Origin of the sequence: Streptomyces sp. NPDC096012, from assembly GCF_040426375.1 — a bacterium.
Lineage (GTDB): Bacteria > Actinomycetota > Actinomycetes > Streptomycetales > Streptomycetaceae > Streptomyces.
In genome coordinates this window covers 139453-353598 of the sequence record NZ_JBEOTD010000003.1, presented here as the reverse complement: position 1 = coordinate 353598, position 214146 = coordinate 139453, and the positions used below count along the sequence as shown (strand labels likewise).

The 214146-nt window shown below is 71.3% G+C and carries 158 protein-coding genes and 16 pseudogenes; 107 read left to right on the top strand and 67 right to left on the bottom strand.

Annotated elements, in window-relative coordinates; all coding sequences use genetic code 11:
* The 16 genes from ABVB68_RS05660 to ABVB68_RS05585 all read left to right on the top strand — a co-directional run.
* On the top strand, positions 1-986 hold a 986-nt coding region (locus ABVB68_RS05660; RefSeq protein ID WP_503006017.1), incomplete at its 5' end, for an OmpL47-type beta-barrel domain-containing protein.
* 417 nt (positions 987-1403) lie between these two features.
* Positions 1404-2585, top strand: coding sequence for an ROK family protein (locus ABVB68_RS05655; protein WP_353599736.1), 1182 nt, complete (start codon positions 1404-1406; stop codon positions 2583-2585).
* A 91-nt stretch (positions 2586-2676) separates the two neighbouring features.
* On the top strand, positions 2677-3933 hold the full coding sequence (locus tag ABVB68_RS05650) for a Gfo/Idh/MocA family protein (RefSeq protein ID WP_353599735.1): 1257 nt from the start codon (positions 2677-2679) through the stop codon (positions 3931-3933).
* Positions 3934-4671: 738 nt separating this feature from the next.
* Positions 4672-6183 carry a sugar ABC transporter ATP-binding protein gene (locus tag ABVB68_RS05645; RefSeq protein ID WP_353599734.1) on the top strand — a complete coding sequence of 504 codons (1512 nt, stop codon included), beginning with the start codon at positions 4672-4674 and terminating at the stop codon, positions 6181-6183.
* Positions 6180-7241: an ABC transporter permease gene (locus ABVB68_RS05640; protein WP_353599733.1), complete on the top strand. Its 1062-nt coding sequence runs from the start codon at positions 6180-6182 to the stop codon at positions 7239-7241. Before ABVB68_RS05645 ends, ABVB68_RS05640 begins: the two co-directional genes overlap by 4 nt.
* A gap of 135 nt (positions 7242-7376) precedes the next feature.
* A complete protein-coding gene (locus ABVB68_RS05635) occupies positions 7377-8441 on the top strand; it encodes a substrate-binding domain-containing protein (protein WP_353599732.1) in 1065 nt (354 codons plus the stop codon).
* A 46-nt stretch (positions 8442-8487) separates the two neighbouring features.
* Entirely contained in the window at positions 8488-9288 is an 801-nt protein-coding gene (locus tag ABVB68_RS05630) for a ThuA domain-containing protein (protein ID WP_353599730.1), read from the top strand.
* A 142-nt stretch (positions 9289-9430) separates the two neighbouring features.
* Positions 9431-10105 (top strand): hypothetical protein, encoded by a 675-nt coding sequence (locus tag ABVB68_RS05625; RefSeq protein ID WP_353599729.1) that lies wholly within the window; start codon positions 9431-9433, stop codon positions 10103-10105.
* 74 nt (positions 10106-10179) lie between these two features.
* Positions 10180-11346 (top strand): inositol-3-phosphate synthase, encoded by a 1167-nt coding sequence (locus ABVB68_RS05620; RefSeq protein ID WP_353599728.1) that lies wholly within the window; start codon positions 10180-10182, stop codon positions 11344-11346.
* Between the two features lie 95 nt (positions 11347-11441).
* Positions 11442-12359: an SCO3242 family prenyltransferase gene (locus tag ABVB68_RS05615; protein ID WP_353599727.1), complete on the top strand. Its 918-nt coding sequence runs from the start codon at positions 11442-11444 to the stop codon at positions 12357-12359.
* Positions 12356-13255, top strand: a complete 900-nt coding sequence (locus ABVB68_RS05610) for a sugar phosphate isomerase/epimerase family protein (protein ID WP_353599726.1) — start codon at positions 12356-12358, stop codon at positions 13253-13255. Before ABVB68_RS05615 ends, ABVB68_RS05610 begins: the two co-directional genes overlap by 4 nt.
* Complete coding sequence (locus ABVB68_RS05605; RefSeq protein WP_353599725.1) at positions 13252-13944, top strand: EboA domain-containing protein; 693 nt, start codon at positions 13252-13254, stop codon at positions 13942-13944. Before ABVB68_RS05610 ends, ABVB68_RS05605 begins: the two co-directional genes overlap by 4 nt.
* Positions 13944-14810, top strand: coding sequence for a TatD family hydrolase (locus tag ABVB68_RS05600; RefSeq protein ID WP_353599724.1), 867 nt, complete (start codon positions 13944-13946; stop codon positions 14808-14810). The genes ABVB68_RS05605 and ABVB68_RS05600 overlap by 1 nt, the downstream gene beginning before the upstream one ends.
* A 3-nt stretch (positions 14811-14813) precedes the next feature.
* Complete coding sequence (gene eboE, locus ABVB68_RS05595) at positions 14814-15980, top strand: metabolite traffic protein EboE (RefSeq protein ID WP_353599723.1); 1167 nt, start codon at positions 14814-14816, stop codon at positions 15978-15980.
* Entirely contained in the window at positions 15977-17374 is a 1398-nt protein-coding gene (locus tag ABVB68_RS05590) for an alkaline phosphatase family protein (RefSeq protein ID WP_353599722.1), read from the top strand. The genes eboE and ABVB68_RS05590 overlap by 4 nt, the downstream gene beginning before the upstream one ends.
* A gap of 48 nt (positions 17375-17422) precedes the next feature.
* Complete coding sequence (locus ABVB68_RS05585; RefSeq protein ID WP_353599721.1) at positions 17423-18430, top strand: sugar phosphate isomerase/epimerase family protein; 1008 nt, start codon at positions 17423-17425, stop codon at positions 18428-18430.
* A gap of 19 nt (positions 18431-18449) precedes the next feature.
* On the opposite strand, the gene ABVB68_RS05580 is transcribed toward ABVB68_RS05585, so the two are convergent.
* Together ABVB68_RS05580 and ABVB68_RS05575 are read right to left on the bottom strand one after the other, a co-directional pair.
* Positions 18450-18764, bottom strand: a complete 315-nt coding sequence (locus tag ABVB68_RS05580) for a hypothetical protein (protein WP_353599767.1) — start codon at positions 18762-18764, stop codon at positions 18450-18452.
* A pseudogene (locus tag ABVB68_RS05575) lies at positions 18716-19084 on the bottom strand (MmyB family transcriptional regulator). Before ABVB68_RS05575 ends, ABVB68_RS05580 begins: the two are co-directional and overlap by 49 nt.
* A 74-nt stretch (positions 19085-19158) precedes the next feature.
* On the opposite strand from ABVB68_RS05575, the gene ABVB68_RS05570 reads away from it, so the two are divergent.
* The 5 genes and pseudogenes from ABVB68_RS05570 to ABVB68_RS05550 all read left to right on the top strand — a co-directional run.
* Positions 19159-19353: a hypothetical protein gene (locus ABVB68_RS05570; RefSeq protein ID WP_353599772.1), complete on the top strand. Its 195-nt coding sequence runs from the start codon at positions 19159-19161 to the stop codon at positions 19351-19353.
* Positions 19354-20358: 1005 nt separating this feature from the next.
* The gene (locus tag ABVB68_RS05565; RefSeq protein ID WP_353599720.1) at positions 20359-21054 is read left to right on the top strand and encodes a TetR/AcrR family transcriptional regulator; all 696 of its coding nucleotides are present in this window, start codon (positions 20359-20361) and stop codon (positions 21052-21054) included.
* A 234-nt stretch (positions 21055-21288) separates the two neighbouring features.
* Positions 21289-22431 (top strand): FAD-dependent oxidoreductase, encoded by a 1143-nt coding sequence (locus tag ABVB68_RS05560; RefSeq protein ID WP_353599719.1) that lies wholly within the window; start codon positions 21289-21291, stop codon positions 22429-22431.
* Between the two features lie 61 nt (positions 22432-22492).
* Positions 22493-23245 carry an alpha/beta fold hydrolase gene (locus tag ABVB68_RS05555; RefSeq protein ID WP_353599718.1) on the top strand — a complete coding sequence of 251 codons (753 nt, stop codon included), beginning with the start codon at positions 22493-22495 and terminating at the stop codon, positions 23243-23245.
* Between the two features lie 155 nt (positions 23246-23400).
* Positions 23401-23694: pseudogene (locus tag ABVB68_RS05550) on the top strand (NADPH-dependent FMN reductase); the annotation flags it as partial.
* Positions 23695-23744: 50 nt separating this feature from the next.
* On the opposite strand, the gene ABVB68_RS05545 reads toward ABVB68_RS05550, so the two are convergent.
* The 7 genes and pseudogenes from ABVB68_RS05545 to ABVB68_RS05515 all read right to left on the bottom strand — a co-directional run bounded on the left by ABVB68_RS05545 (position 23745) and on the right by ABVB68_RS05515 (position 29663).
* Positions 23745-25013 (bottom strand): serine hydrolase domain-containing protein, encoded by a 1269-nt coding sequence (locus ABVB68_RS05545; RefSeq protein ID WP_353599717.1) that lies wholly within the window; start codon positions 25011-25013, stop codon positions 23745-23747.
* A 215-nt stretch (positions 25014-25228) separates the two neighbouring features.
* Positions 25229-25900, bottom strand: a complete 672-nt coding sequence (locus ABVB68_RS05540; protein ID WP_353599716.1) for a response regulator — start codon at positions 25898-25900, stop codon at positions 25229-25231.
* Positions 25887-27068, bottom strand: a complete 1182-nt coding sequence (locus ABVB68_RS05535; protein WP_353599766.1) for a sensor histidine kinase — start codon at positions 27066-27068, stop codon at positions 25887-25889. Before ABVB68_RS05535 ends, ABVB68_RS05540 begins: the two co-directional genes overlap by 14 nt.
* A 117-nt stretch (positions 27069-27185) precedes the next feature.
* A pseudogene (locus tag ABVB68_RS05530) lies at positions 27186-27282 on the bottom strand (transposase); the annotation flags it as partial.
* A gap of 63 nt (positions 27283-27345) precedes the next feature.
* Positions 27346-27423: pseudogene (locus tag ABVB68_RS05525) on the bottom strand (DUF6207 family protein); the annotation flags it as partial.
* A gap of 58 nt (positions 27424-27481) precedes the next feature.
* Positions 27482-28600, bottom strand: a complete 1119-nt coding sequence (locus ABVB68_RS05520; RefSeq protein ID WP_353599715.1) for a fatty acid desaturase family protein — start codon at positions 28598-28600, stop codon at positions 27482-27484.
* A 7-nt stretch (positions 28601-28607) separates the two neighbouring features.
* A complete protein-coding gene (locus ABVB68_RS05515) occupies positions 28608-29663 on the bottom strand; it encodes a ferredoxin reductase (protein WP_353599714.1) in 1056 nt (351 codons plus the stop codon).
* An 87-nt stretch (positions 29664-29750) separates the two neighbouring features.
* Between ABVB68_RS05515 and ABVB68_RS05510 the strand changes: the two genes are divergently transcribed.
* Positions 29751-30890, top strand: a complete 1140-nt coding sequence (locus ABVB68_RS05510; RefSeq protein ID WP_353599713.1) for a PucR family transcriptional regulator — start codon at positions 29751-29753, stop codon at positions 30888-30890.
* A 152-nt stretch (positions 30891-31042) separates the two neighbouring features.
* Here the strand turns inward: ABVB68_RS05510 and ABVB68_RS05505 are convergent, their stop codons facing one another.
* Positions 31043-31402, bottom strand: a complete 360-nt coding sequence (locus ABVB68_RS05505; protein WP_353599712.1) for a hypothetical protein — start codon at positions 31400-31402, stop codon at positions 31043-31045.
* Between the two features lie 598 nt (positions 31403-32000).
* Here ABVB68_RS05505 and ABVB68_RS05500 point away from each other — a divergent pair.
* Positions 32001-32339, top strand: coding sequence for a MerR family transcriptional regulator (locus ABVB68_RS05500; protein WP_353599711.1), 339 nt, complete (start codon positions 32001-32003; stop codon positions 32337-32339).
* A gap of 29 nt (positions 32340-32368) precedes the next feature.
* On the opposite strand, the pseudogene ABVB68_RS05495 reads toward ABVB68_RS05500, so the two are convergent.
* Both ABVB68_RS05495 and ABVB68_RS36850 read right to left on the bottom strand, forming a co-directional pair.
* Positions 32369-32601 (bottom strand): annotated as a pseudogene (locus ABVB68_RS05495) (hypothetical protein); the annotation flags it as partial.
* Positions 32598-32950: pseudogene (locus ABVB68_RS36850) on the bottom strand (hypothetical protein). The pseudogenes ABVB68_RS05495 and ABVB68_RS36850, both read right to left, overlap by 4 nt.
* A 337-nt stretch (positions 32951-33287) precedes the next feature.
* Between ABVB68_RS36850 and ABVB68_RS05490 the strand changes: the two are divergent.
* The gene (locus tag ABVB68_RS05490) at positions 33288-34358 is read left to right on the top strand and encodes a DNA topoisomerase IB (protein ID WP_353599710.1); all 1071 of its coding nucleotides are present in this window, start codon (positions 33288-33290) and stop codon (positions 34356-34358) included.
* A gap of 172 nt (positions 34359-34530) precedes the next feature.
* Here the strand turns inward: ABVB68_RS05490 and ABVB68_RS05485 are convergent, their stop codons facing one another.
* Positions 34531-35481, bottom strand: a complete 951-nt coding sequence (locus tag ABVB68_RS05485; protein ID WP_353599709.1) for a hypothetical protein — start codon at positions 35479-35481, stop codon at positions 34531-34533.
* A gap of 102 nt (positions 35482-35583) precedes the next feature.
* Positions 35584-36027, bottom strand: coding sequence for a hypothetical protein (locus ABVB68_RS05480; protein WP_353599708.1), 444 nt, complete (start codon positions 36025-36027; stop codon positions 35584-35586).
* Positions 36028-36368: 341 nt separating this feature from the next.
* Here ABVB68_RS05480 and ABVB68_RS05475 point away from each other — a divergent pair, with 341 nt between their 5' ends.
* The 5 genes from ABVB68_RS05475 (at position 36369) to ABVB68_RS05455 (ending at position 45023) form a co-directional block, all read left to right on the top strand.
* The gene (locus ABVB68_RS05475; protein ID WP_353599707.1) at positions 36369-40604 is read left to right on the top strand and encodes a type VII secretion EssC family protein; all 4236 of its coding nucleotides are present in this window, start codon (positions 36369-36371) and stop codon (positions 40602-40604) included.
* Positions 40605-40762: 158 nt separating this feature from the next.
* A complete protein-coding gene (locus ABVB68_RS05470) occupies positions 40763-41062 on the top strand; it encodes a hypothetical protein (RefSeq protein WP_353599706.1) in 300 nt (99 codons plus the stop codon).
* A 12-nt stretch (positions 41063-41074) separates the two neighbouring features.
* Positions 41075-42817, top strand: a complete 1743-nt coding sequence (locus ABVB68_RS05465; protein ID WP_353599705.1) for a hypothetical protein — start codon at positions 41075-41077, stop codon at positions 42815-42817.
* 177 nt (positions 42818-42994) lie between these two features.
* Positions 42995-43273 carry a hypothetical protein gene (locus ABVB68_RS05460; protein ID WP_353599704.1) on the top strand — a complete coding sequence of 93 codons (279 nt, stop codon included), beginning with the start codon at positions 42995-42997 and terminating at the stop codon, positions 43271-43273.
* Between the two features lie 28 nt (positions 43274-43301).
* Positions 43302-45023, top strand: a complete 1722-nt coding sequence (locus tag ABVB68_RS05455) for a protein kinase domain-containing protein (RefSeq protein WP_353599703.1) — start codon at positions 43302-43304, stop codon at positions 45021-45023.
* 87 nt (positions 45024-45110) lie between these two features.
* On the opposite strand, the gene ABVB68_RS05450 is transcribed toward ABVB68_RS05455, so the two are convergent.
* On the bottom strand, positions 45111-46022 hold the full coding sequence (locus ABVB68_RS05450) for an AraC family transcriptional regulator (protein WP_353599702.1): 912 nt from the start codon (positions 46020-46022) through the stop codon (positions 45111-45113).
* 533 nt (positions 46023-46555) lie between these two features.
* On the opposite strand from ABVB68_RS05450, the gene ABVB68_RS05445 reads away from it, so the two are divergent.
* The gene (locus tag ABVB68_RS05445; protein WP_353599701.1) at positions 46556-47494 is read left to right on the top strand and encodes a helix-turn-helix domain-containing protein; all 939 of its coding nucleotides are present in this window, start codon (positions 46556-46558) and stop codon (positions 47492-47494) included.
* Here ABVB68_RS05445 and ABVB68_RS05440 read toward each other — a convergent pair.
* Complete coding sequence (locus ABVB68_RS05440) at positions 47472-47972, bottom strand: peptidoglycan-binding domain-containing protein (protein ID WP_353599700.1); 501 nt, start codon at positions 47970-47972, stop codon at positions 47472-47474. The two genes, ABVB68_RS05445 and ABVB68_RS05440, sit on opposite strands and share 23 nt — an antisense overlap.
* A 142-nt stretch (positions 47973-48114) precedes the next feature.
* Between ABVB68_RS05440 and ABVB68_RS05435 the strand changes: the two genes are divergently transcribed.
* Positions 48115-49068 carry a helix-turn-helix domain-containing protein gene (locus ABVB68_RS05435; RefSeq protein ID WP_353599699.1) on the top strand — a complete coding sequence of 318 codons (954 nt, stop codon included), beginning with the start codon at positions 48115-48117 and terminating at the stop codon, positions 49066-49068.
* A 40-nt stretch (positions 49069-49108) separates the two neighbouring features.
* Positions 49109-49432 (top strand): transposase, encoded by a 324-nt coding sequence (locus ABVB68_RS05430; protein ID WP_353599698.1) that lies wholly within the window; start codon positions 49109-49111, stop codon positions 49430-49432.
* Positions 49433-49899: 467 nt separating this feature from the next.
* On the opposite strand, the gene ABVB68_RS05425 is transcribed toward ABVB68_RS05430, so the two are convergent.
* Both ABVB68_RS05425 and ABVB68_RS05420 read right to left on the bottom strand, forming a co-directional pair.
* On the bottom strand, positions 49900-51648 hold the full coding sequence (locus ABVB68_RS05425) for a glycoside hydrolase family 6 protein (RefSeq protein WP_353599697.1): 1749 nt from the start codon (positions 51646-51648) through the stop codon (positions 49900-49902).
* Between the two features lie 31 nt (positions 51649-51679).
* A pseudogene (locus ABVB68_RS05420) lies at positions 51680-52793 on the bottom strand (glycoside hydrolase family 5 protein).
* Positions 52794-53052: 259 nt separating this feature from the next.
* Here ABVB68_RS05420 and ABVB68_RS05415 point away from each other — a divergent pair.
* The 16 genes and pseudogenes from ABVB68_RS05415 (at position 53053) to ABVB68_RS05340 (ending at position 72172) form a co-directional block, all read left to right on the top strand.
* The gene (locus ABVB68_RS05415; RefSeq protein WP_353599696.1) at positions 53053-55971 is read left to right on the top strand and encodes a glycoside hydrolase family 48 protein; all 2919 of its coding nucleotides are present in this window, start codon (positions 53053-53055) and stop codon (positions 55969-55971) included.
* A gap of 189 nt (positions 55972-56160) precedes the next feature.
* Positions 56161-57288, top strand: coding sequence for a glycoside hydrolase family 12 protein (locus ABVB68_RS05410; RefSeq protein WP_353599695.1), 1128 nt, complete (start codon positions 56161-56163; stop codon positions 57286-57288).
* A gap of 38 nt (positions 57289-57326) precedes the next feature.
* Positions 57327-57524: pseudogene (locus tag ABVB68_RS05405) on the top strand (helix-turn-helix domain-containing protein); the annotation flags it as partial.
* A gap of 185 nt (positions 57525-57709) precedes the next feature.
* The gene (locus ABVB68_RS05400; RefSeq protein ID WP_353599694.1) at positions 57710-58162 is read left to right on the top strand and encodes an acyl carrier protein; all 453 of its coding nucleotides are present in this window, start codon (positions 57710-57712) and stop codon (positions 58160-58162) included.
* A 166-nt stretch (positions 58163-58328) separates the two neighbouring features.
* Complete coding sequence (locus ABVB68_RS05395) at positions 58329-59207, top strand: 3-oxoacyl-ACP synthase (RefSeq protein ID WP_353599693.1); 879 nt, start codon at positions 58329-58331, stop codon at positions 59205-59207.
* A 459-nt stretch (positions 59208-59666) separates the two neighbouring features.
* Positions 59667-60902: an acyl-CoA dehydrogenase family protein gene (locus tag ABVB68_RS05390; protein WP_353599692.1), complete on the top strand. Its 1236-nt coding sequence runs from the start codon at positions 59667-59669 to the stop codon at positions 60900-60902.
* 110 nt (positions 60903-61012) lie between these two features.
* Positions 61013-62308, top strand: coding sequence for a lysine N(6)-hydroxylase/L-ornithine N(5)-oxygenase family protein (locus ABVB68_RS05385; protein ID WP_353599691.1), 1296 nt, complete (start codon positions 61013-61015; stop codon positions 62306-62308).
* Positions 62309-62311: 3 nt separating this feature from the next.
* Entirely contained in the window at positions 62312-63388 is a 1077-nt protein-coding gene (locus ABVB68_RS05380) for an NAD(P)/FAD-dependent oxidoreductase (protein ID WP_353599690.1), read from the top strand.
* A complete protein-coding gene (locus tag ABVB68_RS05375; RefSeq protein WP_353599689.1) occupies positions 63385-65400 on the top strand; it encodes a class I tRNA ligase family protein in 2016 nt (671 codons plus the stop codon). Before ABVB68_RS05380 ends, ABVB68_RS05375 begins: the two co-directional genes overlap by 4 nt.
* Positions 65397-66935: an AMP-binding protein gene (locus ABVB68_RS05370; RefSeq protein WP_353599688.1), complete on the top strand. Its 1539-nt coding sequence runs from the start codon at positions 65397-65399 to the stop codon at positions 66933-66935. The genes ABVB68_RS05375 and ABVB68_RS05370 overlap by 4 nt, the downstream gene beginning before the upstream one ends.
* Positions 66925-67185: a phosphopantetheine-binding protein gene (locus ABVB68_RS05365; RefSeq protein WP_353599687.1), complete on the top strand. Its 261-nt coding sequence runs from the start codon at positions 66925-66927 to the stop codon at positions 67183-67185. The genes ABVB68_RS05370 and ABVB68_RS05365 overlap by 11 nt, the downstream gene beginning before the upstream one ends.
* 1 nt (position 67186) lies before the next feature.
* A complete protein-coding gene (locus tag ABVB68_RS05360; RefSeq protein ID WP_353599686.1) occupies positions 67187-67801 on the top strand; it encodes a GNAT family N-acetyltransferase in 615 nt (204 codons plus the stop codon).
* On the top strand, positions 67798-68898 hold the full coding sequence (locus ABVB68_RS05355; protein WP_353599685.1) for a C45 family autoproteolytic acyltransferase/hydrolase: 1101 nt from the start codon (positions 67798-67800) through the stop codon (positions 68896-68898). The genes ABVB68_RS05360 and ABVB68_RS05355 overlap by 4 nt, the downstream gene beginning before the upstream one ends.
* 174 nt (positions 68899-69072) lie before the next feature.
* On the top strand, positions 69073-70002 hold the full coding sequence (locus tag ABVB68_RS05350; RefSeq protein ID WP_353599684.1) for a thiamine pyrophosphate-dependent dehydrogenase E1 component subunit alpha: 930 nt from the start codon (positions 69073-69075) through the stop codon (positions 70000-70002).
* Positions 70003-70005: 3 nt separating this feature from the next.
* Positions 70006-71013: an alpha-ketoacid dehydrogenase subunit beta gene (locus tag ABVB68_RS05345; RefSeq protein ID WP_353599683.1), complete on the top strand. Its 1008-nt coding sequence runs from the start codon at positions 70006-70008 to the stop codon at positions 71011-71013.
* Complete coding sequence (locus tag ABVB68_RS05340; protein ID WP_353599682.1) at positions 71006-72172, top strand: 2-oxo acid dehydrogenase subunit E2; 1167 nt, start codon at positions 71006-71008, stop codon at positions 72170-72172. The genes ABVB68_RS05345 and ABVB68_RS05340 overlap by 8 nt, the downstream gene beginning before the upstream one ends.
* A gap of 31 nt (positions 72173-72203) precedes the next feature.
* On the opposite strand, the pseudogene ABVB68_RS05335 reads toward ABVB68_RS05340, so the two are convergent.
* Both ABVB68_RS05335 and ABVB68_RS05330 read right to left on the bottom strand, forming a co-directional pair.
* Positions 72204-72392 (bottom strand): annotated as a pseudogene (locus ABVB68_RS05335) (IS5/IS1182 family transposase); the annotation flags it as partial.
* A gap of 164 nt (positions 72393-72556) precedes the next feature.
* Entirely contained in the window at positions 72557-73606 is a 1050-nt protein-coding gene (locus tag ABVB68_RS05330) for a MupA/Atu3671 family FMN-dependent luciferase-like monooxygenase (protein ID WP_353599681.1), read from the bottom strand.
* Positions 73607-73826: 220 nt separating this feature from the next.
* On the opposite strand from ABVB68_RS05330, the gene ABVB68_RS05325 reads away from it, so the two are divergent.
* Entirely contained in the window at positions 73827-74054 is a 228-nt protein-coding gene (locus ABVB68_RS05325) for an MbtH family protein (RefSeq protein ID WP_353599680.1), read from the top strand.
* Positions 74051-74308 (top strand): phosphopantetheine-binding protein, encoded by a 258-nt coding sequence (locus tag ABVB68_RS05320; RefSeq protein ID WP_353599679.1) that lies wholly within the window; start codon positions 74051-74053, stop codon positions 74306-74308. Before ABVB68_RS05325 ends, ABVB68_RS05320 begins: the two co-directional genes overlap by 4 nt.
* Before the next feature lie 341 nt (positions 74309-74649).
* Here ABVB68_RS05320 and ABVB68_RS05315 read toward each other — a convergent pair whose 3' ends face one another.
* Positions 74650-74958, bottom strand: a complete 309-nt coding sequence (locus tag ABVB68_RS05315; RefSeq protein ID WP_353599678.1) for a hypothetical protein — start codon at positions 74956-74958, stop codon at positions 74650-74652.
* Between ABVB68_RS05315 and ABVB68_RS05310 the strand changes: the two genes are divergently transcribed.
* The 9 genes and pseudogenes from ABVB68_RS05310 (at position 74941) to ABVB68_RS05270 (ending at position 90295) form a co-directional block, all read left to right on the top strand.
* The gene (locus ABVB68_RS05310) at positions 74941-76278 is read left to right on the top strand and encodes an acyltransferase domain-containing protein (RefSeq protein WP_353599677.1); all 1338 of its coding nucleotides are present in this window, start codon (positions 74941-74943) and stop codon (positions 76276-76278) included. The genes ABVB68_RS05315 and ABVB68_RS05310 overlap by 18 nt on opposite strands.
* A gap of 5 nt (positions 76279-76283) precedes the next feature.
* Positions 76284-79637 carry a non-ribosomal peptide synthetase gene (locus tag ABVB68_RS05305; RefSeq protein WP_353599676.1) on the top strand — a complete coding sequence of 1118 codons (3354 nt, stop codon included), beginning with the start codon at positions 76284-76286 and terminating at the stop codon, positions 79635-79637.
* Positions 79630-82188, top strand: a complete 2559-nt coding sequence (locus ABVB68_RS05300; RefSeq protein ID WP_353599675.1) for a type I polyketide synthase — start codon at positions 79630-79632, stop codon at positions 82186-82188. Before ABVB68_RS05305 ends, ABVB68_RS05300 begins: the two co-directional genes overlap by 8 nt.
* Before the next feature lie 22 nt (positions 82189-82210).
* Positions 82211-85516 (top strand): aminotransferase class III-fold pyridoxal phosphate-dependent enzyme, encoded by a 3306-nt coding sequence (locus ABVB68_RS05295; RefSeq protein WP_353599674.1) that lies wholly within the window; start codon positions 82211-82213, stop codon positions 85514-85516.
* Between the two features lie 55 nt (positions 85517-85571).
* The gene (locus ABVB68_RS05290) at positions 85572-87284 is read left to right on the top strand and encodes a carbamoyltransferase N-terminal domain-containing protein (RefSeq protein ID WP_353599673.1); all 1713 of its coding nucleotides are present in this window, start codon (positions 85572-85574) and stop codon (positions 87282-87284) included.
* Between the two features lie 639 nt (positions 87285-87923).
* A pseudogene (locus ABVB68_RS05285) lies at positions 87924-88277 on the top strand (transposase family protein); the annotation flags it as partial.
* 10 nt (positions 88278-88287) lie between these two features.
* Positions 88288-88362, top strand: a pseudogene (locus ABVB68_RS05280) (DUF6332 family protein); the annotation flags it as partial.
* A 6-nt stretch (positions 88363-88368) separates the two neighbouring features.
* Positions 88369-88897 (top strand): annotated as a pseudogene (locus ABVB68_RS05275) (IS5 family transposase); the annotation flags it as partial.
* Positions 88898-89179: 282 nt separating this feature from the next.
* The gene (locus tag ABVB68_RS05270) at positions 89180-90295 is read left to right on the top strand and encodes a hypothetical protein (RefSeq protein ID WP_353599672.1); all 1116 of its coding nucleotides are present in this window, start codon (positions 89180-89182) and stop codon (positions 90293-90295) included.
* 222 nt (positions 90296-90517) lie between these two features.
* Here the strand turns inward: ABVB68_RS05270 and ABVB68_RS05265 are convergent, their stop codons facing one another.
* From ABVB68_RS05265 to ABVB68_RS05210, 12 genes and pseudogenes are all read right to left on the bottom strand, one after another.
* Entirely contained in the window at positions 90518-90646 is a 129-nt protein-coding gene (locus ABVB68_RS05265; RefSeq protein ID WP_353599771.1) for a hypothetical protein, read from the bottom strand.
* 77 nt (positions 90647-90723) lie between these two features.
* Positions 90724-90903 (bottom strand): annotated as a pseudogene (locus ABVB68_RS05260) (helix-turn-helix domain-containing protein); the annotation flags it as partial.
* 222 nt (positions 90904-91125) lie between these two features.
* On the bottom strand, positions 91126-91905 hold the full coding sequence (locus tag ABVB68_RS05255; protein WP_353599671.1) for a thioesterase II family protein: 780 nt from the start codon (positions 91903-91905) through the stop codon (positions 91126-91128).
* On the bottom strand, positions 91906-92640 hold the full coding sequence (locus ABVB68_RS05250; RefSeq protein ID WP_353599670.1) for a thioesterase II family protein: 735 nt from the start codon (positions 92638-92640) through the stop codon (positions 91906-91908). It abuts the gene before it with no gap.
* Positions 92637-93905 carry a cytochrome P450 gene (locus ABVB68_RS05245; RefSeq protein ID WP_353599669.1) on the bottom strand — a complete coding sequence of 423 codons (1269 nt, stop codon included), beginning with the start codon at positions 93903-93905 and terminating at the stop codon, positions 92637-92639. Before ABVB68_RS05245 ends, ABVB68_RS05250 begins: the two co-directional genes overlap by 4 nt.
* Positions 93902-96088: an amino acid adenylation domain-containing protein gene (locus tag ABVB68_RS05240; protein WP_353599668.1), complete on the bottom strand. Its 2187-nt coding sequence runs from the start codon at positions 96086-96088 to the stop codon at positions 93902-93904. The genes ABVB68_RS05245 and ABVB68_RS05240 overlap by 4 nt, the downstream gene beginning before the upstream one ends.
* A 316-nt stretch (positions 96089-96404) precedes the next feature.
* Entirely contained in the window at positions 96405-96623 is a 219-nt protein-coding gene (locus tag ABVB68_RS05235; protein ID WP_353599667.1) for an MbtH family protein, read from the bottom strand.
* 247 nt (positions 96624-96870) lie between these two features.
* Positions 96871-97926 (bottom strand): TauD/TfdA family dioxygenase, encoded by a 1056-nt coding sequence (locus tag ABVB68_RS05230; RefSeq protein ID WP_353599666.1) that lies wholly within the window; start codon positions 97924-97926, stop codon positions 96871-96873.
* Between the two features lie 46 nt (positions 97927-97972).
* A complete protein-coding gene (locus tag ABVB68_RS05225; RefSeq protein WP_353599665.1) occupies positions 97973-101755 on the bottom strand; it encodes an amino acid adenylation domain-containing protein in 3783 nt (1260 codons plus the stop codon).
* A complete protein-coding gene (locus ABVB68_RS05220) occupies positions 101752-103083 on the bottom strand; it encodes an MFS transporter (protein ID WP_353599664.1) in 1332 nt (443 codons plus the stop codon). Before ABVB68_RS05220 ends, ABVB68_RS05225 begins: the two co-directional genes overlap by 4 nt.
* Before the next feature lie 174 nt (positions 103084-103257).
* Entirely contained in the window at positions 103258-111153 is a 7896-nt protein-coding gene (locus ABVB68_RS05215) for a non-ribosomal peptide synthetase (RefSeq protein WP_353599663.1), read from the bottom strand.
* A 258-nt stretch (positions 111154-111411) separates the two neighbouring features.
* Positions 111412-113247, bottom strand: a complete 1836-nt coding sequence (locus ABVB68_RS05210; protein ID WP_353599662.1) for a flavin-containing monooxygenase — start codon at positions 113245-113247, stop codon at positions 111412-111414.
* 268 nt (positions 113248-113515) lie between these two features.
* On the opposite strand from ABVB68_RS05210, the pseudogene ABVB68_RS05205 reads away from it, so the two are divergent.
* A pseudogene (locus ABVB68_RS05205) lies at positions 113516-113605 on the top strand (IS5/IS1182 family transposase); the annotation flags it as partial.
* Positions 113606-113628: 23 nt separating this feature from the next.
* Here the strand turns inward: ABVB68_RS05205 and ABVB68_RS05200 are convergent.
* Entirely contained in the window at positions 113629-116880 is a 3252-nt protein-coding gene (locus ABVB68_RS05200; RefSeq protein WP_353599661.1) for a non-ribosomal peptide synthetase, read from the bottom strand.
* Positions 116881-117559: 679 nt separating this feature from the next.
* Between ABVB68_RS05200 and ABVB68_RS05195 the strand changes: the two genes are divergently transcribed.
* The 5 genes from ABVB68_RS05195 (at position 117560) to ABVB68_RS05175 (ending at position 124016) form a co-directional block, all read left to right on the top strand.
* Complete coding sequence (locus ABVB68_RS05195; protein WP_353599660.1) at positions 117560-118228, top strand: LmbU family transcriptional regulator; 669 nt, start codon at positions 117560-117562, stop codon at positions 118226-118228.
* 327 nt (positions 118229-118555) lie between these two features.
* Positions 118556-119263, top strand: coding sequence for a thioesterase II family protein (locus tag ABVB68_RS05190; protein WP_353599659.1), 708 nt, complete (start codon positions 118556-118558; stop codon positions 119261-119263).
* Positions 119260-120108, top strand: coding sequence for a mycofactocin-coupled SDR family oxidoreductase (locus ABVB68_RS05185; protein ID WP_353599658.1), 849 nt, complete (start codon positions 119260-119262; stop codon positions 120106-120108). The genes ABVB68_RS05190 and ABVB68_RS05185 overlap by 4 nt, the downstream gene beginning before the upstream one ends.
* A gap of 58 nt (positions 120109-120166) precedes the next feature.
* The gene (locus tag ABVB68_RS05180) at positions 120167-123064 is read left to right on the top strand and encodes an amino acid adenylation domain-containing protein (protein ID WP_353599657.1); all 2898 of its coding nucleotides are present in this window, start codon (positions 120167-120169) and stop codon (positions 123062-123064) included.
* Between the two features lie 469 nt (positions 123065-123533).
* Positions 123534-124016 carry a DUF3515 family protein gene (locus ABVB68_RS05175; RefSeq protein WP_353599656.1) on the top strand — a complete coding sequence of 161 codons (483 nt, stop codon included), beginning with the start codon at positions 123534-123536 and terminating at the stop codon, positions 124014-124016.
* Between the two features lie 154 nt (positions 124017-124170).
* Here the strand turns inward: ABVB68_RS05175 and ABVB68_RS05170 are convergent, their stop codons facing one another.
* The 3 genes from ABVB68_RS05170 to ABVB68_RS05160 all read right to left on the bottom strand — a co-directional run bounded on the left by ABVB68_RS05170 (position 124171) and on the right by ABVB68_RS05160 (position 126449).
* Positions 124171-124596 carry a hypothetical protein gene (locus ABVB68_RS05170; RefSeq protein ID WP_353599655.1) on the bottom strand — a complete coding sequence of 142 codons (426 nt, stop codon included), beginning with the start codon at positions 124594-124596 and terminating at the stop codon, positions 124171-124173.
* A gap of 144 nt (positions 124597-124740) precedes the next feature.
* Complete coding sequence (locus ABVB68_RS05165) at positions 124741-125328, bottom strand: TlpA family protein disulfide reductase (protein WP_353599765.1); 588 nt, start codon at positions 125326-125328, stop codon at positions 124741-124743.
* Positions 125329-125633: 305 nt separating this feature from the next.
* Positions 125634-126449, bottom strand: a complete 816-nt coding sequence (locus ABVB68_RS05160; protein ID WP_353599654.1) for an HD domain-containing protein — start codon at positions 126447-126449, stop codon at positions 125634-125636.
* A 383-nt stretch (positions 126450-126832) separates the two neighbouring features.
* Between ABVB68_RS05160 and ABVB68_RS05155 the strand changes: the two genes are divergently transcribed.
* Together ABVB68_RS05155 and ABVB68_RS05150 are read left to right on the top strand one after the other, a co-directional pair.
* On the top strand, positions 126833-128416 hold the full coding sequence (locus ABVB68_RS05155; protein WP_353599653.1) for an FMN-binding glutamate synthase family protein: 1584 nt from the start codon (positions 126833-126835) through the stop codon (positions 128414-128416).
* 14 nt (positions 128417-128430) lie between these two features.
* Positions 128431-130194 (top strand): thiamine pyrophosphate-dependent enzyme, encoded by a 1764-nt coding sequence (locus ABVB68_RS05150; RefSeq protein WP_353599652.1) that lies wholly within the window; start codon positions 128431-128433, stop codon positions 130192-130194.
* An 11-nt stretch (positions 130195-130205) separates the two neighbouring features.
* Here the strand turns inward: ABVB68_RS05150 and ABVB68_RS05145 are convergent, their stop codons facing one another.
* The 4 genes from ABVB68_RS05145 to ABVB68_RS05130 all read right to left on the bottom strand — a co-directional run bounded on the left by ABVB68_RS05145 (position 130206) and on the right by ABVB68_RS05130 (position 136791).
* The gene (locus tag ABVB68_RS05145; RefSeq protein ID WP_353599651.1) at positions 130206-131093 is read right to left on the bottom strand and encodes a YihY/virulence factor BrkB family protein; all 888 of its coding nucleotides are present in this window, start codon (positions 131091-131093) and stop codon (positions 130206-130208) included.
* Between the two features lie 55 nt (positions 131094-131148).
* Complete coding sequence (locus ABVB68_RS05140) at positions 131149-132357, bottom strand: phospholipase D-like domain-containing protein (RefSeq protein WP_353599650.1); 1209 nt, start codon at positions 132355-132357, stop codon at positions 131149-131151.
* 241 nt (positions 132358-132598) lie between these two features.
* Positions 132599-132823 (bottom strand): tautomerase family protein, encoded by a 225-nt coding sequence (locus tag ABVB68_RS05135; RefSeq protein WP_353599649.1) that lies wholly within the window; start codon positions 132821-132823, stop codon positions 132599-132601.
* Entirely contained in the window at positions 132811-136791 is a 3981-nt protein-coding gene (locus ABVB68_RS05130; protein ID WP_353599648.1) for a non-ribosomal peptide synthetase family protein, read from the bottom strand. The genes ABVB68_RS05135 and ABVB68_RS05130 overlap by 13 nt, the downstream gene beginning before the upstream one ends.
* Positions 136792-137023: 232 nt before the next feature.
* Between ABVB68_RS05130 and ABVB68_RS05125 the strand changes: the two genes are divergently transcribed.
* The 6 genes from ABVB68_RS05125 to ABVB68_RS05100 are packed head-to-tail and all read left to right on the top strand — an operon-like array spanning position 137024 to position 143301.
* The gene (locus ABVB68_RS05125) at positions 137024-138010 is read left to right on the top strand and encodes a PLP-dependent cysteine synthase family protein (protein WP_353599647.1); all 987 of its coding nucleotides are present in this window, start codon (positions 137024-137026) and stop codon (positions 138008-138010) included.
* Entirely contained in the window at positions 138007-138654 is a 648-nt protein-coding gene (locus ABVB68_RS05120) for a serine O-acetyltransferase (protein WP_353599646.1), read from the top strand. Before ABVB68_RS05125 ends, ABVB68_RS05120 begins: the two co-directional genes overlap by 4 nt.
* Positions 138644-139945 carry an ATP-grasp domain-containing protein gene (locus ABVB68_RS05115; protein ID WP_353599645.1) on the top strand — a complete coding sequence of 434 codons (1302 nt, stop codon included), beginning with the start codon at positions 138644-138646 and terminating at the stop codon, positions 139943-139945. The genes ABVB68_RS05120 and ABVB68_RS05115 overlap by 11 nt, the downstream gene beginning before the upstream one ends.
* Positions 139942-141357 (top strand): ATP-grasp domain-containing protein, encoded by a 1416-nt coding sequence (locus tag ABVB68_RS05110; protein ID WP_353599644.1) that lies wholly within the window; start codon positions 139942-139944, stop codon positions 141355-141357. Before ABVB68_RS05115 ends, ABVB68_RS05110 begins: the two co-directional genes overlap by 4 nt.
* On the top strand, positions 141354-142619 hold the full coding sequence (locus tag ABVB68_RS05105; RefSeq protein ID WP_353599643.1) for an MFS transporter: 1266 nt from the start codon (positions 141354-141356) through the stop codon (positions 142617-142619). The genes ABVB68_RS05110 and ABVB68_RS05105 overlap by 4 nt, the downstream gene beginning before the upstream one ends.
* A 4-nt stretch (positions 142620-142623) precedes the next feature.
* Positions 142624-143301 carry a TRM11 family SAM-dependent methyltransferase gene (locus tag ABVB68_RS05100; protein ID WP_353599642.1) on the top strand — a complete coding sequence of 226 codons (678 nt, stop codon included), beginning with the start codon at positions 142624-142626 and terminating at the stop codon, positions 143299-143301.
* Between the two features lie 123 nt (positions 143302-143424).
* Here ABVB68_RS05100 and ABVB68_RS05095 read toward each other — a convergent pair whose 3' ends face one another.
* From ABVB68_RS05095 to ABVB68_RS05070, 6 genes are all read right to left on the bottom strand, one after another.
* Positions 143425-144345 carry a LuxR family transcriptional regulator gene (locus ABVB68_RS05095; protein WP_353599641.1) on the bottom strand — a complete coding sequence of 307 codons (921 nt, stop codon included), beginning with the start codon at positions 144343-144345 and terminating at the stop codon, positions 143425-143427.
* Positions 144346-144807: 462 nt separating this feature from the next.
* Complete coding sequence (locus ABVB68_RS05090) at positions 144808-145032, bottom strand: hypothetical protein (RefSeq protein ID WP_353599640.1); 225 nt, start codon at positions 145030-145032, stop codon at positions 144808-144810.
* Between the two features lie 154 nt (positions 145033-145186).
* A complete protein-coding gene (gene meaB / locus ABVB68_RS05085; RefSeq protein ID WP_353599639.1) occupies positions 145187-146191 on the bottom strand; it encodes a methylmalonyl Co-A mutase-associated GTPase MeaB in 1005 nt (334 codons plus the stop codon).
* A gap of 6 nt (positions 146192-146197) precedes the next feature.
* Positions 146198-148372 carry a methylmalonyl-CoA mutase gene (gene scpA, locus ABVB68_RS05080; protein WP_353599638.1) on the bottom strand — a complete coding sequence of 725 codons (2175 nt, stop codon included), beginning with the start codon at positions 148370-148372 and terminating at the stop codon, positions 146198-146200.
* On the bottom strand, positions 148372-150189 hold the full coding sequence (locus tag ABVB68_RS05075; protein WP_353599637.1) for a methylmalonyl-CoA mutase family protein: 1818 nt from the start codon (positions 150187-150189) through the stop codon (positions 148372-148374). Before ABVB68_RS05075 ends, scpA begins: the two co-directional genes overlap by 1 nt.
* A gap of 113 nt (positions 150190-150302) precedes the next feature.
* Complete coding sequence (locus ABVB68_RS05070) at positions 150303-150797, bottom strand: MarR family winged helix-turn-helix transcriptional regulator (protein WP_353599636.1); 495 nt, start codon at positions 150795-150797, stop codon at positions 150303-150305.
* A 111-nt stretch (positions 150798-150908) separates the two neighbouring features.
* Here ABVB68_RS05070 and ABVB68_RS05065 point away from each other — a divergent pair, with 111 nt between their 5' ends.
* The 5 genes from ABVB68_RS05065 (at position 150909) to ABVB68_RS05045 (ending at position 154541) form a co-directional block, all read left to right on the top strand.
* Positions 150909-151424: a YceI family protein gene (locus tag ABVB68_RS05065; RefSeq protein ID WP_353599635.1), complete on the top strand. Its 516-nt coding sequence runs from the start codon at positions 150909-150911 to the stop codon at positions 151422-151424.
* A gap of 353 nt (positions 151425-151777) precedes the next feature.
* Positions 151778-152167: a cell division protein SepF gene (locus ABVB68_RS05060; protein ID WP_353599634.1), complete on the top strand. Its 390-nt coding sequence runs from the start codon at positions 151778-151780 to the stop codon at positions 152165-152167.
* A 137-nt stretch (positions 152168-152304) separates the two neighbouring features.
* Positions 152305-153501, top strand: a complete 1197-nt coding sequence (locus ABVB68_RS05055) for an AAA family ATPase (protein ID WP_353599633.1) — start codon at positions 152305-152307, stop codon at positions 153499-153501.
* The gene (locus ABVB68_RS05050) at positions 153498-153842 is read left to right on the top strand and encodes a nucleotide pyrophosphohydrolase (RefSeq protein WP_353599632.1); all 345 of its coding nucleotides are present in this window, start codon (positions 153498-153500) and stop codon (positions 153840-153842) included. The genes ABVB68_RS05055 and ABVB68_RS05050 overlap by 4 nt, the downstream gene beginning before the upstream one ends.
* Positions 153843-154052: 210 nt before the next feature.
* Positions 154053-154541 carry a DUF6099 family protein gene (locus ABVB68_RS05045; RefSeq protein ID WP_353599631.1) on the top strand — a complete coding sequence of 163 codons (489 nt, stop codon included), beginning with the start codon at positions 154053-154055 and terminating at the stop codon, positions 154539-154541.
* 144 nt (positions 154542-154685) lie between these two features.
* Here ABVB68_RS05045 and ABVB68_RS05040 read toward each other — a convergent pair whose 3' ends face one another.
* Entirely contained in the window at positions 154686-154865 is a 180-nt protein-coding gene (locus ABVB68_RS05040; RefSeq protein WP_353599630.1) for a hypothetical protein, read from the bottom strand.
* A gap of 238 nt (positions 154866-155103) precedes the next feature.
* On the opposite strand from ABVB68_RS05040, the gene ABVB68_RS05035 reads away from it, so the two are divergent.
* The 6 genes from ABVB68_RS05035 to ABVB68_RS05005 all read left to right on the top strand — a co-directional run bounded on the left by ABVB68_RS05035 (position 155104) and on the right by ABVB68_RS05005 (position 164823).
* Positions 155104-156027, top strand: a complete 924-nt coding sequence (locus tag ABVB68_RS05035; protein ID WP_353599629.1) for an LLM class F420-dependent oxidoreductase — start codon at positions 155104-155106, stop codon at positions 156025-156027.
* Positions 156028-156225: 198 nt separating this feature from the next.
* Positions 156226-157185, top strand: a complete 960-nt coding sequence (locus tag ABVB68_RS05030; protein ID WP_353599628.1) for a hypothetical protein — start codon at positions 156226-156228, stop codon at positions 157183-157185.
* Positions 157186-157484: 299 nt separating this feature from the next.
* The gene (locus ABVB68_RS05020) at positions 157485-159209 is read left to right on the top strand and encodes a 3' terminal RNA ribose 2'-O-methyltransferase Hen1 (RefSeq protein ID WP_353599627.1); all 1725 of its coding nucleotides are present in this window, start codon (positions 157485-157487) and stop codon (positions 159207-159209) included.
* Positions 159206-161749, top strand: coding sequence for a polynucleotide kinase-phosphatase (locus ABVB68_RS05015; protein ID WP_353599626.1), 2544 nt, complete (start codon positions 159206-159208; stop codon positions 161747-161749). The genes ABVB68_RS05020 and ABVB68_RS05015 overlap by 4 nt, the downstream gene beginning before the upstream one ends.
* 618 nt (positions 161750-162367) lie before the next feature.
* Positions 162368-164215, top strand: coding sequence for a RiPP maturation radical SAM C-methyltransferase (locus ABVB68_RS05010; protein WP_353599625.1), 1848 nt, complete (start codon positions 162368-162370; stop codon positions 164213-164215).
* Complete coding sequence (locus ABVB68_RS05005) at positions 164212-164823, top strand: DUF5825 family protein (protein ID WP_353599624.1); 612 nt, start codon at positions 164212-164214, stop codon at positions 164821-164823. Before ABVB68_RS05010 ends, ABVB68_RS05005 begins: the two co-directional genes overlap by 4 nt.
* A gap of 266 nt (positions 164824-165089) precedes the next feature.
* On the opposite strand, the gene ABVB68_RS05000 is transcribed toward ABVB68_RS05005, so the two are convergent.
* Both ABVB68_RS05000 and ABVB68_RS04995 read right to left on the bottom strand, forming a co-directional pair.
* The gene (locus ABVB68_RS05000) at positions 165090-166022 is read right to left on the bottom strand and encodes a hypothetical protein (RefSeq protein ID WP_353599623.1); all 933 of its coding nucleotides are present in this window, start codon (positions 166020-166022) and stop codon (positions 165090-165092) included.
* Positions 166019-167128, bottom strand: a complete 1110-nt coding sequence (locus ABVB68_RS04995) for an SPFH domain-containing protein (RefSeq protein ID WP_353599622.1) — start codon at positions 167126-167128, stop codon at positions 166019-166021. The genes ABVB68_RS05000 and ABVB68_RS04995 overlap by 4 nt, the downstream gene beginning before the upstream one ends.
* A gap of 130 nt (positions 167129-167258) precedes the next feature.
* Between ABVB68_RS04995 and ABVB68_RS04990 the strand changes: the two genes are divergently transcribed.
* The 3 genes from ABVB68_RS04990 to ABVB68_RS04980 all read left to right on the top strand — a co-directional run bounded on the left by ABVB68_RS04990 (position 167259) and on the right by ABVB68_RS04980 (position 171261).
* Positions 167259-168482, top strand: coding sequence for an arginine deiminase (locus ABVB68_RS04990; protein WP_353599621.1), 1224 nt, complete (start codon positions 167259-167261; stop codon positions 168480-168482).
* A gap of 225 nt (positions 168483-168707) precedes the next feature.
* On the top strand, positions 168708-169715 hold the full coding sequence (gene argF, locus ABVB68_RS04985; protein ID WP_353599620.1) for an ornithine carbamoyltransferase: 1008 nt from the start codon (positions 168708-168710) through the stop codon (positions 169713-169715).
* A gap of 100 nt (positions 169716-169815) precedes the next feature.
* A complete protein-coding gene (locus ABVB68_RS04980; protein ID WP_353599619.1) occupies positions 169816-171261 on the top strand; it encodes an amino acid permease in 1446 nt (481 codons plus the stop codon).
* Here ABVB68_RS04980 and ABVB68_RS04975 read toward each other — a convergent pair.
* A complete protein-coding gene (locus tag ABVB68_RS04975) occupies positions 171221-171673 on the bottom strand; it encodes an ATP-binding protein (protein ID WP_353599618.1) in 453 nt (150 codons plus the stop codon). The genes ABVB68_RS04980 and ABVB68_RS04975 overlap by 41 nt on opposite strands.
* Before the next feature lie 317 nt (positions 171674-171990).
* On the opposite strand from ABVB68_RS04975, the gene ABVB68_RS04970 reads away from it, so the two are divergent.
* Together ABVB68_RS04970 and ABVB68_RS04965 are read left to right on the top strand one after the other, a co-directional pair.
* The gene (locus tag ABVB68_RS04970) at positions 171991-172818 is read left to right on the top strand and encodes an enoyl-CoA hydratase family protein (RefSeq protein WP_353599617.1); all 828 of its coding nucleotides are present in this window, start codon (positions 171991-171993) and stop codon (positions 172816-172818) included.
* A 6-nt stretch (positions 172819-172824) separates the two neighbouring features.
* Positions 172825-175191 carry a bifunctional salicylyl-CoA 5-hydroxylase/oxidoreductase gene (locus ABVB68_RS04965; RefSeq protein WP_353599616.1) on the top strand — a complete coding sequence of 789 codons (2367 nt, stop codon included), beginning with the start codon at positions 172825-172827 and terminating at the stop codon, positions 175189-175191.
* Positions 175192-175478: 287 nt separating this feature from the next.
* Here ABVB68_RS04965 and ABVB68_RS04960 read toward each other — a convergent pair whose 3' ends face one another.
* On the bottom strand, positions 175479-176291 hold the full coding sequence (locus ABVB68_RS04960) for a PaaX family transcriptional regulator (protein ID WP_353599615.1): 813 nt from the start codon (positions 176289-176291) through the stop codon (positions 175479-175481).
* 15 nt (positions 176292-176306) lie between these two features.
* Positions 176307-177899, bottom strand: coding sequence for an AMP-binding protein (locus ABVB68_RS04955; protein WP_353599614.1), 1593 nt, complete (start codon positions 177897-177899; stop codon positions 176307-176309).
* A gap of 566 nt (positions 177900-178465) precedes the next feature.
* Between ABVB68_RS04955 and ABVB68_RS04950 the strand changes: the two genes are divergently transcribed.
* Positions 178466-179599 (top strand): acyl-CoA dehydrogenase family protein, encoded by a 1134-nt coding sequence (locus tag ABVB68_RS04950; RefSeq protein WP_353599613.1) that lies wholly within the window; start codon positions 178466-178468, stop codon positions 179597-179599.
* A complete protein-coding gene (locus ABVB68_RS04945; protein WP_353599612.1) occupies positions 179596-179994 on the top strand; it encodes a RidA family protein in 399 nt (132 codons plus the stop codon). Before ABVB68_RS04950 ends, ABVB68_RS04945 begins: the two co-directional genes overlap by 4 nt.
* 19 nt (positions 179995-180013) lie before the next feature.
* Here ABVB68_RS04945 and ABVB68_RS04940 read toward each other — a convergent pair whose 3' ends face one another.
* A complete protein-coding gene (locus ABVB68_RS04940) occupies positions 180014-180208 on the bottom strand; it encodes a DUF5999 family protein (protein ID WP_353599611.1) in 195 nt (64 codons plus the stop codon).
* Between the two features lie 442 nt (positions 180209-180650).
* Here ABVB68_RS04940 and ABVB68_RS04935 point away from each other — a divergent pair.
* A pseudogene (locus tag ABVB68_RS04935) lies at positions 180651-181058 on the top strand (DUF6299 family protein); the annotation flags it as partial.
* Positions 181059-181104: 46 nt separating this feature from the next.
* Here the strand turns inward: ABVB68_RS04935 and ABVB68_RS04930 are convergent.
* Positions 181105-181935: a GntR family transcriptional regulator gene (locus tag ABVB68_RS04930; protein ID WP_353599610.1), complete on the bottom strand. Its 831-nt coding sequence runs from the start codon at positions 181933-181935 to the stop codon at positions 181105-181107.
* A 312-nt stretch (positions 181936-182247) separates the two neighbouring features.
* On the opposite strand from ABVB68_RS04930, the gene ABVB68_RS04925 reads away from it, so the two are divergent.
* From ABVB68_RS04925 to ABVB68_RS04885, 9 genes are all read left to right on the top strand, one after another.
* Positions 182248-183528 carry an extracellular solute-binding protein gene (locus ABVB68_RS04925; protein ID WP_353599609.1) on the top strand — a complete coding sequence of 427 codons (1281 nt, stop codon included), beginning with the start codon at positions 182248-182250 and terminating at the stop codon, positions 183526-183528.
* 162 nt (positions 183529-183690) lie between these two features.
* A complete protein-coding gene (locus ABVB68_RS04920; protein ID WP_353599608.1) occupies positions 183691-184689 on the top strand; it encodes a carbohydrate ABC transporter permease in 999 nt (332 codons plus the stop codon).
* Positions 184686-185516: a carbohydrate ABC transporter permease gene (locus tag ABVB68_RS04915; protein WP_353599607.1), complete on the top strand. Its 831-nt coding sequence runs from the start codon at positions 184686-184688 to the stop codon at positions 185514-185516. The genes ABVB68_RS04920 and ABVB68_RS04915 overlap by 4 nt, the downstream gene beginning before the upstream one ends.
* Before the next feature lie 8 nt (positions 185517-185524).
* On the top strand, positions 185525-187012 hold the full coding sequence (locus ABVB68_RS04910; RefSeq protein WP_353599606.1) for a glycoside hydrolase family 3 protein: 1488 nt from the start codon (positions 185525-185527) through the stop codon (positions 187010-187012).
* A gap of 198 nt (positions 187013-187210) precedes the next feature.
* On the top strand, positions 187211-188242 hold the full coding sequence (locus tag ABVB68_RS04905; protein WP_353599605.1) for a phytanoyl-CoA dioxygenase family protein: 1032 nt from the start codon (positions 187211-187213) through the stop codon (positions 188240-188242).
* Positions 188239-189576, top strand: coding sequence for a DUF6271 family protein (locus tag ABVB68_RS04900; RefSeq protein ID WP_353599604.1), 1338 nt, complete (start codon positions 188239-188241; stop codon positions 189574-189576). Before ABVB68_RS04905 ends, ABVB68_RS04900 begins: the two co-directional genes overlap by 4 nt.
* Entirely contained in the window at positions 189573-190799 is a 1227-nt protein-coding gene (locus ABVB68_RS04895) for a type III PLP-dependent enzyme (RefSeq protein ID WP_353599603.1), read from the top strand. Before ABVB68_RS04900 ends, ABVB68_RS04895 begins: the two co-directional genes overlap by 4 nt.
* Positions 190800-190812: 13 nt before the next feature.
* Positions 190813-191382, top strand: coding sequence for a GNAT family N-acetyltransferase (locus tag ABVB68_RS04890; protein WP_353599602.1), 570 nt, complete (start codon positions 190813-190815; stop codon positions 191380-191382).
* A complete protein-coding gene (locus ABVB68_RS04885; RefSeq protein WP_353599601.1) occupies positions 191382-192908 on the top strand; it encodes an MFS transporter in 1527 nt (508 codons plus the stop codon). The genes ABVB68_RS04890 and ABVB68_RS04885 overlap by 1 nt, the downstream gene beginning before the upstream one ends.
* 611 nt (positions 192909-193519) lie before the next feature.
* Here ABVB68_RS04885 and ABVB68_RS04880 read toward each other — a convergent pair.
* The 6 genes from ABVB68_RS04880 to ABVB68_RS04855 all read right to left on the bottom strand — a co-directional run bounded on the left by ABVB68_RS04880 (position 193520) and on the right by ABVB68_RS04855 (position 202822).
* Positions 193520-195460 (bottom strand): DNA/RNA helicase domain-containing protein, encoded by a 1941-nt coding sequence (locus tag ABVB68_RS04880; protein ID WP_353599600.1) that lies wholly within the window; start codon positions 195458-195460, stop codon positions 193520-193522.
* 338 nt (positions 195461-195798) lie between these two features.
* On the bottom strand, positions 195799-196962 hold the full coding sequence (locus ABVB68_RS04875; protein ID WP_353599599.1) for a M20 family metallopeptidase: 1164 nt from the start codon (positions 196960-196962) through the stop codon (positions 195799-195801).
* Between the two features lie 29 nt (positions 196963-196991).
* On the bottom strand, positions 196992-198305 hold the full coding sequence (locus ABVB68_RS04870; protein ID WP_353599598.1) for an MFS transporter: 1314 nt from the start codon (positions 198303-198305) through the stop codon (positions 196992-196994).
* Positions 198302-199225: a polysaccharide deacetylase family protein gene (locus ABVB68_RS04865; protein ID WP_353599597.1), complete on the bottom strand. Its 924-nt coding sequence runs from the start codon at positions 199223-199225 to the stop codon at positions 198302-198304. The genes ABVB68_RS04870 and ABVB68_RS04865 overlap by 4 nt, the downstream gene beginning before the upstream one ends.
* Before the next feature lie 68 nt (positions 199226-199293).
* Positions 199294-200886 carry an N-acyl-D-amino-acid deacylase family protein gene (locus tag ABVB68_RS04860; RefSeq protein ID WP_353599596.1) on the bottom strand — a complete coding sequence of 531 codons (1593 nt, stop codon included), beginning with the start codon at positions 200884-200886 and terminating at the stop codon, positions 199294-199296.
* A 190-nt stretch (positions 200887-201076) separates the two neighbouring features.
* Positions 201077-202822, bottom strand: coding sequence for a PucR family transcriptional regulator (locus tag ABVB68_RS04855; RefSeq protein ID WP_353599595.1), 1746 nt, complete (start codon positions 202820-202822; stop codon positions 201077-201079).
* Between the two features lie 111 nt (positions 202823-202933).
* On the opposite strand from ABVB68_RS04855, the gene ABVB68_RS04850 reads away from it, so the two are divergent.
* From ABVB68_RS04850 to ABVB68_RS04835, 4 genes are read left to right on the top strand one after another with little or no spacing between them, the layout of a single operon-like run.
* Positions 202934-203815 carry a GNAT family N-acetyltransferase gene (locus ABVB68_RS04850; protein ID WP_353599594.1) on the top strand — a complete coding sequence of 294 codons (882 nt, stop codon included), beginning with the start codon at positions 202934-202936 and terminating at the stop codon, positions 203813-203815.
* Positions 203812-204927, top strand: coding sequence for an o-succinylbenzoate synthase (gene menC, locus ABVB68_RS04845; RefSeq protein WP_353599593.1), 1116 nt, complete (start codon positions 203812-203814; stop codon positions 204925-204927). The genes ABVB68_RS04850 and menC overlap by 4 nt, the downstream gene beginning before the upstream one ends.
* Positions 204928-204955: 28 nt before the next feature.
* Entirely contained in the window at positions 204956-205162 is a 207-nt protein-coding gene (locus tag ABVB68_RS04840) for a DUF6375 family protein (protein WP_353599592.1), read from the top strand.
* Positions 205149-205457, top strand: a complete 309-nt coding sequence (locus tag ABVB68_RS04835) for a hypothetical protein (RefSeq protein ID WP_353599591.1) — start codon at positions 205149-205151, stop codon at positions 205455-205457. Before ABVB68_RS04840 ends, ABVB68_RS04835 begins: the two co-directional genes overlap by 14 nt.
* A gap of 123 nt (positions 205458-205580) precedes the next feature.
* On the opposite strand, the pseudogene ABVB68_RS04830 reads toward ABVB68_RS04835, so the two are convergent.
* The 4 genes and pseudogenes from ABVB68_RS04830 to ABVB68_RS04815 form a co-directional block, all read right to left on the bottom strand.
* A pseudogene (locus tag ABVB68_RS04830) lies at positions 205581-205814 on the bottom strand (nucleotidyl transferase AbiEii/AbiGii toxin family protein); the annotation flags it as partial.
* Positions 205811-206203 (bottom strand): hypothetical protein, encoded by a 393-nt coding sequence (locus ABVB68_RS04825; RefSeq protein WP_353599590.1) that lies wholly within the window; start codon positions 206201-206203, stop codon positions 205811-205813. The gene ABVB68_RS04825 and the pseudogene ABVB68_RS04830, both read right to left, overlap by 4 nt.
* Positions 206204-206541: 338 nt before the next feature.
* Positions 206542-208071: a helix-turn-helix domain-containing protein gene (locus tag ABVB68_RS04820; RefSeq protein WP_353599589.1), complete on the bottom strand. Its 1530-nt coding sequence runs from the start codon at positions 208069-208071 to the stop codon at positions 206542-206544.
* A gap of 64 nt (positions 208072-208135) precedes the next feature.
* Positions 208136-208333 carry a DUF4236 domain-containing protein gene (locus ABVB68_RS04815; RefSeq protein WP_353599588.1) on the bottom strand — a complete coding sequence of 66 codons (198 nt, stop codon included), beginning with the start codon at positions 208331-208333 and terminating at the stop codon, positions 208136-208138.
* 370 nt (positions 208334-208703) lie between these two features.
* Between ABVB68_RS04815 and acnA the strand changes: the two genes are divergently transcribed.
* Entirely contained in the window at positions 208704-211421 is a 2718-nt protein-coding gene (gene acnA, locus ABVB68_RS04810) for an aconitate hydratase AcnA (protein ID WP_353599587.1), read from the top strand.
* 476 nt (positions 211422-211897) lie between these two features.
* Positions 211898-212098 (top strand): DUF397 domain-containing protein, encoded by a 201-nt coding sequence (locus ABVB68_RS04805; RefSeq protein ID WP_353599586.1) that lies wholly within the window; start codon positions 211898-211900, stop codon positions 212096-212098.
* A 267-nt stretch (positions 212099-212365) separates the two neighbouring features.
* Here ABVB68_RS04805 and ABVB68_RS04800 read toward each other — a convergent pair whose 3' ends face one another.
* Both ABVB68_RS04800 and ABVB68_RS04795 read right to left on the bottom strand, forming a co-directional pair.
* The gene (locus ABVB68_RS04800) at positions 212366-212728 is read right to left on the bottom strand and encodes a hypothetical protein (protein WP_353599585.1); all 363 of its coding nucleotides are present in this window, start codon (positions 212726-212728) and stop codon (positions 212366-212368) included.
* Positions 212729-212847: 119 nt separating this feature from the next.
* A complete protein-coding gene (locus ABVB68_RS04795; protein ID WP_353599584.1) occupies positions 212848-213708 on the bottom strand; it encodes a helix-turn-helix domain-containing protein in 861 nt (286 codons plus the stop codon).
* Between the last annotated feature and the right edge of the window lie 438 nt (positions 213709-214146).

The following is a 214146-nucleotide window of genomic DNA, read 5'->3' as shown; positions in this document are numbered from 1 at the left end:
GCGGGGCCTACAAGGATTACAGCGCGCCGGTGCAGGTGAGCAGTGTGGGTCAGCACACGGTGGCGTACCGGGCGACGGACAAGGCGGGCAACACGTCGGCGGTGAAGTCGGTGTCGTTCACGGTGGTGGCGGCTGCGCCGCAGGACACCACCGCGCCCGAGGTGTCGGCCTCGGTGTCGGGGACGAAGGACGCCTCCGGTGACTACGTCTCCGACGCGACGGTGACGGTGTCGGCTTCGGACGCGGAGTCGGGCGTGGCCAAGATCGAGTACTCGCTCGACGGCGGGGCCTACAAGGATTACAGCGCGCCGGTGCAGGTGAGCAGTGTGGGTCAGCACACGGTGGCGTACCGGGCGACGGACAAGGCGGGCAACACGTCCGCGGAGCAGTCCGTGTCGTTCACGGTGGTCGCCGCTCCGCCGCAGGACACCACCGCGCCCGAGGTGTCGGCCTCGGTGTCGGGGACGAAGGACGCCTCCGGTGACTACGTCGGCAGCGCGACGGTGACGGTGACGGCTTCGGATGCGGAGTCGGGTGTGGCCGCGACCGAGTACTCCCTGGACGGCGGCCCCTACCTGCCGTACTCCGCCCCGGTGGCGGTGAACAGAGCGGGGAGCCACACCTTCCTGTACCGGGCCACCGACAAGGCCGGCAACACGTCCGCGGCCAAGTCACTGACCCTGACCATCGTCGACAGCAAGCCGCCCACCGACTGTCCTGAGACGGACGGCCGTTCGACGGTGTTCGTCGGCACGGTCAACACGGGCATCCCGAACCGCGTCACGACGAACGGCTGCACGATCAACGAGCTGATCGAGGACCACCGGGCCTGGAGCAGCCACGGCACCTTCGTCACGCATGTCGAGACGATCGTCGCGACCCTCCGGCGTGAGGGCGTCATCGACCAGCGTGAGGCGGGCCGGATCAAGCAGGCCGCCGGCCGTTCCGACGTCGGCAAGCCCCACACCGCGCGCACGGAGCGGTGAGATAACGGCCGGCATCCGGCCCTCCCCGCCTGATCCGTGAGGGCTCGGCGGGCCTGAACGAGCGTCTGCCGAAGCGACCCGGCCGACTGCAATGCACGGCAAGTGGCCTGATGGGGTGGCACCGGCTGGGCCCCACACCCCATCAGGCCCGCCTGCTGTCGCGACCGCTACGGGAGCCGACGCAGTGGCCCGTCACGGCCGACGGCACCTGTCGGATCGCCGTTCGCTCTCGTTCGGGGCAACGTAGAGCGGGCCTTCACACAAGCTTTGTCCACTACAAGATGAAAGTGCATCGGAACGCTGCACAAGTTCTTTCGTATCGTGCAGGACGGTGCTACGGTTTTTTTGAAAGTCGCGCCCCGAAGTGCCGGGCGTGTGCACGGCTTCGGTGACGACGGGAGGGGCAGCGTGAGGCGCATGACGGCTCGACCGGCCAATGTCCATCAGGCCAGGCTGCTCCGCCTGCTGCGCGACCTCGGTCCGCAGTCCCGGGTCGCCCTGGGCGATCGGGTCGAGCTGTCGCGCTCCAAGCTCGCGGTGGAGATCGACCGGCTGCTGGAGACGGGCCTTGTCGTCCCGGACGGTCTCGCCGCCTCCCGCGGCGGTCGCCGCTCGCACAACGTCCGGATCGCCCCCTCCCTGCGGTTCCTCGGCGTGGACATCGGCGCCACCTCTGTGGATGTCGCGGTCACCAACGCGGAGCTGGAGGTCCTCGGCCATCTGGCCGAACCGCTGGACGTGCGTGACGGTCCGGTGGCCGTGTTCGAGCGGGTACTCGCCCTGGCCGCCAAGCTGCGCGCGGCCGGGCTGGCGGAGCACTTCGACGGCGCCGGGATCGGCGTGCCGGGACCCGTCCGGTTCCCCGAGGGGGTCCCTGTCGCACCGCCGATCATGCCCGGCTGGGACGGCTTCCCCGTCCGCGAGGCGCTGAGCCAGGAACTCGGCTGCCCTGTCCTCGTCGACAACGACGTGAACCTGATGGCCCTGGGCGAGCAGCAGGCCGGTGTCGCCCGATCCGTACGTGACTTCCTGTGGGTCAAGATCGGGACCGGCATCGGCTGCGGCATCGTGGTTCGTGGCGAGGTCCACCGGGGTGTTTCCGGCAGCGCCGGCGACATCGGGCACATTCAGGTGGACCCGGAAGGGCCGCCGTGTGCCTGCGGCAACATCGGCTGTCTGGAGGCGTACTTCAGCGGCAACGCCCTGGCGCGCGACGCGACCGCGCTCGCCGAGTCGGGCCGCTCGGTGGAGTTGGCCGGTCGGCTCGAGGCGGCAGGACGACTGACCCCCGAGGACGTGTCGGCAGCCGCCGGCGCCGGTGACGCCGCGGCCCTCGAGCTGATCCGCATGGGCGGAGGCCGTATCGGCCAGGTCATCGCAGGGTTGGTCAGCTTCTTCAACCCCGGTCTCGTGGTCATCGGGGGAGGGCTCACCGGGCTGGGGCACACCCTCCTGGCCAGCATCCGCACCGAGGTCTACCGGCAGTCCCTGCCGTTGGCGACCGGCAACCTGCCGATCGTTCTCGGCGAGCTCGGCCAGGTCTCCGGCGTCGTCGGCGCAACCCGGCTGATCAGCGACCACATCTTCTCACCGGCCTGACGCGCCCCCGCGCGGCCGGAATCCGTTCCCCGCGAACGGACGCGTTCCCGCGTCCGTTGCCCGCGCCCACAAGCATTCCTCAGGAGCGCCCATGGACAGTCAGCACGGCTCGCCCACGATCGGGGTGGGTATGATCGGATACGCCTTCATGGGCCGCGCGCATTCGCATGCCTGGCGTAGCGTCGCCTGCGCCTTCGATCTGCCCCTGCGCCCGGTCATGGCTGCCCTCGCCGGACGTGAGCAAGCGGCCTTGGAACAGGCTGCCCGACGTCAGACCTGGGCCGCGACCGAGACCGACTGGCGGGCCCTGATCGCCCGCGCCGACGTGCAGCTGGTGGACATCTGCACTCCGGGTTCCAGTCACGCCGAGATCGCGATCGCGGCGCTGGAGGCCGGTAAGCACGTGTTGTGCGAGAAACCGCTCGCCAACACGGTCGAGGAGGCGGAGGCGATGGCCGCCGCCGCGGCCGCCGCCTCGCGTCGCGGTGTGCGCTCCATGGTGGGGTTCAGCTATCGACGCACACCGGCGCTCGCCCTCGCCCGTCGACTGATCGCCGGGGGCCGCCTCGGCGCCCTGCGGCACGTACGGGCACAGTATCTCCAGGACTGGATCGTGGATCCGGAGTTCCCGCTGGTATGGCGGCTGCAGCGCGAGCACGCCGGTTCCGGCGCGCTGGGCGACATCGGCGCCCACATCGTCGACCTCGCCCAGTACCTCGTGGGGGAGCCGCTGTCGGGAGTCTCCGCCCTGACCGAGACGTTCATCCGCGAACGGCCGCTTTCTACGGCATCGTCAGGGCTCGCGGCCGTCGTCGACGGGGTCACGCCGCGCGGAACCGTGACGGTGGACGACGCCGCGCTGTTCACCGGCCGGTTTCCCGGAGGCGCCGTCGCGTCTTTCGAGGCCACGCGGGTCGCCGCCGGCCGGAAGAACGCCCTGCGCATCGAGATCAATGGCGACCGCGGCAGCATCGCCTTCGATCTGGAGCGCCTCAACGAACTGGACTTCCACGACCACACCGAGCCGGCTGCGACGGCAGGCTTCCGGCGGATCCTGGTCACCGAACCCGACCATCCCTATCTCGAGGGGTGGTGGCCGCCGGGGCACGGACTCGGCTACGACCACACCTTCGTGCACCAGGTGCGCGACCTGATGCACGCCATCATCGAGGGCCGGGACCCCGAGCCCTCCTTCGCTGACGGACTGCAAGTGCAGCGGGTGTTGGCAGCGGTGGAGCACAGCGCCGCGAACGGCAGCGTCTGGACGCCCGTCACGCACACGGGAGTTCCGCAGGGGAGCCCACCGCTGCCGTCCGGCACCGGCGACCCCGTCGCGGTCGCTCCCTGATCGACCGATGTCCCCGCTCCGTCGATGGAAAGGAGGATTTCAGGAAAACTCCTGACGGGAATCGCTCAATGGAACGAATTTCATCACACTGGTCGATGAGACCGGATGCGACGCACCGGGGTCAATTGCCGTACGGCAGGTGCCGGTAAGGCAGGTGTCGACAAAAGCCGGGGCATATTCGACGGTGCGCTCCGGGAATACCTGCCTGCCTCGACGCGAGAGTCGCACACCAATCGCGCGATCTCCTCATGCCCCGAGTTATCAAGGGCAACGGGCAGGCGGGGAGGGGTGCCCCGCTTCCCGCCATACCCGCGAACAGGTACGAAGGCGCCGGCTTCCAACTGTGGGTCGATTCCGATTACGCAAAAGTGTTACACCAGTTGCCGCATCTGGCCACGAAGGCCTCGAACGGTTCGCGGACCCTTTTCAAACCACGCTGTGAGAACTACCTTCCTCTCAGCTCGCCACGCGGCAGGGGCGGCCTGTTCCGGAAAACCGGGACGCACGCCCTAAGCCAAAGGGAAACCCCCCGACCTGGACCACCGAAGTCCACCCAGAAGGAAACCGTCAAGGATCCACGACGGGCCCCAGAGCGCTGCCGTCCACGACATGTCGGGCCCCTCACGAGCCTTCTCGTCGAGGCCCTTCGCGAGGCCCAACCCATCAATGACCGCGACAAGTTGACGAACCGCCACAAGCCCTGTGAGGGCCGGCGGACACCGCATCAGAGGGAGACTCATGAGTGCCCCGCTGCTCGAGATGCAAGGCGTCGTCAAGGAGTTCCCCGGCGTCCGGGCCCTCGACGGTGTCGACCTCGACGTGGTCGCCGGAGAAGTGCACTGTCTGCTGGGCCAGAACGGCGCCGGCAAATCGACACTCATCAAGGTCCTCGCCGGCGCCCACCAGCCCGACGAAGGACACATCGCCTGGGAGGGCGAACCGGTGACCCTCCCGACCCCGACGGCCGCCATGCGCCACGGGATCGCCACCATCTACCAGGAACTCGACCTGGCTGACGGCCTGTCGGTGGCGGAGAACATCTACCTGGGACACGAGCAGTCCCGGCTGGGGTTCGCCCGGCGCTCGCGGATGCACGACGCCGCCCGGCAACTCCTGCGCAGGCTGGGGCACCCGGAGATCCCCGTCACGCGTGAGGTGGGTGAACTGTCGGCGGCCGGCAAGCAGCTCGTGTCCATGGCACGCGCCCTCTCGCACGACGCACGGCTCCTCATCATGGACGAGCCCTCCGCCGTCCTCGCCCATGACGAGGTGGACAACCTCTTCCGCATCATCGGCGACCTCACCGCCGCCGGCGTGGGGGTCGTCTACATCTCCCATCGAATGGAGGAGATCCGCCGGATCGGGGACCGCGTCACCGTCCTCAAGGACGGCCGCACGGTCGCCCGGGGGCTGCCCGCGCGCACCACCCCCACCTCCGAGTTGGTCTCGCTGATGACCGGACGCACCGTCGAGTACGTCTTCCCGCCGAGGCCCGAAAGCCCCGGCCCGGAGGAGCGGCCGGTGCTACTGGAGGTCGAACAGATCAGCCGCCCGGGAGAGTTCCACGACATCTCCTTCACCGTGCGGGCCGGCGAGATCGTCGGGCTGGCGGGCCTGGTCGGCTCCGGCCGCTCGGAGATCCTCGAAACGGTCTATGGAGCCCGGCGTCCAGCCTCCGGGCGCATCAGCATGGCAGGGTCCGTCCTACGGCCCGGCAGCGTCACCGCCGCCGTCCGGGCGGGCCTCGGGCTCGCCCCGGAGGAACGCAAGAGCCAAGCGCTGTTCATGCAGTCCTCCATCGCCCACAACGTGTCCATGTCCTCGCTGCGACGGTTCGCCCGCGCCGGGTTCCTCGACGCCCGCACCGAGCTGGCCGCCACGACGGAAGCGGTCCGCAGGCTCGACCTGCGACCCCCCGACGCGACCCGACCGGTGCGCACGCTCTCCGGCGGAAACCAGCAGAAGGCCGTCGTCGCCCGTTGGTTGCTCACCGACTGCCGGCTGCTGCTGCTGGACGAGCCCACCCGCGGCGTGGACGTCGGAGCGCGGGCGGAGCTTTACATGCTCATCCGGCGGCTCGCGGATTCGGGAGTCGGTGTGCTCCTCGTCTCCAGCGAGGTGCCTGAAGTCCTCGGCCTCGCCGACCGTGTCCTCGTCATGCGCGAAGGGCGGGTGGTCCGTGAGGCCGGCGTCCTGGACCTCGACGAATCGAAAGTGCTCGACCTCGTCATGGAAGGGAGCTCCGCGTGAGCCAGCAGACCAGTCCCCCCGGCGGGAGCGGTCCGCTGCCCGTCACCGGCCAGGGATCACCGGCTGGATCCGTCCGGCAGACCGGCACATCCCCGGGGAAGGGTGGCAGATCCTTCTTCCTCGGGCACATGGGCAGGGTGCGCAACCTCGGCCTGTTCGTCGTCCTCCTCCTGCTCTGCATCATCGGTGCGCTGACCTCCGGCAACTTCGCGACCAGTCAGAACGCCCTGGTCATCCTCAGCAGTGCGGCCGTCATCGGGGTCATCACGATCGGTCAGACCTTCATCATCATCGGCGGTGGCATCGACCTGTCCGTCGGCGCGATCGTGGCGCTCGCATCCGTGTGGTGCACCACCGTGGCCACCCAGTCCTACGGGTTCGGCGGCATGGTCTTCTGCGCGCTCGCCGTGGGCGCGGTCGTCGGCCTCGTCAACGGCCTGATCATCGCCTACGGCAACATCGTGGCGTTCATCACCACGATCGCCATGATGGCGAGCGCCCGCGGACTGGCCGAGCGGATCTCCGACCGGCAGTCCCAGGTGGTGACGGTCGAGTCGTTGAACTCCATCGCCGCCACCCGGTTCCTCGGCATTCCGCTGTTGGTCTACATCCTGGCGGTGGCCGTGCTCGCCGGCTGGGTCCTGCTCAACCGCACCACCTTTGGCCGCCGGACGTTCGCCATCGGCGGCAACCAGGAGGCCGCGCGCCTCGCCGGTCTCGATGTGCGCCGACACACCGTGGTGCTGTACGTCCTGTCAGGCCTGTGCTGCGGCGTCGCCGCGATCATGCTGACCGCGCGGACCACCTCCGGGGCCAGCAACCTCGGCAACCTGTACGAACTGGACTCGATCGCCGCGGTGATCATCGGCGGAACCCTGCTGACCGGCGGCCGCGGCTCGCTCGTGGGCTCGATCCTGGGCGTCCTCGTCTTCACCACGATCACCAACATCTTCGTGCTGAACAACCTCACGACCGACATCCAGCAGATCGCCAAGGGTCTGATCATCGTCGCGGCCGTGCTGATCCAGCGACGCGGCCGGAGAACGGCCACCCCGTAGCAGCGGCGCGGACGGCGGCCTCAACCCCGCTGTCGCCGTCCGCGCCGCCCCCAGCCCCAGCCGCGCGGCACGTCCGCATCGACCACGGCAGGCAGGACCCCATGCAGGACCCCCGTGACTGGAAGGACTAGCGAGATGGACAAGCGCGGACTGGGCGGACTGGACCGCAGAAGGCTCCTCCTCGGTGGGGCGGTACTCGGCGGCGGAGCCCTGATCGCCGGCTGCACCAGCAACCAGAGCGACGCCTCCACGGACGACGTCAATGCGGCGGCCAAGGCCGGCACCGACAACGACAAGCCGGGCAAGCACGTGACGATCGGGTTCTCGGCCCCCGCCGCCGACCACGGCTGGATGGCGGCCATCACCAAGAACGCCATGGCGCAGGCGAAGCAGTACTCGGACGTGCACGTCGAGGCCGTCGAGGGCACCAACGACGTCAACGCGCAGATCAGCCAGGTCCAGACGCTGATCGGCAAGAAGGTCGACGTGCTCGTGATCCTGCCCTTCGACGGCAAGGCGCTGACCGCCGTGGCCCAACAGGCGATGGACGCGGGCATCCCCGTGATCAACCTCGACCGTGTCTTCGACTCACCCCTGGCCTATCGGACATGGGTCGGCGGCGACAACTTCGGCATGGGTCTCAACGCCGGCCTCTACATCGGCAAGACCCTCAAGGCCAAGGGTGCCTCCTCGCCCGTGATCGGCGAGATCGCCGGGATGGACAACCTCGAACTCACCAAGCAGCGCAGCGCCGGGTTCAAGCGGGGCCTGGCCAAGTACGGCTTCCACGTCGGAATCCGGCAGGCCGCCGACTTCACCGCGGACTCGGGTCAGCAGGTGATGAGCAACGTACTGCAGGCACGCTCGCACCTCGACGCGGTGTGGAACCACGACGACGACCAGGGCATCGGCGTGGAGGCAGCCATCAAGCAGGCGGGCCGAAGCGAGTTCTTCATGGTCGGCGGCGCCGGCTCCAAGCACGCCATGCAGGAGATCAAGGCCGACAGCTCCGTGCTGAAGGCCACGGTCGTCTACCCGTCGAACATGTCCGCCTCGGCCGTCAAGCTCGCCCGGCTCATCGCCCAGCGCAAGGGCCTGAGCGACCTCGTCGGGCAGGACCTGCCGTCCTCGCTGACCCTGTTCTCCGCCACCGTGACCAAGGAGAACGTCGACCTGTACCTTCCCGGCGCCTTCAGCTGACCGGGCACCCACCGCCCCCCCGAAACCAGGTCACGAAAGGTTGACAATGTCCCGTAGAGGTATCGTCGCGCTGCTCTCGGCAGCCGCCCTGGCCCTGCCGCTCGCCGCCACGAGCGCCACCACCGCACACGCCGCAGAACCGGCGTTCAGGGTGCTGGTGTTCTCCAAGACCACCGGCTACCGGCACGCCTCCATTCCCGACGGGATCGCGGCGATCGAAAAGCTCGGCCAGGACAACGGCTTCGCGGTCGACGCGACCGAGGACGCCACCCAGTTCAACGACGCCAACCTGGCCAAGTACCAGTCGGTCGTCTTCCTCTCCACCACGGGCGACCCGTTGGACCAGCAGTCCGAGAAGGACGCCTTCCAGCGCTACATCGAGCACGGCGGCGGCTTCGTCGGCATCCACGCCGCCGCCGACTCCGGATACACCTGGGCCTGGTACGGCGGCCTGGTCGGCGCGTACTTCAGGGACCACCCGGCGATCCAGCAGGCGACGGTGGACGTCGCGGGCCAGGGCACCGCGGCCACCAGGAACCTGCCGAACCGCTGGACCCGCACCGACGAGTGGTACAACTACCGCTCGAACCCCCGCTCCGACGTGCGCGTCCTGGCCACCTTGGACGAGAGCACGTACAACCCGGTCGGCTACTCCGGCGGCTCGATGGGCGCGGACCACCCCATCTCCTGGTGCCACCCCTACGACGGCGGCCGCTCCTTCTACACCGGCATGGGCCACACCTCGGAGAGCTACACCGAGCCGCGGTACCTGTCGCACATCCTCGGCGGCATCAAGATGACGGCCGGTGCGGCGAAGTTCAACTGCGACCCGGAAAGCACCGACTGAGGCGCTGACGGACTCCGGCGCGCCTGCCGTCCGAGCGGGCGCGCCGGGCACACGCGGTTCCCGCCCGCCCGACCGTCGGCACAGCACAGCGAAAGGACCCACCTTGCCGTCGTCAACGACCGCGTGCCGCCTCATGGCACCGGTGAACCCGGACGCAGCCGCCCACGGTTCCTTCCGCCGCGGGATGCTCGCCGGCGCCGGCGCCGTCCTCGGGCTCGTCCTCCTGGCAGGCCTGGTGGCAGTCCTGGTGACGGCGGGGCGTACGGCCTCCACCGACCCGACCCGGCAGCTCGCCGACCATATCCGCGCACAGGACGCCGCCCGCAACACCCAGCAGGTCAAGGCGCTCACCGCACAGGCGCGACGTCTCGCCACCCGGCTGGCTCCGGTGCTCCGGCAGATGGAGGCGGCCATGCCGCACGAAGGCCGCGCTCCCCAGCCAGCGGGGGCCGCGAAGGCCGGCCGGTGGAAGGCGGTGACCTCCACAGCCGTCGCGGCCCTCGCCCACCCCCCGTCCGGCGACACCGACTACAACGTCGCCCGTTCCGACTTCGCCGCAGCCGTACGCGCGCTCGACAGCGCCGTGGACTCCTACCGGCTGGCCCTCGGGGCGCCTGACTCCCTGGCGAAGCGGCTCACCGCCGCGGCGGCCTCGCAGCGGGACCAGGGCATCGACGTCTGGTCGATCGGGGCCACCGAACTCGACGCGATCGACATCGACGCCGGGTTGGGTCACCAGCACGTTTTCCTGCAGGTGACCCCCGACGGCCAGGCCCTGGCCCCGGACGACCAGCCGGAGGGGAGCGGAGGCAGGTGACGGGGCACGGCGACATCGACAGCGAGGAACGAGGCGACCGGGCGCGACCGCGCCCGGCCGACGGAGGTGACGACATGTCAGATCAACACAGCCGCACAGGCATATGGCTGGCGGGGGCGCGCGGATCGGTGGCCACCACCGTCATCGCCGGCACGGCCGCTCTACGGGCGGGGCTGGCCGAGCCGACCGGGTGCGTCACCGAGCAGCCGGGGTTCCCCGACGCCGGCCTGCCCGCCGTGTCCGACCTGGTCTTCGGGGGGCACGACGTGGCCTGCACGCCGCTGCCGAAGCGGGCCGAACAGTTGGTCGCGGCCGGCGTGCTGCCCCACGGGCTGCCCGCACTCGTCCACGACGACCTGGCCGCCGCCGACGCCGAGATACGCCCGGCCCCTCTCCCGGACGCGGCCATGAGCCAGCTGGACGCCGTCGAGGCGATACGGGCCGACATCGACGCCTTCCGCGAGCGGCACGGCCTCGCACGGGTGGTCGTCGTCAACGTGTCCTCGACCGAACCGGTCCTCCCGGCGCACCCGGCGCACACCTCGGCGGGGGCCCTGCGTGCCGCGCTCGCCGCCGGCGAGAACGTGCTGCCGCCCAGCTCCCAGTACGCCCTGGCCGCGATCACGGCCGGGTGCGCCCACGTCGACTTCACGCCGTCCACCGGCATGCGGATCCCGGCACTTCGGGAACTGGTCGAGGAGGCCGGCCTGCCGTACGCCGGAAGCGACGGCAAGACCGGGGAGACCCTGCTCAAAGCGACCCTCGGGCCGATGTTCGCCGCCCGGGGCCTGCGGGTACGGACGTGGTCCGGCACCAACCTGCTCGGCGGCGGCGACGGCGAGACGCTCGCCGATCCGGCCGCGATGGCCAGCAAGGCGGCCTCCAAGCAGCGGGTGCTCACGGAAACCCTGGGACACCCGGTCGAGGGCGAGGTCCACATCGACAACGTGCCCTCCCTCGGCGACTGGAAGACCGCCTGGGACCACGTGACGTTCGAGGGGTTCCTGGGCGTGCGGATGAATCTGCAGTTCACCTGGGCCGGTTGCGACTCGGCACTGGCCGCACCCCTGGTACTCGATCTCGCCCGGCTGGCGGGCCGGGCCCATGAGCGGGGGATCTCCGGTCCCCTCGGTGAGCTGGCCTTCTTCTTCAAGGACCCCGTCGGCACCGATGAGCACGCCGTGATGGCCCAGTACGAGATACTGCGGACCTTCGCCGCCGGGCTCGGGGAGCGGCGGTGATCCGCCCGTCCGCGCTCCGGCCCGGCCCCGGCCGGCGAGCAGGCGGAGACGCGGGGTCGCGCTCCGGCCCGGCCGGGGCACCACGTCCCGGATCCGTGGCCTCCGCGTCCGCTCCGGCGGCAACGCCATCGCCGGGCCGGCGCCTGCGAGCCCTGGCCGAACTGGTGCGCGCCCCGGCCGCGTTCACCGTGCCGGGGGACGTCCTGGCCGGAGCGGCGGCTGCGGGCCGTCGTCCCGACATGGCCGTGGCCGGTCTGGCCGCCTCCTCGGTCTGCCTGTACTGGGCCGGAATGGCGCTCAACGACTGGGCCGACCGCGATCTTGACGCAGTGGAACGCCCCGAGCGGCCGATCCCCTCCGGCCGGGTGGCCGCACCCGTCGCCCTGGGCACCGCCGCAGCCCTGACCGCGGTCGCCCTCGGCTTGGCCACGGTCGCTGAAGGCCGTCGCGCGCTGACGGTCGCCGTGCCCCTCGCGGCGACCGTCTGGGGGTACGACCTGTGGGCCAAATCCCGTCCGGTGGGCCCTGCGGTGATGGCGGCCGCCAGAGGACTCGACGTCCTGCTCGGTGCCCGCGTGGGCCGGCTGCGGCCCGCCCTCCCGGCGGCCGCGACCGTCGCCGGGCACACCCTCGCCGTCACCGCGCTCAGCCGCGCCGAGGTCACGGGCGCGGAACCATGGCTGCCCCGGGTGACGCTCGCCGTCACCGGCGCCGTCGCAGCCGCAACGGCGCTCCGCGGCCGCCCGGCCCGGCAGGGCACGGGCCGTCGGCACGACCTGGCCCTTGCGGGCGGCCTCGCCGTCTACGCCGCAACGACCGGCCGCGCTCAGGCGCACGCCGTCGCCGATCCTTCGCCGGAAAAGGTCCGCAGGGCCGTCGGCGCGGGGATCCTCGGCCTGATCCCGCTTCAGGCCGCGCTCACCGCAGGCACGGGCGCGGTGCGCTCCGCACTTCCGCTCGCCGCGGCCTTTCCGCTGGCCCGAGCCCTCTCAAGGCGGGTGTCCCCGACGTGACCGAATCCCGCCTCGGCGACCACACGTCCGCCGAGCCCGTCCTGCGCTACGGGTTCGGCACGAACGGCTTCTCCAACCACCGACTGGAGGACGCGCTCACCGTCATCGCCGAACTCGGCTACGACGGAGTGGCTCTCACCCTCGACCACCACCACCTCGATCCCTTCGCGCCCGGCCTTGCCGCGCGGACGACGGCCCTCGCCCGGCGGCTGGACGGTCTCGGGCTCAGCGTGGTGATCGAGACCGGAGCGCGCTACCTGCTCGACCCCTGGCACAAGCACGAGCCCACCCTGATCGCCACCGAAGGACGCGAACGCAGGGTGGACTTCCTGCGCCGGGCGGTGGCCGTCGGCGCCGACCTCGGCGCGCAGGCCGTCTCCTTCTGGGCCGGCGTCCGGCCCGCGGAGCTCGACCCGGCGACGGCCTGGGACCGGCTGGTCGCCGGATGCGCCGAGGTCGTCGAGGCCGCGGAGGAGGCGGGCGTCCTCCTGGGCTTTGAACCCGAACCGGGGATGCTTGTGCAGAGCGTCGACGAGTACACCAGGCTGGCCGCGGAGCTCGGCGACCCGGCCCCGTTCGGCCTGACCCTTGACATCGGCCACTGCCGCTGCCTGGAGCCGTACCCGGTGCCCGAGTGCGTGCGCCGGGCGGGGAGCCGGCTGGTGAACGTGCAGATCGACGACATGCGCCGGGGCACGCACGAGCACCTGGAGTTCGGCGGCGGCGAGATCGACTTCCCGCCCGTGCTCAGCGCCCTCGACGAGGTCGGCTACCGCGGGCTGGTCGCCGTCGAGCTGCCCCGGCACAGCCACGACGCCCCGGGAGTGGCCCGCCGTTCCCTGGACTTCCTGCGGTCGTGCGACCCCGCGGTCCGTCGCGAGGAGGAGATGGCATGACACCTGACGACCTCAGAACCGCCTTGACCGACCGGATGACCGAGAAGGGCTGGAGGTGGCTCGCCGGTGCGTGCGCCTCGGCGGCCGCCGACCCCGCAGTCGTACGCGGTCTGTTCCCGCTGGCCGGACGCCGATGCGGACGTGTTCGGCTGGACCCCGGCGACCCGTACGGCTGGACGGTGGACGACGCGGCCCGCTGCCTCCTGCTGGCGGCGATGCCGTTGACCGGCAGCCCGTTGCTGGAGGAGATCGGGGCGCTCTACCGGACCGGTGACGCGGCCGAACGGCGCGCCGTGCTGCGCGCCCTGCCGCTGCTGCCCGTCGGCGACGGCGCGCTGCCTCTGGTGCGCGACGCCCTGCGCACCAACGACACACGGCTGATCGCTGCAGCCCTCGGCGACTACGCGACCGACCACCTGGACGCGGAAACCTACCGTCAGGGCGTACTCAAGTGCGTCTTCACCGGCATCCCGCTGACCGCGTTGCCGGGCCTGCCCGGCCGGGCGGACGTCCAACTGGCCCGCATGATGGCGGCGTTCGCCCACGAGCGGTCCGCCGCGGCACGCGAGGTGCCCGCCGACATCCGGCCGATCCTCGCGCGATACCCGGACGTACCGGTACCCGGCCACTGGGACCTCGCGGACATCCCCACCGCAACCACCCACCACACCGGCAACCGGGAGGCGTGATGCGTATCTTCGACCCGCACATCCACATGACCTCGCGCACCACCGACGACTACGAGGCGATGCACGCGGCCGGCGTACGCGCCCTGGTGGAGCCCGCGTTCTGGCTCGGTCAGCCGCGCACCTCCGTGGGCAGCTTCCTGGACTACTTCGACTCCCTCATCGGCTGGGAGCCGTTCCGCGCCGCCCAGTTCGGCATCCGCCACCACTGCACCATCGCCCTCAACCCCAAGGAGGCCAACGACCCGCGCTGTGCTGAGGTACTGCAGCACCTGCCGCGTTACCTGCCCAAGGACGGCGTGGTCGCCGTCGGCGAGATCGGCTACGACTCGATGACGCCCGAGGAGGACGAGGCGTTCGCCGCCCAACTGCAGCTCGCGGTCACCCACGACCTGCCGGCGCTGGTACACACGCCGCACCGCGACAAGGCCGCGGGCGTGGAGCGCACCCTCGCCGTGGTGAAGGAATCCGGGATCGCCCCGGAGCGGGTCGTCGTCGACCACCTCAACGAAGTGACGGTACGTCAGGTCGTCGACTCGGGGTGCTGGATGGGATTCTCCATCTATCCCGACACCAAGATGGACGAGCGTCGCATGGTCGCCGTGCTGCGCGAGTTCGGCACCGAGCGGATCCTCGTGAACTCGGCCGCGGACTGGGGGAGGAGCGACCCCCTGAAGACCCGGCTGACGGGCGACGCCATGCTCGCCGCGGGCTTTGCTCCGGACGACGTGGACACGCTCCTGTGGCGCAACCCCGTCGCCTTCTACGGCCAGAGCGGCAAGCTGGAGCTGGACGGCTCGGACGCGCCCGGTGCCGACGCCACCTACGAGGGCAACTCCGTGCTGCGCGGCGTCCGGGCGGAGGTGTAGCCGGTGCGTCTGCTCCACCCCGACGGCACCGTCGTCCACCTCGCGTACTGCACCAACGTGCACCCCGCCGAGGACCTCGACGGCGTACTCGCCCAACTGGCCCGGCACGCCGAGCCGGTACGCGAGCGGCTGGATGTGCCGGTGCTCGGCCTCGGTCTGTGGCTGGCCCGCGACGCCGCGGCGGCCCTCGCCGCGGACGACGGCGCGGTGGGCAGCCTCCGCCGGGAGCTGACCGCTCGTGGTCTGGAGGTCGTCACCCTCAACGGCTTCCCCTACCGCGGTTTCCACGACCCTGTCGTCAAGCACGCCGTCTACCGGCCGGACTGGACCACACCCGACCGGTTGCACTACACCCTCGACCTCGCCCGCGTGCTCGCGGCACTGCTGCCCGACGACGCCGCGCACGGCAGCGTCTCCACCGTGCCGCTGGGCTGGCGGACCCCGTGGACGGCTCAGCAGGCGGGTGAGGCCGCCCGTTCGCTCGACACGCTGGCCGGCGGCTTGGCCGCCCTCGCCGGTGACACGGGCCGGACGATCCAGGTCGGTCTGGAACCCGAGCCGGGCTGCGTCGTCGAGACCTCCGCCGAGGCCGCTCGGCACCTCGCCGACGTGGACACCGACCGCATCGGTATCTGCCTGGACGCCTGCCATCTGGCGGTCGGCTTCGAGGAGCCGACCGCCGCACTCGGCCGCCTGGACAGGGCCGGACTCCAGGTCGTCAAGACCCAGGCGTCCTGCGCCCTGCAGGCCGACGACCCGTCCGATCCGGCAACGCGAGCGGCTCTGGCCGCCTTCACCGAGCCGCGCTTCCTGCACCAGGTCCGGGAGCAAGGCACCCCGCTCCGGGCCGTGGACGACCTGGACGCCGCCCTGGCCGGCGGGCTGCCGGGCCGCGATCCCTGGCGCGTCCACTTCCACGTTCCTCTGCACGCCGCCCCGGAGCCCCCGTTGACCACGACGCGTCCCGAACTGGAGGCAATCCTCGCCGCCCTGCTCGGCGGGGACACCGCCCGCACCGCTCACGTGGAGGCCGAGACCTACACGTGGGGGGTCCTCCCTGAGGACCGCCGACCGCAGGGCCCCGGGGCCCTCGCCGACGGCATCGCCGCCGAACTCGCCTTCACCCGTGACCACCTGATCTCGCTCGGCCTCAAGGAGGTCACCCCGTGAGCCCTGCCCCCCTGCTCGTCCTCGACGTGGTGGGCCTCACCCCCCGGCTGCTCGCCCACATGCCCCGCCTGCGCGCCCTGGGGGAGGCGGGCTTCACCTCACGCCTCGACACCGCGTTCCCCGCCGTCACCTGCACCGTGCAGTCCACACTGCTCACCGGGCAGCCCGCCACCGGCCACGGCATCGTCGGCAACGGCTGGTACTTCCGCGAGCTCGGCGAGGTGCTGCTGTGGCGGCAGCACAACGCCCTCGTCGGCGGGGACAAGCTGTGGGACGCGGCCCGGCGCTCCCATCCCGGCTACCGCGTCGCCAACATCTGCTGGTGGTACGCAATGGGCGCCGACGTCGACCTCACCGTCACCCCGCGGCCCATCTACTACTCCGATGGCCGCAAGGAGCCCGACTGCTACACCCACCCACCGCAGCTGCACGACGAACTCACCGCCAAACTCGGCACTTTCCCCCTGTTCACCTACTGGGGGCCGACCGCCTCCATCACCTCCTCTCGATGGATCGTCGACGCCGCCCGGCACATCGTCGCCACCCACGCCCCCGACCTCACCCTCGTCTACGTCCCCCACCTCGACTACGACCTGCAGCGGTACGGGCCCGACGATCCTCGCGCCGCCGCGGCGGCGGCCGAGGTCGACCGGGTCCTCGCCCCACTGCTCGACGACGCCGCCGCGCGCTCGATCACCGTGGTCGCCCTCTCCGAGTACGGCATCACCAACGTCACCAAGGCGGTGGACGTCAACCGCGTTCTGCGCCGGGCCGGGTTGTTGCACGTCCACACCCAGGACGGCATGGAATACCTCGCCCCCTGGACGTCGGCCGCCTTCGCCGTGGCCGACCACCAGGTCGCCCATGTCTACGTCGCCGACCCAGCCGACACCGATCACGTCCGCGAGCTGCTGGCCGGCACCGACGGCGTGGCCGAGGTGCTCACCGAGGCCGGCAAGAAGGCGTACGGCATCGACCACCCGCGCGCCGGGGACCTGGTCGCCGTAGCCGAGCCCGACTCCTGGTTCACGTACTACTACTGGCTCGACGACGACCGCGCCCCGGACTTCGCCCGTCTGGTCGAGATCCACCGTAAGCCCGGCTACGACCCGGCCGAACTGTTCATGGACCCGAAGGACCCCAGGGTCAAACTGCGCGCCGCCGCCGCGCTCGCCCGAAAGAAGCTCGGCATGCGCTACCTCATGAACGTCGTCCCCCTCGACCCGTCCCCGGTACGCGGCAGCCACGGCCGCCTGCCCGACCACCCCGACGACGGTCCCGTACTGCTGTGCTCCCGCCCCGGCGAGGCGCGCGACCACTACGACGTGACCGAGGTCAAGGACCTGCTGCTGCGCCTGGCCGAGATCCCGCCCAGCGCCGCCCCGACCCCCTGACCGCCGAACCGAGTCACCACAGAGCCACGAACCACCGGAGGAACCGAGATGCCACGCCCGATCACCCTGTTCACCGGCCAGTGGGCCGACCTGCCGTTCGAGGACGTGTGCCGGCTGGCGGCGAAGTGGGGGTACGACGGGTTGGAGATCGCCTGCTGGGGCGACCACTTCGAGGTCGACAAGGCCCTGACCGACGACGACTACATCCCGCGCCGCCGCGCCCTGCTGGAGAAGTACAACCTGCGCTGCTGGACTCTGTCCTGCCACCTGACGGGCCAGGCCGTGTGCGACCACCCCATCGACGAGCGCCACAAGGGCATCCTCCCCGCCCGCATCTGGGGCGACGGCGAGCCGGAGGGCGTCCGGCAGCGCGCCGCGCAGGAGGTCAAGGACACCGCGCGCGCCGCTGCCGCATTCGGGGTGAAGACCGTCGTCGGCTTCACGGGCTCCTCGATCTGGCACACGGTGGCGATGTTCCCGCCGGTTCCGCCGGAGATGATCGAGCGCGGCTACGCGGACTTCGCCGAGCGATGGAACCCCATCCTCGACGTTTTCGACGAGGTCGGCGTGCGCTTCGCCCACGAGGTCCACCCCTCGGAGATCGCCTACGACTACTGGACCACGGTGCGCACCCTGGAGGCGATCGGCCACCGGGAGGCGTTCGGGCTCAACTTCGATCCGTCACACTTCGTCTGGCAGGACCTGGACCCGGTCGGCTTCCTCTGGGACTTCAAGCACCGCATCTATCACGTCGACTGCAAGGAGTCGGTCAAGCGGTTCAACGGGCGCAACGGCCGCCTCGGGTCCCATCTTCCGTGGGCGGACCCGCGCCGTGGTTGGGACTTCGTCTCCACCGGGCACGGGGACGTGCCCTGGGAGGCGTGCTTCCGGATGCTCAACTCGATCGGATACGACGGACCCATCTCGGTGGAGTGGGAGGACGCCGGCATGGACCGCCTGGTCGGCGCCCCGGACGCTCTGCAGTTCATTCGCAAGCTCGTGGCGATCGAGCCGTCGGCCCAGTCCTTCGACTCGGCTTTCTCTTCGGGCGACTGATGACTTCGCGACCAACGCCTCACCCCCGGCGGTGGCCGGCGCCCGCCCGGTAGGGCCACAGCCGACCACGGCGGGTCGTGCCCCTGTGGTTCCGCGATGGCCTCTCATCCGGCCGTGCCCGCACCGGGTGGGAAGGGCTGCATGGCCTGCGAAGGCGGCGGTGCACCTTGCGGTCCGCTCCTGGGATCAGGACGCTCGTTTGACGCTCTGCGCTGTCCCGCCCGCGGAGACGCGCGAAAGCTGCGACGTGCCGCCCGGCGGGTGCGAGGGTGTAGGTGACGATGGTCAACCCGGGGTCGGCGGGGACTTCGAGGGCGTTGTAGTCGAGGTCGATGTCGCCGACGTCGGGGTGGTGGAGAAGCGCTGCTGGCAGCTGCGGTAGTACTCGACGTCGTGGGTGGTCCGGCGCTGGGCGAACTCTGCGCTGTGGGTCGCGAGTTCTTCGATGAGGTCGGCGAGGTCGGTGTCGGCGGGGGTGCGGGCAGCTTCGGCGCGCCGTCCGCCTACCGCGTCGTGGGCGATGCCCTCCTAGTCGCGGTAGAAGCCTCGGGCGCGGGGGTCGCGGAAGACGAAGCGGGCCAGGTTGGGCGGCTGCTCGTCGCTGTCGAGGGCCTCTGCGTACAGGGCGCGGGCGAGAGCGTTGGTGGTGGGGATGTCCAGGTGGGCGTTGCGGACGAAGGCGGCGGCCCCGTCATGGTGTCGAGGATCTGCTGGAGGCTGGGCCGTACGTGGCTGGTGCCGTCGTCGCGGTGGGGGTTGTCGGCGGCGCTGACCAGCGCGGCCAGGTGGGCGCGTTCGACATCGTCCAGGCGCAAAGCGCCGGCGAGGGCGTCGAGGATGTCCTCGGAGACACCGCCGACGTTGCCGCGTACGATGCGGGTGTCGCACTCTACGCTGATGGCGGCGAGCTGGGAAACTTCTGAGCGTCGCTGCCCGGAGACCTGCCGCCGCCCCGAAGTCGGGCAGGCCGGCCTCCTTGATCGACACCGCCACCATCGCCTGACCCGCAGGAGTGCTCCGCGAGAGGGCTGCGGGCCCTCTCGCCGCGGCATCACCTGGTGTCCGCGCGGCGCGGTGGTTCGCCCACCCGACACCGGACAACCCAGCGCCGGAGCCCGGCCCGTACCGCCGGTACACCCCTCCACAGGAACTCCCTGACGGCCGCGGAACGCGGTTGGGTGGAATGCGGACGAGCCCTGCGACGCCCGGACGCCGCCGGTGAACGTTTTCTCCCTGTTGGATTGGAGCCGTGTGAGCTCCCCGGTGATCCCAAGTACCCCGCGCGAGCGGACGGTCGGCCTGCCCCTGGCCGCCGTTCTCGCGTTGCTGACCGTCTTCCCGTTCCACGTCTGGCTTGCGCTTGCGGAAGCTGAACCACTTGCGGATTACCTGCACCCCGCCGTACGGGCTGTTCTGCCGATGTTGAGGAGTCCCGCGCGGGCTGCCGGGCACGATGCGGTGCGCCCTCGATCACGGTCAACAGCGAGACACGGCCTGGGGCGGTGGGAGTTTCGTCATATGCCGGCATGGGGGACCGGTAACCACGGGCGCCTTGAGCCGGTGCAGCATCCCGTCACGGTGGGCGAAACCGAGAAGCCGGCAAGGCATCCAAAGGCATCCAGGTGACCAAGTCGTACAGCGCGATGCCGCCTATCCCGCCCGGATCTGTGCGCGGACTGCCAGAGCAGGGCCGCCACGGAGCAAGCGCAGGCCGAAGCCGACGAACGCGAGCGCCAGGAGGCGGAAACCCAGCAGGCCGCGCGGACGGTCGGTGGCCGGCCACTTCCGCTCTCGCGCCTGACCCGTGCAAGTCTTCCGCCCAGCGCGGGCAACCCTCGCTGGCCCTGGGCAAGCCGGAACCAGCATGCTGAAGACCGAGGGCGAACCGGGCAACTCCCCAGCTCGAACACGTTCGTTACGATCGGGTTATGACTGCGAGAAGAGAGCCGATCAGCCGCCGGGAGCGTCCGGCGAAGCCCGCGCTGTCCAGGCGCTGGATCGTGGACACCGCCGTGCGGATCATGCGAGCCGAGGGGCTGGGGAAGGTCACGATGCGCCGCCTGGCGCAGGAACTGGACACCGGTCCGGCGTCGCTGTACGTCTACGTCGCCAACACCGCCGAGCTGCACGCGGCCGTCCTGGATTCCCTGCTCGGCGAGGTCGACCTGACCGGACGGGACGGCGGTGCGGACTGGCGCGAACAGCTCCGCGCCGTCATGGCGTCGTACACCCAGGTGCTGTTCGAGCACCCGCAGCTCGCGCGGGCCGCGCTCGTCGCCCGCCCGAGCGGCGAGAACTACCTGCGCCTGGTGGAGCGCATCCTCGATCTTCTCTCGCAGAGCGGGGCCGGCCGCGAGCAGGTCGCCTGGGGGGTGGACAAACTGCTCCAGGATGCGACAGCCACCGCCGCCGAGCACTCGACGCGGGAGCACGACCCCGCCTCCGAGGAGGACTGGAACGCCACGGTGCGTGCACTGCACGCCGTGGACGCCGCCAGGCATCCGGCGATCACCGCACACATGCCCGCCCTGATCGGCGGCTCGGTGCCGGACAGGATCCGCTGGAGCTTCGACGTCCTCGTCAACGGCATCACCCACACACCCGTCCCGGGCGCAGGGGACTGAGCCCGGGGCCGGGCGGCCCGCCCTGACGGCGGATGCGGCCGGGGACGCGAGTCTTCCTCGCCCTCACCCTCGGACGAACTTGTTCGCAACGAACGTGTTCGTTACGGTGGAGGGGTGGCCCAGGCATCCTGTGCCGCCCCGTCGCGCACGCCGCCCCTGCGAGGAGCCGTTGCGGCGTCGGCGGCGATGACTCGGCGCACCGAGGCGTTCCCCTTACTGCTTTCGGAGGCCCCCATGAGCACCACTCATTTCCCGATCGCGATCATCGGCGCGGGTCTCGGCGGCCTGACCGCCGCCCGCGTCCTGCACGTCAACGGCATCGAGTCGGCGATCTTCGAGCTGGAGGCGTCGACGGCGGCCCGCACCCAGGGCGGGATGCTCGACATCCACGAGAACAGCGGGCAGAAGGCCCTGCACGCCGCCGGCCTCCACGACGACTTCATCAAGATCGTCCACGAGGGCGGTCAGGCCATGCGCCTGCTCGGCCCCGACGGCACGGTGCACGTGGCCGAGGAGGACGACGCCACCGGCGGCCGGCCGGAGGTGGACCGCGGCGACCTGCGGGATCTGCTGCTGGGCTCCCTGCCCGACGGCACGATCCACTGGGGCCGGAAGGTCACCGGGGCCCGGGCGCTGGGCGACGGGCGCCACGAGGTGACGTTCGCCGACGGCTCGGCCGTCACCACCGATCTCCTGATCGGCGCGGACGGCGCCTGGTCGCGGATCAGGCCACTGGTCTCGAGCGCCTGGCCCGCCTACACCGGCATCTCCTTCGTCGAGACCGACCTGTTCGACGCCGACACCCGCCACCCGCGCAGCGCCGCGGTCGTCGGCGGCGGGTTCTTCATCGCCCTGGGGCACCGGCGCGGTGTCCTCGCGCACCGGGAGAGCGACGGCAGTCTCCACGTCTACACCGCGCTCAAGGCCGACGAAGGCTGGCTGGACACGGTCGACTTCACCGACCAGGCCGCCGCCAAGGCCGCGGTCCTCGCCCACTTCGAGGGCTGGGACGAGGGCCTGCGCGCCCTGGTCGCCGACGCGGACACGATCACCCCCCGCCGTATCCACGCCCTGCCCGTCGGCCACCGCTGGGACCGCGTCCCGGGCGTGACACTGCTCGGTGACGCCGCCCACCTGATGTCCCCCTTCGCCGGGGAGGGCGCCAACCTCGCCATGCTCGACGGCGCCGAACTCGCCCTGGCCATCGCCGCCCACCCCGGCGACACCGAGGCCGCCCTGGCCGCGTACGAGGAGGCCCTCTTCCCGCGCGGCGAGGAGTCCGCCGCCGAGTCCGCCGCCAACCTGGACACGATGTTCGGCGAGCGGGGGCTGGAGCAGATGGTCGCCTTCTTCACCTCGGGCCCGGCAGCCCAGTGAGGCCCGCTCTCACGGCCACCGCGCCCCCAGCCACCGAGCACCCCGCATCCAGGAGCAGTCCATGACGGAACCCCTGCAGCGCACCCTTCCCGTACGGCCGGGCCTCGACCTCGAAGTGCGGGAGGCCGGCACCAGCGGCAACCCGGTCCTCGTCCTGCACGGCGGCGCCGGCCCGTCCAGCATCGCGTCCCTGACCGATCACCTCGCACCGGATCACCGGGTGGTCGCGCCCACCCACCCTGGCTGGGAGGGCACCGTACGGCCCGACGATCTGGACTGCGTGCCCGCCCTCGCCGCCGTTTACCTGGACCTGCTCGGCCAGCTCTCACTGAACGACGTGACGGTGATCGGCACGTCCTTCGGAGGCTGGGTCGCCACCCAGACCGTCCTGGACGACCGCGAGGGCCGGATCTCCCAGCTCGTCCTCATGGACGCCATCGGCCCCGTCATACCCGGCCGGCACATCACCGTGCCCGCCGGGCCACCCGCTCTGGCTGCCGGAGGACCGGCGCCGCGGGGCGGACCGTCCGCGCGGTCGATGGCCGCCATGCGCGCCTACACAGGCCCGGTCATGGGAGACGTCGGCATGCTGCCCCGCCTTTCCACTGTGACCTGCCCGGTGCTGGTGATCTGGGGCGCCGACGACACCGTCGTCACCCCCGACTTCGGCCGCGCCTACGCCGCGGCGTTCCCCCACGCGCGGTTCGAACTCGTCCCCGGCGCAGGACACCTGCCCATCCGCGAGAAGCCCGAGGCGGTCTTCACCGCTCTGGACTCCTTCCTCACCCCCCGGGCCTCGGCCACCGGCCACTGAACTCTGCCCTCTGGTTCCCCGGCTGCGGGGTGCCACCGGCACCGCCCCTCGGCAAGCGGGCGCCCGCGGGACTCATCACGCGCGGTGGCAGACCGAGCACCCGCGGGCGGGGAACCGGCCATCCCTTTCATCCGCCGGAGGCATGATGACGAAAGATCGCGATTATTCTCGGCAGCACCCGCACCGGACGTGCCGGCGAACGCGTCGCACAACAAATCCTGGAGCAGGCCCGAGAGCGCGGCGACGCCGACTACGACCCGGTCGACCTCGCCGAGGTCGACCTGCCGCAGATCGACGAACCGTTCCCGCCCGCCATGGGCCGCTACACCCACCCCCACACCCGGCAGCGGGCCACGACTGTCGCCGCCTACGACGGCTACGTGCTCGTCACTCCCGAGTACGACCACCCCTTCCCCGGCGTCCTGAAGAACGCCCTCGACCGGGTCCATGCCGAGTGGAACAACAAGGCCGTCGGCCTCGTCTCCTACGGCTTCGACGGCTACGGGTTGCCCAGCATCCGGCAGGTGGCCGCGTCGACGAGGGCCTTGTTCGCGGTCGCGGCCTTCTTTTCCTTGATGCCGAAGTTCGTGAGGGTGAAGACCGCGACGCTGTGGGTGCCGGTGGCGTCGGTGTAGATCTCACTGGAGTAGCCGGGCAGGCCGCCGGTGTGACCCCAGACCGTGCCGCAGGGGGTGTCCACCTTCATCAGGCCCAGACCGTAACCTCCGCCTTCCTCCGGGGCGTCCACGGTGGTGCGCATCTGCTTCATCTGGGCCTCGGGCAGCAACCGGCCGGACACGAGCGCGGTGAGGAAGCGCTGCCAGTCCCGCGCGGTGGAGACCATGCCGCCTGCCGCCCACGCCCAGCTCGGGTCGACGGCGGTGGTGTCGATGTTGTCCCCGGGGCGTTCGGGCCCGGCGAATCCGACGCCCTCGGGCAGGTCCACGGTCCCGGAAAGGAGGGCCTTCAGACGCTTGGCGTCCGGTTCGTAGCCGGTCGCGTGGCGTTTCCCGGCGTGCCAGGCGGCGTCCGCGGCCAGGAACGAGTCCTTCATGCCGAGCGGCTTGGTGATCTTCTGCTCGATCAGCTCCGCCAGGCTGCTCCCGGTGGCCTTCTCCAAGATCAGCCCGAGGGCCTCGTAGTTGGCGTTGCTGTAAGAGTATTCCTCGCCCGGCTCGGTCGGCGGGTCCTGCTCGGGAGTGGTGGCGAGAAGGTCCTCCGGCCGCCATGTGCGCTGCTCCTGACCGGTGAGCGAGGGCAGGAACTCGGGCGTCAGCAGGAAGTCTCCCAGGCCGCTGGTGTGGTTGAGCAGCATCCGTACGGTGATGTGCTCACCGCCCTTGACCAGTCCGGGCAGCCACTTCTCGACCGTGTCGTCGAGGCCGATCCGCTTCTCGGCGACCTGTTGCAGGACGAGCGTCGCGGTGAGCGTCTTGGTGTTGGATCCGACCCGGAACCGGTCGCCGACGGCGAGGCGGTGGTCGTCCTTCGTCCAGGCGGCCTGGCGGGCGATCTCGACAGGCTTCCCGTCGCCGCGGTCGATCCGGACGATGACGCCCAGGGAGCCGGTGTCGGCCGCCTTCTGCGCGAGGACGCTCAGGCGCCCGGCGGCCGCCGTGTTCGCCGTACCCCACCCGGCCGCGGGTTCGGCCCCGTCCTGCCCGTCGTCCGAGCAGCCGACGAGGACCGCGCCCAGGCAGGTGGCCAACGCCACGGTCAGTGCCCCTCGAAGAACCCGGTGACGGCTGGACGGCGTGTGTGCGGACATGGCGGTTCCCTTCGGCGCGGGCAGTTGCTACGTGCGTGGAGGGATCCGGCGTTCACCCCGTCGAAGGCGTTGGAAGGCTCCGCGCACAGCGACCATTCAGCCAGCGGCGCGCCCCCGGCACATCGCTCGATGGAGGGCTTCCCTCCGACACGGGGTCACTCCAAGGAACGACCCCGCGGCAGACGGCGCCTCGCCGCCCGCCCACCGGGGACGGGTCAGGACAAGGTGTTCCTGGCCAGCACCGCAGCCTGCGCCCTGCTCTGACATCCGGTCTTCGTGAGCACACGGCTGACGTGTGTCTTCACTGTGTGCACGCTCACCACGAGCCGGTCGGCGATCTCGGCGTTGCTCAGGCCGTCGCGGATCAGACGCAGCACGTCGGCCTCCCGCTCGGTCAGTGTCCTCAGCCGCGCCAGCTCATGCTCGCCGGGGCGCCGCCGGCCACGGAGATGGCCCTCGATGATCCGATGGGTCACCGCGGGGCTCAGTGTGCTGTGCCCGGCCGCCGCGGCGCGTACGGCCCCGGTCAGCTCCTCGTACGAACTGTTCTTCAGGAGAAAGCCGGACGCCCCGGCGGCCAGCGCGTCGTCGACGTACTCGTCCAGGTCGAACGTCGTCAGCATGAGCACCCGGCTGCGCCCCGACCCGGTCAGTCCACGGCGCTGAAGCTCGGCCAGTGCCCACAGGCCGTCGCGGCGCGGCATACGGATGTCCATCAGCAGCACATCCGGCCGCAGCCGTGCGCACGCCTCGACGGCGTTCTCGCCGTCGTCCGCGGTGCCCACCACGGTGATGTCCGCCTGGCTGTCCAGGATGGCGCTCAGCCCGGCGCGGATGACCGGCTCGTCGTCCACGACGAGCACACTGATCTGCTCAGTCACCCGCACACTCCAACGACATCGTGGCCACCACGCGGAAACCGCCGTCGCCGGTCGGGCCTGCGGTGAGGTCGCCGCCCAGCGCACCCACGCGTTCCTCCAAGCTGACCAGACCAAGTCCGATGCCCGCATCGGCCGCGCCACGCCGCGCGGCGGGGCCGTTCACGACCTCGCAGCGCAACTGTCCCGCAACCGACTCGACACTCACCCGGACCGGCGCCCCGGGCGCGTGCCGACGCGCGTTGACCAGTGCCTCCTGCACGACACGGTAACCCGTCAGCTGCACCGCTCCCGGCACAGCCTCCGGCGCGAGATCCATCGTCAGCTCGACCGCTCCTCCCATGGCACGGTGACCGTCCAGCAACGCGTCCAATTCGGCAAGGTCCGGCGCCGGCCGGAGCGGGACCGCGTCCGCGGGGTCGCGCAGCATCCGCAGCAGGTCCCGCAGCTCACCGCCGCTCTGCCGGCCCGCCGCCGCCAGCCCGTCGACCTGGGCACGGGCCCAGTCGGGCAACTCGCCACCGCGGGCCCGCAAAGTCTCCGCGTGCACGACAAGCAGGGTCAGCGAGTGCGCGACCACATCGTGCATCTCACCGGCGATCCGCGTCCGCTCCCGTTGCGCGGCCTGCGCCGCCTCCAGAGCCTGCGCCCGGCGTGCGTCGGCGGCCCGCCGCTCCGCCGCGGCCAGCAGCGTCTGCCGCGTCCGTGCGGCGAACCCCATCACCCAGGCCAGCGGCATCGGGGCCAGCGCAGCGAGGACGTCCAGACCGCCCCGGAAGTCACTGGAATCGGTCGTCATCCGGTTCAGCCACAGACCCGCCACGCCCAGCACGGCGACGCCCAGCACCACCGACACCGTCCGCCTCCGGTTCGCACCGTGATGTCCCAGGTTGTAGAGCAGCACCGCCAGCGGCAGGAAGACCAGGGGTGACAGCTTGGCTCCCTCGCTCGCACTCCCCACCAGTGCCATCAGAAGAGCCCCGAAACCCACGACGAAGGCGGTGGCCGGTAGCCGCCGCCGCAGCAGCAGGACCACGACGCCGACCGCCTCGTACGCAGTGAGCGACGCCCAAGCCGGCCCAGAGGAATCCACGTACGGCTGCGACAGAAGCGCCGGCAGAAATGTCAGCACGACCAACCCGGCATCGGTGCCCCACCCGTGCCACCTGCCGTCCATCACTCCCATCCGTCCGACACTACTGATCCTTTCCGGACGCGGTCTTCCCGACGGACCGGCGAACCTGGCCGCTCGGACCGGCTGGGCCTCCGACCCTCACGCTGTTCGATGCTGGGCGGACGGAGGTCCCCGAGGACGTGGTGGCCGGTGCGAGGCCGGCGCAGGAGGCCAGGTGGGCGGCGCTCGGGAAGCCGCTGCCGTCGCCGACCATGACAGGGCAGCGCACCACGACACCTCGCCGTGGGCTGTGTGCTGAGCTCCTGGCGCACGTCAGGCAGCGCGGCCGGACACCGGGCTGCCGCGGATCCTGTGTCGTACGGTCCGATGTCGCGGTCGCCCACCGTCCGCTACGGATCTCACCGGACCCGGCGGTGCCGCCGGTACGGCCGGAAGATCCGAACCAGTACCGGGAATCAGGCCGCGACGAGCTCCTGCTCGCGGTCCGGCGTTCTGACCTCGGGCTTCCTGTTCGGCAGCGAGAGCCGGAAGACCTTGCGCCACGCGGAGAACACCTGCTTGGGCAGCGGTCCGGTGACGTACTCCAACTCGTACTTCTCGAACAGCGCGCGCACCTTCACGGCGACCTCGGCGTACCGGTTGCTCGGCAGGTCCGGGAACAGGTGGTGCTCGATCTGGTGCGACAGGTTGCCCGTCATGAAGTGCATGGCCCTGCTGCCGCTGATGTTCGCCGAGCCCATCATCTGGCGCAGGTACCACTGGCCGCGTGTCTCGCCCTTGATCGACCGGCGCTCGAAGACCTGCACGCCCTCGGGGAAGTGCCCGCACATGATCACCGAGTGGGACCAGATGTTGCGGACCAGGTTCGCGGTGAACGTGGCGGCGAGCGTGGGGAGGAACGACGGGCCCGACAGCAGCGGGTGGATCACGTAGTCCTTGAGCACCTGCTTGCGGATCTTGCGGCCCACGGCCTTGGCCCGCGCGCGGAACTCCGGGTTCTTGCGGCGGCGCTTGCTCAGGTTATTGCCGAGCTCCAGGTCGTACGCCGCGATGCCGTACTCGAAGAAGCAGGCGTTGATGAAGTTCCACAGCGGCTGGCCGAGGTGGAACGGGTGCCACTTCTGGTCCTCGTCGACGCGCATGATGCCGTAGCCGAGGTCGTTGTCCTTGCCGATCACGTTGGTGTACGTGTGGTGCAACTCGTTGTGCGAGTGCTTCCACTGGTCGGCCGGCGAGACGTGATCCCATTCCCAGGTGGTGGAGTGGATCTTCGGGTCCCGCATCCAGTCCCACTGGCCGTGCAGGATGTTGTGGCCGATCTCCATGTTGTCCATGATCTTCGCCACGGACAGACCGGCGGTGCCGAGCAGCCACGCCGGCGGGAAGATCGAGAACAGCAGCACGCCCCTGCTGACCAGTTCGAGCGTGCGCTGCGCCGAGATGACCTTACGGATGTAGGCGGCGTCTTTCTCCCCGCGGCCGGCGATCACCTCGTCGCGGATCGCGTCCAGCTCACGGCCTAGGTCCTCGATCTGCTCCGCGGTCAGGTGGGCGGTGGGGTCGATGGCGGTCAAAGTTCTCCTACCGTTCGATGTCGCAGGGGCCCGCTGCGGCGGACACGCAGGTCTGGATGAGGACGCCCGGCTCGGCCTCGGTGATCTCGCCGGTGCGCAGGTCGCGGACGGCGCCCGCCTTGAGCGGCGTGACGCAGCCGAAGCAGATGCCCATACGGCACCCGGAGGGCATGAGCACGCCGGCCTCCTCGCCGATGTCCAGCAACGGCGTGGCGCCGTCCGCGACGACCGTCTTGCCGGTGGCGCTGAACGTGACCTCGCCGCCGTCGCCGGCGGCGACGATGGTCGGGCGGAAGCGTTCGGTGTGCAGGCGCTCTTGTACGCCGTGCTCGCTCCAGTGCCTTTCGGCGGCGTCGAGCAGGCCCGCGGGCCCGCAGGCCCAGGTCTCGCGCTCGGCCCAGTCGGGCACGAGTTCGTCGAGACGGGCGAGGTCGAGCATGCCGTCCGTGTCGGTGTGCACCTCGGTGAGCCGCAGCTTCTCGGCCGCGACCAGGTCGTGCAGCTCGCTGCGGAAGATCACGTCTTGCGGCTGGGGTGCGCAGTGGACCATGACGACGTCGTCGAACTCGGTGTCGCGCAGCATGCCCATCACGGGCGTGATGCCGCTTCCGGCCGTCAGGTAGAGCACCTTGGCGGGCTTGACCTGCGGCAGCACGAAGTCACCGGTCGCCTGGTCGAGCTGGATCAGCATGCCCGGTTTCACCCTGCGGACCAGGTGGTTGCTGACCTTGCCGTCCGGGATCGCCTTCACGGTGATCGTGACGCGGCCGTCCTGGCGGTTCGTCGGCGAGGTGAGGGAGTAGGCACGCCACAGGCGCACCCCGTCGACGTCGACCCCGATCCGCACGTACTGACCGGCCGTGTGGCCGCGCCAGCCCCGTCCCGGTCTGATCACGATGGTCGCGGCGTCATCCGTCTCGGGGTGCACGGCCTCGATGCGCCCCCGCAGGTCGGCGCCCGCACGCAGGGGGCTGACCAGGTCGAGGTAGTCCGACGGCAGCAGCGGCGTCGTGACCATCTCCAGCAGTTTCCACGCCCTGCCGCGGAGGGTTGCACTCGTCATGACTCCAGCTTGCTGCGTCTCAGGGCGTAAAGTCCTGACCGTAGGACGTGAATCTGGTGGGTGGAATTGTTCGCAGGGAATAAAAACGTGAGTCGCGTAACCCAGAGGGCCGGCGAACTGGCCCTGGATGAGACGACGGTCACCGCACTGAGGGCCGCGCTGAAGACCACCGCCGACGAGGTCGTCCAGGCGATCATCGACGAGGTCCCCTCCTACGCCAACGCCCTTTCGGGCAGCATGGGCGGCACCATCCGCCGAGCCGTCCGCACCGCCCTGGGGCACTACCTGGACGTCGCGAGCGGGAACGCCACGGGCGGCGACGGCGGTGACGCGGCCTACGAGCTGGGCCGCGGCGAGGTGCGCGACGGCCGTTCGATGGACGCCCTGCTCAGCGCCTACCGCGTGGGCGCCCGCGTGGCCTGGCGATGCCTGGCAGCGGGTGCCGTACCCGCAGGTCTGCCCGCCGCCGAGGTGGCCAAGTTCGCCGAGCTGACCTTCGCCTACATCGACGAGCTCTCCGCCGCGAGCGCCGCGGGCCACGCCGACGAACTGGCCGCCCGGGGCAGGGCCCACGAGCGCCACCTGGAACACCTGGCCCGCGATCTCCTCGCCGGCGCGAGCCCGGACGTGCTGCTGGCCTCTGCTCAACGGGCCGGGTGGCAGCCTCCGGTTTCGGTGACCGCGGTCCTGCTGCCCGCCGCCCAGGCCCGGCCCGCCTACCGAGCGCTCGACCCGGGCACCCTCGTCCTCGACGATCTGCCGGACGCCACCGGTGTGCTGCTCGTCCCCGATGCCGACCGATCACATCTCCTGCGGCAGCTGACCGACCGCACCGCAGTGGTCGGCCCGGCCCGGCCATGGACTCGTGCGTCCGCCTCGTACGCACGAGCCGTCCGCGCGCGCTCCCTCTCCGCTGATATTCGCGACACCGAGGACCACCTGCCCGAGCTGGTGCTGAGCGCCGACGCTGACGCGTTGGCAGACCTGCGTGCCCGCGCCCTCGCACCGTTGCACGCCTTGCCTGTCGCGACCGCACGGCGGCTGGAGGAGACGTTGCGGGCGTGGCTGCTGCACCAGGGCAGGCGGGACGAGGTGGCGGCGGCGTTGTACGTCCATCCCCAGACGGTCCGGTACCGGATGGCGCAGCTGCGGGAGCTGTTCCCGGATCTCGCATCGCCGCACCGGGTCCTTGAACTGACGCTGGCGGTCGGTCTTCGGGTCGGCTGACGCGTCCTTCGACCGTCAGTCTCCTGGCCCCCTGAGGCCGCCGATCCTTCCGGATCTCGAAGTCCGTCGCACCCCTCGAACCGGGGTGTTGCGGCGACCACCGGCACGGAAGCGTGCCGGTGGGGCCTCACGGTGTGCCGTGGGTCGGTGAGTCAGTGGTCGGAGTAGCTGAAGTCGCCCACGGTCCAAGCACCGACGTCCTCGATCGCGACGCGGTACATCCCGCCTGTCTCCGGGATCCCCACCGTGCCCTGCAGGATCCGGGCGACGTGGAAATGCAGATGCGTGGGCGGTCCGTCCCTCCTCGCGGGGGCGTCGAAGACGGCGGAGAACTCGCCCAGGTCGGCGGAGTCCGTCAGCACCTCAGACACCCTCTGCCTCCACATGGCTTCCGGAGCCAGCCGGCCGGTGATGACAGCACCACTGGTGACCACGGTCAGGGACATCTGATTGCTCTGCCCGGACTCCACAAGGGCGGCTATCGCTACGAGCAGCTCGTCAGGCTTCGGCATGGGATCGGATTCTATGCACCGCAGATCGGCTCAGCGGAACACCTCGTCGTCGAGCCGCAGCAAATCTATGCTCGCCGGGGTAGACATTCGGTGTCTCTGTGATTACGGTTTCTTCCGTAGGCGAGATCGAGCAAGGCCCGGCAGACACGAACTGCCGGGCAGCAGTACGCGTATGACGGTGCGGTGGTGGAGTTCCGAAGCCAGGCAGTTGGACGACGGCGACGGGACTGACGACCGGACCGGGTGGCCTGAAGTGATGAGGGGCCGCCGCGAGCAGGACCGCAGCTGACGCGGTGCAGTACCAGTAGTACGCAGTCCCTGTTTGCAAGTGATTGGTTCCGAGGGAAGAACGGAGGAGTCGAGCACCATCAGGATCGCCCGGGCGGAAGACGCGAGCCCGGGTACCGCAGGACATCGATAGGCAGGTGGTCTCCGGTCACGCATCCGCGATCCCCGCACCCCCGTCGGAGTATCAGGCGGCTGGGCGGAAAAAGAAGGCCGGCGCAGCACTAGGGCCGGCAGATGGTGTTGCAGTTCCTTCGGGGCCTTGGTGCCAAACGGCACCAAGGCCCCTCTACCCGTTCCACAGAGAGGTGAGATGACAGCAGACGAGTCGCTAAGCCGTCTCGACGACGACGACTACCCCGCCTACACGATGGGCCGGGCCGCCGAGTTGCTCGGTACCACTCCCGGCTTTCTCCGCGCCGTCGGCGAAGCGCGACTGATCACACCACTGCGCTCCGAGGGCGGGCACCGCCGCTACTCCCGCTACCAACTGCGCATCGCAGCCCGCGCGCGTGAGCTCGTCGACCAGGGCACCCCGATCGAGGCCGCATGCCGGATCATCATCCTCGAAGACCAACTCGAAGAAGCCCAGCGCATCAACGCCGAATACCGCCGCACCGGCGGATCGTCCAGTCCATCGGCCGCAGCCTGAGGTGAGCGGGCCCGCCGGTATCGGCGGTGCGGAGCGGTCTCCAGCGCCCGCACCTTCCCACCGCGGGCTTCCAGGCCGGCCCGGAGCGTGGCCGCGATGCCCGCCATGGGCGCCGGGTTCTCGGTGGCGACGTCGAGGTCCTGGCTGGGGCGGTTCACGAGGTGGTGCGCCCGCACCCGCCGGTGAGAACCAGCGGGTACGGGGAGCCGAGGGCGATCACGTCCGCCAGGAGCCGCGTGTGCAGCTCCGGCACGTCCGTCACGCGGCTGCCTGGGAGCGGGAGGCGAGCTGAGGGAAGGTGTCTTCCCGGACGGTGCGCACAGTGCGGCCGACGAGGTGCGCAGTACCGGCCACAGCTGGAGGAGCAGGTCCCGGTCGAGATACCGGGGCAGGTCATCACGCAGGCCCTCGTGCAGGACGGTGCGGTACAGGCCCATGCGCTGACGATGCTTGCTCATGTCGTACGAGATCATCCCGGACCAGGCCAGGTGCAGCTCCACGACCCCCTGGGTCGGGCCGTGCAACTCAGTGACGCTCGTTTGACGCACTGGGCGCCTTCGAGCTGCACAGCGAGCCGGGAAAGCGCCTCTGACCTGGCCTTTGCTCCACATGATGCGTCATCGCAAAGACGTCGGCCCGAGCGATCCGCAGGCAACTGACGGAGCCGTCGCCGGTGGCGCCCGAGCGCCTCGACTCCGTATGAAGCTCGGAGAGGTGGGTCTGGCGTCGGTCGTTGTGGGCGAACCACAGCGCCGGTCGCGGAAGGACGATGACTCGAAGATCCCCGCACCGATGACGCCGCACATGTCACCGAACGGCGGTTTGCCCGGAGTGCGGGGGATGTGGGTGGGTACCAGAGCGAGAGGGCTTCGATCCGGATGCACACGGAGGGCACGGCACGGGACGGTCGGAACCGCCAACGCAGCAAAGCGCGGTCAGGAGGTCGGGATGCGTCTTTGTCACTGCCGTCCCACCGACCCCGGGTTCCGCCGCCTGCGCCATGGACGCGGCTTTCGTTACCTGGACGCTCACGGGGAGCCGCTGCGCGATCCGGCTGAGCTGGCCCGGATCCGGGCACTGGTCATACCGCCGGCCTGGCGGGACGTGTGGATCTGCACCAGGGCCAATGGGCATCTGCAGGCCGTCGGTACCGATGCCGCCGGCCGCCGCCAGTACCTCTACCATCCACAGTTCCGTGCGGAGCAAGAGCAGGCCAAGCACGCGCACGTTCTCGATGTCGCCGATGCTCTGCCCGTGGTGCGGCAGGCTGTCGAGGGGCATCTGCACGACCGCGGGCTGACCCGGCACCGGGTCCTGGCCACGGGCGTACGTCTGCTCGACCTCGGTTTCTTCCGCATCGGCAGCGATCGCTACACCGAACTGAACAACAGCTACGGCCTCACCACGCTGCTCCGCGAGCACTCCCGCTGCCACGCGGGTGCGGTCCTGTTCACCTACACCGGCAAGCACGGCAAGGAGATCGTCCAGACCGTCGCCGATCCCGCCGCCTGCCGCTGCCTCACGGCGCTGTTGCGGCGCCGAGGCGGTGGTGACCGGCTCCTGGCCTACTGGGAACAGCGCTCCTGGCACACCGTGAACGGCCAGGACGTCAACGCGTACCTCAAGGAACTGGCCGGTCTCGAGGTCACCGCCAAGGACTTCCGCACCTGGCACGCCACCGTCATGGCCGCCGTGGCACTGGCCGTCTCCCAATCCGTGGCACCCAGCGAGAGCGCCCGGCGCCGGGCCATCGTCCGGGCGACGCGCGAGGTGGCCGGGTATCTCGGCAACACGCCTGCGGTCTGCCGTGCCTCCTACATCAGCCCACGGGTGATCGAGTTGTACGAGGAGGGCGTCACGGTCGCCGCCGCTCTGACTCACCTGGGCGACGAGGGCGCGTACGGCGTCCCCGCCACCCACGGAGCCGTGGAGCGGGCGGTGCTGCGCATGCTCCGCAACGGACACCCGTCCGAGGCGCGTGAGAGGTATTCCGACGCTGCGTCGACGCCGTGCCGGTAGCCGGCTCGTTCACGCGCTACGCAGTGGCCGAAGTGGTCTCCGCACGGATACGTCCAGGTTGCGGCCACCGCTGCCGTGGATCAGCCCACGTAGCCGGTCGGAGCGGCACGCGAGTACGTGGTGGACGAACCCGAGCCCCCTGACGGCCTGCTCCCGCCGCTTTGACGGGTGCCTATGGCTCCGCTGTCAGGGAGAAGGAGTTCCGCAGTCTTGCTCGGAGCAGTCCGTTGATCTCCTGCAGCACGCGACGCTGAGCCCTGATCACGGGCTGTTCGTAAACCGACATCAGGCTGTAGAGCGTGCCCGTGTAATTCACCGCCTGCCGGCAGCGCTCGTCTGCCACGGCCGTTCGGATCTGCACGGCACTCGGGCGAGTGCCGGTATCGGCGCTACTCCACCGCGGATCCCCCTGGGCCCGCTGGGGGCTGTCGTAACGGAACCCCTTCCGCCCCATGCACCGGCTCCATTCGGCGACGGTCCGACGGAACCGGATGTCATGGGTGGCCTGGTCGTAGACCTGGGACTTGAAGAACCTGATGCCACGCTCGGGAACGACCGCGGGCGTGGCGGAGTCGAAACGGACGCGCGGTGCGCCCGCGTCGAGCCGCCGTTGCATGTCACCGAAGCACCCGCCGGCGGGCACCGGCCTGCCATGGAAGCGGGCGATCCGCCCCTCGAACACCGGGAGCAGGGCGGGCTGCACGGTGATGTCCCAGGAGCCGTTCTTGGACACCGCGATCAGGTCGGCAGCCACCCCTGGGGGCCCCTGGTACCCGTACCGCGACACCCGTAGCGCGTCGAGCTGCCCCAGAAGCGGCATGTTCCGGGGGTAGGCCAAGGTGTGGGTGGTCGGCGTCCGCAGGTCGAATCCGTAGTTCTTCATGCACTGCCGGAGGAAACGGTTCTCGGCGTTCTGGATCTCCACATGCTGTTGGACGGACAGGTCATAGGAGTCCAGCCGCAACGGCAGATCAGCGCCCGGAGCGGGGTGGGACACCGTGCCGAGCGTGGGTGTTCCCGCTGCCGCACCGTTGGGTGCCCGGGTCGTGCCGGTGGTGCACCCGGTCGCCGTCGCCGCGGTGACGACCACCGTGATCAGCAGCGCCGCCAGAGCGCGCCTCATGAACGTCCCCTCCGGTTCCCCACCGCGTCGCGGATCGCCCCGGGTGCCGGTCCCGCCGTGAACTCCTGTGGCACCGGTGGCCCGGCGCCACAGGAACGCCGGTCATCCTCCCCAGTAGACGGCTGGTCCGTAGACGTTGGGGTGCCCTTCGAGCTCCGCCTGGACCTTGTACGCCTGGTAGTCGGGGACGCCCGGGGTATAGGTTCCGGCCTCGGTCCGGGGATAGCAGGTGTACAGGGCCTTGTTCTTCCTGTAGCGCCAGTTCAGCGCGGGGCCGAGTCCGGCGTTCCGCTCGTAGGCCCATGCGTACCAGTGCGGACCGTAGTACCCCTGGTTCACCTGGAAATGCCCGGCCCCGTGGTAGGCCCGGGTGCCCGACACCATCTTGACGCCGTACGCGACCGATGGGTCCTTGAGCCAGTTGCCACACCAGTTGCCGCTGGCCGACGCGGTCGTGGGCGTGACTCCCGCGACCACTGCGCTCAGGACCACGACTCCCGCAAGCCGAGCCGCCAGCCGGCCACCGGTCTTGATTCTGCGCGACATGACCCGTTCCCCCTGTCCTTCCTCGAACCGGTCGGCGCGCAGTCGGCATGACGGGCGCCGTGGTGACCGCCGACCCGCCGACAGCCGTCGACGACCGCGGCCTGCCGACATCGTCCCGTCCGTCGGCGGGGGTGTCATTGACACAGAACGCACAGCGTTCCTGCCGTGGGGGCTCTTGAGGGAAGACCGGTTGCCGGCTCGGGGCCGCGCCGGCTCCGCCGGGCCACGGTGGTGGTGTTGCGTGCTCGGTCAACCGGTGTGCACGCGGTGCCGATGCCCTCCCCGGCGAGCCGCGGAAGGCTGGGTGCCCGTCATCTGGACCGATAAGGAGAAGGCGCGCGGTGCGGATCGTCTGTGTCGACGGTGGACGCGAGTGGGACGTGGAGGTGCGCTTCGGACGCCCGGACGCCACCCTCGTCGATCTGGCCGCGGCCGTGGGAATGCCGGATCGTGTGCTCGCCGTGGACGGCCGGGTGATGCCCCCCGAGACGATGGTGAACGAGTCCGGTCTCGTGCACGGGTCGCGGGTTGCCGGCGCCCGTGGCCCTGCGGTCGGCGGACTACGGAAACCGGTGGTCGTCCTGCGGCTGGTGGGCGGTCTGGAGGCGGGCCGCAGCGTCCCGCTGGCGGTGGGCCGCACGGTCGTCGGGCGGGGAGCGGAAGCGGACGTCCGCGTCGTCGCCACGGGTGTTTCGCGGCTCCACGCCGCATTCGACGTCCTGCCCGACGGCCGGGTCACCGTCACCGATCTCGGCTCGGCGAACGGCACGGACGTCGACGGCGCGAGGATCCGCGAGGCGGTGCCCGTCCATGCCGACGACCTGGTGTCGCTCGGCGGTGAAGTGCTCCTCCGCGTCCTGCCCGCGGACCGGCTCGGCCCGGTGCAGCGGATCAACGCCGTCCGCGAGGCCGGGCCCGGTGGGACGCTGCCGTTCAACCGCCCGCCGCGGGGCGGGCGCCCGGGCGGCTCGGTGCCGATCGTGGTCCCCGCGCCGCCGGCTCGTACGCACAAGGCCCCCTTCAGCGTCGCGGCCCTGCTCGGCCCGCTGGCCATGGCCGCCGCGACCGTTCTGCTGACCGGTGACCCGCGCTACGCGGCCATCGCGGCGCTCACCCCGGTGATGTTCCTGGCCAACTTCGCCGAGGAGCGCCTGCGCGGCAGGTCCGCGCTACGCCGGGGGAGCCGTGAATACGTCGCCCGGCTGGCGGAGTTCGAGACGGCGGTGGGGCGCACGCACACCGAAGAGGTACGGTCGCGCCGCGCGGCCCACCCCGACCCGGCCGAGGTGCTCCACCGGGCGACCGCCCCCGGGGCCACGCTCTGGGAGCGGCGTCCGGCCGCGGACGACTTCCTCCAACTCGTGGCCGGGACGGCCGACCTGCCCTGGGAACCGCCGCTGGACCGGGGCTCCTCCGAGCCGGCACCGGAACCCGCGGCCGTACTCGCGCGCCACCGCGTACTGCCGCAGGTGCCCGTGGTGGTGGGAGTCTCGGCGGGCGACGCCGTGGGCTTCGAGGGCAACCGGAAGGCGTGCCTCGCCGTCGCCCGGTCCCTGCTGTGCCAGGCCGTGGTGGGCAGTGGGCCCGCGGACGTCACGGTCGCGGTGTTCACCGACGCCGACCGGCTCGCCGACTGGGACTGGACCAAGTGGCTGCCGCACGGAGTCGACGTACGGTCCGGGACGGCACGGCTGGTGGCGGTCGGTCCGGAGCAGGCCGACACGCTGGCCCAGCACCTGCTCGCCGCGGGGCCGCCCGCGCAAGGAGCGGCCGGTCGGCCGGCGACAGGTCCGGTGCTGCTCGTGGTCGTGGACGGCGTCACCCTGCTGGAGGGCCGCCCCAACCGGCTCCGGGACCTGATCGCGGGCACCTCAGTGCGCTGCGGGGCACTGGTGCTGACCACCCGTCTGCCCGCGCTGTGCACCTCCGTGGTCACCGTCTCGCCCGAGGGCATCGGGCAGGTCCGTGACGTGGCCCTGGGCGTCACCGTGGAGCAGGTGCTGTTCGACGGCATGCCGCCGGCCGAAGCACGGGACACCGCACGGGCGCTGGCCCGCTTCGAGGACCCGGAACTGCGGATCGAGGGCGCCGGACTGCCCGACCGGGTCTCTCTGCTCCCCCTGCTGGACCTGGAGAGCGTGGACGGCGTCGCGGTGGCCGGCCACTGGAGGAAACGGGTGTCCGAGCTACGGGTCCGGGCGGTGCTGGGCGTCACCGAACGCGACCTGTTCACCATCGACCTCGACGACGACGGACCGCACGCGCTCATCGCCGGGACAACGGGTTCCGGCAAGAGCGAGCTGCTGCGCACGCTCATCGCGAGCATGGCGGTCGACGCCGACCCGGAACACCTCACCTTCGCGCTGATCGACTACAAGGGCGGTGGCGCGTTGGACGAATGCGCCGCACTGCCGCATACCGTCGGGCTGGTCACCGACCTCGACGAGCAGCTCAGCGAACGCGCCCTGCGCTGCCTGGAGGCCGAACTGCACCACCGCGAACGGCTGTTGCGGGAGACGGGCCTGAGCCACGTGCGCGACTACCAGCGGCTGCGGGACACCGGGCGGACCGCACTCGAGCCGATGCCGCGGCTGGCCGTGGTCATCGACGAGTTCGCCACGCTGGTCAAGGCGCTCCCGGACTTCGTGGACGCCCTCGTCGGCATCGCGCAGCGCGGCCGCAGCCTCGGCGTGCATCTGATCATGGCGACCCAGCGGCCCGCCGGCTCCGTCAACGACGCGATCAAGAACAACGTCAAGCTCCGCATCGCGCTCCGGCTGGAATCCACCGGAGACTCACAGGACGTCATCGACAATCCGGCCGCCGCTGCGATCGGCAGCCGGCAGTGGGGCCGCGCCTTCTACCGGCTCAGCGCTCGTGAGGTCGCACCGGTGCAGACCGCGCTGTCCACCGGTGTCACCCCCGAGACAGCCGTCACGGCCCCGGCGACCGCGGTCCCCTTCCTGCTGGCCCTGCCCGCCGCCGAGCCGGACGCGGCGGAACCCGACGGGGAAACCGACCTGCAGCGCCTGGTCGCGGCCGCCGAGGAGGCGGCAGGGCTGGCCGGTTTCGCCGAGCCGCGCCGCCCGTGGCCCGACCCGCTGCCCGCCGTCGTACGCACCGCCGATCTGCCGCCCGTCGCCGAACGCGGTCTGCAGACAGAGGCCGTCGGCCTCCCCGCGTACGCCCTCGCCGACGACCCCGAGCGGCAGCGGCAGTACCCGGTCGGCTGGGATCCCGCAGCGGGAAACGTCCTGATCTACGGCAGCGGCGGTGCCGGGACGTCCACCGCTCTGGCCGCCCTCGCCCTGGCCTGCGCCCGCGTCCAGGGGCCCGAGCGGTGCCACATCTTCGCCCTCGACATGGGCGCGGGCGACCTGGCGCCGCTGGCCGGCCTGCCGCACACCGGGGCACACATCGGGCCGGCGGAACGCGAGCGGCAGATCCGCCTCATCCGGCTGCTGCGCCGGGAACTCGACGAGCGGAAGGCCCGCGGCGTCGCGGCGCCCGGCCACGGGGTGCCGGCCCCGGACTGGCTGGTGCTCCTGGACAACCTCGGGGCGCTGCTGTCCGACTTCGACAAGGACATCGCCGGGATGAACCTCATCGACGAACTGGCCCGGGTCTACGCGGACGGGCCGGCCGTCGGCATCCGCTTCGCCGTCACCGCCGACCGGTCCGGCGCGGTGCCGTCCGCGTGGGCGGCACTGACCCAGCAGAAGCTGCTGATGCGCATGGCCGACCCCGGCGAGTACGGCTACTTCGACGTGCCGCGCGGCGCCGTCCCCGGCTACGTCCCCGGGCGCGCGCTGGTGGCCGCGACGCGCCAGGTGATCCAGATCGGCCTGCCCGCCGAGGACCTCGCTACCGCGGTGGCCGCCTGCTCCACCCGGTGGCCCGGCGCCGTCACCACCGCGCCGGGAGTCGGCCTGCTGCCCGCGGAGATGAGCCTCGAGGCCCTCGAGGCGCAGGCCGCGGTGACCGCGGAGCCCTGGTACGTCCCCGTCGGTCTCGACGCGGACACCCTCGATGGCACGGCGCTGCGGCTGTACGAACAGGAGCACGCGCTGATCGCCGGGCCGCAACGGTCCGGCCGCTCCACCGCTCTGTGCACGATCGCACGCCAGGTGACCGCCGCGGTGAACCCGCCGGCCGTGGTCGCGTTCGCCCCCCGCCGCTCGCCGCTGCGTGAGCTGGCCGGGCTGACCGAGCTCGTCACCGAGTACGGCGGCCTCGAAGCGGCCCTCGCCGCGCTCACGGGCCCCGCTCTCCTCCTGGTCGACGACGCCGACACGATCGAGGACGGCCTCGGTGTCCTGGACCACTGGCTGTCCGCGGCCCTGCCCGGACACCACCTCGTCGCCGCCGGCCGCGCCGACGCCCTGCGCCGCACCTACGGCCACTGGACCCAGCGCGCCCGCGACAGCCGCTGCGGCATCCTGCTGGCCCCGGACCACGACCTCGACGGGGACCTGCTGGGCACCACCCTGCCCCGGCACGACCGTCTCGCCCCGCTCCCCGGCCGCGGTTACCTGGTCATCGACGGTGTGGCGGGCGGGGTGCAGGTGGCGCGGTGACGGTGGGCCGGGGCACTGTGCGCGCGAGGTCAAGGGCATTGCGTCTCCCGTCAAGGACGGGCGTTGGAGCGGCTGGGAACATCGACGGATGTGGACCACGCCCTGTGGGGAGCGGTTCGCCGAACGAAGACCGGGCCGTCCGATGTGCGGAGTTCACCATGCCACCAAAGGGGAAGGTCGAGTACGACTTCGCCGCAGCCGACGAACTGAGCAGGGCGCTGAACCAACTGATAGAGAAGATCCACTGGTTGAACTGGGTTCGCGACACCCGTAGCAGCAAGTACTTCGACTGCGGGAGACAGTCGTGGCGCGGGAGGAACCATGACCGGTTCGTTCGGGACCTCCACGCCCAGCGGCGGGACCTGAACGCACTTGCCCAGGAGGCGGCGAGCCTCAAGAGGCAGGTGGACGACGCGACCGCTGCGGCGACGGCGAAGCTGAGCGCCGACCATCACTGACAGGTAAGGACCATGACCGAGAGCGGAAGGGCGTCAGCGACGCCGCAGTTCCTCTTCGACTACTCCAAGGATGCCACCAACGCGGCGCGTCTTCTGGAGGAGTTCGTCCGCGGCACGCTGGCTCCCGCCGTCGCCGGTTACCAGGCGACCGCCGTCGACTTCGGCAGCCACATCTTCCGGGCTGCCGCGGGATACGCGCCCGGTGCGCCGGGCACCATCGACGGGCAGGTGACCGCGCTGCTGCCGCGGATCATCGCAACGGACGAGCATGTGGCCCTGGTGGGCCGGCTGTTCCAGCTGGCCGGCGGCACCCGCGAGACGGTGGTGAACCGGGTGCCGTTCGTGAACGGACCGCGCCCGGTGCTGGGACAACCGCCCCTGGCCGCGCCGGATCCGATCCTGACCGTCTTCACCGACGAGGCGTCGCTCGCCGCCGCCGAGCGGGCCGTCGGACACTACGGCGCCGGAAACGCCCTGGCACTGTCATTCGACTGGAGTTCGACGGATGCCCAGGACTTGGCGCCCGGGCTGAAGGAACTCGCCAAGCACCAGGACGACGAGGCGTTCTGCGTGGAGTTCTTCAACTCCCTGCCGCGCGGCACGGTGCCGGAGCTCATCATCTACGGCGGTCCGATCGTGAAGCGCGCTCTGGCCACCGCCTATGCGAGCGGACTGCTGGACGCCCGCGTCGAACACGAGGTGGTGCGGTCGCTGGAGCTGCAGATGGAGCAGCCCACCGGCAACCCGGCGCCGGCGGCGACCCTCAACGCCCTGGCCGCCAACCCCGCCGCGGCCGCCGCCTTCGCCAGGTACCTCGGCAAGGATCCCGAGGCACTCCGGCATTTCATGGGCGGGCTCGGCTACCGACACGAAGCGGACCCCGGTTACACCCTCGCAGCCCAGGCCGGTTCGCAGCGCGCCTGTCTCTCCCTGCTCACCTCCGCGGTGCCGGAGATGCACCCCGGGGAGGTGAAATCTCTGGTCGTCGCGATGGGAGCCCATTTTCCCGACGTGACCCCCGACGACCTCCAGGCGATTCTGCCCGACATGCGGCACTTCCTGGCGACAGCCGCCGGCGCCATGAGCAGTCCCCTGCCGAGTGATCACACCATCGCGAAACACCCCGAGGCCCTGTCCGAATGGGCCAACGGCTTCGGCGCCGACATGCGTGCGTTCAACGGGATCTACGAGCACATCGCGAAGGTCTTCATCGATGCCCAGGCGAGCGACGAAAAGGTCCAGGGAATCCTGTCCGATGCCATGTTCGCCGTGGGGTTCACCTTCATGCCCGAACGCGTCATGGCGGCAGGCGTCAGCCTGCCGCTCGGGAAACTCGGGAAATGGGACGTCGGTTCCAAGGTCGCGTCCGCGGTGAACGAGGATCTGGCCAAGGTGATCATCCCGTCGATACCCTGGCCCAAGGGCGCCGACGGTGCGAAGATCTCCGACTACGTCAAGGCCATGAACAGGAACAGTGCCCTGTACTTCATGTGCAACACCCTTTACTCGCACGGCATGATCACGCACAGGTCCGGCGGGAAATGGGTCGCGACCAAGTGGCCCGGCCTGAACGGACCGGACGGCCCGAATCAGCTCTTCGCAACTCTGCGCGGCCCGCACGCGACGAAGGACGACCCCGCCACGTCGGCATGGGCCTGGACCCAGCACGCCAAGGGCGGCCGGAAACTGGCGGAGCTGATCAACCAGTTCATGGCACCGGCCGACTCCGTGCCGACCTCTGTCCCGGGCGACTAAGCGTCCAGGGCACAGGCGGGATTCGCCGGACTCTACCTGGTCCCGAAACCCGGATAGTGGTCCCCTGCGCCGCGTCGTGATGGCGCACCGCGTCATGCCGTGTGCACTCGTCATCAATGACGTGGCACGACGCCGGTGGTGATACTGGCGAAAGTTCAGAAATCCAGAGGAGAGAAAATGACGACCGTAAAGTCCACCGACCTCGCGCATCAGGAAGCCGGGAAGATGCTGAGCCTCATCACCAGTCAGCTCCCCGGTCTCATCGGGCAACTCAACAGCCACGGGCAGACTCTGAGTGACCCGAACAACTGGGACGGCCCGCTGGCGCAGAGGTTCAGGGGTGAGGTCTGGCCGCAGGCCAAGGGGGACCTGGACAAGATGAGGGCGTCGCTGGAGCACCTGCAGCAGCAGGTCCAGAAGATCCTCACCAACATCTCGCACGCGGGCGGTGCGTAAGAGGCGCGAAGAGGACCGAGGACGCTCCATGGCCGAGAAGAACCCTGCTGTCTCCGGAGCCGACCGGCCGCCGGCGGCCGAGTTGTCCGCGGACGGCCTGGCGGTGCTCGGCGCAGAGCCGCTGCGCCGGTCCGACCCGCCGGAGATCGGCCCCTACCGGTTGCTGGCCCGGCTGGGCGGCGGGGGAATGGGCCGCCTGTACCTCGGGCGGGAGTCCGACGCCGAAGGGACGTACGGGGCGGGGTCGCTCGTCGCGGTGAAGGTGATCCGCTCGGAGTACGCCGAGGACGAGCGGTTCCGCCGTCGCTTCGAGCGCGAGATCGAGGCCGTACGCCGGGTGCACGGGACGTACACCGCCGAGCTGCTCGACTCGGGTTTCGACCGCGACGAAATCCTGTGGATGGCGACCGCCTACGTGCCCGGGCTCAGCGTGGGCGACGCCATCGAGCGGTGGGGGTCCCTGCCCGCGCCGGTCGTGTGGCGGCTGGCGTACGAGATCGGGCAGGCGCTCACCGCGATCTCCGCCGTGGGCATCGTCCACCGCGACCTCAAACCGTCCAACGTCCTGCTGGGGCCGGACGGCGCGCGCATCATCGACTTCGGGGTCGCGCACACCGCCGACACCAGTTCGCTCACCATGACCGGTCAGCACCTGGGCACCCCGGCCTTCATGTCTCCGGAACAGGCGGACGGCCGGGAAGTGGGCACGGCCTCCGACGTGTTCTCTCTCGGCTCGCTCCTCGCCGCGGCGGTCACGGGCTCGGCCCCCTTCGGCGAGGGGACCACCGGTGACGTCATTCACCGGATCATCTACGCGCCGCCGAACGAGCAGGTCCTGGCCGAAGCCGCCCGGCGCGACCCCGGTCTCGCCGAACTGATCGGCCGGTGCCTGGACAAGGACCCGCGGCGGCGGCCGAGCCCGCAGGACGTCGTCGAGGCCACGCGGGAGCATGCCACCGACGGACGGTGGCCTGATGCGATCACCGAGACCGTCGCCGCACGGGCGGAGTGGCGCGGAACCGCGGTGGTGGTGCCGCCCATGGAGCAGTTGACGATCCTGCGCCGCACCAAACCGGAGGACCCGGCGAAGGAGGTGACCGGCCGACGCCGATGGCCGCTGGTGGCGGGCGCGGCGGCAGCGGTCGCGATCGTGGGAGCGGCTGTCGCCCTGGGGGCCTCCGGAGGAGACGCCGCCCGCCGGACGGCCGCGTCCACGCCCGCGGGGTCACACGCCTCCGGCACCCTTTCGAACTCGCCGCACGCCGAACGGTCCTCTCCACGACCGCAGCCGCGGCCCAGGACGGCGGTGACCGCGACAGTCACGGCTCCGCCCTCCCCGGGAGACCAGCCGCCCGGCGGCGTTCCCGACCCTGCCGGGCCGCCGCAACCGTACGATCCCCCGCCGGCCGCGCGGCCCCCCGCTTCCGCTCCGACCGTGAAACACGCCCCGCCACCCGCCGCCTCCGCCCCGGCCACACACCACGCCCCGGCGCAGTCCACGCCCGCCAAGCCCTGGAAGTCCTGCACGTACTACTCCGGCACCACCCTCACGGTCTACGGCCAGAAGGGCTCCCGCGTGAAGGAAGTCCAGTGCATTCTCAAGGCCCGCGGCTACAACGTCGGCCCCGGCGGGGTGGACGGCGTCTTCGGCTACGACACGCTGACCGAGGTCAAGAAGTTCCAGAGCAGGCACCACCTCCAGGTCGACGGCGAGGTCGGCGTCAAGACCTGGGCCGCGCTCCGGTCGTGACCGACGCGCCGCTGCCCCGGACCCGGGCCGAATGCCCGGCGCGGGCGGCTCGGCGGGCCGCCCGCGCATGCCTGGCCGGGTGCCCGGTCACGACCGCAGCCGCTGCCTGCGGTACGCGCCGGGCGTGACCCCGTAGACCGACTTGAACGTCCGATTGAACACCGCCGGGTCGCGGAAACCCCAGCGCCTCGCGATCTCGCACACGCTGCGCTGCGCCTTGGCCGGGTCGGACAGATCGGCCCGGCAGTGTTCCAGGCGGCGTTCGCGCAGGAATGCGGCGACCGTGCGCCCGTCCCGCTGGAAGAGGCGGTGCAGGTAGCGCAACGAGATGTGGTTGGCGGCGGCGATGGAGGTGGGTGACAGGTCGAAGTCGTGCAGGTGGTGCTCGATGTACGTCTTGATGCCGCGCAGCAGCAGGTCGGTCGCGGGCGGGGCGGGTCGGGGGCCGACGGGCAGCGGTTCGGCCGGGCCCGGTTCGGTCCGGCCGTCCGGAAGCAGTGCGGTCTGGCTGTCGAGGAAGGCCGTCGCGAGGTTGACGGCGGCGGTGCCCAACCAGGCGGTGTGCCGGTCCTCGGCGGAAGGCACGTGCGTGGCCAGCCCGAGGACGAAGGACGCGAGGAGGGCCGCCGGGCCCGACCCGGTCGACGCGGGACGCCCGGCTACGTTGCGCAGCACGTCTCCGGGCAGCGGCAGGGCCGCTTCGGGCAGGTGCAGGACCAGCGCGCGGACCGGGCGGGAGCCTGCGGACGTGCCGGCGCGGAGCCGCAACGGCTCGGTGGCCTCCCACAGCATCACGCTGCCGGACTCCAGCCGGACGAGCCGCTGATCGCGGCCGAGGACCAGAGGCCCGCGGGGCGCGAAAACCAGGTGCCAGGTCAGCGGTGGGCCGCCGGTGTACCGGTCTCCCAGCTGCTGACCGGCCGGCGGGGCGGGCAGGTTGAGCAACGACAGCCGTATCGGCCCCGCGTCGATCCGGTGGCGGACCGTAGGTTCGGGCACAACCGTCCGTACCGGAAACTGAAGCTCGCCGGGCAAGGCGGCTGCCGTTGCTTCCGGGCGGTCGGCGCCGGCACGGTACCGCCGCCCCGCGCCCGAGCCCGGCCTTCTCGTGGCAGGCGGCCTGCTGCGCCTGCCGGTGGTGGTCGACGTGGTGTTCGCGATCTCCAGCTCGTCCGTACCGGGCGAGCTGCCGTGAGCCGTCATGCCGGAATTCCCTCGCAGCGTGCGTGTCTGGCGTGCGCACCCGCAGCGGCCGGACCGGGAGTCCGCGCGTCGACCGGGTGCTTCGTGCGGGGGCGTTGCGCGCCGCCGCAGGTCCCCCTCCCGGAGCGGCCGGGAAGGCTGGTCCGGAGCCGTCACCCAGGTGCCTTCCCGAGTCTGGAGCGGGTGGACGGCTGGGACCAGAGCCGTCCGCCAGTTGCCCCGATTCTGGGACGGGTGGCCCTGTGACCTGCGAAGGCACCCGATGGATGGGACGCGGGACGGGACACCTGTGGGATAGTGGGCGCTACGGGGGAGGGGGGTGTGCCGTCGTGGGACGCTGGCAGCCGCTGGGGGGCGACCTGCCCGCCGAGGTGGCCCGGCTGGTGCGGGAACTGCGCCAGTACGTGGACCGGTGCGAGATGAACACCATGACCGTCGCCGCCAAGACCGGTTACAGCCGCAGTTCCTGGCTGCGCTACCTCAACGGGCGGAGACTGCCCCCCTGGGCGGCGGTCGCCGAGCTGGGACGGCTGGCGCAGGCCGACGCCGAGCCCCTGCGTGTGCTGTGGGAATCGGCGGCCCACGCCTGGACGGAGGAGCGCCCGGCCGAAGGCACCGGCCCGACACCCGCACCACTGCGTCCGGCAGGTAAGGCACGGGCTCCGGACACCCCGGCCACCGTGCCCACCGGCGCCGCGCCGGCTGCGGACCGGGCATTCCCGCGCGGCTTTCGCCCGGCACACGCGGGCGTACTGGCCGCTGTCGCCGCTTGCTCGCTGCTGGCCACCTTGCTGCTCGCCCGGCCATGGGACGGCTGGACCAGCGGGACGGAGGCCGACCGCCTGCCGGCCGGCGCCCCATCGGGAGCGCCGGCCTGGCCGTGGCCCTTGCACAGCGCGGCGGACGGGGCGGCCGCCGGGTGCCGGGCGGCCGCCTGCCGGGGCCTGGACCCCTACCGCGAAAGGTGCGATCGCGACAGTGGCGTCGTCCACCGGCTGCGCGCGTACGGCCGCCTCCTGACGCTTCGGTACAGTCCCGCCTGCCGGGCGAGCTGGGCGGAGGTCGACATCGCGGCGCAGACGGCCGGGTTGCGGATCGCCACGACGAGCGGCGACCAGCAGACGGCCACCGACGGCGGGGCGTACACGGCGATGGTGGCGAGCGGGCCGGACGCGGCACGTGCCACGGTCGTCGTCCGTGGCCGGCAACTCGGCGTCGCACAGTACGACAGCTGGATCGACGCTGTCAGCGGCAGCGCGCGAGGGTGACGGCGTCCGTGCGCAGCCGGTGGAACCGCCCGGCGTCGTAGACTTCGTAGACGCCGCCCGGGGAGGGGTGCAGCGGAAGACCGTAGCGCTCGCCCTGGTAGACCATCCACCGGCCGACGGGGACGATACGCTCCGCCGCGGCGCTCCAGGTGGCCGACCCGACGATCCCGTCCGCGGACAGGTGGTGGTTGCTCTGCCAGATCCGGGTGGCCTCGGCCGTCGCCTCGTCGTACGTGCAGCTGACCCCGGAGCGCGCCGAGTATCCGTCCGCCCACAGCACGCTCTGCCACAGGCCGACCAGGTCGCTGCGGCGGGTGCGGCCGACCGCCAACTGCTGTGCTGCCCCCAGCCCGGCGGCGACGAGCACGCCGCCACGCCGGTCGCCGGACTGCTGGTTCCGCGGGGCCCCGGACCCCGCGCACACCACCGCCAGAATCAGTACGCACAGCGCGGCGCGCGCCGTCGTCCCTTCGCCCATCGCACCGTCTCACCGTCGTGACGCCAACTACGTTCTGCAAGAGACCAGTTATGCAAAACCAGCGGTTCCGCCATTGCCCGCGTAGATACAGTAGGGAAGGAAAGCGACGATCCCCAGCAAGCACTGGGCCCGGAGGGCGTACGTGAGTGACTGGAAGCCGGTACCCGGCGGCCTCGCCTCGGACGTCCGGCATCTGGTCGCCGAACTGCGAGCCTTGAAGGACCGTGCCGGGCTGAGTCTGGCCGTCCTCGGCGGCCGCACTCCGTACAGCAAGTCCTCCTGGGAACGCTATCTCAACGGCAAGGCACTGCCACCGCAGCACGCGGTGATCTCCCTCGGGAAGCTGGCCGACGCCGATCCCGCCCGACTCCTGGCGCTGTGGGAGCTGGCGAACGCCGCCTGGCACGACCACAGGGCCCATGAGACGGACGGGGCCCGCGACGCCGACGACGTGCAGGATCGGCCGTCGAAGGAATCCACTCCTTCGACAGAGCGCACTCCCGCCACGCGGGCCGAAGAGCCGCCGTCCGTGAGCCGCCGGTTCGGCCGGCGGCAGCTGATCCGGACGGTGGTCGCCCTGGCCGCCGCCGTCGGCCTGTCCGTCGCTCTGTACGGCGCCTTCGGTCGGCATTCGGGCGCGCACGCCGACGGGGACGGCACCGGGGGCAAGGACGCACCGAGCAGGCAACTCGACGTGAACTGCTTCGCGGACAGCTGTGCCGGAAAAAACCCCGGGCCAACCGGCTGTGGCGGCGACGCGTGGACCGCTGCCAAGTACAGGGTCGCCGGGGTATACGTGGAGCTGCGTTACAGCGACGCCTGCAAGGCCGCGTGGTCCCGCATCAGCTGGGGACAGCCCGGCGACATCGCCCGGGTCATCGGCGAGGGGGGCCGGACGTATCAGAACAAGGTGCACTACGACACCGACACGTTCAGCGCGATGGTCGCGGCGCCGAGCCCCTCAACGGCCAAAGCGTGTGTCCTGCTCACCTCCGGGGTGCACGCCTGCACCCCCCCGGGCGGCACCCAGCACCTCACCGAGCCCCCGAACCCGCCCACCCCGGCCACCCCCTCCGTGGCGGTCGGCACCAGGTGAGCGAGATCATCATGAGCTCGAGAACGAGATCCGCACGCTGGTGCGGCAGCAGGTCCCCGGGCTGCTCGGCCTGCTCGGAGTCGGACCGATCACCGCCGCCCAGATCTTGGTCGGCTGGTCTCACCAGGGACGGTTCCGCTCGGAAGTCGCCTTCGCCTCCTTCGCCGGCGTCTCGCCGATCCCTGCCTCGTCCGGGCTGACCAACCGACACCGGCTCGACCGCGGCGGCGACGGGCAGCTCGACCGGGCCATGCACACGATCACCTTGATCCGGATGCGGCTCGATCCCTCTACGAAGACGTACGTCGCTCGCAAGACCGCCGAAGGCGTGGAGTGCGTGGCGATTCTTGAACCCGCTGCGTAGCGCCTCCGACCTGAGGGTCCTGTGACGTCCAAGGTCCCGGTCGGGTCGGCCCGGCCTGTTTTCGCGAGCGGACGACATGAAGCGCGTCGGCTACTTCTGAATGCCGTCTGACGTGGCAGTGGGCGAGCAGGAGTGGGCGCCGCGAGGCCGACGAAGAAGATGACGGCGGCCTCGGGCAGCATCACGACGGTCACGGTGAGCGTCAGACTGAACCACAGCGCCTTCGGGCTCGCGTTGGACCGGTTGACGTGGCCGTCGAGGCTGATGAGCTCCTATGCGGCGGCATCCGCGGAGTTCGCGGTCCACCAGCCCACCAGCCTCGAAACCGTTCCCGCCGGACTGCCTTGGAGCGGCTTCCACCCGTCTGTCCGTCTCGCTCATCGGCGTCCACCGGGTTGGTCGCGACGCCTCCTCCGGGGCCGGTCCTTCGGAAACCGGCCCCGGCGCGCACTCACCGTCCCAGAGGGCTACGGCAGGGGCGGGTAGGCGTTCCGCATGAGCTGCTGGAACTGGGCGGAGAACCAGTGACCGGCCAGCGGTGCGTCGGGCAGGGCCCCGGTGGGGTTGTTGCCGTTGCGGGCGTTGCCGCCGTAGGTGGGGTCGCACATGCGGTCGAAGCCCTTGCCCTCGTCGTTGGACACGGCGGAGCTGGAGCCGTCGGACTCACCCGGGGGCTTGACCCAGACGTAGGCGTCGATGCCGGCGGCCGGGGCCGCGGTGGGCCGCTCGCCGAGGCCTGCGCCGCTCTGGTTGCACCAGTTGCCTGCGTGGATGCGCCGGTCGATGCGGCTGCCGTTCACGTAGTCGTCGACGGAGGTCATCGGGCCGGGGCCGGTGGGGCGGGCCGTGCCGCCCCAGCCGTCGCGGGAGGTGTCGATCAGCATGCCGAGGCCGGAGTCGAACCCGGCCGCCACGAGCTTGTCTCGCAGCCCGAGCGCGAAGGACTGCTCGTCCACGTACTGGTTCCAGTCCACCCACTTCGACTGCCGCACGGTCTGCCCGTTCACGGTGTCGGTGACCTTGAAGTTCGGCTCCTTGACAGGGCTGTAGTTCGCGGTGTTGACGATGAAGCCGGCCACGTCATCCACGCTCGCGCCGCCCGTCGTGGCGACCTTGGCGAACTCCTGCACGGCCGGGCCGAGGTTGCTGTCCCAGCCGAGCCAGCCATGGTGGCCGGCGTCGATGTAGTTGTACACGTTGGGGATGGCGCCGAGCTTGTCCAGGGCGTAGGAGACGCCCTTCTCGTAGTTGCCGTTGCTCTTCATGGTCACGCAGGCGTCGGTCGTGGTGGGGGTGCCGCCGGCATTGGTGACCAGGTTGGGCAGCGAGTCCGGCTCGATGACCGTGGCGATCCGCAGACCCGCGTACTTCGGGTCGGAGAGGATCGAGGCGATCGGGTCGATGTACTGGGACTTGTACTTGTCGATGTCGTTCGGACCGAGTTCGCCGTTGGAGGCGAGGGCGGCGCAGTCGCGTCCGGGCAGGTCGTAGACGACCAACTGGACGACCAGATCACCCGGGCCCTTCTGCTTCAGCGCCTCGTCCAGGTGGGCGCGCAGACCCATGCCGGCGTTCACCCCGTTGATCGCGGCGATCCGGTCGAGCCAGACGGCGGTGGGCTGGTTGGCGATACGGCTGCCGCCCGGCTCGGCGGCGGCCTTGGCCGACCATTCGGGATTCACGTACACCTTGGCGCCTGCATAGGGGTTGTCGACCCGGCCGTCGGTGCCGCCGCCACCCCCTCCGCCACCGGTACCACCGCCCGTGCCGCCACCGGTACCGCCGCCCGATCCACCGCCGTCGACGTTGCAGGTGACGCCGTCGAGAGTGAAGGTGGTGGGAATGGCGTGGGTGCCGCTGGAGGAACCGTTGAAGCCGAAGCTGACCGAAGCGCCGGTGGCCAGTGTTCCGTTGTAGCTCTCGTTGGCGGCGGTGACGTCACTGCCGCTCTGGGTGACCTTCGCGTTCCAGTAGGTGGTGACCTTCTGGTTGCCGGCGTACGACCACTTCAGCGACCAGCCCGACTTGGCAGCGGCGTTGTTGGTGATCGTGACGGCGGCGGTGAAGCCGGTGTCCCACTGGCTTTGCACCTTGTAGTCCACGGTGCAGGGAACCGAGGCGGTGGCGGCGCCGGCCGGGGCCGTGAGGAGCGCCGCCCCCGAGGTACCGGCGAGCACCGCCAGCGCGGCGAACAGTGACATGTTGGTGCGACTCATGAGTGCGGGTTCCTTCTCCTCTGGAGGGTGATCACGGGTTGAGGGCGCGCAGGTGGTCGCGCAGCCCGGTGCCGTACGCGGTGGGTGTGCCGTCGTAGGCGGAGATCAGGGACGGCCCGGCTGGGCAGTCCCAGGCGTTCCAGGTCCAGCCCAGATAGGACAGGTCCCGGTCGTCGAACCACTTCATGACCCGGTCGACGAAACCGTGCGAACAGGTGTTCTCTCCGGTCTCTCCGGCCACGAGCGGTACCTGGGCGGCGACCGGGGCGAGGGCGGAGCTCCAGCAGCTCTCGTCGGCGCAGGAGTTGAAGTTGTAGACATGCCAGGCGGCGGCGAGATCGCCCATGGGATCGGTGGGCTTGTACGTCAGTCACTGGCGCAGGTCGTTGGCGTACGACAGTCCGCCGGCCAGGATGACGTCCTTCGCACCGGCGCCCCGTACGGCGTTCACGAGGTCCTGCATGCCGGCGACCGGGTAGGAGATCCCGGGGCAGGTCCCGCCGTCCCGCAAGCACTTCCAGGCGTCCGCGGCGCTGCTTGCCGCACGGTCTGGATAGGGCTCGTTGAACAGGTCGAACACCGGTGCCGGATCGTCCTTGAAGGTGCCGGCCACCGACGCCCGGAACGCCGGGCTGTACTGCTTGTCCGGCATCGGCTTCTGGCAGGTGGCGTGGACGCCGGAGCAGCCGGCCGAGTTGCCCGTGTACTGCCCGTACGTCCAGTGCAGGTCGAGGACCGGGGTCATGCCATGCGCCTCGACGCGGGCCACCAGGTCCTTGACGGCGCTGACGTAGTCGGCGCCGCCGTACTCCGGTTCGACGTCGGAAAGACCCAGCCAGCACTCCTCGTTGAGCGGAATGCGGACCGCGTTCGCCTTCCACTCGGCGATCGCCTTGACCGCCGCGTCGTCGACCGGACCGTCCGTCGGCGAAGCCGAAGGCGAGCTGCCAACTGCTCACCGGCGCCCGGTTGTCGGTGATCTCCACGGAACCCTGGAAACCACCGTCCCACCGGCTGGTGATGGTGTAGCCCACGGTGCACGCCGGGGCGGCTCCCTGGGCCGAGACCACCGGCAGGACAGCGCCCGAAACGAGCACGAGGGCACCGGCAGCGGCTAAAACTCCTGAATGCGGGGGGTGTCGCATGAGCGACTCCTTGCAGCTTGGCGTGCCGTGACGGCCGCGTCGACTGATGGAATCGCTCCCACTGGTGCCAGTGAAGCTAGCGCCAACCGGGCTGTTTTCACAGCGTTGTTGCTTAACTTTCTTCATCAGGCTCAGGGCCGGAGTGATTCAACTCCTCAACGCCTTGACGGCATTCGCCGCCATCCCCACTATGGGAGCGCTCCCACTGGTTCAAGCCTTGACCCCCACCAAGCCGCGCTCCGCAAGGAGGACCAGGACCATGGATCCCGGACGCACACGTAGAGCCCCACGGCGGCTGTGGACCGCCGTCGCAGCCGCGTTCGCACTCCCCCTGTCGATGCTCGCCATCAGCCCAACGCCCGCTCAGGCGGCGAGCGTTCAGTGCAGCGTCGACTACAGGACGAACGACTGGGGCTCCGGTTTCACCACGGACCTGACCATCACCAACCGCGGAGCCGCCCCGATCGACGGCTGGACACTGACGTACGCCTATGGCGGTAACCAGAAGCTCGCCAACGGCTGGAACGGCACCTGGTCCCAGTCCGGCCAGTCGATCACCGTGAAGGGCGCCGGGTACAACGCCACGATCGCCGCGGGCGCCGCCGTCTCCACGGGTGCCCAGTTCGGCTACACCGGCGCCAACACCGCTCCCACCGACTTCGCGATCAACGGCACCACCTGCACGGGCGCGCACCAGCCGCCGGTCGCCGTGCTGACCAGTCCGAAACCGGGCGCGGTCTACACCCAGGGTGACGCGGTCCCGCTCGCGGCGACCGCGGCGGCCGCCGACAACGCGACGATCAGCAAGGTGGAGTTCTACGACGACACGACCCTGCTGGGCACCGACACCAGCGCTCCGTACTCGCTCTCGGCCGTGAATTTGACCGTGGGCAGTCATTCACTGGTGGCGAAGGCGTATGACGACCTGGGCGCGTCCGGGTTGTCGACCCCGGTCGGCATCACGGTGGCCTCGGGCCCGGCGGTCGTCGCCACACCGACCCAAATGGGCGTCCGGCAGGGCAGGTCGGGCATCTACGCGGTGAAGCTGTCGACGCAACCCTCGTCGGATGTGACGGTGACGACCGTCCGCGCCGGCGGCAACCCGGGTCTGTCCGTGACGGGCGGTAAGACGCTCACCTTCACCCCCGCCAACTGGGGCACCGCCCAGAACGTGACCGTCACGGCCGACTCCTCGGGCACCGGCTCGGCGTCGTTCGAGTCGACGGCCACGGGCTACTCCAAGGCGACGGTCACCCTCACGGAGCTGGCGGCGCAGAAAGCGTACGACGCACGGTTCCTGGACCTCTACGGGAAGATCACCAACCCGGCGAACGGTTACTTCTCGCCCGAGGGCGTCCCCTACCACTCGGTGGAGACGCTGATCGTCGAGGCCCCCGACCAGGGCCATGAGACCACGTCGGAGGCGTACAGCTATCTGCTGTGGCTGCAGGCGATGTACGGCAGGGTCACCGGTGACTGGTCCAAGTTCAACGGCGCGTGGGCGCTCATGGAGAAGTACATGATCCCCACACACGCAGACCAGCCGACGGACTCGTTCTACAACTCCTCCAAGCCGGCGACCTACGCGCCGGAGGCGGACACGCCGAACGAGTACCCGACCAAGCTGGACCAGTCGGTGCCGGTCGGTGCGGACCCGCTTGCCGGTGAGCTGAAGTCGGCCTACAACACGGACGACATCTACGGCATGCACTGGCTGGAGGACGTCGACAACGTCTACGGCTTCGGCGACACCCCCGGCGGAACCTGCGAGGGCGGCCCCACCGCGAAGGGGCCTTCCTACATCAACACCTTCCAGCGCGGTCCGCAGGAGTCGGTGTGGGAGACGGTTCCGCAGCCGACCTGTGACGCCTTCAAGTACGGCGGCAAGAACGGCTACCTCGACCTGTTCACCGGCGACTCCGCCTATGCCGAACAGTGGAAGTACACCGACGCACCGGACGCCGACGCACGCGCCGTCCAGGCGGCGTACTGGGCCGATGTGTGGGCGAAGGCGCAGGGCAGGGGCGGTGACGTCTCCGCGACCGTCGGCAAGGCGGCCAAGATGGGCGACTACCTCCGGTATGCGATGTACGACAAGTACTTCAAGAAGATCGGCAACTGCGTGGGCCCCACGGCGTGCCCGGCCGGTTCCGGCAAGGACGCTTCCCACTACCTGCTGTCCTGGTACTACGCCTGGGGCGGCTCTAACGACACCGGCGGGGGCTGGGCCTGGCGCATCGGCTCCAGCTACGCCCACAGCGGCTACCAGAACCCGCTCGCCGCGTACGCGCTCAGCTCCGACGCCGACCTGAGGCCGAAGTCGGCGACAGGCGCGGTGGACTGGAGCACGTCGCTGACCCGGCAGCTGGAGTTCTACCAGTGGCTGCAGTCGTCCGAGGGCGCGATCGCGGGGGGTGCGACCAACAGTTGGGCAGGCCGGTACGCCACCCCGCCGACCGGCACGCCCACCTTCTACGGCATGTACTACGACGAGCAGCCCGTCTATCACGACCCGCCGTCCAACCAGTGGTTCGGCTTCCAGGCCTGGTCGATGGAGCGGGTCGCCGAGCTCTACCAGCAGACGGAGAACGCGCAGGCCAAGGCGGTCCTCGACAAGTGGGTGAAGTGGGCGCTGTCCAAGACCACGATCAATCCGGACGGCACCTACCGGATCCCCTCGACCCTGCAGTGGTCCGGCCGGCCCGACACCTGGAAGCCGTCGAGTCCCGGCTCCAACAGCGGACTGCACGTCACCGTCGCCGACTACACCGACGACGTCGGTGTGGCGGCCGCGTACGCCAAGGTGCTGACGTACTACGGCGCGAAGGCGGGGGACGCCAACGCGAAGGCGACCGCGCGGGCGCTGCTGGACGGCATGTGGAACAACTACCAGGACAGCCTGGGCATCGCCGTCCCCGAGACCCGCAGTGACTACAGCCGGTTCGGCGACAGCGTGTACGTGCCGAGCGGCTGGAGCGGCGCCATGCCGAACGGCGGCGCAGTCAACTCCTCCTCGACGTTCACCTCGCTGCGGTCCTTCTACAAGAACGACCCGGCCTGGTCGAAGATCGAGGCCTACCTCAAGGGCGGCGCCGCGCCCAGCTTCACCTATCACCGGTTCTGGGCCCAGGCGGACATCGCGCTGGCCATGGGCTCGTACGCGGAGCTCCTCGAATAGCCCCCGCTGAAGCTCCGCGTACGCGACCCCGTCGCAGGGGGACGGGGTCACCCGGCCGGGCGGTCCTCAGTCGCACGGAGGACCGCCCGGTGGTTGTCAGGAGCATGATCAGGTCACCGGCACATGTCGGGGGGCGCTCCCCAACGGGGCTCGCTCTCACGGCTCCCCACATCCCAGCGGAGGATCCGCATGCAACAGTCGAAGCACAGGGGCAGGGCGCACGCTCTGTTCGGCGCGCTGCTGACGTCACTCGTCGCGCTGGCGGCGCTTCTCACCGGGGCTCCGGTCTCGCACGCCGACACGACGATCTGCGAGCAATTCGGCTCGACCACGATCCAGGGCCGTTACGTCGTCCAGAACAACCGGTGGGGCACCAGCGCCACCCAGTGCGTCACGGTCACGGACTCCGGCTTCAGGATCGCCCAGGCCGACGGCTCGGTCCCGACGAACGGCGCACCGAAGTCCTACCCGTCCGTCTACAACGGCTGCCACTACACCAACTGCTCACCCGGTACCAACCTCCCGGCCCGGCTGAGCTCGATCTCGGCTGCGCCCACGGGCATCTCCTACAGCTACGTCAGCGGTGCGGCCTACGACGCCGCGTACGACATCTGGCTGGACCCGACACCACGCACCGACGGCGTGAACCGCACCGAGATCATGGTCTGGTTCAACCACGTGGGAGGCGTGCAGCCGGTCGGCTCGCCCACCGGCAGAGCCGTGGTGGCCGGCCGTTCGTGGCAGGTGTGGTCCGGCGACAACGGCTCCAACGACGTACTGTCCTTCGTCGCGCCGTCGGCGATCGACAGCTGGAACTTCGACGTGATGGACTTCGTCCGTCAGGCCGTTTCCCGTGGACTGGTCCAGGACGACTGGTACCTCACGAGTGTTCAGGCCGGCTTCGAACCCTGGCAGAACGGCGCAGGACTGGCGGTGACGTCGTTTTCCTCGACCGTCAACGTCGGTGGCACCGGAGGGGCGGGTGGCTCAGGCGGCTCGTCGGCGTGCAAGGTGACGTACGGCACGAATGTGTGGCAGGGCGGCTTCACCGCCGACGTCACCGTGACCAACGCGGGTTCTTCCCCCGTCGACGGCTGGAACCTCACGTTCACGTCGCCCGCCGGGCAGAGGATCACGAGTGCCTGGAGCGCCACCCTCTCTCCCTCGTCGGGAGTGGTGACGGCCAGCGGTTTGGCGTACAACGCGTCCATCGCACCGGGCGATCAGGTCTCCTTCGGGTTCCAGGGCACCTACGACGGCGCCTTCGCCAAACCGGCCGGTTTCACCCTGAACGGCACGTCCTGCGTCACCGCCTGACGGCGCCGGCACGGGCGGCCTGAGGCGTCCACGCCGGGGTGGGGCGGGGCACGGTCTCCCGGGTCGCCTGCAACGCGGCCGGTGTGACGGAGTCGGCACGCCGGGCCGTGCAACGTCCCGTCGAAGAGCTGGGTACGTGCCCCAATCCGGGAACTGGGTACGTGCCCGATCCGGCGGCCCGGTCCCTGGCCGGGCGGCGGGCCGACGCCGTGGCCCTCGTCCTGACGGACCCGGACCGATGGTCTGCGTGATGTTGTCTCGCCGGCGAGACATGCACAGCATGGGGAGGCCTGCGGGGGTGCCCATGTACCGCGGCGAAGTGGTGTCGGCCGCCATGCGGGTGCCGAGCGCCATTCGGATGTCGAGTGTCGGATTGTCTGCACGGGAGAGTCATGGCGAACCCAGTTCGAGAATCAGGGAAATGGCCGATGAGCCGTGGCGGAGAGGCGGCGGGCAGGTGACGATCGGCAACGGCGATGGCCTCCTGGCCGTCCGCGGGTATCTCGACGGGCTGATCCGGGCGCGACTGACCAGCCCGTTCAGCTGCGAAGTCCCTTTGGTCTCACTCGGGTTCGACTCGCTCGCGGCCATCGAGCTGTGGAGCCGGCTGCGGACCGACCTCGGTGTGGACGTCCCGGCCGGCGAGCTGCTGGAGCTCACCCTGGACGGCCTGGCGGCGCGGGTGCTGGCGGAAGGCGGGTCTGTCGCCGCGTCCGCCGCCGGACCGGTTGCCGGCGGACCCGCCGGGGGAGACCTCGACAGCGCCTCTCCGGAGGCGGCCGCCCAGCTGCTGGCGACCCTCGACGGCCTGGACGAGGCGGGGATGGAGCGCCTGGCGGCCGGACTCGGACCCGGGACAACGCCCGCGGACTGAACTCGGCCGCCCCGACGCCGGCCGTCCGTCGTTCGTGCCGGCCGACGACCTGTGCGGTGATCAAGGCGGTCCTGGTGAATCCGCCATGACCTGACCGACCAGACACACATCCCGTTGTGGAGCCTCGATGAGTTCCTCCTCTGTCTTCCTGAGCGGTCCGCAGTACGTGCTGGGGGAGATCGCCTCGCACCACACCGAGACTCCGGATCTGAAGGCGCGGGCCGGTGAACTGGGTGTGCCGTACGCCCCGGAGCTCTGGGGCTGGGGCCATGTGCACCGGAGCCACAGGTCGCTGGAGGACCTGGCGATCGAGGCGGGCAGAGCGACTCTCCGCGCCGCCGGCGTGGACCCCACCTCCGTCGACGCACTGGTGCTGTGCTGCACCGGTTTTCCAGGGGGGCCGGACAGCCACGGCGGCTTCGTGCGGACCATTTCGGAGGGGTTGGGAACGCGTGGCACCGACTTCCTCGGCATCACGCTCGACCGGTGCACGAACCTGCTGGCGGGCCTGCGAGTCGCCGAGGCCTTCGTGGCTGCCGGGACCCATCGGCGGGTCCTGGTCGTCACCACCGATCGAGTCACTGTCGAGGCGGCAAGACTGGCCAAGTTCGCCCTGTTCAGCGACGGTGCGGCCGGTGTGCTGGTGTCGGACACCGATGGGGAGTACGAGATCGTCGCAAGTGCCGCAGCGCACGAGCTGAAGGACCTGGACTGGTCGAACCAGATCAGTCCGGACCTCTCCCGCCGCGTGAACACGCAGCTGATGAAACGTGCGTCCATCGGAATCGACCAGGTCGACATCCTCATGCACGCCAATATCTTCGAAGCCATCATCGTGATGAAAGAGCTTCAGGCGGGATTTGCCGCAGCGCAGTTGTACACGGACAACATCGCACGGGTGGGCCACTGCTTCGCCGCCGACCCGATCATCAACCTGACGGACCTCGCAGCAGCCGGTCGCCTTCGCGACAACGGCCACTATCTGCTGGCCGCCTCGGTTCCCGGAGTACGGTACGGGGTTCTGCTCCGCAAGCAGACGCGCTAGCACTCGAACCGGCATCTTCGCCCATGGTCCGGCGGGGGCGTTGTCTCGCTGGCGAGACAGGCGTCGGCCGACACGTCGCAGCAGGCTCATGGCGAAGACGGCAGGCGGAGCGCGGATGCCGCCGTCGTACGGTTTCCGACACCGGACGACCGTCGGGTTCCGCGCCTTCTTGCCGAATTCCCGTCACCAGGTGATCAACCCGCATCGGCGAAGTGGGGATGCGCCTGTTGATCCATGATTTCGCCGTCCGTCATGCCCGTGAGTCCGCGGCCGTCGTCGTCTCCTGATGGGAAGAGGCCCGGCACGGCGCCGATATCGGAATGGTGCCGCGAGAGGGCGGCGGATTCTGGCGGGGCCGCGTTTCGGTCGCGTACGTTTCATCGAGCATCGCCTGATCAAGGTGCCGCCGGGCTCACGGCCGTCCCGACCGATGCTGACCTGCGAATCTGAAAGGGCGACATGACTTACGCGCTGTTCAGTGGTCTCGATGAGGGCATGCTGGCGCTGCCGTTCTACGAGGAGCAGCACCGCACGCTGGCCGTGGAACTCGCCGACTGGTGCGCCGGCCACGCCGGCCTGTGGGCACGTCCTCTGGAGCAGATCCCGGAGAAGGCCGGCAGGGAGATCCTGAGCGCGCTCGGCTCCGCCGGATGGCTGGGATTCCTCGATCCCGCGAACGGGTCCGCCGCCGGTGACTACCGGTCGATCTGTCTGGCCAGGGAGATCCTTGCGTACGCCGACGATCTGGCGGACTTCGCCTTCTCCATCCAGGCGCTGTCGGCGACCACGATCGTCCGGTACGGAAACAGTGGGCAGCAGTTGGAGTATCTGCCGCGCATGGCGTCGGGTGAGGTGACGGGATCGTTCGCGGTCTCGGAGGAGGAGGCCGGCTCCGACATGTCGGCAGTCGGTCTCACTGCCGACCGAGTGTCCGACGGATATCTGCTGAACGGCCGAAAGGCCTGGATCGCCAATGCCGGCGTCGCGGATCTGCACTGCGTGATCGCGCGAACGGGTGGGGGACCCGGGGCGCTGGGGCTCACGGCGTTTCTGGTGCCGGCGCGCACGCCTGGAGTCCGGGTGCTGGAGGAGGTGCGGTTGGTCGCTCCGCGCTCGTTCGGACACCTGGCCTTCGAAGACTGCCTGGTCCCCGAATCGAGCGTGCTCGGACGCCCCGGACAGGGGTTCGTGGTCGCGACGGACGTGCTGGAGCGATTCCGGATGACGGTGGGGGCGGCCGCGGTGGGGTTCGCGCGGCGCGCCGCCGACTCGGCGGTCCAGCGGGCCCGTGAGCGGCGGATCCAGGGCGGCACGCTGATGGACCTTCAGCTGGTGAAGGGTGCCCTTGCCGACATGGAGGTGAAGCTGAACTACTCCGCGATGTTGGTCGCGCGGGCGGCGTGGGAGCTCGACCACGGGAACCCCGGCTACGCGAAACACTCGAGTATCGCCAAGCTGGCCGCCACCGAGGCCGCGCAGGAGATCGTCGACGCCGCCGTCCAGGTCCACGGGGCAGCCGGCCTGGTTGCCGACAGCGTCCCCGAGCGCCTGTACCGGCAGGTCAGGTCCCTGCGTATCTACGAGGGAGCGTCCGAGGTCCAGAAAATGATCATCGCGGACGCGCTGGGACGACGGCCGCACGCGGGCCGGTCCCGAGCGGCATCCGGACGCAGTGCGGGCCGAGTGGAGCGCTGACTTGTTCTCCCCTGTCGTAGCGATGACACGGGCAGATCCGTACCCATACATCCTGGCTCACCCTGGCCGCCGGGTACGGAAACACATTTGATGCATACACGGGGAGAGCCATGAGTGACGAACAGCACTACGAGTGTGTCGGCATAGGCGTCGGCCCTGCGAACCTGAGTCTTGCGTCTCTGTTGCACGGTCGCCCGGGGCTGCCGAACCTCTTCCTTGAGAAACGTGAGGTGTTCAGTTGGCATGACGGACAGCAGATCCCCGATGCGACCCTCCAGGTGTCCATATTCAAGGACCTGGTAAGCCTGTCGGACCCGACCAGTCCCTTTTCGTTCCTGTCCTACCTGAAGGACAAAGGGCGGATCTACCACTTCATCAATGCCCAGTTCAGCGCGGTGCCGCGGCAGGAGTTCCGCAACTACCTGGAATGGGCGAGCCGGCGCAACCAGAACGTGGTGTTCGGCGAGGAGGTCGTGTCCGTCGACTTCGACGGCGTCTTCGTTCTGCGTACCAACCGGCGCACTGTCACGGCGAACAACGTGTCGATCGGCATCGGCAGCCGTGCCTGGGTGCCGGCGGCGGCCCGTGACCACCTCGGCCTCACCCAGTTCCACGTCAGCGACTTCGTGCCTCTCAGCCGCGACGTGGCGGGGAAGAGGGTCTGCGTGGTCGGCGGCGGCCAGTCGGGCGCCGAGGCGTTCCTCGACCTCATCTCGCGGCCGGCCCCCGAGCGGCCGCGCCGGGTCTCGTGGGTGTCGCGCCGCCGCAACTTCTACCCCATCGACGACTCGCCCTTCACCAACGACTTCTACATGCCCGGCCACTCGGACTACTTCGCCCGGCTGGACCAGGGGACGCGCGAATCCTTCAACCGGGAGCACGTCCTCACCAGTGACGGCATCTCCGAGAGCACGCTCCGCGAGATCTACCAGCGCATCTACGCCGAGCGGTTCATCCACGGCAACACCGACCTGGTCTCGCTGTACCCGAACCGGAGCGTGATCGCGGTCGCCGCCTCCGACAACGCGTGGTCGTTGAAGCTGTCCAACAGCAACCATCCGGCGGTCCTCGGGCAGGTCGACGCCGACGTGGTGGTCTGGGCGACCGGATTCCGCACCGCCGCGCCCGACTTCCTCGCGCCGATCGCGGACCGACTCGAGCGCGAGGGCGACGAGTACCGCATCGACGGTGATTTCGCCGTGCGATGGGACGGTCCTTCGAACCGCAGCGTCTTCCTCCAGAACGCGGCGCTGCGACAGCGCGGACTGGCGGACAAGAACCTCAGCCTGCTCGCCTGGCGGAGCCAGCGGATCATCGACCGCCTCCGATGCGTGCGCAGCGACGATCCGGCACCTTCGTTCATCGAATGGTCGGCGAAGCTCAGCCCCGACGAGAGCGTGGGGTGAACCATGACACATGTCGACTTCGCGGTCGTGGGCGGCGGAATCATCGGGTGCACGATCGCACGGGAGCTGGTGCTCCGGGACCCGAACGCCTCCGTGCTGGTGCTCGACCAGGACGCCGTCGGATCGGGAGCCAGCCGCCGCTCGGCCGGCCTGCACTTCCCCCGTGGCGCGACGGAGCGTGTCCGCCGCATGTCCGCCTACAGCCAGGCCTGCTACCGGGCCCTGCTGGACGCCGATCCGACTCTGCCGATCCACCCGGTTCCCATGCTGGTAGTGGCCGACCGCGCGAGCGCGGACCAGGTGGAGGCGGCCTATCTCGACGAGGCCCGCATGTCCCGCGTGGACGCGCTGCCGGACTGGCTGCCGCCCCTGTCGGACGAGACGGCGGCCTGGAAGGGCGAGGGCTGCCAGTACGCCGACGTCGGCGCACTGGCCCGAGCACTGGCCCGGTCGCTGCGGCCGGGGACGAGTTTCCGGGACGGGGTCTGCGTCGCCGCCCTGGACCGGGCCGGGGACGGATACGAACTCGCGCTCGGCACCGGAGAACGCGTCACGGCCGACGCGGTCGTGCTCGCACCGGGCCCGTGGCTGGCCGCACCGGCCTGGCGGGAACGGCTCGCGCCCCTGGACGCCAGAGTGAAGAAGGTCGTGGCGCTGCACATCGAACAGCCGCCCGCGGCCGAGGACGGGGTCGTCGTCTTCCATGACGAGGACGCCTTCCTGCTCCCACTCCACGAGCAGCGGCGCTGGCTCTTCAGCTACACCAGCCAGGTCTGGGACGTCGACCCCGACCGGATCACCGGCGGCGTCTGCGCGTCGGACCTCTCCGAGGCCCGCGAGGTGCTGCTCCGCCGCGCCCCCCGCCTGGCCGACTCCGCCCGCAGCGGACGCGTGTTCTGCGATGCGTACAGCCCGGATCGGGAGCCTCTCGTACGCGCACTGGACGAGGAGGGCCGACTGGTGTTCGCGGGTGCCGCCAACGGCTCCGGCTACCGGCTCGCACCCGCCATCGCCGCGGAAGCAGCACAGCTGCTGCGTACGGCCGTTCAGAACGATTCCGAGCAAGGGAGCCACCCATGAACGTGAGCGTCTTCGCCACCGAGGAGCTGCACCAGGCATTCGGCATCGAGATGAGCTCCGTGGAGTCGATGAGTGCCGGAGCCGGCTGGGGAAGGGTCGCTCCGGGCGTCACCTCCGATCCGCACCAGCACGACGAGACCGAGATGTTCGTCGTCGTCGCCGGAACCGGATGGGTGGCCTTCGACGGCCGGCGCATCCGGGTGGAGCCCGGAACGGTGTGCCAGTTCGAGCCCTTCGAGACGCACGTCATCGAGAACGACGGCGACGTCGACCTGGTCTTCTTCGACCTGTACTGGCGCGACCCGGCGCTCGCCGCCCGGACCGCGGCCGCGGGAGCCGCGCGTCGCCGATTCCCCGAGCGGCCGGTCTTCGTCTTCTCGACCCCGCCCACTCCCAACGGCGACCTCCACCTCGGCCATCTGTCCGGCCCCTACCTGGGAGCGGACGCCTACGTCCGGTTCCAGCGCATGCAGGGCACCGACATCTGGCACCTGACGGGGAGCGACGACTTCCAGAGCTACGTGGTCGAGTGCGCCCGCCGCGAGGAGCGCGAACCGGCGCGCACCGCCGGGCACTACAGCGCCGAGATCGCCGCGACGCTCCGTCTGATGGACATCGAGGTCGACCAGTACACCGTGACCAGCGAGGACCCCGGCTACCGGGACGGTCTGCGCGGGTACTTCTCGAAGCTGGTCGACTCGGGTGCCGTCGCCGTCCGGCGGACGGCCGCCACGGTGGACGCGGAGACGGGCGCCTACCTCTACGAGGTGGGCGTCTCGGGCGGTTGTCCCGGATGCGGCGGCGGGACCAGCGGCAACATCTGCGAAGAATGCGGCGAGCCGAATGTCTGCGTCGACCTGGTCGACCCGCGCAGCAGCCGGTCGCAGACGCCGTCGAAGCAGCAGCCGGTCTCCCGCTTCGTCCTGCCGCTCCACGAGTTCGGCAAGGAGGTCGCCGATCACCACCGCCTCGGCCGGGTGCCGGCCCGACTCCGCGAACTGGCGGACCGGGTGTTCGCGCGCACCAGCCTCGACATTCCCGTGACGCACCCGTCCGACTGGGGCGTCGCACCCGCGGAGACGACCGTGGACGGGCAGGTGATCTGGGTCTGGCCCGAGATGTCCTACGGCTTCCTCCACGGCGTCGAAGCCCTCGGCGGGCGTCTGGGCCGTGACTGGCGAGCCGCCCATCCCGAGCAGGACTGGAAGTTCGTCCACTTCTTCGGCTACGACAACAGCTTCTACCACGCCGTGCTCTACCCGGCGCTCTACCGGTCGGCGTACCCGGCGTGGAATCCCGACATCGACTACCACGTCAACGAGTTCTACCTGCTGGAGGGCGGCAAGTTCTCCACCAGCCGACGCCATGCCGTCTGGGGCAAGCAGATCCTGCGCCCGGAGACCGTGGACGCGGTGCGCTACTACCTGTCGCTCACACGTCCGGAGCAGCAACGGACGAACTTCGAGCTCGAGGCGTACACGGAGACCGTCCAGAGGGTCCTGGTGGACGGCTGGCAGAGCTGGCTGAACGACCTGGGCGCACGGATCGCCGATCAGTACGGCGGGACCGCCCCCGACGCCGGCGTCTGGACTCCCGAGCACACGGCGTTCCTCAACCGCCTGGGCATACGGCTCGCCGCTGTCGCCGACAGCCTCGGACAGGACGGATTCTCGCTGAACCGTGCGGCCGCCGAGCTGGACGGGATCGTCGTGGACGCCCGGCGGTTCGCCGCGGCAGAGGCACGGACCGCGCTGATCGCCGACTGGCACGACGAGGCACGAACGGCCGTCGCGCTGGAACTGGCCGCGGCACGGCTGCTGGCCCGCGCGGCCGCGCCGGTCATGCCGCGATTCGCCGCCCGGCTCGCCGAGGCGCTCGGGACGGCCGACCTCTCGTCCTGGCCCTCCCAGGTCGAGCTGGTCGCGCCCGGGACGCGGATCAGCCTTCAGAACCAGTCCTACTTCGCGGCTCTGCCGTCGGACTGGCCGCTCGCCGCGGAGACCACGGGATGACGGACTCTGTGATCAACCGCGTGGTGGCGGGGCCGCCGGCTCCCGGCCACCGGATCTCGTTCCTCCGGCTCGGCAGCCGCAGGACGCTGGACCTGACCGAACTGTACGAACAGTCGGGCCGTGTCGCCGCCTACCTCCGGAGCCTCGGCGTCGAGTCCGAGGACCGCATCGGGATCCTGGCGGCCAACAGCCTGGAATGGGTCCTGCTGGACCTTGCGGCGCTGCGGCTCAAGGCCGTGGTCGCGGGGTTCGAGCCGGGCAAGTTCGCCGACGCCGGAGAGCTGGTGGCGCGCTACGGGCTCAAGGCCCTGTTCACCGACCGGGACGTGCCGGCGGGCGCGCCGGCGGCGGTCCGGGGCTTCGCCGACGTCGCGGAGGCCGCGGGACGGACAGGGACGGAGCTGCCCGAGCCCGTCGGGTACGAACCCGAGGAGGTGACGACGATCAAGTTCACCTCCGGCAGCACCGGCGTGCCCAAGGGGCTCGGGGCCACCGTCGGCAGCATCGACGGGTCGATGCGGGCCGTGCAGGAGATCTTCGAGCACCGGGACGATGACAACCTCTTCGTCTTCCTTCCGCTGTCGCTGCTGCAGCAGCGGTACTGGGTCTACTCCGCCCTCTGCTTCGGCCACGACGTGACCGTCACCACGTACGAGGCGGCCTTCGCCGCGCTCGCGACGGCCCGGCCTACCGTGGTGATGGGTGTGCCGGCGTTCTTCGAGGCCGCCAGGCAGCAGATCAGCCAGGACGCCGCGCGCGCGGACGGCGTCACGCCGGACGCGGCGCGCCGCGCGGCCGCGCGGCGGCTGTTCGGCGACCGGATCCGCTACCTGTGGACGGGATCGGCACCGGCGGACCGGGAGGTGCTGCGCTACCTCACCGACGCGGGCCTTCCCATCTTCGAGGGCTACGGGCTGAACGAGACGTGCATCGTCAGCAAGAACCACCCCGGTGCCCACAAGGAAGGCAGCGCGGGGCGGGTGCTGCCGGGGAAGCAGGTGCTGTTCGACGAGGACGGCGTGATCCTGATCCGCAGCGAGCATCCGGTGAACCGGCGCTACGAGTTCGCCGAGCCCGGCGACTCCGAGCGGATGTTCGTCGCGGACGGGGTGGTGCGCACCGGCGACCTCGGCTACGTGGACGAGGACGGCTTCCTGTTCATCCAGGGGCGCGCCGACGACGTCATCGTGCTCGGAAACGGCAGGAAGGTGATCGTCCGGCCGATCGAGGAGCACATGCGGACGAGTCCGGCGATCGAGGAGTGCGTGGTGTTCTGCCCCGCGCAGACGTCCCTGGTCGCGGTGGTCTCGCCGTCCTCCGACACGCCCGACCTCAAGGCGATCGCCGACCAACTGGCCCGCACCAACGCCTCGTTCGGCCGTGACGAACAGATCCGCAAGGTCGTGGTCGCGAGCCCCCGGCCCAGCATCGCCAACGGAATGCTCACCTCGCAGTTCAAGCCGAGACGCCAGGCCATCTTCGCCGCCTTCCAGGCGGAGATCACGAACAACCAGGACGGTATCCATGCCCAGTGACATCGAGACCATCGCGCGGGAGAACCTGTCGGCCGCGCTCCAGCCGGCCGCGGATCCGCACGGGATCGACCCGGACGTCGCGCTGACCGACCACGGACTGACCTCGCTGCAGAAGGTCCTGTTCCTGACCCGGCTCTGCGAGGACCTCGCGGTCGACCTCGCGCATCTGACCGAGCGCGACGTCGCCGAGATGCGCACCCTCCACGACGTCGTCGACACCCTGTCGCGTTACGCGGGAAAGGCTGCCTAGAGTGAGTTGGGCGGAACTGGCCGCGGCCACGCTGGAGAACGACCACGTGAGGCTGCGTCCGATCAGTCCCGAGGACCGCGAGTCGATCCACGACATCGCGATGGACCCGGTGATCTGGCGCTACTTCGTGAGCCTCGTCGAGACCGAGGCGGACTTCGACGCCTTCTTCCAGGGCATGGTCGCCGACCACGCGGCGGGCAGGCGCGTGGTCTTCCACATCACCGACAAGACGACGGGGCGCTGCGCGGGGAGCATGAGCTTCGGCAACCTCTCGGAGGCGGACTCGCGCCTGGAGATCGGCTGGTCCTGGCTGGGCGTCGACTTCCAGGGCCGCGGCATCAACCGCTGGGCCAAGTACCTCCTGCTCGAGCACGCCTTCGAGACCCTGGGCGCCGAGCGCGTGGAGTTCAAGACGGACCGGCTCAACGTGCAGGCCAGAGCGGGCCTGCGCAACATCGGCGCCCTGGAGGAGGGCGTCTTCCGCAGCTTCAACCCGATGCCGGGCGGCAGGCGCCGGGACGCGGTCTTCTACAGCGTGGTGCGCGGCGAGTGGCCCTGGCTCAAGGGCGAGTTGGCCGCTCACGCGAAGGTGACCCGGCAGGACATGGTGGTGTGACCGGCGGACCGGGCATCGCCCATCTGCGTCTGCGCGGCGATGCGCACGAGGTCGGCCGGCAGCACGGCGCCGCCCTCGCGGGCCCGTTGCGCGGTTTCGTCGACGACTCGCTCTGCCGTCTCGGCCTGCTGCTGGACGAACAGGTCACGATGTCCGGGCTCGAACCGGTGCTGTCCGCCTACGACAAGGTGATCACGGCGGAGCTGCCACGGCTCGCGGACGAGATCACCGGACTCGCCGACGGGATCGGAATCCACCGCGACCAGGCGCTGCTGCTGCAACTGCGCCGGGAGATCCTGGGCTACCGGAAGATCCCGGCGCGAGGTGACTGCACCACCTACGCGAGGGCCGGTTCCCGTCCGGTACTGGCCCAGACGGTGGACCTCAACGGCGACCTGGACGATCAGATCAGCGTCCTCGACGTCCGGCTCACGGGTTCCCCGCGCGGGGTCCTGGTGCTCAGCTTCGCGGGCCTCCTCGGCTATCTGGGCGTCAACAGCGACGGCCTGGCCGTGGGCCTCAACCTGGTCCTCGGCGGCGACTGGAAACCCGGAGTCCCGCCGTACCTGGCCATTCGCCACGTGCTGGACTCCGCCGCCACCGTCGACGAGGCGGTCGAGTGCCTCCGCGGTCTCCCGTTGGCCAGCTCACGGTCGTTCATGCTCTGCGACGCGGGCAAAGCGGTCTGGGTGGAGGCCCTGGACGGCGGGTTCCGGTGCTTCGAAGCCCAACAGGCCGAGCACACCAACCACTTCCTCCACCCCGAGTTCGAACCCTTCGACGAGATCAACGTCTTCGCGCGGAACTTCTCACGCCGACGGTTGGAGGCGTGCCGCGCCGGTCTCGCCGCGATGGCGCCGGGCGCGGGGGTGGAGGAGCATTTCGCCCTGCTCTCGGTCCCTCCCATCCGAGTGGTCGGAACCGGCGACATCCGGTACGAGCGCACCGTCGCCGCGGCCGTCGCGCTGCCGGGGAGCGGCCGGTTGTACATCAGGCCGGGTGATCCCGCGGCATCTGCCACCAGGGAGTTCACCCTTGCGGACCCGGACTGCCGCACCGACGGCTCTCCCCGGGCGGACGCGGATGACGCGGGGTGACGCCGAGGTGCCGAGATGTCGGTCCCTCTTGATCTTTTCGAACTCGACGGGCGGGAACATGAACGTGCTCGATGACGAGAACGGGCGATTCGTCGTCCTTGTGAACCACGCGGACCGGCTCACGGCGGTCCTCGCGGGACACGCGTCAGAAGCTCTTCCGGAAGGGAACCTGTCATGAAAGCGGGTACGGCCATCAGCGTTGCCGGGACCGATGCCGGGATCGACGTCGACGACCTCTCCAGCCTGCTGATGATCAGGCACTTCGAGCAGACCGTCCTGGACCTGTTCGCGCGCGGGCTGCTCAACGGCACCACGCACACCTGCCTCGGCCAGGAGTACGTGCCGGTGGCCCTGGGGCCGCTGCTGGCCCCGGACGACTTCGTGTTCAGCAACCACCGCGGCCACGGCCACTACCTGGCCCGCTTCGACGACCCCGAGGGCCTGCTGGCCGAGATGACCGGCCGCGAGGGCGCCGTCTGTTCGGGCGTCGGCGGCAGCCAGCACATCTTCCGGGGCACCTACCTGTCCACCGGGGTGCAGGGCGAGAGCCTGCCGGTGGCCGTGGGCACGGCCCTGTGGTTCCAGCGGACCGGCCGGCCCGCGATCGCCGTGGCCTACATCGGCGACGGCACCTGGGGCGAGGGCGCCGTCTACGAGGCGTTGAACCTGGCCGCGCTGTGGCGGCTGCCGCTGCTGGTGGTCGTGGAGAACAACGGCATCGCGCAGACCACGCCGACCGCGCGCGCCATGGCCGGCGACATCGCCGGGCGGGCCGCGGCGTTCGGCATCGCCCATGTGCCCGTGACCGGCAGCGACGTCGCCGCGATCCGCGCGCGCCTGGCACCGGTGGTGGAACGGACGCGCACCGGCGGCGGGCCGGCCGTCGTGGAGTTCACGACCCACCGCCTCGGCCCGCACAGCAAGGGCGACGACACGCGCTCCGCCGCCGAGGTCGCCGCCGAGCGGGAGCACGACTGGCACGACGCCTACCGGCGCCTGGACCCCGACCTGTTCGCCGAGGTCGATGACGAGCAGCGGACGCGGATCGCCGAGGCCGTGGACCGGGTCCTGGCCCGTCCGGCCTCGGTGTGGGAGAGGGGCTGAACCGTGGAGCGTGTCGCCGAGAACCTGAACCGGGCCCTGCACGCGGCCTTCGCCGCCGACCCCGGCCTGTTCCTGCTGGGGGAGGACGTCGCCGATCCGTACGGCGGCGCCTTCAAGATCACCAAGGGACTGTCGTCGGGCTACCCCGACCGGGTCCTCAGCACGCCCATCAGCGAGCAGTCGCTGGTGGGCGTGGCCAACGGGCTGGCGCTGTCCGGCGGGCGCGCCATCGTCGAGATCATGTTCGGCGACTTCGCCACCCTGGCCTTCGACCAGATCGTCAACTTCGCGGCCAAATCGGTCGCGATGTACGGCCGCCGGGTCGAGGTGCCGGTGATCGTGCGCTGTCCCACCGGCGGGCGGCGCGGGTACGGCCCGACCCACAGCCAGAGCCTGCAGAAGCACTTCATCGGCGTGCCGCACCTGTCGGTGCACGAGATCTCGCCGTTCCACGACAGCACGGCCCTGCTCGCCGGCCTGCTCGCCGAGGGCGAGCCGGCCGTCCTGTTCGAGGACAAGGTGCTCTACACGCAGCCGATGCACGAGCCGGGTACGGACGGGCCGTTCGTCGCCGATTTCCCGTTCGGAGCCGGTGGCGCGGCACGGCTGCGGGCGTCGGACGGCGACGACGCGGCCGACTGCGTGATCATCGCGCCCGGCGGCGTGGCCCGGCGGGCGCTGGCGGCGGCCGGGACGCTGTTCGCCGAGCACGAGATCACCTGCGAGGTGATCGTGCCGACCCGGTTGTACCCGTTCGACGTGGAGCCGCTGCTGCCCGCCCTGGCCGGCGCCGAGGTGGTGTGCCTGGTCGAGGACTGCGCCGCCGGCGGCACCTGGGGCTCGGAGGTCGCCGGGCGCGTCTACGAGCGGCTGTGGGGCCGGCTGCGCCGCCCGGTCGTGCTGTGCAGCGCCGAGGCCGAGGTGATCCCGACCGCCGCACACCTGGAACAGACCGTGCTCCCCCAAGCTTCTGACATCCACCGCGCCATCTGGGAGGCGTTGCATGCGTGAACTGCTGCTGCCGAAGTTCAACAACAACGACGAGGGCTGCGTCCTGGTCGGCTGGACGGTCGACGACGGCGCCGCGGTGTCCGCGGACGCGGTCGTTGCCGAGGTCGAGACCGCCAAGGCCCTGGAGGAACTCGTCGCGGACGTCGACGGCGTCCTCCACCGGCTCGTCGAGGCCGGAGCGCACTGCGAGTTCGGGCGGCCGGTAGGGCTGCTGTTCGACAGCCGCCAGGAGCGGGACGACTACCTGGCTGCCGCCGTCGTGACCACCGCACCCGAGGGCGAGGGCGACGGCGAGGACCACGAGGGCGGCCCGGAGCCGATCCTCAGCGACGCCGCACGCACCCTCGCCCAGGATCACGGCATCCGGACCGAGCAGCTGCGCACGCTCGGCAAGCGGGTGGTGAAGGCCTCCGACGTCCAGCGGCTCATCGACCAGGGGTCCATGGACCAGGAGGAGGCGTCCGTGTCGGCTGGGGCGTCCGCGGACGCCGTCGTCGTCAGCCTCAGTCCGCGCCAGCGCGCGGTGGCCGCGGTCGTCAGCGAGGCGCACCGCACCATCCCGGCCGCCTTCGCCGCGATCGCGGTCGACCTGACAGCGTTCCGCGCCGCCCGCGGTGGCGCCCCATACGGACTCGTCGAGCTCCTGGTCAAGGCCATCGCCGCTCGCCACGCCGAGTTCCCGCTGTTCTTCGCCACGTCCGGTGCGGACCACACCCTCACCCTTGCGCCGGCCGCCAACGTCGGGGTCACCGTCGACGTCGGGACCGGGCTGTTCATCCCGGTGCTCAAGGACGCCGCCCACCGTCCGATCGCCGACCTGGCCGACGACCTCATGGACTTCCGTGTCAGCGCCCTGCGGCAGAACTTCCGCGAGGACGCGTTCGCCGACGAGGCCATCACCCTCTCGCTGCACAACGATCCGGACATCATCCTGGCCGCGCCGATCGTCCATCCGGGCCGCACCTGCGTCGTGACCTTGTGCGCCGAGCGGAGCGAAGTCGCGCTGTCCGAGGACGGTGTGCCGTTCACCCGGCCGGTCACCACGGTCGCGGTCACCTACGACCACCGCTATCTCAACGGCCGTGAGGCGGTCCGCTTCCTCACCGCGGTGAAGCAGGACCTGGAGACCGCCGACGCCATCGCCCGGCTCGCGGGCTGACGGGGGGACGACGACGCCACCGCCGGGCTTCGACGCGGATGCCGAAGCCGGCGGCGAGCCGGGCGAGAACGTCGTGCCGGCGCGGGTACACCGGACCGACCGGGGCACGCCGGTGCGGCGGGAGCCTGCAGCGGCGGTCACCCTCGCGGGTGACGACGAGCACGGTGACCCACTCGACCAGGGCCTGGGGCAGGTCGGGTGCGGCAGGACAGGAAGCCAACAGGGCTCCCGTACCAGTGAGTTGAGGCGCGAATACCTCTCTCGACGGCACGGGAGCCCTGTCCGGCACATAACAGCCGACAGCCGGTACTTCGGCGGGTCGGTTCCGGCGCGGGCGCGGTGGATCCGCACCCTGGCCGGGCGACCGCGGTGGCATGGGATGGATCAGGGTCGGACCGTGCGCTGGTCGGGCGCGTCGGCGCCGCACGCGTCCTGCAGTCGCTTGAGATAGGTCAAGCCGGTCATGACCTCGTCCGTCGGCAGTCCGAAGTCGATGAGACACGCGATCTCGTCCACGCCGAGCTCCGCGAGCCGCGCCACGACCTGCTCGCCCTTGTCGACCGAGCCGAGCAGGCCGACGTTGTCGAAGTAGTGCTCGAAGGCCCGCTCGACGAGCATGTCGATCTCGTCCGGCTCCAGGTCTCCGGTGCTGAGGTCCGACGACAGGATGAGCCCGAGTGAGCTGCGCATGTAGTCGCTCAGCGACGGCCGGACCAGCTCTCGGACCCTGTCGGTGTCCTCGCCGAGGTACGTGTGCACCATCACCGCGACGTGGCCCGGCCAGCCGGCGTCGGCCGCGGCCTGCCGGTACTCGGCTATCTTGTGCGCCAGCTGTTCGGGACTCTGGCCGAGCAGGTGGGTGAGGAGCCCGGCTCCGATCCGGCCGGCGCTCCGGAAGGTCTCGACGTCGCCGACACTGGCGACCCAGATCGGCAGGTCGGTCTGGACCGGCGGCGGGAACGACCGCACCTTCACCGGGTTCCCCGCGCCGTCGGTGACCTCGATCGCCTCGCCGCGCCACAGGGCGCGCACCTGCTCGATGCGCTCGTACATCTCCGTCCGGCGGTTCGTGTAGGCGGCCGGATTCAGGGCGAAGTCGACGGCGTGCCAGCCGGAGGCGAAGGACACCCCGACGCGACCCCGGGAGATGTTGTCCACCACGGACCACTCCTCGGCGATCCGCAGCGCGTGGTGCAACGGTGCCACGACGCTGCCCGCCCGGATCTTGACACGCTCCGTCGTCGCGGCGATCGCCGCACTGGTCACGGAGGGGTTCGGATAGGTCCCACCGAAGGGGTGGAAATGGCGTTCCGGGGTCCACACCGCCGCCAATCCGTTCTCGTCGGCGAATCGTGCGCCTTCGAGCAACAACCGGTACCGGTCGGCCTCGGCGCCCCCGCTGTCGTTGGCGAAATAGAAGAGGCTCAGATCCATGGTGTGTTCTCCCCAGCGGATACGGGTTCGGAGTCGGGGGTGTGGCGAACATCGGTCGGTAAATGCGCCCGCTCCTGATTCATAGCACCCTCGTTCTTCGCGGACACACCCACCGCGGACCGCGGTGGAAAGCGGCCCACGGAGTGTTGTCTCGCCGGCGAGACAAGCGCACGATGGACCCGTCCTTCGGGAAATCAGGTTTCGTTCACACAGGAGAGCCGTGGCCAATCCGTTCGAAGATGAGGAAGGCGTTCATCTCGTCCTGGTCAACGGCGAGGAGCAGTACTCGCTGTGGCCGGCGTCCCATGCCGTGCCCGCCGGCTGGTCGGTCGCGCACGACGCGGACACGCGGGCGAACTGTCTTGAATACGTGTCCGCACACTGGTCGGACATGCGGCCCGCCAGCCTGCGAGAGCTGACCGATGAAGCGCGAGAGGTGGTCGGATGACGGTCGACAGCGGGTTCCGTAACCCCATGGACGAGCTGGTGGTCGGCAAGGTGCGGGAGCTTCTGGGGAATCCGGACATCGGCATCGGCGACGACTTCCTGGCCGTCGGCGGCAACTCCATCATCGCCGTCCGCCTCGGCCAGGCCCTGCGCCAGGAGCTCGGGATATCCCGGATCACCGGCGTCGTCCTCAAGAACCCGTTGCTCAGCGACCTCAGCGACGTGCTGAGCGAACTGGTCGGCGAGGCGTCCTGACCGTGTCGTGACGGTCGCGTCCGGGCGGTGTCCCGGGTGCCACGCCGCCGTGGCGCGACCGACGGCGCGCGTGGTCCCGGGACGGAACGTGGCTCCGCCGCTACCCCGGTGACCGGGTTCCGGGGTTCGATTCCCCGTGCCGGGTCAGTCGCATCGGCATCAGGAGGCCGAGACGGGAATCTGTCTCGCCGGCAAGACATCGAGCCGATGTCACCTTGCGGTGGGCGGTGTCCCGGCCCCTATGTTCGTGGTTCGGTGACAGCGCCCTCCGCCAACGGCGCTTCGACCTCTTCTGGAAATCGGCGTCATCCCGTTCCAGTCCGTTGGATGTCGTCGCGGGCTCACGTGGCTGAATCTTTCCAGACCTGATAGATCGGTTGGAGTTCCTTCGTGACCGGAATGCCGTACAACAATCTCGAGGTCACGTCGAATTCAGACGGTGATCCCTCGGCCGGAGGCCATTTCCTGACGACCGCCGCATCGTCGGCGCGGCGACGGACGTATTTCTCCTGGATACCGCGGCCGGATGACACCCGGCCGGTGCTGTGGCGCAGGGGTACCTCGTGACGGCGGCCGGAACCCGGCCGCGGACCGGGTTCCTGTTTCCGGGGCAGAGCTCTGAGTACGTCGGCATGGGCGTCGAGCTCCATCGCGAGCACCCGTTGTTCCGCGCGGGCATCGACCGGCACGCCGATCAGTTCCGCCGGCTCACCGGCGTCGGCCCGCTCGACGTGTTCGCCGACCCGGCCGCCCAGACCCGGGCCGAGCTGCTCCAGCCCGCGGTCTTTCTGCTGCAGGTCGCGTTGGCGGAGTTCTGGACCTCGTGCGGCGTGCGGCCCGACGCGGTGGTCGGCCACAGTCTCGGCGAGTACGCGGCCGCCTGTGTGGCGGGGGTGTTCGGCGTCGAGGAAGGGCTCGAACTCGTCAGCGCCCGCGGCCGTGCCTTCGCGGCCGTGCCCGGCGCCGGCCGGATGGTCGCCGTGGGCGGCCCTGACCCGGCGGAGCTGGAACGCCTGGTCACGGCACACGGCGGCGCGGCGTCGGTGGCCGCGTACAACGCCCCGGAGCGGATCGTCGTCTCGGGGACCGACACGGCGATGGGGGAGTTGGTGCCGGCGTTCCAGCGGCGAGGCTGGCTGACGATCCCGCTGGAGACCACCCACGCCTTCCACTCGACGCTGGTCGCCCCGGCCGTCCCGGCGCTGGTCGCGGCGGCGGGACGGATCCGGCACCGGAACCCGGCCGTGCCGCTGGCGCTGAACCTCACCGGCGGTTGGGCCGCGGGCGGGGAGCTCGGCGCGGAGTACTGGGGCCGGCAGCTCACCTCACCGGTCAGGTTCACGGCGGGAGTCCGGGCACTGATGGACCGCGGCTGCACGGTCCTTCTGGAGGTGGGGCCCGGACGGACGCTGACCACGGCCGGCCGGGCACAGAGCGACGGGAGTGAGCTCTGGCTGGCGGGGTTGTCGCCTCGGACACCGGATTCGGCGACGGTCCTGGAGCACCTGACTCGGCTGGAGGAGGCGGGGATCGCCGTCGACTGGGTGAGGTACCACGCGCCCTTCCGCGCGAGGGGGCGGACGGTCGGTGACCGGCCGGAAGCGGATCGGCCGGCCCCGGTGCCGTCCACCGAGCTGCCGTTCCGGATCGAGCGGGTCGTGATCCACGAGTCGGCGAGCGCCGCGGTGTCCGGAGTCGCGGTGGTCCGGCACCGGGTGGGCGAGACGGCGCGAGAGGTCGTCGACGTCTCGGTCGTCGACGACGCCGGCCGGCCGGTCGTCGAGGTCTTCGGGCTCGAGCTCGGGGCGGGGACCGGTGAGGAGGCGGGCGGGCCGGACCAGCTCTCGCCCGAGGAGGCGGAGCGGCTGTTGGCATCGCTCGACGCGCTGACCGAGGACCAATTGCACGCCCTCCTGCCTCTGTGGGCAGGCCCAGGCGCTTCCACCGCCGTCGGATCGACCGAGGAGTGACACTCATGACTGACTACGACCTCCGGAAGAAGCTGGAGGTGGCGCTTCGGGCACGGGCCGGACAGGCGCGCACCGAGCATCCGCTCTCCTACGGGCAGAGCTCGTTGCTGACGCTGCATCAGATGAACCCGGACAGCGCGTCCTACAACGTCGCCCTCACCGCCCGGTTCACGGGCGGATTCGACTCCGCCGCGTTCCACCGCGCCCTGCAGTCGCTCGTCGGGCGGCACGCGGCGCTGCGCACCACCTTCAGCCGGGCGGACGCCGACGACGGGGACGGCCCCGTGGGCCGTCAGACCGTTCACGGTTGGCTCGAACCCGACTTCGCCGAGCTGGACGCGCACCAGTGGACCGAAGGAGAACTCCGGGAGGCGGTGCGCGCCGCCTATCGCGAGCCGTTCGCCCTCGTCACCGGGTCGCCCCTTCGGGCGCGGACATACCGGGTGGCGCCCGGAGAAGCGGTCGTTCTGCTGGCGGCCCACCACGTGGTGTGCGACTTCTGGTCGCTCGGCACCATGCTGGCCGAACTCGAGCAGCTCTACGCCGCCGAGACCGAACGGCGCTCGGCGGGACTGTCCGGGCGCAACCGTCCGTACAGCGACTTCGTCGCGTACCAGCGTGAGCTGATCGCCGGCGACCGGGGCGCCCGGGCCCGCGCCTACTGGCACGGCCGGCTGTCCGGTCAGTTGGAGCCGGCCGAATGGCCCCGGTTCGATGTGGACCCGGCGGACGCCGACGGCGGCGGTTCGCTCATGTTCCCCATCCCCGCGGACCTCGCCGCGGACGTGATCGCGCTGGCCAAGACGGAAGCGGTCACGCCCTACGTGGTGTTGCTGACGGCTTTTCAGGTTCTGGTCGGCCGCTACACCGGCCGGCGTGACGTGCTCGTCGGGAGCCCGTTCGCCGGCCGCACCGACCCGGCGCTGGCCGAGTGCGTCGGGAACTTCATGAACCCCGTCGTGCTGCGTGCGGACCTGAGCGACGCGGTCTCGTTCCGCGAGCAGCTCGGCCGGACCCGCCGCACCGTCACCGAGGCGTTCGAGCACCAGGACTACCCGTTCGAGCTGCTCGTCGGCGAGCTGGCACCGAGCCGGGCGGACGGCCGCAACCCCATCTTCCAGACGATGTTCATCTACCAGAAGTCCGGCCGGCATCCGGCGCACGCCGCCCTCCACGTGGCCGACGAGGGCGCGTCCCCGGCCGCCTGGGCCGGACTGACCGCGGCGCCGTTCCCGCTGGACAAGCAGGACGACCAGCTCGAGTTCCTGCTGGAGGTCGTCCACGACGGCGACCGGCTCGTGGGCGTGCTCAAGTACCGCAAGTCCGTCTTCTCCGCCGCCGCGGCCGGCCGTGCCGCCGAGCACTACACGACGCTGTTGCGGGCCGCGGTCGCCGACCCTGACCGCGGTGTCGCGGATCTGCCGATCCTCAGCGACGCCGGGCACGGCGCCGACCGGCACCCCGCACCGGTGTCCGTCGCGCCGGACGACAGCCTGGCGGCCCGCTTCCGGCAGGCCGCGGAGCGGCACGCCCACCGAACGGCGGTGCGCTGCGCCGGAGACGAGCTCACGTACGCCGAGCTCGACGAGCTGGCCGGGCGCTGGACGGCCCGGCTGCGGGCCGAGGGCGTCGGACCGGGCCGCCGGGTCGCCCTCCTGCTCGAGCCCTCCCTCGACACGGTCGCCGCGATCGTCGCCGTCCAGCGGGCCCAGGCGGCCTACGTGGTCCTGGACCCGTCCCATCCCGCGGCATGGTGCCGGACGGTGGTCGAGGACAGCGGAGCGCACGTGGTGCTCACCCAGCCGGACCTGGCCGGTCTGCTGGACGGCGCCGCGGTGCCGGTCCTGGTCATGCCGGAGACCGAGCTGCCGCCGGCCGGCGAGCCCGGCGATCTGCCGCGAGCCGGCGACGTGGCCCGCACCGTCTACACCTCCGGCTCGACCGGGACGCCCCAGGGGATCGACATCGAGCACGGCAACGTCCTGACGCTGCTGGAGTCGATGCGTGAGCACGTCGTCGTCGACGAGACCGCGGTCGGGGCGTTCTTCCACCCGGCCGGTTCCGATCTGCCGCTGTGGGGCACCCTGCTGGCCGGGGCCTGCCTGGTCGTCGTGCCGTCGGGGGCGGCCGGATCGCCTGACCTCCTCCACGCGCTGCTCGTCGGGGAACGGGTCACGCACATGGTCCAGACCCCCTCCGCCCTGCACGGCCTGTCCGCCGCGGTCCGGCGGACCGGGACCAAGGGTCTGGCGCTGAGGCACGTCCTCTCGTGCGGCGAGCCTCTGCCCGCGTCGCTCGCCCGGACCGTCCGCGAGTGGTGCGGGACGCTGTGGAACACCTACGGCCCGGCCGAGACCGCGTTCTGGGCCACCGCGCAGCGCGTCCGGCCGGAAGACTGCGCGGGAACCAGCGTGCCGGTCGGACTCCCGCTGGCGAACGCCCGGGTCCACGTCCTCGACGAGCACGGGCGGCCCGTGCCGCCGGAGTTCACCGGCGAACTGCACATCGGCGGACAGTGCGTCAGCCGGGGTTACGTCAACCAGTCGCAGCTGACGAAGGAACGCTTCCTCGACAGCCCGCTCGAGCCGCAGGGCCGGCTGTACCGCACCGGCGATCTGGCGCGGGTCGACACCCGGGGGCGACTGGAGATCCTGGGACGCGTCGACAACCGGGTGACGATCGGCGGGTTCCGGGTCGAGCTGGAAGGTGTGGAAGCCCGGCTGGACGAGGTGCCCGGTGTCAGAAGGTCGACGGCGTTGGTCGTCGGCGCGGGCGCCGACGACAGCCGCCTCGTCGCCTGCGTGATCCCCGAGCCGGGGCGGAACCCGACGGAAGGTGCCCTGAGAGCGGAGTTGCGTTCCACGCTGCCGCCCCCCATGGTGCCCACCGCGATCGGGTTCCTCGACGCGTTCCCGCTCGACGCCGCTCAGAGGGTCGACCGCGCGCGACTGGCCGAGCAGTTCGCGAGCGTGGCCGCCCGAACCGGCGCCGCCGCGGCGCCGAGCGACCGCGAGCGCCGGGTGACGGCAGTCTGGCAGCAGGTGCTGCAGCGCCAGGACATCGGCCGCGAGGACAACTTCTTCGATCTCGGCGGCAACTCCATGCTGCTGCTGCAGGCCTACGAACTGCTCGCCGGCGACGCCGCGAACCCGCCGTTGAAGGGGTCCGAGCTGTTCCGCTATCCGACCGTGGCCAGTCTGGCCGCGCGCCTCGGCCGGGACGATGCCGCGCCCGCCGACGTCGGCGGAGGCGGGGGCCGCGACCGGAACCGGACGTCGAGCCGACGCGTCCGGCCGGCGGACGACACGGTCCGCGACGCGCGCCTGCGGGCCCGGGAACGGGGCGGGAAGAATGCCTGACGCCGACGAGACCGACGTGACGATCCGGCCGAACGACGTGGCCGTGATCGGGATGTGCGGCCGGTTCCCCGGCGCCCCCGACGTGGACGCGTTCTGGAGCCGACTGCGGGCCGGCGACGAGCTGCTGACCACCTACACCGACGACGCACTCCTCGCGGCCGGTGTGCCCGAGCGGGTACTCCGCGATCCGCGTTACGTCCGGCGAGCGGCCGTCCTGCCCGACGCCTTCGACTTCGACCCCGAGTTCTTCGGCTACACCCGGCGCGAGGCGAAGCTGATCGATCCCCAGCAGCGGATCATGCTGGAGGTCGCGTGGGAACTGCTCGACACCATCGGCTACTCCGGCGGGGCCGGCGATCAGGCGGTCGGGGTGTTCGCCGGCGCGGCGATGAACACGTACCTGACGAACGTCGTGGCCCGGTCCTGCGACCTGCTGACCTACGACGGCATCGAGCTCATGGTCGCCAACGACAAGGACTATCTGACCACGCGGATCTCCTACAAGCTGGGCCTGAAGGGGCCGAGCGTCGCCGTGCAGACCGCCTGTTCGACATCGCTGGTCGCGGTGCACGTGGCCGCGCAGAGCCTGATCGCGGGGGAGTGCGACATCGCGCTGGCCGGCGGCGTCTCGGTGATCGCCAACCCGTATCCGGGCTATGTGTACGGCGAGGGGATGATGTTCTCCCCGGACGGCCGGTGCCGTCCCTTCGACGCGGACGCCGACGGCACCACGTTCGGCGACGGCGTCGGCCTGGTGGCCCTGAAACGGCTGGCCGAGGCGATCGAGGACGGCGACCGGATCCTGGCCGTGCTGAAGGGGTCGGCGGTCAACAACGACGGCTCCGACAAGATCGGCTACACCGCCCCGAGCGTCGAAGGGCAGCGGGCGGTGATCGGCGAGGCGCACGCGGTCGCCGGAGTGGACAGCGACACCATCACGTACGTCGAGGCGCACGGGACCGCGACCGCCCTGGGCGACCCCATCGAGTTCACCGCGCTCAGCGAAGCCTTCGCCGACGGCGGCGCCCGGCCCGGGCAGTGCGCGCTGGGCTCGGTCAAGGCGAACGCCGGGCACCTGGCCGCCGCCGCCGGGATCACCGGCTTCATCAAGACGGTGCTGGCCCTGCGGCACCGGGAGATCCCCGGCCACCCGACCTTCACCCGGCCCAACCCGGAGATCGAGCTGGCCGGCAGCCCGTTCCACATCAATACTCTGCCGATGGCATGGCAGCCGGGCCCGACCCCGCGGCGGGCCGCGGTCAGCTCGTTCGCCATCGGCGGCACCAACGCGCACGTCGTGCTGGAGGAGGCGCCGGCGCTGCCCGCGCGGCCGACGCCTGCCGCCGGTCCCCGGCTGCTCGCGGTGAGCGCCAAGAGCGACCGGGCGCTGCGCGAGCTGGCCGGCCGGCTGGCCGACGTGCTGGCGCGGCCGGACGCCCCCGACCTCGCCGACGCCGACTACACGCTGCGGGCCGGCCGGCGCGGGTTCGCGCATCGCCGCGCGGTCGTCGCGGACGACCACGCCACCGCCGTGGCCGGACTGCGGGCGATCGAGGCGGAGGCCGCGGCGGCGCCGACGGCGGAGGCCGCCCCGGCCGTGTCGTTCCTGTTCGGCGAGGTGCCGGTCGACGATTTCCGGGTGCTGGCCGAGCGGGTGCCGGCCGTGGCCGACATCGCGCGGCGGTCCACCGACAGCGTCGTGACCGGCGCGCAGAGTCCGCAGGCCGCGCGGGTGACCGCCGGACTGGTGCTCGCGACGCTGTGGGCCGAATCCGGCGCGCGGCCCGACGCGGTCGGCGGCGCCGGAGCCGGTGAAGTCCTCGCGGCCTGCTTCAGCGGGGTCCTCGACGAGACCGAGGCGCTGGCCCTGCTGTCCTGGCGGGCCGGGCTGCTCGACGGCCCGCCCGAGGTACGGCCGAGGGTCCCGCGCGTCCCGGTCCTGTCGGCCGTCGTGGGCGGCGAGCTGCCCGAGTCGCGGGCCCTGGACCCGCTGCACTGGACCCGGGACGTGTGGGAGGGCGGCCGGCTGGCCGAGGCCTTCGGGGGCCGGACGGCGGACGGGGCGACGGTGGTCGTCGTCGGAACCCCGGCCGAACCGCTGCCGGGGGAGTGCGGCCCGGACGGCGGCTCCGAGTCGTCGCCGGTGGCACGGCTGCTCCGGGACGCGGCCCGACTGTGGACCGCGGGGGTGCCGGTGGACTGGTCCGACTGGTCCGGCCAGGAGCCCCACCGGGTCCCGCTGCCGGCCCATCCGCTGTATCGCAGCAGGCTGCGGCTGGACGAACCGGACCAGGCGCCGCCGGCGGCCCCCGCCGGCCCGCCGCGCGGCGAGGAGCTGAAGCGGCTGCTGGCGAAGCTGTGGACCGAGGTGCTGCGCACCGAGGTCGACCGCTACGACCGGAGCATCTTCGACATCAACGACGACTCGGTGCTCGCCGTGCGGCTCGCTCGCCGGATCGGGACGGAGCTCGGCGTCCCCCTGCCGACGATCGATCTGCTGAAGAACCCGACGATCGACCGCCTGGCGGCGCACCTGACCCGGGTCGGCTGACGTGAACCACGAGGAGAACACCGTGGAGCCACTGCTCCCAGAGGTCGTCGCGATGGTCGGCGGCTATTTCGACATCCGGCCGGACGCGCTGGATCCGGACGTCTCGTTCGCCGACCTCGGCGCGGACTCGATGGCGCTGCTCGGCATGCTGCGGCTGGTCGAGGAACGCTTCGGCTGCAAGGTCCCGCTCCGGCAGCTGTTCGGCGACGTCCAGACACCGGCCGCGCTGGCGGCGTACCTGGCGGCGAACGCGCCGGCCAGGACGCCGCCGCAGGCCACGGCGACCCCGGCGGCCGGCGCGGTGATCGCCGCGGCGGCCGTCGCACCCCAGGCCCTCGCACCTCCGGCCGTCGCACCCCAGGCCCTCGCACCCGCGGCCCTTGCACCCCAGGCCCTCGCACCCGCGCCCGTGGCGCCGCTCCCGGCCGGCACCCTTGCGGTGCCCGGAGTCACGCCCGTCGAGCGGCTGATCACCGAACAGCTCGCCGTCATGCGAAGCCAGCTCGAACTCCTGGCGGGCGGCGCCGCCTCGGGCACCGGACCGGTCGTCGTCGAACCGGCGCCCGCAGCCCGTCCGGCAGGGCGTCCGGCCCCGTCCCGGCCGGCCGCCCCGCTCGCACCCGGTGCGCGCGGCGGAGCCGGCCTCGTGGAGTCGGAGGAGCGTGCCCGGTATCTCAAGGTCCTGGCCGAACGGTTCGGCACCAGGACGAAGGGCTCGAAGGAGTTCGCCCAGCGGTTCCGCCCGCTGGTCGCCGACAGCCGCTCGTCCATCGGCTTCCGGCCGACGACCAAGGAGATGCTGTACCCGATCGTCGCCGAACGCGGGCAAGGCGCGCGGCTGTGGGACATCGACGGCAACGAGTACGTCGACCTCACCCTGGGCTGGGGTGTCCACCTCCTCGGGCACAACCCGCCCGCCGTCATGGCGGCCCTGCGCGAGCGGCTGGACCTCGGCTTCCTCATCGCCTCGCGCACCGAGGTGGTCGAGGAGGTCGCCGCCGGCCTGATCGAACTCACCGGCATGGAGCGGGTCGCCTTCCTGAACACCGGCACCGAAGCGGTCATGACCGCCCTGCGCATCGCCCGGACCGCGACCGGCCGGGACGACGTCGTGATCTTCTCCACCGCCTACCACGGTCACGCCGACAGCGTGCTCGCCGCGGCCTCCTCCGAGAACGGCGTGCGGACCACCCGGCCGGTCACCTCGGGCATCCCGGCGCGCGCGGTGGAGAACGTGCACGTGCTCGAGTTCGGCACCGACGAGGCCCTGGAGTTCATCGACAGGCACGGTCCGCGGCTCGCCGCGGTGATGACCGAGCCGGTGACCCTCCGCACCCCCGGAGTGCAGAACCCCGAGTTCCTGCGCCGGGTCCGGGAGATCACCCGGCGGCACGGCACGAAGCTGATCTTCGACGAGATGGTGACCGGTTTCCGCTGCCACCCGGCCGGTGTCCAGGGGCTCTACGGCATCGAGGCCGACCTGGCCACCTACGGCAAGATCATCGGCGGCGGCATGCCGATCGGCGTGATCGCCGGCCGGGGCGGGATCATGGACACGATCGACGGCGGCGTGTGGGACTTCGGCGACGACTCCCGCCCGACCGCGGAGTCCACCTTCTTCGCCGGCACGTTCAGTCAGCACCCGATGACCATGGTGGCGGCCCGGGCGGTTCTGAACCACCTTCGCGGCGAGGGGCCGGCCCTGCAGCGGGACCTCGATCGCAAGACCGAGGTGTTCGTCGACCGGCTGAAGGCCGACTTCCGCGAGCTCGACGTGCCCATCGAGGTCCGCCGGTTCTCCTCGTTCTTCCGGTTCGAGCACGAACAGAACATGGACCCCCTCTACCTCAACCTGCTCGACCGCGGCGTGTTCGTCTGGGAGCTGCGCAACTTCTTCCTGTCCACGGCGCACGAGCAGGCCGACCTCGACCACATCCGGGCCGCGGTCCGCGACTCGATCACCGAGCTGCGGGAGCACGGTGTGCTCGGCCCCGGCCGGGCGGCCGGGGCCGGGGCCGTGGTGCCGCCGCCCGCGTCGCGCAGCACCCTCGCGCAGCGGCAGCAGGCGGCACTGGACGAGGGCGGCGTGCCGGCGTATCAGATGTCCGTCGGCTTCTGGCTGGACGGTCGGCTGGACCGGGACGCGCTGCGCGGCGCCGTGCTGGGCCTGGTCGCCCGGCACGAGACCTTGCGGACCACGCTCGCCGCCGACGGCGTGACGCTCGTCGTGCGTCCTGCCGCGGAGACGGTGCCGGACGAGGTTCTGACCGAACACGTCTGCCCGGACGACGACGACCTCGACCGCTTCCGGCAGTCCTGGGCCGAGCAGCGATTCGACCTCGCGGCGGGGCCGGTGTTCCGCGCCGCGATCGTGCGGACCGCTCCGGAGCGGCATCTGCTGCTGATCTCCGGGGCGCACGCCGCGGTGGACGGCTGGTCGTTCAGCGTCCTGGTCGACGACCTCGTCGCCCTGTACAACGCCGGCTGCCAGGATGTCCGGCCCCTGCTGCCGCCCGCGGCGCAGTTCCGGGACTACGTCGCGTGGCACGAGCGGGTCGCCGGCGGCCCCGACGCCGCCGAGCACCGGGACCACTGGCGCACTCTGCTCCAGGGCGCGGCGGCTCCGAAACTGCCCGCGTCCGGAACGTCCGTGCCCTTCCCCTACCGAGCCGTGCGGCACAGCGTCCGGCTCGACTCCGAGTTCTGCGACCGGATGCGCGACACCGCCCGGGAGCAGGGCGCGACGGTGTTCGCCTACCTGGTCGCGGCCTGGGGCGCCGTGCTGCACCAGGTGACGGGGCAGGACGACATCGTCGTCCCGGTCCTGGCCGCCCGCCGCCCGCCGGAGCTGGACGAGGTGGTCGGGTACTGCTCGAACCTGCTGCCGCTGCGTCTGCGACGGACGGCGGACGTCCTGGCCGCGGACTACGTGGCCGAGGTCATGGAACACCTCGTGACCGGGCTCGAGACCCAGGACCACCCGTTCGCCGACCTGATCGTGGAGTTGGCGCCCGGAACCGGCCTGCGCGCCGACCTGCTCGCGACGTCCGTCTCGTTCTACCGCCGCGTGGCGGCGCCCCCGATGGACGGGCTCACGGTCTCGGATGCCGACCCGCTGCCGATCGTTCACACCGGCCACCCCCTCGCGCTGAACATCATCGAGGGCGCGGACGGCTTCCGGTGCGACTTCGAGATCGCGGCGGACGTCGTCGCCCCCGACCTCACCGCCGACATCGCGCACCGCTACCGGGACCTGCTCGCCGGCCTGGTCGCGCACGGCGAGCGCCCACTGGCCCAACTGGACCGGCCCGACCATGACGACCTCTGAGCACCACCTCCGGCACGACCACATCAGCCCTCGAACACACGGGAGCCGCAAGACCATGATCACAGCAGGCCTGAAGCTCACGCAGAGCGGCGGCATCGCGATCCTCGACGAGGACCGTCTGGTGTTCAACGTCGAGATGCAGAAGATCGCCAACGGAGCCCGGTACAGCAACGTCGACGAACTCGACGACCTGGTCGGCGTGATGGACAAGTTCGGCCTCAAGGTCGGCGACGTCGGCACGTGGGCGCTGGACGGCTGGGACGGCGCCGCCGCCGGGCGCGTCAAGGTACTCGCCGGCGGGATCCGGACAGAGGTCCTGGTCGCCCCCTACCGGGAGACCGACCTGGTGCCCGACCCGGCGCTGCCCGGCCACCGCGGCCGGATCGTCATCGGCGGCCAGGCGCTGGACTACGACAGCTACGTCCACGTCGCCGGCCACCTGGCATCGGCCTACTGCACCAGCCCGTTCGCGCGCCGCGGCGAGCCGTCGATGGTGCTGGTCTGGGACGGCGGCTGCTTCCCGCGGCTGTACTGCGTGGACGCCGACGGCCGGATAGAGGCCGGCGGCGAGGCGTTCCCGCTCATCGGCCACACCTACTCGATGACCTCGCAGTACTGGGGCCCGTTCAAGCGGCAGAACAAGTCGAAGAACGTCGACGACCTCTCCGTGGCCGGGAAGATGATGGCGTACATCGCCCTGGGCACCTCGCGGGAGCAGATCAAGCAGGTCTTCCGCGAGGAGTTCTTCGAGTTCTTCGACGCCGACTCGCCGCGGGTGCGGGAGTACCGGCGGGCCATCATCGGGTGCGGCAGCACCGGTGAGCCGTCGCACGCCTACGTGCACCAGTTCCTCTCCGCCGTGCAGGCCCGTACCGCCGCGCTCGGGGTCTCCGACGTGGACGTGCTGGCCAGCGTCCACACGTTCATCGAGGAACTGCTGATCGACCGGGTGACCAAGAAGATCCAGTCGTGGAAGGGCGGCGGCGCCTGGAACCTGTGCTTCGCCGGCGGCTGCGCGCTGAACATCAAGTGGAACAGCGCCCTGCGCTCGCACCCGATGATCAAGGCCATGTGGGTGCCGCCGTTCCCGGACGACTCCGGCGTCGCCATCGGCACGGCCTGCCTGGCCGCGGCCGGCGGCTCCGGGCTCCGGCCGATCCAGTGGGGCGCCCGGCTGGGCCCGGATCTCGAACCGACGCCGGAGGTGCCGCGCGGCTGGAGCACGTCGCCCTGCACACCGGAGGAACTGGCCCAGATCCTGCACACCACAGGCCAGCCCGCGGTCGTGCTCGACGGCCGTGCCGAACTGGGACCCCGCGCGCTCGGCGGACGCAGCATCATCGCGTCGCCGGTCGAGGCGTCGATGAAGAGGCTCCTGAACGACGTGAAGAGCCGGGAGAGTTACCGGCCGGTCGCGCCCATCTGCCTGGAAGAGCATGCCCCAACCGTCTTCGACCCGGGCACGCCGGACCCGTACATGCTGTTCGAACACTGGGTCCGTCCCGAGTGGATCGACCGCGTCCCGGCCGTCATGCACCTGGACGGCACCGCACGGCTGCAGACCGTCAACGCGTCCGACGACCCGAACCTGCACGCCATCCTGCGCGAGTACTACCGGTGCAGCGGCATCCCGGTCCTGTGCAACACGAGCGCCAACTACAACGGCCGCAGCTTCTTCCCCGACGTCGCGTCGGCGATCGAGTGGGGCCAGCTCGACCTGGTGTGGAGCGAGGGCGTCCTGTACCGGCGGGAGGACTCGGCGTTCTGAGAGGGCGTTCGGCCCGGGCAGTTCGCCGTATGTGCCTCAGTGGGTTCCTCGCCGGGCGGGTGACATGTCGTCCGTTGTGCGCCTGGCGAGGTTGCCGACCCGAGGCGGTGTGTATCACGGCAAGGATCGAGGACGGCCGGCTCCGGGTGGCGTGCTGTTCAGCGACCGGGCCCTGCCGACGGGCCGGGGCGAGGAGCGGCCCGGGCCCGGAGGCCGCGCTGCGGCTCACCGACGACGCACCCGGCACCGGCCGCCGGCCCCGGTGCCGGCGAGCCGGTCAACGACGAAACGGAGACGTCCCGATGACGCCTCAGCACATCCAGAAGAGGTGTGGGCCCTCGGCGGGGTGACCGACTACCGGTTCTCCGTGAGGCCCGGTCGGATCCTGGACGGCGGAGTCGTCACCGAAGCGGTGGGCCGCGTCACGGGTGCCGTTCCCGACCACGACGCGTACACCGCTCTGGTCGAGCGGATCAACTCGCTGCGACGGCTGGGCTTCGTGTTCGATGGGGAGCCGAAGCCCCGCTTCGTCAACGGCGACGAGCTGTCCTCGCTGTGGGCCGACGCGGTACCCGACGCACTCGAAGCAGGACGGAGGGTTGAAGGTCACGGCTCACGAACCGCCCGCCACACGGGCCGGCCCGCACCCACCACTTCATCCGAATCTGCGAGCGTCAGGGCGTCCCGATCCTCGCCGACCGCGCCTACCAAGGCGCCGGCCCCTGGGTCACATTCGGACTCCAACGCCCATCGGGCGGCGAGCTCACCCTCACCCAGCGCACCGTCAACCGTGCCCTGGCCACAGCGCGGGCACCGGTCGAACGCGGCATGGCACGACTGAAGAGACAATGCGGGCTAGGAGCTGTGTCTGGCCGCGAAGATCGTCGCGTTCGGCGCGGAAGCGGGCCAGGTCCTGCTGCTGCTTACAGGACATCTCAATTGGTAATCGAGGCAGTGATCAGGTGCAGGCGCGGTGACTTGACCGTGATGTGAGACTTGCCGCATGGACATGGGGCGTGAGTCGCGGTGGGAAAAGGATGCAATGACGGTGGAGATCGGATTCGCCCTGGTGACTTCCTGGACAAAACTCGGCTCCCGCGGCGACCTGGACTGGTCGCGGTGCGCGATCGACTCGGTGAACATGCGGGCCCTGAAAAGGGGGACCTGACGGGTCCGAATCCTGTCGACCGGGGCAAGTACTCGAAGATCCATCTGATCGCCGAGCGAACCGGTCTGCCCTTGTCTGTCGGCATCTCCGGTGCCAACGTCCACGACAGCCAGGCCCTGATCCCGCTCGTGAAGGGGATCCCCTCGATTCGGTCCCGCCGAGGGCCCCGCCGGCGCAAGCCCGCAAGCTCCATGCCGATAAGGGCTACGACTACCGCCACCTGCGGCAATGGCTGGTACAGCGAGGCATCCAGCACCGCATTGCCCGCAAGGGCGTCGAGACCTCACAGCGACTGGGCCGACACCGCTGGACGATCGAACGGACGATGGCCTGGCTTGCCGGCTGCCGCCGACTCCACCGTCGCTACGAGCGCAAGGCCGAGCACTTCCTCGCCTTCACCAGCATCGCCTGCACCCTCATCTGCTACCGCCGGCTCGCCAAATGAGATGACTTCTTAGCCACGCAGGGCCGCGCCGAGTCAGGCAGTGCTTGACGGGGGTGCGGGCCTTGACCAGGGCGTAGAACAAGGCGGCAGGCGCAACCGCTTTTCACGCGGGCAGCCCGACGGTACGGCATGGCACCGCGCCCCGGGGACGACAGCTGTCTTTCTCGTTGTCGAGGACCTTCACCGGGCCGGTGAACGGACGTGGCGCGGACAACTGCGCGTCAGTACCCTACGGTTCGAGATCTCGCGAGCGCATCCCACACCGGACGAGGAGACCACCGAATGGAATCACGCGTCTTATCCGCGGCCTTTCTTGTTGTCGCCCTGACCGCCGTCACAGCCTGCGAGTCATCGGGAGACGGAAAGCACACGGCGTCGGCGCGGCCCAGCAGCACCGCGCCGAGGATGCGCCAGAATTCCGTTGCCGGCGTCGTGGGAACGAACCCAGGGACCAAGGCGGTGGGTACTCCCTCGACAGCCAGGGTTGTGGGCCTGGGCTACGAATTCCGCCTGCTGGGAACGGCGACGACCCCGGTCGTCAGCACCGACCAGGGGCCACGCCAGGCGGCAGCGGGGCAGCGGCTGCTGCTGGTCCGTTACGACGCCACCGGCTCCCTGGGCGGGCAGTCCCACTCGGACACCCCCGGTCTCACCAAGAGGGCCACCCTTGTGGTGGACGGAACCCGTACCGTCCTCAGTCCGGACGCGCTGCCGTCGGGACACGACGAAACCGTCGCGATGTCCGTCGCCCAGAACGCCCACGACCTGTCCCTCGAAATCGAGACGGGAGATCTCGTTCAGTCGCTTTCCCTGGTGACCGGAGAACGCTCCGGCGCTGATCCGGTGGTGCTCTATCGGACGGACGCCGAGAACCAGGATGCGACGGGTTTCCCGAGCGTCACCGCGGAAATCTCCAAACGCCTTTCCTTCCCCTTCGCTCTCATCTCCTCGAACGGGCAGCAGGACACGTTCCCGGACGGGAAGTATCCGACGACGATCGACGTCGAGAAGGCGCATCTCACTTACACCCTCACCCAGCCCGACAGCGAGCTCAGGTTTCCATCGAGTCCCGACAAGGCGTTCCTGACCCTGGACACCCAGGTGACCGGAGGAAACAGCTGGATGACGGCTCTCCCCACCAAGGACTTCGTCCTCACCACCGACAAAGGGCAGAAAGTATCGGCGCAGCGGTTCGACGATCCCGGGCTGCGGACGGGCGACCTGCAGGACTCCGAGAACGCCTTCTTCGGTGGAAAGGTCTACTGGGAAGTCCCCGGTGACACCAAGTCGGCGACGCTTACGATCACCGCCACGAAGAACCACCACATGGGAGGGCTCTTCAACAGTTCGATGCTCGACTACCACAACAAGAGGCAATCCTTCGACATACAGTTCTGACCGGTTCCGGCCATACGCCCACCACGCCTGACCGGGCGCCCGTGAGCGCCGGTCCCCGCCGTCCCGACGGGGACGGACCCAGGGCTTCGGCGTAGTTTCGTGACGCCCGGTTCGTGACGATCTGCCAGTTCGGTGCCCCGGAACGTGACAGGCACGGCTTCCAAGATCATGGAGTTCTCTACGCCCTGTGAGTCCGAGTGGAAGACCGTGCCTGCCGCCGCATCATCGCTGACCCCGCTTGCCCTTGACCAGCTCCGCGAGCATCCCGAGGTCGTATCCGATGAGGTCCCGCGTCTGCTGGAGCGGCTGGCCGAGGTACCCGACCCGCGAGACCCACGCGGCTGACGGCACGCTCTGGTTGCCGTGCTCGCGCTGACCCGTGTGCGGTTCTGGCGGGGGCGACTCTGGTGCTGGCAGTCAGCGAATGGATCGCCGAGGAGCCGCACGACGGCGGTGGTGTAGGCGTGGCCGGTGCCGACGGATATGCCGAACCCGGCGGCGATCTGCGCGAGAGTGTCGTGCTTGCGCAGGTAGGCGAGAGCGACGAGGGCGCGCTGGTGCGGCGGGAGCTTGCGGCGGCGGTCACCCTCACGGGTGACGATAAGCATCGTGACCCACTCGACCAGCGCATGAGGCAGGTCGAGTGCGGCAGGATAGGGGAACCAACAGGGCTCCTGGACCAGCAGGTTGAGACTTCGAACACCTCACCCAACGGCACGGGGGCCCGGTCCGTTGTGGGCACCAAGGTCATCGCCCAATCGATGCACGCTGAAAAGGCTCAGTCACCGCGCCGGAACCCCGCCCGCGGCTTGACGGCGCGGAGCCGGACATCACCTGTGATTCCGCACCGTGAGTTCCAGGTCGGACGCGATCTGGCTGATCATTTCGGTGGCGCCGGCGGGGTCGAAGAAGTGGCCGCCGGACACCGTGGTCAAGTTGAACGCCGCTGACGTTTCCCGGTACCAGTCCCGCATGAGCTCGGGTGGTGCCTCCGTATCGTCTGTGCCGGTGAAGGCACGCAGTGGCACCGCCAGCGGCGGCCCGCTTCGCGGCGGGCAGGTGCCGACGACGGCGAGGTCGGCGCGCACGGTCGGCAGATACATCTCCAGCAGCTCTTCGCTGTCGAAGATCTCCGCAGCTGTGCCGCCGAGCTCACGCAGGTAGGCGATCAGCCTCTCATCCGACTCGTCCCAGCCACGCACCGGCAGGCCTCGGGAAGGAGCACAACTGCTCGCGGAGAACAAATGAGAGGGCTGCGGCAGGCCCCGCTCACGCAACAGGTGCGACACCGCCAGGGCCACCCGCGCGCCCATGCTGAATCCGAAGAAGGCATACGGCGAATCCAGCTCTCCGGCCATCGCGTCGGCAACGGCCTCGGCCAGCGGTCGCATGTCCCGGAAGGGTTGCTCCGCGAAGCGGTTCTCGCGGCCGGGTAACTGCACGGCCACCACCTCGACGTACGGCGGAAGCAGGAACTGCCAGTCCCGGAACGAGGCGGCACTGCCACCCGCGTAGTGGAAGCAGAACAGGCGCAGTGCCCTGGATCCGTAAGCCGGACCGAACCGCCGGAACCATTTGGTCTCCGGCCCGCGCCGTGACTGAGCAGCCATCTAGGCCCCCTTCGCACCCAGCCCGGCGGCGAACAGCTCGAACAACTCGGTCGGTCCGTCCAGGAACCGGTAGTGCGCCCCCGGAAGGACGTGGTGATCCGTGTCTCCGCACCGGTCCCAGCCACCCATGGCGTGGTGCTGGACTTCGCGGTCCTCACTCCAGCCGATGGTCGTGATCGGCATGGTCAGCCTGACGGGGTCGGGGACGACGTAGCGTTTGTTGACCTCGATGTCGGCACGCAGGACCTCCAGCGCCACTTCGAGCACCTCCGGGCTCGGGTTCCCGCCGCGTTCTTCGATCATGATGCGGAGCTCGTCGGTCAGCCCGTCGTCATCGAGTTCCAGGAACCGTCCGGTCGGGCCGTCCTGCGGCGCCACCTGGGAGGAGATGAACAGATGGCCCGGAACAGCCGAGCCTGTCGCCTCGACCTGGACGGCTGTCTGGTAGGCCGCCAAAGCCGAGCCGCAGTGCCCGAAGAAGCCGTACGGCCGGTCGAGGTAGGGCTCCAGGCCGGCCACCAGGTGCTCGGCCAACTCTTCGTAGGTGGCCGGCGCCTGCTCGCGCATCCGGTTCGCGCGTCCAGGCAGTTGTACCGGGACGAGTTCGACACTGCCCACGTTGGACGGCCAGCGGTTGTACATCCCCGCGCCGGTGCCCGAGTACGGGATACAGAATATCCGGGCGGTGGCCAGCGGATCGGGCTGGCGCAGCAGCCAAGGATTCATGCCCTTCATGAACTTCTCCTCCTGGTGCGCCGCTTCGCGGTTATGGGAATGTGCTTGAAGCCCGAAACGAAGTTCGACCGCAGTCGTTCCGCCGGTCCGGCGGCCTGAAAGTCGTCGAAGCGCTCGAACAACTCGCTGAACAGGATACGAAGGGTCAAACGCGCGAGTGAGTGACCGACGCAGTAGTGCGGCCCCGCCCCGAAGGCGAGGTGCTTGTTGGGCTTGCGCCTCAGATCGAAAACCTCGGCGTCGGGGAACGCCTTTTCGTCACGGTCGGCCGCACCGAGCCACACCACCACCGCATCTCCGGCGGCGATCGGCGTGTTGTGCATGACCACGTCCTGGGTGGCATAGCGCAGGAAGTGATTCACCGGCGACGCCCAGCGCAGCGCCTCCTCGGTGGCGGTCGCGTCGACCTCGGGGTGCGCGGCCCAGTCGGCAAGAACGTCCGTACCGATGAACTGGGCCATGACGAAGTTGGGTGAATGCGGGGTGGTGACGTTCGCACCGAGCAACAAGCTGTAGCAGTTGGAGGTGATCTCCCCCGGGGACATGTGGCGCCCCTCGAAAGTGGTCCCGATCAACACGCTGAGCAAATCGTCGCCGGGGTTGGCGCGCCGGAACTCCACGAGGTCCTGAAAATAGGCGAACAGCTCGCGGTGCGCGGCCTCCAGAGTGGCGGCCTTGCCGTCTGGGCCCTGATACTCCGGATCGTCGGCGGCGATGCAGACCGTTGTCAGCCGGCTCAGCCACGGCCAGTCCCGCCGCGGGATGCCCATCAGTGTGCCGCTGACGGCCATGGGAAGAGCCAGAGTGGCTTGAGCGAAGTCGAAGACCCCTCCGTCGCCGAGTGGCTCGATCAGTTCGACCAGCAGACGTGTGATCATGTCACGTTGCCGGTCGACGGCGCGCGCGATGAGCGCCTTGTGGAGCCGGACCCGCATCTCGGTGTGCCGGGGTGGGTCGGTTACGGCGAGCTGCCGTCCGCCTGCCGGGTCGTCGTGTCCGAGCAGGTCCACGAGCGTGCCACGTTCGGAGGTGAAGACGGCCCAGTCACGCAGGACGCGATCGGCGTCGTCGTAGGAAACGACCGACCAGAATCCGTTCTCGCTGTCCACCTGCTGCCAGTGCAGGGTGTCCAGGGCGCGCAGGCGACGCCAGACCGCCGGAGCGTCCCCGTCGCTGTACAGCATCGGGTCGACGAGGTCGATTCCGCCGTGGTGGACCGGGCAGCCCGTTGTTCGCGCCGAGTGGGTGGAGTCGGACGTCCTCACGAGTGATCTCCCTCCCGGCCGAGTTCGGCGATCTGAGCGGCCAGCTCGGCGATGGTCGGTTGCAGGTACAGGGTCCGGGCGGCCAGCTTGACCTGGAACTCCCGCTGCATCTGGCTGAGCAGCTCCGCGGCGAGCAGCGAGTGCCCGCCGAGTTCGAAGAAGTCGTCCTCGACCCCGACCGGCTCCACGTTCAGCGCCTCACCCCACAACTCCGTCAGGCGTTGTTCGAGGCTGTCGCGGGCCGGGACGTACTCGTTCCGGACCGAACGCGCGATGGCGTTGGTGGCCGGCAGCGCCCGGCGATTCACCTTGCCGCTGACCGTCAGCGGAAGTGCGTCGCGGACCAGGATCGCGGCCGGCAGCGAGTACGCGGGCAGAGTCGCGGCCAGATGGGCCGGCAGGTGGACCGCGAGATCGGCCTGGTTTCGCGCCGCCCCGTCTCGCGCCTCGACGTACGCGATGAGCCGGACATCCCCCGAGGGGAGGCGCTGCGCCACGACCGCGGCCAGCCGCACGTCCGGGTGAGCCAGCAACTCGGCCTCGACGGCGCCGGGCTCCACCCGGTATCCGCGGACTTTGACCTGGCCGTCGCCGCGACCATGGAAGAGCAGCGTGCCGTCCTCGGTCCAGCTGGCCAGGTCACCGGTCCGGTACATGCGTCGGCCCGGCTGGTCGGCGAACGGGTCCGGAAGGAAGCGCTCGGCGGTGGCCGCGGGGTCGCCCACGTAACCGAGCGCGACGCCCTCGCCGCCGGCCCACAGCTCGCCGCGCACACCGATCGGAACCAACCGCATCCGGGAGTCCATGACGGCGACCGAAGTCCCGGCTATCGGCCGGCCGATCGGTACCGGATCTCCACCGGTCGGGCCGTCGGCGACCCAGCATGTCGTGAAGGTGGTGTTCTCCGTGGGGCCGTAACCGTTGGTGAACGTCAGGCCGGGCTGGGCGGCCAGCAGATGGTTCAGGTGAGCCGGAGAAATCACGTCGCCGCCGGCGATCAGCCGTCGGACGTCGGCCAGCGCCTGCGGCCGGGCGGCGACGAACTGGTGGAAGAGCCCAGCGGTCAGCCACAGCACGCTGACCTTCTCGGCGGCCAGGGTGTCGGCGAGGGTGTCGATGTCCATCGGTCCGGGCGGGAGGACCGCCAACCGCGCGCCGTGGACGAGGGGGGCCCACAACTCGAGGGTTGCGGCGTCGAAGGCCAGCGGTGCCGCCTGCAGGAAGACGTCGCCGGGAAGGGGGTCGAGCCAGTCGGGGTCGGCGACCAGGCGACTGACGGCGCGGTGCGGCACCGAGACACCCCGGGGCTGACCCGTAGTGCCCGAAGTGAACGAGATATAGGCCGGGGACTCCTCATGGAGGTCAGGAAGCGTCGGCGCTACGGTCGTACCCGCCGTGCTGTCGAACGGGACGGCCCGCACACTGTCGGGCAACCCGACGGCCAGGTCCGGATCGGTCACGGCGACGCGCACATCGGCGGTGGCCAGCAGCCGGTGCACCCGCTCGGTCGGATCGTTGAGATCCACAGCCAGGTACGCGCCACCGGCACGCAGCACGCCGAGCAGGGCGATCACGGCTTCCGGGGAGCGGGGCATGAGAACGGCGACGACCGAGCCGGTGCGAACCCCCGCCGTGTGGAGCTCTGCGGCCAGGGCGCCGGAGCGGTCCATCAGCTCGCGGTACGTGACGTGGTCGCCTCCCCGGCTGAGCGCGACGGCGTCGGGAGCCGAGGCGGCTCGCTCGGCGATCAGCACCGGCACCGGACGCAGTTCCTTCGCCGGTGGGCCGGCCATGAAGCCGCGCACCTTCGCCTCGTCGGCTTCGGTCAGGAGATCGAGCCGGCTCAGGCAGAGGTCCGGCTGCGCCGCCGCTCGCCGCGCCTGCCTGGCGATCGGCGTGTCACCCGCCGGCCGTACGGTCAGCGCTGCCCCGGCTTCTTCGGTGTCCGCGTCGGTGGCCAGGACCTCGACGTCCACCGATCGTGCGTCACCGTAGTAGTCCACCTCGGGCGGCGCCGCGTCCCACTCCGCCGCTACCCGCTCGGCCAGAGCGACGAGCGTCGGATCGCCTGAGACATCCACCTCGAGCGGTCCACGTATCCCGTCCGCGTCCCGATGCAGAACGCTTATCCGCTCGGCGCCCGTCCGCCGGTGAATTGTCGCGACCACTGTCGCGATCGTCATAGCCGCGCTGGTCATTGGGACCTCCCGATCGCCCGCACCGGCAAGCGGTTGAAGCCAAACACGAAGTGGGAACGCAGCCGTGAGTTCAGGGTGTGCTCCTGGTCTGAGATGGTCGGCTGGTCCGCGTGGACCGCGGCGTTCCGCCCGAATGGTGTGATGGCGCTGGATTTGCTCACGGATAACTCTTTTTTGTCCTGAGCACTAGATTCCTGAAGGTGATGCGGACAGTGCGGGGTGTTCCAAGTGGTTCACTCGGCCCGAGGGGGTCCGCACGCTACCGGCCACCAGTGCGTCCGTAGGGTTACGGGACTCTTTCCTACCGCGGTTCATCGCCCATTGCCCTGATCAGGCTGGCCGGCCTCATGTCCGTCCAGTGCGCGGAAACGTATTCGAGGCAGTTCTTGCGGGTTTCCTGGCCGTACACCACCTTCCAGCCGGCCGGTACCGCGCGGAAGGCGGGCCACAGCGAATGCTGGTTCTCGTCGTTCACCAGAACCAGGCATGCGCCTTCTTCGTCGTCGAACGGATTTGCCACGGATTCTCCTGATGAATCGATCAAACGGCCGTCAGCGTAACAGTGGCGATAACCGGCCGTCACCGTTGCGGCAGCCGGATAATCGGCCTCGCACGGGGTGTGTCTCGCCAGCGAGACACCGGCGTCGGTGTCATGGGAAATCGCTTTTCCCGATCGCCGCCGGAACGCAGGCAGGCGGCGATGGAGGCGCGGCGAACTGCTGCCTGCCGCGCCACCCAGTGGTCTGTGCCTGGAGCTCGGACCCGGCTCAGCTCATGGCGGGCACGGCCTCGCCGGTCATGTCGCCGAGCGCCACCACGATCTTCCGCGGCCCGGTGAAGGGACTGCGTGAGTGCGCGACCAGCATGTTGTCGATGACGAGGACGTCACCCTCCTGCCAGGAGAAGGCGACCGACTCCCGGTCCATCAGGTTGCGGACCTCGTCCACCAGGGCGTCGTCGATGACGGTGCCGTCGCCCCAGAGGACGTTGCGCGGCAGCCCCTGATCGCCGCAGATCTCCAGCAGAGAGGAGCGCGTCTCAGGGTCCAGCGACGACGGGTGGTGCAGCGCCAGCTGGTTGAAGAACACGGCCTCCCCGGTCGTCGGGTGGCGCAGCACCGCCTCGGCCTGACGCGAGGTCCTCAGGCCTCCGTCAGGCGTCCACTCGAAGCTCGTCCCCTCCGCGGCGCACGTGCGCTCGACCTCGGCGGGATCGTCGGTGCCGAAGAAGCGCGACCAGCTGACGTCGACGCCTTCGATGAAGTTGCGGACGTAACGGAGCTTCTTGGCGGCGAAGAGCTCGGCCAGCTCCGGACGCATCCGGGCGAGAACCGTCCGGCAGTCGACGATCGGCGTCTGACCACCGGACCGCGGGGCCACGATGCACGAGAAGAACTGCCGCATCGGCCACTGCGGCAGATGCGAACTCTCGTTGTGGAACAGGATCGAGAGGTCTTCCGGATACGGAGTCGACTTGTACACGCGAGCCGACTCGCCCTCTCGCGGAAGGTCCCCGTACTCAGGGAAGAGAGTGCCGCAGATCGCCGAGGCGGCCTGCTCGAACTTCTCCACCGAACCGGCGTGGAACCCCCGGAGCAGGACCGCGCCGTGCCGCAGCAGCAGTGCTTCGAGTTCCTCCCGGTTCGCGCGCAGCCAGCCGGGCAGGTCGACGCCGGGACCGGCCGGCGTGATGAGGGCGGGGGTCGTCGGTGACTCCGGCAGGAAGCCGATGTCCACCGAATCCCTGCCGGGCACCCGCACCTGCCGCCGCGTCGCGCCCAGCAGGGAACGCGGTCCCGGTGTCCTGGAAGTCGCCTCGTTCATGTCCTGGTCCTCGTTTCCTCGGCGGTGAACCCGGCCGTGCTCCGTGTCATGCGTCGATCTCCCGCTCGATCAGCTCGGCGAGTTCCTCCACCGCGGGCTGTCGCATGATGCCGTGGTGGGTGGTTGCCACCGAGGCGAAGCCGAGCTCAGGCCCGACCACCGATCCCCAGCCCCACGTACGGTCCGGATCCTGCGGCTCGTCGGCCGGCTCGGCGCGCACCAGCAGCACCGGGAAGTCGGGCCGGCCGAATTCGGCCTGCTCCTGCACGAAGTAGCGGTCCAGAGCGGTCATGTTGGTCATGTAGACGTCCAGCAGGGCCCGCAGCTCCGCCTCACCGGAGTCGGGAGGCAGCCGCCCGACGTCCTGCAGGGCCTTGAGCAGTTCCTGATGACCGAGGTGCTCGAGCGGCCCCGCCGGCAGGTCCAGCTGGTAGTGGAAGGCGAAGCGGCGCAGGAGATGGTCGGCGGGCTGCCGCGCCAGGGCGCCCTCCGGGTCACCGGGGACGCCGCAGTTGACGATGATCAGCTGCGCCACCTCGCGCCCGGAACGGCGCAGCGCCTGGGCCGTGGCGTAGGCCATGACGCCGCCGAAGCACCAGCCGATGATCACGGGAGCGGCATCGCTCGCGGCCGCGATGTTCGCCGCGTACTCCTCGGCCATGGCGGCGAAGTCGTCCTGCGGCGGCCTGCCGTGCAGACCCCAGGCCTCGATGCCGTAGACCGACCGGTCCGCCGGTATCAGCCGGGCCAGCTCCCAGTAGCTGAGCGTGTTGCCGCCGCCGGGGTGGACGCAGAAGACCGGGGCCTGCTCGTGCGGTCCGCGGCCGGCGCGCAGCGGGACCAGGTTGGAGTCCTGGACATCGCTCCCGCGCACCAGCTCCGCCATCGTCGCGACGGTCGGGGCGCTGAACACCGTGGACATCGGCAGCCGCAGGCCGAAGGCGTTGTTGACCTGGGCCATGAGTTTGATCGCACGCAGCGACTGGCCCCCGAACTCGAAGAAGTCCGCGTCGGGGGAGGAGATGTCCTGGTCGAGGATCGAGGACCAGATCCCCAGCAGACGCTGTTCCACCGAGTCGCGCGGTCGGCCGGACCGGGCCTTCGGCGGCGCGATCGGCGTGAGGGCGCGGCGGTCGAGCTTGCCGTTGCGGGTCAGCGGGAACCGCTCCAGCACCTGCCACCCGGTCGGCACGAGGCCGGCCGGGAGGTGGAGACCCACGGCTGCCCGCACGTCCTCGACGCGGACGTCCGCCCCGCCTGCGGCGACGAGGTAGGCGTCCAGGTGCGTGACGAGCCCGTCGGCGTCCGCGCGCGCCACGACCGCCGCGGCGCCGACGCCGGGCTGATCCGCCAGCAGCGTCTCGATCTCGCCGAGCTGTACGCGGTATCCGCGCAGCTTCACCTGGTCGTCGATCCGGCCGAGGATCTCGATGCCGTGGCCGGGCACCAGGCGGCCGAGGTCACCGGTCCGGTGGGCGTCCGCGGTGTCCGCCGTACCGAAGCCCGACCCGCCCTCGCGCAACCGCGCGAGGTAGCCGAGGCCCACGCCGGGCCCGCTGATCAGCACCTCACCGGGGCACCAGGGCGGCAGCGCGGCACCGTCCGCGTCGACCACCGTCAGGACGTTCGCCCCGAGGCCGGAGCCCACCGGGATCGAGGAACAGCGTGCGTCGATCCCGGCGTCCAGCGGGAGGCATGCGGCACCCACCGTCGACTCGGTCGGGCCGTAGTGGTTGTACAGACGCAAGGACGGCGCGATCTCCCGCAGCCGCTCGTACAACGGACGCGGCAGCAGTTCGCCGCCGAGCACGAGCACCTCGCTCGGCAGCAGCGCGAGCGGATCGGGGACCTCGGCCAGCAGTGCCGAGAGGTGCGAGGGGACCAGCTTCATCGCGGCCGCGGGGCTTGCCCGGAACCACTCGGTGAGAGCCGCGGGGCTCGTGGCCGTCTCGGTGGGGATGAGCTGGACGCAGCCACCGCCGGCCAGGGTCGGGAAGACCGCCGTGTACGCCAGGTCGGCGGCGAGGGTGGAGACCGCCGCGAACTCGGCGCCCTCGGACAGGGCGAGCGTCTCGCCGATCGCCGAGGCGTAGTGCGACAGCTGCTCGTGCCCGATGACGACGCCCTTGGGAAGACCCGAGGTGCCGGACGTGAAGATCACATAGGCGGCGCCCGCGGCCGCCGCGCCGGAAGTCACCGCGCGCCCCGGGTCGACGATCGCGTCGGCCGTACGCACGATGCGGACGGAGGCCTGGTGATCGGCCTTTGGATCGGGGGTGAGCAGCAGCGCGGGGTCGGCCTCCCGCAGGATCGTCTCGATCCGCGCCTGCGGCCACGCGGGGTCGAGGGGGACGAACGCCGCGCCGGCGAGCCAGACGCCGAGCATCGCGACGACCGTTTCCGCCGCGGCGGGAACGAACAGCGCGACCCGCTGCCCGGCCCGCACGCCGTGCTCGCGCAGCAGATGCGCCACCGCGTCCGCGCCCTGCGCCGCCTCCCGGTAGGACACGACGGTCTCGCCGCAGCGCAGCGCGGGCTGCGCGGGCGTGCGCTCCGCCTGCGCGAGGAAGCGGTCGAGCACCGAGGCGTACGACGCACGGGGCCCGGCCTCGGTGTTCGGCGCGTTCGCTGCGGTGAGGCGCAGGCCGCCGACGGCGCGCTCCGTGCCACCGGACAGCAGATCGGTCAGCTGATGTCCGAACGCCTCCGCGACGAGGTCCACGTCGGCCTGGGCGACGCGGCCCGCACCGCCGACGAAGGTCAGGCGCAGGCTCCGTGACCCGCGCACGCAGTCGAGGTGCAGCGCACCAGGAGCTTCGTCGACGGACGCACCGGCCGAGAGTTCCTCGGCCCACCGGTCCGGGCGGTGCCGGTACGAGAGCGGGTGGACGTCCGCCGCGTGGTGTGCGGAGGCCGCGATCCCCGGGTCGATCTGGTTCTCGACCGCCGCTACGGAGCGGAGCGCGTCCTGCGACGCCTGGAGCGCGTCGGCCACGGGGGTGTCCGCGCCGATCTCCAGCCGGACCGGTACCGGACGCTCCAACAGGCCGAGCACGTTCTCCAGACCTTCCGTGGACCGGCCGTCGGCCAGCACCAGCACGTGGTCGCCGGCGTCGCGGCAGTACCGGCCGTACAGCGAGTGCCAGAGAGTCAGCAGCACCGCCGACTCGCTCACGCCGTACCGTCCGGTGAGTTCGTTCAGCCGTTCCAGAGCCGGCCCCTCGACGACGGCCGAGGCGCTCACCGGCCCGGCGGCCGGGTCCCGGAGGTCGACGGGAGTGAGGAAGGGCAGCGCCGGGGACGGCTTCGACGACAGCCGCGCCACCTCGTCGGCCACCGGCTGCGCCGACTCGTCCAGCACTTCGGCGAGCCAGGCGGCGACATCGGCGTACTGCAGCACCGTCTCCTCGGCCGCGGCGACCGCGTCCTCCAGCAGCAGGCCGACGAGCCGGGTCCAGGAAGCGTCGTCGACACTCAGCCGCGGCAGGGTGAGAACCAGCCGAGTGCCGTCCGGGCCGAGTTCGTGCTCGACGGTCAGCGCGCCGGCCCGGAACACGGTGCGATCCGTTCCCGACTGCTCGATCGCGACCGGGCCCACCGCGTCCACGACCTGGACGAGCGTGGGCAGCCCCGCGAACTCGGTGTACCGCGTACGCAGGCTCTCGTGCGTGGCGACCGCCGTCGCGATCCGGGCCTCCAGGTCCGGCACCGGTATCCGGGTGGCGGTGCGGACGGTGCGCACCGCCGTGCTCCGGGCCTCGCCCAACCGGGCGAGCTGTTGCGGGGAGAGCTGATAGCCCTCCTCCTGCCAGGTCTCGACGCTCGTCATGATGTCTGCTCCTGAACGGTCAGGCCGGGGTCCGGCGCGGGGACCGCGTCGGAATCGGCCGGGGATGCCTCAAGGCGGCGTACCGCCCGCACGGGTGAGAACAGCAGGGCAAGGGAGGCCAGGAACGTCCCGCTCGCGGCCAGCACCACAGCCGTCCGCAGCCCGGTTCCGGACGCGAGCGCACCGCCGAGCAGCGAGCCGAGCGAGAACGCGCCCAGCGCGCAGGTACGGGCCGTGGCGTTCACCCGCCCGAGCAGCTCGTCCGGGGTGGAGACCTGCCGGAAGCTGATCACCGTCACGTTGAAGACGGGAATGCTGAGCTGGACGAAGAAGGAGGAGACCGCGACGACGGCGATCGCCGCCAGTGAGTGGCCGTGTACGGCCGCCAGGACGAGATAGCCGAGGCCGGGCAGCGCCATCGTCAGGATCAGGGTCGGGCCGACGCCGAACCGTCGGGTCAGCGGGCCGACCAGAAGGACGCCGACCAGGGCACCGGCGCTGCCGACCGCGACGATCAGGCCGACCTGCTTCGAGCCCATGTCGAGGACCCGGAGCAGATAGAGGAAGTACACCGACATCAGGGCGCCGGAGAACAGGTTGATGATCAGCGCGGCCGTGGTGAACCAGCGCAGCAGCGGGTGCCGCACGATCGCGGCGCATCCCTCACGGATCGAGGCCCACACCGAGAGGGTCTTTGCCCCGGGCTGAGGCTTCGGCGCCTCGTCGGCCGGCAGTCCCGCCACCGTGAGGAAGGACAGGACGTAGCTCGCCGCGTCCACCGCGATCGCCACCGGTGCGCTGAGCGCGCTGACCAGCAGGCCCGCCGCGCCCGGCCCCACGACCTGCGCCATCGAGCCCGACAGTTCCAGCTTCGCGTTCGCCTCGCCGAGCCGGTCCCGGCCGATCAGACCGGGTGTGTAGGACTGGAGGGCGAGGTCGAAGAACACGGTCATCACGCCGACGACGAAGACCACGACGAAGAGCTGACCGATGTTCAGCACATCGAGCCAGTGCGCGACGGGTATCCAGGCGAGGGCCGCGGCACGCACGACATCGGCGACGATCATCACGGACCGGCGCGCCCGGCGGTCCAGCATCACGCCGACGAAGAGGCCGAAGAGCAGGAACGGCAGCGTCTCGAGGGAGACGAGCACGCCGGCTTCCATCGGCGTCGCGTGGAGCAGCAGGACCGCGGTCAGCGGCATCGCGACGTAGGTGATCGGGGAACCGAGCATCGAGGCCGACTGACCTGTCCACAGCAGCACGAAGTTCCGCCGGCGGAACAGCGAAGCCGGCTTCTTCCCGGCGCTCGAGGTGTCCTCGCTCATGAGCGCCGCACCGCCTGACGGATCTCGGTTCCCGGTCGGGAGCGCGGGGTCTCGGCGCGTTGGTCCATCACTGTCTTCCTATCGGGTCGAATTCGTCGCACGGGTGATCGGGGAGGTGCCGGGCGGTGTGGGGGACGTGCCTGGACTTCTCCCGGGCACTCGGTCACGTGTGGCTCAGCCGAGCGGCCGCTCCGGCGGGAGACCGGGGCGGGCCAGCACCCGCCGCCTGCCGGGGCCGAGCGCCGGCAGGGTCGCCGACCGGTCGGGGTTCGCGCTCCGTCGAGCCGGTTTGGGGGCGCCCACCTTGCCGATGCGCCGGTCGGGGTCGGAGGTCAGCTCCGCGACCAGCAGGCTGAGCCGCTCGGCCCAGGTCTGGACCGTGTGGTGGTCGAACAGGTCGGTGGCGTACGCGATGATCCCCGTGATGCCGGTCGGTCGCCCGTCCGGCTCGTACGACCCCCGCAGCAGGAAGTTCAGGTCGAACTTGGGGGATTCGTGTTCCGGGATCTCGAACTCGCTGATCTCGAGTCCGGGGAGGTCGAAGGCTGCCTCGGTGTTGGTGTCGAAGGACAGCATGACCTGGAAGAGGGGGTGGCGTGCCGCGGTCCGGGGTGGGGCGACGATCTCCACCAGGCGTTCGAGGGGCAGGTCCTGGTTCTCGAAGGCGGCGAGGTCCGTTTCCCTCACCCGGGTGAGGAGTTCGGTGAAGGTGGGGTCGCCGGAGACGTCGGTGCGCAGGACGAGGGTGTTGAGGAAGAAGCCGACCAGGTCGTGCAGGACTTCCTCGGGGCGTCCCGCGACAGGCGTGCCGAGGGGGATGTCGGTGTCGCCGGTGAGCCGGGACAGCAGGACGGCGAGGGCGGCCTGGACCACCATGAACGGGGTCACGCCCGTCCGCCTGGCCAACTCCGCCACACGGGCGTGGACTTCGGCGTCGATGGTGACGGGGACCCGGGCGCCGTGCCGGGCGGGGGTCGCGGGGCGTGGCCGGTCGAAGGGCAGGTTGAGTTCCACCGGCAGTGCGGCCAGGGCGTCGCGCCAGAAGGCGGACTGGCGGGCCGCCGTCCCGGCGGGGTCGTTCTCGTCGCCGAGCAGATCGCGCTGCCACAGGGCGTAATCGGCGTACTGGACGGGGAGTTCGGTCCAGGCCGGGGTGGTGCCGGCGAGCCGTGCCGTGTAGGCGGTGGCGAGGTCGTTGCCCAGGGGCCCGACCGACCAGCCGTCGCAGGCGATGTGGTGGAGCAGCAGGACCAGGACGTGTGCGTCCGGCCCGGTGCTGAAGACCTGTGCCCGGAGCGGGATCTCGCCGGCGAGGTCGAAGACGTGTCCGGCGGCCTGGATCACCAGGTCGGTCACCTGCTCGTCGTCGGTGTCCGTCCAGGTCAGCGGCAGTGTGACCTGGTCGGCGGGCACGATCTGCTGGACGGGTTCGCCGTCGACGACCGGGAAGACGGTCCGCAGGCTCTCGTGCCGGCCCATCACGTCGCCCAGCGCCGCCGCCAACGCCTGCCGGTCCAGCGCCCCGGACAGACGCAGCACCAACGGCATGTTGTACGCCGTGCTCGGCCCCGCCAACTGACCGATGATCCACAACCGCTGCTGCGCGAACGACAACGGCAGCGGCTCCGGACGAACCCCGGCCACCAGCGCCGGACGGGAGGGTCCCGCCTCGACCAGCGCACCGGCCAGGGCGGCGACGGTGGGGGCCTCGAACAACGCGCGGAGGGTGATCTCCACCCCGAGCAGGGCGCGGACGCGGGCGACCAGCCGGGTCGCGAGCAGGGAGTGCCCGCCGAGTTCGAAGAAGTGGTCGTCGACGCCGACGGCGGGCAGCCCCAGCACCTCGGCGAACGCCGCGCACAGCATCTCCTCCCGCACGGTCGTCGGAGCGCGGTGAGTCGAGGCGAGCGCGTAGTCCGGGACGGGCAGGGCCTTGCGGTCCAGCTTGCCGTTGGCGGTCAGCGGCAGCCGGTCCAGGACCACGACCGCGGCCGGCACCATGTAACCCGGAAGCGGCCCCGCGGCATGCCGGCGCAACAGGCCGGGCAACTGTGCGACCTGTTCCGGGGACTGACCCGGGGCGGGCACCGCATAGCCGACCAGACGCTTGTCACCGGGGATGTCCTCGCGGACCACCGCCACGGCCCGGGCGACACCGGGACACCGGGCCAGCACCGCCTCGACCTCCCCGATCTCGATCCGGAACCCCCGGATCTTCACCTGGTCGTCGGCGCGGCCCACGAACTCGAGGGTCCCGTCCGGCCGCCACCGTGCCAGGTCCCCGGTCCGGTACATCCGCTCGCCGGGCGCACCGAACGGGCACGCCACGAACCGCTCCGCGGTCAGTGCGGGACGCTTCAGGTAGCCACGCGCCAGACCGGCACCCGCCACGTACAACTCGCCCGTCACACCGGGGACCACCGGTTCCAGCCCGTCGTCGAGGACGAACACCCGCATGTTGAAGGTGGGTCCGCCGAGTATCGGCCGCGGTGTGGACCGCGGCTCGGCGAAGACCTGGTAGACCGTGCACTCCGTGGGCCCGTAGAAGCTGAAGCTGCGGGTGCCCTCACCCAGCGATCCGAGCCACTCCCAGAGCGAGTCGGGCACGGCCTCGCCACCGACCACGAGCAGTGCCGGAGTACGGCGGCCGTCGTCGAACAGGCCTGCCGACACAGCGGCGGCCATGTGCGTGGGGGTCAGCTCCAGGAAGTCGACGTCGTGTGCGTCCAGCCAGGTCGCGAGGAGGCCGAGGTCGGAGAGCTCCTCCGCGCTCACGACGTGCAGCTCGTGCCCCTCCAGCAGGCACGACAGCTGGTCCCACACCGCGTCGAAGGAGATGGAGGTGGTCAGCGCGACCCGCAGCGGGCGACCGTCCGGCAGATCGGCGGCGCAGGCGAAGACCGACTCACGGTGAACGGTGACGAAGTTGGTGATGCTGTGGTGCGGTACCGCCACGCCCTTGGGAGTTCCGGTGGAGCCGGAGGTGTAGATGACGTAGGCAGGATGGGCGGGGGTCAGCGGGCCGGTGCGCTCGCTGTCGGTCGGGTCGCTGTTCCAGGCCGGGTGTGCGGTCAGCTCATCCTGGGTGGCAGCGTCGTCCAGGACCAGAAGGGGTGCGTCGGCCGGCAGCCATGCCGCGGTCTCCTGGAGCGTCACCACGTACGACGGCTGCGCGTCCTCGATCATGAACCGGACCCGTTCCTTCGGGTACTCGGTGTCGATCGGGAGATACGCCGCGCCCGCCTTGAGCACGCCGAGCATCGCCACGACGAGTTCGATCGACCGTGGCAGTGCCATGCCCACCATGTCCTCGGGGCCGACCCCGTGCTGGATCAGGTGGTGCGCGAGCCGGTTGGCGCGGGTGTTGAGCTCGCCGTAGGTCAGGGTGGTGCCGTCGAAGACGACCGCGGTGGCCTCGGGGGTGCGGGCGGCCTGGTCCTGGAAGAGCGCCGGCAGGGTCGTGGGCGGGACGGAGCGGGAGGTGTCGTTCCAGGTGCGCAGCACCTTCTCCTGCTCCGCGGGGGAGAGCACCGGGACCTGGTCGACCCGCCGGTCCGGGCGGGTGACCAGGGCGTCGAGGACACGGGTGAAGCGTTCGGCGAGCTGCTCGATGCCCGCCTGGTCGAACAGGTCGACGGCGTAGGAGATTGCGCCGGTCATTCCGGCGGGCCGGCCGAGCTCGTCGAACCGCTCGCGCAGGTCGAAGGAGAGGTCGAACTTCGCCAAGATGCCCTCGTCGGGCAGGAAGCTCGTGCGCAGGCCGGGCAGTCGGAGCACGGGATCGGCGTTGTTCTGGAGCGCGAGCATGACCTGGACCAGCGGATGGCGGGCCATGGAGCGGACCGGGGCCAGCTCCTCGACCAGGCGCTCGAACGGTACGTCCTGGTACGCCAACGCGTCGAGCGTCTGCTCCCTCACCCGGGCGAGCAGTTCGCCGAAGGACGGACCGCCGGACACGTCCGTGCGCAGGACGAGGGTGTTGACGAAGAACCCGACGAGGTCGTCGAGGGCGGTGTCGGTGCGCCCGGCCGTCGGGGTTCCGATCACGATGTCCTGGCCGGCGCCGAGCCGGGAGAGCAGCACGGCCAACGCGGCCTGCAGCACCATGAAGACCGTCGCGCCTTCGTCCCGGGCCAGTTCGGTGACCCGGGCGTGCAGCGGCGCGGGGATCTCCAGCGCCGCGCTCCCGCCCCGATGCGTGGCCACCGCGGGGCGCGCACGGTCGACGGGCAGCGGCAGTTCCTCCGGTATGCCGGCCAGCGCGCGGCGCCAGTGGGCCAGTTGCCTGCTCAGCAGGCTTTCGGGGTCCTGTGCCTCGCCGAGCAGTTCACGCTGCCAGAGCGTGTAGTCCGCGTACTGGACCGGTAGCGGCGCCCATCCGGGTTCCCGGTCGGCCAGCCGCGCTGTGTACGCCGCCGAGAAGTCCCGGACCAGCGGCACCAGCGACCAGCCGTCACCGGCGATGTGGTGCATGAGCAGCACCAGCACGTGTTCGTCCGCACCGGCTTCGAACAGCCAGGCCCGGAAAGGCACTTCGGCCGAGAGGTCGAAGCAGTGGCCTTCCGCCTCACCGATCGCCACGGTCAGGCCGGACGGCCCGACCAGGGCCGCCGGTACCACGGTGAGCACCTCACCGAGCTCCTCGACCGGTACCACCCGCTGGTACGGCCGGCCCTCGACCGACGGGAAGAGTGTGCGGAGCACCTCGTGGCGCCCGAGGACGTCCCGCAACGCCGCGTCCAGCGCACCGGTGTCGATCGCACCGGAGAGCCTGATGGCCGCCGGGATGTTGTAGGTGGCGCTCGGTCCCTCCAACTCGTGCAGGAACCACAACCGCTGCTGCGCGGACGACAACGGCAGCGGCTCCGGACGATCCGCGGTCACCAGCGCCGGACGCGAGGGGCCCGCCCCGGCCAGCGCCTTGGCCAGGGCGGCGATGCTGGGGGAGGCGAACAGCGCACGGATGCCGAGTTCCACCCCGAGCAGGGTGCGGATGAGGGCGACCAGTCGGGTCGCGAGCAGGGAGTGGCCGCCGAGAAGGAAGAAGTTGTCGTCGATGCCGACGGTGGACAGCTCCCGGTTCAGCACCTTGGCGAACGCGGCGCACAGGATCTCTTCCTGGACGGTCGTCGGAGCGCGGTGGGTCGAGGCGGCTGTGGAGTCCGGGAGGGGCAGGGCCTCGCGGTCCAGTTTGCCGTTGGCGGTCAGCGGCAGCCGGTCCAGGACCACGACCGCGGCCGGCACCATGTAATCCGGGAGCTCCTCCGCGGCATGCCGGCGCAGCAGGCCGGGCAACTGTGCGATCTGTTCCGGGGATTGACCGGGGGCGGGTACCACGTAACCGACCAGTCGCTGGTCGCCGGGGATGTCCTCGCGGACCACCGCCACGGCGCGGGCGATCCCGGGACGCCGGGCCAGCACCGCCTCGACCTCTCCGGTCTCGATCCGGAACCCCCGGAGCTTCACCTGGTCGTCGATCCGACCGAGGAACTCGAGGGTGCCGTCCGGCAGCCAGCGCACCAGGTCGCCCGTGCGGTAGACCCGCGCGTCCGGATCATCGGAGAAGGGGTGGGGCACGAACCGCTGCTCGGTCAGGTCGGGCCGGTTGTGGTAGCCGCGGGCGACGCCGACGCCGCCGATCCACAGCTCGCCGGGGACGCCGAGCGGAGCCAGGCCACCGAACCCGTCCATGACGTAGACCTCGGTGTTCGCGAGCGGACGGCCGATCGGGACCACCGGCTGGTCCCCGGTCAGCACGAACGAGGTCGCGGTGATCGTCGTCTCCGTCGGCCCGTAGGCGTTGTGCAGCGGCACCGCGGTGTCCTTGAACCAGCGCGTGACGAGCGCGGCGGGCACCTGCTCGCCGCCGAGCACCATCAGCCGGAACGCGTCGCCGAGCCGCGCGCCGGACTCCAGCTGCGGGACGAGCTGTTGCCACAGGGACGGAGTGAGGTTCGCGACGGTGATCCCGGTCCGGCCGATCTCCCGGAGTATCTCGGCCGGCGTCCACTTCTCGTCGTCCCTGAGCACGATCCGGCCGCCCGCCATCAGCGTCGGGAAGATCTGCTCGGCCGCCGCGTCGAAGCTCACCGAGGCGTACTGCAGCGTCCTGTCGCGATCGGTCAGCGCGTACTGGCGCATCGCCTCCTGCATCCGGTTGCTCATCGAGCGGTGCTCGACGAGTACCCCCTTGGGGGCTCCGGTGGAGCCCGAGGTGTAGATGACGTACGCGAGGTCGTCAGGCCCGGCCGCGGGCTCCGGGTCGGACCCGTCGAGCTCGTCCAGCGTCTGCCGCTCCTCGTCGAGCAGCAGGACCTGCCGCACGTCGGTGCCGGCCAGTCGGCCGGCGAGCGAGGTCTGGGTGACGACCAGCTGCGCCGCGGTGTCGGCCAGCATGAACGCCAGCCGCTGCGGCGGGTGGTCCGGGTCCAGCGGGACGTAGGCCGCGCCGGACTTGAGGATGCCGAGCAGGGAGGTGATCAGCTCAGGGCCGCGCGCGAGACAGACCGCGACCAGGCTGCCGGCGCTTGCTCCCCGCGCGCGGAGGTGGCGCGCCAGCCGGTTGGCACGGGTGTTGAGCTCGCCGTAGGTCAGGGTGGTGTCCCCGCACACGACCGCGACGGCGTCCGGGGTGCGTGCCGCCTGGGCCTCGACCAGCCGGTGCACCCCGAGGTGGTCGGCGTAGGGGATGCGGGTGTCGTTCCAGGTGTGCAGCAGCAGTTCGCGCTCGTCGGCGCCGAGCACGTCCACCTGGTGCAGGCGCTGGTCGGGGTCGTCCGCGACGGCCTCGAGCAGGCGGACCAGGCGGTCCGCCATGGTGACCACCGTCGGCAGGTCGAACAGGTCGACGGCGTACTCGAGAAACCCCTTGATGCCGGTCGACTGTCCCTGCGGACCGATCCCCTCCTCGAACTCGAAGCTGAGGTCGAATTTGGTTGTTCCGGTTTCGGGGACGTCGAACCCGCCGGTCTTGAGTCCGGGGAGGTCGAAGGCGGCTTCGGTGGTGGTGCCGAGGGACAGCATGACCTGGAAGAGGGGGTGGCGTGCCGCGGTTCGTGGTGGGGCGATGATCTCGACGAGGTGTTCGAAGGGGAGGTCCTGGTTCTCGAAGGCGGCGAGATTCGTTTCCCGTACTCGGGTGAGGAGTTGGGCGAAGGTGGGGTCGCCGGAGACGTCGGTGCGCAGGACGAGGGTGTTGGGGAAGAAGCCGACCAGGTCGTGCAGGGCTTCTTCGGTGCGCCCGGCGACCGGCGTGCCGAGGGGGATGTCGGTGCCGCCGCCGAGTCGCGACAGCAGGACGGCGAGGGCGGCCTGGACGACCATGAACGGTGTCACGCCGGTCTGGCGGGCCAACTCCGTGATGCGCGTGTGGACTTCCGCGTCAATGGTGACGGGGACCACGGCGCCGCGCCGGGCGGCCGTCGCGGAGCGTGGCCGGTCGAAGGGCAGGTCCAGTTCGACGGGGAGTTCGGCCAGTGCGTCGCGCCAGAAGGCGGACTGGCGGGCGATGGTGCTGGTGGGGTCGTCTTCGGCGCCGAGCAGGTCGCGCTGCCACAGGGTGTAGTCGGCGTACTGGACGGGGAGTTCGGTCCAGGCCGGGGCCGCGCCGGCGGTTCGTGCCGCGTAGGCGGTGGCGAGGTCCCTGCCGAGGGGGCCGAGCGACCAGCCGTCGCAGGCGATGTGGTGGACCAGCAGCATCAGGACGTGTTCGTCGGGGCCGGTGCGGAAGACATGGGCGCGCAGAGGGATCTCGCCGGCGAGGTCGAAGACGTGTCCGGCGGCCTGGACCGCGAGGTCGGTCACCTGCTCGTCGTCGGTGTCCGTCCAGGTCAGGGGCAGTGTGGCCTCGTCGGCGGGCACGATGTGCTGGACGGGTTCGCCGTCGATGACGGGGAAGACGGTCCGCAGGCTCTCGTGCCGGCCCACCACGTCGGCCAGTGCCGCGGTCAGGGCCTGCCGGTCCAGCGCCCCGGACAGACGCATCACCAACGGCATGTTGTACGCCGTGCTCGGCCCCGCCAACTGACCGGTGATCCACAACCGCTGCTGTGCAAACGACAACGGAATCATGCAGGCTACCTCACTGTTTCCGACCGCTACCAGTCCCGATCCGCAGCCGATGGCGCAGGCGCCGAAATCACCGGCCAGGCATGGGGCCGCAGCGGGGTCGGGAGCCGTTATGTCGGCGGAATTGATTGGCAGAGAGAAAACGGATTTGTATCGACTTCGCGAGGCTAGCAGGCGGCACTCGCCAGGGTGAACGAGTCCCGGGCACCACTCGACGGAGCCCGGGAGGACTGTCTCGCCGGCGAGACGGGGCAAGCGGCGTCAGCTGTCCGAACGGTGGAATTCCAGGCCGTCGAACTCCCCGCTGCCCCGCCATTCCTGAAGGTGTTGGAAGAAGCCCAGGCCATCGGGGAACTCGTGTGCGTCCCAAAGGGAATGCGGCCCGAGATCCGTTCCCTCGTTGTTGGAGTAGCCGGGGGTGCAATCCGCGCCCAGGAACGTGCGCCAGTCCGGATTGATTCCCACGTTGCTCATCCAGGAGTCCTCCGCCTGCTGGGTGAGTTCGACGACGGCGACGCCCGTGGTGACCGCGTGCGCGATGACGGCGGCGACGGTCTTGGCCGCCTCGGACAGGTTGTGCGAGAGGTTGGAGAACCGCGTCCCGCCCGTGATCGACTGAACGTGGAACGCGTTCGGGAACCCGTGCACATGGAGTCCGTGCATCGTGCGCATGCCGTTGGTCCAGTGCTCCGACAGTCGCCTGCCGTCCCTGCCGACGGGGTCGAATCCGGCGCGCCGGGTGGGCGCGGTGCCGACCTCGAACCCCGACGCGTAGACGATGCAGTCCACCTCGTACTCGGTGCCGTCCACCACCACACCTCGCGGCGTGATCCGCTCGACCCCCTTGCCGTCCGTGTCGACGAGACGGACCGTCGGCTCGTTGAAGGCGCCCAGATACTCGTCGTGGAAGGTCAGGCGCTTGCACGCGAGGTAGTACCGGGGCTTGAGGAGTTCCGCGGTCCGTCGGTCCTTGACCGACTCCTCCACCCGGGCGTGGATCCGGCCCATCTTCGCCATGTCCGCGAAGAACCAGGGCTGGAGGAGTTCCGCGGCCCGTGGGTCCTTGGCCGTCTCCTCCAGGTCCGCCTGGTCCAGGTCCGACTTCGAGACCTCTCCGGCGTCGCGCCACATCTTGGCCATGGCGGTCCAGCTGTCGTTGACCAGATCCTCGGCCGGCGGCTCGGCCGACGTCATGGTGGCCGCGTAGTTGTCCAGCCAGCGCTGCTGCCATCCAGGGTTGGCGATCTGCGCGAACCACTCCGGGTCGATCGGACGGTTGTTGCGGACCTCTATGACGGAGGGCGTGCGCTGGAACACGAACAGTTCCTGGCATGCGGTGGCCAGGTGAGGGATGCACTGCACCGCGCTGGCGCCGGTGCCGATGATCGCCACCCGCTTGTCCCGCAGGTTGCCCAGCGGTCCGCCGACCGGGTCGCCGGTGTAGGCGTAGTCCCATCGGCTCGTGTGGAAGGCGGGGCCGGCGAAGGTCTCGATACCCGGGATACCGGGGAGCTTCGGCACGGACAGGTGGCCGAGCCCCATGATCACGAACTGGGCGGTGAACTCGTCACCGCGGTCGGTCCGCACCGTCCACAGCTGAGCGGACTCGTCCCAGTCCAAGCCGGTGGCCCGGGTGTGGAAGAGCGCGTTCTCGTACAACTCGTAGTGCTTGCCGATGCGCTGGCAGTGCTCCAGGATCTCCGGGCCGTGCACGTACCACTCGGTGGGCACGTAGCCGGTCTCCTCCAGCAACGGCAGGTAGACCATGGACGCGACGTCGCACTGGACGCCCGGGTACCTGTTCCAGTACCAGGTTCCGCCGAAGTCGCCGCCGGTGTCGACGATCCTGACATCGCAGACCCCCGACTCCTTGAGGCGGGCGCCCGCCATCAGGCCGGCGAACCCCCCGCCGATGACCGCGACCGTGACGTGGTCGCGGTACGGCTCGCGCTCGATGCGATCGGTGAAGGGGTCCGCGTTCATGTGCGCGAATTCGCCGCTGAGGTTCAGGTACTGGCCGATGCCGTCCGGCCGCAGTCGTTTGGCCCGCTCGGCGGCGTTTTTCGCGATGTGCTCCGACACCTTGTGCCTGGACATGAAAGTCTCTCCTCCGATTACATTTCTCCGGCCGCCTGGCCAGCACCTGGAATGTGTCGTGGTCGGTACTTGACGAGGCCCGTGGGTCTGTCCCGCCGGCCAGACAGACCCACGGCCGTTTCACGATCGGTTTGAGGTGGGTGCCGGGTCGAGCGTCGGCGTGCTGGGCTCCGGCAGGACGAGGGTTCTCACGCCAAATCGTCCGAATCGGAGCTCCGTTGCTGGTCGAGTCCGTCATCCTCTATGCAGGGTTGTCCGCGATCGGGGACTCGCTGTCGACGTGGAATTCGTCAACCGAAATTCGACAGCCCGCGGCTTTCACGTTCTCAAAAGGCGCTGGGCAGTGGAGCGAAGCATCCGAGTACGAACGTGTCGCCACCGTCACGAGTCCGCTCTCCTGCCCAGCACGGGCCGGGGCGCGCTGACCTCGGCACTGAGCTGAGCGGCGAGCTCCCCGAGCGACTGCACTTCGAAGAACGCCCGCAGCCGCAGCTCACAGCCCATGACGGCGCGCACTCGACCGATGACGGTCATGGCGAGCAGCGAATCTCCGCCGAGAACGAAGAAGTCGTCGTCAACGTCCGTCTGCGGAACGCCGATCACCTCGGCCACGATCTGGCACAGCTGCCGTTCACGGGGGTCGTCGGACACCGAGACGCTTCGGACGGTGTCCGGCACGGTGCTCGACGGCGCGTCGCCCGACAGTGTCTTGCGGTCCGGCTTCCCGTCGGGCGTGGTCGGAAGAGCGGTGAGAACCTGCACCCGGTCGGGCAACAGTGCGGAGGGGAGCCTGTCGCGCAGGAACTCCCGGACGGTGGCGGGCGTCAGCGCGTCCTGGCCTTCGTCGCCGGGCACGACGTACGCCACCAGTTCGGCCGTGCGGGTGCCGGGTTGGGTCGCCACGACCGCGGCGTGGGCGATCGCGGGATGCCCGAGCAGCACGCCCTCCACTTCGGCCGGCTCCATGCGCAGGCCGCGGAGCTTGACCTGGTCGTCGCGGCGCCCCCACAGTTCCAACTGCCCGTCGGGGAGCAGCCGGCCCCTGTCACCGGTGCGGTACATACGCTGTCCGGGGACATCACTGAAGGGGTCCGCCACGAATCGCTCGCTGGTGTGCGCCGGCTGTCCCGCATATCCCTGGGCCACGCCGAGTCCACCGATGCAGATCTCCCCGACGAACATGGGCGGCAGCAACTGCAACCGGTCGTCGACGACGTAGATCCGGGACGTGCCGGCCGCGCGCCCGGCCACCGGCTTCGGGTGTTCGCGGATCTCCGCCCTGGCCGACTCGACGGTGCACTCGTTGAGGCCGTACACGTGGAACGCGAGCAGCCCGGGTTGGTGGTGCAGGCGCTGCCACAACCGGTCGGACGGCCTCTCGCCACCGATCACTACGATCTTCGGCGGGTGCGGGAGGGTCAGGAGGCCGTTGTCGATCAGGATTTCCAGTCGGCCGCTCGCACAGTCGAGTACATCGATCGCCGTTTCGGGATCCGAGCCACGGGCGATGAGCCGACGGGGGTCTGTTCGCTCCTCTTCGTCGATCAGCAGCAGCCGGTGCCCGAAGGCGATCATGCCGAGACAGTGGTTGACGAACACGCCGGAGGTCAGGGCACTGAGCGCACCGACGTTCACCTGCTGGCCTTCGGGCAACCGTGCGTACACCGGCGCCAGTTGGCTGGTGGCGAGGGCGAGAAGGCTCGCCTGATCGATGACCACACCCCTCGGCTGTCCCGTGGAACCCGGTGTGAGGACCACGTAGGCCGGAGCGGCGGCAGGGCGACGTGCGAAGCCGCCGTCGGCCGCATCGTCTCCGGAGGTCTTCTCCGCGTCCGCCAGGAAGGCGGCCGCCGGGACGGTCTCCACCTCGGCGAACGCCTCGTCCGCGATGACGAGGGCGATGCCCGCCTCCTGGAGGAGCAGGCGGCGGCGGAACGCGGGGTGGTGCGGATCCAGCAGCAGGAAGGCGCCGCCCGCGCACCAGGTGGCGAGCATCGCGACGATCAGATCGCTGCGCCGGTCCAGGCAGATCCCCACCACGGTGCCGGTCCGCACGCCTCGTTCCACAAGGCCCGCGGCCATCGTCCTTGCCCGGCCGGCCAGTTCGGCGAAGGTGAGCCGCGCGCCGTCCGCGACGACTGCCTCCCGCTCGGGCACGGTGGCCGCGGTCAGTTCGAAGAGGTCCCACACGGACGTGGGCTCCGAAGGAGTACGGTCGACCTCGGGTTCACCGCTCGCGCCGAGCGCCAGCGTCTCCGTCAGTGCGGCCTGGTCGAGCAGCGGGATGCTGCCGAGTGCGACATCGGGTTGCCGGCCGAGTGCGCCCAGCAGGTCGCCGTAGGCCTCGGCGAACCGCTGCATGGCCGCCTCGGAGAACCGCTGACGGCTGAATTCGACGTTGAGTGAGACTTCGCCCGCCAGCTGCTGTATGTCCAGCCTCAGGTCGAACTGAAGCCCCGACAATTCCGCAGGTTCCGGCAGGAGCGTCACCTGGAGACCTTCGAGTGCCCATACGTCGCTCAGGTCGAGCATGCCATAGGTGATGGCAGCCTGGAACAGGGGGTTGCGGTCGGCGTCGCGCTCGGGAGCCAGTGCGCCCACCACCACCTCGAACGGAACGTCCTGGTAGTCCAGTGCGTCGTGAACCGTTTCGCTCACGAGGTCGAGAAGCTGATCGAAGGTCAGTTCCGAATCCACCTGGCAGCGCAGTGCCACCGTATTGGAGAAGAATCCGATCGATCCGAAGAGTTCTGAGCTCGGTCGGCCGTGCGTCTGCGTGCCGACCGATATGTCGCTCGTCCCCGCCCAACGCTGCAGCAGAACGAGGTATACGGACAGCAGGCCGGCGAACGGGGTCACCGAGCGAGCCCGGCAGAACTCCTCGAATTCCGCCACCACTTTCTGCGGGACGGCGATCGGCAACCTCGATCCGATCATTCTGCCCGGGCTCTGCTCTCCGTCCTCGGGCAGCGGCGTCGGCTGGATACCCGCCAGCTGGCCGCGCCAGTAGTCCAGGGCGTCCTCATCCACCGTGGAGGCGTTCTCCGTCAGGCAGAAGTCGGCGTACTGTGCGGCCGGCACCGCGAAGGCGGGCGCGTGCGGGTCCGCGTAGGCGAGCCGAAGCTCTTCGGCGAACACCTTCCCGGAGATCTCGTCCGTGATGATGTGGTGGAACGCGAAGACCACCAGGTGGAGGCTCGGCGATATCCGTATCACCGACGTTCGCCAGAGCGGGCCCGACGAAATGTCGAACGGGAGGTCGACGACCCTCCTGGCCTCGGCGTCTGCCCACGCCCGGCGCTCGTCCTGCGAGTCGCCCTCGGCCTCCACGAAGTCGATCAGGGCCGACTGCGGGGCGTCGCCGTCCTCGTCGTGCACCAGTTGGAAGACTTCGCCGCCGCGCTCCAGGAACGTGGTCCGAAATGCCTCGTGCCTCCCGCGCAGCACCTGGAGCGCGCGCTCCAGCCTTTCTATCGAGAGATCTCCGGCGACGGTGAGAACCGGCCGCCAGACGTCAGACGTGTTGTTGGGTCGCATCACCGAGGAGAAGTACATCCTGCGCTGCGCTGATGAGGCGGGAACCATGCGCGAATGACGCTTGCCCGCGAGACTGTCACCCTCAAGATCAGGCATATCCAGCCCATGTGTGTGACGTATTCGGGGCACGGAAGCCCTCCCCTATCGATCGGCCGTTCCTTCGGCAACGCCTTATTTTCACGCTCGACGCAATCGTTCGAGCGTGTGCCGGACGGTCTCGCTCGCGCCGCCTGAAAAAGGCCCGTCGCCGCGAGAAGGACGTGGACACAAACATGACGCTTCTCCGGGGTCGTATCCAGCCCTGGCGGGGGTGGTTCGGTCCGCCCAGGTGTCTCGCCGGCGAGACACCGCCGGGACGCAGACGCACTCTCGCACCGATCGGCCGGGAACATGGCGAATTGTCCGATGGGTGGCGCGGGGCGGCGTAAAAATGGGTGGCGCAAATAGGGGAGCCTGTGCCAGAGAGATTTTGCGTAAGGAAAACCCTTTATCGGTGAACGGCTCCTCGACCCGTTGGGCTCTCCTGCTCGTGTCGATCCCGAGCGAGAAGCGATATGCGAGTGCGGCGGCAGTCGACCCGCCCCGTGCTCTGGCGGGCGGCCCGCGTATCGCGCAGAATTACGCCCTGGATGACGCCCAACTGTTACGGTTGGCCAATACACGCGAAGCATCAACCAACGGGGGATCGTTGCGCACTGCTACCCTAACAAAGAGGACGAACGAGACAACTGCGCGGAACGTTGCAACGGCAAGCACTGCGGGGCAGTTGCTGAGTATGGGCGTGCAGTTCCACAAGTCCGGCTTGTCGTTCACATCCAGGCAGAGCCTCAATATGTGGGAGCAAGTCGGGACCGGGCTGCTCTCTTTCGCGGACTCTTCCACCTGGTGGGTCGCCGACTGGCTGGTTTATGGTGAATCCGAGTTCCAGGACCGTTACCACGAAGCCGTCAAGCGGACGTCGCTCAGCTACCAGACGCTTCGTAACTACACGTGGGTGGCGCGCAAGTTCCCGCTGACCCGCAGGCGGCAGAGTCTGAGCTTCAGTCATCACCTCGAAGTGGTGGCGCTCGATCAGCCGGAACAGGACTACTGGCTGAGGAAAGCGGAAGCGATGGGCTGGAGCAGGAACAAGCTTCGCGGGGAGGTTCGTAGCAGCCTCCGCGCGCGGCAGGGCGACGTGGGCGAGTCCGAGAGCCGCGCTGAGCTGGACAAAGACTGTCCCACCGCGGCCAGTTCGGCTTCGCGGCGGGTCGAACCCGCCGCGACCGGATCCGGCTCGGGTCCGGACCGGCGCGACGCCGGCCCCTCGCCCGAAGCGGGCCTGCTGCACATCGAGCTCCCGGCCGAAATCCTGGCACAGCTCCGGACCGCCGCCAGGAAGGAAGGCGCGCCGGTCGAGACCTGGGCGATGGAGATACTGCGGCGGGCTGCCGGCGGGTCCTGAGGCGAGGGGCCGTTCGACGTCGGGAGACCTCCTGGGTGCGTTCCCGTGCGGTGGCCGCCGGTGCCGTCCTGAAAGCGCCACGGCGAACGTTGTCACTGGCCGTTGGCCAGGCCCAGGTAAACACCTTCAGAGTCCTCGAACGGATTCGCCGCAAATCTCCTGAAGAACGAACCTGGTGCCCGGTGCAGAGTGCGCTTGTCCCACCGGCGGGACAAGGTTTTCACCGGCAACGCAAACCAGGACCGCTCATGTCTGGACGCGTTCAATCGGTGTCCATGACGATGAAGTGCTGTTGGGCGAACGGCATTCCAAGTATGAGGATGATAAATGACCCTGTCATTGTTGTGCGTACCCTTCGCCGGGAGCGGCGCCGGCTTCTACAGGGCCTGGCCGAACGGCGGTGAGCTGGGTCTTCGGATCGTCCCGCTGCAGATGCCGGGCCGGGAGGAGCGTTTCCTGGAGGACCCGTACAAGGACGCCGCGGAGGCGGCCAAGGACCTTGCCGGCGCCGCGCTCCGCATGGTCGGCGGGGCGGAACGAGTGGTGCTCTTCGGGCACAGTCTCGGCGCCGTGCTCGCCTATGAGACGGCTCGTGAACTCCAGGCGCAGGGCTTCACCGCGCTGGAGCATCTCTTCGTGAGCGGGTCCCCCGGTCCCCGGAGCGGTCGCACCGGGCGGACCGCGGAACTCGACGACGACACCTTCGTGGAGCGGGTCGCGGAGCTCGCCGGGTACCGGCATGCGGCACTCGACGACCCCGAGCTGCGGGAGCTGCTGCTTCCGTTGCTGCGGGCGGACGTAGCCCTGCACGAGGACTACCGCCCCCTTTCGGACGAGCCGTTGACGCTGCCTGTCACCGCCCTGCGCGGGACGGACGACACCCTGGTGAGCCGGGCGCAGTGCGCGACCTGGGAGACGGCGACGACCGGGCCGTTCGAGCTGAGGGAACTCGCGGGCGGACACATGTACCTGACCGACCGGGCGCAGGAACTGCTCGCCGTCATCGACGCCGCGGCGCGAGGCGCCCGCACATGACGCGCGACGGGAAAAGTGCCGCCGGTGCGGCCCTGGAGGGCCGGACCGCGGTGATCACCGGCGCGGGCCGTGGCCTGGGACGCGCCTGTGCGCTGCGGTTCGCGGAAGCGGGAGCCGACCTCGTTCTGCTCGACGTGGGCGAGGACATCGAGGGCGTCCCCTACCCCCTGTCGACGAGCGGTCAGCTCACGCACACCGCCAAGCTCTGCGAGGAGCGCGGCGCGGCGGTGCTGGCGGAGTCCGCCGACGTACGCGGCAGTGTCACGCCGGCCGTCGAGAAGGCGCTCGACCGCTTCGGCCGTATCGATGTCCTCGTCAACAACGCGGGGATCGCCGCCCCTTCGGGAAAGGCCGTCCACGAGATCACCGAGGACGAGTGGCGTCTGATGATCGACGTCGACCTCTCCGGCGCGTGGCGCATGATCAAAGCCGTGGCGCCGACGATGATCGCTCAGCGGCGGGGCAGCGTCATCAACGTCTCGTCCACCGCCGGTCTGGTCGGCTACCGGCACTTCGCGGGGTATGTCGCCGCCAAGCACGGGCTGATAGGGCTGACCAAGGCCGCGGCTCTCGACTACGGGCCGCACCGGATCCGGGTCAACGCCCTCTGCCCGGGCTCCGTCGCGGACGACCCGGTGTTCGACGGCCGGATGCTGTCCGAGATCGCTCGCTCCCTGGACGTGGCCGTGGAAGACCACGAGAAGGTCTTCGTCCAGGCGCAGCCGATGAACTCGCTCATCGCTCCCTCCGACATCGCCGGCGCCGCCCTCTGGCTGGCCGGTGACGACTCCCCTCGAGTGACCGGCAGCGTACTGACGGTCGACGGGGGCTTCACCGCGCGCTGACCCGCGTCAGCCGCCGTGTTCCCCGCACCCTTCTCGGCGCACCGACAGGAGTTCTCCGATGGCGACAGCCCACTGGTCCGTGCCGTTCCAGTGCCACGAGCAGGCCGCCATGTGCCACAGCCTGACCGTCAGGTGCCCGCGGCCACCCAGCGGTGATGAGCTTCGGCGACGGTTGGAACAGGTCGGCGAACTCGCCGAAGGCGTGCTGTGGGAACGGCGCACCCGGGAGCGCTCGACGGCACCGGCGGCGCGGCGGTACGCCGAACAGGAAGCCCGCCGGCCGCTGCGCGCCACCTCCGGTCCGCGGCTGCGCGTCACGCTCGTGCGGCACACGGACGACGTCTGCGATCTTGTCCTGGTGGCCGGCCGTGAGGCCCTGTCCCGGGCGGCACTGGACGACTTGGCCGGGTTCCTCACCGGCGGTTCCCCGCCGCGGGCAGGTCGGCACGGCACCGCGCGTGCACCGCGTGGAGCGGGGGCCGCCCCCCTCGCGCGGCCGGAGTGGGGTCTCGGTGACCTCGCGCGCCGCGGTTTCGTCGGCGCGGCCCGATTCTCCACGGCCGTCCGCGAAAACCCGGTGGACCGGCAGCTGTTGACCGCCGCGACCGCCATCGTCCTGGCGCGGTACGACGCCGAGGAGACACCGCGGATCGCCCTGCTCGACCCCGACGCGGCAGGACCGGACGCGCTGTCCACACACGTCCTCGAGTCCGACGAGACCATGTCCGTCGCCGGTTTCCTCGCCGGTGTGCCCGGGACACCGGAGCCGGCCGGCGAGCTGGCGACGGAGTCCGGGGGTGGCCACGCGACGTTCGTGGGCGTGGTCTTCGGCGAGTGGGACGACGAGCGGCAGTACCACCCCTGCCTCGCACCCGTCCTCCCTCTCACGCTCCAGGCCGAGCAGCGCCCGGACCGGTCCTGGAGCGGCACCTGCTGGTACGACGAGGGTGTGGTCGATCCGCGGATCGCCGGCGCCTTCGCCGAGCAAGTTGCCCATGTCGCACAGTGGCTGGCGGACCTGGACGGCTCCGGGGAGGAACTGCCGCTGTCGGCCGTCCCTCTGATGCCGGCCGAACGCGCCGCTGACATCGTGCGGCGGGGAGCGACTCCCGCGGTCGCCGCGACCCCCACGGCCGCATCGACCGTTCACGGGCGCTTCGAGGACCTGGTACGCCGCCGTCCGGACGCGGTCGGCGTCACGGACGGCACCCGCACGCTGACCTACCGCCAGCTCGACGAGCAGGCCGAACTCATGGCCGAGGGGCTGCGCTCCGCGGGGGCGGTGCCGGGGAGCATGGTCGGCGTGTGCCTGGAGCGCGACGCGACCCTCGTCGTCACCCTGCTCGCGATCCTGAAGTCCGGCTGCGCCTACGTACCCATGGACGTCAACTACCCGTCCGCGCGCCTGCGTTACACGGTGGGCAGCGCCGAGGTGCGCGTCGTTGTCGCCGCAGCCGACGTGTTCCCGGTCGTCGAGGGCGTTCGGTCCATGCCCCCCGAGGAGCTGCTCCGGCTCGGCGAGCGGAGCGCCTCCCGCGGCCGGACCACACCCTGCGAGGGGAACGACCCCGCCTACGTCATCTACACGTCCGGATCGACGGGGCGGCCCAAGGGGGTCGTCGTCCCGCACCGCAACGTGCTGGCCCTGGTCGACGGCACGGCCGGGGACTTCGGGCTCGGCGCGGACGACGTCTGGACGATGTTCCACTCATGCGCGTTCGACTTCTCCGTCTGGGAGATCTGGGGCTGCCTGCTGACCGGCGGGCAACTCGTGGTGGTGCCCTTCTGGATCACGCGGGACACGGGGGAGTTCCACGCGCTGCTCGCCGAACGACGCGTCACCGTGCTCAACCAGACGCCCTCCGCCTTCCTGCCTCTCGTCGCACAGGACAGGGAGTCGCCCGCCGAGCTCGCGGTGCGCCTGGTGATCTTCGGCGGTGAGCCGCTGGACGCCCGTGAGCTGCTGCCCTGGTTCGCCCGCCACCCGCAGGCGGAGTGCCGTCTGGTGAACATGTTCGGGATCACGGAGACCACCGTGCACGTGACGGCGCAGACCGTGACGCCTCAGGCGGCTCTGCGGGGGAGCCGGTCGGTGGGCCCGGCGCTCCCCGGCTGGTCGGTGTCCGTGCGTGGACCGCGGGGAGAGGTTCTGCCGGTGGGAGCGGCGGGCGAGATCTGGGTCGGCGGGGCTGGAGTCGCCCGTCACTACCAGGGGCAGCCGGAGCTGACGGCGCGACGTTTCGTCATCGACCCGGTGACCGGTGAGCGGATCTACCGCAGCGGCGACAAGGGCCGCATGAGGCCCGACGGGTCCCTGGAACACCTGGGCAGGATCGACAGCCAGGTGAAGATCCGCGGGTACCGGATCGAGCCGGACGAGATCCGCAACGTCCTGCTCGGAGCACCGTCGGTCTCCGGGGCGACCGTCGTCGTCCACCACGACGAGAGTGGCGGTCGAGCAGCCGACCGGCTGGACGCCTACGTGGTGCTCAAGGGGGACACGACAGTGGCCGTGGTCGCGGAGCACGCCAGGCGGCTGCTGCCCGACTACATGGTCCCGGCCACGGTCACAGAAGTCGAGGCCATCCCTCTGACGATCAACGGGAAGGTCGATGTCGCACGGCTCCCCGCACCGACCGCCGCTCGGCCGGCCGTCGCGGAGTCCCCGGATCCCGTCGAGACCGGGTCCGCCGACCGGCTGGAGCGTGACATGCTGGACATCTGGAGCCGGCACCTGGGTACGCAGGTGGGCCCTGAGGACAACTTCTTCGCGCTGGGCGGCAACTCGCTGCTGGTCGTCCGCGTACTGGCCGAGGTCAAGGAGCTCGGTGTACCGAAGATCGCCGTGCGGGAGTTCTACCAGAACTCCTTCGCACGGCAGTTCATCCAGCTGGCCAGGGGGCGGATCACTCTCGCTGCCGACGCCCCGGCCGGCACTGGTGGCGCGCGGAGCTGACCTCGTCGCAGGGACGGGACCGGTGCTCACCGTGACGACCTGCTGTGTGCAGCCTGTCCTGCCTGGTCCGCCCCGCGTACCGGGCGCGACGGATCGGCTCGGCCGGCACGCCGACTCCGCAACCGCTGCCGGGACACGCCTCTGTCGGTTCAGCACCAAGAACGAACCGGGGCGACTGCGGCTGTCCGGACTGATGATCGACAGCATCCGGACCTTCGTACGCACCGGGACCCCGCAGCACTCCGGTCTGGGCACTCGATGGCAGCAGTGGCCGCACAGCGTCCTCTTCGACGCCGGGGACCGGAGTGCAACGGTCCAGCCCGGATCACCGGGCAGGTAGGCCCCGCGGCGCCCGGTCGTCCGCTCTTTCCGGATCCGAAGAGAGGCGGAGTGCCCGCTGACGCGGGACCCGCCTCGCTGTCGACCCGCCTGAAGGTGCCGGCCGGGTGCTGACGTACGGTTAGGTTCTGTGACGAACCGAACCCGAGGCACCTGGATCCCTCTCGTCGGCGGTCTTGCCGTCTGCGCGCTCGGCGTGGCCTTCGCCGTCGTCCCCTCCGCCCAGGGCCCGCGTCCCGCCCCCTACGCCCGCGATCAGGCCTGTGCCCGTATGGCCGGGAAACTGCCCGACAAGATCGGCGAACTCGACCTGCACCGGCCGGTCGTCGACGGTATCGCGGTGTGGGGGGACGGCAGCGTCGTCGCCCGGTGCGGCATTCCCATGCCGGAGAAGACGACGGAGCCGTGTGCCACCGTCAACGGCGTCGACTGGGTGTGGCGCGACCAGCAGAAACAGGCCGGCCGCAACCTGCTGGTCACCTACGGCCGCAGCCCGGCCCTGGAACTCTCCCTGGACCGTGCGGCGCCCTCCGACACCGCTTTGATCACCCTCACCCATGCCGCTTCCGTGCTTCCCATGCACCGCAAGTGCATCGACGCCGAGGGTCGGTGACCGTCCCGTCCCCGGTGCGGAGCATCGTGCGCCGGCTCCCGACCGGTCGGCGACGTCCGTCACGACCGTCGGGCGGCGCGGGCACCACCGCGCCGCAGAAGACGGAGCCCCGACCCGTAGGCGGGCCGGGGCAACCGCGGGGCGGTGCGGCCTGTCAGCCCGCCTGCACCCCGCCGAACGCCTTCTTCCCCTTCACGCCGTAGGAGAAGACGATGTAGTACCCGCCCTTGCCGTACTTCTTCGGAGAGGCCATCCACGACACACCCCGGTCGTCGCCCTTACGGGTCTGCACCAGGACATCGTTCTTGTGCTTCGCGCCGTCCTTCCCCCCGACGATCCGGTAGACCTTCGCCGTGAACTGGTGCCGGCCGTTGCCGTACACGCCGAAGTGCAGGAAGTACTTGCCGGCCTTCATGTTGTGCGTGCCGGTCACCTGCGTCTTGCCCGTCGTCTTCCACTCGCCCTGCCACGAGCCGCCGTACGAGGCAGCAGCCGACTGACCGGCCGCTCCCAGCCCCATCAGCGCTGCCACCGCCAGCGCACCCGCAGCCTTACCCGCACGCGCCTTCGACTTCAGCATCACAGACCAGCCCCCTGACGATCACGGCCGAGCGCCCATATGCGCCCGGCCCGGACCAGGCGAACATACGCACGGAACGGGCTGCGCATAATGTCCGATCGGGAGCTGTCCCAAGGGGCACTGCCCACAAGGGAGGGGTGCACCCTATCCGGCGGCAGAGTCCGACCCGCCCGGCTTCTCGGCCAGGAGCCGCTTCACCAGATGCCGCACCTGGTCCTCCGACACCTCGCCGCTCACCGACGCCGCGACCCGCCCCCGCCGGTCGAGGAACACCGTGTACGGATACCCCGTCTGCGACACCGTCCCCCGCGGAATCCTCAGCGCCTGACGGCCCCCCTCGTCCAGCAGCGTCGGATACGACAGCTTGTACTGCTCGATGAAGGCCCGCGCCGCCCGCGAACTGCTGTCGGCTCCCAGTCCCACGACCTGCACCCCGCGGTCGCCCCAGTCCTTCTGCACGCGCTCCAGGCTCGGCGCCTCCGCCCGGCACGGACCGCACCAGGACGCCCACGCGTTCAGCACCACCACCTTGCCCCGGGCCTCGGCAAGAGACGCCCGGCCACCCAGCGGGTTCGGGCCCGCCAGCTCCGGCATCTTCTGCCGCTCGCCGGCGGAGAACACCAGAGCCCCGTCCTGCAACTTCCCCGCGGGCTTCCCCGACCCCGTCCCGCACCCCGCCAGCAGACCGGCCGCCAGCACGGCGCACACCACACCCCGTCGCAATCGCTTCATGGAAACCGAGTATCCACGTGCCCCAACTGCCCTTTTTACCCACCCCCCTTCAGGGGCTCCCTGCTCAGCGGCGCGATCCGTTCCCACATCGCGGCACTGAGCACCGGCCGAACGGACGGCTCCGCGCCGCGCCACCTGACGAACCTCACCGGCTACCAGGGCAGGTACAGGTGGGGCCGGTCCGGCGGCAGGGTCGCCGTCGAAGCCGGCAGGTCGGCCGCCCCTGCTGCCGCGGCGTCCGCGGTCGGCCCGCTGGTCCCTCGGCTCGGGGATCGTGGGCGGTGCCCCGCCCCGGTCGCCGTCCCTCACTCCTCGAAGGGCGCGGCGAGCAGGAGATCCTCCACGGTGGGCACCCGGAAGTCCGGGAGGTGACGGCGGCCGACCTCGGCGAACGGGTGCATGAGTACCGACATCGGCTTGGTGCGGCACAGCGAGAGCATGTTGTCGAGGGCGTCTTGTTTGAATCCCGCCCTCGGGAATGCGGCGAGGATGTCGGCGAGAGCGTCGGACGGGATCTGCTGGAGACCGTTACCGGTGAAATCGAGTCCGGAACCGACGGCGACGATTCCGATCTCCGGCCTTTTCCGCGTCGCGATGCCCATGCTGGTGTGCAGGGCGATCGCGTCCCAGACGACGGCCACTCGTTCGGCCGGCATGTGCCGTTCCCGGAGGAACGTCCTGGCGGCGTCGGCACCGTCGACCTCGAAGCGCTCGTCCGGGGTCTGGTAAGCCTTCACCAACCCGAGGTCGTGCAGGACCGTCGCCACGAAGGCGAGTTCACGGTCGTAGCGGATGCCGCGTCGGTCGAACAGCAGCGAGCCGTACAGGTACGACCGCATGACATGGTTGAAGAGGGCCTCGGAGGAGGCCTTTCTCGCGAACGCGGCCGCGGACCGCGCCAGTTCACTGCCGGGGATGCGCACTCCGGCCACGACCGCCGGCAGGGTGGTGCCAGGCGCACCCGAGGAATCCTCGGGCCGCGCTCCTGTGACCGCGGCGGCGGACGGGCCCGACCATGCGGCGGCGAGTGCGGAGGCGGCGCCGATGGCGGCGACGCCGGCACCACGCTCCAGTGCCGTGCGCCGGGTGACGTTCATCGTCTCATTTACCCTTTCGGACACGAGGGCCCGCCTTTCCGTCGGGGAGTGGATGCCAGGAGCGTACGAATGGCGCCGGCTTTTCCGGCAGTAGTGAAAGTGCCGAGAACCCACGGGTTCTCGCCACAGGCTGGAGAGATCAGGCGCCGCGGAATGCCGGCCGGCCCGTGGTCGGCGCGCCGGGCGGCGGGCGGCATGGCTGCCCGACGCCGGAAGAAGGCGGTGAGGGTGCCCCGCCGTCGGCCACCTGCTCCCTGGAGGCCCCCGGCGCCGTCGCCGCCGCGCTCGGAGACCCGGGCAGCCCATGGGCCCGGCGAGCGCCTCCTCTCTCCCCCTCCCGGGCGCTGCCCGCACGGTGCCCGGGAAGTGCCGCGCATGGCGATCGGAAACCGGGCAATGCGCCAGGGGTGACACGCGTTGGAATCATCGTCCTGACTCTGCTGATCGCCGCAGGGGCGCTGGCTGCTGCGATCGGGTGCTCGCCCTGGTGGTGGTTCGTGGCCCTGCCGCTCGGGCTCGTGGGCGTGCTGGGTGTCCGGGACCTGGTGCAGCGGCGGCACTCGGTGCTGCGCAACTATCCCGTGCTCGGCCACGCCCGCTTCCTCCTGGAGCGCATACGCCCCGAGCTGCAGCAGTACTTCATCGAGCGGAACTACGACGGGCGGCCCTTCGACCGGGACGTGCGCAACATCGTCTACGAGCGGGCCAAGGGCACCGACGCGGAGGAGCCGTACGGCACCGAACGGGACGTGTACCAGCCCGGTCACGAGTTCCTGGTCCCGTCGATGGCGCCCTGCCCGGTGCCGCAGGACCCGCCGCGGGTGCGGATCGGTGGCCCGGACTGCGGCCGGCCGTACGACATGGCGCTGCTGAACGTCTCGGCGATGAGTTTCGGCTCGCTGTCGGCCAACGCGGTCCTCGCGCTCAACGGGGGCGCCGCGGCCGGCGGTTTCGCCCAGGACACCGGTGAAGGCGGGCTCTCCGACTATCACCTGCGTCCCGGCGGCGACCTCGTGTGGGAGATAGGCACCGGGTACTTCGGCTGCCGTACCGCGAAAGGTGACTTCGACGCGGGCGAGTTCGCCGACAAGGCCGCGCACGATCACGTCAAGTGCGTGTCTCTGAAACTGTCGCAGGGCGCGAAGCCCGGCATCGGCGGTGTTCTGCCGGGAGCCAAGGTGAACGCCGAGATAGCCCGGGTCCGGGACGTGCCCGAGGGGCGTACGGTCGTCTCCCCGCCGTACCACCGCGTGTTCTCGACCCCGCGGGAACTCGTCCGGTTCATCGCCCGCATGCGGGAGTTGTCCGGCGGCAAGCCCGCCGGGTTCAAGCTGTGCGTGGGCTCGCGCCGGCAGTTCCTGGCCGTGTGCAAGGCCATGCTGGAGGAGGGCACGGCGCCGGACTTCATCGTGGTGGACGGCGCCGAGGGCGGGACCGGTGCGGCGCCGCTGGAGTTCGCCGACCACGTGGGCACCCCGCTCACCGAGGGCCTGCTCACCGTGCACAACGCCCTCGTGGGCACGGGCCTGCGCGACCGGATCAGGATCGGCGCCAGCGGCAAGATCGCCACCGGCACCGACCTGGTCAAACGCATGGTGCAGGGCGCCGACTACGGCAACGCCGCGCGGGCGATGATGTTCGCCGTCGGCTGCATCCAGGCCCAGCGGTGCCATACGAACACCTGCCCCACCGGTGTCACCACCCAGGACCCCCGCCGGGCCCGCGCCCTCGACGTCCCGGACAAGACGGCGCGCGTCCAGCGCTTCCAGGAAGCGACCGTGGCCAGCGCGTTGCAGATCATGGCGTCCATGGGTGTCACCGATCCCGCGCAGCTGCGGCCGCACATGCTCCGCCAGCGCGTGGACCCCTTCACCGAGCGCTCCTACGAGGAGCTGTACGAGTGGCTCGAGCCGGGCGAGTTGCTCGCCGCGCCACCGGCCTCTTGGGCGGCCGACTGGAAGGCCGCCGACCCTGACCGTTTCACCGTGTGACCTGGAGGACTCACGTGGCCCGTACTGTTGCCCGCGTCATGGTGGACGCGCTGAGCGAGCTCGGCGTACGCCAGGTGTTCGGCGTCGTCGGAGACGCACTCAACCCCCTGACGGACGCCATCCGCACGACCGAGGGCCTGGAGTGGGTGGGCTGCCGGCACGAAGAGGCGGCGGCGTTCGCCGCGAGCGCCCAGTCACAGCTCACCGGCACGCTCGGCGTGTGCATGGGCACGGTCGGACCCGGTTCCGTCCACCTCCTCAACGGGCTGTACGACGCGGCCAAGAGCCATGCCCCGGTCCTGGCGATCGCGGGTCAGGTACCGCTCGCCGAACTCGGCAGCGACTACTTCCAGGAGGTCGACAACGACGCCCTCTTCAGCGACGTGGCCGTCTTCCGCGCGACCATCACCTCTCCGGACCAGCTTCCGCAGATGCTGGAGACGGCGGTGCGGCACGCACTGGGCCGCAAGGGCGTCGCCGTCCTCACCGTGCCGGGCGATCTGGGCGAGCGGGAACTGACCGCCGACCGTCCGGCCCGCTTCTCCCTGAACGCTCCGGTGAGCCGGCCGGACGGGTCGGCCGTCCGCCGCGCCGCGGAACTCCTCGACCGCTCAGAACGGGTCACCCTGCTCGTCGGGGAGGGCGCCCGGGCCGCGCGCGAGGACGTCCTGACCCTCGCCGACCGCCTGGCCGCGCCGATGGTGCTCACACTGAAGGCCAAGGCGGGCTTCGAGGGCGACCACAACCCCTTCCAGGTCGGCCAGACGGGGCTGATCGGCAACCCCGCGGCCGCGTCGGCCCTCCAGGACGCGGACACCCTCCTGCTGCTCGGCACGGACTTCCCCTACCGGGACTGGTATCCCGAGGGCCGGACCGTGATCCAGGTGGACACCGAGGCCACCCACATCGGACGCCGGGTACCCGTCGAGATCGGGCTCGTGGGGGACACCGGCGCCACCGTACGCGACCTTCTGGAGCACCTCGCCGCCGCGCCCGCCGGGTCCGGAGGCGCACGTGACCGCTCGCACCTGGAGAAGGCGCGTGAACGCTTCGAGGGGTGGCGCACGGGTCAGGCCCGGCTCGCCGACCCGTCGCACGACAAGGGCGTCGTGGGCCGCATCCGCTCCGCGCTGGACAACCGCGACCACGACATCCGCCCCGAAGCCCTGGCCGCGGCCGTCGACCGGATCGCCGCCGACGACGCCGTCTTCACCTCCGACACCGGCATGGCCACGGTGTGGCTGTCCCGCTTCGTCGAGATGCGTGGCGAGCGGCGCCTCATCGGCTCCTACAACCTCGGCTCGATGGCCAACGCCATGCCCCAGGCCCTGGGCGCCCAGAGCCTGGACCGCGAGCGGCAGGTCGTGGCCTTCTGCGGTGACGGCGGGCTGAGCATGCTCCTCGGCGACCTCATGACCCTGAAGACGTACCGCCTTCCCGTCAAGCTCGTCGTCTTCGACAACCGCCGGCTGGGCATGGTCAAGCTGGAACAGGAGCAGGCCGGACTGCCCGAGTTCGGCACCGTGCTCGACAACCCCGACTTCGCCGCCGTGGCCGAGTCCATGGGCATCACCGGGATCCGCGTGACGGACCCGGCCGACCTGGAGAGCGCGGTACGACGGGCCTTCGGCACCCCGGGCCCGGTCCTGCTCGACGTCCTCACCAACCCCGAGGAGATCGCGGTGCCGGCCAAGCCCACCGTCGAGCAGGGCTGGGGGTTCGCGGTGGCCAAGGTGAAGGAGATCGTACGCAGCCACGGGGAACCGGGCGGGGACTGACCGGCCGGAGGCTACGGGCGGCCCGCCGCCGGTTCCGGAAGGGCCGCCCGTTGCCTCGGCGTGGGTTTCGCCAGCTCCGCGTTGAACTGGGCGCCCACCAGAAGAGCCAGGTTGGACAGCCACAGCCAGACCAGGAAGACCACGACCCCCGCCAGTGAACCGTACAGCCGGTGGTAGGCGCTGACATGAGCGGTGTAGACCGCGAACCCGACCGAGACGGCCAGCAGGAGCACCACCGCCAGTGCGCCGCCGGGCGCCATCTTCCCGGCCGGGCGGGAGGGCGCGGGGCCCGAACGGTACAGGACGAGCACCAGGGCGACGGCGACCGCGGCCACGGCCGGCCACCGCAGGGTGTCCCAGGCGGCCTGCGGCACGGTACCCAGATCCAGCACCCGGCCCAGACGCCGGGCCAGGCCGCCGGTGAGGAACAGCGCGAGGGTGGACGTGAGGAGCAGGGAGATCAGCACGAGGGCCGTGGCGACGATGCGCGGAGCGGTGCGCCAGACAGGGCGGTGCGCGCTCGTGCGGTGCATGGAGTGCAGCGCCCGGCGGAAGACGCTCAGATAGCTGCATCCCGACCACAGGGCTCCCGACCCGCCCACGAAGATCAGGGTCCAGGCCGTCGACGACTGTCCGGCCATCTGCTGCAGGGTGCTGCGCAGCAGCGAGCGGGACGTGGTCGGGGCGGCCTGCGCCATGCGGTCGATGACCTCCGGCTTGGCCGTGGGCACGGTCAGGCCCAGGATCGAGAGGATCATCAGCAGCAGGGGGAACAGGGCCAGCACCGCGTAATAGGTCAGCGCGGCGGCCCAGTCCGTGACGTCGTCGTTCCAGACGGCCACCGGCGTCCGGCGCAGCGCCGCCCACCACCGGGCCCAGTGGCCGTCCGCATTCTTCATGACGCGGATGCTCTCACGCGAGGGGCGCCGGTTCGCGCCAGGACCGCGGGCCGGCTCACAGGAAGCGCCTGATGGGGGTGACCGCGGCCTCCTTGGCGCGTTGCAGCATCGCCCGGCGTCTCCATCGTGCGGGGTCGATGTCCACGCTGCGCTCCAGGTCCGCGTCGTAGTCGCGGTCGAGCGAGGCGGTGAACTCCGCGTCCAGGACGGCGAGCATCACCTCTTCGTCGTGGTCCATGGACCGGCGGTTGAAATTGGTGGAACCGATCAGGGAGGCGACGGAGTCCACGGTGATGATCTTGGCGTGCATCATGGTCGGCTGGTACTGGTAGATGCGCACGCCTGCCTCCAGCAGGCGCGTGTAATGGTGCTGGCCGGCGAGCTGGCAGGCCCGCTGGTCGGTGTGGGGGCCGGGCAGCAGGATCTCCACGCGTACCCCACGGCGCGCGGTCCGGCACAGCAGGTCGACGAAGTAGGTGTCGGGGGCGAAGTAGGCGGTGGCCAGACGGAACCGTTCCTCGGTGGAGGCGAGCATGACCCGCACGAGGGTCTGCATGTCCTGCCAGCCGATGCTGGCCGAGCCGCGCACGACCTGGACGATCGACGAGCCGGCCTGCGGGTGCTCGGTGAACCGGTCGCGGTCGTCGAAGAGCTCGTCGTGGCACTCGGCCCAGTTCTGGGCGAACGCGGCGGCGATGCCGTCCACCGCCGGTCCGCGCACCTGGACGTGGGTGTCGCGCCACTCGCCGGGATCGCGGGCGTCGCCGCACCATTCCTCCGCGATGCCGACGCCGCCGGTGAAGGCGGTGTGCTCGTCGACGATGAGCGCCTTGCGGTGGCAGCGGTGGTTCTGCTTGAACGGCGACAGCCACACGGGCTTGCGGAACCAGGCCACCTGGACGCCGGCTTCGCTCATGAGGTCCAGCAGCCGCCGTTCGATCTGCTTGGCACCGAAGCCGTCGAGCAGCAGCCGCACGCGCACCCCCGCGCGGGCCCGTTCGGCCAGCGCGGCGGCGAAGTCGTGGGCGATCTGGCCCTGCCAGTAGACGAACGTCATCATGTCGATGGTGTGCCGGGCCTCACGGATCGCCCCGAGCATCGCGGGGAAGATCTCGTCGCCGTTGCGCAGCGGCACCAGGTCGTTGCCCTCGGTGGCGGCCACGCCGATCAGCCGCTCCAGGCGACGGCGCAGGCGCTGCTTGCGCGCTGCCGCGTCGGTCACGCTGTCGCCGGCGGCGGGTGCGGGTATGCCGTCGAGTATCACGCCGAATCTCCCACTGGACCATGAAGGCAGTACGTCACGGGGCTACCGGACGAGCCCGAACAACCATCTGCCCCGCCTGAACGGTGTCACTCCGGCCGTCCGCTGGGACCGCGGCTGCCGGAGGGTGAACGGCCGTCCGCAGGTGGTCGTGCCGGGCGGACAGCCCATCGGCCGCCGGATGCCGCGCCTGCGCGTCGGCACCGGCCGCCGATGAGTGCGGGGTATCCCGGGCGCGAGCCCGTCAGTAGCCCGGTGCCTTCGCCAGTTCCTCGCGGTGTGCGGCTATGTGGGGCTGGTAGACCCGCGTGTCCCAGTCCTCGGGGCTGACGGGCGCCAGGGCGATGGAGATCGCGGACTCCTCGACCTCGAACGCCTCCTGGACGACGGCCGTCACCTGGTCCACCAGCCGGGACAACTGCTCGGCGGTGAGGGACTTGGGGAAGTGCTGGATGGTCACGTGCGGCATGAGAGCTTCCTTGTCTGTCGTGTCGCGGAGCCTGCCGCCGGCCGTGGTGTGGCCCGCCGCAGCGCCTTGGCCAGCTCGTCGACGCCCGGATCCCGCAGCGCCCCGTAGTGGTCGGTCTCGAGCTGGACGATCGTGGGCGCAGCCGCCGTGTGGCCGGGGGCGCGTTCGATGAAGGAGGGTTCGTCGCCCCGGGCGCGGAACACCGTGACGGGCGCCGAGACCCGGCGCGCGGCCGTGTCGACGTGGTCGTAGGTGAACCCGTAGGTGCGGCGGACCACGGTCACCACCCGGCGGATCAGCGCCGGATCGAGCTGCGGGTACCGGCGCTCGATGAACCGGGCGAAGCCCTCCGCGTCGCTCGCCTCGTGCAGGCACTCGGCAAGTCCCGGGCCGCTCGTCGTGCCGGCGAAGACGGAGAAGAGGATGGTGGTGAAGACGGGATCGGTGAAGTCGGCCACCGCCGCGCCCGCCGCCGTCCGCGGGGCGCCCGCCACCCGCGGCGCCCCCGGTGCCAGCAGGAACAGCTGCTCCACCCGCTCGCCCGACTGCTCCAGCTGCCACGCCGTCTCGAAGGCCACCCGCGCGCCGAAGGAGTAGCCCCACAGGGTGTAGGGGCCCGTCGGCTGGACCCGCCGCAGCGCCAGGACATCGGCGGCGGCCATCTCCTCGATGGAGGAGAACGGCGTCTCGCCCTCGTTGATGCCGTGCGCCTGGACGCCGTAGACCGGCCGTTCCCCGGGGGCGCGGGCCGCGAGCAGCCGCAGGTTCATCGTGAAGCCGCCGAGCCCCGGCCAGCAGAACACCGGCGGCTTGCCGCCCTCGGTGCGCAGCGGAGCGAGCCGGGAGGCGACGACGGCGGCCGGGGCGCTGACCGCCTCCGCCAGTTTCGCCACCGTCGGCGCCTCGAACAGCAGTTGCAGCGGCATGCTGCAGCCGAACGCCTCGTTGATCCGCTTGACCAGCGCGACCGCGATCAGCGAGTTCCCGCCGAGCCGGAAGAAGTCGTCGTGCACGGAGACGGACTCCCGCTTCAGCGCCGTCCTCCACAGGTCGCACAGCCGTGCCTCGACCCGGTCGCGGGGCCCGACCACCGGTGGGGCGTGTTCGGCCGCCTCGTCGACGTGCTTCTCCAGGGCCCGCACGTCCAGCTTGCCGTTGGGGGTGTGCGGCAGCCCGGGCAGGATCAGGATCTGGCTGGGCAGCATGAACTCGGGCAAGGAGGCGAGGAGATCCTCCCGGATCAGCTCCTCCGGCCCCTTCATGTGCACCTGGTCCTCGTGCATGCCCTCGTGCCGCATCTGCTCCCAGCTGACCGTGCCGCCGACGCAGAAGTACGAAGGCCCGACCGGCTGCCCCGTCTCCCGCAGGATCGCCGCCATGCGCCGTGCCGCGGGCAGGTCGTCCCCGCCGCGGGAGCTGTAACCCGCCGACATGAAGCCCAGGTTGTGCGAGTTCATCATCAGGTGCTGCAGCGCGCGGCCCAGATCCAGGTAGCTCCACCGCTCCCTGCCCTGCTCGGCGGCGCGGCTGACGAACGTGACGCCGAATCCGGAACGCTCGTACACCGCTTGGTTGATGGCGACCACATGGCGCTTGAGGACCAGCTCGTCGCTGATCCTCCGCAGCCGGCCCGCCCGGTACCGGTACTGGCCGCTGGGCAGCCCGGCCCTGCTGCCCGGGTGGAACTGCACGTAGACGTCGAGCGAGTCGTGCGCGGGTGCCTGCGCGTGTGCCGGGGTCCAGGGCACCAGCACGTAGGAGCCCAGGTGGTGGTCGTCCGCGGCACAGCCCGGCAGCGGCCGCGCCGGACCGGCGTCGTACGGCGCCTCGTCCAGAGCCAGGCCGTGGGCGGGCAGCACCTCGTCGAACAGGCCGGCCATGTGCCCGGCCTCGAGCTCCATGACCTCCTGGAGGTTCTTCTTGTACACCGGCTCGATCGCCGACCTGCGGCCGATGAAGTGCACCCGCACCCCGGGCTCCGCGGCCGCCTCACCGGGGAGTATCAGCACCAGTTCGTGGTGGACCGGGTGGTAGTAGTAGGTGCCCGCGGCCAGCCCGTCGATCCCGGCCAGCTCCAGGTAGAGCTGCGTCGGGTAGAGGGAGCCGGGGGAGGCGTAGGCGTACTTCGGCAACAGGCGTTCCTCGCTCAGGAACTGCCCGAAGTTGCGCAGGATGGAGCCGAGTTCGTCCAGGCTCAGCTCTTCGGGGCGACGGGATCCGGTGCCCTCGGTGCGCCGTGCCAGCGCCGCCGGCACGTCCGACGCCTCCAGCCGGTCGCCCTCGAAGAACCGGTAGGTCTTGCGGGCGAAGGCCCGGCGCCGCTGCCCGGGACCGGCGACCGCGCCGGGCAGCCGCACGGTGGGCCGCCCGGCCAGGTCGGCCGCGTCCCGCACACCCGGGTTCGACAGCTGGGCCCTGACCTGGAGCTTGGACGACTTCGACACATGGTGGTCGCCGTGCACGCCCTGGTCCATCAACGCCGCCTCGCGCGGGCTGAGTTCGATGCAGGCGACCAGGTTCGGGCTGCCCGTGCGCCGGTCGGTGCGCACCAGCACGGCGGCGTTCTTCACCCAGTCGTGCGCCTCGATGGCCAGGCGTACCTCGTCCAGCTCGATCCGGAAGCCGCGCAGCTTGACCTGGTTGTCGACCCGGCCCACGAACTGGACGGTGCCGTCGGCGTTCCAGTGGGCCAGATCACCGGTACGGTACAGCCGGCCGTGACCGGTCCCACCCGTCTCCGCGGCCCGGTCGTGACCGGTCCCACCCGTCCCCGCGCCCGGTGTGGCCCCGGGGGCCGGCGGCAGCGATGCCGGCATCGGCGTGAAGCGCTCCGCGGTCAGCTCCGGCCGATTCAGGTAACCCCGGGCCAACTGGATGCCGGAGATGTACAGTTCGCCGGTCTCACCGGGCCCCACGGGGCGGCCCTCGGGGTCCAGGACGTGGTAGCTCAGGCCCGGCACGGGGGTGCCGATCGGAACGGCGTCGGGGCCCTCGTCGAGGGTGGCGGGGTCGACCGTGTGCGCCGAGGTGTTGATGGTGCACTCGGTGGGGCCGTAGATGTTGACCAGCGCGGCCCCGGGCAGGGTCCGGGTCAGCTCCCTGGCGAGCGTCCGGGACAGCGCCTCGCCGCCGCTGAAGAGGTGGGTGAGCGACGTGCAGCTCCCGAACTCGTCGGTGTCGAGGAGGGCCTGCAGAAGGGTGGGCACGCACTGCAGGGTCGTGACGGCGTGCCGGGTGACGGTCTCGATCAGCCGTGCGGGGTTGCGGTGGATGCCACCGGAGCCGACCACGACCCGGCTGCCGCACGCCGGCGCCAGGATCTCCCACTGCGCGGCGTCGAAACTGACCGGCGTCTTCTGCAGGACCGTCTTGCCCGCGTCCAGCCCGAAGGCGTCGGCGAGCCAGCGCATCTGGTGCGCGATGGAGCGGTGTTCGATCATCACCCCTTTGGGCCGGCCCGTACTGCCCGAGGTGTAGATGACGTACGCCAGGTCCGCCGGACGCGGGCCCGCGGGCAGCTCCGCCGGATCCGTCCCGGGCCGCCCCTTGGCGAACTCCACCACGTCGTCGAGGGTGATGACGACCGTGTCCCCGGGAAGGAACCCCGCCAGCCGGTCCCGCAGGGACTCCTGCGTGAGGACCACCCCGAGCCGGGCGTCCTGCGCGATGTAGCGGATGCGCTCCTCCGGGTAGTCGGGGGACAGCGGCAGATAGGCCCCGCCGGCGCGCAGGATCCCCCAGACGCCGATCATCAGGTCCAGCGAGGGCTCGACGAAGAGCCCCACGCCGACGTCCGCGCCGACCCCCAGGTGGTGCAGACAACGTGCCACGTCCTCGGCCTCGTCGGCCAACTCACGGAAAGTGAGCGATTCCCCCTCGTGGATCACGGCGATGTCGTTGGGGCGGGCGAGAGCCTGCGCGCCCAGCAGATCGGGCAGACATGTCTCGGTGACGTCCCGGGTCTTCATCTACGTACCCCCGTATGCGAATCGGTCTTCGACCTCGCGCTCGAACGTACGGATTTGAGCCAGACCTGGCGTGACGAAGGACCCCCGCAATCAGTGCAATGCGGCAACCCGAACCATGCGCGGCGTGGCCAAGGCGCACGGGGAGCGGCAGATTTTGCCAGAGCGCATGCCACGCGCGGAAGCACACGGACACCCATGACCGGTGTCGAGCGGAACTGATCCGGAGGGGCCCGTGACCCGTACAACCACCGCCGGTGTCGTCGGCTCACTCGAGGACCTCGTCGGCAACACCCCGCTGCTGCGGCTGGCACTGCCCCACCTGCCCGCCGACGCGCGGGTGCTGGCCAAGCTGGAGGCGGCCAACCCGCTGTCCAGCATCAAGGACCGGGCCGCCCTGTTCATGCTGCGCGCCGCCGAGGAGTCCGGGGCGCTGCGGCCCGGCGGGACGGTCATCGAGTCCACCTCGGGCAACACCGGGATCGCCCTGGCCGCCCTGGCCGCCGCCCGTGGTTACGCCTGCCGGATCGTGCTCCCGGACAACGCCTCCGGGGAGCGCCTGCTGACCCTGCGGATGCTGGGCGCCGACGTCGAGTTCACCGACCACACCCTCGGCTTCGCCGGCTGTGTGGAGCGCGCCGAGAAACTGCACGCCGACACCCCCGGTTCCTGGTACGCGGCCCAGCACCTGAACCCCGACAACGTACGGGCCCACTACGAGACGACCGGCCCGGAGATCTGGCGCGACACCGGCGGCCGCGTCGACCATCTGGTGTGCGGTGTCGGCACCGGCGGCACCCTGACCGGGATCGCCCACTACCTGCGCGAGCGCAACCCGGACCTGCGGGTCGTGGCGGTAGAGCCAGCCGGCTCGCCCCTGCTCTCCGGCGGCGAGCCGGGACCGCACCGGATCCCCGGCCTGAACGGCGGATTCACCAGCCCGGTCACCGATGTCGAGGTCATCGACGAGGTGATCGTCGTCGCGGACGAGGACGCCGCCGCCACCACCCGCGCCATCGCCGCCGCCACCGGGCTGCTGGTCGGCGTCTCCTCCGGCGCCGCCGCCCACGGCTGCGTCGAGCTGGCGCGCCGGCACGACCTGGCCGGCGCCACGGTCGTCACCGTGTTCCCCGACACCGGGGAGCGCTACCTCAGCTGGTGGCCCGAGGCGGACCGGGTGCCGGGACCGGACACCGGCACCGCCGCGGAGCCGGTCCGGTGAGCGCCGTGCGCGACGCGCGCTCGCTGCGCCGGCGGATCCGGGAGACACTCGACGTCGTCGTCACCCGTGACCCCTCGGTCCGGTCCCGCACCGAGGCGCTGCTGCACCCGACCGTGCTGACCCTGCTGGGCCACCGCACCGGCAACTACCTCTACCGGCACGGCCGTCACACCGCCGCCCGGCTGGTGTCCACGGCCACCAAGGTGCTCACCGGAGGCATCGAGATCCATCCGGGCGCCCAGATCGGCCGGCGGTTCTTCGTCGACCACGGCAGCGGGGTCGTGGTCGGTGAGACCGCCGTCATCGGGGACGACGTCTCGCTCTTCCACCAGGTCACGCTCGGCTCCTTCGGCTGGTGGCACGAGCAGGAGCACGCCCGGCCCGGCACCCGGCGCCACCCGCGCCTGGGCAACGGCGTGACGGTCGGCGCCGGAGCCACCCTGCTCGGGCCCATCACCGTCAGCGACGACGCCCTGATCGGCGCGATGTCCCTGGTGCTCGGCGATGTGCCCAAGGGCGGCCACGTACGCGCTCCACAGGCGGTCGTCGACCAGGTGCCCCGACCCCCCGCCGCCGCGGCCGGCCCGCGCGCGGACGAGCAGCCCCCACACCGGAACGGATCGGAACGGACCCATGAACCCTGAGCGTTCACTGCTCCTCGTCGGCGCCACCGACGAAACGGTGGCCAAGGCCAAGCAGCTGGGCCTGCACGTCCTGCTGCTGCAGCACCCCACCAAGATCAACGCGGAGCAGGAACGCCTCGCCGACCTCGTGGAGGTCGTCGACTACACCCGCTGGGACCTGGTGGAACCGATAGCCCGGCGGCTCATGGACACCCCGGGCTTCGCCGCCGCCACCTCGATCACCGAGCCCGGACTGGAGAACGCCGCCCGCGTCAACGACCTCTTCGGCCTCGGCGGCACCGGCTACGAGGTGACCCGGCGCTTCCGCGACAAGGTGGTCATGCGCGAGCACCTGGCGGGGCTGGACCCCGACGCGGTCCGCGCCCGGCCGCTGCGCGTCCGCGAGGACCTGGACGTGTTCGGGGAGCGGTACGGCTACCCCTTCATCGTGAAGCCGACCGACGCCACCGCCGGTATCGGCGTGCACCGCCTCGACGGACCCGCCGACGCCGACCGGGTCTGGGCCGAGGTGCGGCGGCTCTCGGGCACCCGGACGGACCGGGTCTCGACGCTGATGCTGCTGCAGGACTTCCTGATGGAGGAGTACCTCGACGGCCCCGAGTACAGCGTGGAGTCCTTCAGCTCCGCCGGGCGCCATGTGATCATCGCCGTCACCGAGAAGTTCACCGACCCCGCGCACTTCGCCGAACTGGGCCACGCGGTCCCCGCCCGGCTCGCCGCCGCGGTCGAGGAGCGGGTACGCGACACCGTCGGCGCCTTCCTGGACCGGCTCGGCGTCAAGGACGGCGTGTGCCACACCGAGATCCGGATCGGCGAGCGCGGCCCGCGCGTCATCGAGAGCCACAACCGGATCGCCGGCGACGCCATCACCGACCTGGTGCACAGCGTCTACGGCATCGACACGGTCAAGCTCGCCCTCGCCGCGCCCTTCGGCCTGGCCGAGGAACTCCCCGACCGGCCCGAGGCACACGGCGGCGCCGCCGTACGGTCCCTGGTGGGACGGCCGGGCGACATCGTGGAGTCGGTGGAGGGCGTCACTGAGGCACAGGCCCTCGCCGACGTGCTCGCGGTGCGCATCAGTGCCAAGCCGGGCGAGACGGTCCGCCCCCTGCGGGACAACTGGGACCGCCTCGGACTGGTCGCCGTGACGGGTGAGGACACCACGGCGGCGATCCGGCGGGGCGCCGAACTCGTCGGCGACGTGGTCAAGGTCCGGGTGAAGGACCCCGACGGCCGGCCCGGCCTCGCCGAAGCGGCCGCGGTGAGCGACCGGACGGTGAGCCCCGCATGAGCGTCCTCGTCCTGCACCGCAATCCCTTCGCCGCGTTCCCCTACCGCCGCTGGCTCGACGGCGACGCCCCCGGCATCGGCGACCGGACACCGTACGCGGGCGACATCGTCGTCCTCGCCGCCCGCGACAAGATCGAGCTGGCCGGCGAGGAGGTGCCGGGCGACGCCGACCACGACTTCACCCACCTCGAACTGTTCGACACCCTCGACGACGAAGCGGTGCCGGCCCGCGCGTTCGCCCTCGCCGAGAAGTACCGGATCACCCACGTCGTCGCCCACCACGAGGCGGACATCGCCCTCGCCGCCCGGCTGCGCGAACACCTCGGCCTGGACGGCGCGTGGAGCGCCGACATCACTCCGTTCCGCGACAAGGCCCTGATGAAGGGGCTGGCCCGGCGGGCCGGCATCGAGGTCGCCCCGCACATCGTGCCGGGCACCGCCGGACAGGCCCGCGACTTCGCCGAACGGCACGGCTTCCCCGTGGTGCTCAAGCACCGGTCGGGCTACAACTCCATCGGCCTGAGCGTCATCGCCGACCGTGACGAGCTGGAGCGGCGGCTCGCGTCGGCCTACCGGGACGGCGCCCGGGACGACCTGCTCATCGAGGCCTACGTGCCCGGGCGGATGTGCCACGTCGACGGGCTGGTGGTGGACGGCCGCACCGTGGCCGCCTGGCCCTCCCAGTACCAGTACGAGCTGGCCTCCTTCGGGGCCGACCCCGGACCCCGGGTCGACCTGACCCTGGACGTGGACGACCCGCTCACCCCACGGCTGCTCGCCCTCGTCGAGCAGACCCTGGCGGCCCTGAAGCCCGCGGACGGCCGGCTGCGCACCCACGCCTTCCACGCGGAGGTCTTCCACACACCCGACGACCGCCTGGTGCTGTGCGAGATAGCGGGCCGCTCGGGCGGCGCGAAGATCCGGGAGGTCTTCGAGACCCTCTTCGGCATCCAGCTGGCCGTGCAGGTGACCCGCGCGGAGGCCGGCCTCTCCCTGCCCGCGGTCGAGGGCGTGACCGGTGACGGGGTGCCACCGCGGCCGCGCTGCATGTCGGGGCAGGTGCTCACGATGAAGCGGCCCGGCCTCGTACGATCCCTGCCCGCCCCACCCGAGGAGGAGTGGGTGAAGGGCTTCTGGCTCTTCGCCGAGGAGGGCCAGGTGATCGCCCCCGCCTCCGGCTCCGCGGACTTCCTGACGGCCGCCGTCGGCTCGGCCCCGACCCGCGCCGCATGCGAGCGCAGACTGCGCGCCCTCGGCGACCGGATCATCGCCGCGACGCAGATCGTGCCGCCGCCGGGGGACCTCACACCGGCCGGCCACGAGCCGGGGGACCTCACACCGGCCGGGCACTCGCCCGAGGACCACGCACGGGCCGGGCACGAGCCGCGCTCCGGGCAGACGGAGGCGTCATGACGCGGAAGACGTCGTCCGTGCGCGTCAGGTACATGCTGGGCATGATCGTGGACGCGACCGGCAGCGGCATGTACCTGCCGCTGTCGCTCCTGTACTTCCACCACGTCACCGGTCTGCCGCTCACCCAGGTCGGCGCCATCGTGACGGCCGCCTCGGTGGTCGGCCTGGTGAGCAACCCGGTCGCCGGCGTCCTCATCGACCGCTTCAGCGCCCGAGCCGTCCTGGTCGGCGGATACGTGCTGCGCGCCGCGGCGTTCTGCACCTACCCCCTGGTCGACAACGGCGTGACCATGTTCGCGGTGCTGCTGCCCGTCGCCCTGGGCGACACCTCCTACCCACCGGCCATCCAGTCCTTCGTGGCGGAGATCGTGCACGGCACCGAGCGGGACAAGCTGCTCGCCCTGCAACGCAGCCTGCGCAACGCCGGGCTGGGCCTGGGCGGACTGCTCGCGGGCGCGGCCCTCGCCCTCGACGACTCCGGCTTCTACCTCGTCGTGCTCGGCGCGGCCGCCGGCTACCTGCTCTCCGGCACGCTGCTCAGCACGATCCGCACCGACGCCCCGGCACAGCCGGCGGGCGGCCGGATCTCCCGCCGGGGCGGCTACCGGATGGTGGCACGCAACCGCCCGTTCCTGGGCCTGACCCTGCTGAACATCCCGACGGCCTTCGCCTACATGGTGCTGTCCGTGGCCCTCCCGGTGTACATCACCCGCGAACTGGACGCCCCCGTCTCGCTGGTGGGCATCCTGTACGCGGTCAACACGGTCGGTATCGCGACTCTGCAGATCCCGGTCACCCGGGTCCTCGTCCGGTACCGCAGAACGCGTGCGGTGGCGCTCGGCGCGAGCGTCTTCGCGCTGTCCTTCGTCACCTTCGCGGTGCTCGGCAGCCTGTCGACCGGGGCGGCCCTGATCGCCGGGGTGTTCGCCGCGACCGCCGCGTTCACCGCGGGTGAGCTGCTGCACGGCGCCACAGCCTCCGCCCTGGTGGCCCAGGCGGCGCCGGAGGAGACCCGCGGCCGGCATCTCGCGGTGTACCAGCTGTCGTGGGCGGTGCCCATCGCGCTCGCGCCGACCGTGCTCACGGCCCTGCTGTCGCTGTCCGCCACCGGTATGTGGCTGCTGCTCGCGGCGGCCACGACCGGCTCCGCGCTGGGCGTGCTGCGCCTGGAGCACCGGCTGCCGCAGGCCGCGGTGCATCCGGTGCCGCCCGAGACCGTACCGGCCGTGTCCCGGACCGGCTCCACCAGAAAGGTTGCGTGACCCCATGGGGATATCCAGTTGGCGCGTGCTCGGCGCGGAGGACCCGGAGTTCGCCGAGGAGGCGACCGCCGGACAGAGCGGCCTGGTCAGTCAGCTGCGGCCGCTGATCACCGAACTGACCGAGCCCGGCGACCTGGTCTTCGATCCGTTCGCCGGGTGGGGCACCACCCTGGTGGCCTGCGCGGCCGAGGGGCGGCTCGGGGTCGGCGTCGAGATCAACCCGTCCCGCGCGCAGGAGGCCCAGCGGCGCGTCGCCCGCTACCCGGAGCAGCGCATGCTGTGCGGCGACGCCCGCAAGCCGCCGCTCGACCCCGGCACCGTGGACCTGGTGCTGTGCGACCTGCCGTACTTCGGCACCGCCCTGGACGTCGACGCCCCCGACCCCGGCCAGATGTACGCGCTGCGCGACTACGACGTCTACCTGGCGGCGCTCGACGAGGCGTTCGCGGCCGTGGCACGGGTGATGCGCCCGGGCGCCCACGCGGTCATCGCGGTGCAGAACCGGCGGATCGCGGACCGGTTCGTGCCGCTGGCCTGGGACGCCGCGCGCGTACTGGGCCGCCATCTGACGCTGGGGGACGAGCGCGTCCACCTCTACGACTGGCCGGTCAAGGACGACGACGACCCGATGCGGACCAACCGGTCGCACGAGTACCTGCTGATGGCCCGGAAGGACGGCTGAGACGCCGGGCGCGGACAGCCGCCGCGGCCTGCCGGGCCGGCCCCGGCGGCGGGCCCGGCCGGTGCCGCGTGGGCGTCGCCGACCGGCGTCCACCGTCCACCACCGCCGTCAGCGGACCGCTGTTCACGTCGAGGCAGGGACATGCATCGCCGGCGCCGGCTCCGGGGCGGACCCGGCCGGTGGGGTCGGTGAGGTGGCGTACTCGGCCGGTGGTGTCGGTGCGGCGGCGTACTCCGCGCGTGCCATCCGGTACCCGAGCTGGAAGCGGTGCTGGGCGCCGTACTGGTCGCGCAGGGCCGCGATGTGGCCCTGCACGGACCGCAGACTCAGACCGAGGCGGCGCGCGATCGCCTTGTCGGAACAGCCCTCGATCAGCAGCGACTTGATGGCCCGGCGCGTGTCGGGCACGACCTCCCCGGCCGCGTCCGCCGCCCGCACCGGGCGGAACGGGAACCGCCCGGCCCGCACCCAGGCCTTCTCGAAGACGTCACCGAGGAACGCGACGACGGCACGGTCCCGCACCAGCACCGCGCCGGGGCGGCGCTCGCCGCCGGGGATGAACGCGGTCCCGCCGTCCACGACGATCAGCCGGTCGAAGAACTCGGGGAGCGTACGCACCTCCACGCCGTACTCCATGACCCCCTGCACGTACTTCTTGGTGGGTTCGGAGAACCGCGAGCTGTGCTGGAAGAGCGCGCGCATGGCGACTCCGCGGGCCAGCGGGTCGCGGAGCACCGCGTGCACCCCGTCCGGGCCGGTTCCGGGGCCCGGGCCGTCCGGCTGGGCCACGAGGATCTCGTGCCGGGCCCGCCACAGCGCCTCGTCGACCGCGTCCCGCACGGCTGCCGCACCGTCGAGGTACCGGACCGTCCCCGGCGTCGGGGCGCCTTCGCCGCCGGCGCCCCCGGACAGGGCCAGCCGGCCGGCGGTCTCGGTGGCGTACCGCTCGAGGACGCTGAGCTGGTCGGCGATCCGCAGCAGGGACTCCACCGGTGGGTCGGCGGGGGCGACGGCCGGTCGTGACGGCCTACTGCCTGGGCTCATGTCGTCATCCTTTCCGTGGACGAGGAGGAGACCGTCCACGGCCGCGAGGTGTACCGGAAGACGGCGGCCCCGCCCCGACGCGTGGCCGGGCGAGATCAGCAGGAGCCCCGGGCAGCCGCCGAGGACGGCTGCCGCTGTCCGATTCCCCTTGTCGTCCCGAAACCCCGGCACCCTCATGGCGGCCCGCGGTCGCCGGCCGCCCGTGGTCCACCCCGTACCAGCAGGTCTCGCCCCCTGCGGGCATCATTCGTGAACGCCCAGCCGGCCGCAAACGCGAGCGGCGGTCTCTCGAGGGATCCTCGACGGGCACTCGGTACGGCTTCCAGCCGTACGAGGCGGTGACCGCGCCGACACCCGGCCGGCCCGCACCGCCGGCTGCCGTGGGGCGCGCGCCGCCCGCCGCGCGCGGTCCGCCCTCGGGGCACCCACGCGCTCGACCGGCGTCGGGGCGGCGGGAGCCGACTACGCCTCGCCGGTGGCGAACAGTTCGAGGTGCCCGCACTCGGGACAGCGGTACGCCTCGATCTGCCGTCGGGGCCGGCCCATCCGCCTGGCACCCCCGAAGATCCCCCGCTCCAACGCGCCCTCGATCCAGCGCGCGTATCCGCGGGAGTGCTCGCCGGCGTCCTCGACGAAACCCTCCACCAGGCCGACGGTGCCGCATTGCGTGCACGTGTAGTTGTTCATCCGGTGAGTGTAGGAAACGCCACGGCCGCGGACGGATCCGCCGTCGGCCGGCCCGGCTCCGGCACACGGCCCGGCGGGTCCGCGGACGCGGAAGGGCCCGCGGACGCGGCGGGGGCGACGCGCACGTGCTCAGGCGTCGGCCGGGGGAGCCGTGTCAGGTGTCGGCCGGAGGATCCGCGCGCCCCTCGAACGCCGCCAGGATGCGTTCCGCGGCCAGCGTCGCCGTCAACCGGCCCTCCCGCACCTGCCGTTCGAGGTCCGGCGCGGCCTCGCGTACCGCCGGGTCGGCGTGCAGCCGGCCGAGCAGTTCGTCGCGGACCATCGACCAGGTCCAGTCGACCTGCTGGTCGCGCCGCTTGGCGGCGAGCCGGCCGGTGGAGTCGAGCAGCACACGGTGCTGCTCCAGCCGCTCCCAGACGGTGTCCAGACCGGCCGGCTCCCGGGCGCTGCAGTGCAGCACGGGCGGCGTCCAGAACGCGTCCTTGCCGTGCATCAGCCGCAGCGCGCCCGCCAGTTCCCGGGCGGCGGCGCGCGCGTCACGCTCGTGCGGGCCGTCCGCCTTGTTGACGGCGATCACGTCGGCCAGCTCCAGGACGCCCTTCTTGATGCCCTGCAGCTGGTCGCCGGTGCGGGCCAGGGTGAGCAGCAGGAAGGAGTCGACCATGTCGGCGACCGCGGTCTCCGACTGGCCGACACCGACGGTCTCCACCAGGATCACGTCGTAACCGGCCGCCTCCATGACCACCATCGACTCCCGGGTGGCCTTCGCGACCCCGCCCAGCGTGCCCGCGCTGGGGGAGGGACGCACGAAGGCCGCCGGGTCGACCGCCAGCCGCTCCATCCTCGTCTTGTCGCCCAGGATGGAGCCGCCCGTGCGGGTCGAGGAGGGGTCCACCGCGAGGACCGCCACCCGGTGGCCCAGCGACGTCAGCATGGTGCCGAAGGCGTCGATGAACGTCGACTTGCCCACCCCCGGCACCCCGCTGACGCCGATCCGCCGCGCCCGGCCGCTGTGCGGCAGCAGCTCGGTGAGCAACCGCTGGGCCAGCACCCGGTGCTGGGGCCGGGTGGACTCGACGAGCGTCACGGCGCGGGCCACCAGGGCCCGCCTGCCGTCGAGCACACCCTTCACATACGTGTCGAGATCGATCGCGGCCATCGGGCTCTACAGGTCGTGGCCGAGGTCGGCCGACAGCCGCCGCACCAGGTCGTACGCCGCGTCCGGGATCACCGTCCCGGGCGGGAACACGGCCGTGGCGCCCATCTCCAGCAGGGTCGGCACGTCCTGCGGCGGGATCACCCCGCCGACCACGATCATGATGTCCTCGCGGCCCTCCTCGGCGAGCTGCTCGCGCAGCGCCGGGACGAGCGTGAGGTGACCGGCGGCCAGCGAGGACACACCGACCACGTGCACGTCCGCCTCGACCGCCTGCCGGGCGACCTCCTCGGGCGTCTGGAACAGCGGGCCGACGTCCACGTCGAAACCGAGGTCGGCGAAGGCCGTCGCGATCACCTTCTGGCCGCGGTCGTGGCCGTCCTGGCCCATCTTGGCGACCAGGATGCGCGGCCGGCGCCCCTCCGCCTCCTCGAAGGCGTCCACCAGGGCACGGGTGCGGTCCACGGAGGGCGACTGGCCTGCTTCGTTGCGGTACACGCCGGAGATCGTACGGATCTGGCTCGCGTGCCGCCCGTACACCTTCTCCAGGGCGTCGGAGATCTCGCCGACCGTCGCCTTGGCGCGGGCGGCGTGCACCGCCAGCTCCAGCAGGTTGCCGTCGCCGTCGGCCGCCCGGGTCAGCGCGTCCAGCGCGTCCCGGCACGCGGCCTCGTCCCGCTCCGCCCGCAGCCGCCGCAGCTTCTCGATCTGCTGGGCGCGCACCGAGGAGTTGTCGACCTTGAGGACCTCGATCTGCTCGTCGGTGTCCACGCGGTACTTGTTGACGCCGATCACCGGCTGCCGCCCGGAGTCGATGCGGGCCTGGGTGCGGGCCGCCGCCTCCTCCACGCGCAGCTTCGGGATGCCGGCGTCGATGGCCTGCGCCATGCCGCCCGCCTGCTCCACCTCCTGGATGTGCGCCCAGGCCTTGCGCGCCAGGTCGTACGTGAGCCGCTCCACGTAGGCGCTGCCGCCCCAGGGGTCGATGACCCGGGTGGTGCCCGACTCCTGCTGGATGAGCAGCTGGGTGTTGCGGGCGATGCGCGCCGAGAAGTCGGTCGGCAGCGCCAGGGCCTCGTCCAGGGCGTTGGTGTGCAGCGACTGGGTGTGACCCTGGGTCGCGGCCATCGCCTCCACGCAGGTCCGGGTGACGTTGTTGAACACGTCCTGCGCCGTCAGCGACCAGCCCGAGGTCTGCGAATGGGTGCGCAGCGAGAGGGACTTGCTGTTCTTCGGCTCGAACTGGGAGACCTGTCTGGCCCACAGCAGCCGGGCCGCCCTGAGCTTCGCGATCTCCATGAAGAAGTTCATGCCGATCGCCCAGAAGAACGACAGCCGCGGCGCGAACGCGTCCACGTCCAGGCCGGCCTCCCGCCCCGCCCGGATGTACTCCACGCCGTCCGCGAGGGTGTACGCCAGCTCCAGGTCGGCGGTCGCACCGGCCTCCTGGATGTGGTAGCCCGAGATGGAGATCGAGTTGTAGCGGGGCATCCGCTGCGAGGTGTACGCGAAGATGTCGGAGATGATCCGCATCGACGGCTTCGGCGGGTAGATGTAGGTGTTGCGGACCATGAACTCCTTCAGAATGTCGTTCTGAATGGTTCCGGCCAGCTTCTCGGGCGGTACGCCCTGCTCCTCCGCCGCCACGATGTACAGCGCCAGCACCGGCAGCACGGCGCCGTTCATCGTCATCGACACGGTCATCTTGTCCAGCGGGATGCCGTCGAACAGCTGCCGCATGTCGTAGATCGAGTCGATGGCCACGCCCGCCATGCCGACGTCACCGGTCACCCGCGGGTGGTCGCTGTCATAGCCCCGGTGGGTGGGCAGGTCGAACGCGACCGACAGGCCCTTCTGGCCGGCCGCCAGGTTCCGCCGGTAGAAGGCGTTGGACTCCTCGGCGGTGGAGAAGCCCGCGTACTGGCGGATGGTCCAGGGCTGGTTGACGTACATCGTCGGGTACGGGCCGCGCAGGTACGGCGCGATGCCCGGGAAGGTGCCCAGGAAGTCCAGGCCCTCCAGGTCGCGCCCGGTGTACAGCGGCTTGACCCCGATGCCCTCCGGGGTCTCCCACAGCGGCTCCTCGCCTCCGGTGGCCCGCTTGACGGCCGTACGCCACTCCGCGTCGCTGCCGCCGGCGACCGGGGTCCCCAGCTCGATGCCGGAGAAGTCGGGGATTCCCATCAGGACACTCCCATGCGGTCGAGGGTCGCGGACAGCACGGCGACGGCGTCGCAGCCCGCGAAGACGTACGAGTCGATGCCCGGGTACTCGGCCGGGCGGCCCGCGAGGAACACGTGCCGTGCGCCCGCCGCGCGCAGCGACTCGGCGGTCCGCCCGGCCTCTTCGGCGTAGCGGGCGTCGCTGGAGCACAGCACGGCCTCGGTGGCGCCGCTGTCGGCGAAGCCGCCCCCGGTGACCGGTTCGATGCCGCCCGCCTGGAACAGGTTGGACGCGAAGGTCGAGCGCGCGGTGTACTCGTTGGCGGAGCCGAGCGTGGCGAGGTAGACGCGGGGCCGGGCGCCGGTCGCCGCGAGGTGCGCGTCGGAGCGGGCGCGCAGTTCCTCGTACGCCTCGTCGCGGTGGACCCGGGGCAGTCCGCCGGACGGCTGCGCCGGGGCGGCCTCGCGCTCCACCAGCCTCTCGGACAGCAGCGGGAACTCGCTGACCCCCGTGATGGGTTCACGCCGCTTGGCGAGCTTCTTGCTCCGCTCGGCCCACGTCGTCGCCAGGTCCGTGCGCAGCCGGCCGGAACGCAGGACGGCCGCCTGGCCGCCGTCGCGTTCGACGGACCGGAAGAACGCCCAGCCCGCCTGGGCGAGTTCGTCGGTGAGCCGCTCGACGTACCAGGAACCGCCCGCCGGGTCGATCACGCGGGCCAGATGGGACTCCTCGATCAGGATCGTGGAGGTGTTGCGCGCGATACGGCGGGCGAACGCGTCCGGCAGGCCGAGCGGGTGGTCGAACGGCAGCACGGTGACGGAGTCGGCGCCGCCCACCCCGGCCGCCAGTGTCGCCACCGTCGTGCGGAGCATGTTCACCCACGGGTCGCGGCGGGCCATCATCACCGGAGAGGTCACCGCGTGCTGCACCTGGGCGCCCGCGCCGGGCGCGCCGCACACCTCGGCGACCCGCGCCCACAGCCGGCGCGCCGCGCGCAGCTTGGCGATGGTCAGGAACTGGTCGGCGGTGGCCGCGTACCGGAACTCGAGCTGACCGGCGGCCTGTTCGACGGTCAGCCCCGCCTCGGTCAGCTCCCGCAGATAGGCCACGCCGGTGGCCAGGGAGGCGCCCAGCTCCTGCGCGGCCGAGCCGCCCGCCTCGTGGTACGGCAGCGCGTCCACGGTCAGCGCGCGCAGTCCGGGGTAGGTCTCGGCGCAGCGCGCGGCCAGCGCGGCGAAGGGCGCGAAGTCCTGCCGGGTGCCGGTGCGGGCCTCGTACCGCAGCGGGTCGGCGCCCAGATTGCCGCGTACCGCCTTCGGGTCGACGCCCCGTGCCTCGTACAGCCCGAGCAGGGCGTCGGCCGCGGCCTCGCTCTCCCCGTGCCCGTCCACCACGACGGGTGCCAGGTCGAGGTGGACGCCGTCCAGTGCCCGGTCCAGTTCGGGGACCGGGATGCCGCCGCTGCCCAGCACCAGCCACAGCGAGGTCACGCCGTTCTCCAGGTCGGCCAGCACGGCGTCCGCCGTACCGCCGGGGAGTGTCGTGTGCCGCTGCCGTACGTCCCAGCCGCCCGCGATGCCGCCCTCGGGGCGGCCGCCCCGCACGAACGGGGCGAAGCCGGGCAGGCCGGGGTCGGGTGCGGCGTCGCGCGCCGTGTACAGGGGGCGGGTGCGCAGCCCGTCCTCCAGCGTCGTGGACAGAGCTTCCTCAGCTGCCGCGCCCGAGACTTCCTTGCCCGACTTGCGCAGCACGCCCTCCACCAGGCGTTGCCACTGCTCGTGTGTCGCGTCAGGGAACTCGGCGGCCAGTGAGAGCCCGTCGTCAGGCAGGACCGTCATGCTCGGATGCTAGGGCAGGCCGCTCAACCGAGTGCACAGCGAGCGCTGTGAGCTTTCTCCTCTTGCGGTTGTGACCTGGGCCTCCCCGGGGGGCGGCGGCGTCTCCGCAGGGGTCAGCGCGGCTGCCCGGACGGGTCCGGCACGAGCGCGCGCACGGCCGCGAGCTGGTCGGTGCCCATGGCCTCGGCGAGGGCCTGACGCACGGTGCCGGCGAGCAGGGCGGAGGTCTCCCTCAGCAGCTCGCGTGCCGTGCCGGTGAGGGCGACCTCGGCGCCCCGTTTGTCGCCGCACACGGTCCTGCGGGTGACCAGGCCGGCCCGCTGCAGGCAGGCGACCTGGTAGGTGAGCCGCGTCTTGGGGCGGCCGAGCAGGTCGGCGACCCGGGTCATGCGCAGTCCGCCGCGGGGCTGTTCGGCCAGCAGGCACAGGATCAGGAACTCGTCGTGGGAGACGTCGAGGCACTCCTTCACCACCGACCTCAACCTCTGTTCCACCGTTCCTGTAGCCGCCACCCATAGCGTCCAGGCGCGGAGTTCGTCCGGCAGGAGACCGGAGCCCTCGGCGGGACTTCCGGGCAGGTCGCCGGGGTGCGGGTCGGAGGCGGGCATACGGGGAGTCTAACTCGCTGTCCAATTTTGGACGAACGGCTTGTGCGCCGTCAGCGCGGTCGCTAGCGTTGCGATCATCCAAATTTGGACCACTGATTCGGGAGTACGACGATGACCGTCGCCGTGGAAACAGGTCTCTGGCAGCTCGATCCGGCCGCGTCCAGCGTGGGGCTGCGGCACAAGGCCGCCTGGGGCGTGGTCTCCGTGAAGGGCGCCTTCACCTCCGTCCGCGGCCAGGGCGAGGTGAAGCCCGACGGCTCGGCCACCGGCACCGTGATCCTGGACGCCACCTCCCTGGACACCAAGAACCCCAAGCGCGACGCCCACCTGCGCCAGGCCGACTTCTTCGACGCCGACAACCACCCGGAGATCACCTTCGAGGTCACCGGCGCCGAGCGCCTGGACGGCGACGCCGTCCGCGTCAGCGGCCGCCTCACGGTGCGCGGTGTCACCAAGCCGCTCTCCTTCACCGGCCGCCTGGCCGAGGTGGGTCCCGCCTCGCTGGTGCTGGAGGCGGAGTTCACCGTCGACCGCACCGACTTCGGCATCACCTGGAACCAGATGGGCATGCTCGCCAAGCCGTCCACGGTGACCGCCAGGCTGCGCTTCACGCGCGCGACCGCCTGAGCGTCCGAGTCCGGCCGATCGCCCGGGGCCGTCGCCGGCCTGCGCAGCGGAGCCTCTCGGGGGCGGCGGGCACCGCCGATCGTGTCCGCCGCCCCGGTGTCACCCGGCGGCTCAGTGCCGAGTGCACGGCCCGGGACGCTAACGGCCACCGGTGTGCGGGACGCGGCGACACGTGAAGAGCCCGGTAGGAGAGCGGTAAGAACCAGGATCAACCCGGCATATCCCCCCAGTCCTGTCCGGGTGTGGGCTCACCGGGGCGGTCGCGCACCGTGTCGTTGTTGGGCCGAACGGGTGACTTGGCGTAAGAATTGGCTGGTGCAGGCATTTAGTGCGAGTCAGGTCGGGGGAAGCCGGTGAGCCGTTACGACGTCACCGATGAACAGTGGGAAGGGCTCGCCCAGGTCGTGCCGCTGCGGGGCCGGGACGCCTGGCCGTCCGCGGTCGGCCACCGTTCGCTGCCCGACGCCGAGACCGAGACCAGGCGCCGGTTCGTGGTCCTGCGGGTCAACGTCTTCGCGGACGCCCGGGATGTCGCCGAGACGGTGATGACCGGCGCGCCGGTGCTGCTCGACCTGTCCGGCGCCGAGGCCGATGTCGCCAAGCGCGTCCTCGACTTCAGCACCGGCGTCGTCTTCGGCCTGGGCAGCGGGATGCACCGCGTCGACCGCAACGTCTTCCTCCTCACCCCGCCCGGTACGGAGGTCAGCGGGCTGATGGAGGGGGCGGGCATCTCGGAGGCCTGAGGACCCGGCGGCCCCGGCGCCGGTGTGCCCTGCGGCGGCGTTCTTCATACCGGCGTCTCCGCGGCCCGTCCTCCGATCGTGGGAAGGGGCGGGTGACTGAACGGTTCGCCGCCGCCGCGCGGTCCTACGGTCCGCGTATGGCCGTGCCTTCCCTGTCCGCCGGGCCTCCGGCGGCCGACGCATCCGTTGTGACCGTGCCCGCGCAGTCGGGCGGATGCCTCGACGTGCGCGCCCGGGTCACCGAGTTACGGCTGTCCGCCTTCGCCGGGCACCGGCGGGCCGGGTTCCCGCTGGGGCCCGTGACCCTGTTCGCGGGGCGCAGCGGCGCGGGGAAGACGACGGCGCTCGCGGCCTTCGAGGCACTCGCGCGGCTGGGCGGCGGTGCCTCCCTCGCGGAGGCGTTCCCCGATCCGGCCGCCTGTGTGCCGCAGCGGGCCCGTCCGGACGCCGAGGGCCGGCGGGGCTTCCGGATCGGCTGCACGGCGGACGGCGCCGGTGGCCCGGTGCGGCTCGACATCGCCGTACAGGCCGAGCCGGCCCTGCGGATCGTCGGCGAGCGGCTGACCGCGGGCGGCGTCGTCCTGCTGGAGACCGCCCTGCGCGACCCGGGGCGCCGCACCGTGCAGGCCGCCTGGCACACCGCCGGCTCCGCCCCGGTGACCCGCGCCCCGCTGCCCGACGACCGCCTCGGCACCGCCCTGCTGCCCCTGCGCGTGGCCGGCAAGACGGACGGTCAGCGCCAGGTGCTGGCCGCGGCCGAGCAGATGGTCGTCGCCCTGCGCTCCGTCTTCCCCTGCGACCCGCGCCCGGACCGGATGCGCACGCCCGTCCCCGCGGGGTCGGGCCGGCTGCTGCCCGGCTGCGACAACCTCGCCGACGTCCTGTGGCGCACCCGCGCGGAGTGCAGCCGCCGCCACGGCCTGCTGGTCGAGGCGCTCCGCGGGGGCTGTGCCGGGCCGGTGGCCGACCTGGTCGCCGAGCCGCGGGCCGACGGCACGGTGCGGGCGCTGCTGGACCGGGGCGACGGCTTTCGCACCGAGCTCGCCCGGCTCGGCGACGGCGAACTGCGCTACCTGGCGCTGACCCTGGTCCTGCTGACCGGGCCCGGCGTGCTCGACATGGACGCCCCCGGCGAGGTGCCCGACGCCCTGCGCAGCCTCACCGTGCTCACCGACGGCTTCGACCGGGCCCTCGACCCCGCCCAGCGCCGGGCCCTGCTGGGAACGGCGGCCCGGATGGGGGAGCGCGGGCACATCCGCTGTGTGGCCGCGGTGAGCGACGCCTCCTGGGCCGCCGGAGCCGAGGGCGTCACAGTGGTACACCTGGAGCCGTGACCGAACCTCTGGACCTGGCCCGACTCCAGCGCAGACTGGCCGAGTTCGCGGCAGCGCGCGACTGGCAGCCCTACCACACGCCCAAGAACCTCGTCGCCGCCCTCTCGGTGGAGGCCTCCGAACTGGTCGAGATCTTCCAGTGGCTCACCCCGGAGGAGTCCTCCCGGGTGATGGAGGACCCGGAGCGCGCGCACCGGGTCACGGACGAGGTCGCCGACGTGCTCGCCTATCTCCTGCAGTTCTGCGACGTGCTGGGGGTCGACCCGCTGGCCGCCCTGGACGCCAAGATCGATCGCAACGAACTGCGCTTCCCGCGCCCGGGGCCGGAGGAACACGGCTGACGGACCTCGCCCGACATCCGCCGGCAACGGACGGACGCTGACGTTCCGCTATTACTCTCCGCAGTCAAATCACCTGTCGAATCCGAATTGTTGTCCACAGATTTCCGTCTACCTCTGGCTTTTCGCCTCGGAGACCTTCACTCTGGGTAGTGAACAAGGGAGTTCACCCACACACGTGCCGGCGAGCACGTGGACGGACGGGGGCAGCGTATGGACGCGATACGGCTCATCCTCACCAGCAGGCGTGCCCTGGCCGGCGGCACCGACGCGGCCGAGATGATGGCCGAGGTGTGGCAGGCACAGGCCCTTGCCCAGGCGATCGGCAGCCGCCTCGCGGTCTCCGGACCGCCCGAGCTGCGCGGCGAGGCGCTGGGGCTGACCGAGCTGGCGGGCCGGGGCTGCGGCGTGCTGGACCCGCCCGAACTGGATCCGGGAGACCTGCGCGCCGCCCAGCTCACCGAACTGGACGACGCCCGCGAGACCCTGCTGTGCCTCGGCGGTCTGCTCGGCGAGGTTGGCATCGCCCTCGTCGGCATGGCCAGCGGCGCGGCCGACGAGACGACGTACTGGCAGTGCATGGAGGCCATCGACGCGGCCGACGAATCCCGCGACCGGGTCCGGGAGATGCTGCGCAAGCTGGCGGCGCGCGAGGAGATGCTGCCGGAGAACGGCAACGAGAGCAGCCCGTCGGGCGTCTGAGGACGAGCCCCCGCCGCGGGTCGCACGGGCGGTCCTGCGCCCCGCGTCGTGGGCGCCTCTGACACCTGCCTGCCGGGACGGTGCCGCTCGCGCGCCCACGGGTGCCGCTCCGCACGACGCCGGCCGGGTCTGCCGGCGGCCGTCTCAGCCGAGTCCGGCCCCCTCGGCCTCTTCGGCCGACCTCCGTGCCGTCCCCCCGTCCTGCAGGTCCGCGAGCGCCGACAGGTCCGCGTTCAGTGCCGCCATCAGCTCCTCCATCTGCTCCAGCAGCCCCTTGGGGTGCCCGGCGGAGCCCTCTTGCCGGGGAACTGACTCTTCGGACATCACGGCCTCCTCGGCCCCCGGCCCGGCCGGGCCGGCGCGATGACGCGCGACGGTGTCCACCGTCCGGCGCGGGTGCCGGACGGTCCGGCTCCAACGGCCCAACGATCACCGGCCGGCGCCGGTCACTGGCCCGCACCGCGGCCCGCGCACCGGGTGGACGGTTTTCACCCGACCGTGGACGGCCGTGCCGGGCGGTGCCGGGGAGGTTGGCGGGGCGTTCGGCGTGCAGGATAGGTGTATGGACCTTCGAATCTTCACCGAGCCCCAGCAGGGGGCCACCTACGACACCTTGCTCACCGTGGCCAAGGCCACCGAGGATCTCGGCTTCGACGCCTTCTTCCGCTCCGACCACTATCTCCGCATGGGCGGCGGCGACGGCCTGCCCGGCCCCACCGACGCCTGGATCACGCTGGCCGGGCTCGCCCGCGAGACCAAGCGCATCCGCCTCGGCACGCTGATGACGGCCGGCACCTTCCGGCTGCCCGGCGTGCTGGCCATCCAGGTCGCGCAGGTCGACCAGATGTCCGGGGGCCGGGTGGAGCTGGGTCTCGGCGCCGGCTGGTTCGAGGAGGAGCACAAGGCGTACGGCATCCCGTTCCCGAAGGAGAAGTTCGCGCGGCTGGAGGAGCAGCTCGCGATCGTCACCGGACTGTGGGCGACCGAGGTCGGCAAGACCTTCGACTTCCACGGCACGTACTACGACCTGACCGAGTCGCCCGCGCTGCCCAAGCCCGCCCAGCGGAAGGTCCCGGTGCTCATCGGCGGCCACGGGGCGACCCGCACCCCGCGGCTCGCGGCCCGGTACGCCGACGAGTTCAACATCCCCTTCGCCTCGATCGAGGACAGTGAGCGGCAGTTCGGCCGGGTGCGCGCCGCCGCGCAGGAGGCCGGCCGGGATGCGGACGACCTGACGTACTCCAACGCGCTCGTCGCCTGTGTCGGACGGGACGACCAGGAGGTCGCCCGGCGCGCCGCCGTCATCGGCCGCGAGGTGGACGAGCTCAGGGCCAACGGCCTGGCCGGGTCCCCGGCCGAGGTCGTCGACAAGATCGGCCGGTACGCCGAGATCGGCTCCCAGCGCATCTACCTGCAGATGCTGGACCTCGACGACCTCGACCACCTGGAACTGATCTCCAGCCAGGTCCAGTCGCAACTGGCCTGACACGCCGGGCCGTACCACTCGCATCCGCAGTGGCCCGAGTGGACCGAGTGGCCCGGGCCCCACGTCCCCGCCAGGGGAAGGGGTTCCGGGCCGCCTCCGCCCGAGAGGCAGCACCGCAGGCGCACTCCGTGTGCCGGAACTGTGGGCTCCATCACGGCGCTCATGATCGGGGCCTGATCGGATGTCAGGGTGCGCACAGTGCTCCCTCTCGCTCTCACCGGCCTGTTGGCCCTGACGGCATGTCAGTTCGCCGGCGGTGACGACGCCGCGGACGATGCCCGTCGCCTCAACTCCATGGAGGCCTTCCCGCTCCACGCCTACCTTCCCGACCCGTCCTCGGACGAGGTGAAGACCATCGGCAAGGCGCAGTGGATCCTGGCCGGGAAGTGCATGGTCGGGCTCGGCTTCCCCGGCTTCGCCACGCTCGACACCCGGACCCTGGAAGCGACCTACCCGGTCCGGCAGGGCAACCCGGCGATCAGCACCATGCCCGGTGACGAGACTCCCTACGGCGTCGACGACCCCGACCGGGCGGCCGAGCACGGCTACCACAACCGGGAACGGGTCGACTCCGCCCAGCCGATGGAGTGGCCGGCCGACCAGTACGTCGCCCTCACCGCCGGATACGAGACCGGCGACAGCCGACGGGCCCACGGGCGCCCCATTCCCGACGGGGGGTGCCTCGGCGAGGCGGCGCGGAAGATCTACGGCCCCCCGCCCAAGGCGAAGAGGATCAACGGCGTGCGGCTCTCCGGCTATTACTCGCTCGCCGCCGAGCTGTGGTCCCGGAGCGCCCTCCAGGCGCGCAAGGACCCGGCCTGGAAGAAGGCCGACCGGGCGTGGTCGGACTGCATGAAGAAGAAGGGCTTCCGCTACTCCGACCCGGACAAGGCGCTCTACGACCGGGCCTGGTACGGGACCTCCGGGACGCCGTCGGGCAAGGAGAGGAAGACGGCGGCCGCCGACGCGCGGTGCAAGCTCGACACCGACTACATCACTGAGGTCCACGCGGTCGAGACCCGCCTCCAGAAGACGGCCATCGGCAAGAACGGGAAGGCGCTGGGCGCCATGCGGGCCGCGGAGAAGAGGGCCGTCGAAGAGGCCCGGACGATCATCGACAAGGCCTCCCGAGCCGAGCGGCCGGCCGAGAAGCCGTGAGCCGGGCAGCCGGCGCAGGAGTGCCGAGCCGAGGAGCGGGCCGAGGCGTCACGGGCGGAGGGTCGTGAGCCGAGGAGCGGGCCGACGCGTCGCGGGGTGAACGCCCCCTACGTGCGCGTGCGGCCCCGGCCGGGCGCCGCCCCGGTGGTCGTGACACCGGAACTCGACCCCGGCACGACGGGCCGGCTCGGCGTCGGCCCGTGGAAGAAGGAGGACAGCGGCCGCCAGCGGGCGGACGGAGCCGAGCGCCGCGCGAAAAACGGTGGTCGGCGGGACCGGGGCAGGGGAGACTCGGACATGTGTTCCTGACGATCTCCACGAGCGGCGACGCCGCCAATCCGGCCACCGACCTCGGGTACCTGCTGCACAAGCATCCTGGCAAGGCGCAGCAGTTCTCGACGTCCTACGGCACCGCCCACGTCTTCTACCCGGAGGCGGACGACCGGCGCTGCACGGCCGCGCTGCTGCTGGAGATCGACACGGTGTCGCTGGTCCGGCGGGGCAAGGGCAAGGGACGCGGCGGCGCCCCCGACGCGGCACTCGCGCAGTACGTCAACGACCGCCCCTACGCGGCCTCCTCGCTGCTCGCCGTCGCGCTGAGCGGCGTGTTCTCCAGCGCCCTGCGCGGCGTCTGCACCGCACGCCCGGAGCGCGCCGCCAGGCCGCTGCCCCTGCGGGTCGAGGTGCCGGCCCTGCCCGCCCGGGGCGGCGCCGAACTGGTACGCGGCCTCTTTGCGCCGCTCGGCTGGACCGTGGACGCCGAACCCGTGCCGCTCGACACCGAGTTCCCGGAGTGGGGCGACTCGCGCTACGTCCGCCTCGTCCTGGAGGCGCGGACGCTCACCCTGGCCGAGGCGCTGCGCCACCTGTACGTCCTGCTGCCGGTCCTGGACGACGCCAAGCACTACTGGGTCTCCGCCGACGAGGTCGACAAGCTGCTGCGGGCCGGCGAGGGCTGGCTGCCCGGCCACCCGGAGCAGAAGCTGATCACCAGCCGGTACCTGTCCCGGCGCTGGTCCCTGACCCGGCAGGCGATGGAGCGGCTGGAACTGGTGCGGCTGGCCGAGGCCGACGACAGCCAGGTCGAGGAGATCGACAACGCGGTCGAGGACCTCGAAGCGGCCGAGGACGCCGGCGACGCGGGCCGGGAAGCCGACGGTGAGACGGAGGCGGCGACGGGGACGGAGGCGGGGAGCGGGGCGCGGGAGGTGCTCCCGGGCCAGACCCCGAGTCAGCCGCAGACCCCGACCCGGACCCCGACCCGGACCCGGATCCCGACCGAGGTGCAGCCCCAGCCCCAGCCCCAGGCCCAGACTCAGACCCAGCCCCAGACTCAGCTCCAGGCCCAGACCGAGTCACCGGCGCCCGAGCCGGCGGACCCGACGTCGGCACCGCTCGCCGTGCAGCGCAGGGAGGCGATCCTCGCCGCCCTGCACGCGTCCGGTGCCGCCCGGGTCCTGGATCTCGGGTGCGGGCAGGGCCAGTTGGTGCAGGCCCTCCTCAAGGACGTGCGCTTCACGGAGATCGTCGGCATGGACGTGTCGATGCGGGCGCTGGCCGTCGCCGCCCGCCGGCTCCGGCTCGACCGCATGGGCGAGCGACAGGCGTCCCGGGTGCGGCTCGTCCAGGGTTCGCTCGCCTACACCGACAACCGGCTCAAGGGCTACGACGCCGCCGTGCTCAGCGAGGTCGTCGAACACCTCGACCTGCCCCGGCTGCCCGCCCTGGAGTACGCCGTGTTCGGGCACGCCCGCCCGCGCACGGTCCTCGTGACCACCCCCAACGTCGAGTACAACGTCCGCTGGGAGACCCTGCCCGCCGGGCACGTCCGGCACGGCGACCACCGCTTCGAGTGGACCCGCGAGGAGTTCCGCAGCTGGGCGGGCGAGGTGGCCGGACGGCACGGCTACGACGTCGGGTTCGTGCCCGTCGGACCGGACGACCCAGAGGTCGGGCCGCCCACCCAGATGGCCGTGTTCGAGCTCAGGACCACCACGGACGAGAAGGAGGCGAAGGCCGCATGACCGAGACCCGCACGGGGCGGACCCTGCCCGTCACCGACCTCTCCCTGGTCGTCCTGGTCGGCGCCTCCGGCTCCGGCAAGTCGACGTTCGCCCGCAAGCACTTCAAGCCCACCGAGGTCGTCTCCTCGGACTTCTGCCGCGGTCTGGTCGCCGACGACGAGAACGACCAGAGCGCGTCCCGGGACGCCTTCGACGTCCTGCACTACATCGCCGGCAAGCGGCTGGCGGCCGGCCGCCGGACCGTCGTCGACGCCACCAACGTCCAGCAGGACGGCCGACGGCAGCTGATCGAGCTGGCGAAGCAGTACGACGTGCTGCCCATCGCCATCGTGCTGGACGTGCCGGAGGAGGTGTGCGCCGAACGCAACGCCGCCCGCACCGACCGTGCCGACATGCCCCGCCGGGTCATCCAGCGGCACATCCGCGAACTGCGCCGCTCGCTCAGGCAGCTGGAGCGCGAGGGCTTCCGCAAGGTGCACGTCCTGCGCGGTGCGGCGGAGGTGGAGGGCGCCACCGTCGTCACCGAGAAGCGCTTCAACGACCTGACCCACCTCACCGGTCCCTTCGACATCATCGGCGACATCCACGGCTGCTCGTCCGAACTCGAGGCCCTGCTGGCGAAGTTGGGTTACGAGGACGGCGCGCACCCGCAGGGCCGTACCGCCGTCTTCGTCGGCGACCTGGTCGACCGCGGCCCGGACAGCCCCGGGGTGCTGCGCCGCGTGATGTCGATGGTGCGGTCGGGAGCCGCCCTCTGCGTCCCCGGCAACCACGAGAACAAGTACGGCCGCCACCTCAAGGGCCGCAAGGTGCAGCACACCCACGGCCTCGCCGAGACCATCGCCCAGATGGACGGCGAGAGCGAGGAGTTCCGCGCCGAGGTCCGGCGCTTCCTGGACGGGCTGGTCAGCCACTACGTCCTCGACGGCGGCCGGCTCGTGGTGTGCCACGCCGGTCTGCCCGAGAAGTACCACGGCCGCACCTCCGGCCGGGTCCGCTCGCACGCGCTGTACGGCGACACCACCGGTGAGACGGACGAGTTCGGGCTGCCGGTGCGCTACCCGTGGGCCGAGGACTACCGGGGCCGGGCCGCCGTGGTCTACGGCCACACGCCGGTGCCGGAGGCGACCTGGCTCAACAACACCATCTGCCTGGACACCGGAGCCGTCTTCGGCGGCAAGCTGACCGCACTGCGCTGGCCCGAGCGCGAGCTGGTCGACGTACCGGCCGAGCGTGTCTGGTACGAGCCGGCGAGGCCGCTGCGCGCCGAGGCGCCCGGTGGCCACGACGGACGGCCGCTGGACCTGGCGGACGTGCACGGCCGCCGGGCGGTGGAGACCCGGTACGCGGGCAGGGTGGCGATCCGCGAGGAGAACGCGGCGGCGGCCCTCGAGGTCATGAGCCGCTTCGCGATCGACCCGCGCCTGCTGCCGTACCTGCCGCCCACCATGGCGCCCACGGCCACCTCCCGGGTGGACGGCTACCTGGAGCACCCGCAGGAGGCCTTCGCCCAGTACGCGCGGGACGGGCTCGCGCGGGTCGTGTGCGAGGAGAAGCACATGGGCTCGCGGGCCGTGGCCCTGGTGTGCCGGGACGAGGAGGCGGCCCGCGGCCGCTTCGGCGTCGCGGACGGTCCGGCGGGTTCGCTGTACACCCGCACCGGGCGGCCGTTCTTCGACGACGAGAAGGTGACCGGGGAGATCCTCGGCCGCCTGCGCTCGGCGATCGCGGACGCCGGCCTGTGGGACGAACTCGACACGGACTGGCTGCTGCTGGACGCCGAGCTGATGCCGTGGTCGCTGAAGGCCTCGGGGCTGCTGCGCAGCCAGTACGCGGCCGTGGGTGCCGCCGCCGGCGCGGTGCTCCCGGGGGCCCTGGCCGCCCTGGAGGCGGCCGCCGCGCGCGGTGCCGACGTGGGCGGACTGCTGACCCGGCAGCGCGAACGGGCCGCCGACGCACAGGCGTTCACCACCGCCTACCGCCGTTACTGCTGGACCACCGACGGTCTGGAAGGCGTCCGCCTGGCGCCCTTCCAGATCCTGGCGAGCGCCGGCCGCAGCCTCGCCGCGCTGCCGCACGACGAGCAACTGGCCCTGATCGACCGCCTGGTGGAGCACGACGGCACCGGACTGCTGCAGACCACCCGCCGGCTGTACGTCGACACCGGTGACCCGGAGTCGGTGCGCGCGGGCGTCGACTGGTGGCTGGAGATGACCGGCCGGGGCAGCGAGGGCATGGTCGTCAAGCCGGTCGGCGCGCTGGTCCGGGACGGGGACGGGCGGCTGGTGCAGCCCGGCATCAAGTGCCGGGGCCGTGAGTACCTGCGGATCATCTACGGTCCCGAGTACACCCGGCCGGACAACCTCGCCCGGCTGCGGCAGCGGTTCCTGAACCACAAGCGCTCCCTCGCCCTGCGCGAGTACGCCCTCGGCCTCGAGGCCCTGGACCGGCTCGCGGAGGGGGAGCCGCTGTGGCGGGTCCACGAGGCGGTCTTCGGGGTACTGGCGCTGGAGTCGGAGCCGGTGGACCCGCGCCTCTGAGTCCCGCTGCGGACGCCTGCCGGGCCGGGCGACACCGGGCCCCCGCCGCCCACCCAGGGGCCCGGGCGCCCACCCCCGGTCAGGGCGCCCGCCCACCTCCGGTCAGGGCGTCCGCCCACCTCCGGTCAGGGCGTCCGCCCACCTCCGGTCAGGGCGTCCGCCCACCTCCGGTCCGGGCGGACACCCGCTCACGGCCCGGGCGTCCGCCCACCCAGGGGCCCGTCCGCCCCCGGCCCGTCCGCCCACCCCCGGCCCGTCCGCCTACCCCAGGTCCGGGCGCCCGCCCGCTCACAGCCCGGGCGTCCGCCCATCCGCGATCCTGGAGTCCGCCGCTCACCGCCCCGCGCCCGCCCGCCCCGCGGTCCGGGCGCCCACCCGCACCCACCACCCCGGTGTCCGCCCGGCGGCCCCCGCCCCGCCCCCGCCTGTGAGCCGGCCCACGTGACCCTTGTGCTGTGCAAGCATCCGTCCATAGGGTGAACACCGGTACGGCACAGGGGTGTTGACCGATCCGAGGGGAGCGGTGGGCGTGGAGATCAAGAAGGTCGTGGTCCGCGAGGACCGGCAGAGCACCACCCGCAGACCGGCGATCCTGGAGAAGCGGCCGACCCGCTGAGCATGCGCGTCCACCTGGTCACGATGCCGTGGCACCCGATCGACCTGCCCTCGCTGCAACTGGGCCTGCTCCACCGCATCGTGCGCCGGGCCCGACCCGGCGACGAGGTGACCGAGTTCCACGGCTCCCTGCGCTGGGCGGAGTTCCTGCTGGAACACTCCGGCGGCAGGCTGCGCCCGGGGGACTACGTGGCCGTCGGCAGCGACGCGATCTTCCACGGCCTGGGCGACTGGGTCTTCTCCGGGGCCCTCTACGACAACCCCGGCTGGGGCCTGGCACGGCTGCGTGACTACGCGGCCGCCCGGGACGTCTTCATCGACACCGCCGTCGCCATGCGGCCGTACGCCGCCGACTTCATCTCCGAGTGCGCCACCGAGGTGCTGGCGGCCGAGCCCGACGTGATCGGGTTCACCAGCACGTTCATGCAGAACGTCGCCTCCCTCGCGCTCGCCCGCGAACTCCGGCGAAGGCGCCCGGAGTCGGTGATCGTCTTCGGCGGCAGCAACTGCGACGGCCCGATGGGCCACGCCCTGCACCGCAATCACCCCTTCGTGGACCACGTGGTCCGCGGCGAGGCCGAGTACGCCTTCCCGCACCTGTTACGGCACCTGGACGCGGGCACCGCCCCGGTGGACGTGCCCGGCCTGTGCTGGTGGGACGGCACCCGCTCGCGGGCCAACCCGGAGACCCGGCGGACCGTGGCGCCCGCCGACATCCCCTCGCCCGACTACGACCAGTGGCAGGCCGCCCTGGACGCCTCGCCGGTCCAGGAGCACGTCCACCCGAAACTCGTCGTGGAGGGGGCCCGCGGCTGCTGGTGGGGCGAGAAGCACCACTGCACCTTCTGCGGCCTGAACGGCTCCGCCATGGCGTTCCGCGCCAAGCCGGGCGAGCGGCTGTGGGCGGAGATCGAACGGCTGGTGCGCCGCCACCGCATCCTCGACGTGGTCACGGTCGACAACATCATCGACATGGCCTACTTCCGGGACTTCCTGCCCCGCGTCGTCGAGAGCGGCTGGGACCTGCGGCTGCACTACGAGGTCAAGTCGAACCTCACCCCGGAACAGTTCCGGCTCCTCGGCGAGTCCGGCACCGTGCACATCCAGCCCGGCATCGAGAGCCTGGGCAGCCGCGTCCTGGACCTGATGGACAAGGGCGTCACCGGCGCCCGTAACGTCCGGACCCTGCGCGAGTGCGAGAACCACGCGCTGACCTGCTCCTGGAACCTCCTCTACGGCTTCCCCGGCGAGCGGGCCGAGGACTACACGCCGGTCGTCGACCAGCTCCCCGCCCTGGTCCACCTGCAGCCGCCGAGCGGCGCGCACCGGATCCAGCTGGAGCGTTTCAGCCCGCACTTCACCGACCCGGCCCGCGGCTTCGGCAAGCGCCGGCCGGCCGAGATGTACCAGCACGTCTACGACCTTCCCGAGGAGGAACTCACCGACCTGGTCTACTTGTTCGACACGGAGGACGCGGGGATCGCGGGACCGGCCGAGCAGCGGCTGACGGACGCCGTCGCCGCGTGGCGGGCGGGACACGCGCGCTCCCGGCTGCTGTTCGAGGAGGACGGCGACACCCTGCTGGTGCACGACGGGCGGCACGGCCGGCCCCCCGCCACCCACTGCTTCACCGGCTGGCGGGCCGCGGCCCTGCGCCGGCTGGAGGACGGCCGGACCGTCCCCGCCGTGCACCGGCTGCTGGCCGCCGACGGTCACGAGGTGGCCCCGGACACCCTGGCCGAGTGGATCGGCCAGGCCTTCGCGCAGGGCCTGTTGTTCCGCGACGGGCCCACCTACGTCGCGCTGCCGACCTGGGGCGAGCCGGTACGGCTGACCGAGGACGCCCGGTGAGCGGGCCGCCGTCCGCCGAGCCGCACCGGCTCACCGGCCGGCCGTCCGCCGCCGTGCCGCACCGGCTGCTCGCCGGCCGGCCCCCGGCCACCGTGCCGCACCGGCTCACCGGCAGCCGGGTCGAGGCCGTCGGGCCGCTGGACATCGGCGGGCAGGGCCGGGAGACGGCGGAGGCGGTGCGGTTCCTGCGCGAGTGCCTGAGCCACGGCCCGAGCGTGAGCTGGCGCGCCACGGGCCGGCCGTCGTACGACCTCTCCGTGCTGCATCACCTGCCACCGCCCACCGAACCGCCAGGCACGCACGAGTGGGCCGCCTGGCGGTCCGCCTACGCCTACGGCACCCTGTACCACCGCCGCGGCCCCGGCTTCGTGACGGTGCTGGACCGGCGCGAGAAGGACAAGGCCGTCCGGCTCACCCTCGACCACCCCGACCTCCACGCCGCCTTCCTGCGCCTGCTGGAACCCACGCCCCTCGACATCCTCGACCACACCGAGCGCGAGGCCGCCGACCTGCTCGCCGCCGAGCGGCTGGTGCTGGCCCGCGGCGGCTGGGCGGTGGCGCTGCCGCCCCGTCTGCGGCAGTGGCCGGTGCCCTGCACCGCGATCTGACCCGGGGCGTCCGCACGCCGGCGGGCCCGGGGCCCGGAGCCCGTCCGGAGCCCGGAAGGGTGGCGGGTCCAGGGTTCGGAGCCCGTCAGGAGCCCCGAAGGCCGGCGGGTTCGGAGCCCCGGAGGGCGGCGGGGGCGGGGTCCGAGTGTCCGTCCGGAGCCCCGGAGGCCGACGGGTCCGGGGTCGGGAGCCATTCCGGAGCCCCGGAGGGCGGCGGGGCCGGGGTCCGGAGCCCCGGAGACCGGCGGGGGCGGGGTCCGGCGCCGTCAGCCGAGCAGCCGCAGGCGCTGCCCGCAGACCCCGAACCGGACCGTCTGCCCCCAGGTCAGCCGCAGCGCGTCCGTCTCGATGCCGTCACCGAAGGCGATGAGCCGGTCGGACTCCACCGTGACGGTCAGCGCGGCCGAGGCGCCCAGCTCACCGGCGACCAGGCGCGTCCCGGTGGCCGGCGACGGCCAGGCCTCCCGGACGAACCACACCAGCCGCTCCTCGGTGGCGGCGGGCAACGCGAGCGCGCCGCCCCGCTCCCGCCACACCGAGCGCAGCCAGCCGGTCGCCCCGGTGCCGGTCCCCACCAGCACCCCGGAGGAGGCCTGGGCCTCGGCGACACCCCCGTCGCCGTCGAGGCCCAGGCGGTACCGGGCGGTCTGGTGACCGGGCGCGCCCAGGTAGATCTCGTTGAGCGCCACCAGCCGCTGGGTGTCGTCGGCCACCGCCTCGACCATGGTGAGCTCGTCGCACCCCGTCCCCGTCCCCGTCCCCGTCCCCGGGGTTCCCGGGGTTCCCGGCGCCGCCGCCGTCAGCAGCCGCGCCGCGTCCCGCGGGCGGTGCCCTACCAGCACACCGGGGTTGCGGCCGGGGTCCGCGTCGATGCCGATGACCGGCTGTCCCGTCAGGTACTTGGCGACGTTCGCGACCAGCCCGTCCTGCCCGACCACCACGACCAGGTCCTCGGGCGCGAAGAGGAACCGCTCCAGGTCGGCTCGCTCGACCATGGTCCGGCGCCAGGCCAGCGGCACCGCCGCGGTCACCTCGGCCAGTGCCCGGCGGACCCGGCGGTGGCGTTCGGCGACCTCCTCGACGTCCCGGCCCCGCGAGGCGAGGAAGAACGCGGCCTGGCCGTGGGTGCCGTGCCGGGCCACCAGTTCCTCGTACTCGGTGGTCCGGTGGACCAGTACCGCGCGCGGGGCGAGGCTCACGGCCGCGCCCCCGGCGCACCGGAGAGCTTCGCCAGCAACCCGGTCAGCACGTCCGGCGAGATGGTCACGCTGTCGATCTGCGGCACGTTCTCGGCCAGCCGTATCCCGGCGAGGGCGTGCAGGACCGCCACCTCCACCTCGGCGTGCACCCGCAGCCACGCCGCCCGCGCCTCCGCCCGGGCCTCGCCCACCACGCGTGCCTCCTCGGCCGCGGCGCGGGCGAGCCGTACCGCCTTCGCCGCCTCCGCCTCGGCCAGCCGTTCGGTACGGATCGCCTCCGCCCCGGCCAGCCGCTCGGTACGGGTCGCCTCCGCCTCGCCGAGGCGTACCGCGCGGGCCGCCTCCGCGTCGGCGCGCACGGCGTCCGCGGCCGCCTGCTCCTCGGCCTCGCGGCGGGCGTTGGTGCCCCGCTGGTCGACCAACCGCTCCTCGCGCCGGGCCAGTTCGATGCGGCTGGCCAGCTCGTTCTCGGCGATCGCCCGCTCCCGCTCGACGGCCACCGCCCGGCGCTCGTACGTCGCCCGGTCGGCGTCCTGCTGGATCCGCTCCCGGGCGGGGGTGCGCAGGGCCCGCTCCACCTCGGGCTCCGGGAGCACGGCCGCCACGCGGACGGCGACCACCTCGATGCCGGTGGCCGGCAACCGGGGCTCGGCGGCCAGCCCGGCGGCGAGTCGCTCGCGCACCGCGCTCACGCCGTCGGTCAGCGCGGTCGCCAACGGCACACGGGCCAGGACGTCCAGGGCGTGCTCCTGGGCCGTCCCGGTGAGCAGGGTGCCGAGTTGCTCCAGCGGGGTGCCGCGCCAGGCGCCCGTGTCGGGATCGATGGAGAAGTCGAGGCGGGCGGCGGCGAGCGCCGGGTCGCCGATGCGGTAGGTCAGCGCCGCCTGCACCGTCACGTCCTGGAAGTCGGCCGTCCGGGCGTGGAAGGTCATGGCCAGCTCGCGGTCGTCCACGGGGACTTCGCTGAGCGCGGCGGTCAGCGGGCGGAACCAGAAGCTGAGTCCGGGCCCGTCGTGCACCAGCCGGCCCGAACGGTGGTGCAGGATGTGGGCGGTGGGCGCCCCGCGCAGATGGCGCCGGCCGAGGCGCCGGGTGATGTCGGCCATGCGACCCCCTTGTTTTCGTCAGTGGGACGATAATTGCGGTGGCCACTTGTCGTCAAGGAGACGAAAACAACCGGGCGCGGAAACCGCCGAGGAGCGGGTGAACCCGGGGCGCGATGGTCAGGATGGAGACATGGGATTCCAAGTCGACTCCGAGGCCGGGCGGCTGCGCCGCGTCATACTCCACCGGCCGGATCTCGAGCTCAAAAGGCTCACCCCCAGCAACAAGGACGCCCTCCTCTTCGACGACGTGCTCTGGGTGCGCCGGGCGCGCGCCGAGCACGACGGCTTCGCCGACGTCCTGCGAGACCGGGGCGTCGCCGTCCACCTGTTCGGCGATCTGCTCACCGAGACGCTGGAGGTCCCCGAGGCCCGCGCCCTCGTCCTGGACCGCGTCTTCGACGAGAAGGAGTACGGCCCGCTCGCCACCGACCACCTGCGCGCCGCCTTCGACGAGCTGCCCCCGGGCGAGCTGGCCGAGGCGCTGGTCGGCGGGATGACCAAACGGGAGTTCCTGGAGGCGCACCTGGAGCCCACCTCCGTCCGCTTCCACGTCATGGACCTGGACGACTTCCTGCTGCGCCCGCTGCCCAACCACCTCTTCACCCGCGACACCTCGGCCTGGATCTACGACGGCGTCTCCATCAACGCCATGCGCTGGCCCGCCCGGCAGCGCGAGACCGTCCACTTCGAGGCGATCTACCGCCATCACCCCCTCTTCCGCGAGGAGACGTTCCGCATCTGGTCCCGGGGGCAGGCCGACTACCCCTCCACCATCGAGGGCGGCGACGTCCTGGTGATCGGCAACGGCGCCGTGCTGATCGGCATGAGCGAGCGCACCACCCCGCAGGCCGTGGAGATGCTGGCGCACAAGCTGTTCGCGGCCGGCTCGGCGCGCACGATCGTCGCGCTCGACATGCCCAAGCGGCGGGCCTTCATGCACCTCGACACGGTGATGACCATGGTCGACGGCGACACCTTCACCCAGTACGCGGGGCTCGGGATGCTGCGCTCGTACACCATCGAACCGGGCGTCGGCGACCGCGACCTGAAGGTCACGGACCATCCGCCGGAGCACATGCACCGCGCGATCGCCGCCGCCCTCGGCCTGGGCGAGATCCGGGTGCTGACCGCCACCCAGGACGTGCACGCCGCCGAGCGCGAGCAGTGGGACGACGGCTGCAACGTCCTCGCCGTCGAGCCGGGGGTCGTCGTCGCCTACGAGCGGAACTCCACCACCAACACCCATCTGCGCAAGCAGGGCATCGAAGTGATCGAGATCCCGGGCAGCGAGCTGGGCCGGGGCCGCGGCGGCCCGCGCTGCATGAGCTGCCCGGTCGAGCGCGACGCGGTGTGACACGGGGGTGCCGCCGGAAGCGGTGTGCCGGACGGCACCGGACGCGGTGACGGGGGAGGGCGGGGGTTCGGCATGCCGCCGTACCGCGGCCGGGGTCCGCGGTGAGGGCGCCCTCGGCCCGCCCGGGAGCGGTGTGACGTGACGGACGCCCGCGACTCGCATAGAAATGCTGACAGTCGTATAGAATTTCAACGTCTCTGCCAGTCGTACCCCTGGAGCGCCCTCATGGCGACAGTCCCGACCGCCCTCGCCGGCCGCCACTTCCTCAAGGAGCTGGACTTCACCGAGGAGGAGTTCCGCGGCCTGGTCGACCTGGCCGCGGAGCTGAAGGCCGCCAAGAAGGCCGGGACCGAGACCCAGTACCTGCGGGGGCGCAACATCGCGCTGATCTTCGAGAAGACCTCGACGCGCACCCGCTGCGCGTTCGAGGTCGCCGCCGCCGACCAGGGCGCCCACACGACCTACCTGGACCCCTCCGGCTCGCAGATCGGGCACAAGGAGTCCGTGAAGGACACGGCCCGCGTCCTCGGCCGGATGTTCGACGGCATCGAGTACCGCGGGGACAGCCAGGCCAAGGTCGAGGAGCTGGCCGCCTGCGCCGGCGTGCCCGTCTACAACGGCCTCACCGACGACTGGCACCCCACCCAGATGCTCGCCGACGTGCTCACCATGGCCGAGCACAGCACCAAGCCGCTGCGCCAGATCACCTTCGCCTACCTCGGTGACGCCCGCTTCAACATGGGCAACTCCTACCTCGTCACCGGCGCGCTGCTCGGCATGGACGTACGCCTGGTCGCGCCCCGGGAGTACTGGCCGGACGCCGGGATCGTGGCCCGGGCCCGCAAGCTCGCCGAGAGCAGCGGCGCCGTCGTCACGCTCACCGAGGACGTCGCCGAGGGCGTCCGGGGCGCCGACTTCGTCGCCACCGACGTCTGGGTCTCCATGGGCGAGCCCAAGGAGGTCTGGGGGGAGCGGATCAAGGCCCTCGCGCCCTACGCCGTGACCATGGACGTCCTGGACGCCACCGGGAACCCGGACGTGAAGTTCCTGCACTGCCTGCCGGCCTTCCACGACCTGGGCACCAAGGTGGGGCAGGAGATCCACGAGGCCTACGGCCTGCGGTCCCTGGAGGTGACCGACGAGGTCTTCGAGTCGGCCCACTCCGTCGTCTTCGACGAGGCCGAGAACCGCCTGCACACGATCAAGGCGGTGCTGGTAGCCACACTCGCCTGACCGGTCCTATCCTGGCCGGCGGCCCGGAGCCACCCCTTCCGGTGCCGTCGCCGCGCCTGTACGACGGGCGCCCGCACCACCAGAAACGAGCACCACCCGCATGTCCGCTCCCCGCATCAAGTCCCCGCAGCTGCTCGTCGCCGAATCCGGTGCCGACCGCGAGGGACACGGCCTCAAGCGCACGATGGGCCTCTTCCAGCTCATCTGCTTCGGCGTCGGCGCCGTCGTCGGCACCGGCATCTTCGTCGGCCTCTCCGACTCCGTCGCCCAGGCCGGCCCCGCCGTCGTCGTCTCCTTCGTGCTCGCCGCGCTCACCTGCGTCTTCACCGCGTTCTCCTTCGCGGAGCTGGGCGGCGCGATCCCGGTCTCCGGTTCCTCGTACTCCTTCGCCTACGCGGGCCTCGGCGAGTCCACCGCCTTCCTGGTCGGCTGGTGCCTGCTGCTGGAGTACGGCATCTCCATCTCGGCCGTCGCCGTCGGCTGGAGCCAGTACGTCAACGAGCTCCTGCACGGCCTCACCGGCTGCCGGCTGCCTGACGCCCTGTCCGCGGGGCCGGGCGACGGCGGGATCGTGAACCTCCCGGCCGTGATCGTCATCGCCATGGCCTCCGTGCTGCTGGTGCGCGGGGTGCGCGAGAGCGCCCGGGCGACCGCCGCCATGGCCGCCGTGAAGCTCGTCGTCCTGCTCGCCTTCTGCGCCATCGGCTACAGCGCCTTCAAGGACGGCAACCTCACCCCGTTCTCGCCGGCCGGCCTCGGCGGCATCGGCGCGGGCACCACCGCCGCGTTCTTCTCCTACATCGGCTTCGACGCGATCACCACCGCCGGCGAGGAGGCCAAGAACCCGCGCCGGGACATCCCCGTGGCGATCATGGCCTGCATGGGCCTGGTCACCCTGCTGTACTGCGCGGTCGCGGTCGCCGCGATCGGCGCCGTCGGCGGCGACCGGGTGGCCGGCCGCCCCGCCGCGCTGTCGTACGTGGTCGACGAGGTCACCGGCTCCGGCATCGGCGGCGGGATCATCGCCTTCGGAGCGGTCGTCGCCATCGCCTCCGTGGTCCTCGCCGTGATGTACGGCCAGACCCGCATCCTGATGTCGATGTCCCGGGACGGCCTGATCCCGCGCGTCTTCGAGAAGGTGTCCCCGAAGACCGCCACGCCGGTCGCCGGCACGCTGATCGTCGCCGTGGTCTTCGCGCTGCCGGCCGCCTTCGCGTCCCTCGACGCGGTGATGAACCTGTGCACCATCGGCACGCTCGCCATCATGGCCGTGGTCAACCTGACGGTCATGGTCCTGCGCCGCCGCGAGCCGGGCCTCACCCGCAGCTTCCGGGTGCCGTTCCACCCCGTGGCCCCGCTGCTCGGCATCGCCTTCTGCCTGTACCTGATGTACGAGACCGGCTGGCGGACCTGGCTGCAGTTCGCCGTGTTCCTCGGGGTGGGACTGCTCGTCTACGCCGCCTACGGCCGCCGGCACTCCACGCTGGCCCGCACGGCAGCCGAGGTCACGCCGGACGCCGCTGAGCGGGAACCACAGGCAGTCTGAACCACACCGCCTTGCCCGACGGGGTGGGGCGGTGGCCGCAGGACGAGCTGAGGGCGCGGATCAGCAGCAGCCCGCGCCCACCCTCCGACCAGGGATCGGGCTCCTCGATCACGGGCCGGGTCAGATGGCCGGGCGGCGCCGGATCGGGGTCGTGCACCTCCACCTGGCAGCCGGTCGGCAGCAGCTGCACCACCAGCTCGATCGGGCCGTGCCCGGCGGTGTGCTCCACCGCGTTGGCCACCAGCTCCGCCGTGAGCAGCTCCGCCGTGTCGCAGTCGGCCGGGTGCTCCACCTCGGTGAGGGCCGTGCGCACCAGGGCGCGCGCCACGGGCACCGCCGCCGTGGTGTGCGGCAGCGCGATGCGCCAGGAGGCCGGTTCGGTGGGGCGTTCGTGCAAGGCGAGTCCGTTCATGGAGCAGGCTGTCCTGCTTTCGACTGTAGGAGATGGTACGGGCCCGGCCGCGGGGACCGTCGACGGGCTTCGCCCGGGGCCCCCGGCCCCGGTACCGGGCGGCCTACCCAGCCGGCGGGCCCGGCTCGCCCGGCGGCGCCCACTGTTACGGGCCTGTCGACGATCGGTGACGCGGATGGCCGGACTCCGCCGATCGGCGCAGGCTTGTCGCGCAGTCGTGACGACAGTCACAAACAAGTGATAACTTCGTGGGACAGCACCGTGAGGAACCCGACCGACGCAACGTGACGCACCGCCGCCCCGGGAGGCCGCACGTCATGAGTCCCTTCACCGGCTCCGCCGCCCGCACCTCCGACTGGGAGCACCTGCGGGTCCACCTCGCCGACGGTGTCGCCACCGTCACCCTCGACCGCCCCGAGAAGCTCAACGCCCTCACCTTCGGCGCCTACGCCGACCTGCGCGACCTGCTCGCCGAGCTCTCCCGGGAGCGCTCGGTACGCGCCCTGGTGCTGACCGGCGAGGGGCGCGGATTCTGCTCCGGCGGCGACGTCGAGGAGATCATCGGCGCCACCCTGGCCATGGACACCGCCCTGCTGCTGGACTTCAACCGGATGACCGGCCAGGTGGTCCGGGCGATCCGCGAATGCCCGTTCCCGGTGATCGCCGCCGTGCACGGGGTCGCGGCGGGCGCCGGAGCCGTGCTCGCCCTCGCGGCGGACTTCCGGGTGGCCGACCCCTCCGCACGGTTCGCCTTCCTCTTCACCCGCGTCGGCCTCTCGGGCGGCGACATGGGCGCGGCCTACCTGCTGCCCCGGGTCGTCGGCCTGGGTCACGCCACCCGGCTGCTCATGCTCGGCGAGCCGGTCCGGGCACCCGAGGCCGAGCGCATCGGCCTGATCAGCGAGCTGACGGAGGAGGGCCGCGCGGACGAGGGGGCCCGTGCCCTGGCCCGCCGCCTGGCCGACGGCCCGGCGCTCGCGTACGCCCAGACCAAGGCCCTGCTCACGGCCGAGCTGGACATGCCGCTGGCGGCGGCCGTCGAGCTGGACGCCTCCACCCAGGCGCTGCTGATGCACGGCGAGGACTACGCGGAGTTCCACGCGGCGTTCACGGAGAAGCGGCCGCCGAAATGGCAAGGAAGGTGATCTTTCATGCCGACCGCAGGCACACCGGCCCCCGAGTCGCGGCAGACCGCGCGCGCGACCACGACCGACCCGCGGCCGGCGGCCGCGGGCAGCCCCCGGCGCATCGCGATCACCGGCGCGGGCCCCGGCGGCCTGTACGCGGCAGCGCTGCTCAAACGCCTCGACCCGGCCCGTGACATCACCGTCTGGGAGCGCAACGCCCCCGACGAGACCTTCGGCTTCGGAGTCGTCCTCTCCGACGAGACCCTCGGCGGCATCGAACACGCCGACCCGGTCGTCCACGAGGCACTGCAACGCGACTTCGTCCGCTGGGACGACATCGACATCGTCCACCGGGGCGGCCGGCACACCTCCGGAGGGCACGGATTCGCCGCCCTGGGCCGGCACCGCCTCCTGGAGATCCTGCACGACCGCTGCCACTCCCTCGGCGTGCGGATCCACTTCCGCACCGAGGCCCCGCCCCCGCACGTGCTCTCGGCGGACCACGACCTCGTCATCGCCGCCGACGGCATCAACAGCGCCACCCGCGCGGCCTACGCCCCGGTGTTCCGCCCCCAGGTGACCGAGCACCGCTGCCGCTACATCTGGCTCGCCGCCGACTTCGCCTTCGACGCCTTCCGCTTCGAGATCGCCGAGACCGAGCACGGTGTCATGCAACTGCACGGCTACCCGTACGCGGCCGACGCGTCCACCGTGATCATCGAGATGCGCGAGGAGGTCTGGCGGGCGGCCGGCTTCGACGAACTCGGTGCGCACGAGTCCGTCGAGCGCTGCGCCAAGATCTTCGCGGACGCGCTGAGCGGCCGGCCGCTGCGTTCCGGCAAGTCCGCCTGGACGACGTTCCGCACGGTCGTCAACGACCGCTGGTCGCACGGGAACGTCGTCCTCCTCGGCGACGCCGCCCACACCGCCCACTTCTCCATCGGCTCCGGAACCAAGCTCGCCGTGGAGGACGCGCTGGCCCTGGCCGCGTGCCTGGAGGAACAGCCCGGCCTCCCCTCCGCGCTGGCCGCCTACGAGGAGGAGCGCGGACCCGTGGTCGCCTCCACGCAACGGGCCGCGCGGGCCAGCCTGGAGTGGTTCGAGAACCTCGGCCTGTACCTGCGCCAGCCGCCCCGCCAGTTCGCCTTCAACCTGCTCACCCGCAGCCGCCGCGTCACCCACGACAACCTCCGCCTGCGCGACGCCCACTTCACCGGGGCCGTGGAGCGCGAGTTCGACTGCCCGCCGGGCACGCCCCCCATGTTCACACCGTTCCGGCTGCGCGGCCTGACCCTGCGCAACCGGGTGGTCGTCTCACCGATGGACATGTACTCCGCCGCCGACGGCGTCCCCGGCGACTTCCACCTCGTCCACCTGGGCGCCCGGGGCCTCGGCGGGGCCGGCCTGGTGATGACCGAGATGGTGTGCGTGAGCGCGGAGGGCCGGATCACCCCGGGCTGCACGGGCCTCTACACCGGCCGGCAGACCGAGGCGTGGCGGCGCATCACCGACTTCGTGCACACCCGCGCACCCGGCACCGCCATCGGCGTGCAGCTCGGGCACGCCGGCCGCAAGGGTTCCACGAAACTGATGTGGGAGGGCATGGACGAACCGCTGCCGCACGGCAACTGGCCCCTCGTCGCCGCCTCCCCGCTGCCCTACAGGCCGGGCAGCCAGATCCCGCGCCGGCTCTCCCGGGCCCAGCTCACCGACGTGCGCGAGCAGTTCGTGGCAGCCGCCTGGCGGGCCGCGCGAGCCGGGTTCGACCTGCTCGAACTGCACTGCGCGCACGGCTATCTGCTCTCGGGCTTCCTCTCGCCGCTCACCAACCACCGCACCGACGCCTACGGCGGCTCCCTGGAGAAGCGGCTGCGCTTCCCCCTGGAGGTCTTCGACGCCGTCCGCACGGTGTGGCCGGCGGAACGGCCGATGACCGTGCGCATCTCCGCCACCGACTGGGCCGAGGGGGGTACGACGGCCGACGACGCGGTCGAGATCGCCCGCGCCTTCGCCGCGCACGGCGCCGACGCCATCGACGTGTCCACCGGGCAGGTGGTGGCCGAGGAGCGGCCGGAGTTCGGGCGGTCGTACCAGGCGCCGTTCGCCGAGCGCATCCGCCACGAGGTGCGCGTACCGGTGGTCACGGTCGGCGCGATCTCCTCCTGGGACGACGTCAACTCGCTGATCCTGGCCGGTCGTACGGACCTGTGCGCGCTGGGCCGCCCGCACCTGTACGACCCGAACTGGACCCTGCACGCCGCGGCCGAGCAGGGCTACGAGGGCCCCGGCGCCGGCTGGCCGGACCCCTACCGCGCGGGCAGCCGGCGCCCGCGGACCGGACGCACCGACGCCCCCAAACCCCGGCTGTCACTCGGCGGTCGAGGCGGCTGAGGTGGCCGGGACGTGAAGGTGCGCGGTTGAGGTGGCCGGGGCGACGGAGGCGGCCGGGACGCGGAGGTGCGCGGTTGAGGTGGCCGGGGCGACGGAGGCGGCCGGGACGCGGGGGTGCACGACTGAGGCGGCCGGGACGTGAAGGTGCGCGGTTGAGGTGGCCGGGGCGGCTGAGGTGGCCGGGACGCGGGGGTGCACGACTGAGGTGGCCGGGGCGCGGAGGTGCGCGGTTGAGGTGGGCCGGGGGCGGCTGACCTGACCGGGGCCGGGGGTGGCGGAGCCTCGCCTCACACCCCCGCGAACTCCCCGCCCGTGTCCCGGAGCCGGTCGTGCAGGGCCCGGAAGACCGCCGCCGAGCGGACACCGGGCCAGTCGGCCGGCAGCAGGTGGGTGGGCAGGCCCGGGTCGGTGTAGGGGAGATGACGCCAGGAGTCGAGGGCGAGGAGGTAGTCGCGGTAGGCCTCCTCGGGCGGGGTGTCCGGCCGGTGTTCCCAGGCGTGCAGGACCGGCGCGTGCGCGTCCAGGAAGCGCTCGTGCTCCTTGGCGATCGCGGCCAGGTCCCACCAGCGGCCGACCACCCCCGCCGTCGCCGCGAACCCCAGGTGCTCGCCGCGGAAGAAGTCCACGTACGGATCCAGGTGCAGCCGGCGCAGCGTGTGCCGTGTCTCCTCGTACAGGCGGGCCGGCGCGATCCACACGCCGGGGGCCGCCGTGCCGAAGCCCAGGCCCGCCAGCCGGGAGCGCAGCACGTGCCGCTTCTGCCGCTCCGACTCCGGGACGGAGAACACCGCCAGCACCCAGCCCTCGTCCTCGGGGGGCGCCGTCGCGTAGATGCGGCGGTCGCCGTCGTCGAGCAACTGGCGTGCCTCGGGCGAGAGTTCGTACCCGGCCGCACCGGAACCGGTGCGGGCCGGCAGCAGCAGACCGCGCCGTTTGAGCCGGGACACCGAGGACCGCACGGACGGCGCGTCCACGCCGACCGCGGCCAGCAGCCGGATCAGCTCGGCCACGGGAACCGGCCCGGGCATGAAGCGGCCGTACGCGCCGTAGAGCGTGACGATGAGGGACCTGGGTGCGTGCTGCTCGGACACGTTGATCATTTTAGGTCGTCGGCATCACTGCCGGTCGCCCTCCGTGCGCAACCGGAACCGCTGCAGCTTGCCGGTGGCCGTACGGGGGAGTGCGTCGAGGAAGACGAACTCCCGCGGGCACTTGTAGGGCGCCAGTTCCAGGGTGAGGAACGCGCGGAGCGCCTCGGGGTCGCGCCGGACCCCGTCGCGCAGCACCGTGAACGCCACCGCCACCTGGCCGCGTGCCTCGTCGGGGCGCCCGACCACGGCCGTCTCCACCACGTCCGGGTGGCGCAGCAGCGCGTCCTCCACCTCCGGTCCGGCGATGTTGTACCCGGACGACACGATCATGTCGTCGGCGCGGGCCACATACCGGAAGTAGCCGTCGGGATCGCGGACGTAGGTGTCGCCGGTGACGTTCCAGCCGTCGCGCACGTACACGCGCTGGCGCGGGTCGGCGAGGTAGCGGCACCCGACCGGACCGCGCACGGCCAGCAGGCCCGGCTCGCCGTCGGCCAACGGCGTGCCGTCCGCGTCCTGCACCCGCGCCTGCCAGCCCGGCACCGGGACGCCGGTCGTGCCGGGCCTGATGTGCTCGTCGGCGGCGGAGATGAAGATGTGCAGCAGTTCGGTCGCGCCGATGCCGTTGATGATGCGCACGCCGGTGCGTTCGTGCCAGGCCCGCCAGGTGGCCGCGGACAGGTTCTCGCCGGCCGACACGCAGCGGCGCAGGGACGAGACGTCGTGGCCGTCCAGGACGTCGAGCATGGCGCGGTACGCGGTGGGGGCGGTGAACAGGACCGAGACGCGGTGCTCGGCGATCGCGGGCAGCAGCTGTCTGGGCCCGGCCTGTTCCATCAGCAGGGCGCTGGCACCGGCCCGCATCGGGAAGACCACCAGCCCGCCGAGGCCGAAGGTGAAGCCGAGCGGGGGACTGCCGGCGAAGACGTCGTCGGCGACGGGGCGCAGCACGTGCCGGGAGAAGGTGTCCGCCGTCGCGAGCACGTCCCGGTGGAAGTGCGTGCACCCCTTCGGGCGGCCCGTGGTGCCCGAGGTGAACGCGATCAGGGCGACGTCGTCGGCCGCGGTGTCGACGGCCGGGTAGGGGGCGGCGGACGCCGGGCGGTGGAGGAGGTCGTCGGGGGCGTCGCCGCCGTACGTCGTGATCCGCAGCCCGGGTATCCGGGCCTTCGCCAGGTCGGCCACCGCCCGGACGTCGCACAGCGCGTGCCGCACCCGGGCGATCTCGCACATCGTCGCCAGCTCGTGCGGGCGCTGCTGGGCCAGCACGGTCACGGCGATCGCGCCCGCCTTCAGCACGGCCAGCCAGCAGGCGGCGAGCCAGGGCGTGGTGGGGCCGCGCAGCAGGACCCGGTTGCCGGGCACCACGCCCAGGTCGCCGGTGAGGACGTGCGCGATCCGGTCGACGTGGCCGCGCAGCTCGCCGTAGCTCCAGCGGTGACCGGCGGGGGTGCGGAAGACCGGGCGGTCCGGGTCGGCGCCGGCCAGCAGTTCCGCGGCGCAGTTGAGCCGTTCGGGGTAACGCAGGCCGGGGAGGTCGAACCGCAGCTCGGGCCATTCGCCGGGCGGGGGCAGATGATCGCGCGCGAACGTGTCGACGTGGGCCGAGAGGTGCATGGCGGTTCGCCCCCTTGCCGTGACGAGCGTCGGGACGGGCGTCGTGGTGGGCACCGGCGTCCGGCGGTCGCAGGGGGCGGCTTCCGGCACACCGCTGCCACCCGGCCGGGCGCCGCACCTTCCGGCCGACTCGATCCGGACACCCCCTGCCGGTTCGAGCGTATCGTGTTGGTGACGGCAGTCAACTGTGCGCGATAACGTCGGTCGGGTGCGGGAGAGAAGCCGTGCGACCCGCCGGCGGTGGGCGCCGGGCAGGGCACGGTGGCCGACCCTCGGCAGGCGCCGGGACCGGCCCGGTGGACCGCCCCCGCGTGGTGGGGCGGAGCCGCGGTGGCCTGGTCCCCGCAAGGTGCCGGGCAGGACCGGGGCTCGCCCCGGACGGTGACGGGTAAGGCTCTGGAGGCCGCCCCGGACGGTGACGGGTAAGGCTCTGGAGGCCGCCCCGGGCGGTGAGCGGGCAAGGCCCCGGGGGCCCGGCCCGGATGGTGACGGGCAGGGCCCCTGCGGTCCGGCCCTGATGGTGACGGGCAGGGCCGCCGTGGTCCGGCCCGGAGGGAGGAGCGCCGGTGACCGCATTCTCGCTCGGACCGGAGCGGACCGCATGGTGTGCCGAGCTGCGCACCCTGGCCGCCGAACGGCTGCGCCCGATCGCCGACAAGAGCGAACCGGGCCGCGTCAACCGCCCGCTGCTCGCCGAACTCGGCCGGCTGGGGCTGACGGCACGGCTGTTCACCTCCGGCGCGCTCGACCTGTGCCTGATGCGTGAGTCCCTCGCCCAGTCCTGCACCGAGGCCGAGACTGCACTCGCCCTGCAGGGCCTGGGCGCCCACCCGGTGCACGCCCACGGCACCCCCGCGCAGCGCGAGCACTGGCTGCCGCGCGTCACCGACGGCAGCGCGGTCGCCGCCTTCGCGCTGAGCGAGCCCGGGGCCGGGTCGGACGCGGCGGCGCTGACCCTCGCCGCCGAGCCGCACCGCGACGGCTGGCGGCTCACCGGCGCCAAGTGCTGGATCTCCAACGCCCCCGAGGCCGACTTCTACACCGTCTTCGCCCGCACCTCACCCGGCGCCGGAGCGCGCGGCGTGACCGCCTTCCTCGTCCCCGCCGACCGGCCCGGCCTCACCGGCACCGCACTCGAGATGATCTCCCCGCACCCCATCGGCGCCCTCGACTTCGACGCCGTGCCCGTCACGGCCGACGACGTGCTCGGCGAGCCCGACCGCGGTTTCGCCGTCGCCATGGGCACCCTCAACCTCTTCCGGCCCAGCGTCGGCGCCTTCGCGGTGGGCATGGCCCAGGCCGCGCTCGACGCCACGCTCGGCCACACCCGCGAGCGCGAGGCGTTCGGCGGCCGGCTGATGGACCTTCAGTCGGTGTCCCACCAGGTCGCCGAGATGGCGCTGCGCACGGAGGCCGCCCGGCTGATGGTGTACGCGGCTGCGGCCGCCCACGACGAGGGCGCCCCCGGCGTGCCGGGACGCGCCGCGATGGCCAAGCTGCTCGCCACCGAGACCGCGCAGTACGTCGTCGACACCGCCGTCCAGCTGCACGGTGCCCGCGCGCTGCGCCGCGGTCACCTCCTGGAACACCTCTACCGCGAGGTGCGCGCCCCCCGCATCTACGAGGGCGCCAGCGAGGTGCAGCGGGGCATCATCGCCAAGGAGCTGTACGCCACGCCCCAGGACCGGGAGGCCCGGTGACCACCGAGCGCGTCAACCCGCCCGAGCTGTCCCCGCCCACCGGTTTCTCCCACGCCGTCGTCGCGGCGGGCTCCCGCGTGGTGTTCCTCGCCGGCCAGACCGCCCTGGACGGTACGGGCAGGGTCACCGGCGCCACGCTCCCCGAGCAGTTCGAGAAGGCGCTGGGCAACCTCCTCGCCGCGCTGCGCGCGGCCGGCGGCACCCCCGCGGACCTCGCCCGGGTCACCGTCTACGCCACGGACGTCGCCGCGTACCGGGCACAGGCCGGCCGGCTCGGGCGCATCTGGCGGGAACTGGCGGGCCGGGACTACCCCGCCATGGCGGTCGTGCAGGTCGTACGGCTGTGGGACGAGCAGGCGCAGGTGGAGCTGGACGGGTTCGCCGTACTGCCGTAGGGCGCCCGGGCCCGGTCGTTCAGGCCGCCTCCGCGAGCCGGTCCGCCGGCACCCGGCAGGGCGGCACCACCCTGCCGTCCGGGTGCAGCTCCCCGCTGTCGTCGAAGACGATCGAGCCGTCGCACAGGAGGGTCCAGCCCTGTTCGGGGTGGGCGGCCACGGGGTGCCGGGACGCGGGTCCGGACGTGGCACGGGAAGTAGGTTCGGAGCACATGGCGCACCTCCACATCGGATGTGAGGGGCCGGCGGGTTCGGACGCCGCCCGTCATGCTCAGACCATGCTCCTGCCGTGAACGCGCCGGAACCGGTCGCCGGGAAGCGTGACAACACCCGGACAACTCCCGAACGGTTCCATGACGCGCCACCGAGCGGGTGACGGTCACGGCCGGCGGTACGACCGCCCGGTACCAGTGGAAGCCTGCGACCCCTCACGACCGGGAGGCAACTCCATGCCCGTACCCCCCGCCCTCGCCGCGACCGCCGCCGTCGCCTGCGCCCTGCTCTGCGCCGCCGCCCCGGCCGCGACCGCCGCCGCGCTCCCCGCTGCCGCGGCGACCACGGCCACCGCCGCTCCGAGCGCCCCCGCTCCGGCTTTCGCGGTTCCGGCCGCCCCGGCCGCGAACCCCACTGCTGCGGGCGCCCCGACCGCGAACCCCGCCGCTGCTGGCGCCCCGACCGCGAACCCCGCCGCTGCGGGCGTCACGACCGCGGCCGCCGAGCCCTCCGAGGCCGTCACCGTCGACCCCACCGGCCGGATCGCGCCCGACGGCACGGTCACCCTCTCGGGCAGCTACCGCTGCACCCCGGGCACCGGCCCGGTGTTCGTCAGCTCCTCGCTCAGCCAGAGCGATCCCCGCGTCAGACACGGCATCGGCGGCAGCGGCGCCCGGTGCGACGGCGCCGAACACCGCTGGCAGAACTCCGGGACGGTCTCCGCCGAGGCGCTCGCGGCGGGTACGGCGCACGTGTGGGCCACGGTCATGGAGCTGCGCCCCTCGGGCATGCTGCCGCTGCCGGCCTTCCACGCCCTCACCGACAGGGACGTCATGCTCACCCAGCAGTGAGCGGGAGCACGCGGCCGGCGTGCCCACCGCCCCGCCTCCGCCCGGTTCAGCCGAGGCCGAGGCCGTCCCGGTCCGGCCCAGCACCCCTGTGCCGGACCGCGGCGGGGGTCAGGCGCGGGTCCGGCCGGTGCAGCGCCGCCACGAACTTGTAGCGGGAGCCGCGGTACACCGAGCGCACCCACTCCACCGGGGCCCCCTCCGCGTCCCGCGAGTGCCGGGACAGCAGCAGCATCGGCAGGCCCACGTCGGTGCCGAGCAGCTGTGCCTCGCGCGGAGTCGACAGCGAGGTCTCGATCGTCTCGTCGGCCTCCGCGAGATGGACGCCGTACACCTCGGCGAGCGTGGTGTAGAGCGACGCGCGGCCGGCCAGGGACTGGCGCAGGCCGGGGAAGCGCCGCACGGACAGGTGGGTCGTCTCGATCGCCATCGGGTCGCCGCTGGCGAGCCGCAGCCGCTCGATGCGCAGCACCCGTTCGCCGATGCCGACGCCCAGCAGCCCCGACAGCTTCTCGTCCGCCGGGATCTCGCCGATGTCCAGCGTCTGCGAGGCGGGCGCGAGCCCCTGCGCGCGCATGTCCTCGGTGTGCGAGGTGAGCTGGAGCGTGCGGTACAGCTTGGGCTGGGCGACGAAGGTGCCCTTGCCCTGGATCCGGTCCAGGCGGCCCTCGCCCACGAGTTCCTGCAGCGCCTGCCGGACGGTGGTCCGGGAGGTGTCGAACCGGACGGCGAGCAGACGCTCCGCGGGCATGGCCGAACCCGGCTCGAGCGCCTGGGCCATGGCGAGGAGCTGTTGCTTGATCCGGTAGTACTTCGGCACGCGCGCGGTGCGGCCGGGTGCCCCCCTGTATGGCTGGGCGCTGCTGACGTCGGTGGTCATGCCTGCCTTCCCGGCTGTGTCGATGGGCTCCCGTTATAGCGATCAACTGCCTTATGGTCTAGTCCAACTGAACGCTCCGGGTGAAGCCGGGCGAAGAGGGCGGCCAAAGGGACGAACGCACTCCGATGACGTTCTCGTAACGGCCGTAACCGGCTTCCCGAACCACCCTTGACACCCCGAAAGGTCTAGGCCAAGCTCCACGGTACTGGTCTACACCATTAGTGACCAGGCCCGAGCCCTACGTGCAACAGCGTCGTACGCAGGTCACCGCCGAGGGCGTGGGGGGTTAGTGGCATCCCTGAGGAGGGTGGCGTGAAGCGCAAGCTTGCTGCCGCGATCGTGATCGCGGGCATGATGGTCTCCGTCTCGGCGTGTGGCGGCGACGACGGCAAGGACAGCGGCAAGGACGCGGGTCCGGAGAGCTGGAAGGGCCAGACGCTGACGGTCTGGACGATGGACGGTTCCGCGCCACCGCAGTGGAGCAAGGACGTCCAGGCGGCCTTCGAGAAGAAGACCGGCGCGAAGGTCAAGTTCGAGATCCAGAAGTGGGACGGGATCCAGCAGAAGATCACCACCGCCCTCTCCGAGTCCAACCCGCCGGACGTCCTCGAGGTCGGCAACACCCAGACGCCGGCCTACGCGGCCACCGGCGGCCTGGCCGAACTGGGCGACCTCAAGCAGCAGATCGGCGCCGACTGGACGCCGTCGGTCTCGCAGTCCTCCGTCTACGACGGCAAGCAGTACGCCGCCCCGTGGTACTTCGCCAACCGTGTCGTCGTCTACAACAAGGCGATCTGGGCGAAGGCCGGCATCAAGGACACCCCCAAGACCCGGGACGAGTTCTTCAAGGACCTCCAGGCCATCGGCAAGAAGACCGACGCCGAGCCGCTCTACCTGCCCGGCCAGAACTGGTACTTCTTCGACGGCCTGACCATCGGCCAGGGTGCCGACCTGGTGAAGAAGGACGGCGACAAGTACGTCTCCAACCTCGCCGACCCCAAGGTCTCCAAGGCCATGGAGATCTACAAGAAGTACGCCTCCTACTCCAAGGCCCCCAAGGACAAGGACGAGGCCACCCCGCAGCAGGCGACCGTCTTCGCCAAGGGCAAGACCGGTGCCTTCATCGGCATGGGCTGGGAGGCCGGCACCGCGGTCCAGGCCAACAAGGCCATCGAGAAGGACCTCGGCTACTTCACCATCCCGGGCGAGACGGCCGGCAAGCCCGAGGGCGTCTTCCTCGGCGGCTCCAACCTCGCCGTGGCCCAGAACAGCAAGAAGCAGTCCCTGGCGAAGGAGTTCCTGAAGGTCGCCCTGTCCGACGAGTTCGAGGGCCAGCTGGCCAAGACCAACGGCGTCATCCCGAACAAGACGTCCCTGGAGACCAACCTCAAGGGCAACGGCGCCGCCGAGGCCGCCGCTCCGGGTGCCGCGGTCGGTGGCACCACCCCGCTGATCCCCGAGTGGGCCGCGGTGGAGAACACCCCGAACCCGATCAAGTCCTACATGACCGCGGTGCTGAACGGTAAGTCCCCCGCGGACGCCGCCAAGCAGGTCGAGGGCGAGATCAACAAGCGCCTGGCCCAGCAGAACTGATGACCGCGCCGGGGGTGCCGCACGGGCACCCCCGGCAGTCATGTGCCGTGCGTACGGCCACGGATGCCGCAGGCACGGCCGAGGAAGTCGTGCGTACGGCCACGGATGCCGCAGGCACGGCCGAGGAAGTCGTTCGTACGGCCACGGAAGAGATGGCAACTCATGTCAGTGCAGACCGAAGGCACGGACACGGCCGGGGAGCCCGCTGTCCACAAGGCCCGGGTGCCGGCGCCGCCGCGAGGTGAGGACCGCACCTCCCGGGGCCCGTCCCGCCGGGGCGCCGCCGCCCCCTACCTGCTCCTGCTGCCCGCTCTGCTGGCCACACTGGTCCTGCTCGGCTGGCCCCTGGTCAAGAACGGCATGCTGTCGTTCCAGAACCTCAACCCGCGGCAGCTCATCCAGCACCTCACCGAGTGGAACGGCGTAGACAACTACCGGGACGTCCTGGGGGAGTCGGAGTTCTGGCACGTCGTCGAGCGCTCCGTCTTCTTCACCGCCGCCAACGTCGTCCTGATCATGCTCATCGGCACCCTGGTCGGACTGCTGCTGGCCCGTCTCGGCAAGAGGATGCGGCTGCTGCTCATGATGGGCCTGGTCCTCGCCTGGGCGATGCCCATCGTCGCGGCCACCACCGTCTACCAGTGGCTGTTCGCCCAGCGCTTCGGCGTCGTCAACTGGGTCCTGGACAAGCTCGGCTGGCACTCCATGGCCGACCACAACTGGCTGGAGACCCAGTTCTCCACCTTCGCCGTGGTCACCCTGCTGATCGTCTGGCAGTCGATCCCCTTCGTGGCGATCAACCTCTACGCGGCCACCACCACCATCCCCAGGGAGCTGTACGAGGCCGCCTCCCTGGACGGCGCCGACGCGTGGAAGAGCTTCACCTCCGTGACCCTGCCCTTCCTGCGGCCGTTCCTGTACGCGACGACCTTCCTCGAGGTCATCTGGGTCTTCAAGTCGTTCACGCAGATCTTCGCGCTCAACGAGGGCGGACCCGACCACCTCACCGAGACCCTGCCGATCTACGCCTACGTCGAGGGCGTCGGCAACCAGCACTTCGGGGTCGGCGCGGCGATCTCCTTCCTGACCATCGCGGTCCTGCTCGTCATCACCTCGTACTACCTGCGCATGGTGCTCAAGCAAGAGGAGGACGAGCTGTGAAGCGCTCGGTTCTCGGCCGTATCTGGCCCAACGCGACCGCCGTCGTCCTCTTCGTCGGCTTCGTGTTCCCCGTCTACTGGATGTTCGCCACGGCCTTCAAGCCGGCCGGCGACATCATCTCCGACGACCCGGTGTGGTTCCCGACCGACGTCACCCTGGGGCACTTCAAGAAGGCGGTCGACGCCGACCACTTCTGGACGCTGGTCCTCAACTCGGTCACCGTCACGGTCCTGTCGGTGGTGTTCTCCCTCGTCATCGCCCTGTTCGCGGCCTTCGCCCTCACGCGGATGCGCTTCCGGGGCCGGCGCGGGCTCATCGTGACCTTCATGCTGGCGCAGATGGCCCCCTGGGAGGTCATGATCATCGCCATTTACATGATCGTCCGCGACAACGACATGCTCGACAGCCTCGTCCCGCTCACCGTCTTCTACACGATGATGGTGCTCCCGCTGACCATCCTGACGCTGCGCGGCTACGTCGCCGCCGTGCCCAAGGAGCTGGAGGAGTCGGCCATGGTCGACGGCTGCAACCGCCTCCAGGCCTTCACCAAGGTGATCTTCCCGCTGCTCGCGCCGGGACTGATGGCGACGTCGCTGTTCGGGTTCATCACCGCCTGGAACGAGTTCCCGCTGGTCCTGATCCTCAACAAGTCCAACGAGAAGCAGACCCTGCCGCTGTGGCTGTCGCAGTTCCGCACCGCCTTCGGTGACGACTGGGGCGCCACGATGGCCGCCTCGTCCCTGTTCGCGCTGCCCATCCTGATCCTCTTCATCTTCCTGCAACGCAAGGCTGTCAGCGGTCTGACCGACGGCGCCGTGAAGGGATGACGCCCCCGATGACCACACTCGCCACCGGTTCGGACACCCTCACCCGGGACGCCCTCGCGGTGCTGCAGCCGGGATTCGACGGCACCACCGCGCCCGACTGGGTGCGCCGCCGCCTCGGTGAAGGCCTCGCCTCCGTCGCCCTGTTCGGCCGCAACGTCGTCAGCGAGGAGCAAGTCACCGCCCTCACCGCCCAGTTGCGCGCCGAACGCGACGACCTGCTGGTCGCCATCGACGAGGAGAGCGGCGACGTCACCCGCCTCGACGTGCGCACCGGCTCCTCGTTCCCCGGCAACCACGCCCTCGGCGCCGTCGACGACCCCGGCCTCACCCGGGCCGTCTCCCGCGAGCTGGGCCGCCGCCTGGCCGCCTGCGGCGTCAACTTCGACTGGGCACCCTCCGCCGACGTCAACGCCAACCCCGACAACCCCGTCATCGGCGTCCGCTCCTTCGGCGCCGGCACCGACCTGGTGGCCCGGCACACCGCCGCCTGGGTGGAGGGCCTGCAGTCCACCGGCGTCGCCGCCTGCACCAAGCACTTCCCCGGCCACGGCGACACCAACGTCGACTCCCACCACGCCGTACCCCGCATCGACGTCGACGCCGACACCCTCTACGAGCGGGAACTGCCGCCCTTCCGCGCGGCCATCGCCGCCGGCACCCGGGCCGTCATGAGCGCACACATCCTGGTGCCCGCGCTCGACCCGGACCGCCCCGGCACCCTCTCCCGGCGCATCCTCACCGACCTGCTGCGCGACGAACTCGGCTACCAGGGCCTGATCGTCACCGACGGCATGGAGATGCGCGCGATATCGGGCACCTACGGCCTGGAGCACGGCGTGGTCCTCGCCATCGCGGCCGGCGCCGACGCCATCTGCGTGGGCGGCGGACTGTGCGACGAGGGCACCGTACTGGGGCTGCGCGACGCGCTGGTGGCCGCCGTACGCTCCGGCGAACTGCCCGAGGAACGGCTGGCCGACGCCGCCGCCCGGGTGCGCCGGCTGGCCCGCTGGACGGCCGGGGCCCGCGGCGCCGCCGCGGAGACCGAACCCGACCCCGGCATCGGCCTGGTCGCGGCCCGCCGCGCCCTGACCGTGACCCGCACGGGCGCCGCCGCACCGCTCACCGATGCCGTGTACGCCGCCCAGTTCAACCCGGCCCCCAACATCGCCGTCGGCGACCAGACCCCCTGGGGCGTGGCCGCCGAGCTGGAGCGACTGCTGCCCGGCAGCACGTCCGGCTCCTTCACCGGCGCCGACGCGGGCACCGCCGCGCTCGCGGCGGCCGCCGGACGCCGGATCGTCGCCGTGGTCCGCGACGAACACCGGCACCCCTGGATGGGCACCGCCCTCGACACCCTGCTCGCCGCCCGGCCCGACACCGTCGTGGTCGAGATGGGCCTGCCCCAGGCACCGCCGCGCGGCGCCCTGCACATCGCCACCTACGGCGCCGCGCGCGTCTGTGGCGTGGCGGCGGCCGAGGCCGTCGTCGCCGGCTGACCCGCCGGCCCACCGGCCGCCCGCGCCTCCCCGCGGGCGGCCCACCTCTTCCTTCCACCCAGCGAACCCGGTGGCTCTGCGCGCCCTGGCTCTTGCCACCGGCACATGTCTCACGTCCTAACCGCTGGTGCCTGCCACCGGCACATGTCTACGTCCGAACCGTTGGTGCTTGCCCTCCCGTCACCCCGGAGTGATCGCATGCAGACGTCCGCCCCCTACCTCCACCGAGCGGCGACCGGCCGCCCCTACTTCAGCGCGGACGGCGAGACCTACCTCGCCCCCACGCCGCTGCGCGACCTCGAGAAGACCCAGCCCCTCAGGGTGCTGTCCGAGCAGGACTACGCCTTCTGGCAGACCTACGGCTATGTCGTCGTACGGGAGGCCATCACCCCCGGCGAGGCCAAGGGCCTGCTCGACTTCGCCTGGCAGTTCCAGGGCCTCGACCCCGACCGCCCCGAAACCTGGTACGCGGAGCCGGAGTTCCGTTCCGAACTCGACCGGCACCTCTTCATCTACGGCTTCGTCGAGGCCTACCACCACCAGCTCCTGTGGGACAGCCGGCAGAACCAGCGGGTCCACGACGCCTTCGCCGACGTATGGGACTGCCCGGAACTGTGGGTCACCCTGGACCGGCTCAACCTCAACCCGCCGAACGTGCGCACCCGTTCGCGCTCCCTGATCGAGCCCACCGACGAGGGCTTCGACATCGAGCTGCACTGGGACGTCGACACCACCCTCGCCGTGCTCCCGCAGCGGGTCCAGGGCATCATCGCCCTCAACGACACCCGGCCCGAACTCGGCGGCTTCCAGTGCGCCCCGGAACTCTTCCGCCGCTTCGAGGAATGGCGCCTCGCTCAGCCACCCGGCCGCGACCCGATCCGCCCCCACCTCGACCGCACCGAGTTCCCCGTCGTCCGTCCCGACCTCCAGGCCGGCGACCTGCTGATCTTCAACGGCCTGCTGGCGCACGGAGTGGCCCCGAACCTCTCTGACAACGCTGTCCGAGCCGTCCAGTACCTGTCGATGATGCCCGCGCTGGAGGAGCACACGGCCCTGCGCGACTCCCGCGTGCACTCCTGGCGCACCCTCGCCACCCCCGACTGGAACGGCACCCTGCTCGGCGACGCCCGCGAGCCGGAGGCCCTGCGCTACGGCCCCGCCACGCTCAACCCCCTCGGCCGCAAGCTGCTCGGCCTGGACTCCTGGACCACGGACGGGACGGCACGGTGAACCAGTCCGCCGCCGCACCCCGCATCTGCCTCACCCTGCCCACCAACCGGGCCTGCTCCGCGACCCTTCCCGCGATCCACGAAGAGGCCGCCTACGCCGCCCACCGCTTCGGCGCCGACGTCCGGCTGCTCATCCTCGACTCCTCCGACGACCTCACCCGCACCGAGCACGCGGCCGTCGTCGCCGGCCTGCCGCCCGTGCCCGGGGTGAGCGTCCACCACCTCGGCGAGGAACCCCAGCGGGACTTCCTGCGCCGGGTCGTCCGGTCGGCCGGCCTGCCCGACCCCGACCGGCTGCTGCGCCTGATGCTGCCGCCCACCGTCTCCTACGGCGCCTGCACCAACCGCGCCTTCCTGCTGGCCGCCGCCCTCGGCTGCCGTTCCGTGCACCGCAGGGACTCCGACAGCACCTACCAACTCCACGCCGGACAACGGGTGTTCCCCGTGCACCACGAACTGCCCTGGCTGGGCCGGCCCGCCACCGAGGCGGCGGCCGGCGTCACCCGCACCGACCTCGACGCCACCCGCGCCGACCGGCCGGTGTCGCTCGCCGGCGCCTCCTTCATCGGTGAACTCTCCGTCGACATCGGCGAGATACGCAGCCTGGACGAGGGCGTCCACCACGACGTGGTCAGCCTCTGGGCGCCGCCCGGCTGGCCGGAGGAGCGCAAACGGGAACTGGTCGAGGAGTCCTTCACGGGCGCCGGCACCACCCCCTTCACCGGCGACCACACGACCCTCACCCTCGTCGACCCGATGCGCGTCGACATGTGCAACGTCGCCTTCGACCACGCGGTGTACGAGCGGATCCCGCTGCCGCCCGCCACCGACACCATCGGCAGCGACTACTTCCTCCTGCACCTCGTCCACGACGCGGGGCTGCCCGGCATCCTGCACAACCGGCACATCGAGAACTTCCACACCCCCGAACGCCGCTCCGACACCGGCTTCCCCGCCTACCAGCGGCGCTTCGTGAAGTTCCTGTTGTCGATGCTCTACTTCCACCACGTCTACGACCGGATGGCGGCCGAGGGCGACCGGCTGCTGGACGAGACACTGCGCGTCCGCCCCGACGCGATCACCGCCCTGCTGCGCGAGAGCACCGGCCTGGACCGCGCCGAGAACGTATGGCGGCTGGACCGCGTCGACACCGCCTACCGCAAACTGGGCGGCCGCTACGCCGCCTTCGCCGACCTGCTGGCCGCCGAACGCGACCGGCTGCTGGACGAGGCCGAGTCGGACATCGCGGACTTCGCCCACCTCGTCGAGGCCTGGCCCGCGCTCGTGCGCGCCGCCCGCACCACCGCCCTGAGCCCCGGGGGCGGACGGGCGTGAGGAACGGCACACCCCCCGGCGCGGGACTCAGCGCACCCCTCGCCGCCGCACTGGACGCCGCGACGGACGACCGTGTCGTCTACGACCTCACCGGCATCGAGACCCAGTACGACACCCTGCTGAGCGAACTGCCGGGCCTGCGGGTCCGCTTCGCCCTGAAGGCCTGCCCCGTCGACGAGGTCCTGCGCTGCCTCGCGGACCGGGGCGCCGGCTTCGACGCGGCCAGCCCCGCCGAACTGGCCCAGGCCCTGCGCGCGGGCGCCCCGGCGGACCGCGTCCACTACGGCAACACCGTGAAGTCCGACCGGGACATCGCCGAGGCCCACCGGCTCGGCATCCGCACCTTCGCCACCGACAGCGTCGAGGACGTCACAGCGATCGCCGCACACGCCCCCGGCGCCCGGGTGTTCTGCCGCCTCGCCACCAGCGGGGAGGGCGCCCTGTGGGGCCTGAACCGCAAGTTCGGCTGCACCCCCGACGACGCCGTGCGCGTACTGACCACTGCGCGCGCGGCCGGTCTGACCCCGGCCGGCCTGTCCGTCCACGTCGGCTCCCAGCAGATGACCGGCGAGGCCTGGCAGCAGGCCCTGGACACCCTCGCCGGGACCCTGACCGCACTGGCCGGGCGGGGGATCGTACCGGACCACGTGAACCTGGGCGGCGGCCTGCCCGCGCTCGGCTACCGGGACCGCCACGGCAACCTCCTCGAACCGCCCCTGGACAAGATCTTCACCCTGCTCCGCGAAGGCATGGAGCACCTGCGCGCCATCACCCCCGCACCGCTCGACCTCGTCATGGAACCGGGCCGCCACCTGGTCGCCGACCACGGCGCCGTCCGCGCCCACGTCTCCCGGCTCACCCGGCGCCGGCGGCCGGACGGCACGGACGACCACTGGCTCTACCTGAGCTGCGGAAAGTACAACGGCCTGTTCGAGATGGACCAGGTGACGCACCGGCTGGTCTTCCCCACCCGGCCCGCGGCGGGCGAACACGTCGGTGCCGTCGTCGCCGGCCCCACCTGCGACAGCGACGACGCCTACGGCGGCGGCCGGCACCCGGTGCCCGTGCCCAGGTCCGCCACCTCCGGCGACCCGGTCTGGATCCTGTCCGCCGGCGCCTACGCCACCAGCTACATGACCCGGGGCTTCAACGGCATCCACCCGCTGCCCTGCGTCTGCGTACGCGGCACCGGCGAGCCCGCGACCCCCCGAGAACGGCACTGAAATGGGACACGTCATGCGCGTACGGGGTATCGCCGAGGCCGACTGGCCGGGGCTGGCCGCTCTGGAGGCCGAGGCGTACACGGACCTCGCCCTCGCCGAGGGGGAGGAACTGCTGCGCTCACGGGCCCGGGCCTCGGCGGGCACCTGCTTCGTCCTCGACCTCGACGGCCGGCTCGCGGGCTACGTCCTCGCCCTGCCCTACCCGAGGCTGAGCTGTCCCGACCTCGCCCGCCCGGAACAGGTCGTCCACCACTCGGCCAACCTCCACCTGCACGACCTCGTCATCAGCGCGCCCCTGCGGCGCCGGGGCCTGGGCACCCGGCTGGTGCGCCATCTGACCGACACCGCCCGCGCCCGCGGCTTCGAGACCATGTCGCTGATCGCGGTCACCGGCAAGGAACCGTTCTGGCGGGCCAACGGCTACCGCGCGCACCGCGAGACCGCCCTGCCGCCGGAGTACGGCGCCGACGCCGTCTACATGTCGACCGAGCTGGCCGCCACCGTCCGCCCCCACGCGCGCGGTTCCGCGTCCACGCCGTGGCGCACCACGGACACGACCGCCCCGGAACGGAGAGCGCTCTGATGCCCGCCCCCACCCCCCTCTCCTTCCAGCGCGCCAAGTGGTCGATCGCGGCCCTGTTCTGCTTCCTCGGCTTCCAGTACGGCACCTGGGTCTCCCGCATCCCCGCGCTCAAGTCCCGTCTGGACCTGGGCGCCGGGGAGGTGGGCCTGCTGCTGATGGCCTGCGGGGCCGGCGCGGCGGCATCGTTCCCGCTGGTCGCCGCCCTGACGCGGCGCATCGGCTCGCGCCGCCTGTCCCTGCTGTCCGCCCTCGCGCTGGTCGCCGTCCTGGCCGCCCTCTCCGCCGCACCGAACTACCCGCTCGCCCTGATCACCGTCTGCGCCGACGGGGTCGCCGTCGGCTGCCTCAACGTCGCGATGAACGCGCAGGGCGCCGCACTCGAGAAGGCGTACGACCGCACCGCCATGTCCCAGCTGCACGCCACCTTCAGCGCCGGCCTGCTCGCCGCGGCCCTGCTGACCTCCGGCGTGACCACCGCGACCGCCTCCGTCCCGGCCCACTTCACGGTGGCCGGCGCCCTGCTCCTGCTCCTCCTGCTCGGCTCCCGCACGGGCCTGCTCCCCGGCGGGGCGACACCACCAGCGACCCGGGACACGCCGGACACGGCACCGGCCCGGAGCGGTTCGGACGTGACGTCGATCCCGAGCACGCCGGACGCGACACCGGCCCGGAGCACGCCGGACACAACGCCGGCCGGGAGCACTCCGGATGCAACGCCCGTCGGGAGCACTCCGGATGCGACACCGGCCGGGAGCACTCCGGACGCAACGCCCGCCACCGCCCGGGGCACCTTGGACGCGCAGCCCGCCGCCGCCCTGGATACCTTGGGCGCGCAGCCCGCCGCCGCCCTGGACACCTTGGACGCGCAGCCCGCCGCCCTGGACACCGCGGACGCGCCACCCGCCGCCCCCGGCACCCCCAGGCGCGGACGCCTGGCCCTGCCCTCCGGTGCCACCCTGCTGATGGGCTGCGCCATGGCGTTCGGCACGATCACCGAGGGCGCCATGAACGACTGGTCCACGCTCTACATGAAGGACGTCGTCAAGGCGTCCGCCGCGGTGGCCCCGCTGGGCATCGCGGTCGTCTCCGTGATGATGCTGCTGGCCCGGGTGTTCGCGGACCGCTGGCGCACCCGCTGGGGCGACGGGCGCGTGGTCCGCACGGGCAGTGCCGTGGCCGCCGTCGGCCTGGCCCTCGCACTGCTCGCCGGCGGGATCGTCCCCACGCTCCTCGGCTTCGCCTGCGTAGGCCTCGGCGCGGCCGCCGTCACGCCGTGCGTGTACGTCGCGGCGGCCGGACAGGGCTCGGACGCGCTGGCCCTGGTCGCCGCCATGGGCACCACGGGCCTCCTGGGCGGCCCCGCCCTGATCGGCTTCGTGGCGGGCGCGGCGAACCTGACGGTGGGCATGGCCACGGTGGCGGCCGCGGCCCTGGTCGTCACCCTGACCGCACTCCGTATCCCCTGGCCCACCCGATCCCCGTCACCGGTGAACGGAGTCCCGGTAGCGGCGGGCGAGGGGGCGTAGGGGCCGGGCGGGCGGAGGCCGAATTTAGGCTCTTCGTCCACTTGCTCATGCACCGCTCCTGAGGACGACGGCGAGACGGGAGACGGGCCAGAGCCGCCGCCTGGGAGAGTGGCTTCAGCTGAAGCGTGTCTTCCACCACGAGGCCGCGGCGACGACTTCGGCCCCCATGGCGGACAGGCGGGCGCGGTCGTCCGCGCAGAGGCGCACCGAGCCGTACCGAGACCCCTCCCGCCGAAAGGTCCCGCGAAGTGAACATCTCCCTCCTCCCTCTCCCGGAGAGGGATCTCGCCGCCGGCTGCGGCGCCGTCGTCTCGGCCTGCGGGATCGTCTGGAGGAGTTGCGCGGCGTCTACCGGCTCGCTGCCGGACAAGGGCTGGCCATGGAGCAGGTGTTCCAGGCCTGAGCGCCGACGCGGCCACGAGTGCGGGGCCAGGTACTCCGGTCCCGGTGCATGAGCCCGTCGTAACCGAGCGACTCGGCGTGCTCGGCGATCACGGACAGCCCGGCGTCCAGCGAGATGAACGATCGCTCTCCGACGGGCGGCTGTGCCGGCGCATCCGATCGTATGGCGCACCACTGACGGCGGATGACCACTTCTCGCACATGCCCGACTACACGAGCGCGGGCGTCTCTACCCTGGACGCGGGGTGGACGAGCGACCGCAGTTTCTCCCGCGTCTCCGGGTCGGTCGAGTAGATGATCGTCCCGACCATGCCCCGCGTCAGCAGGACCTTGTAGGTGTTGCGGATGAGCCGGTCGATCTCGCTGTCCGGCGTCGCCTTCGTGAAGATCGGATCCTTCGACGCCGACCGGTCGACGACCCACCGGTCCGTACGCCACACCAGGTCGGGCCCGATGATCACGCCGGACCAGTCGTACTCGAAGCCCTGTGCGGTGTAGACGCAGCCGATTTGGCCGAATCCTTCCGGTTCCGTGGCCCACAGGGATGCCGGTGGGGCCCCGAACACGGACCGGTCGCCGAACACGTTCCACGGCCGTGCCCAGTCGCCGATGACGACGTCGGTGGGAAGCGCTGTCATCTCCGGAGTGACCTTGCGCGTCCACGTCCAGCAATAACCGGCCGACATCCGCGCGCTGTAGCGCTCGGCGCGCTTCGCGACGAGGAAGTCCTCGAGCTCCTGCGGGCTCTCGGCGGTCCGCAGCTCCAGCTTGCCGTCGGGCTCCCACGGACCGGGCGTGCCGCCCTCCAGACCGAGCAGGTCGACGACCCACTTCTCGTACGCGTCGCTGCCGCCGCACCGGAACTGACCGTCCAGCTCGATCACCGTGCAGTCGAGCCCCTCCGCGGCGGCGGCCCGCTGGATCTCCTCCTTGGTCCCCATCTCGCCGGGCCGCACCACCTGGTGCTGGTCCAGCAGGAACACCGGCACCCGGGCCGCGTCGATGAGTTCGGAGACCTGCGGTCGGCCGGTGCGCAGCTCCGCCTTGGTGTAGCGGTTGGCGGAGGTCTTCCGCAGCCGGTGCGCCTCGTCGCAGATCAACACGTCGAGGTCGTTCGGCTCCGCGTCCATGAAGCTGTTGAAGTACTTGAACAGCTCCTGCACTTCGCGCTTTTTGTGCCCCGCGACCTTGCGCATCGTCTTGGTGAACGACGCCGACCCGGTGGCGTGCAGAGCGGTCTGCCCACGTCGGTACAACTCGCCCAGCAGCGACATGGCGATGACGCTCTTGCCGGAGCCAGGGCCGCCGGTCACCACGATGACCTTCTTCTGGTTGCCGCGCTTGGCCTTGCGCACGGCGGACATCACCATCTCGTACGCGACCTTCTGCTCGGCGAGGAGGATGAACTGCTCGCGATCGCGGATCTCGGCCGCCGCGACGGCCATCAGTTGCCTGGACGGCCGGATCTTGGCGTCCCTCAGGACGTCGGCGGCCTCGGCGCCGGGCTTGGCGGCGAGCCGCGACCGCAGGAAGTCCAGGAAGGCGCCGCGTTGGTCGCTGGTGTACATCCGGCCGTACTGATCTTCCTTGACGCTCCGGAGCCCGGCGATCCGGGACTCGGTCGCGTTGTGCAGGAAGGCCACACCGGCCAGCGACCCGGGCATCCGCTCCAGGGCCGCGTTGAAGGCCAGCAGGTACTCGCAGTAGCCGCGAACCTGTTCGATCGGATTGAGGACTGGCTGCGGGTAGGCGTCGAGCCTGCAGAGGAGAGTGTCTTCCTCGTCCGGGTAGGCCGCGCTCCACTGCTTCAGCTCCACGACGACGTACGACGGCTGCCCCGTCGTCGGGTGCACGCCGGCCAGGACGGCGTCGGCGCGCTTGCTGGTGAGGGGCAGGCTGTACTCGATGACGACCTCGATGTCGTCGAGCCCGGCCTCCATGAGGGCGTTGACGAGAGCGGGGAGGCTGCGTTCCCAGGACCGTATCTCCGCGTGCGCCGCGTTTCGGCCGTGCAGGTGACGGAAGTTCTCGGTCAGGTGCAGCGCCAGCGACCCTTCGAGAATGCGGGCGGCCACGGACGCCGCGGACTCACGGAACAGCAAGGAAATGCCCCCAGGCAGCACGAAGAAGACTCGTGCGGGTGGGGGCATGTCCTCCGGTGTCCGCCGCGCGCCGCCTCGGGAGCGGGTGCGTGATGGATCAGGAAGCCCGTCGGGCCGCTGAGATGTTCGGTCGCCATCCTAGGTGAGCGCGGCGATCAACAGGAGAGGTTCGGTGCGGGCTTGGCCACGACTGGTGATGGGTGGTCCGGTCACTTGGTGCTGTGGCCCTGCCGACAGCTGGATGCCGGCCGCGCTGAGCGCCAAGGCGAGGACGTCGCGGGAGTCAAGGGCCTCCCGGATCTTCGCGGCAATGGGTGGCGTGCTGTCCGGGCCGGGCCGGGCCGGCCCAGGCCCCCCCGGCACCCGGCGCCCGGCGGCGCCTGTCGTCACCGCGTCACGGTCAGCGCGTGGAGCAGTGCGGCGGCCAGCGCCGTGCGTTCGGTCATCCCGCGAAGGCTGATGTGCTCTCCCCGGGCGTGTGCACCGTCGCCCACCGCGCCGAAGCCGTCGAGCACCGGCACGCCGAGGGCGGCGACGAAGTTCCCGTCGCTGGCGCCGCCGACCTCACACTCCGCGAGATCCAGACCGATCTTCTCCGCCAGGCCACGAGCCAGCCCGAACAGCCTGGCCGTGCCCTCCGAGCGCTCCATGACCGGCCGGTTCCACTCGCCGGTCACGGTGACGGCGACCCGCGGGTCCGCGGGCGCCAGGGCGGCGAGCGCCGCGTCGATCCGGTCCGCCTCCGCCTGGCTGCGGACCCGTACGTCCAGGTGCCCGGTCGCCGAGCCCGCCGTGACGTTGGTCCGCGTCCCGCCCTCCACGACACCGACGTTGACCGTGGTGCCGGCGTCCAGGTCGGTCAGGGCGTGCAGCTGGAGGACGAGGCGGGCGAGCTCCTCGACGGCGCTGACCCCGCGTGTGGGATCCAGGCCCGCGTGAGCCTCGACTCCGGTGACGTCGACGCGGAAGATGCCGACGCCCTTGCGCGCGGTCTTCAGCGCGCCGCCCGCGCTCGCCTCGAAGACCAGGGCGGCCCCGGCACCCTCGGCCGCGGCCTCGATGACCGGCCGGGAGACCGGGCTGCCGATCTCCTCGTCCCCGTTGAGGACCAGCCGGACCGGTGGCCGGGGCAGGCCCGCCTCCGCGAGGACGCGCAGCGCCCACACCGCCTGCACCAGGCCCGCCTTCATGTCGAAGACGCCAGGACCGGTGACCCGGTCGCCGTCGACGCCGAACGGCCAGTCCACGAGCGTGCCCTTGGGCCACACCGTGTCGTAGTGGGCCAGGACGAGCACCGGCGCCGGGCCCTCGCCCGGGTATTCGTAGACCCGTACGTCGCCGTACTCGCCGCCGTCGGTGAACCTGACCGAGGCGGGTTCGCCGAGCCGTTCGCGCAGCCAGGCGTCGATGCGGGCCAGCCCGGCCTCCAGGAGGGGTCTGTCGTCGCTGGGCGTCTCCAGCCCGACGTAGCGGGCCAGGTCCTCCAGCATCCGGTCGCGGTGCTTCGCCACCCGCTCCAGCAGGGCGGCGGTGTCCGTGTCGGGCGCCATCGCTGTCTCCTTTTGATCGTGGCCGCGGGTCACGCGATCTCCCGGTCCTTGGTCTCCGGCATCGTGCTGTAGACGGCGATGCCGATGAGGGCGGCCGCCGCCACATAGACCCAGACCAGGTCGCTGTGGCCGTTCGTGCTCATCCAGGTGGTCACGTACGGGGCCGTGCCGCCGAAGAGGGCGACGGAGAGCGCGTACGGCAGACCGATGCCGGTGGTGCGGACCTCCGGCGGGAACTGCTCCGCCATGACGACCGCGCAGTTGGCCGAGTAACCGATCATCAGCACCAGACCGATGACCTCGATGAGGAGCAGTCCCCAGAAGTCGTCGGCCAGGAAGTGGAAGGCGGGCCAGGCGAAGACGAGGATACCGGCGGCAAACGCGATCATGGTCGGCTTGCGGCCGATCCGGTCGGACAGCAGCCCGCCGAACGGCAGCAGTACGAGGAAGACGGCCATCGCCACGGTGTTGGCCAGCAGCGCCCGGTTGAGCGGGATGCCGGTCGTCACATGGGCGTAGGACGGCAGGTAGCTGACCCACACGTAGTAGACGAGCGTGCCGGCGACGGTGATCCCGGCGACGCGGAGGGCGGCGCCGGGGTGGTCGCGCACCATGGCCACCACCGGGTTCCTGCGCTGCCGCTGTTCGGCCGCGGCCCGGACGAACGACTCGGTCTCGGGCACCGACTGACGCAGCCACAGTCCGACGAGGCCGAGCGCGGCGCCGATGGCGAACGCCAGACGCCAGCCCCAGTTGTGCAGGGCGTCGTCGTCGAGGGTGGAGGTCAGCAGGGTGCCGAGGAACGAGGCGATCAGCGCGCCCGCGCCCACTGAGACCTGCTGCCAGGACCCGGCGAACGCGCGCCGTCCCCTGGCCGCGGACTCCACGAGGAACGCGGAGGACGAGCCGAACTCGCCGCCCGCGGAGAAGCCCTGGACGAGTCGGGCGAGGACCAGCAGGAGCGGGGCGGCCACGCCGACGGCCGTGTAGGTGGGGCAGACCGCGACCACGAGGGAGGACCCGGCCATCAGGGCGATGGTGAGCGTCATGCCCTTCTTGCGGCCGTGGCGGTCGCTGTACGCGCCGAGCACGGCACCGCCGACCGGGCGCATGACGAAGCCGACGGCGAAGACGGCGAGGGTGGCGAGGAGGGCCGCCGACCCGTGGCCCGAGGGGAAGAAGCGGTCGGCGAAGATGGGCGAGAAGGTCGCGTAGACGGCCCAGTCGACCCACTCGACGGTGTTGCCGACGGCGCCGGCCACGATGGCCCTGCGCTGTGGGCGGCTGAGCCTGTGTTCGTCGTGCCGGGGCGGGTCGCCGGCTCTGCTCTCGGTGACGGTCACGGGGTCTTCTCCTGCCGTGCGGTGCCGGACGTCTGGTCCAGGACGTACTCGGCGATCTGTGCGTGGGTGGCGTACCAGACGTCGGACCGCGCCGAGATGTGCTCCAGCAGCTCGGACAGGATCGCCATGCGCGAGCGGTGGCCGATGATGTGCGGATGCATGGTGAGCTGGAACAGGCCGCCCTCGGCGTACGCCTGGTCGAACTCGTCCTTCCAGATGGACAGCACCCCGCGCGGCGGCGTGTACGGCCGGAGGGAGCCGAAGCGCTCCATCATGAAGTACGGGGCGTCGTCGCGGATCCACTCCACCGGGATCTCGACCACGCCGGTGGGCTCGCCGTCGGCGAGCAGTTCGTAGGGTTCGTCGTCCGCCATCAGCGACGAGTCGTACACCAGCCCCAGTTCCCGGGTGATGGCAAGGGTGTGCGGGGAGAAGTCCCAGGAGGGCGTGCGGATGCCCACGGGCCGGGTGCCGGTGAGTCGCTCCAGGGTGTCCGCGGCGCGCAGGGCGAGTTCCCGCTCGACGGCGGCGGGGATCTGGGTGTTGCGCTCGTGGATCCAGCCGTGCAGGGCGACCTCGTGGCCGTGCTCGACGTAGGAGGCCGCCTCGCCCTCGTGCAGCAGTGCCGAGACGGCGGGTATGAAGAAGGACGCGGGCGCCCGGTGCCGCTGAAGCAGCCGCAGGATGCGCGGAACGCCGACGCGGGCCCCGTACTCGCCCTGGGCGAGCTTGCCCGGCAGGGTCTCGGCGTCGCGCAGCGGGATGGTCTCGTGGTCGGAGTCGAAGGACAGCGCCACGGCCACCCGGGCGCCGCCCGGCCACGTGCTCGGGCTCAGCGAGCGGCCGGCGCGGACCCGGTCGACGTGACCGCGCCAGGTCGGCTCGTCCCACTGCCAGGGCTGGGGAGACTCTTCGGGCATGACGTACCTTCCGGAAGTTCGGTGCGGGGAGTGGGGGAGGGGGGTGGACATCGCGGGTCGCGGCCGGGTCACGCCGCTGGGGTGAGCCGGCGGCCGCGGCGGGGGCCGGTGTACGTCCGGCCGTCGACCACCATCGCGCCCTCCTGCATCACCCAGGCGATACCGCTCGGCGGACGGACCGGGTCGCGGTAGTCGCACTCGTGGTCGATCGTCTGCGGATCGAAGGCCACCAGGTCGGCGATCAGACCCTTGGCGACGGAGCCGCGCTCGGGGATGCGGAAGACCTCGGCCGGCAGCGAGGTCATCCGGCGCACGGCCTCCCCCAGCGGGAGGACCCGGTGCCTGCGCACATACTCCGCCAGCACCCGGGGGAAGGTGCCGAACAACCGGGGGTGGGGCTTGCCGCCGTTGCCGGGCGGCAGGCCGTCGGAGCCGACCATGGTGTCGGCATCGGCGAACGCCGTGCGGACGTCCTGCTCGTCCATGGAGAACAGCACCATGGTGACGTGGAGTTCTTCCTCGCGCAGGATGCGGATGAAGGCCTCGAGCGGCGACTCGCCCGCGGCACGGGCCAGTTCCGCGACGGTCCGGCCCTCGTAGCGGTGGCTGGCGGTGGTGGAGATCAGGATGCCGTCCCAGCCGGCGCCGTGCAGGTGGCTGTCCCAGCCGGGCAGGCCGGACTCCATCATCACGGCCAGCCGGCGGCGCTGTTCGGCCGACGCCAGCCGGGCCAGTACGCCCTCGTCGCCGTCGGCGAGGAAGGGCGGCGGCAGCAGCGCCGTGAGCATCGTGGCGCCGGCCGTGTAGGGGTAGATGTCCTTGGTGAGGGACAGCCCGGACGCGGCGTGCTGGTGGATGCGGTCCAGCGCGGCCGGCATCCGGCCCCAGTTGCTGCGGCCGTTGGACTTCAGGTGGGAGATGTGCACCCGGCATCCGCCGTCGACGCCGATCCGGGCACTCTCGTCGATCGAGGAGAGCAGCGAGGCGCCCTCACCGCGCATGTGGGTGGTGTACAGGCCGTCGGGGCCCAGGCGCCTGGCGAGGGCGACGAGTTCGTCGGTCCCGCTGAAGACCGCCGGCGGGTACACCAGCCCGCTGGACATGCCGAAGGCGCCGCCTTCGAGCGCGAGGTCCAGCTCACGGCACATCAGGCGCAGTTCACCGGCGTCCGGTGTGCGGTCGGCCATGCCGAGCACGGCGATGCGCAGCGTGCCGTGCCCGACCAGCGGGGCCCAGTTGGTCACATGGCCGCGGGCGTCGGCGAGCCGGGTGAACTCCGCCCACGTGGACCAGGCGAACTCCATGGGCGGGAAGATCCGCTGAGTGAACGAGGCGAACGCCCCCACCGAGTCGGCTCGGGTCGGCGCCAGCGAGAACCCGCAGTTGCCGGTGACCTCCGTGGTGACGCCCTGAAGGATCTTGGAGGTGTCGTCCTCGGCCAGCAGCGCCGCGTTGTCGGCGTGCGAGTGGACGTCGATGAATCCCGGGGCGATCACCAGCCCGGTGGCATCCACCGTGGGCATGTCGCCGGGCGCGACCGCCCCCGGGGCCTCGACCGCGGCGATCCGGCCCGCCCGGATGAGGACATCGGCGCGTACGGGCTCGCGCCCACTGCCGTCGGCCACGGTTCCACCGCGGATCAGCATCTCGTTTCCTGGCAAGGCGGGCTCCTCCTGGCAAGACCGGCGGTGGCAGCGGCTCCGTCCGGGCCGGCCGCCCGATGTCCGGGCGGTCACCCGGCAGGCGGGGCAGCCGGGCGCCGGCACCGGCCTGGCCTGCGGTTTGGTCCTGCCGGACCTCGGCGTCCTGTCGGTCAGTCTGCGGAGGCCGGGTGCCGGGTGTCCTTGTAGGTCAGGACGAAGTTCCCGGCGGCCGCTTGTCGCCCGCGTCAAGGGCGGCGGCCCGCACCGCGCGCAGCCGGAGCTGAAGATGGGCGAGGAGCACGGCGTCCGCGTCACCGAAGTCCAGTTCGCCCACCTCGCGGATCCGCCGCAGCCGGTAGCGCAGCGTGTTGACGTGGATACGCAGGAGGGCCGCGGCGTCCTCCGCGACACCGGCCGAGGCCAGATAGGCCGCCAGCGTCTCGGTCAGTACACCCTGCTCCCCGTCGTGCTCGGCGAGCCGGAGCAGCGGACCGGTGGCGTCGGGCAGAGCGAGGGCCTCGGTGGCGTCGGCCAGTTCCAGCAGCATGGCGGTGAGCGCCACATCCTCCAGAGTCGCCACCGACGGGCCACCGGAAGCGGCGGGATGCCGCATGGCCCGCAGCGCCGCGTCCGCCTGGGCCCGGGCCCGTGTCACACGCCCCACGGACTCGGCCGGTCCGCCGACGGCGACGACATGGCCGCCGGCCAGCGGGGAGCGGGACAAGAAGTCCCGGGCCAGCGCACGGGTGCCGTCCAGCGCCTGGGACGGCCCCGAGCGCGGCCAGGCCAGCAGGGCGTACACGGCATCGTTGCCGCACACGGTGACGGCCGACGGGTGGACGGCCGCCAGGTGCAGGGCGAGCACGTCCTCGAAACGGCGCCGCTCCGCTGCCGCGGCGGCGTCCGCTCCGGGGCTCCTCTCGCCGGGGCCCGCGAGGGGCGGTGCGGCGGCCAGTACGCACAGCGGCCCCGTGTCCAGGTGCAGTTGCCTGGCCGCGTCCGCTCCGGCCGATCCACCCGCCAGCACCGCCGCCGCCAGCTCCGCACGCTGCTGCCGGGCCCAGCTGCTGGTGGCCCGGGTATTGACCAGATGCAGGGCGACGAGGGGAGCGAGCTGCTCCAGCCGTCGGGCGAGATCGTCGGGAAGGGGCCGCGGGACGGCCGCCCACACGTAGCCGACGACTTCCGCACCCGCCCGCACCGCCAGGGCGGCACGAGGCAGCATGCCCGGAGCGACGGGCTCGATGTGAACCGTGCCGCCGGAGGCGTGCAGGCGGGCGAAGTCGCCGCGGGCGCGCAGTTGATCCAGCCACCGGTGGTGAACGGCCCGGCCGAGGATCGACTCCACCCGGGCCTCGTCGGCGCCGCGCTGCCCGGTGGACCAGGCGAGCACGGCCGCGGAGCGGTCCTCGATGGTGACCGGTGCCTGGAGCATCTCGGCGATGGTGTTGGCGATGGTGAACAGGTCGCCGCCGGCGCCGTCCGGCGACCGGCGGCCGTCCCGGGAGTGGTCCAGCAGCCGCTCCCGGATCATGGAGGCGACGTGCATCCAGGATGCGTCCGGATTGACCTCCAGCACGGCGACCGGACCGCCTTGCAGCCCGTCCGGCACCGGGCCCTTCAACGCGAGCACCGCGGCGCCGGCCGCCTCCATGGCCCGTGCCAGCGCGGCCGCGTCCGCGTGGTCACCGCCCCGCCCGGCGCCGGCGACACCGGGTCCGGCGGACCCGGTGTCACCTGCGGCCGCACCGGGCCGACCGGGACTCCGCGGGCCGCCGGGTGACAGCCCGACGCCCAGCACGACGCACCCGGGCTCCAGCTCCGCCCCGGCGGCCGGATCGTAGATGACGACGCCGGTCAGGGGCCGGTCCGCGCCGGGGCCGTCGACGGCCACCCGCAGCAGCGTCGGTCCCGTCTCCGCCACCAGCCGCCGTGCGGTAAGCCGATGATCCATGGGGCGCATCGTAGGCCTCCCGCACCTCCTGTCGTCCGCGACAAGGCTGGACGGCGCGCCTTGACGCGGACGACGACGCCGGGGAACCGGCGATCGGGCAGCCTGCCGGACATGGACCCGGACGTACGGGTGCGGAGCATCAGTGACCGCACCGGACTCGAAGCCCTGGCCACCCTCTTCATGCGCGTATGGGGGACCGGGCAACCGCAGATGCCCTTCCCCCTGCTGCGCGCACTCAGCCATACCGGAGGGATGGTCCTGGGCGCCTACGCGGCGGGGCGGCTGGTCGGGGGCGCGGTGGGACTGTGCGGAGCCGACCCGGTCCGCCACGGCCTGCACTCCCACATCGTCGGCGTCGACGGCGGCGCCCGCAGGACCGGGGTGGGCACAGCGCTCAAACTCGCCCAGCGAGACTGGTGCCTCGAGCGTGGCATCACCACGATGACCTGGACCTTCGACCCGCTGATACGGCGCAACGCCACCTTCAACATCGCCCGATTGCACGCGGTCGGTGTGGCCTACCACCCGGACTTCTACGGGCCCATGGAGGACGCCTACAACGCGGGCGTCCCCACCGATCGGGTGCTGGCCCGCTGGGACCTCACCACCGACGCCACGACGGCCCGGGCCGCACCGTGCGCACCCGCGGCGGGCCCGGACCCGACCACCGAACGGCTGCCGCACCGGCGGCTGCCCGTACTGGACATCGGCGAGGACGGCCGGCCCCGCCGGCTGGCGCCCCTGCCGCACCCCGCACCGCCGCCCACCGGCAGGCCGCCCCGGGACCCGGCGCCGTCCACCGGGGCGGAGGTCCGGCTGCGCGTTCCCGAAGCACTGCACCACGACCGGGAACTCCTGAGCGTCTGGCGACCCGCGTTGCGCGAGGCGATGAGCCCGCTGCTCGACGCCGGCTACCGGTGGACCGGCGTCACCCGTGACGGCTGGTACGTCCTCACCTCTTCCGTGACCACACCCCGCAAGGAGCACGCGTGAAAATCGAGTCGGTGGAGCTGCTGCGCGTCGGCATGCCGTTGGTCTCCCCGTTCCGCACCTCGTTCGGAACCCAGACCCTCCGGGACGTGCTGCTGGTGCGGGTGATCACCCCGGAGGCCGAGGGGTGGGCGGAGTGCGTGGCGATGGCGGACCCCCTGTACTCCAGCGAGTACGCCGGCGCGGCCCACCGCGTCATGGCCGACCACCTGCTGCCGCGGCTGTTCGCCGCCGGTGGCGAGGTCACGGCGGCGGCGGTGGCCCCGGCCCTTGCCCCGGTGCGCGGTCACCGCATGGCGAAGGCCGCGGTGGAGGCCGCGGTACTGGACGCCGAGCTGAAGGCGGCCGGGGTGCCACTGAGCCGGCACCTCGGCGCCACCCAGTCCCACATCGTCTCGGGCGTGTCGGTGGGCATCCACGAGTCGGTGCCGGAATTGCTGAACACGGTCGGCGGCTACCTGACCGACGGCTACGCGCGGATCAAGCTGAAGATCGAGCCTGGCTGGGACATCGAACCCGTCGCCGCCGTCCGCAAGCACTTCGGCGACGACATCCTTCTCCAGGCGGACGCGAACTCGGCCTACACCCGCGCCGACGCCCGGCATCTGGCCGGCCTCGACCCGTACGGGCTGCTTCTGCTGGAGCAGCCGCTGGAGGAGGAGGACGTGGCCGGCCACGCCGAGCTGGCGCGGTTGCTGACCACGCCGATCTGCCTGGACGAGTCGATCGTCTCCGCGCAGGCGGCGCACGAGGCGATCCGGATCGGCGCCTGCGCGATCGTCAACATCAAGCCCGGCCGGGTGGGCGGCTACCTGGAGGCCCGCCGGGTGCACGACGTCTGCGCGGCGGCCGGGGTGCCGGTCTGGGCGGGCGGCATGCTGGAGACCGGGATCGGACGGGCGGCCAATCTGGCACTGGCCGGCCTCCCCAACTTCACTCTGCCGTCCGACATCTCCGGCTCGGACCGCTACTACCGGCAGGATCTGACCGAGCCGTTCCGGGTGACCGACGGCACCATCCCGGTACCGGACGCACCGGGCATCGGCGTCGCCCCCATCCCCGAGGTCCTCGACCAGCTTGTGACGCAACGGGAGACGCTGCGGCCCACCGGCTGAGCGGACGGCGGTGCGGAGGCGTACGGGCATGTTCCGGGCTTCCCGGTGCGGCCCGGTGGGGGAGGTGACGACCACGACCCCGCCGAGCCGCACCACTGATCACGATGTCCAGGGATTCCTGAAGGTGCTCCTCCATGACGGCGCGAAGGTCGAGGTCTTCTCGCGCCACGAATGGGACGAGGACGCGATCACTCGGTCGGATGCGAGCAACCGGAGCGACGGTGGATCTGACTGATCTGGCACGCTTGCCCGGCGCCGCCGACCAGAACTTCGAAGCGCTCACGCGGGCCGTCGTCTCCCGTCGCTATGGTGCGCTGGGCACGATGCGGGAGCGCCGCAACCAGCCCGGCGTCGAGTTCTGTCTGCGCGTCGACCATGCCGGTGCTCTGGGCGACCCCGGCCGGATCTGGGGGTGGTCGTTGGCGGGCCGTTCTGGAAGACAGAGGACGAAGTCGGTCGGTCCGGCGACGTGCTCGATCGCCTTGGAGAGCGAGTCCTCGATCGGCGTGTGCTGGCCTGCGTTCAGCTAAGGTGCCGTCGACTGGCACTCTGTTCCTTCCTGGGTACGCGCGGCTCAGCGCAGCCACGCGAACGTGTGGAGTCGCCGTCCGGGTGTTCCGGGCGGATCAGAACAGCGCCGAGAACTAACGGACGGTCTCCAGCGCGTGCACCTTCCAGCCGCGGGCTTCCAGGCCGGCGCGGAGCGCGGCCGCGATGTCGGCCATGGGCGCCGGGTTCTCGGTGGCGACGTCGAGGTCCTGGCTGGGGCGGTTGACGAGGTGGTGCGCCCGTACGGCATACCCTCCGGTGAGGACCAAAGGATACGGGGAGCCGAGGGCGATCACATCTGCCAAGAGCCGCGTGTGCAGTTCCGGCATGTCCGTCATGCGGCTGCCCAGGGGTGGGAGGCGAGCTGGGGGAAGGCGTCCTCCCAGACGGTGCGCACAGTGCGGCCGACGAGTGTGCGCAGCACCGGCCACATCTGGAGGAGAAGATCCCGGTTGAGGAATTGGGGCAGATCGTCGCGCAGGCCCTCGTGCAGGACAGTGCGGTAAAGGCCCATACGCTGACGAGGCTTGCTCATGTCGTACGAGGTCATTCCTGACCAGGCCATGTGCAGCGGCAGTTCCACGATCCCTTGGGTCGGGCCGTGCAACTGGTCCAGCGACTCCGGCAGACGCCGTCGGAACTTCTCCCGGTACAACGCGAGATCCTCGGCGACCGCGCCCGAGGGGCCGCTCGGATCGGGTGCGCGGTGCTGTGGGCTGGAAGACATGCCTCCATCATGACGGCGGGGGAGCGGTAAGGGGCATGATGCGCAAGCCTGCGTCCGCAGTGAGCGGGACGGGCTCGTGCAGGGTGTCCGGGCGTGACAGCGCGGCAGTGCGCCGACACCTGCCTTGAACTGTGCTTGCCCATGACTCGCTCAGGTCGACGTCCTTCCGGTGACGCATCACGGGGAGCGCCGGGCAATCCGTCCTCCAGGCCCTGAGGTCGACAGTCTCTCGGCCTCGGCCCAAAAGTCCCTGAGAAGTCCACAGACGAAGCCGAACCCCTCCTTGCCTGCATACACGCAGGTGAGGAGGGGTTTAGCGGCGTTGTTTCTGAAGGCGCTCAGATGTCCCGGAAGATCTCGATCTGTGCGCCGACCGAGTTGAGGCGTTCGGCGAGGTCTTCGTAACCGCGGTTGATGACGTACACGTTGCGCAGTACCGACGTGCCCTCGGCCGCCATCATCGCCAGCAGGACGACCACGGCGGGGCGCAGGGCCGGCGGGCACATCATCTCGGCGGCGCGCCAGCGGGTCGGGCCTTCCACCAGGACCCGGTGCGGGTCGAGGAGCTGGAGGCGGCCGCCGAGGCGGTTGAGGTCCGTCAGGTAGATCGCCCGGTTGTCGTAGACCCAGTCGTGGATGAGGGTCTGGCCCGAGGCGACCGCCGCGATGGCCGCGAAGAACGGGACGTTGTCGATGTTCAGGCCCGGGAAGGGCATCGGGTGGATCTTGTCGATCGGCGCCTCCAGCTTGGAGGGGCGGACCGTGAGGTCGATCAGGCGGGTGCGGCCGTTGTCCGCGAAGTACTCGGGGCTGCGGTCGTGGTCGAGGCCCATCTCCTCCAGGACCGCCAGCTCGATCTCCAGGAACTCGATCGGCACCCGGCGTACCGTCAGCTCCGACTCGGTCACGACGGCGGCGGCCAGCAGGCTCATCGCCTCGACCGGGTCCTCCGAGGGGGAGTAGTCGACGTCCACGTCGATGTTCGGCACGCCGTGCACGGTCAGCGTGGTGGTGCCGATGCCCTCGACCTTGACGCCGAGCGCCTCCAGGAAGAAGCACAGGTCCTGGACCATGTAGTTGGAGGAGGCGTTGCGGATGACCGTCACGCCCTCGTGGCGGGCCGCCGCCAGCAGCGCGTTCTCCGTCACGGTGTCGCCGCGCTCGGTCAGCACGATGGGGCGGTCGGGGCGGACCGTGCGGTCCACCCGCGCGTGGTACTGGCCCTCGGTGGCCGCGATCTCCAGACCGAACCGGCGCAGCGCGATCATGTGCGGCTCGATGGTCCGCGTGCCCAGGTCGCAGCCGCCGGCGTACGGCAGCTTGAAGTGGTCCATGCGGTGCAGCAGCGGACCGAGGAACATGATGATCGAACGGGTGCGTACGGCGGCGTCCGCGTCGATCGCCGACATGTCCAGCTCGGTGGGCGGCACCAGCTCCAGGTCGACGCCGTCGTTGATCCAGCGGGTGCGCACGCCGATCGAGTTCAGCACCTCCAGGAGGCGGTAGACCTCCTCGATGCGCGCCACCCGGCGCAGCACCGTGCGCCCCTTGTTGAGCAGCGAGGCGCACAGCAGGGCCACGCAGGCGTTCTTGCTGGTCTTCACGTCGATGGCGCCGGACAGCCGGCGACCGCCGACCACGCGCAGATGCATCGGACCCGCGTAGCCCAGCGACACGATCTCGCTGTCCAGGGCCTCGCCGATTCGGGCGATCATCTCAAGGCTGATGTTCTGGTTGCCGCGCTCGATGCGGTTGACGGCGCTCTGGCTGGTACCGAGCGCCTCCGCGAGCTGCGTCTGTGTCCAGCCGCGGTGTTGCCGGGCATCACGGATGAGCTTGCCGATGCGTACGAGGTAGTCGTCTGACATGAGGCCGAGGTTATCTCAGATATGAGATGGTGCCTCCTGGGGGGTCCATTCGGGTGACGCCCCGTCAACGGCTCCTGCTCGTACGGGTACGACGCCATCCGAAAGGTCCGGGCAAATCCATCGATGTCGTACGACGTCCGGTGCTGCTGTGGGTGTGCCGGGGCCCGTGCGAGCCGCCGGTGGTGATGGACCAGGAGTGCCGGTTGATGTTCAGCCGCACTCCCGGAAGGATGCGGAAACTCTTGCGGAACGTGAGTGCCATCGTGCCCCCTCCGGGTGGATGCCGGGTGGATCCCGGCGTCCATCGGATACCCCGTGCGGGCCGGGTGATGGCAGGGCGGCCGCACGTAGCCGTAGCCGCGGTCGCGGTGGGGGAGGCCCGCCGGGCGGCACTGTCGGCGGCGGGGCTGTGAGCCGTGCCACCGCGTTTCCGCGCGGCCGGGGCGGGTCCGGGCATGACCATCCTGCGGCCATGTACTAGAGTTATCTCGACATCGAGATATCTGCCGAGGCGCACCGCGGCCGCCACGCCAGTAAGGGTTACCTAACTTAGCCTTACCTTAGCGGACCGGCCGAGCCGGTGTGGCGGCAGGATTGACGGTGGTACGCGCACATCAATGAAGGAGACTGTCGTGTCGGCGAACAGCTTCGACGCCCGCAGCACGCTGCAGGTGGGCGACGAGTCGTACGAGATCTTCCGGCTGGACAAGGTGGAGGGCTCGGCCCGGCTGCCGTACAGCCTCAAGGTCCTGCTGGAGAACCTGCTCCGCACGGAGGACGGCGCGAACATCACCGCCGACCACATCCGCGCCCTCGGTACCTGGGACTCGCAGGCCAAGCCCAGCCAGGAGATCCAGTTCACGCCGGCCCGCGTGATCATGCAGGACTTCACCGGCGTGCCCTGCGTCGTGGACCTCGCGACCATGCGTGAGGCCGTGAAGGAGCTGGGCGGCGACCCCGCCAAGATCAACCCGCTGGCGCCGGCCGAGCTGGTCATCGACCACTCCGTCATCGCCGACAAGTTCGGCACCAACGACGCCTTCAAGCAGAACGTCGAGCTGGAGTACGGCCGCAACAAGGAGCGCTACCAGTTCCTGCGCTGGGGCCAGACCGCCTTCGACGAGTTCAAGGTCGTACCCCCGGGCACCGGCATCGTCCACCAGGTGAACATCGAGCACCTGGCCCGGACCGTCATGGTGCGCAACGGCCAGGCCTACCCCGACACCCTCGTCGGCACCGACTCGCACACCACCATGGTCAACGGCCTCGGCGTCCTCGGCTGGGGCGTCGGCGGCATCGAGGCCGAGGCCGCGATGCTCGGCCAGCCGGTCTCCATGCTCATCCCGCGCGTCGTCGGCTTCAAGCTGACCGGTGAGCTCAAGCCCGGCACCACCGCCACCGACCTCGTGCTCACCATCACCGAGATGCTCCGCAAGCACGGTGTGGTCGGCAAGTTCGTCGAGTTCTACGGCGAGGGCGTGGCGGCCACCAGCCTCGCCAACCGCGCCACCATCGGCAACATGTCGCCGGAGTTCGGCTCCACCGCCGCGATCTTCCCGATCGACGACGAGACCCTGAACTACCTCAGGCTCACCGGCCGTTCCGAGCAGCAGGTCGCGCTCGTCGAGGCGTACGCCAAGAAGCAGGGCCTCTGGCTGGACCCGAAGGCCGAGCCGGACTTCTCCGAGAAGCTCGAGCTGGACCTGTCCACGGTCGTCCCGTCCATCGCCGGCCCGAAGCGCCCGCAGGACCGCATCGTCCTCGCGAACGCCGCCGAGCAGTTCAAGCAGGACGTCCGCAACTACGTGGACCTCGTGGACGAGGCGGGCCAGGAGTCCTTCCCGGCCTCCGACGCCCCGGCCGTCCCCCCGAACGGCGCGCCCAGCAACCCGGTCCAGGTGACCGCCCCCGACGGCACGACCTACGAGCTGGACCACGGTGCGGTGACGGTCGCGGCCATCACCTCCTGCACCAACACCTCCAACCCGTACGTCATGGTCGCCGCCGCCCTGGTGGCCAAGAAGGCGGTCGAGAAGGGCCTGACCCGCAAGCCGTGGGTCAAGACCACCCTCGCCCCGGGCTCCAAGGTCGTCACCGACTACTTCGACAAGGCGGGCCTGACCCCGTACCTCGACAAGGTCGGCTTCAACCTCGTCGGCTACGGCTGCACCACCTGCATCGGCAACTCCGGCCCGCTGCCGGACGAGGTCTCCAAGGCCGTCAACGACCACGACCTCGCGGTCACCTCGGTCCTCTCCGGCAACCGGAACTTCGAGGGCCGTATCAACCCCGACGTCAAGATGAACTACCTGGCCTCCCCGCCGCTGGTCGTCGCCTACGCCCTCGCGGGTTCCATGAAGGTGGACATCACCCGTGACGCCCTCGGCACCGACCAGGACGGCAACCCGGTCTACCTGAAGGACATCTGGCCCTCCGAGGCCGAGGTCAACGACGTCGTGGCGAACGCCATCGGCGAGGACATGTTCAACAAGTCCTACCAGGACGTCTTCGCGGGCGACGCCCAGTGGCAGGCGCTGCCCATCCCCACCGGCAACACCTTCGAGTGGGACCCGGAGTCGACCTACGTCCGCAAGCCCCCCTACTTCGAGGGCATGCAGCACGAGCCGGCCCCGGTCACCGACATCGCCGGCGCCCGCGTCCTCGCCAAGCTCGGCGACTCGGTCACCACCGACCACATCTCGCCCGCCGGTGCCATCAAGGCCGACACCCCGGCCGGCAAGTACCTCACCGAGCACGGTGTGGAGCGTCGTGACTTCAACTCCTACGGCTCCCGCCGAGGCAACCACGAGGTCATGATCCGCGGCACGTTCGCCAACATCCGCCTGCGCAACCAGATCGCGCCGGGCACCGAGGGCGGCTACACCCGCGACTTCACGCAGGCCGACGGGCCCGTCTCCTTCATCTACGACGCCTCGCGCAACTACATCGAGCAGGGCATCCCGCTGGTCGTCCTCGCGGGCAAGGAGTACGGCTCCGGCTCGTCCCGCGACTGGGCGGCCAAGGGCACCGCGCTGCTCGGGGTCAAGGCCGTCATCGCCGAGTCGTACGAGCGCATCCACCGCTCCAACCTGATCGGCATGGGCGTGCTCCCGCTGCAGTACCCGGAGGGCCAGTCCGCCTCCTCCCTCGGCCTGACCGGCGAGGAGACCTTCTCCTTCACCGGCGTCGAGGAGCTGAACAACGGCACCACGCCGCGCACGGTCAAGGTCACCACCGACACGGGTGTCGAGTTCGACGCGGTCGTCCGCATCGACACCCCCGGTGAGGCCGACTACTACCGCAACGGCGGCATCATGCAGTACGTGCTGCGCAGCCTGATCCGCAAGTAGGCGAGCGGTACGGCACGGCCGGCGAGGGCCGCATCCCCCACTCTCGGGGATGCGGCCCTCCGCGTTCGCCGCCGCCGGACGGCGCACCCCGGGGGCGCATCGACGTGCACCGCGCACCGGACCGCATCCGGCCCTGGGGGCCGCTCGTGGGGCCGACGCTCCCGCCCGGCCCGTCGCGACCTGCGGGCGAAGCGCGCCACGGGGGTGGGCGGCCGGTGAGGCGGACGGAGCGTCGAGACGAAAGAGCGCCCGAAGGCGTACGGGACTTCGACCGGTTCGGGTATGGAAGAGAAGCCCGGATGTCTCCTACGCTGAGTCCCGGTAGCTGAGAGTAGTCTTCTGGGTGCCAGGGGTGGTGGGGGTGATCGGGGATCCGTCCCGCTTTTCCGGGTACTCGCCTGCGGCGGTGCACAACCGTCCACTAACATGACCGGACGCCGCAGTCCAGGCACATCGGGGGAGCAGGAGGGGCTGAGGTGGGGCATGGGGGGCAACCCTTATGGCGCAGGAGCAGCATGTGTGGCAATGAGAACGAATGCCTGGAGGTCGCCGTGCGGGAGGACCGGGTCTTCGCGCGCGACTCCAAGCAGCCTCGCTGCGCACCCCTGTCCTTCACCGCTCGCGCTTGGACGGAGTTCCTCGGTGCCGTCGTCCGAGCGGAGTCGTACGGCCCGTGACGTTCTCATCGAGCCATCGACGACAGGTAGGGGTACTTATGCGTGTCGAGGCATCCGCAGTGCAGCATGCACAGGACGGGACACCGAGGCCGAAACGCGTGAGGACCGGAGCGGTCGCGCTCTCCCTGGGCGCGGGTGCGTCGGCGACCCTGGCCGCGGCCCTCGCCTCGATGCTCGTCGACAACCTCACCGCGAGACGGATCCTCTGGGTCGTCGTGGCCGTGGCCGTGGCCGTGGCAGCGGGCATGTGGTGGGCCGAAGGCGGTCCTACGGCGCTCCGACCTGATTCTGATCGCCCTGCGCACCGCTCTGCGCCTGGTTCGCCGGAGTAGCGGCGGCGCGGCGCTTCTTGCGCCGACCGTGCGCCAGCGCGGTCACCACCGTGAGCAACGTGGTGCCCCCGAAGGTGCCTCCGACGGTGGCTATATTCGGCCACGGCAGCTTCAGGTGCCCGGCCGCGTGCAGGGACACGAGCGTCCAGGCGGCGATCGTCAGGGCTCCGAGGAACACCCCGCCCGCGATCAGAGCGAGATGGACCTTCCACGCGTGGCGCGCCCTCTCTATCGCTATGAGGTTCCGGGTGTGCGCCGGATCCTGCATCGCCTGAGCCTTGAGCTCCTCGTCGGACATCCCGGCCGCCCCAGCACCGGGTCCATCGGTGAGGGCCCACCTCTGCAGACCCTGCCATATCGACCTGAAGACCACTGTGGTCTACCCCCTGGCTCCGCCGGCCACGGATTCCGCGTCTATCAGCGGGTCCCGAGGTCTTGCCTGATGCGACCGATCAGGTCGAGGGACTCGGTCTCACCGAGCGCAAGATCCGTGATCGTGTGGAAGCACTCCTGGTAACGGGCCAGCAGTTCCATGTCCTCGCCGCCGGTCATGCTGCCGGCCGCGTGTTCCAGGTACAGCAGGTCGTCGTCGTCGGGAAAGCCGAGCAGGACGAAGCTGCCCAGTGTGCTGTAGTGCGCGCCGGCCGTGAACGGCAGGATGCGGAGCCGTACGCGGTCGTGGGCCCCCAGGTCGAGCAGGTGCTCCAGCTGGGCGGCGAGCACGGACGCTCCGCCGATCTCCCGTCGCACCGCCGCCTCGTCCAGGACGAGCGTGGCGACGGGCCCTTCCGCACCGTCGAACATCCGCTCCCGGCGCTCCATCCGCAAGTCCACCACGCGCCGCACCCGTTCGGGGTCCAGGCCGCGCGGGGCGAGGAGCGCCTCGGCGTAGTCACGGGTCTGCAGGTGTCCCGGGACGACGATGGGGTGGTAGGTGTTCAGGGACGTGGCGGCGCTCTCGTAGCCCAGGTACTGCGCGTACTGCGGGCTGACGACGTCGTGGTACGGGGACCACCAGCTGGGCCCCTTGCTGCCCCGGGCGGCCTGCTCCAGCTCGTGGACCAGGTCGGGGTCGGTGATCTCGTACAACCACATCAGCGCACGCAGGTCGCTGACGGACACGCTGACCGTGCCGGTCTCCACCCGGATCAGCTTCGACTGCGACCACTCGACCCGCTCGGCGGCCTCACGCTGGCTCAGGCCGGCACGCTCGCGCGCGTGCCGCAGGGCGAGGCGCAGCTTGCGCCGGTTGAGGCTGGGGTCCACAGGGGGTGTCATCGCCGCTCCTTCGACCGTGCACGTACCCCGAACCCGATCGGCCATGCACAGAAAGCTTCAAGCTCTCGGACCACACCATTATGCCGGTAGCTTTCTGCATAGAGCCGAACGACGCTGGCGGATGCCGGCACGGGTTCGTCTGCCCCCTTCGCCCCCTTCAACGCACGGGCGCGCGCGCCGGATCCGAAAAGGCCGCCCCTGCTGCCCCGACCGGGAGTGAGGGGCGCACGAAGGGGCGCACGAGGGCAGGGGAACGCGCCCATTCACTCCCTCGCGTCGCCAGCGCGCCGCCCTGAAGCCGCTCGCACCGCCGCCCCATGCAGCCTCGCACCGCGCCTACGCGCTCGCACCGCGCCTACGCGCTCGCACCGCGCCTACGCGCTCGCACCGCGCCTACGCGCTCGCACCGCGCCTACGCGCTCGCACCGCGCCTACGCG

Excerpts from the sequence above, each read along its gene's own strand:
- ABVB68_RS05655 (WP_353599736.1), top strand. The coding sequence starts at position 1,404 with ATGACGGCTCGACCGGCCAATGTCCATCAGGCCAGGCTGCTCCGCCTG.
- ABVB68_RS05650 (WP_353599735.1), top strand. The coding sequence starts at position 2,677 with ATGGACAGTCAGCACGGCTCGCCCACGATCGGGGTGGGTATGATCGGA.
- ABVB68_RS05645 (WP_353599734.1), top strand. The coding sequence starts at position 4,672 with ATGAGTGCCCCGCTGCTCGAGATGCAAGGCGTCGTCAAGGAGTTCCCC.
- ABVB68_RS05635 (WP_353599732.1), top strand. The coding sequence starts at position 7,377 with ATGGACAAGCGCGGACTGGGCGGACTGGACCGCAGAAGGCTCCTCCTC.
- ABVB68_RS05630 (WP_353599730.1), top strand. The coding sequence starts at position 8,488 with ATGTCCCGTAGAGGTATCGTCGCGCTGCTCTCGGCAGCCGCCCTGGCC.
- ABVB68_RS05620 (WP_353599728.1), top strand. The coding sequence starts at position 10,180 with ATGTCAGATCAACACAGCCGCACAGGCATATGGCTGGCGGGGGCGCGC.
- ABVB68_RS05605 (WP_353599725.1), top strand. The coding sequence starts at position 13,252 with ATGACACCTGACGACCTCAGAACCGCCTTGACCGACCGGATGACCGAG.
- ABVB68_RS05600 (WP_353599724.1), top strand. The coding sequence starts at position 13,944 with ATGCGTATCTTCGACCCGCACATCCACATGACCTCGCGCACCACCGAC.
- ABVB68_RS05585 (WP_353599721.1), top strand. The coding sequence starts at position 17,423 with ATGCCACGCCCGATCACCCTGTTCACCGGCCAGTGGGCCGACCTGCCG.
- ABVB68_RS05565 (WP_353599720.1), top strand. The coding sequence starts at position 20,359 with ATGACTGCGAGAAGAGAGCCGATCAGCCGCCGGGAGCGTCCGGCGAAG.
- ABVB68_RS05560 (WP_353599719.1), top strand. The coding sequence starts at position 21,289 with ATGAGCACCACTCATTTCCCGATCGCGATCATCGGCGCGGGTCTCGGC.
- ABVB68_RS05555 (WP_353599718.1), top strand. The coding sequence starts at position 22,493 with ATGACGGAACCCCTGCAGCGCACCCTTCCCGTACGGCCGGGCCTCGAC.
- ABVB68_RS05545 (WP_353599717.1), bottom strand. The coding sequence starts at position 25,013 with ATGTCCGCACACACGCCGTCCAGCCGTCACCGGGTTCTTCGAGGGGCA.
- ABVB68_RS05535 (WP_353599766.1), bottom strand. The coding sequence starts at position 27,068 with ATGGACGGCAGGTGGCACGGGTGGGGCACCGATGCCGGGTTGGTCGTG.
- ABVB68_RS05515 (WP_353599714.1), bottom strand. The coding sequence starts at position 29,663 with ATGACGAGTGCAACCCTCCGCGGCAGGGCGTGGAAACTGCTGGAGATG.
- ABVB68_RS05505 (WP_353599712.1), bottom strand. The coding sequence starts at position 31,402 with ATGCCGAAGCCTGACGAGCTGCTCGTAGCGATAGCCGCCCTTGTGGAG.
- ABVB68_RS05500 (WP_353599711.1), top strand. The coding sequence starts at position 32,001 with ATGACAGCAGACGAGTCGCTAAGCCGTCTCGACGACGACGACTACCCC.
- ABVB68_RS05490 (WP_353599710.1), top strand. The coding sequence starts at position 33,288 with ATGCGTCTTTGTCACTGCCGTCCCACCGACCCCGGGTTCCGCCGCCTG.
- ABVB68_RS05485 (WP_353599709.1), bottom strand. The coding sequence starts at position 35,481 with ATGAGGCGCGCTCTGGCGGCGCTGCTGATCACGGTGGTCGTCACCGCG.
- ABVB68_RS05480 (WP_353599708.1), bottom strand. The coding sequence starts at position 36,027 with ATGTCGCGCAGAATCAAGACCGGTGGCCGGCTGGCGGCTCGGCTTGCG.
- ABVB68_RS05470 (WP_353599706.1), top strand. The coding sequence starts at position 40,763 with ATGCCACCAAAGGGGAAGGTCGAGTACGACTTCGCCGCAGCCGACGAA.
- ABVB68_RS05465 (WP_353599705.1), top strand. The coding sequence starts at position 41,075 with ATGACCGAGAGCGGAAGGGCGTCAGCGACGCCGCAGTTCCTCTTCGAC.
- ABVB68_RS05460 (WP_353599704.1), top strand. The coding sequence starts at position 42,995 with ATGACGACCGTAAAGTCCACCGACCTCGCGCATCAGGAAGCCGGGAAG.
- ABVB68_RS05455 (WP_353599703.1), top strand. The coding sequence starts at position 43,302 with ATGGCCGAGAAGAACCCTGCTGTCTCCGGAGCCGACCGGCCGCCGGCG.
- ABVB68_RS05440 (WP_353599700.1), bottom strand. The coding sequence starts at position 47,972 with ATGGGCGAAGGGACGACGGCGCGCGCCGCGCTGTGCGTACTGATTCTG.
- ABVB68_RS05425 (WP_353599697.1), bottom strand. The coding sequence starts at position 51,648 with ATGAGTCGCACCAACATGTCACTGTTCGCCGCGCTGGCGGTGCTCGCC.
- ABVB68_RS05415 (WP_353599696.1), top strand. The coding sequence starts at position 53,053 with ATGGATCCCGGACGCACACGTAGAGCCCCACGGCGGCTGTGGACCGCC.
- ABVB68_RS05410 (WP_353599695.1), top strand. The coding sequence starts at position 56,161 with ATGCAACAGTCGAAGCACAGGGGCAGGGCGCACGCTCTGTTCGGCGCG.
- ABVB68_RS05400 (WP_353599694.1), top strand. The coding sequence starts at position 57,710 with ATGGCCGATGAGCCGTGGCGGAGAGGCGGCGGGCAGGTGACGATCGGC.
- ABVB68_RS05390 (WP_353599692.1), top strand. The coding sequence starts at position 59,667 with ATGACTTACGCGCTGTTCAGTGGTCTCGATGAGGGCATGCTGGCGCTG.
- ABVB68_RS05385 (WP_353599691.1), top strand. The coding sequence starts at position 61,013 with ATGAGTGACGAACAGCACTACGAGTGTGTCGGCATAGGCGTCGGCCCT.
- ABVB68_RS05380 (WP_353599690.1), top strand. The coding sequence starts at position 62,312 with ATGACACATGTCGACTTCGCGGTCGTGGGCGGCGGAATCATCGGGTGC.
- ABVB68_RS05375 (WP_353599689.1), top strand. The coding sequence starts at position 63,385 with ATGAACGTGAGCGTCTTCGCCACCGAGGAGCTGCACCAGGCATTCGGC.
- ABVB68_RS05370 (WP_353599688.1), top strand. The coding sequence starts at position 65,397 with ATGACGGACTCTGTGATCAACCGCGTGGTGGCGGGGCCGCCGGCTCCC.
- ABVB68_RS05365 (WP_353599687.1), top strand. The coding sequence starts at position 66,925 with ATGCCCAGTGACATCGAGACCATCGCGCGGGAGAACCTGTCGGCCGCG.
- ABVB68_RS05350 (WP_353599684.1), top strand. The coding sequence starts at position 69,073 with ATGAAAGCGGGTACGGCCATCAGCGTTGCCGGGACCGATGCCGGGATC.
- ABVB68_RS05340 (WP_353599682.1), top strand. The coding sequence starts at position 71,006 with ATGCGTGAACTGCTGCTGCCGAAGTTCAACAACAACGACGAGGGCTGC.
- ABVB68_RS05330 (WP_353599681.1), bottom strand. The coding sequence starts at position 73,606 with ATGGATCTGAGCCTCTTCTATTTCGCCAACGACAGCGGGGGCGCCGAG.
- ABVB68_RS05320 (WP_353599679.1), top strand. The coding sequence starts at position 74,051 with ATGACGGTCGACAGCGGGTTCCGTAACCCCATGGACGAGCTGGTGGTC.
- ABVB68_RS05310 (WP_353599677.1), top strand. The coding sequence starts at position 74,941 with ATGGGCGTCGAGCTCCATCGCGAGCACCCGTTGTTCCGCGCGGGCATC.
- ABVB68_RS05315 (WP_353599678.1), bottom strand. The coding sequence starts at position 74,958 with ATGGAGCTCGACGCCCATGCCGACGTACTCAGAGCTCTGCCCCGGAAA.
- ABVB68_RS05305 (WP_353599676.1), top strand. The coding sequence starts at position 76,284 with ATGACTGACTACGACCTCCGGAAGAAGCTGGAGGTGGCGCTTCGGGCA.
- ABVB68_RS05300 (WP_353599675.1), top strand. The coding sequence starts at position 79,630 with ATGCCTGACGCCGACGAGACCGACGTGACGATCCGGCCGAACGACGTG.
- ABVB68_RS05290 (WP_353599673.1), top strand. The coding sequence starts at position 85,572 with ATGATCACAGCAGGCCTGAAGCTCACGCAGAGCGGCGGCATCGCGATC.
- ABVB68_RS05270 (WP_353599672.1), top strand. The coding sequence starts at position 89,180 with ATGGAATCACGCGTCTTATCCGCGGCCTTTCTTGTTGTCGCCCTGACC.
- ABVB68_RS05255 (WP_353599671.1), bottom strand. The coding sequence starts at position 91,905 with ATGGCTGCTCAGTCACGGCGCGGGCCGGAGACCAAATGGTTCCGGCGG.
- ABVB68_RS05250 (WP_353599670.1), bottom strand. The coding sequence starts at position 92,640 with ATGAAGGGCATGAATCCTTGGCTGCTGCGCCAGCCCGATCCGCTGGCC.
- ABVB68_RS05240 (WP_353599668.1), bottom strand. The coding sequence starts at position 96,088 with ATGACGATCGCGACAGTGGTCGCGACAATTCACCGGCGGACGGGCGCC.
- ABVB68_RS05230 (WP_353599666.1), bottom strand. The coding sequence starts at position 97,926 with ATGAACGAGGCGACTTCCAGGACACCGGGACCGCGTTCCCTGCTGGGC.
- ABVB68_RS05225 (WP_353599665.1), bottom strand. The coding sequence starts at position 101,755 with ATGACGAGCGTCGAGACCTGGCAGGAGGAGGGCTATCAGCTCTCCCCG.
- ABVB68_RS05220 (WP_353599664.1), bottom strand. The coding sequence starts at position 103,083 with ATGAGCGAGGACACCTCGAGCGCCGGGAAGAAGCCGGCTTCGCTGTTC.
- ABVB68_RS05215 (WP_353599663.1), bottom strand. The coding sequence starts at position 111,153 with ATGATTCCGTTGTCGTTTGCACAGCAGCGGTTGTGGATCACCGGTCAG.
- ABVB68_RS05210 (WP_353599662.1), bottom strand. The coding sequence starts at position 113,247 with ATGTCCAGGCACAAGGTGTCGGAGCACATCGCGAAAAACGCCGCCGAG.
- ABVB68_RS05200 (WP_353599661.1), bottom strand. The coding sequence starts at position 116,880 with ATGCCTGATCTTGAGGGTGACAGTCTCGCGGGCAAGCGTCATTCGCGC.
- ABVB68_RS05195 (WP_353599660.1), top strand. The coding sequence starts at position 117,560 with ATGGGCGTGCAGTTCCACAAGTCCGGCTTGTCGTTCACATCCAGGCAG.
- ABVB68_RS05190 (WP_353599659.1), top strand. The coding sequence starts at position 118,556 with ATGACCCTGTCATTGTTGTGCGTACCCTTCGCCGGGAGCGGCGCCGGC.
- ABVB68_RS05185 (WP_353599658.1), top strand. The coding sequence starts at position 119,260 with ATGACGCGCGACGGGAAAAGTGCCGCCGGTGCGGCCCTGGAGGGCCGG.
- ABVB68_RS05180 (WP_353599657.1), top strand. The coding sequence starts at position 120,167 with ATGGCGACAGCCCACTGGTCCGTGCCGTTCCAGTGCCACGAGCAGGCC.
- ABVB68_RS05170 (WP_353599655.1), bottom strand. The coding sequence starts at position 124,596 with ATGCTGAAGTCGAAGGCGCGTGCGGGTAAGGCTGCGGGTGCGCTGGCG.
- ABVB68_RS05165 (WP_353599765.1), bottom strand. The coding sequence starts at position 125,328 with ATGAAGCGATTGCGACGGGGTGTGGTGTGCGCCGTGCTGGCGGCCGGT.
- ABVB68_RS05145 (WP_353599651.1), bottom strand. The coding sequence starts at position 131,093 with ATGAAGAATGCGGACGGCCACTGGGCCCGGTGGTGGGCGGCGCTGCGC.
- ABVB68_RS05135 (WP_353599649.1), bottom strand. The coding sequence starts at position 132,823 with ATGCCGCACGTGACCATCCAGCACTTCCCCAAGTCCCTCACCGCCGAG.
- ABVB68_RS05130 (WP_353599648.1), bottom strand. The coding sequence starts at position 136,791 with ATGAAGACCCGGGACGTCACCGAGACATGTCTGCCCGATCTGCTGGGC.
- ABVB68_RS05115 (WP_353599645.1), top strand. The coding sequence starts at position 138,644 with ATGAACCCTGAGCGTTCACTGCTCCTCGTCGGCGCCACCGACGAAACG.
- ABVB68_RS05110 (WP_353599644.1), top strand. The coding sequence starts at position 139,942 with ATGAGCGTCCTCGTCCTGCACCGCAATCCCTTCGCCGCGTTCCCCTAC.
- ABVB68_RS05105 (WP_353599643.1), top strand. The coding sequence starts at position 141,354 with ATGACGCGGAAGACGTCGTCCGTGCGCGTCAGGTACATGCTGGGCATG.
- ABVB68_RS05100 (WP_353599642.1), top strand. The coding sequence starts at position 142,624 with ATGGGGATATCCAGTTGGCGCGTGCTCGGCGCGGAGGACCCGGAGTTC.
- ABVB68_RS05095 (WP_353599641.1), bottom strand. The coding sequence starts at position 144,345 with ATGAGCCCAGGCAGTAGGCCGTCACGACCGGCCGTCGCCCCCGCCGAC.
- ABVB68_RS05090 (WP_353599640.1), bottom strand. The coding sequence starts at position 145,032 with ATGAACAACTACACGTGCACGCAATGCGGCACCGTCGGCCTGGTGGAG.
- meaB (WP_353599639.1), bottom strand. The coding sequence starts at position 146,191 with ATGGCCGCGATCGATCTCGACACGTATGTGAAGGGTGTGCTCGACGGC.
- scpA (WP_353599638.1), bottom strand. The coding sequence starts at position 148,372 with ATGGGAATCCCCGACTTCTCCGGCATCGAGCTGGGGACCCCGGTCGCC.
- ABVB68_RS05075 (WP_353599637.1), bottom strand. The coding sequence starts at position 150,189 with ATGACGGTCCTGCCTGACGACGGGCTCTCACTGGCCGCCGAGTTCCCT.
- ABVB68_RS05070 (WP_353599636.1), bottom strand. The coding sequence starts at position 150,797 with ATGCCCGCCTCCGACCCGCACCCCGGCGACCTGCCCGGAAGTCCCGCC.
- ABVB68_RS05065 (WP_353599635.1), top strand. The coding sequence starts at position 150,909 with ATGACCGTCGCCGTGGAAACAGGTCTCTGGCAGCTCGATCCGGCCGCG.
- ABVB68_RS05055 (WP_353599633.1), top strand. The coding sequence starts at position 152,305 with ATGGCCGTGCCTTCCCTGTCCGCCGGGCCTCCGGCGGCCGACGCATCC.
- ABVB68_RS05045 (WP_353599631.1), top strand. The coding sequence starts at position 154,053 with ATGGACGCGATACGGCTCATCCTCACCAGCAGGCGTGCCCTGGCCGGC.
- ABVB68_RS05040 (WP_353599630.1), bottom strand. The coding sequence starts at position 154,865 with ATGTCCGAAGAGTCAGTTCCCCGGCAAGAGGGCTCCGCCGGGCACCCC.
- ABVB68_RS05035 (WP_353599629.1), top strand. The coding sequence starts at position 155,104 with ATGGACCTTCGAATCTTCACCGAGCCCCAGCAGGGGGCCACCTACGAC.
- ABVB68_RS05015 (WP_353599626.1), top strand. The coding sequence starts at position 159,206 with ATGACCGAGACCCGCACGGGGCGGACCCTGCCCGTCACCGACCTCTCC.
- ABVB68_RS05010 (WP_353599625.1), top strand. The coding sequence starts at position 162,368 with ATGCGCGTCCACCTGGTCACGATGCCGTGGCACCCGATCGACCTGCCC.
- ABVB68_RS04995 (WP_353599622.1), bottom strand. The coding sequence starts at position 167,128 with ATGGCCGACATCACCCGGCGCCTCGGCCGGCGCCATCTGCGCGGGGCG.
- ABVB68_RS04990 (WP_353599621.1), top strand. The coding sequence starts at position 167,259 with ATGGGATTCCAAGTCGACTCCGAGGCCGGGCGGCTGCGCCGCGTCATA.
- argF (WP_353599620.1), top strand. The coding sequence starts at position 168,708 with ATGGCGACAGTCCCGACCGCCCTCGCCGGCCGCCACTTCCTCAAGGAG.
- ABVB68_RS04980 (WP_353599619.1), top strand. The coding sequence starts at position 169,816 with ATGTCCGCTCCCCGCATCAAGTCCCCGCAGCTGCTCGTCGCCGAATCC.
- ABVB68_RS04975 (WP_353599618.1), bottom strand. The coding sequence starts at position 171,673 with ATGAACGGACTCGCCTTGCACGAACGCCCCACCGAACCGGCCTCCTGG.
- ABVB68_RS04970 (WP_353599617.1), top strand. The coding sequence starts at position 171,991 with ATGAGTCCCTTCACCGGCTCCGCCGCCCGCACCTCCGACTGGGAGCAC.
- ABVB68_RS04965 (WP_353599616.1), top strand. The coding sequence starts at position 172,825 with ATGCCGACCGCAGGCACACCGGCCCCCGAGTCGCGGCAGACCGCGCGC.
- ABVB68_RS04960 (WP_353599615.1), bottom strand. The coding sequence starts at position 176,291 with ATGATCAACGTGTCCGAGCAGCACGCACCCAGGTCCCTCATCGTCACG.
- ABVB68_RS04955 (WP_353599614.1), bottom strand. The coding sequence starts at position 177,899 with ATGCACCTCTCGGCCCACGTCGACACGTTCGCGCGCGATCATCTGCCC.
- ABVB68_RS04940 (WP_353599611.1), bottom strand. The coding sequence starts at position 180,208 with ATGTGCTCCGAACCTACTTCCCGTGCCACGTCCGGACCCGCGTCCCGG.
- ABVB68_RS04930 (WP_353599610.1), bottom strand. The coding sequence starts at position 181,935 with ATGACCACCGACGTCAGCAGCGCCCAGCCATACAGGGGGGCACCCGGC.
- ABVB68_RS04920 (WP_353599608.1), top strand. The coding sequence starts at position 183,691 with ATGTCAGTGCAGACCGAAGGCACGGACACGGCCGGGGAGCCCGCTGTC.
- ABVB68_RS04910 (WP_353599606.1), top strand. The coding sequence starts at position 185,525 with ATGACCACACTCGCCACCGGTTCGGACACCCTCACCCGGGACGCCCTC.
- ABVB68_RS04905 (WP_353599605.1), top strand. The coding sequence starts at position 187,211 with ATGCAGACGTCCGCCCCCTACCTCCACCGAGCGGCGACCGGCCGCCCC.
- ABVB68_RS04890 (WP_353599602.1), top strand. The coding sequence starts at position 190,813 with ATGCGCGTACGGGGTATCGCCGAGGCCGACTGGCCGGGGCTGGCCGCT.
- ABVB68_RS04885 (WP_353599601.1), top strand. The coding sequence starts at position 191,382 with ATGCCCGCCCCCACCCCCCTCTCCTTCCAGCGCGCCAAGTGGTCGATC.
- ABVB68_RS04880 (WP_353599600.1), bottom strand. The coding sequence starts at position 195,460 with ATGCCCCCACCCGCACGAGTCTTCTTCGTGCTGCCTGGGGGCATTTCC.
- ABVB68_RS04875 (WP_353599599.1), bottom strand. The coding sequence starts at position 196,962 with ATGGCGCCCGACACGGACACCGCCGCCCTGCTGGAGCGGGTGGCGAAG.
- ABVB68_RS04865 (WP_353599597.1), bottom strand. The coding sequence starts at position 199,225 with ATGCCCGAAGAGTCTCCCCAGCCCTGGCAGTGGGACGAGCCGACCTGG.
- ABVB68_RS04855 (WP_353599595.1), bottom strand. The coding sequence starts at position 202,822 with ATGGATCATCGGCTTACCGCACGGCGGCTGGTGGCGGAGACGGGACCG.
- ABVB68_RS04850 (WP_353599594.1), top strand. The coding sequence starts at position 202,934 with ATGGACCCGGACGTACGGGTGCGGAGCATCAGTGACCGCACCGGACTC.
- ABVB68_RS04840 (WP_353599592.1), top strand. The coding sequence starts at position 204,956 with ATGTTCCGGGCTTCCCGGTGCGGCCCGGTGGGGGAGGTGACGACCACG.
- ABVB68_RS04825 (WP_353599590.1), bottom strand. The coding sequence starts at position 206,203 with ATGTCTTCCAGCCCACAGCACCGCGCACCCGATCCGAGCGGCCCCTCG.
- ABVB68_RS04820 (WP_353599589.1), bottom strand. The coding sequence starts at position 208,071 with ATGTCAGACGACTACCTCGTACGCATCGGCAAGCTCATCCGTGATGCC.
- ABVB68_RS04815 (WP_353599588.1), bottom strand. The coding sequence starts at position 208,333 with ATGGCACTCACGTTCCGCAAGAGTTTCCGCATCCTTCCGGGAGTGCGG.
- ABVB68_RS04800 (WP_353599585.1), bottom strand. The coding sequence starts at position 212,728 with ATGTCCGACGAGGAGCTCAAGGCTCAGGCGATGCAGGATCCGGCGCAC.
- ABVB68_RS04795 (WP_353599584.1), bottom strand. The coding sequence starts at position 213,708 with ATGACACCCCCTGTGGACCCCAGCCTCAACCGGCGCAAGCTGCGCCTC.